General features: G+C 62.4%; 217 protein-coding genes, 1 tRNA gene and 2 pseudogenes (1 of these 220 running past the window's edge). 97 read left to right on the top strand and 123 right to left on the bottom strand.

Annotated features, from left to right (window positions below):
• The 15 genes from nuoH to rsxA form a co-directional block, all read right to left on the bottom strand.
• On the bottom strand, positions 1–207 hold the start of the coding sequence (gene nuoH / locus DSOUD_RS01295; RefSeq protein WP_423739503.1) for an NADH-quinone oxidoreductase subunit NuoH. 825 nt of this gene lie to the left of the window's left edge; the window shows 207 of its 1,032 coding nt (coding positions 1–207); its start codon is at positions 205–207; its stop codon lies off the left edge, out of view.
• Positions 208–262: 55 nt separating this feature from the next.
• Positions 263–1,225: a tetratricopeptide repeat protein gene (locus tag DSOUD_RS01290; RefSeq protein ID WP_053549299.1), complete on the bottom strand. Its 963-nt coding sequence runs from the start codon at positions 1,223–1,225 to the stop codon at positions 263–265.
• A 20-nt stretch (positions 1,226–1,245) separates the two neighbouring features.
• Positions 1,246–3,726: a molybdopterin-dependent oxidoreductase gene (locus DSOUD_RS01285; RefSeq protein ID WP_053549298.1), complete on the bottom strand. Its 2,481-nt coding sequence runs from the start codon at positions 3,724–3,726 to the stop codon at positions 1,246–1,248.
• 31 nt (positions 3,727–3,757) lie between these two features.
• Positions 3,758–5,539 (bottom strand): NADH-quinone oxidoreductase subunit NuoF, encoded by a 1,782-nt coding sequence (nuoF, locus tag DSOUD_RS01280; RefSeq protein WP_053549297.1) that lies wholly within the window; start codon positions 5,537–5,539, stop codon positions 3,758–3,760.
• 47 nt (positions 5,540–5,586) lie between these two features.
• On the bottom strand, positions 5,587–6,084 hold the full coding sequence (gene nuoE / locus DSOUD_RS01275) for an NADH-quinone oxidoreductase subunit NuoE (RefSeq protein ID WP_053549296.1): 498 nt from the start codon (positions 6,082–6,084) through the stop codon (positions 5,587–5,589).
• 30 nt (positions 6,085–6,114) lie between these two features.
• Complete coding sequence (gene nuoD, locus DSOUD_RS01270) at positions 6,115–7,293, bottom strand: NADH dehydrogenase (quinone) subunit D (protein WP_053549295.1); 1,179 nt, start codon at positions 7,291–7,293, stop codon at positions 6,115–6,117.
• A 43-nt stretch (positions 7,294–7,336) separates the two neighbouring features.
• A complete protein-coding gene (locus DSOUD_RS01265; protein ID WP_053549294.1) occupies positions 7,337–7,819 on the bottom strand; it encodes an NADH-quinone oxidoreductase subunit C in 483 nt (160 codons plus the stop codon).
• A 45-nt stretch (positions 7,820–7,864) separates the two neighbouring features.
• A complete protein-coding gene (locus DSOUD_RS01260; RefSeq protein WP_053549293.1) occupies positions 7,865–8,374 on the bottom strand; it encodes an NADH-quinone oxidoreductase subunit B in 510 nt (169 codons plus the stop codon).
• Complete coding sequence (locus DSOUD_RS01255) at positions 8,365–8,721, bottom strand: NADH-quinone oxidoreductase subunit A (protein WP_053549292.1); 357 nt, start codon at positions 8,719–8,721, stop codon at positions 8,365–8,367. Before DSOUD_RS01255 ends, DSOUD_RS01260 begins: the two co-directional genes overlap by 10 nt.
• Before the next feature lie 321 nt (positions 8,722–9,042).
• Complete coding sequence (rsxE, locus tag DSOUD_RS01250; protein WP_053549291.1) at positions 9,043–9,636, bottom strand: electron transport complex subunit RsxE; 594 nt, start codon at positions 9,634–9,636, stop codon at positions 9,043–9,045.
• Positions 9,633–10,238 (bottom strand): RnfABCDGE type electron transport complex subunit G, encoded by a 606-nt coding sequence (locus tag DSOUD_RS01245; protein WP_053549290.1) that lies wholly within the window; start codon positions 10,236–10,238, stop codon positions 9,633–9,635. Before DSOUD_RS01245 ends, rsxE begins: the two co-directional genes overlap by 4 nt.
• Positions 10,239–10,250: 12 nt before the next feature.
• Complete coding sequence (locus DSOUD_RS01240; RefSeq protein WP_053549289.1) at positions 10,251–11,240, bottom strand: RnfABCDGE type electron transport complex subunit D; 990 nt, start codon at positions 11,238–11,240, stop codon at positions 10,251–10,253.
• Between the two features lies 1 nt (position 11,241).
• Positions 11,242–12,558, bottom strand: coding sequence for an electron transport complex subunit RsxC (gene rsxC / locus DSOUD_RS01235; protein ID WP_053549288.1), 1,317 nt, complete (start codon positions 12,556–12,558; stop codon positions 11,242–11,244).
• A gap of 33 nt (positions 12,559–12,591) precedes the next feature.
• Positions 12,592–13,440 (bottom strand): RnfABCDGE type electron transport complex subunit B, encoded by an 849-nt coding sequence (locus tag DSOUD_RS01230; RefSeq protein ID WP_053549287.1) that lies wholly within the window; start codon positions 13,438–13,440, stop codon positions 12,592–12,594.
• 31 nt (positions 13,441–13,471) lie between these two features.
• Positions 13,472–14,053 carry an electron transport complex subunit RsxA gene (rsxA, locus tag DSOUD_RS01225; protein WP_053549286.1) on the bottom strand — a complete coding sequence of 194 codons (582 nt, stop codon included), beginning with the start codon at positions 14,051–14,053 and terminating at the stop codon, positions 13,472–13,474.
• A gap of 293 nt (positions 14,054–14,346) precedes the next feature.
• On the opposite strand from rsxA, the gene hemL reads away from it, so the two are divergent.
• The 3 genes from hemL (at position 14,347) to DSOUD_RS01210 (ending at position 18,640) form a co-directional block, all read left to right on the top strand.
• Complete coding sequence (gene hemL / locus DSOUD_RS01220; RefSeq protein WP_053549285.1) at positions 14,347–15,630, top strand: glutamate-1-semialdehyde 2,1-aminomutase; 1,284 nt, start codon at positions 14,347–14,349, stop codon at positions 15,628–15,630.
• 324 nt (positions 15,631–15,954) lie between these two features.
• Positions 15,955–17,337: an ATP-dependent RNA helicase DbpA gene (gene dbpA / locus DSOUD_RS01215; RefSeq protein WP_053549284.1), complete on the top strand. Its 1,383-nt coding sequence runs from the start codon at positions 15,955–15,957 to the stop codon at positions 17,335–17,337.
• A gap of 67 nt (positions 17,338–17,404) precedes the next feature.
• Positions 17,405–18,640: an MFS transporter gene (locus DSOUD_RS01210; RefSeq protein WP_053549283.1), complete on the top strand. Its 1,236-nt coding sequence runs from the start codon at positions 17,405–17,407 to the stop codon at positions 18,638–18,640.
• A gap of 79 nt (positions 18,641–18,719) precedes the next feature.
• Here the strand turns inward: DSOUD_RS01210 and DSOUD_RS01205 are convergent, their stop codons facing one another.
• Positions 18,720–19,148 (bottom strand): FKBP-type peptidyl-prolyl cis-trans isomerase, encoded by a 429-nt coding sequence (locus tag DSOUD_RS01205; protein ID WP_053549282.1) that lies wholly within the window; start codon positions 19,146–19,148, stop codon positions 18,720–18,722.
• 192 nt (positions 19,149–19,340) lie between these two features.
• Here DSOUD_RS01205 and DSOUD_RS01200 point away from each other — a divergent pair, with 192 nt between their 5' ends.
• A complete protein-coding gene (locus DSOUD_RS01200; RefSeq protein ID WP_053549281.1) occupies positions 19,341–20,252 on the top strand; it encodes a cation diffusion facilitator family transporter in 912 nt (303 codons plus the stop codon).
• Positions 20,253–20,273: 21 nt separating this feature from the next.
• Here DSOUD_RS01200 and DSOUD_RS01195 read toward each other — a convergent pair whose 3' ends face one another.
• The 5 genes from DSOUD_RS01195 to DSOUD_RS01175 form a co-directional block, all read right to left on the bottom strand.
• Positions 20,274–20,465 carry a hypothetical protein gene (locus DSOUD_RS01195; protein WP_053549280.1) on the bottom strand — a complete coding sequence of 64 codons (192 nt, stop codon included), beginning with the start codon at positions 20,463–20,465 and terminating at the stop codon, positions 20,274–20,276.
• Positions 20,466–20,641: 176 nt separating this feature from the next.
• Entirely contained in the window at positions 20,642–21,178 is a 537-nt protein-coding gene (locus DSOUD_RS01190; RefSeq protein ID WP_053549279.1) for a M48 family metallopeptidase, read from the bottom strand.
• 8 nt (positions 21,179–21,186) lie between these two features.
• Complete coding sequence (locus DSOUD_RS01185) at positions 21,187–21,900, bottom strand: 16S rRNA (uracil(1498)-N(3))-methyltransferase (protein ID WP_053549278.1); 714 nt, start codon at positions 21,898–21,900, stop codon at positions 21,187–21,189.
• Entirely contained in the window at positions 21,897–22,820 is a 924-nt protein-coding gene (locus DSOUD_RS01180; protein ID WP_053549277.1) for an MBL fold metallo-hydrolase, read from the bottom strand. The genes DSOUD_RS01185 and DSOUD_RS01180 overlap by 4 nt, the downstream gene beginning before the upstream one ends.
• A gap of 58 nt (positions 22,821–22,878) precedes the next feature.
• A complete protein-coding gene (locus DSOUD_RS01175; protein WP_198300349.1) occupies positions 22,879–24,720 on the bottom strand; it encodes an ABC transporter ATP-binding protein in 1,842 nt (613 codons plus the stop codon).
• 110 nt (positions 24,721–24,830) lie between these two features.
• Between DSOUD_RS01175 and DSOUD_RS01170 the strand changes: the two genes are divergently transcribed.
• Complete coding sequence (locus tag DSOUD_RS01170) at positions 24,831–26,030, top strand: peptidase MA family metallohydrolase (RefSeq protein WP_053549276.1); 1,200 nt, start codon at positions 24,831–24,833, stop codon at positions 26,028–26,030.
• Positions 26,031–26,050: 20 nt separating this feature from the next.
• On the opposite strand, the gene DSOUD_RS01165 is transcribed toward DSOUD_RS01170, so the two are convergent.
• The 5 genes from DSOUD_RS01165 to DSOUD_RS01145 all read right to left on the bottom strand — a co-directional run bounded on the left by DSOUD_RS01165 (position 26,051) and on the right by DSOUD_RS01145 (position 32,241).
• Entirely contained in the window at positions 26,051–26,866 is an 816-nt protein-coding gene (locus DSOUD_RS01165) for a C40 family peptidase (RefSeq protein ID WP_232426480.1), read from the bottom strand.
• 77 nt (positions 26,867–26,943) lie between these two features.
• Positions 26,944–28,122, bottom strand: coding sequence for an OmpA family protein (locus tag DSOUD_RS01160; RefSeq protein WP_082350998.1), 1,179 nt, complete (start codon positions 28,120–28,122; stop codon positions 26,944–26,946).
• Positions 28,123–28,303: 181 nt separating this feature from the next.
• Positions 28,304–29,137 (bottom strand): class I SAM-dependent methyltransferase, encoded by an 834-nt coding sequence (locus DSOUD_RS01155; protein WP_053549274.1) that lies wholly within the window; start codon positions 29,135–29,137, stop codon positions 28,304–28,306.
• Between the two features lie 256 nt (positions 29,138–29,393).
• Complete coding sequence (locus tag DSOUD_RS01150) at positions 29,394–31,097, bottom strand: sensor domain-containing protein (RefSeq protein ID WP_053549273.1); 1,704 nt, start codon at positions 31,095–31,097, stop codon at positions 29,394–29,396.
• 154 nt (positions 31,098–31,251) lie between these two features.
• Entirely contained in the window at positions 31,252–32,241 is a 990-nt protein-coding gene (locus DSOUD_RS01145) for a rhomboid family intramembrane serine protease (protein WP_232426479.1), read from the bottom strand.
• A gap of 177 nt (positions 32,242–32,418) precedes the next feature.
• On the opposite strand from DSOUD_RS01145, the gene DSOUD_RS01140 reads away from it, so the two are divergent.
• Positions 32,419–33,321, top strand: a complete 903-nt coding sequence (locus DSOUD_RS01140; RefSeq protein WP_053549272.1) for a class I SAM-dependent methyltransferase — start codon at positions 32,419–32,421, stop codon at positions 33,319–33,321.
• A 10-nt stretch (positions 33,322–33,331) separates the two neighbouring features.
• On the opposite strand, the gene DSOUD_RS01135 is transcribed toward DSOUD_RS01140, so the two are convergent.
• Genes DSOUD_RS01135 through DSOUD_RS01120 form a run of 4 tightly spaced genes read right to left on the bottom strand, consistent with a single transcriptional unit; the run spans position 33,332 to position 37,365 of the window.
• Positions 33,332–33,943, bottom strand: a complete 612-nt coding sequence (locus DSOUD_RS01135) for a nucleotidyltransferase family protein (RefSeq protein WP_082350996.1) — start codon at positions 33,941–33,943, stop codon at positions 33,332–33,334.
• A complete protein-coding gene (locus DSOUD_RS01130; RefSeq protein WP_053549270.1) occupies positions 33,858–34,706 on the bottom strand; it encodes an XdhC family protein in 849 nt (282 codons plus the stop codon). The genes DSOUD_RS01135 and DSOUD_RS01130 overlap by 86 nt, the downstream gene beginning before the upstream one ends.
• An 11-nt stretch (positions 34,707–34,717) precedes the next feature.
• A complete protein-coding gene (locus DSOUD_RS01125) occupies positions 34,718–36,898 on the bottom strand; it encodes a xanthine dehydrogenase family protein molybdopterin-binding subunit (protein ID WP_053549269.1) in 2,181 nt (726 codons plus the stop codon).
• Positions 36,895–37,365, bottom strand: a complete 471-nt coding sequence (locus DSOUD_RS01120; RefSeq protein ID WP_053549268.1) for a (2Fe-2S)-binding protein — start codon at positions 37,363–37,365, stop codon at positions 36,895–36,897. The genes DSOUD_RS01125 and DSOUD_RS01120 overlap by 4 nt, the downstream gene beginning before the upstream one ends.
• 164 nt (positions 37,366–37,529) lie before the next feature.
• Between DSOUD_RS01120 and rsgA the strand changes: the two genes are divergently transcribed.
• The 14 genes from rsgA to DSOUD_RS01050 all read left to right on the top strand — a co-directional run bounded on the left by rsgA (position 37,530) and on the right by DSOUD_RS01050 (position 48,914).
• On the top strand, positions 37,530–38,450 hold the full coding sequence (gene rsgA, locus DSOUD_RS01115; RefSeq protein WP_053549267.1) for a ribosome small subunit-dependent GTPase A: 921 nt from the start codon (positions 37,530–37,532) through the stop codon (positions 38,448–38,450).
• A 41-nt stretch (positions 38,451–38,491) separates the two neighbouring features.
• Positions 38,492–38,974, top strand: a complete 483-nt coding sequence (locus DSOUD_RS01110) for a GreA/GreB family elongation factor (RefSeq protein ID WP_053549266.1) — start codon at positions 38,492–38,494, stop codon at positions 38,972–38,974.
• Positions 38,975–39,149: 175 nt separating this feature from the next.
• Positions 39,150–40,784, top strand: coding sequence for an ABC-F family ATP-binding cassette domain-containing protein (locus DSOUD_RS01105; RefSeq protein WP_053552248.1), 1,635 nt, complete (start codon positions 39,150–39,152; stop codon positions 40,782–40,784).
• Between the two features lie 9 nt (positions 40,785–40,793).
• Positions 40,794–41,000 carry a YwbE family protein gene (locus DSOUD_RS01100; protein ID WP_053549265.1) on the top strand — a complete coding sequence of 69 codons (207 nt, stop codon included), beginning with the start codon at positions 40,794–40,796 and terminating at the stop codon, positions 40,998–41,000.
• A gap of 439 nt (positions 41,001–41,439) precedes the next feature.
• Positions 41,440–42,087, top strand: a complete 648-nt coding sequence (locus DSOUD_RS01095) for a DUF502 domain-containing protein (protein WP_082350994.1) — start codon at positions 41,440–41,442, stop codon at positions 42,085–42,087.
• A gap of 71 nt (positions 42,088–42,158) precedes the next feature.
• Positions 42,159–43,343 (top strand): 30S ribosomal protein S1, encoded by a 1,185-nt coding sequence (gene rpsA / locus DSOUD_RS01090; RefSeq protein WP_053549263.1) that lies wholly within the window; start codon positions 42,159–42,161, stop codon positions 43,341–43,343.
• An 11-nt stretch (positions 43,344–43,354) separates the two neighbouring features.
• On the top strand, positions 43,355–43,951 hold the full coding sequence (locus tag DSOUD_RS01085) for a DNA-3-methyladenine glycosylase I (RefSeq protein WP_053549262.1): 597 nt from the start codon (positions 43,355–43,357) through the stop codon (positions 43,949–43,951).
• A gap of 36 nt (positions 43,952–43,987) precedes the next feature.
• Complete coding sequence (locus DSOUD_RS01080; RefSeq protein ID WP_053549261.1) at positions 43,988–44,749, top strand: RNA methyltransferase; 762 nt, start codon at positions 43,988–43,990, stop codon at positions 44,747–44,749.
• Positions 44,750–44,860: 111 nt separating this feature from the next.
• Entirely contained in the window at positions 44,861–45,067 is a 207-nt protein-coding gene (locus DSOUD_RS01075; protein ID WP_232426478.1) for an AtpZ/AtpI family protein, read from the top strand.
• Positions 45,042–45,425: an ATP synthase subunit I gene (locus DSOUD_RS01070; RefSeq protein ID WP_082350993.1), complete on the top strand. Its 384-nt coding sequence runs from the start codon at positions 45,042–45,044 to the stop codon at positions 45,423–45,425. The genes DSOUD_RS01075 and DSOUD_RS01070 overlap by 26 nt, the downstream gene beginning before the upstream one ends.
• Positions 45,426–45,441: 16 nt before the next feature.
• Positions 45,442–46,137 (top strand): F0F1 ATP synthase subunit A, encoded by a 696-nt coding sequence (atpB, locus tag DSOUD_RS01065; protein WP_053549258.1) that lies wholly within the window; start codon positions 45,442–45,444, stop codon positions 46,135–46,137.
• Positions 46,138–46,205: 68 nt separating this feature from the next.
• Positions 46,206–46,472: an ATP synthase F0 subunit C gene (gene atpE / locus DSOUD_RS01060; protein ID WP_053549257.1), complete on the top strand. Its 267-nt coding sequence runs from the start codon at positions 46,206–46,208 to the stop codon at positions 46,470–46,472.
• Between the two features lie 287 nt (positions 46,473–46,759).
• Positions 46,760–48,613: a cytochrome c3 family protein gene (locus DSOUD_RS01055; protein ID WP_053549256.1), complete on the top strand. Its 1,854-nt coding sequence runs from the start codon at positions 46,760–46,762 to the stop codon at positions 48,611–48,613.
• Positions 48,614–48,683: 70 nt separating this feature from the next.
• Positions 48,684–48,914, top strand: coding sequence for a hypothetical protein (locus DSOUD_RS01050; RefSeq protein ID WP_053549255.1), 231 nt, complete (start codon positions 48,684–48,686; stop codon positions 48,912–48,914).
• A gap of 112 nt (positions 48,915–49,026) precedes the next feature.
• On the opposite strand, the gene DSOUD_RS01045 is transcribed toward DSOUD_RS01050, so the two are convergent.
• Positions 49,027–50,778: a DUF2339 domain-containing protein gene (locus DSOUD_RS01045; RefSeq protein WP_198300348.1), complete on the bottom strand. Its 1,752-nt coding sequence runs from the start codon at positions 50,776–50,778 to the stop codon at positions 49,027–49,029.
• A 399-nt stretch (positions 50,779–51,177) separates the two neighbouring features.
• On the opposite strand from DSOUD_RS01045, the gene DSOUD_RS01040 reads away from it, so the two are divergent.
• The 3 genes from DSOUD_RS01040 to nrfD are packed head-to-tail and all read left to right on the top strand — an operon-like array spanning position 51,178 to position 53,641.
• Positions 51,178–51,618, top strand: a complete 441-nt coding sequence (locus DSOUD_RS01040) for a cytochrome c3 family protein (protein ID WP_279330642.1) — start codon at positions 51,178–51,180, stop codon at positions 51,616–51,618.
• A gap of 2 nt (positions 51,619–51,620) precedes the next feature.
• On the top strand, positions 51,621–52,394 hold the full coding sequence (locus DSOUD_RS01035) for a 4Fe-4S dicluster domain-containing protein (protein ID WP_053549252.1): 774 nt from the start codon (positions 51,621–51,623) through the stop codon (positions 52,392–52,394).
• Between the two features lie 2 nt (positions 52,395–52,396).
• The gene (nrfD, locus tag DSOUD_RS01030) at positions 52,397–53,641 is read left to right on the top strand and encodes an NrfD/PsrC family molybdoenzyme membrane anchor subunit (RefSeq protein ID WP_053549251.1); all 1,245 of its coding nucleotides are present in this window, start codon (positions 52,397–52,399) and stop codon (positions 53,639–53,641) included.
• An 88-nt stretch (positions 53,642–53,729) separates the two neighbouring features.
• Here nrfD and DSOUD_RS18240 read toward each other — a convergent pair whose 3' ends face one another.
• Entirely contained in the window at positions 53,730–53,873 is a 144-nt protein-coding gene (locus DSOUD_RS18240; RefSeq protein WP_157671694.1) for a hypothetical protein, read from the bottom strand.
• A gap of 417 nt (positions 53,874–54,290) precedes the next feature.
• Between DSOUD_RS18240 and DSOUD_RS01025 the strand changes: the two genes are divergently transcribed.
• On the top strand, positions 54,291–55,736 hold the full coding sequence (locus tag DSOUD_RS01025) for a NapC/NirT family cytochrome c (protein ID WP_053549250.1): 1,446 nt from the start codon (positions 54,291–54,293) through the stop codon (positions 55,734–55,736).
• Positions 55,737–56,024: 288 nt separating this feature from the next.
• Here DSOUD_RS01025 and DSOUD_RS01020 read toward each other — a convergent pair whose 3' ends face one another.
• On the bottom strand, positions 56,025–57,014 hold the full coding sequence (locus DSOUD_RS01020; RefSeq protein WP_053549249.1) for a beta-ketoacyl-ACP synthase III: 990 nt from the start codon (positions 57,012–57,014) through the stop codon (positions 56,025–56,027).
• Between the two features lie 147 nt (positions 57,015–57,161).
• Here DSOUD_RS01020 and DSOUD_RS01015 point away from each other — a divergent pair, with 147 nt between their 5' ends.
• On the top strand, positions 57,162–57,509 hold the full coding sequence (locus tag DSOUD_RS01015; RefSeq protein ID WP_053549248.1) for a YtxH domain-containing protein: 348 nt from the start codon (positions 57,162–57,164) through the stop codon (positions 57,507–57,509).
• A gap of 53 nt (positions 57,510–57,562) precedes the next feature.
• Here DSOUD_RS01015 and DSOUD_RS01010 read toward each other — a convergent pair whose 3' ends face one another.
• Positions 57,563–59,977: a mechanosensitive ion channel family protein gene (locus DSOUD_RS01010; protein ID WP_082350992.1), complete on the bottom strand. Its 2,415-nt coding sequence runs from the start codon at positions 59,975–59,977 to the stop codon at positions 57,563–57,565.
• Positions 59,978–60,079: 102 nt separating this feature from the next.
• Positions 60,080–60,784, bottom strand: a complete 705-nt coding sequence (locus tag DSOUD_RS01005) for an N-formylglutamate amidohydrolase (protein ID WP_053549246.1) — start codon at positions 60,782–60,784, stop codon at positions 60,080–60,082.
• Positions 60,785–60,987: 203 nt separating this feature from the next.
• Between DSOUD_RS01005 and DSOUD_RS01000 the strand changes: the two genes are divergently transcribed.
• The 5 genes from DSOUD_RS01000 (at position 60,988) to DSOUD_RS00980 (ending at position 65,409) form a co-directional block, all read left to right on the top strand.
• Positions 60,988–61,575 (top strand): DUF2179 domain-containing protein, encoded by a 588-nt coding sequence (locus DSOUD_RS01000; protein ID WP_053549245.1) that lies wholly within the window; start codon positions 60,988–60,990, stop codon positions 61,573–61,575.
• A gap of 226 nt (positions 61,576–61,801) precedes the next feature.
• The gene (locus DSOUD_RS00995) at positions 61,802–62,551 is read left to right on the top strand and encodes a LuxR family transcriptional regulator (RefSeq protein ID WP_053549244.1); all 750 of its coding nucleotides are present in this window, start codon (positions 61,802–61,804) and stop codon (positions 62,549–62,551) included.
• 91 nt (positions 62,552–62,642) lie between these two features.
• Positions 62,643–63,257, top strand: coding sequence for an acyl-homoserine-lactone synthase (locus DSOUD_RS00990; protein WP_053549243.1), 615 nt, complete (start codon positions 62,643–62,645; stop codon positions 63,255–63,257).
• A complete protein-coding gene (locus tag DSOUD_RS00985; RefSeq protein ID WP_053549242.1) occupies positions 63,254–63,697 on the top strand; it encodes a hypothetical protein in 444 nt (147 codons plus the stop codon). Before DSOUD_RS00990 ends, DSOUD_RS00985 begins: the two co-directional genes overlap by 4 nt.
• 23 nt (positions 63,698–63,720) lie before the next feature.
• Positions 63,721–65,409, top strand: coding sequence for a putative bifunctional diguanylate cyclase/phosphodiesterase (locus DSOUD_RS00980; protein WP_053549241.1), 1,689 nt, complete (start codon positions 63,721–63,723; stop codon positions 65,407–65,409).
• 92 nt (positions 65,410–65,501) lie between these two features.
• Here DSOUD_RS00980 and DSOUD_RS00975 read toward each other — a convergent pair whose 3' ends face one another.
• The 10 genes from DSOUD_RS00975 to DSOUD_RS00930 form a co-directional block, all read right to left on the bottom strand.
• Positions 65,502–67,343, bottom strand: a complete 1,842-nt coding sequence (locus tag DSOUD_RS00975) for a UbiD family decarboxylase (protein WP_053549240.1) — start codon at positions 67,341–67,343, stop codon at positions 65,502–65,504.
• Between the two features lie 88 nt (positions 67,344–67,431).
• Positions 67,432–68,295, bottom strand: coding sequence for an NAD(P)-dependent oxidoreductase (locus DSOUD_RS00970; RefSeq protein WP_053549239.1), 864 nt, complete (start codon positions 68,293–68,295; stop codon positions 67,432–67,434).
• 12 nt (positions 68,296–68,307) lie between these two features.
• Positions 68,308–69,705, bottom strand: coding sequence for a dihydrolipoyl dehydrogenase family protein (locus DSOUD_RS00965; protein WP_053549238.1), 1,398 nt, complete (start codon positions 69,703–69,705; stop codon positions 68,308–68,310).
• Complete coding sequence (locus DSOUD_RS00960; protein WP_053549237.1) at positions 69,702–71,537, bottom strand: acyl-CoA dehydrogenase family protein; 1,836 nt, start codon at positions 71,535–71,537, stop codon at positions 69,702–69,704. The genes DSOUD_RS00965 and DSOUD_RS00960 overlap by 4 nt, the downstream gene beginning before the upstream one ends.
• Positions 71,538–71,878: 341 nt before the next feature.
• A complete protein-coding gene (uvrB, locus tag DSOUD_RS00955; protein WP_053549236.1) occupies positions 71,879–73,879 on the bottom strand; it encodes an excinuclease ABC subunit UvrB in 2,001 nt (666 codons plus the stop codon).
• 247 nt (positions 73,880–74,126) lie between these two features.
• Positions 74,127–75,608: a cysteine--tRNA ligase gene (gene cysS / locus DSOUD_RS00950; protein ID WP_053549235.1), complete on the bottom strand. Its 1,482-nt coding sequence runs from the start codon at positions 75,606–75,608 to the stop codon at positions 74,127–74,129.
• Positions 75,609–75,809: 201 nt separating this feature from the next.
• A complete protein-coding gene (locus DSOUD_RS00945) occupies positions 75,810–77,507 on the bottom strand; it encodes a glutamine--tRNA ligase/YqeY domain fusion protein (RefSeq protein WP_053549234.1) in 1,698 nt (565 codons plus the stop codon).
• Positions 77,508–77,570: 63 nt separating this feature from the next.
• Positions 77,571–78,071: a 2-C-methyl-D-erythritol 2,4-cyclodiphosphate synthase gene (gene ispF / locus DSOUD_RS00940; RefSeq protein WP_082350991.1), complete on the bottom strand. Its 501-nt coding sequence runs from the start codon at positions 78,069–78,071 to the stop codon at positions 77,571–77,573.
• A complete protein-coding gene (gene ispD / locus DSOUD_RS00935; RefSeq protein ID WP_053549233.1) occupies positions 78,068–78,769 on the bottom strand; it encodes a 2-C-methyl-D-erythritol 4-phosphate cytidylyltransferase in 702 nt (233 codons plus the stop codon). Before ispD ends, ispF begins: the two co-directional genes overlap by 4 nt.
• A 119-nt stretch (positions 78,770–78,888) precedes the next feature.
• On the bottom strand, positions 78,889–79,374 hold the full coding sequence (locus DSOUD_RS00930) for a CarD family transcriptional regulator (protein ID WP_053549232.1): 486 nt from the start codon (positions 79,372–79,374) through the stop codon (positions 78,889–78,891).
• Between the two features lie 323 nt (positions 79,375–79,697).
• Between DSOUD_RS00930 and DSOUD_RS00925 the strand changes: the two genes are divergently transcribed.
• Positions 79,698–80,621 (top strand): putative 2-dehydropantoate 2-reductase, encoded by a 924-nt coding sequence (locus tag DSOUD_RS00925; RefSeq protein ID WP_053549231.1) that lies wholly within the window; start codon positions 79,698–79,700, stop codon positions 80,619–80,621.
• 67 nt (positions 80,622–80,688) lie between these two features.
• Here DSOUD_RS00925 and DSOUD_RS00920 read toward each other — a convergent pair whose 3' ends face one another.
• From DSOUD_RS00920 to DSOUD_RS00835, 19 genes are all read right to left on the bottom strand, one after another.
• Entirely contained in the window at positions 80,689–81,486 is a 798-nt protein-coding gene (locus DSOUD_RS00920; protein WP_157671693.1) for a hypothetical protein, read from the bottom strand.
• A 48-nt stretch (positions 81,487–81,534) separates the two neighbouring features.
• Positions 81,535–83,439 carry a penicillin-binding protein activator gene (locus tag DSOUD_RS00915; protein WP_157671692.1) on the bottom strand — a complete coding sequence of 635 codons (1,905 nt, stop codon included), beginning with the start codon at positions 83,437–83,439 and terminating at the stop codon, positions 81,535–81,537.
• A 72-nt stretch (positions 83,440–83,511) separates the two neighbouring features.
• Positions 83,512–84,624 (bottom strand): molecular chaperone DnaJ, encoded by a 1,113-nt coding sequence (dnaJ, locus tag DSOUD_RS00910; protein WP_198300347.1) that lies wholly within the window; start codon positions 84,622–84,624, stop codon positions 83,512–83,514.
• Positions 84,625–84,769: 145 nt separating this feature from the next.
• On the bottom strand, positions 84,770–86,677 hold the full coding sequence (dnaK, locus tag DSOUD_RS00905) for a molecular chaperone DnaK (RefSeq protein WP_053549228.1): 1,908 nt from the start codon (positions 86,675–86,677) through the stop codon (positions 84,770–84,772).
• A gap of 55 nt (positions 86,678–86,732) precedes the next feature.
• Positions 86,733–87,320, bottom strand: coding sequence for a nucleotide exchange factor GrpE (gene grpE, locus DSOUD_RS00900; protein WP_082350989.1), 588 nt, complete (start codon positions 87,318–87,320; stop codon positions 86,733–86,735).
• A gap of 8 nt (positions 87,321–87,328) precedes the next feature.
• Positions 87,329–88,369, bottom strand: coding sequence for a heat-inducible transcriptional repressor HrcA (hrcA, locus tag DSOUD_RS00895; protein WP_053549227.1), 1,041 nt, complete (start codon positions 88,367–88,369; stop codon positions 87,329–87,331).
• A gap of 152 nt (positions 88,370–88,521) precedes the next feature.
• Positions 88,522–89,643, bottom strand: coding sequence for a radical SAM family heme chaperone HemW (hemW, locus tag DSOUD_RS00890; RefSeq protein WP_053549226.1), 1,122 nt, complete (start codon positions 89,641–89,643; stop codon positions 88,522–88,524).
• A gap of 115 nt (positions 89,644–89,758) precedes the next feature.
• Positions 89,759–91,537 carry a Na(+)/H(+) antiporter subunit D gene (locus DSOUD_RS00885; RefSeq protein WP_053549225.1) on the bottom strand — a complete coding sequence of 593 codons (1,779 nt, stop codon included), beginning with the start codon at positions 91,535–91,537 and terminating at the stop codon, positions 89,759–89,761.
• Entirely contained in the window at positions 91,530–91,826 is a 297-nt protein-coding gene (locus DSOUD_RS00880; protein WP_053549224.1) for a hypothetical protein, read from the bottom strand. Before DSOUD_RS00880 ends, DSOUD_RS00885 begins: the two co-directional genes overlap by 8 nt.
• Before the next feature lie 9 nt (positions 91,827–91,835).
• Positions 91,836–91,970, bottom strand: a complete 135-nt coding sequence (locus tag DSOUD_RS18945) for a hypothetical protein (RefSeq protein ID WP_269745859.1) — start codon at positions 91,968–91,970, stop codon at positions 91,836–91,838.
• A gap of 26 nt (positions 91,971–91,996) precedes the next feature.
• Positions 91,997–93,463 (bottom strand): monovalent cation/H+ antiporter subunit D family protein, encoded by a 1,467-nt coding sequence (locus tag DSOUD_RS00875; RefSeq protein WP_053549223.1) that lies wholly within the window; start codon positions 93,461–93,463, stop codon positions 91,997–91,999.
• A 45-nt stretch (positions 93,464–93,508) separates the two neighbouring features.
• Positions 93,509–94,993 carry a complex I subunit 5 family protein gene (locus tag DSOUD_RS00870; protein ID WP_053549222.1) on the bottom strand — a complete coding sequence of 495 codons (1,485 nt, stop codon included), beginning with the start codon at positions 94,991–94,993 and terminating at the stop codon, positions 93,509–93,511.
• Positions 94,990–95,379, bottom strand: a complete 390-nt coding sequence (locus DSOUD_RS00865; protein WP_053549221.1) for a cation:proton antiporter subunit C — start codon at positions 95,377–95,379, stop codon at positions 94,990–94,992. The genes DSOUD_RS00870 and DSOUD_RS00865 overlap by 4 nt, the downstream gene beginning before the upstream one ends.
• A 1-nt stretch (position 95,380) precedes the next feature.
• On the bottom strand, positions 95,381–95,860 hold the full coding sequence (locus DSOUD_RS18655; RefSeq protein ID WP_053549220.1) for a Na(+)/H(+) antiporter subunit B: 480 nt from the start codon (positions 95,858–95,860) through the stop codon (positions 95,381–95,383).
• On the bottom strand, positions 95,857–96,129 hold the full coding sequence (gene mbhE, locus DSOUD_RS18650) for a hydrogen gas-evolving membrane-bound hydrogenase subunit E (protein WP_053549219.1): 273 nt from the start codon (positions 96,127–96,129) through the stop codon (positions 95,857–95,859). The genes DSOUD_RS18655 and mbhE overlap by 4 nt, the downstream gene beginning before the upstream one ends.
• Positions 96,126–96,371 (bottom strand): Na(+)/H(+) antiporter subunit B, encoded by a 246-nt coding sequence (locus DSOUD_RS00850; RefSeq protein WP_053549218.1) that lies wholly within the window; start codon positions 96,369–96,371, stop codon positions 96,126–96,128. The genes mbhE and DSOUD_RS00850 overlap by 4 nt, the downstream gene beginning before the upstream one ends.
• Positions 96,368–96,691 carry a monovalent cation/H(+) antiporter subunit G gene (mnhG, locus tag DSOUD_RS00845; RefSeq protein WP_053549217.1) on the bottom strand — a complete coding sequence of 108 codons (324 nt, stop codon included), beginning with the start codon at positions 96,689–96,691 and terminating at the stop codon, positions 96,368–96,370. Before mnhG ends, DSOUD_RS00850 begins: the two co-directional genes overlap by 4 nt.
• Positions 96,688–96,996 (bottom strand): MrpF/PhaF family protein, encoded by a 309-nt coding sequence (locus DSOUD_RS00840; RefSeq protein WP_198300346.1) that lies wholly within the window; start codon positions 96,994–96,996, stop codon positions 96,688–96,690. The genes mnhG and DSOUD_RS00840 overlap by 4 nt, the downstream gene beginning before the upstream one ends.
• Positions 96,993–97,478 carry a Na+/H+ antiporter subunit E gene (locus DSOUD_RS00835; protein WP_053549216.1) on the bottom strand — a complete coding sequence of 162 codons (486 nt, stop codon included), beginning with the start codon at positions 97,476–97,478 and terminating at the stop codon, positions 96,993–96,995. Before DSOUD_RS00835 ends, DSOUD_RS00840 begins: the two co-directional genes overlap by 4 nt.
• A gap of 565 nt (positions 97,479–98,043) precedes the next feature.
• Between DSOUD_RS00835 and DSOUD_RS00830 the strand changes: the two genes are divergently transcribed.
• A complete protein-coding gene (locus DSOUD_RS00830) occupies positions 98,044–98,835 on the top strand; it encodes a carbon-nitrogen family hydrolase (protein WP_053549215.1) in 792 nt (263 codons plus the stop codon).
• A gap of 111 nt (positions 98,836–98,946) precedes the next feature.
• Here the strand turns inward: DSOUD_RS00830 and DSOUD_RS00825 are convergent, their stop codons facing one another.
• The 5 genes from DSOUD_RS00825 to DSOUD_RS00805 all read right to left on the bottom strand — a co-directional run bounded on the left by DSOUD_RS00825 (position 98,947) and on the right by DSOUD_RS00805 (position 102,171).
• Positions 98,947–99,315 carry a hypothetical protein gene (locus DSOUD_RS00825; RefSeq protein WP_053549214.1) on the bottom strand — a complete coding sequence of 123 codons (369 nt, stop codon included), beginning with the start codon at positions 99,313–99,315 and terminating at the stop codon, positions 98,947–98,949.
• Positions 99,316–99,321: 6 nt separating this feature from the next.
• Positions 99,322–100,287: a cation diffusion facilitator family transporter gene (locus tag DSOUD_RS00820; protein ID WP_053549213.1), complete on the bottom strand. Its 966-nt coding sequence runs from the start codon at positions 100,285–100,287 to the stop codon at positions 99,322–99,324.
• A 191-nt stretch (positions 100,288–100,478) separates the two neighbouring features.
• Positions 100,479–100,862, bottom strand: a complete 384-nt coding sequence (locus DSOUD_RS00815) for a hypothetical protein (protein ID WP_053549212.1) — start codon at positions 100,860–100,862, stop codon at positions 100,479–100,481.
• Between the two features lie 14 nt (positions 100,863–100,876).
• Positions 100,877–101,380, bottom strand: a complete 504-nt coding sequence (locus DSOUD_RS00810; protein ID WP_053549211.1) for a hypothetical protein — start codon at positions 101,378–101,380, stop codon at positions 100,877–100,879.
• Positions 101,377–102,171, bottom strand: coding sequence for a TIGR04255 family protein (locus tag DSOUD_RS00805; protein WP_053549210.1), 795 nt, complete (start codon positions 102,169–102,171; stop codon positions 101,377–101,379). The genes DSOUD_RS00810 and DSOUD_RS00805 overlap by 4 nt, the downstream gene beginning before the upstream one ends.
• Positions 102,172–102,522: 351 nt before the next feature.
• Here DSOUD_RS00805 and trxB point away from each other — a divergent pair, with 351 nt between their 5' ends.
• The 6 genes and pseudogenes from trxB to DSOUD_RS18230 all read left to right on the top strand — a co-directional run bounded on the left by trxB (position 102,523) and on the right by DSOUD_RS18230 (position 107,881).
• Entirely contained in the window at positions 102,523–103,452 is a 930-nt protein-coding gene (trxB, locus tag DSOUD_RS00800) for a thioredoxin-disulfide reductase (protein ID WP_053549209.1), read from the top strand.
• 123 nt (positions 103,453–103,575) lie between these two features.
• A complete protein-coding gene (locus DSOUD_RS00795; RefSeq protein WP_053549208.1) occupies positions 103,576–105,102 on the top strand; it encodes a YifB family Mg chelatase-like AAA ATPase in 1,527 nt (508 codons plus the stop codon).
• Between the two features lie 87 nt (positions 105,103–105,189).
• Positions 105,190–105,639: a hypothetical protein gene (locus DSOUD_RS18135; RefSeq protein WP_053549207.1), complete on the top strand. Its 450-nt coding sequence runs from the start codon at positions 105,190–105,192 to the stop codon at positions 105,637–105,639.
• 70 nt (positions 105,640–105,709) lie between these two features.
• Positions 105,710–106,465, top strand: a pseudogene (locus tag DSOUD_RS00785) (ATP-binding cassette domain-containing protein); the annotation flags it as partial.
• Positions 106,466–106,656: 191 nt separating this feature from the next.
• Entirely contained in the window at positions 106,657–107,442 is a 786-nt protein-coding gene (locus DSOUD_RS18235; protein ID WP_157671691.1) for a hypothetical protein, read from the top strand.
• A gap of 163 nt (positions 107,443–107,605) precedes the next feature.
• Complete coding sequence (locus DSOUD_RS18230; protein WP_157671690.1) at positions 107,606–107,881, top strand: hypothetical protein; 276 nt, start codon at positions 107,606–107,608, stop codon at positions 107,879–107,881.
• 257 nt (positions 107,882–108,138) lie between these two features.
• On the opposite strand, the gene DSOUD_RS00780 is transcribed toward DSOUD_RS18230, so the two are convergent.
• The 5 genes from DSOUD_RS00780 to DSOUD_RS00760 all read right to left on the bottom strand — a co-directional run bounded on the left by DSOUD_RS00780 (position 108,139) and on the right by DSOUD_RS00760 (position 112,959).
• Positions 108,139–108,369: a hypothetical protein gene (locus DSOUD_RS00780; RefSeq protein WP_232426477.1), complete on the bottom strand. Its 231-nt coding sequence runs from the start codon at positions 108,367–108,369 to the stop codon at positions 108,139–108,141.
• 124 nt (positions 108,370–108,493) lie between these two features.
• Positions 108,494–108,778 (bottom strand): J domain-containing protein, encoded by a 285-nt coding sequence (locus DSOUD_RS00775; protein WP_053549204.1) that lies wholly within the window; start codon positions 108,776–108,778, stop codon positions 108,494–108,496.
• A gap of 203 nt (positions 108,779–108,981) precedes the next feature.
• Positions 108,982–109,845 carry a sterol desaturase family protein gene (locus DSOUD_RS00770; protein ID WP_198300345.1) on the bottom strand — a complete coding sequence of 288 codons (864 nt, stop codon included), beginning with the start codon at positions 109,843–109,845 and terminating at the stop codon, positions 108,982–108,984.
• 214 nt (positions 109,846–110,059) lie between these two features.
• On the bottom strand, positions 110,060–111,394 hold the full coding sequence (locus DSOUD_RS00765; protein ID WP_053549203.1) for a sigma-54-dependent transcriptional regulator: 1,335 nt from the start codon (positions 111,392–111,394) through the stop codon (positions 110,060–110,062).
• The gene (locus DSOUD_RS00760) at positions 111,391–112,959 is read right to left on the bottom strand and encodes an ATP-binding protein (RefSeq protein ID WP_157671689.1); all 1,569 of its coding nucleotides are present in this window, start codon (positions 112,957–112,959) and stop codon (positions 111,391–111,393) included. Before DSOUD_RS00760 ends, DSOUD_RS00765 begins: the two co-directional genes overlap by 4 nt.
• 251 nt (positions 112,960–113,210) lie before the next feature.
• Between DSOUD_RS00760 and nrfH the strand changes: the two genes are divergently transcribed.
• The 13 genes from nrfH (at position 113,211) to DSOUD_RS00695 (ending at position 130,110) form a co-directional block, all read left to right on the top strand.
• Positions 113,211–113,735, top strand: a complete 525-nt coding sequence (gene nrfH, locus DSOUD_RS00755) for a cytochrome c nitrite reductase small subunit (RefSeq protein ID WP_053549201.1) — start codon at positions 113,211–113,213, stop codon at positions 113,733–113,735.
• 27 nt (positions 113,736–113,762) lie between these two features.
• Positions 113,763–115,265 carry an ammonia-forming cytochrome c nitrite reductase gene (gene nrfA / locus DSOUD_RS00750; protein WP_053552242.1) on the top strand — a complete coding sequence of 501 codons (1,503 nt, stop codon included), beginning with the start codon at positions 113,763–113,765 and terminating at the stop codon, positions 115,263–115,265.
• A 298-nt stretch (positions 115,266–115,563) separates the two neighbouring features.
• Positions 115,564–117,042, top strand: a complete 1,479-nt coding sequence (locus DSOUD_RS00745) for a sensor histidine kinase (RefSeq protein WP_053549200.1) — start codon at positions 115,564–115,566, stop codon at positions 117,040–117,042.
• Positions 117,039–118,406, top strand: coding sequence for a sigma-54-dependent transcriptional regulator (locus DSOUD_RS00740; RefSeq protein WP_198300344.1), 1,368 nt, complete (start codon positions 117,039–117,041; stop codon positions 118,404–118,406). Before DSOUD_RS00745 ends, DSOUD_RS00740 begins: the two co-directional genes overlap by 4 nt.
• A 165-nt stretch (positions 118,407–118,571) precedes the next feature.
• Complete coding sequence (locus DSOUD_RS00735) at positions 118,572–119,012, top strand: response regulator (protein ID WP_053549199.1); 441 nt, start codon at positions 118,572–118,574, stop codon at positions 119,010–119,012.
• Entirely contained in the window at positions 119,009–120,460 is a 1,452-nt protein-coding gene (locus tag DSOUD_RS00730; RefSeq protein ID WP_053549198.1) for a DegQ family serine endoprotease, read from the top strand. Before DSOUD_RS00735 ends, DSOUD_RS00730 begins: the two co-directional genes overlap by 4 nt.
• 156 nt (positions 120,461–120,616) lie before the next feature.
• A complete protein-coding gene (locus DSOUD_RS00725) occupies positions 120,617–121,603 on the top strand; it encodes an AAA family ATPase (RefSeq protein ID WP_053549197.1) in 987 nt (328 codons plus the stop codon).
• 14 nt (positions 121,604–121,617) lie between these two features.
• Positions 121,618–122,544 carry a DUF58 domain-containing protein gene (locus DSOUD_RS00720; RefSeq protein WP_096335415.1) on the top strand — a complete coding sequence of 309 codons (927 nt, stop codon included), beginning with the start codon at positions 121,618–121,620 and terminating at the stop codon, positions 122,542–122,544.
• Positions 122,545–123,042: a DUF4381 domain-containing protein gene (locus tag DSOUD_RS00715; RefSeq protein WP_053549195.1), complete on the top strand. Its 498-nt coding sequence runs from the start codon at positions 122,545–122,547 to the stop codon at positions 123,040–123,042.
• Positions 123,039–124,037, top strand: coding sequence for a vWA domain-containing protein (locus tag DSOUD_RS00710; protein WP_053549194.1), 999 nt, complete (start codon positions 123,039–123,041; stop codon positions 124,035–124,037). Before DSOUD_RS00715 ends, DSOUD_RS00710 begins: the two co-directional genes overlap by 4 nt.
• Positions 124,034–125,917 carry a VWA domain-containing protein gene (locus DSOUD_RS00705; protein WP_053549193.1) on the top strand — a complete coding sequence of 628 codons (1,884 nt, stop codon included), beginning with the start codon at positions 124,034–124,036 and terminating at the stop codon, positions 125,915–125,917. The genes DSOUD_RS00710 and DSOUD_RS00705 overlap by 4 nt, the downstream gene beginning before the upstream one ends.
• Positions 125,911–127,629 carry a BatD family protein gene (locus DSOUD_RS00700; RefSeq protein ID WP_053549192.1) on the top strand — a complete coding sequence of 573 codons (1,719 nt, stop codon included), beginning with the start codon at positions 125,911–125,913 and terminating at the stop codon, positions 127,627–127,629. Before DSOUD_RS00705 ends, DSOUD_RS00700 begins: the two co-directional genes overlap by 7 nt.
• A gap of 219 nt (positions 127,630–127,848) precedes the next feature.
• Positions 127,849–130,110: an inorganic phosphate transporter gene (locus tag DSOUD_RS00695; RefSeq protein WP_053549191.1), complete on the top strand. Its 2,262-nt coding sequence runs from the start codon at positions 127,849–127,851 to the stop codon at positions 130,108–130,110.
• Between the two features lie 91 nt (positions 130,111–130,201).
• Here DSOUD_RS00695 and DSOUD_RS00690 read toward each other — a convergent pair whose 3' ends face one another.
• The 4 genes from DSOUD_RS00690 to DSOUD_RS00675 form a co-directional block, all read right to left on the bottom strand.
• Positions 130,202–130,852, bottom strand: a complete 651-nt coding sequence (locus DSOUD_RS00690; RefSeq protein ID WP_053552240.1) for an RluA family pseudouridine synthase — start codon at positions 130,850–130,852, stop codon at positions 130,202–130,204.
• Between the two features lie 134 nt (positions 130,853–130,986).
• Positions 130,987–131,298, bottom strand: a complete 312-nt coding sequence (locus DSOUD_RS00685; RefSeq protein ID WP_053549190.1) for a DUF167 domain-containing protein — start codon at positions 131,296–131,298, stop codon at positions 130,987–130,989.
• 15 nt (positions 131,299–131,313) lie between these two features.
• Positions 131,314–131,925, bottom strand: a complete 612-nt coding sequence (locus tag DSOUD_RS00680) for a DUF2238 domain-containing protein (protein WP_053549189.1) — start codon at positions 131,923–131,925, stop codon at positions 131,314–131,316.
• 243 nt (positions 131,926–132,168) lie between these two features.
• Entirely contained in the window at positions 132,169–133,443 is a 1,275-nt protein-coding gene (locus DSOUD_RS00675; protein WP_053549188.1) for a nickel-dependent lactate racemase family protein, read from the bottom strand.
• A gap of 251 nt (positions 133,444–133,694) precedes the next feature.
• Here DSOUD_RS00675 and DSOUD_RS00670 point away from each other — a divergent pair, with 251 nt between their 5' ends.
• Both DSOUD_RS00670 and DSOUD_RS00665 read left to right on the top strand, forming a co-directional pair.
• Positions 133,695–134,558: a YitT family protein gene (locus DSOUD_RS00670; RefSeq protein WP_053549187.1), complete on the top strand. Its 864-nt coding sequence runs from the start codon at positions 133,695–133,697 to the stop codon at positions 134,556–134,558.
• A gap of 27 nt (positions 134,559–134,585) precedes the next feature.
• Positions 134,586–135,464: a pseudouridine synthase gene (locus DSOUD_RS00665; protein ID WP_053549186.1), complete on the top strand. Its 879-nt coding sequence runs from the start codon at positions 134,586–134,588 to the stop codon at positions 135,462–135,464.
• A 178-nt stretch (positions 135,465–135,642) separates the two neighbouring features.
• Here the strand turns inward: DSOUD_RS00665 and DSOUD_RS00660 are convergent, their stop codons facing one another.
• From DSOUD_RS00660 to DSOUD_RS00645, 4 genes are all read right to left on the bottom strand, one after another.
• The gene (locus DSOUD_RS00660) at positions 135,643–135,924 is read right to left on the bottom strand and encodes a peptidylprolyl isomerase (protein ID WP_053549185.1); all 282 of its coding nucleotides are present in this window, start codon (positions 135,922–135,924) and stop codon (positions 135,643–135,645) included.
• A gap of 224 nt (positions 135,925–136,148) precedes the next feature.
• The gene (locus DSOUD_RS00655) at positions 136,149–136,799 is read right to left on the bottom strand and encodes a response regulator (RefSeq protein WP_053549184.1); all 651 of its coding nucleotides are present in this window, start codon (positions 136,797–136,799) and stop codon (positions 136,149–136,151) included.
• A complete protein-coding gene (locus DSOUD_RS00650) occupies positions 136,796–138,202 on the bottom strand; it encodes a sensor histidine kinase (RefSeq protein WP_053549183.1) in 1,407 nt (468 codons plus the stop codon). Before DSOUD_RS00650 ends, DSOUD_RS00655 begins: the two co-directional genes overlap by 4 nt.
• 295 nt (positions 138,203–138,497) lie before the next feature.
• A complete protein-coding gene (locus tag DSOUD_RS00645) occupies positions 138,498–140,483 on the bottom strand; it encodes a cytochrome c3 family protein (RefSeq protein WP_053549182.1) in 1,986 nt (661 codons plus the stop codon).
• A gap of 260 nt (positions 140,484–140,743) precedes the next feature.
• Here DSOUD_RS00645 and DSOUD_RS00640 point away from each other — a divergent pair, with 260 nt between their 5' ends.
• The gene (locus DSOUD_RS00640) at positions 140,744–141,277 is read left to right on the top strand and encodes a gamma carbonic anhydrase family protein (protein WP_053549181.1); all 534 of its coding nucleotides are present in this window, start codon (positions 140,744–140,746) and stop codon (positions 141,275–141,277) included.
• A 112-nt stretch (positions 141,278–141,389) separates the two neighbouring features.
• On the opposite strand, the gene DSOUD_RS00635 is transcribed toward DSOUD_RS00640, so the two are convergent.
• A complete protein-coding gene (locus tag DSOUD_RS00635) occupies positions 141,390–142,304 on the bottom strand; it encodes a GGDEF domain-containing protein (RefSeq protein WP_053549180.1) in 915 nt (304 codons plus the stop codon).
• 173 nt (positions 142,305–142,477) lie between these two features.
• Between DSOUD_RS00635 and DSOUD_RS00630 the strand changes: the two genes are divergently transcribed.
• Both DSOUD_RS00630 and DSOUD_RS00625 read left to right on the top strand, forming a co-directional pair.
• A complete protein-coding gene (locus tag DSOUD_RS00630; protein WP_053549179.1) occupies positions 142,478–143,113 on the top strand; it encodes a flavodoxin family protein in 636 nt (211 codons plus the stop codon).
• A gap of 149 nt (positions 143,114–143,262) precedes the next feature.
• On the top strand, positions 143,263–144,024 hold the full coding sequence (locus tag DSOUD_RS00625) for a M48 family metallopeptidase (RefSeq protein ID WP_053549178.1): 762 nt from the start codon (positions 143,263–143,265) through the stop codon (positions 144,022–144,024).
• Positions 144,025–144,103: 79 nt separating this feature from the next.
• On the opposite strand, the gene DSOUD_RS00620 is transcribed toward DSOUD_RS00625, so the two are convergent.
• Positions 144,104–144,180: transfer RNA gene (locus DSOUD_RS00620), tRNA-Arg, on the bottom strand.
• A 44-nt stretch (positions 144,181–144,224) separates the two neighbouring features.
• Complete coding sequence (gene yjjJ, locus DSOUD_RS17650; protein WP_082350984.1) at positions 144,225–145,589, bottom strand: type II toxin-antitoxin system HipA family toxin YjjJ; 1,365 nt, start codon at positions 145,587–145,589, stop codon at positions 144,225–144,227.
• Positions 145,590–146,421: 832 nt separating this feature from the next.
• On the opposite strand from yjjJ, the gene DSOUD_RS00605 reads away from it, so the two are divergent.
• Positions 146,422–147,621 (top strand): AAA family ATPase, encoded by a 1,200-nt coding sequence (locus DSOUD_RS00605; protein WP_082350983.1) that lies wholly within the window; start codon positions 146,422–146,424, stop codon positions 147,619–147,621.
• Positions 147,622–148,070: 449 nt separating this feature from the next.
• On the opposite strand, the gene DSOUD_RS00600 is transcribed toward DSOUD_RS00605, so the two are convergent.
• The gene (locus DSOUD_RS00600; RefSeq protein WP_053549175.1) at positions 148,071–149,042 is read right to left on the bottom strand and encodes a DUF6635 family protein; all 972 of its coding nucleotides are present in this window, start codon (positions 149,040–149,042) and stop codon (positions 148,071–148,073) included.
• Between the two features lie 163 nt (positions 149,043–149,205).
• On the opposite strand from DSOUD_RS00600, the gene DSOUD_RS00595 reads away from it, so the two are divergent.
• Positions 149,206–149,409 carry a hypothetical protein gene (locus DSOUD_RS00595; protein WP_053549174.1) on the top strand — a complete coding sequence of 68 codons (204 nt, stop codon included), beginning with the start codon at positions 149,206–149,208 and terminating at the stop codon, positions 149,407–149,409.
• On the top strand, positions 149,410–149,679 hold the full coding sequence (locus tag DSOUD_RS00590) for an OsmC family protein (protein WP_082350982.1): 270 nt from the start codon (positions 149,410–149,412) through the stop codon (positions 149,677–149,679).
• A gap of 146 nt (positions 149,680–149,825) precedes the next feature.
• On the opposite strand, the gene DSOUD_RS00585 is transcribed toward DSOUD_RS00590, so the two are convergent.
• On the bottom strand, positions 149,826–151,592 hold the full coding sequence (locus tag DSOUD_RS00585) for a hypothetical protein (RefSeq protein ID WP_157671688.1): 1,767 nt from the start codon (positions 151,590–151,592) through the stop codon (positions 149,826–149,828).
• A gap of 3 nt (positions 151,593–151,595) precedes the next feature.
• A complete protein-coding gene (locus DSOUD_RS00580) occupies positions 151,596–151,820 on the bottom strand; it encodes a YgaP family membrane protein (RefSeq protein ID WP_053549171.1) in 225 nt (74 codons plus the stop codon).
• A gap of 180 nt (positions 151,821–152,000) precedes the next feature.
• Between DSOUD_RS00580 and DSOUD_RS00575 the strand changes: the two genes are divergently transcribed.
• Positions 152,001–152,639, top strand: a complete 639-nt coding sequence (locus DSOUD_RS00575) for a Crp/Fnr family transcriptional regulator (RefSeq protein ID WP_053549170.1) — start codon at positions 152,001–152,003, stop codon at positions 152,637–152,639.
• A 338-nt stretch (positions 152,640–152,977) separates the two neighbouring features.
• Here the strand turns inward: DSOUD_RS00575 and DSOUD_RS00570 are convergent, their stop codons facing one another.
• From DSOUD_RS00570 to DSOUD_RS00475, 22 genes are all read right to left on the bottom strand, one after another.
• Entirely contained in the window at positions 152,978–153,601 is a 624-nt protein-coding gene (locus DSOUD_RS00570) for a hypothetical protein (protein WP_053549169.1), read from the bottom strand.
• Between the two features lie 163 nt (positions 153,602–153,764).
• Positions 153,765–155,507 (bottom strand): flotillin family protein, encoded by a 1,743-nt coding sequence (locus DSOUD_RS00565; protein WP_053549168.1) that lies wholly within the window; start codon positions 155,505–155,507, stop codon positions 153,765–153,767.
• A 12-nt stretch (positions 155,508–155,519) separates the two neighbouring features.
• On the bottom strand, positions 155,520–156,179 hold the full coding sequence (locus DSOUD_RS00560; RefSeq protein WP_053549167.1) for an OB-fold-containig protein: 660 nt from the start codon (positions 156,177–156,179) through the stop codon (positions 155,520–155,522).
• Positions 156,180–156,181: 2 nt separating this feature from the next.
• On the bottom strand, positions 156,182–157,180 hold the full coding sequence (locus DSOUD_RS00555) for a toxic anion resistance protein (protein ID WP_053549166.1): 999 nt from the start codon (positions 157,178–157,180) through the stop codon (positions 156,182–156,184).
• A 124-nt stretch (positions 157,181–157,304) separates the two neighbouring features.
• The gene (locus tag DSOUD_RS00550; RefSeq protein ID WP_053549165.1) at positions 157,305–157,952 is read right to left on the bottom strand and encodes a hypothetical protein; all 648 of its coding nucleotides are present in this window, start codon (positions 157,950–157,952) and stop codon (positions 157,305–157,307) included.
• Between the two features lie 110 nt (positions 157,953–158,062).
• Positions 158,063–158,710, bottom strand: coding sequence for a hypothetical protein (locus DSOUD_RS00545; RefSeq protein ID WP_053549164.1), 648 nt, complete (start codon positions 158,708–158,710; stop codon positions 158,063–158,065).
• A gap of 892 nt (positions 158,711–159,602) precedes the next feature.
• Entirely contained in the window at positions 159,603–161,531 is a 1,929-nt protein-coding gene (locus tag DSOUD_RS00540; RefSeq protein ID WP_053549163.1) for a RecQ family ATP-dependent DNA helicase, read from the bottom strand.
• Between the two features lie 519 nt (positions 161,532–162,050).
• Positions 162,051–163,025 (bottom strand): alpha/beta fold hydrolase, encoded by a 975-nt coding sequence (locus DSOUD_RS00535; protein ID WP_053549162.1) that lies wholly within the window; start codon positions 163,023–163,025, stop codon positions 162,051–162,053.
• 155 nt (positions 163,026–163,180) lie between these two features.
• The gene (gene clsB / locus DSOUD_RS00530; RefSeq protein WP_082350981.1) at positions 163,181–164,452 is read right to left on the bottom strand and encodes a cardiolipin synthase ClsB; all 1,272 of its coding nucleotides are present in this window, start codon (positions 164,450–164,452) and stop codon (positions 163,181–163,183) included.
• A gap of 90 nt (positions 164,453–164,542) precedes the next feature.
• Positions 164,543–164,686 carry a hypothetical protein gene (locus DSOUD_RS18225; protein ID WP_157671685.1) on the bottom strand — a complete coding sequence of 48 codons (144 nt, stop codon included), beginning with the start codon at positions 164,684–164,686 and terminating at the stop codon, positions 164,543–164,545.
• A gap of 78 nt (positions 164,687–164,764) precedes the next feature.
• Positions 164,765–165,808 (bottom strand): zinc-dependent alcohol dehydrogenase family protein, encoded by a 1,044-nt coding sequence (locus DSOUD_RS00525; RefSeq protein ID WP_053549161.1) that lies wholly within the window; start codon positions 165,806–165,808, stop codon positions 164,765–164,767.
• An 86-nt stretch (positions 165,809–165,894) separates the two neighbouring features.
• Positions 165,895–166,521 (bottom strand): chemotaxis protein CheB, encoded by a 627-nt coding sequence (locus DSOUD_RS00520; protein WP_053549160.1) that lies wholly within the window; start codon positions 166,519–166,521, stop codon positions 165,895–165,897.
• An 84-nt stretch (positions 166,522–166,605) separates the two neighbouring features.
• On the bottom strand, positions 166,606–166,890 hold the full coding sequence (locus DSOUD_RS00515) for a sll1863 family stress response protein (protein WP_053549159.1): 285 nt from the start codon (positions 166,888–166,890) through the stop codon (positions 166,606–166,608).
• A 53-nt stretch (positions 166,891–166,943) separates the two neighbouring features.
• Entirely contained in the window at positions 166,944–167,744 is an 801-nt protein-coding gene (locus tag DSOUD_RS00510) for a M90 family metallopeptidase (protein ID WP_053549158.1), read from the bottom strand.
• Between the two features lie 70 nt (positions 167,745–167,814).
• Positions 167,815–168,702 carry a PAS domain-containing protein gene (locus tag DSOUD_RS00505; protein ID WP_053549157.1) on the bottom strand — a complete coding sequence of 296 codons (888 nt, stop codon included), beginning with the start codon at positions 168,700–168,702 and terminating at the stop codon, positions 167,815–167,817.
• A gap of 148 nt (positions 168,703–168,850) precedes the next feature.
• A complete protein-coding gene (locus DSOUD_RS00500) occupies positions 168,851–169,165 on the bottom strand; it encodes a BON domain-containing protein (protein WP_053549156.1) in 315 nt (104 codons plus the stop codon).
• A gap of 118 nt (positions 169,166–169,283) precedes the next feature.
• Complete coding sequence (locus DSOUD_RS00495) at positions 169,284–169,475, bottom strand: Thivi_2564 family membrane protein (protein ID WP_053549155.1); 192 nt, start codon at positions 169,473–169,475, stop codon at positions 169,284–169,286.
• A gap of 49 nt (positions 169,476–169,524) precedes the next feature.
• Complete coding sequence (locus DSOUD_RS17645) at positions 169,525–169,680, bottom strand: DUF3309 domain-containing protein (RefSeq protein ID WP_082350979.1); 156 nt, start codon at positions 169,678–169,680, stop codon at positions 169,525–169,527.
• A gap of 332 nt (positions 169,681–170,012) precedes the next feature.
• Complete coding sequence (locus DSOUD_RS00490; RefSeq protein WP_053549154.1) at positions 170,013–170,414, bottom strand: pyridoxamine 5'-phosphate oxidase family protein; 402 nt, start codon at positions 170,412–170,414, stop codon at positions 170,013–170,015.
• A 122-nt stretch (positions 170,415–170,536) separates the two neighbouring features.
• Positions 170,537–171,334: a biosynthetic peptidoglycan transglycosylase gene (locus DSOUD_RS00485; protein WP_053549153.1), complete on the bottom strand. Its 798-nt coding sequence runs from the start codon at positions 171,332–171,334 to the stop codon at positions 170,537–170,539.
• Positions 171,335–171,777: 443 nt separating this feature from the next.
• Positions 171,778–172,611: a PA4780 family RIO1-like protein kinase gene (locus DSOUD_RS00480; RefSeq protein ID WP_053549152.1), complete on the bottom strand. Its 834-nt coding sequence runs from the start codon at positions 172,609–172,611 to the stop codon at positions 171,778–171,780.
• Positions 172,612–172,834: 223 nt separating this feature from the next.
• Complete coding sequence (locus DSOUD_RS00475) at positions 172,835–173,491, bottom strand: methyltransferase (protein ID WP_053552237.1); 657 nt, start codon at positions 173,489–173,491, stop codon at positions 172,835–172,837.
• Between the two features lie 204 nt (positions 173,492–173,695).
• Here DSOUD_RS00475 and DSOUD_RS00470 point away from each other — a divergent pair, with 204 nt between their 5' ends.
• Both DSOUD_RS00470 and DSOUD_RS00465 read left to right on the top strand, forming a co-directional pair.
• Positions 173,696–174,439, top strand: coding sequence for an arginyltransferase (locus tag DSOUD_RS00470; RefSeq protein WP_053549151.1), 744 nt, complete (start codon positions 173,696–173,698; stop codon positions 174,437–174,439).
• Positions 174,440–174,556: 117 nt separating this feature from the next.
• The gene (locus tag DSOUD_RS00465; protein ID WP_053549150.1) at positions 174,557–175,027 is read left to right on the top strand and encodes an RT0821/Lpp0805 family surface protein; all 471 of its coding nucleotides are present in this window, start codon (positions 174,557–174,559) and stop codon (positions 175,025–175,027) included.
• A 75-nt stretch (positions 175,028–175,102) separates the two neighbouring features.
• On the opposite strand, the gene pckA is transcribed toward DSOUD_RS00465, so the two are convergent.
• Positions 175,103–176,677, bottom strand: a complete 1,575-nt coding sequence (gene pckA, locus DSOUD_RS00460) for a phosphoenolpyruvate carboxykinase (ATP) (protein WP_053549149.1) — start codon at positions 176,675–176,677, stop codon at positions 175,103–175,105.
• 438 nt (positions 176,678–177,115) lie between these two features.
• Here pckA and DSOUD_RS00455 point away from each other — a divergent pair, with 438 nt between their 5' ends.
• The 9 genes from DSOUD_RS00455 to DSOUD_RS00415 are packed head-to-tail and all read left to right on the top strand — an operon-like array spanning position 177,116 to position 184,906.
• A complete protein-coding gene (locus tag DSOUD_RS00455) occupies positions 177,116–177,466 on the top strand; it encodes a hypothetical protein (protein ID WP_198300343.1) in 351 nt (116 codons plus the stop codon).
• Positions 177,441–179,321 carry a V-type ATP synthase subunit I gene (locus tag DSOUD_RS00450; RefSeq protein ID WP_232426474.1) on the top strand — a complete coding sequence of 627 codons (1,881 nt, stop codon included), beginning with the start codon at positions 177,441–177,443 and terminating at the stop codon, positions 179,319–179,321. The genes DSOUD_RS00455 and DSOUD_RS00450 overlap by 26 nt, the downstream gene beginning before the upstream one ends.
• A gap of 21 nt (positions 179,322–179,342) precedes the next feature.
• A complete protein-coding gene (locus DSOUD_RS00445) occupies positions 179,343–179,558 on the top strand; it encodes an ATPase (RefSeq protein WP_053549147.1) in 216 nt (71 codons plus the stop codon).
• A gap of 3 nt (positions 179,559–179,561) precedes the next feature.
• The gene (locus DSOUD_RS00440; protein ID WP_053549146.1) at positions 179,562–180,152 is read left to right on the top strand and encodes a V-type ATP synthase subunit E; all 591 of its coding nucleotides are present in this window, start codon (positions 179,562–179,564) and stop codon (positions 180,150–180,152) included.
• On the top strand, positions 180,115–181,038 hold the full coding sequence (locus DSOUD_RS00435; RefSeq protein ID WP_053549145.1) for a V-type ATPase subunit: 924 nt from the start codon (positions 180,115–180,117) through the stop codon (positions 181,036–181,038). Before DSOUD_RS00440 ends, DSOUD_RS00435 begins: the two co-directional genes overlap by 38 nt.
• The gene (locus DSOUD_RS00430; RefSeq protein WP_053549144.1) at positions 181,035–181,352 is read left to right on the top strand and encodes a V-type ATP synthase subunit F; all 318 of its coding nucleotides are present in this window, start codon (positions 181,035–181,037) and stop codon (positions 181,350–181,352) included. The genes DSOUD_RS00435 and DSOUD_RS00430 overlap by 4 nt, the downstream gene beginning before the upstream one ends.
• Positions 181,349–182,959 (top strand): V-type ATP synthase subunit A, encoded by a 1,611-nt coding sequence (locus DSOUD_RS00425; RefSeq protein WP_053549143.1) that lies wholly within the window; start codon positions 181,349–181,351, stop codon positions 182,957–182,959. Before DSOUD_RS00430 ends, DSOUD_RS00425 begins: the two co-directional genes overlap by 4 nt.
• Positions 182,960–182,963: 4 nt before the next feature.
• A complete protein-coding gene (locus DSOUD_RS00420; protein ID WP_053549142.1) occupies positions 182,964–184,292 on the top strand; it encodes a V-type ATP synthase subunit B in 1,329 nt (442 codons plus the stop codon).
• The gene (locus tag DSOUD_RS00415) at positions 184,289–184,906 is read left to right on the top strand and encodes a V-type ATP synthase subunit D (RefSeq protein WP_053549141.1); all 618 of its coding nucleotides are present in this window, start codon (positions 184,289–184,291) and stop codon (positions 184,904–184,906) included. Before DSOUD_RS00420 ends, DSOUD_RS00415 begins: the two co-directional genes overlap by 4 nt.
• Here DSOUD_RS00415 and DSOUD_RS00410 read toward each other — a convergent pair.
• From DSOUD_RS00410 to DSOUD_RS00390, 5 genes are all read right to left on the bottom strand, one after another.
• On the bottom strand, positions 184,903–185,316 hold the full coding sequence (locus DSOUD_RS00410; RefSeq protein WP_053549140.1) for a c-type cytochrome: 414 nt from the start codon (positions 185,314–185,316) through the stop codon (positions 184,903–184,905). The two genes, DSOUD_RS00415 and DSOUD_RS00410, sit on opposite strands and share 4 nt — an antisense overlap.
• A gap of 3 nt (positions 185,317–185,319) precedes the next feature.
• Positions 185,320–185,814, bottom strand: coding sequence for a HyaD/HybD family hydrogenase maturation endopeptidase (locus DSOUD_RS00405; RefSeq protein WP_053549139.1), 495 nt, complete (start codon positions 185,812–185,814; stop codon positions 185,320–185,322).
• Entirely contained in the window at positions 185,814–186,464 is a 651-nt protein-coding gene (gene cybH, locus DSOUD_RS00400) for a Ni/Fe-hydrogenase, b-type cytochrome subunit (protein ID WP_053549138.1), read from the bottom strand. Before cybH ends, DSOUD_RS00405 begins: the two co-directional genes overlap by 1 nt.
• Before the next feature lie 78 nt (positions 186,465–186,542).
• Complete coding sequence (locus DSOUD_RS00395; RefSeq protein ID WP_053549137.1) at positions 186,543–188,255, bottom strand: nickel-dependent hydrogenase large subunit; 1,713 nt, start codon at positions 188,253–188,255, stop codon at positions 186,543–186,545.
• 3 nt (positions 188,256–188,258) lie between these two features.
• Positions 188,259–189,380, bottom strand: coding sequence for a hydrogenase small subunit (locus tag DSOUD_RS00390; RefSeq protein ID WP_053549136.1), 1,122 nt, complete (start codon positions 189,378–189,380; stop codon positions 188,259–188,261).
• Positions 189,381–189,685: 305 nt separating this feature from the next.
• Between DSOUD_RS00390 and DSOUD_RS00385 the strand changes: the two genes are divergently transcribed.
• The 4 genes from DSOUD_RS00385 (at position 189,686) to DSOUD_RS00370 (ending at position 193,096) form a co-directional block, all read left to right on the top strand.
• On the top strand, positions 189,686–190,204 hold the full coding sequence (locus DSOUD_RS00385) for a BCAM0308 family protein (RefSeq protein ID WP_053549135.1): 519 nt from the start codon (positions 189,686–189,688) through the stop codon (positions 190,202–190,204).
• An 87-nt stretch (positions 190,205–190,291) separates the two neighbouring features.
• Positions 190,292–190,708 carry an archease gene (locus DSOUD_RS00380; RefSeq protein WP_198300342.1) on the top strand — a complete coding sequence of 139 codons (417 nt, stop codon included), beginning with the start codon at positions 190,292–190,294 and terminating at the stop codon, positions 190,706–190,708.
• A gap of 8 nt (positions 190,709–190,716) precedes the next feature.
• Positions 190,717–192,162 carry an RtcB family protein gene (locus tag DSOUD_RS00375; protein ID WP_053549133.1) on the top strand — a complete coding sequence of 482 codons (1,446 nt, stop codon included), beginning with the start codon at positions 190,717–190,719 and terminating at the stop codon, positions 192,160–192,162.
• A 37-nt stretch (positions 192,163–192,199) separates the two neighbouring features.
• The gene (locus tag DSOUD_RS00370; RefSeq protein WP_053549132.1) at positions 192,200–193,096 is read left to right on the top strand and encodes a complex I NDUFA9 subunit family protein; all 897 of its coding nucleotides are present in this window, start codon (positions 192,200–192,202) and stop codon (positions 193,094–193,096) included.
• A gap of 63 nt (positions 193,097–193,159) precedes the next feature.
• Here DSOUD_RS00370 and DSOUD_RS00365 read toward each other — a convergent pair whose 3' ends face one another.
• Positions 193,160–193,621 carry a DoxX family protein gene (locus DSOUD_RS00365; RefSeq protein WP_053549131.1) on the bottom strand — a complete coding sequence of 154 codons (462 nt, stop codon included), beginning with the start codon at positions 193,619–193,621 and terminating at the stop codon, positions 193,160–193,162.
• 180 nt (positions 193,622–193,801) lie between these two features.
• Here DSOUD_RS00365 and DSOUD_RS00360 point away from each other — a divergent pair, with 180 nt between their 5' ends.
• The 16 genes and pseudogenes from DSOUD_RS00360 to DSOUD_RS00290 all read left to right on the top strand — a co-directional run bounded on the left by DSOUD_RS00360 (position 193,802) and on the right by DSOUD_RS00290 (position 209,271).
• On the top strand, positions 193,802–194,161 hold the full coding sequence (locus DSOUD_RS00360; RefSeq protein WP_053549130.1) for a hypothetical protein: 360 nt from the start codon (positions 193,802–193,804) through the stop codon (positions 194,159–194,161).
• A 78-nt stretch (positions 194,162–194,239) separates the two neighbouring features.
• On the top strand, positions 194,240–194,788 hold the full coding sequence (locus DSOUD_RS00355) for a YaeQ family protein (protein WP_053549129.1): 549 nt from the start codon (positions 194,240–194,242) through the stop codon (positions 194,786–194,788).
• A 215-nt stretch (positions 194,789–195,003) separates the two neighbouring features.
• Complete coding sequence (locus DSOUD_RS00350; RefSeq protein WP_082350977.1) at positions 195,004–195,993, top strand: PstS family phosphate ABC transporter substrate-binding protein; 990 nt, start codon at positions 195,004–195,006, stop codon at positions 195,991–195,993.
• Between the two features lie 110 nt (positions 195,994–196,103).
• Entirely contained in the window at positions 196,104–198,329 is a 2,226-nt protein-coding gene (locus DSOUD_RS00345; RefSeq protein ID WP_053549128.1) for an ABC transporter permease subunit, read from the top strand.
• A gap of 235 nt (positions 198,330–198,564) precedes the next feature.
• Positions 198,565–200,163 carry a phosphate ABC transporter permease PstA gene (gene pstA / locus DSOUD_RS00340; protein WP_053549127.1) on the top strand — a complete coding sequence of 533 codons (1,599 nt, stop codon included), beginning with the start codon at positions 198,565–198,567 and terminating at the stop codon, positions 200,161–200,163.
• A 57-nt stretch (positions 200,164–200,220) separates the two neighbouring features.
• Positions 200,221–201,003 (top strand): phosphate ABC transporter ATP-binding protein PstB, encoded by a 783-nt coding sequence (pstB, locus tag DSOUD_RS00335; RefSeq protein WP_053549126.1) that lies wholly within the window; start codon positions 200,221–200,223, stop codon positions 201,001–201,003.
• 28 nt (positions 201,004–201,031) lie between these two features.
• Entirely contained in the window at positions 201,032–201,685 is a 654-nt protein-coding gene (gene phoU / locus DSOUD_RS00330) for a phosphate signaling complex protein PhoU (protein ID WP_053549125.1), read from the top strand.
• Between the two features lie 132 nt (positions 201,686–201,817).
• Complete coding sequence (locus DSOUD_RS00325; RefSeq protein WP_082350976.1) at positions 201,818–202,306, top strand: CreA family protein; 489 nt, start codon at positions 201,818–201,820, stop codon at positions 202,304–202,306.
• Between the two features lie 96 nt (positions 202,307–202,402).
• Positions 202,403–203,485, top strand: a pseudogene (locus DSOUD_RS18765) (sigma-54 interaction domain-containing protein); the annotation flags it as partial.
• A 38-nt stretch (positions 203,486–203,523) separates the two neighbouring features.
• Positions 203,524–203,850 carry a helix-turn-helix domain-containing protein gene (locus DSOUD_RS18760; protein WP_232426555.1) on the top strand — a complete coding sequence of 109 codons (327 nt, stop codon included), beginning with the start codon at positions 203,524–203,526 and terminating at the stop codon, positions 203,848–203,850.
• Between the two features lie 3 nt (positions 203,851–203,853).
• Positions 203,854–204,135, top strand: coding sequence for a hypothetical protein (locus DSOUD_RS00315; protein WP_053549123.1), 282 nt, complete (start codon positions 203,854–203,856; stop codon positions 204,133–204,135).
• Positions 204,136–204,160: 25 nt separating this feature from the next.
• Positions 204,161–204,607 carry a YaiI/YqxD family protein gene (locus DSOUD_RS00310; RefSeq protein ID WP_053549122.1) on the top strand — a complete coding sequence of 149 codons (447 nt, stop codon included), beginning with the start codon at positions 204,161–204,163 and terminating at the stop codon, positions 204,605–204,607.
• Positions 204,608–204,878: 271 nt separating this feature from the next.
• A complete protein-coding gene (locus tag DSOUD_RS00305; RefSeq protein ID WP_053549121.1) occupies positions 204,879–205,313 on the top strand; it encodes an Hsp20/alpha crystallin family protein in 435 nt (144 codons plus the stop codon).
• Between the two features lie 48 nt (positions 205,314–205,361).
• Positions 205,362–205,670 carry an Hsp20/alpha crystallin family protein gene (locus DSOUD_RS00300; RefSeq protein WP_053549120.1) on the top strand — a complete coding sequence of 103 codons (309 nt, stop codon included), beginning with the start codon at positions 205,362–205,364 and terminating at the stop codon, positions 205,668–205,670.
• A 58-nt stretch (positions 205,671–205,728) separates the two neighbouring features.
• A complete protein-coding gene (clpB, locus tag DSOUD_RS00295; RefSeq protein ID WP_053549119.1) occupies positions 205,729–208,341 on the top strand; it encodes an ATP-dependent chaperone ClpB in 2,613 nt (870 codons plus the stop codon).
• A gap of 78 nt (positions 208,342–208,419) precedes the next feature.
• Positions 208,420–209,271 (top strand): response regulator, encoded by an 852-nt coding sequence (locus tag DSOUD_RS00290; protein WP_053549118.1) that lies wholly within the window; start codon positions 208,420–208,422, stop codon positions 209,269–209,271.
• 161 nt (positions 209,272–209,432) lie between these two features.
• Here DSOUD_RS00290 and DSOUD_RS00285 read toward each other — a convergent pair whose 3' ends face one another.
• Genes DSOUD_RS00285 through DSOUD_RS00275 form a run of 3 tightly spaced genes read right to left on the bottom strand, consistent with a single transcriptional unit; the run spans position 209,433 to position 212,055 of the window.
• Positions 209,433–209,975: a cupin domain-containing protein gene (locus tag DSOUD_RS00285; protein WP_053549117.1), complete on the bottom strand. Its 543-nt coding sequence runs from the start codon at positions 209,973–209,975 to the stop codon at positions 209,433–209,435.
• Positions 209,972–211,024, bottom strand: coding sequence for an alcohol dehydrogenase catalytic domain-containing protein (locus tag DSOUD_RS00280; RefSeq protein WP_198300341.1), 1,053 nt, complete (start codon positions 211,022–211,024; stop codon positions 209,972–209,974). Before DSOUD_RS00280 ends, DSOUD_RS00285 begins: the two co-directional genes overlap by 4 nt.
• Positions 211,021–212,055: a zinc-binding dehydrogenase gene (locus DSOUD_RS00275; RefSeq protein ID WP_053549116.1), complete on the bottom strand. Its 1,035-nt coding sequence runs from the start codon at positions 212,053–212,055 to the stop codon at positions 211,021–211,023. The genes DSOUD_RS00280 and DSOUD_RS00275 overlap by 4 nt, the downstream gene beginning before the upstream one ends.
• A 187-nt stretch (positions 212,056–212,242) precedes the next feature.
• Here DSOUD_RS00275 and DSOUD_RS00270 point away from each other — a divergent pair, with 187 nt between their 5' ends.
• Together DSOUD_RS00270 and DSOUD_RS00265 are read left to right on the top strand one after the other, a co-directional pair.
• Entirely contained in the window at positions 212,243–212,518 is a 276-nt protein-coding gene (locus tag DSOUD_RS00270; protein ID WP_053549115.1) for a thioredoxin family protein, read from the top strand.
• 97 nt (positions 212,519–212,615) lie between these two features.
• The gene (locus DSOUD_RS00265) at positions 212,616–213,983 is read left to right on the top strand and encodes a response regulator (protein WP_053549114.1); all 1,368 of its coding nucleotides are present in this window, start codon (positions 212,616–212,618) and stop codon (positions 213,981–213,983) included.
• Here the strand turns inward: DSOUD_RS00265 and DSOUD_RS00260 are convergent.
• From DSOUD_RS00260 to DSOUD_RS00250, 3 genes are all read right to left on the bottom strand, one after another.
• Positions 213,976–215,841 carry a B12-binding domain-containing radical SAM protein gene (locus DSOUD_RS00260; RefSeq protein WP_053549113.1) on the bottom strand — a complete coding sequence of 622 codons (1,866 nt, stop codon included), beginning with the start codon at positions 215,839–215,841 and terminating at the stop codon, positions 213,976–213,978. The genes DSOUD_RS00265 and DSOUD_RS00260 overlap by 8 nt on opposite strands.
• A gap of 22 nt (positions 215,842–215,863) precedes the next feature.
• Positions 215,864–217,000: a patatin-like phospholipase family protein gene (locus DSOUD_RS00255; protein WP_053549112.1), complete on the bottom strand. Its 1,137-nt coding sequence runs from the start codon at positions 216,998–217,000 to the stop codon at positions 215,864–215,866.
• Between the two features lie 150 nt (positions 217,001–217,150).
• On the bottom strand, positions 217,151–217,711 hold the full coding sequence (locus DSOUD_RS00250) for an MXAN_5187 C-terminal domain-containing protein (RefSeq protein ID WP_053549111.1): 561 nt from the start codon (positions 217,709–217,711) through the stop codon (positions 217,151–217,153).
• Positions 217,712–217,868: 157 nt separating this feature from the next.
• Here DSOUD_RS00250 and glmU point away from each other — a divergent pair, with 157 nt between their 5' ends.
• The 4 genes from glmU (at position 217,869) to DSOUD_RS00230 (ending at position 225,163) form a co-directional block, all read left to right on the top strand.
• Complete coding sequence (gene glmU, locus DSOUD_RS00245) at positions 217,869–219,260, top strand: bifunctional UDP-N-acetylglucosamine diphosphorylase/glucosamine-1-phosphate N-acetyltransferase GlmU (RefSeq protein WP_053549110.1); 1,392 nt, start codon at positions 217,869–217,871, stop codon at positions 219,258–219,260.
• Between the two features lie 80 nt (positions 219,261–219,340).
• The gene (glmS, locus tag DSOUD_RS00240) at positions 219,341–221,170 is read left to right on the top strand and encodes a glutamine--fructose-6-phosphate transaminase (isomerizing) (protein ID WP_053549109.1); all 1,830 of its coding nucleotides are present in this window, start codon (positions 219,341–219,343) and stop codon (positions 221,168–221,170) included.
• Positions 221,171–221,175: 5 nt separating this feature from the next.
• Entirely contained in the window at positions 221,176–222,972 is a 1,797-nt protein-coding gene (locus tag DSOUD_RS00235; protein WP_232426473.1) for a chloride channel protein, read from the top strand.
• Positions 222,965–225,163 carry an ATP-dependent helicase gene (locus DSOUD_RS00230; RefSeq protein WP_053549107.1) on the top strand — a complete coding sequence of 733 codons (2,199 nt, stop codon included), beginning with the start codon at positions 222,965–222,967 and terminating at the stop codon, positions 225,161–225,163. The genes DSOUD_RS00235 and DSOUD_RS00230 overlap by 8 nt, the downstream gene beginning before the upstream one ends.
• The last annotated feature ends 6 nt before the right edge of the window (positions 225,164–225,169 follow it).

The following is a 225,169-nucleotide window of genomic DNA, read 5'->3' as shown; positions in this document are numbered from 1 at the left end:
GAACAGCTTGAGACCATCGGCGATCGGCTGCAGCAGTCCATGCCAGCCGGTTTCCATCGGCCCGAGGCGGGTCTGCATGTGACCGATGACCTTGCGCTCCACCCAGGTGGTGTAGGCGACGATCAGCAGGACCACAACGAAGACCACAAGAATCTTCACCAACATTGCGACGAGGAACCACAGCGGCTGGTCCGACAGGCTCAACATTTCCATGACAATCCTCTTCCTTGACTCTAGTTAGGATTATGCCTCTGACGAGGAACTAAAAACCTGGTTTATGGGGAGTCTGAATCTCCCCCAGATGCTTGCTCAGGTACTGGGCCTCCCGATGCTCCGGGTTGATGACCAGGGCCCTGCCGATGGCCTCCCGCGCAGCGTCGAGGAAATCGAGCTGCAAATTGCACTCGCCGAGGCGAACCCAGGCATCCACATCCTTGGGATTGAGCCTGAGAAGCTCGTCGTAGGCGCTGATCGCTTCGCTGAACCGTCCGAGTTTCCGGAAGGTCTCGCCAAGCATGTAGTGCCCCGGAGCAAAACGTGCGCTGCACTCGACGGCTTTCTCGAACTGCTCGATCGCCTCCGTCAAAGTCCCTTCGCGGTACAAGGCCATGCCGAGTTCGAATCGCGCAGCCGTGTAGGAGGGGCTAATCTCCTCGACCTTGCGGAATTGGCTGATCGCCTGCTGGTACTCCCCCTTTTGCGAAAGGACCATGCCGATGGTGTAAAGCGCCCGGGTGTACTCGGGATTGATCCGGATGGCACCCTCGAGAGCCTGCAGTGCCAGATCGAGATCGGAGCGACGGAGAAAGGAAAGCCCGAGGCGATAGTGGGTTTCGGCGCTGCCGGGATTGATCTCGATCGCCTTTTGGAAACTCTCGATACTCCCGGCCAGGTCCCCGAGACCGTACTGCGCCAGTCCCAGCTTGAAATAGACCCGGAAGGGCTCCTTTTCCCCGGCCAGTGCCGTCTTGAAGGAATCCACCGCCGCCTGAAGCTCGCCGCGGTCGTAAAGAGCCAGACCCTTGTAGTAAAACCCCTTGCTGAAACCCGGATCGAGGGAGACCGACTGATCCCAGAGAGTCACGGCCTCGTCGATGAGCCCGCGGTGATAATGGTCGAGGGCCTTCTGATGCAGGAACTCGGCATTATTGACCAGATTGGTCCCGCACTGATCGCAAAATCGAGCACGCTGAGATACCGCAGCCTGACATTTGGGACAATCCATTTCTCCTCCGGGGCGCTGTCCTACTTCTGCACTTCGACGGCCACAGCCGCCTCCCCCTTGTAGAGCCGGTTGATTCCGGCCTCGGCAAAGTGGTAGGGCGCAAAGACCACCCCTTTGGGGAGCCGGGTGTCGACCTTGGCTTTGAGCCTGAGTTCGACGCCGTTCCCCTTGACGGTCACTAGGTCTCCCTCGCTCACCTTGAGTGCGGCGGCATCCTCGCGGCCGAGCTCGAGATAGGCTTCGGAGACGACGGCGTTGGGCCCCTGGGCACGGGTCGATACGGTGCCACTGTGGTAAAGGGCGCTGCCGGTTATGAACTGGAAGGTCCCCGCGGCGACGGCGGCACCGGAAACCGGCACGACCTTCTTGAAGGCCGGCGCCAGGATCTCGCCGCCCCAGACGACTCCCTGGGGTCCGATGGTGTTGTAATTGATTCCTGCATAGCCGGGGGTGACGGCGGCCAGCTCGGCAAAGACGGCGCCGGGGCCGGTGTAGCTGAGGGTGCTGCCGAGACGGGAGGCGAGCATGGAGAAGATCGCCAGGTCGGTCTTGGCCTCTCCGGGACTCGGGATGGCGGTGTGCAGCTTCTGAATCCGCCGTTCGGCATTGGTAAAGGTCCCGTCCTTTTCCGCAAAGGAGGCCGCCGGGAGAACGACATCGGCCTGCGCGGCGGTGGCGGAAAGGAAGAGGTCCTGAACCACCAGGAAGGGGACGGCCGTCAGAGCCTTGGCCACCCGGTCCCGGTCGGGATAGGCGCCGAGGAGGTCCTCGCCGACGACGTAGAGGGCAGAGAGCTTGCCCGCCGTGGCGGCTTCGAGCATCGCCGAAGCACCGAGCCCCTCCTTGCCAGGGAGGATGCCGAGGTCGATGGCTCCCTGGCTGTTGGCCTTTTCACCGCAGAGATAGAGCCCACACCCGTCCTTGCCGGCGTTGCCGGAGAGGATGGCGAGGTTGGCCGCAGCGATTCCCAGTTCACGGCTGTTGGCCGTATAGGGGAGGCCATAGGCGAGAAGAATCGCGCTCTTTTTGGCCCCGGCGAGCTTCCGGGCGGCCTGGCGGATCGACTCGGCGTCGACGCCGGTGGAGGCGGCGACCGCTTCGGGGGTGAACTGGGCCAGGGAGGCCTTGAGTTCGTCCAGTCCCTGGACCCCTTCCGTGACGGCCAGACCTTCGCTGAGCAGGACCTGGGCCATGCCGTTGAGGACGGACACTTCGTGCCCCGGGCGGGAAAGGAGGGTCTTGGCATGGGGGAGTTTGCCGAACTTCCCCTTCTTGTCGGCGACGACGAGAAGCTGGGCCTCGTGGCGTTTCACCGCCTGATTGACCACCATGCCGAAAACCGGATGGGTCTCGTAGAAATCGGAACGAATCGCCAGGATCACGTCGCAATTTTCGACCTGGGGGAAGGTCGCGGTGGAGGAAGTCAGACCGAGAGTGGCCTTGAGCCCTTCGGTGACCCCTTTATAGCATTCGCCGCCGGAATGATCGAGATTGGCGGTTCCGGCGACTTTCGAAAGGTTTTTGAGGAGGTAAAGTTCCTCGTTGGTGAGACGTGCGCCGGAGATGATCCCGAGTCCGCCCTGGGAACGGGCCGTCTCGAAACCCTTGGCCACGGCCTCGATGGCCTCGGGCCACTCGACCTCGACCAGCTGTCCGTCCTTGCGCAGCAGCGGCTTTTTCAACCGTTCTTCGCTGTTCACATAGGAATAGCCGAAACGGCCGCGGATGCAGAGGTTGCCGTCATTAACGCCGGTCTTGTCGTTGAAGCGGATGGTCTCGACCCTGTCGTTGAGGACACCGAGGGTCAGGGTGCAGCCGTTGCCGCAATAGCCGCAGACCGAGTCGACTTCCTTGATCTGCCAGGGGCGGGCCTTGAACTTGAAGGGGCGCGGCAGGATGGCGCCGACGGGGCACATGGAAACGCATTGGCCGCAGAACTCGCAGTTGAGTCCGCGGTCGAAGGCCGTGGCGATCTTGGTCTCGAAACCGCGATTGATGAATGAATAGGAGCCGTAACCGACAATTTCATCGCAGACCCGGGCGCACTTGCCGCAGAGGACGCAGCGGTTCATGTTGCGCTCGATCAGGGGGTTGACCTCATCCTTGGGGAGGTCGAACTTGACCCCTTCGAACCGATTGGTGCTGACTTCGTATTCATAGGTCAGATCTTGCAGGTCACACTCCCCCCCCTTGTCGCAGACCGGGCAGTCGACCACATGGTTGACGAGAAGGAACTCAAGAACGGTCTTGCGAACCTTGTTGATTTCCGGGGACTTGGTGGTCACCACCATCCCTTCGGTGGCCGGGGTGGTGCAGGAAGGGATGAGGCGCCCTTTCATCTGCTCGACCTCGACCAGACAGACGCGGCAAGCCCCGTAGGGGAGGAGCTTCTTGGCGTAGCAGAGAACGGGGATGTGGATCCCCCCTTCGCAGGCAGCCTCGTAAATGGTGGCTGACTTGCTTACCGTGACCTGTTTTCCGTCAATCGTAAGATTTACCATCTCGACCTCGTATGAATTCGGCTAAAACCGGCTATTCAATCGCCATGAAGCGGCAGGCATCGTAACAGGAAGTGCACTGGGTACACTTTTCCTTGTCAATGACCGCCAGCTGACCCTTTTCCCAGCGCACGGCGTCCACGGGGCAGACCCGGAAACACAGACCGCACTTCTTGCAGGCGCCATCGACCACTTCGAACTTGAGGAGCGGCTTGCAGGAGTTGGAGGGACAGCGCTTTTCCTTGATGTGCGCCTCGTACTCGTGGCGGAAGTAGCGCAGAGTGGAGAGTACCGGATTGGGAGCGGTCTGACCGAGGCCGCAAAGGGAACTCTTCTTGATGTCGTAGGCCATGTCCTCGAGGAGTTCGAGGTCCCCTTCCCGCCCCTCGCCGTGGGTAATCCTCTCGAGAATCTCGAGCATGATTTTCAGTCCGATGCGACAGGGGATGCACTTGCCGCAGGACTCGGCGCGGGTGAAGTTGAGGAAGAAGCGGGCGATGTCAACCATGCAGGTCGTCTCGTCCATGACCACCAGACCGCCGGAACCCATCATCGCGCCGGCCTTGATCAACGAGTCGTAGTCGACCTGGGCGTCGAGGGCTTCGGCCGGGAGGCATCCCCCGGAGGGGCCGCCGGCCTGAACCGCCTTGAACTTGCGGTTATTGAGGATACCGCCGCAGACGTCGTAGATGACCTCCTTCATGGTGGTACCGGCGGGAACCTCGACGAGACCCGTGTGCTTGACCTTGCCGGTGAGGGCGAAGATCTTGGTCCCCTTGGTCCCTTCGGTGCCGATGGAGGAATACCAGTCAGCGCCGTTGTAAAAGATGTAGGAGACGTTGGCGAAGGTTTCGACGTTGTTGATATTGGTCGGTTTTCCCCACAGGCCGCGCACCGCCGGGAAGGGGGGGCGAGGACGGCTCATTCCGCGATGTCCCTCGATGGACGCCATCAGTGCCGTCTCTTCGCCGCAGACGAAAGCGCCGGCGCCGGCCTTGATGCGCATGTCGAGCTGAAAGCCGAGACCCATGCAGTTTTCACCGAGGATCCCCTTGGCGTAACAGGTGTCGATGGCCAGCTGCAGTCGCTTGATCGCCAGAGGATACTCGGCACGCACGTAGACATAGGCGAATTTGCAGCCGATGGCATAGGCGCCGATCATCATCCCTTCGATGAGGCCGTAGGGGTCGCCTTCGAGAACGGAACGGTCCATGAACGCCCCTGGGTCCCCCTCGTCGGCGTTGCAGATCAGGTATTTCTCATCACCTGGCGAAGCGGCACAAAAAGACCATTTGACGCCGGTGGGAAACCCCCCGCCCCCACGACCGCGGAGGCCGGAGCGCTTGACTTCGTCGATGACCTCGGCAGGCTTCATGGTGACCGCCTTTTTGATCCCCGTAAAACCCTGGTGAGCCAGAAAATCGTCGAGGCTTTCGGCGTTGACCGTACCGCAGCGGGAGAAGATGATACGCTGCTGCTTGGCGAGAAACTGGGTATAGTACTCGCCGGCAACCTTCTTGGCCACCGGCTCGTTGCCGAGCACGTGTTCGGTGACGATCTGCGGCACCATCTCCGGCGTGACGAAGTCGTAGGTCACCGCCGTCTGCCCCGGAAGGACGATATCGACCAGAACGTCATTGGCGCAGAGTCCGCGGCAGCCGGTGCCGACAACCTCGCAACGCTTGCCGACGCTGGCCTCGACCCCCTGCTTGGTGAACTCCTCGGTAAAGGCCGCGGCTACCGCCGCCGCCCCTGAAGCCATACCGCCGGTCCCCTGGCAGATCAGAACTTTTATGATTTCTGCATTTGCGGCCATATCGATCTATCCCCGCTCAGTGTAAGTTAGAGAGTGTCCCAGGCTGCCTATTCCATGGCCTTGTATTTGTCGATGACCTCGACCATCTTCTGAACGGACATGCTGCCGTAGGTCGCCTCGTTGACCATGATGACCGGAGCCATGCCGCAGGCGCCGATACAGGCGACATACTCGGCGGTGAACTTCAGATCCTCCGTGGTCTCGGCATGTCCGATGCCGAGCTGTTCGGTCAGGGTGTCGCCGATGCGCGTCGCCCCCTTGACGTGGCAGGCGGTCCCCATGCAGACGCGGACGATGTACTTGCCCCGCGGCTTGAGGTGGAACTGGGCGTAAAAGGTCAGCACCCCGTAGATCTGGCTGGTATAGACATTGAGCCGTTCGGCGACGAGATGCACCGTCGGCTCGGGGATGTAACCGTAGTGTTCCTGGATCCCCTGGAGTACGGGCATCAAAGACCCGTGCATGTCCTGATATTTGTCGATGACCTGGTTGGCGCCCGTCAGGTCGATCTCTTCCTGCGCTACACTTTGCGCTGCGTTGCTCATGAGTTACCTCGTTGATCCAGAGAGCGGCATTTACCGGTCGATTTCACCGAGAACGATATCCAGCGTACCGATGACAGCAATCACGTCGGCAAGCAGGGATCCCTCAACCATCTGCGGCAGAGCCTGCAGGTTGACGAAGGAGGGGGGCCGAATCTTCATCCGGTAGGGATGGGCCGACCCGTCGGACACCAGGTAGTAGCCGAGCTCCCCCTTGGGCGCCTCGATCCCCTGGTAAACCTCGCCGACCTCGGGCTTGAAACCCTCGGTTACGATCTTGAAATGGTGGATCAACCCTTCGATGGTATTGACCACATTTTTCTTGGCCGGCAGGCAGATCTTCGGAGCGTCGGCGAGAATCGGTCCAGGCTGGAGGGCATCGAGGGCCTGGCGGATGATCTTGCACGATTCGCGCATTTCGTCGAGCCGGGCCTTGTAGCGGGCAAAGACATCTCCCTCTTCGGCGGTCACAACGCGGAAATCGTATTTCTCGTATCCGCTGTAGGGATTGTCCCGGCGCAGGTCCCAATCGACACCGGAGGCGCGCAGCGCCGGACCGGTGAGGCCGATATCGATGGCCGCTTCGGCGCTGATCCTGCCGACGCCTATGGTCCGCTTCTGCCAGATCTTGTTGCCGGTCAGAAGGCCCTCGTAGGTATCGACGTGACCGGGCATGGCGTCGATGAAGGAGCGGATCTCCTTCTCGAGTCCGGCGGGGAAATCGGCGGAGAGTCCCCCCACCCGGAAGTAATTGGAGGTCATGCGGGCGCCGGAGACCTTCTCGTAGATATCGATGATTTCCTCGCGCTCGCGGAAGCAGTAGAGAAAAACAGTCATGGCGCCGATATCGAGAGCGTGGGTCGCCAGCCACACCAGGTGGCTCTTGAGACGGGTCAATTCCGTCATGATGACGCGAATTCTCTGGGCGCGCTCGGGAATGGCGTCGGTGATGCCGAGAAGCTTCTCGACGGCGAGGACATAGCCGAGATTGTTGCTCATCGGAGCCAGATAGTCGAGACGGTCGGTCAGGGGAATGGTCTGGTGGTAGGTCCGGTGCTCGGAGAGCTTCTCCACCCCGCGGTGGAGAAAACCGATATGGGGGACCGCCTTCTTGACGATCTCGCCGTCAAGTTCGAGGACCAGCTGCAGAACCCCGTGGGTCGAGGGGTGCTGAGGGCCCATGTTTATAGTCATAGTTTCGAGATTTGCCATCGCATGCCTCATCTATCGAAAAGGTGAACGTCCTGGGAGATGCCTACGAGAGTCGCCCCTGGTAAGGCTCGCGACCGGGCCCCTGGAGAGGGTAGTCCTTGCGCAGCGGGTGTCCTTCCCAATCGGCGGGCATCAGAATGCGCCGGAGATCGGGATGGTTGTTGAAGGAGATACCCATCAGGTCCCAGCATTCGCGCTCGTGCCAGTTGGCGGTCCCCCACACCCCGATGACCGAGTCGACCCGGGGGTCCGACTCTTCGACGGGAATCTTGACCCGCAGACGATCCTTGGTGGCGATGTTGTACAGGTTGTAAACCACCATGAAACGGGGGGACTCTCCGAGGTAGTCGACTCCGCAGAGGTCGCAGAGGAAGTTGTAGCCCAACTCCTCCTTGAGGAAGGTGCAGATGGCGACGATATCCTCCTTCTTGACGGTGACCGTCGTTTCTTCACGAAACTCGGCAACCCCCAGAACGGCGGCGGAAAATTTTTCTTTGAGCTTGCCTACGGCAGCATGTTCACTCATATCGCGTAATCCCTATTCAGGTTGTCCAGAATCGACTTGACGATCCTAGGCCTCGTTAATGACCTCGCCGATCCCGATGGCGGCCCCGAAGGAGTTGCGCTCCTTCATGATCTTCTCCTGGAGCTTGCCGATCCCGTAGATCAGCCCTTCGGGCCGGGGGGGGCAGCCGGGGATATAGACATCGACGGGGAGATACTCATCGATCCCCTGAACGGTGCTGTAGGTATCGAAGATTCCGCCGGAGCAGGCGCAGGCGCCCATGGCGATGACATATTTGGGCTCGGGCATCTGCTCGTAGACCGTCAGAATGACCGGCAGCATCTTCTTGGTCACGGTGCCGGCGATGATGATGCAGTCGGATTGGCGGGGGGAGGCGCGGAAGAGGATGCCGAGACGGTCGAGGTCGAAGCGCGCCGCACCGGCGGCCATCATTTCGATGGCGCAGCAGGCCAGACCGAAGGTCATCGGCCAGAGCGACTTGGAACGCGACCAGTTGACGAGCTTGTCCAGCGAAGTGGTGACAACATTATTGCCGAGGGTTTGCTCTACTCCCATTCGAGTGCTCCTTTTTTCCAGACATAGACGTAACCGACGAGCAGGATTGCGATGAAGACCCCCATCTCGACAAAGCCGAAAAGACCGAGCTTCTTGAACATCACCGCCCAGGGATAGAGAAAGACCGCCTCAATATCGAAGACGATAAAGAGCATGGCGATGATGTAAAACTTGACGGAAACCCGATCGCGAGCGGTGCCGACGAGGGGCATCCCGCACTCATAGGGAGCCAGCTTGATCGCGCTCGGCTTCTTCGGCCCGACCAGACGGGACATGACCACGGACCCGAGAGCAAAGGCAAAAGCAATGGCAACGAGAACGAGTATCGGCAGATAATTCTCTAGCATGTAACAGCTCCTCCCAAGAGTAAATTATGAGCTTTTGCGGTATATCTCAGAATGGCGTCTACGGCATTATGCCGCCAGCAAGTTAGGTTAAACTCACCACTTTGTCAAGGAAAAAATACCGTATACTGTATGCAATATTGCGTTGTTGTAACGCCTGACAAAACAGTGCGTTAGGGGGGATTTTCGGGCTTCAAAGGAAGAGGTCAAAACGGCTTTTCCGGGGCCGCACACCCCCGTCGGGGGGTCGTTTGCTGCGCTTGTTTTCGGCCGCCCTGCTCTGCCTCGGCCATCATTGGCTTCGGCCCGGATCGTCCGAGAGGTCTAGCGCCGCGAGGCTTCGAAACGATTCATGCCGGCCAGCAGAAGCCCGAGGCTGATGAAGGCGCCGGGGGGGAGGATGAGGAGGAGGAAGGGGATATAACCGCCGCCGAACAGGGAGAAGCCGAGGATGGCCCCCGAACCGAAGAGCTCACGGACCGACCCGAGGACGAAGAGGGAGAGGGTGAACCCGAGCCCCATGCCGAATCCGTCCGCCAGTGAGGGGAGGAGGGAGTTTTTCGAGGCGAAGGCCTCGGCCCGGCCGAGGATCACGCAGTTGACGACGATCAGCGGGATGAAGATGCCGAGGGCCTTGTACAGATCGTAGACATAGGCCTCCATGCACAGCTGGACCACGGTCACGAAGGAGGCAATGATGACGATGAAGGCGGGGATCCGCACCTTGGCCGGGATCACTCCGCGCAGCAGAGCAATGGCGGCATTGGAACAGAGGAGGACAAAGGTCGTCGCCAGCCCCATGCCGAGGCCGTTTTCGGCGCTGGTGGTGACGGCCAGAGTCGGGCACATCCCGAGCACCAGCTTGAAGACGGCATTCTCCCGCCAGATTCCCTTGCTGAATTCCCTGACCAGATTCATTCTGCGCTCCCCTTGCTGTCGACGATCTGCGACCGGTGCTCGCGAAAGAATTCCAGACCGCTTTTCACCGCCTGAACAACCGCCCGCGGGGAAACGGTTGCCCCGGTGATCTGGTCGAAGGAACCGCCATCCTTCTTGACCCGCCAGTCGGCGTCGTCGAGTCCCTTGCCGCGGAACTGGTCCTTGAAGACCGGCGCGGTGATCTTGCTGCCGAGGCCGGGGGTTTCGGCGTGCGTGAGGATCTCGATGCCGACCACCCTCCCCTCGGGATCGACCCCGACCATGATCTCGATGTTGCCGCTGTAGCCGTCGGGAGCGACGACCTTGAAGGCGATCCCGGCCAGCTTTCCTTCGAGTTTCCCGCGGTAGAAGGTGCGGAGGAGATCCCTCCCCTTGCGGTCCTTGCCGATGACCAGGTCGACCTTGTCGGCATCCGGGGCGTTGTCGATGGGGGGGAGGACGGCGCGCAGGGCCTTGAGGGTTTCCTGCCGGCGCACTTCGGCGATCGGCGCCCGGGTCACCCCCTCCACAAGGGAGAGGATCAGTCCGGCGGCGGCGGCAATGATGGTGAGGACCAGGGCGAGGCGGCTGAGTTCTTTCATGGCTGTCCTTGTCTACCCCTTCTGCGGCACGGTGCCGAATTTGCTCGGACGGCTGAAACGGTCGATCAGCGGTGTGGCGGCGTTCATCAGGAGAATGGCGAAGGAGACCCCCTCGGGGTAACCGCCGAAGAGACGCACCAAAACGGTAATGATGCCGCAGCCGAGACCGAAGATCACCATCCCTTTCCCGGTGACCGGCGAGGTCACCATGTCCGTCGCCATGAAAAAGGCGCCGAGCATCAGACCGCCGGTGCAGAGATGAAAGAGAGGGCTGGGATAACGGCTCGGATCGACGAGCCAGAAGACGCCGGAAAGGAGGACCACGCTCCCCAGATAAGTGGCGGGGATGTGCCAGGTCAGGATGCGCCGCCAGAAGAGATAGGCGGCGCCGAGGAGAAGAGCGAGGGCCGAAACCTCCCCGAGGGAACCGGCCATGTTGCCGGTGAAATATCCGAGATAATCGCTTCCGGCCAGAAGGGGCAGTTTGCCGGTGAGCATCACCGCCGTCTTCAACTCGCCAAGGGGGGTGGCGGTGGTGAGGGCATCGATGGCCGAACCGAGGGGAGCCGGAGCCGTCCAGGTCGTCATCTGCACCGGAAAGGAGATGAGCAGGACGACCCGCGCCACCAGGGCGGGATTGAAAGGGTTGGATCCGAGCCCCCCGTAGACCTGTTTGCCGATACCGATGGCCACCACCGCGCCGAGGAGGGCCAGCCACCAGGGACTCGACGGCGGAAGATTAAGGGCGAGGAGAATCCCCGTCAGCGCCGCGCTGCCGTCGCCGAGACTCAGCGGCTGCCCCATCCCTTTGCGGCACAGCGCTTCGGTGGCCATGCACCCGCCGGTGCAGAGGAAAAGGACCAGCAGGGCCGGCCATCCGAAAAAATAGATGGAAACCGCGCAGGCGGGGAGGAGGGCGTAGATCACCCCGCGCATCACCTTGTCGGTCGTTTCCCCACAATGGATATGCGGAGAGGAGGAAAGATAGAGCTGTTTTTCCACGTCAGACCTTCCTTCTCTTGGCCAGAATCGCCCCCTTGGCGAGGCGGATGACCTGCACCAGGGGGATGGCTGCCGGGCAGGTGTAGGTGCAGCAGCCGCACTCGATGCAGTCCATGGCGTTGTACTCTTCGGCCTCGTTGATCAAGTCGAGGCGGGCGTAGGCGGCAATGGTCGTCGGCAGGATCCGCGCCGGGCAGACGCCCACGCAGCGTCCGCAGCGGATACAGGGCCCTTCGGGGACGAGAGCGAGGTCCCCTTCGCGAAAGAGGAGGACTCCGGAAGTGCCGCGCGTGGCCGGGACGTCGAGGGAGAGCTGGGTGGCCCCCATCATCGGTCCCCCCATGATGATCTTGGCCGGATCCCCCTGAAGGCCGCCGCAGAAGTCGACCATGGCCGAAAGCGAGGTGCCGACACGGATCCGCAGGTTTTTCGCCTCGGATATTCCGGGACCGCTGACCGTGGCGATGCGTTCGATGAGGGGGAGGCCGTGCCGAACCGCGTCGCTGACCGCCACGGCCGTCCCGACGTTCTGCACCACCACGCCGACATCCATCGGCAACCCGCCGGAAGGGACCTCGCGCCCGGTGACCGCGAGAATCAGCTGTTTTTCCGCCCCCTGGGGATACTTGACCCTGAGCCCCTGCACCTCGATGCCGCGCCCGGCGCAGGCCCGACTCACCACGTCGATGGCGTCGGGCTTGTTGGCCTCGATGCCTATGAAGGCCCGCTCGACGCCGAGAACCCGCTTGAGGATGGTGACCCCATCGAGAAGCCGTTCGGTTTCCTCGAGCATCAGGCGGTGGTCGGCGGTCAGGTACGGTTCGCACTCCACCCCGTTGAGAATCAGGGTGTCGATGATCTTCCCCTCGGGGGGGGAGAGCTTGACGTGGGCCGGAAAGGTCGCCCCCCCGAGGCCGACGATTCCGGCGGTGCGAATCTTCTCGCGAATCTGGTCCGGAGTCAGCGTCATGGGATCGCAGGCAGGGAGCCCCTCGACCCAGGCGTCCTCGCCGTCGGGGCGGATCACCACCGCCGGCAACAGGCGTCCGGAGGAGTGAAGACGGGGCTCGACGGCCACGACCTCGCCGGAGGTCGAGGCATGGACCGGCACGGAGACGAATCCCTTGGCCTGCCCTATCACCTCCCCCTTTTTCACCTTCTGACCGACGACGACGCAGGGTTCCGCCGGGGCGCCGATGTTCTGGGACATGGGGATGACCAGCTCTTCGGGGAGGGGGCAGTCCTCGATCGCCTTGTCGGCCGACCACTCTTTATTGTCGGGGGGGTGAAGCCCCCCGGGGAACGTCTTCAGTTTCATCGCGTCTGCTCTTCCTCTATCCGGCCCCGGTGTTCAGACGGCCTCTTGCCGCTTGACCGGCACCACCGGCGGGGCGAATCGGCTCCCCTCCGGATAGCCGTCAACGAAATCCCGGATGCATTTGGTGGGGCACTTCTCCACCGCCGCGCCGGATTCCTGATAATGCTCGTAGACGACCTTCGCCAGGAAGTCCTCGATCACATAGGCCTCGGGGACCGTCTTCTTGCAGATCATGCAGGCGATGCAGCCGACCTGGCAGTACTTGCGCACCGCCGCCCCCTTGTCGTGACTGTTGCACAGCACGTGCACCGTGGCGTCGAGGGGGGTCATGGCGATGACCTGACGCGGGCAGGCGCCGACGCACTTGCGGCAGCCGGTGCACTTTTCCCGGCTGATGACCGCCAGCCCCTCGGAAGTCATTTCGATGGCGCCGAAGGGGCAAACCCGGGCGCAGGTGCCGAGGCCCAGGCAGCCGCCAGGACAGATCTTGGGACCGTCGGCGATGCGCTGGGCGGCGACGCAGTCGACGACCCCGAGGTAGCGGTACTTGGCCGCAGCCCTGAGATTGTCCCCCTGGCAGAGGACCACGGCGACCTGCGGCGCCGCACCGACGGCGGCCACCCCCATGATATGGGCGATCTTCTCCAGGGTCGACTGGCCCCCGGGGGTGCAGAGACTCGGCTCGGCCTTCCCCTCGGCCACGGCCTTGGCGTAGGCGCTGCAGCCGGGGTAACCGCAGGCTCCGCAGTTGGCGCCGGAAAGGGTCTCCAGCAGCGCCAGCTCCCGGGGGTCGACCTCGACGGCGAACTTTCTGGCGGCGACGCCGAGGGTGACTGCGGCCAGGAGTCCGATACCGCCGATACTCAGAACAGCTTCGATCATGAATGACGTCCTTCTCTAAACAATCCTCCCCCTACCCCTTGACCAGTCCGGCAAAACCCATGAAGGCCAGGGAAAGGAGGCCGGCGGTGATGAGGGCGATGGCGGTGCCGCGAAAGCTTGCCGGGACGGGGGAAAGGTCGATCCGTTCCCGCAGGCCGGCAAAAAGAACCATGGCCAGGGTGAAGCCGAGGGCGGCGCCGAGGGCGAAAATCACGCTCTCGAGAAACGAGTATTCTTTCTGGATATTGAGTACGGCCAGACCGAGGACGGCGCAGTTGGTGGTGATCAGGGGGAGAAAGATGCCGAGGGCCTGGTAGAGGACGGGGCTCGTCTTCTGCACCACCATCTCCACCAGCTGCACCAGGGAGGCGATGACGAGGATAAAGGCGATGGTCTGCAGGTATTCGATGCCGAAGGGGATGAGGATGAAATACTGGATGAACCAGGTGACGACGGCGGCGATGGTCATGACAAAAGTCACAGCCATCCCCATGCCGAGAGCGGTTTCCACCTTTTTCGAGACGCCGAGGAAGGGGCAGATCCCGAGAAAGCGCGAGAGGACGAAGTTGTTAACGAAAATCGCGCCTACCAGGATCAGCAGCAGTTCGGTCATGGCGCACTCCTTCCGTGGATCAAGGACTAAATTGGTCAGACCAAGGTTTATAAAACAACTTTCGGGTCGTTGTCAAATGCTGAATTCCAGATAAACCGCGCCGGCGGCGGCCGCACAGAGGGAGGGAGGGGGCTCTCGCCCGCCGATAGGAAAAATTTTTGCCCTCCACTCCCGGGCGTCGCCGCGGAGGGCTCCTTGACAAGGCCGAAGACGCTGTGCTAATCAATTCGCATCTTTTGCCGCTTCGGGCGGCACCCAACCCTTACCGCGATCCGCATCCTCAAGGGGGAGCCATGAACCATCAGAAATCCGCCGCCTTTTTCACCGAAGCCAAGCGCACCATTCCCGGCGGGGTCAACAGCCCCGTCCGCGCCTTCAAGTCCGTCGGCTGCGACCCCATCTTCATCAGCCGCGCCGAAGGGTCGCGCATCTACGACGTCGACGGCAACGCCTATATCGACTACGTCGGCTCCTGGGGGCCGATGATCCTCGGCCACTGCCATCCCAAGATCGTCGAGGCGATCACCGAGGCGGCCAAGAGCGGCGCCTCCTTCGGCGCCCCGACGGAAAAGGAGATCGTCCTCGCCGAGATGGTCTGCGAGGCCTTTCCCAACATCGAGATGGTGCGCATGGTCTCCTCGGGGACCGAGGCGACCATGAGCGCCATCCGCCTCGCCCGCGGCTACACCGGCCGCGACAAGATCCTCAAATTCGACGGCTGCTACCACGGCCACGCCGACTCCCTCCTCGTCAAGGCCGGCTCGGGCGCCGCCACCTTCGGCGTCCCCACCTCCCCCGGGGTTCCCGCCGACTTCGCCAAGCACACCCTGACCGCCACCTACAACGACCTCGACGACGCCAGGGCCGTGGTCGAGGCCAACAGGGGAACGATCGCCTGCATCATCCTCGAGGCGGTCGCCGGCAATATGGGGTGCGTCGCTCCCCGGCCCGGCTTCCTCGAGGGACTGCGGGCGCTGTGCGACGCCGAGGGGATCCTCCTCATCGTCGACGAGGTCATGACCGGCTTCCGCGTCGCCTTCGGCGGCGCCCAGGAGCGCTTCGGGGTGCGCGGCGACCTGGTCTGCCTCGGCAAGATCATCGGCGGCGGCCTCCCCGTCGGCGCCTTCGGCGGCCGGCGCGAGATCATGGAGATGCTCTCCCCCGTCGGCGGCGTCTACCAGGCCGGCACCCTCTCGGGAAATCCCCTGGCCATGAGCGCCGGGATCGCCACCCTGAACCTCCTCAAGGCCGAAGGGTTCTACGACCTCATCGAAGAGAAGAGCGCCTACCTGGAAAAAGGTCTTCTCGAGGCGGCCAAGGAGGCGCCCTTCAAGACGAGCTGGCAGCGTGTCGGCGGCATGTTCTGCACCTTTTTCACCGAAGGGCCCGTTTATTCCTTCGCCGACGCCGCCAAAAGCGACACGAAAGCCTTCGGCAAGTTCTTCCGCGCCATGCTCGAGGAGGGGATCAATCTCGCCCCGAGCCAGTTCGAGGCCGGCTTCATGAGCGCCGCCCACTCGACGGACGACCTCGACCGCACCATCGAGGCTGCGCGCCGCTCCTTCAAAAGCCTTTAGGAGCCTCCCCGCCGGCAAAAAGGCTCCGGACCCGGACGGAAGGGATCGATTTTCCCGGACCAAACCCGACCGATAAAAACACAAGAGCCTCCAGGTCGATAAACCTGGGGGCTCTTCCTTGTTTGTCCGGATATGCTCCGAATGAGTCCGGCGTCTACCGGCCGCCCGTTACCCCCCCGGATTCGCCAAAATAGACGAAGGGCCCCGAGACCCCCCCCATGGGAGGTACGTTGAGGCCATTGACGCCGCTTTCCTGATCCGAGTTGTGATATAAACAGGGAAAACCTCCCGCACTTTAAATCTCTCCCAAAAAAAAGAGCCCCCATGATCCCCACCGCCTTTGCCACCCTCCCCCTCGACCCTTCGCTCCTCGAGAACCTTACCTCCCTCGGCTACAGCGAAATGACGCCGATCCAGGCCCGCAGCCTGCCGCCCATCCTCTCCGGAAAGGACGTCATCGCCCAGGCCAAGACCGGCAGCGGCAAGACCGCCGCCTTCGGCATCGGCCTGCTGTCGCGCCTGGTGGTGAGTCACTTCGGCGTCCAGGGTCTGGTGTTGTGCCCGACCCGCGAGCTCGCCGACCAGGTCGGCAAGGAGCTGCGACGGCTCGCCCGTTTCACCGACAACATCAAGATCCTCACCCTCTGCGGCGGGGTCCCCTTCGGCCCCCAGCTCGGCTCCCTCGAACACGGCGCCCATATCGTCGTCGGCACCCCGGGGCGCCTCCTCGACCACCTGCGGCGCGGCAGCCTCAACCTCAAATCGTTGCGCATGCTCGTCCTCGATGAAGCCGATCGCATGCTCGACATGGGCTTTTCCGAGGATCTCTCCGCCATCGTCGCCAGTGCGCCGAGCAATCGCCAGACCCTGCTCTTTTCGGCCACCTACCCCGAGTCGATTGCCGCCATGAGCGCCACCGTGCAGCACCAACCGGTCACGGTGAAGGTCGAAGCGATTCATGACGGCCGGGCGATCCGGCAGATTTTTTTCAATGTGGAGCGCGTCGAGCGCCTTGCCGCCCTGGCGCGGATTCTCGGCCATTACCGATTCGAATCGACCCTGGTCTTCTGCAACACCAAAAAGGAGACGCAGGAGGTGGCCGATGCGCTGACCGAGCGCGGATTCTCGGCGCTGGCGATCCACGGCGACCTCGAGCAGCGCGAGCGAGACCAGGTGCTGGCGCGGTTTGCCAACAAAAGCGTCTCCATTCTCGTCGCCACCGACGTGGCGGCCCGGGGAATCGACATCAAGGAGCTGACGGCGGTGATCAACTTTGAGCTCACCCGCGATCCGGAGGTGCACATCCACCGCATCGGCCGCACCGGCCGGGCCGGCGAAGAGGGGCTGGCCCTGAGCCTGGTGACCGCCGCGGAGAATCGACGGGTGGCGGCCATTGAAGAGTATCTCGGTGATCCCGTTCCCCGCGCCGAACTGAATACCCTGACCATGCCGTCGTCCGCCCCCCTCGAACCGCCCATGGTGACCCTCTGCATTGACGGCGGCCGCAAGAACAAGGTGCGCCCCGGCGATATCCTCGGGGCCCTCACCGGCGAGGCGGGAATCGCCGGAAGCGAGGTCGGCAGAATCAATGTCTTCGATTTTCACACCTACGTCGCCATATCCCGCCCCAGCGCGAGAGTCGCCCTGGCGCGCCTGAGCGCCAACAAAATCAAGGGGCGCTTTTATAAAATCCGCAAATTCGACTGAGCGGACGCGGCAAAGAACAAGCAACGGTCGACAGATTATGGTGACAGGGGACTAAAGGGGAGCGCGCATGGGGAAGGACAATCTCATCCGGAGGGGAACAGGGGACTACAGGAGAGCCAATCTTGCCCTCTTTTTTGCCGGGTTTGTCACCTTTTCCACCCTCTACGATTTTCAACCACTCTTTCCGAACCTGGTGAGCGAATTCGCCATTTCCCCGACCGTCGCCAGCCTCACCCTCTCCTTTGCCACCTTCGCCCTCGCCTGGACGCTCCCTCTCTCCGGAACCCTCTCCGACGCTCTCGGGCGACGTCCGCTGATGGGGGTGGCGGTTATTCTGACGTCCCTGCTGACCCTGGTCACCGCAACCCTCGACTCCCTGCCGGCCATCCTCGTCCTGCGCCTTATGCAGGGGATCGTTCTTGCCGGGGTTCCGGCTGTCGCCATGGCCTACCTGAGCGAGGAGATCGAGCCGCGGTCGGTCGGCAACGCCATGGGACTCTATATCGCCGGCAACGCCTTCGGCGGCATGACGGGGCGGATCCTGACGGCCTGGCTCACCGACTTCATCCCCTGGCGTTCGGCCATCGGCGTCATCGCCGCCATCAGCCTGGTCCTCGGCGTCTTTTTTCTGATTCTTCTCCCCCCCTCGCGCAATTTTCAGCGCCGGCCCTTCCATCTCGGCCAGCTCACGGCGTCCCTGGTCAATCACCTGCGAAATCCGGGGCTCCTTTGCCTGTATCTGGTCGCCTTCACCTGCATGGGCGGCTTCGTCACTCTCTACAACTATGTCACCTTCCGACTTCTCGGACCGGACTTCGGCCTGAGTCAGACCGAGGTTGCGCTGATTTTTCTCGCCTATGCCTTCGGTGCTTTCGGCTCGAGCTTCATCGGCGCCCTGGTCCACCGCTTCGGCCGCGGCCGCCTCCTCTTCTACTCCCTTGCGATCATGACCGCAGGGCTCGCACTCACCCTGCTGGCCGCCCTCCCGGCCGTAATTGCCGGCATCGTCATTTTCACCATCGGCTTCTTCGGCGTCCACTCCGTCGCCTCGACCTGGGTCGGTTTTCTCGCCACCCACTCCCGGGGGCAGGCCTCTTCCCTCTACCTCTTCTTCTATTACCTGGGGTCGAGCATCTCGGGGACGGCCGGAGGATTTTTCTACGGCGCCTGGGGATGGACCGGAGTCGTCCTCCTCATCTTCCTCCTGATCGGCCTCGCCGTGCTGGCGGGCCGGCGCCTTGCGTCCCTGAGCCGGGGAGCCGAATCGGCGTCCCCCCTTTGCACACCGGCTGACTGCCCATAGAACCCCTCCCCCCTTCAACGAAAGAGGCCCCCAAACCGTCAGGTTCCGGGGGCCTCTTTGTTTCATTTTTTTTTGGAGTTCAGGCGATGGAGACCACCTCGATCTCGAAGGTCAGCTCCTTGCCTGCCAATGGGTGATTGGCGTCCATCGTCACCCGGTCCCCCTCCACGGCGACCACCCGGATCGACAGGGGGTGCCCGTCGGCGGTCTCGGTTTCGAGCTGCTGCCCCGGCTGGGGGTTGAGCCCCTCGGGAAACTGGCTGAGCTCCACCTCGAGGACCATCTCCTCGCGGTGGGGACCGTAGGCCTCCTCGGCGGGGATCGTCACCCGGGTACTCTCTCCGACATTAAGGCCGAGAACGGCCTCGTCGAACCCCTTGATCAGCTGGCCGCCGCCGACGGTAAACTCGAGGGGGTCGCGCTGCCGCGAAGTGTCGAAAACCGTGCCGTCGGCGAGAGTGCCGGTGTAGTGAACTTTAATGGTATCATCGGTCTTGATCTGTGCCATGGTGTCTCCTTCCGGTCCTGATTTTTTTAATCGGCCCGACCACCATAGCAGAATTTCCGGCAAAAGTGGGGATGAACCTGACGGCGACCCGCGGTCGAATCCTTTGACATCACCGGATTCACTGGGTTATACAGGGATGTTTTTCCGTCAGGAACCCCGTTTTCCCCTTCCTACACCCCCGGAGGTCGCACCATGTCGTCCGCCCACAGCAACCCTCTCAGGGCGATCCTTTTCGCCTTTTTCGCCAACCTCGGCATCGCCGTCATCAAAACGGTCGCCGCCGTCTTTTCCGGTTCGAGCAGCATGCTCGCCGAGGCGATCCATTCCTTCGCCGACACGGGCAATCAGCTCCTTCTCCTTCTCGGCCTGAGCCGGGCAAAAAAACCGGCCGATGTCGAGCACCCCCTGGGGTACGGCAAGGTCAGCTACTTCTGGAGCTTCATGGTCGCCATCATCCTCTTCAGCGTCGGCGGCCTCTTCTCCGTCTACGAAGGGTGGCACAAACTTCAATCTCCCGAACCGGTGCAGCACCTGTGGCTGGCCCTGTCCGTTCTCGGAGCGAGCATTGTCCTCGAGGGAGTCAGCATGCGCGGCTGCCTGCAGGAGATCAACAAGAGCCGCCGGGGGCGCACTCTGCGGGAGTGGCTCAAACAGAGCCGCAATTCCGAACTGATCGTAGTCTTCGGCGAGGACCTGGCCGCCCTCCTCGGGCTGACCCTGGCCTTTGTCTTTCTCCTCGTCGCCGGGATCAGCGGCGACGGCCGCTACGACGCCTACGGCTCCATCTGCATCGGCGTGCTGCTGATCGTCGTCGCCATCCTCATCTCGATCCTCGTCAAGTCGCTCCTCATCGGTCGCAGCGCCGACCCCGAACTCACCGCCGCCATCGAGGAGATCATCGGCGGCGACCCGGATATCCGCGAGGTCTTCCATGTGATCACCCTGCAGATGGGCGCCCGGGTGATGCTGGCGGCAAAGATCCGTCTCGCCGCGGGCCTGGAGATCGGAGTGGCCTGCGAAAAGATCAACGCCCTGGAGACGCAGATCAAACAGAGATTCCCGGAAATCGGCTGGTGTTTTATCGAACCGGACGTACGGGACTGAAAAAAGGGGGGTCCGCCGGTATCAGTGCAACAACGTCACATTGTCCTTGGACCAGGTCTTGTGCTCGCCGTTCTCCAGTTCGACCTCGATGGTGTCGTCGGGGAGGCAGGCGATGACCTTGCCGACCTGGTGGATGACAATGTGCCTGACGCGCCGCTCGGCGCCCGAACCGACGGCCTGACAGATGTTGGCAAATTCCTCGTGCCGCATCATGATTCCGCTCCTTTCTCCTGCAAAGAGTCCGTTTTTGCGAATGTTTTCAATATAACACGGCGCCGGGACATTGCCACCGGCCCGGCCGGTGGGGGAAGCCACACCGATTCGCGCGATACGAAAGAGGGACGCCCCCGGCCGGAGGTGTCCCTCTTTTTTATCCGCGAAAGATTCTCCTATTCCCAGTCAGCCCCCTCGGCGCCCCCTCCGCGGTACAGGGCCCCGAAGAGTTCCAGATGGGTCAGATAGAGGCGCAGATCGAATTCCAGCTGGTGGTAGGCCGGCTCCATGTGGTTGCACAGCTGGTAGAAGGCGCGGTTGTGCTCTTTTTCCCGCAGGTGGGCCAGTTCATGAACGACGATCATGCGCAAACACTCCGGTGGGGCGATCTTGAACACTGCCCCGATGCGGATCTCGTTCTTCGCCTTGAGCTTCCCCCCCTGCACCCGGGAGGCGAAGGTATGCAGGCCGAGGGCCTGGTGGACGACGTGGATCTTGCCGTCGAAGACGACCTTGCTCAAGGGGGGCGATTGGCGCAGCGAGGCGTTCTTGATGGCGAGGGCGTAGGCATAGAGCGCCTTGTCGGTCCTGATGTCGTGGGGGGCGGGGTATTTGCGCAACAGCACCGTCCCCAGCCGCCCTTCGGCTATCAGCGTCCGCACCTGCGCGGTAACCTGCTCGGGATACCCCCCGAGATAGGGAAATTCCTTCATCGGCGTCCTCACAGGGGAGCGAGGCGGGAGAGGAGGACCGGCACGGCCGCCTCCACCCGCAGAATGCGCTCGCCGAGGGTCACGGCGGTAAAGCCGCACCCCTGGAGCCTTTCGGCCTCGTAGGGGATAAATCCCCCCTCGGGGCCGATGGCCAGGGTCACGGCTCCCGGCGAGACCCGGGGACAGGGGGCGTTCCCGGCCGGATGGGCCAGCAGCGCCGTCGTTCCGGCGCAGATCGCCGGCAACTCGTCCTCGACGAAGGGCCTGAAGAGGGGGCGCAGATGGACCCGGGGGAGGACCGTGTCACGGGCCTGCTCGAGGCCGAGGACCAGCGGTTCGGCGAGTTTTTCTGTCGAGAGGAGGGGGCTCTTCCAGAAGCTCTTCTCCACCCGGAAGCTGTTGATCAGGTAGATCGTCTTGACCCCCATGGAGGTCGCCGTGATCAGAATCCGCTTGAGCATCTTCGGGCGCGGCAGGGCCAGCACCAGGGTCACCGGAAGCGGCGGAGGCGGATTTGTCCCCAGTTCCACCGCCATCTCCAGACCGGCGCCGTCGAGAAGGAGCACCCGGCCGTTCCCGATCATCCCCCCTTCGAGGCCGACGACCAGCACATCCCCAACCGCCGCCCGGTGCACCTCGAGGACATGGCGCAGACGCCGCCCCTGCAGGAGGACCCGTCCCGGAGCGACGAAATCTTCGGCAAAAAGGAGAATCAGGTTCATCGTCCCCCTCCGGCGGCGAGGGTCCGGCGCTCATCTTCCGGGAGGGCATCGACGTACTCGGCCATCCCCCGCAGGGTGTTGGCGAAGAAGCTGCGCTCCCTCCCCCGGATATCGGCAGGGAGTCTGCCAAAGTTGCCGAAATGCTCATCGCGGGCCAGAAGCCAGGCAAAGAGGGATTCTTCGCGCCCCTCCGCCGCGGCGGTCGCCGCCACCCCCTGCACCCAGAGGTGGAGCTGGCTCCGGGCGATCCCCAGATGCCCGAGAGCGTCCTCGACCAGGCCGTAGTGGGCGAAGATCATGGCCTTCGGGCGCAGGGCGATCATGGCCTCGATGGAGGCGAGGGCGACGGCAGGGGCGAAGCGCGGCGGGGTGGCCGGGCGCAGGTAGATCCCCTTCTCCAGGGGGCAGCGCACGCCGGCGACCTCGCCGGCAAAGAGGAGATCCCCCAGGAGAAAACAGAGATGATGGGAGGCGTGCCCCGGGGTGGGAAAGACCCGGACGCCGAGAGCGGCGACCTCTTCGGCGCCGCCGATGCGCTCCTCGGGGACCGGGACGATCTCGCCGTAGGCCTCGGCCAGCGCGCCGAGGACCTTGCGCGACCCCTCCCAGAGCTTTCCTGGATCAACGAGGTGGCGGATCCCCTCCGAATGACAGATCACCCGCGCCTCGGGGTAGGCGGCCAGGAGGGCGCCGGCGCCGCCGGCATGGTCGATGTGGATGTGGGTGAGAAGGACATAGTCGAGGCGTCTCACCCCCAGCCGACCCAGTTCGGCAAGGAGTCGGGGGATGGTCGAAAGGGGGCCGGGATCGACGAGGAAGGTCCCCTTCTCCCCGCGGACGAGCCAGGCGCTGATGAACTGCCGGAATCCCTCGAGGGACGGCTGGTCGAGATTGATGCAGATCGGATCCGTGTGGTTCATGAAAAAATCCTTGTGACCATTGCGTTTGTTTGCCTTCTATAAAACAACGGACAGGCTCCTAGCGATACCCTTCCGCCTGCAGGGTAAAGAGCCGGGCATACTGCCCCCCCAGCGCCATCAGCGCCTGGTGGCTCCCCTGCTCCGTCACCGTCCCCCCCTGTATGACGACGATCGTGTCGGCCATGCGCACCGTCGAAAACCTGTGGGAGATGAGGATGGTCATCCGGCCGCGGCACAGCTCGCGGAAGTGCTCGAAGAGGGTCGCCTCGGCCCGGGCGTCCATGGTGGCGGTCGGCTCGTCGAGGACCAGGAGATCGGCGGAGGTGCGCATGAAGGCCCGGGACAGGGCGATCTTCTGCCACTGGCCGCCGGAGAGTTCGCGCCCCCCCTTGAACCAGCGCCCGAGCTGGGTGTCATACCCCTGGGGGAGGTTCTCGATGAAGTCGGCGGCCATCCCCTTGTCGGCGGCCTCCTCCCAGCACGCCCGGTCGTCGAAGTGTTCGACGTCGCCGGCGCCGATATTCTCGCCGACGATGAACTGGTAGCGGCCGAAATCCTGGAAGATGACGCCGATCCGCCGCCGCAGCGTCTCGGCGTCCCACTCCTGAAGGTCGAGGCCGTCGAGGAGGATGCGTCCGCCGTCGGGGGTGTAGAGGCGGGTGAGGAGTTTGATCAGGGTGGTTTTCCCCGAGCCGTTCTCGCCGACCAGGGCCAGGCTCTCCCCAGGACGCAGCTGAAGGCTGACCTGACGCAGGGCCGGCTCCTCGCCGCCGGGATAAGTGAAGCTGACCTCCTCGAAGCGGACCCCGTCCCCGGGGAGAGGCCCGACCGTCCGAGTCCCGGTCGGGGGCGGGAGGGGCTGTTCGAGATATTCGTAGAGGTTGGAAAGGTAGAGATTGTCCTCGTACATGCCGCTGATGGAGGAGAGACTGGCCGAGACGGCCGACTGCCCCTGTTTGAAGAGGAGGAGGTACATGGTCATCTGGCCGAGGGTGATGGCACCCTTGATGGCTTCGAGGGCGATCCAGGTGTAGGCGCCGTAGAGGGCGGCGGTCCCCACCAGCCCCAGGGCGAACCCCCAGGCGTCCCGGCGCAGGGTCAGGAGGCGGTCCTCGGCGAAGAGGCGTTGGAAGATCTCCCGGTAGCGCTGGAGGAGGCGCGGGCCCAGGCGGTAGAGTTTGACCTCCTTGGCGTGGTCCTCCCGGGCGAGAACCGTCTCGAGGTAGAGCTGCATCCTTGATTCGGGGGAGCGCCAGCGGAAGAGGCGAAACTTGTCCCCGGAAAACTTGGCCTCGGCAATGAATTCGGGAAAGCCGCCCAGAAGCAGAATCACCACCGCCCAAGGGGAGAACTTCACCAGGAGCGCCCCGTAGCTGACCAGGGAGATGCCGTTCTGCACCAGGCCGAAGGTGCGGGTGACCAGGCTTAACGGGCGGGTGGAGGCTTCGCGACGGGCGCGGGTGAGCTTGTCGTAGAATTCCGAATCCTCGAAATGGGCCAGACTCAGAGTCAGGGCCTTCTCGAGGATCATGACGTTGATCCGCTGGCCCAGCAGCGCCCGCAAAAGCGACTGGCAAAGGGATATGCCGCGTTGGGCGCCGGCAATGGCGGCGACGATCCCCCCCTCCCAGGCGACGAGAAGGAGGACGGCGCCGGTCTCCGGGACGCCCCCCGACCGCGCCGCCGTGCCGGCGGCGACCACGCCGTCGACGATCAGCCGCCCGACCCAGGCGGCCGCGGCGGGGAGGACGCCGGCGACGAGGGTGAGAAGAGCCAGCGCCAGGGTGAGGTCGCGCCGGGTCGACCAGACAAGGGACAGGGCCCGGCGGCTGTAGCGGAAGACGCCGACGAAACGCAGCGGCAGCTGCGGCTCCTCGGCACTCCAGTCGTGAACTTTCACTCGATTTCCTCATCCGTCAGAATTGTTTTCGCGGTATCATAGCGGTTCCCGGCGCCGCGGTCCATATCGATCCCGGCGGTGCCCCCTTCCCCCCCCATTTTCGAGGCAAAATGTTCGTCAAGGCCGCCACTTTTTTACTCTTCTTTATCGCCCTGGCTCCCGTCGCCGTGACCGCCGCCAGCCCCGGCCTCGAGGCGCTGCGACAGGGGCGGCACGCGGAGGCGGTGGACCTTCTTCGCCGCGAACTGCAGACGTCCCCCCTCGACCCCGAGTTGCGGCGGGGGCTCTCTCTCGGTTCCCTGGCCCTCGGCGGCGACCTGTTGAAAGAGGACGATCTGTCCGGTGCGCTGGAGATGTTCCGCCGCGGTGCCGAACTCTCTCCCGATGACGCACGCTTTCCCTTATATATCGGCTATGCCATGCTGCGCCAGGGGCGGACCGCAGAAGCCGAAGAGTCACTCCTCGAGGCGTTGCGGGAGGGGGGACCGTCCGGCGAAATTTATCACCTTCTGGGGCGGGTCTGTTACCGGGAGGGGCGGCTTTATGAAGCCCAGACCTATCTGGAGCAGGCCCTTCAATTGCAGCCTCAGCAGAAGGAGGTCACGGAGTTTCTAACAAAAATCCGCCGTGAGGTGAAGATTGCCGAAGGGATGGAAACGAGGCGGGGAGGGACTTTTGCCATCTCCTACGTCGACGGCGGCGAGGAACTTGGCGACCAGACATTGGAGGTGCTGCAGGAGGCCTATGGCGATCTCGGCTCGCTGTTCAATGCCTTTCCCGAGGGGTCCGTGACCGTGATTCTCTACGGCAGGAAGGATTTTGTCGCGGTGACCGGGGCTCCGGACTGGGCCGGGGGGGCCTACGACGGCAAGATCCGGGTGCCGGTGCGGGGGGTAAAGGAAATGACCCCGCAGCTGCGGCGCATCCTCTACCACGAGTACGCCCACCTCCTCCTCTGGACCCTGACCCGCGGCAAACTCCCCCTCTGGCTCAACGAGGGGCTGGCCCAGGTTGCCGAGGGGGACCTCCACCACCGCCAGGAAGGCTACGGTGCTCCCCTCCCCTTTCCCCGCCTGGAGCGCTCCTTCGACGGGCTCAACGCCGAAGAGGCGGCAATAGCCTACCGCCAGAGTCGCGATTTCGTGGAGTGGCTCCTCGAGGAATACGGCTGGCCGCGAATGCTCGATCTCCTTCTGGCCCAGGGGCGCGGCGAAGCGTTCGACAAAGCCGTCGCCTCATTCCTCCTCTATTCCGGGGAAGGGTTCGAATCCGTGCAGCAGCGGTGGTTGGCGGAGCAATGGAGCCGCTAGACATAATGGCTGACAGGGGCTTACAGATAGCTGCGGCCGCCGAGGTAGGCCCGGGCGAAGAAGGGGGTTGAAAGATCGGCGATGCGCACCGTCTTGCCCGTGCGCGGGGCGTGGATGAATTTGCCCTCGCCGATGTAGAGGCCGACGTGGGAGACCTTCCGGCCGCCGGCGGTGGCAAAAAAGATCAGGTCCCCCTGACGCAGGCGGTCTTTGGCCACCGGCGTCCCGGCCTGAAACTGACTCCCCGAAACCCGGGGGAGATTGAGGCCATTGAGGCGATAGCAGACCATGGTCAGGCCGCTGCAGTCGAAGCCGGCGTCGCGATCGGTCCCCCCCCAGCGGTAGGGGACGCCGATGAAGCGCCGGGCCGTCTCCACCAGCTCGGCGCGCAGATCCCCCCGGCGCCCCCTGCCGAGGCGCGCCGCGGCGTAATCTTCGGGGATGACGATGAAGTAGTCGTCGATCATCCCCTGGGAGCGGAGCCCCTCGGCTTCGGTGCGGGCGAGACGGTAGGTTTTGTGATTGCCGAAGCGCACCTTGTAGAGCCCCGACTCGTGACGGAAATAATAGGCGTCGATCCCCTTGCCGTTGAGGAGACGCTCGAGGCGCACGGCATTATCCACGGAGGTGAAGGCGCCGACCTGCACGGAGTACCCCATGGCCTCGAGAGGGGCCCCATCCTCACTGGTCGTGATCGCATCGTCGAGAAGATCGGCGATCGGATCGGCCGTCTGCGCCGCTCCCCCCCGGGGAGGGAGCGGCGCAGGAGCACAGGAAGAGAGGAGCAGCGCCGCCAGCAGCAGCACGAAAAAAACGGTTTTCAGGAGGGAGGGCATCGTTCAAGCATCCTCTGGCCGGAGATGGCCCAGATTAGCACAACCCCCGGCGAAAGAGAAACACCCGCCCTGCCCGGTCAGTCCTCGGGGATAAGAACGCAGCAGATCACCTCGACCCGGCGGTTCTCGTAGCGTCCCTCCTCGGTGTCGTTGCTGGCGACAGGCCGCTCCTCCCCGTAGCCGCGGGCCGCCAGGCGCCGGGGGTCGATGTCGAATTTGGCGGCCAGATACTCGACGACCGCCTGGGCCCGGCGCTCGGAGAGTTGCCGGTTGTAGGCGTCCTCGCCCACCGAATCGGTATAGCCGGCGATGAGGATATAGGGGACGTCCTTGTGCTCGAGGATAAAGCGCCCCGCATTCTCGAGATCCTTCTCGAACTCGGGCTTGATCTCCGCCTTGTCGAAATCGAAGTTGATGTGCAAGGTCAGCTTCAGGGTACAGCCGTCGGCATCGACAAATTCCCCCTTGGGCGTGGCCGGACACTTGTCCCGGTCGTCCGTCACGCCGTCGCCGTCGGAATCGACCGGACACCCCCGGACATCGACCTTGATACCACGGGGCGTGCCGGGGCATTTGTCCTCGAAGTCGGCCACGCCGTCGCCATCGGAGTCGAGGGGGCATCCCTTCCCGTCGACCTTGACGCCGCGCGGGGTGTCGGGACAGCGGTCGAGATTGTCGCTGACGCCGTCGCCGTCGCTATCCCTCGGTGCCGGGGCCGCCGCCTGCGCCCGGGTCCCGCCGATCAGGTAGCTCAATCCGGCCATCAGGGCCAGGTTGTGGTTCGAATCCTCGGTGGTAAAGATATGCCGGGCGTCGGCGCGCAAGGCCCAGTCTTCGCTGAAAAAATACTTCGCCCCCACCCCCCAGTCGAGGAGAAAGGTGTCGTCCTGGGGGGCATTGCTGTCCAGGGCCATCCCGCCGAGACCGGCCGCCAGATAGGGAACCAGCGACCTGTCGGTTCGGAAATGATACAGGGCATCCAGCCGACCCTGGTGGCTGTCGATATCCTGACCGGCGTCGTTCTCGCTGGCGATGAAGCCGTAGAAGAGTTCGGCGCTCAACGCCTTGGTGAAGGCGTAATCGACCCCCAGACCGAAGATCGGTCCGTTATCCATGTTCTGCTGCCCCTCGAAGATGTAGCCGCCGACCATCGGCGACAGGGTCAGCGCCCCTTGCCGTGTCCCGGCAAAGGCCGGTGACAGGGCAAGGGGTACGAGAATAAAAGCCGACAACAAACACAGACACTGTTTTCTCATGGCGAGCCTCCTTGGGTTTCGGGCCAATGAAAAATCTTACTTTTTCCGTAGCCTCCAGATTAGCAGAGGAAAATGTAACCGCAATCGCACCGGTCATCCCTTTGAACAAAAAAGAAGTCCCCCGAGGCACGGGCTCCCGGGGGACCTTGAAGATATGACCATGACGGGTTTGTGGCGAAGGTCAGTTTTCCGGCTTGCGGGCCACGACCACGATCCCTTTTCCGGGGCGCAGACGATGGAAAATAGAGGGGGCGGGGGGCTCGTGGCGGCTGTCGAGTTGCAGAATCTCGAAACCGAGACCCTTCAGAAGTTCGACCAGTTCTCCTGCGGTGAAGATCTGTTTGTGACCGTAGGGAAGACGGGCGTAAATCGTCTCGAGAAAGAGGGGGCATTGTCCGCCGCTGAGCCGGTAAGAAATTTCGCCGATGCGATAATCGAGGGCCTCCCGCGACGGGGTATCGAGGAACAGCATCCCGCCGGGACGCAGAAGGCGCCAGACGGCTGCGAGGGTTTCCCGAGGGAAGTCGACATGCTCGATGACGTCCCAGAGGGTCGCCAGATCGAAAAAGCCGGCAAAGCCTTCCTGCCAGAAGGGTTTATCAACCGGCTCCCGATTCAGCAAAATACCGTATTTCCCGCCAGCGAATTCCCGCCGCAGAGCGCTCGGCTCAATGCCGTGGCCCTGGGCTCCTTGCCGGCCGAGGAGATCGAGGAAGGTTCCCACCCCGGCTCCAACATCGAGACATCGGGCCTCGGCCAGGGGGCAATATCGTCTGATCAAATTCAGGCGGCTGAGGTTTTGCACCTGGTTTTCATCTAAACGGCTGTCCATATAGTTCCGTCCCCCCTCGGTCAGGGCCCCCTCACCCGGAACCGTCTCCAGGGGAGCGCCGTCGAGATAGTCGGCATAGTGAAAACCACACGCCGGACAGACGTAGATCCTGACGTCCCGCAGCGCATACACAGGGATCGCTGAGGTGGCTGCGCAGATTTTGCATCGGCTGAAATCGTACATTTTATTTATTCTCCGCATCATGTTTACAGGGATGTGCAAATGCACACCCCTCAGGCGGCGACTCGGCCCCGAATTTTTACCAATGACCACGTGGCACAAACCGGGTCGCCGCAGTATAGTCCAAACCATCAAAGGCCTGTTGTGGCAGGCGGGCCGGCGAAACCTCCTTCTTCATTGATACACACGAAACACGGCAAAGCCGGCACGGGGCGCCTCCTCCCCATGCCGGCTTTGTCGCGTCTCGCCTCCCCGACTCCTAGTGCAGCCCGCCAGAAATGATCCGACCGGGAATCTCGCCGGCGCAGGCGGGGCGTCCGAAATAATATCCCTGCATCTCGTGACAGTGGCGTTTGGTCAGGAAATCGAGCTGCTCCTTCTTCTCCACCCCTTCGGCAATCACCGCAAGCTTCAGGCTGCGCCCCATCACCAGAATCGCCTCGACGATCGCCCTGTCTTCCGGATCCCCGGGGATGTTGCGAACGAACTCCTGGGCGATCTTTATGCGGTCAAAGGGGAAGTGCTTGAGATAAATCAGGGACGAATAGCCGGTGCCGAAATCGTCGATGGCCAGATTGACCTTGCGGATCTTCAGGTCGGTGAGGGTGGTGATCGCCTCTTCAATACTTTCCATGACCGTGGTCTCGGTGAGTTCGATCTCGAGCAATTCCGGTTCAAGGCCCGTCTCCTTGAGAACCCCTTCCACCAGATCGATGAAGTCGGGACGAGCGAACTGGCGGGCGGAAATATTCACCGCCATGCGCATGCGGGGGAACCCGGCCTTACGCCATGCCATCGCCTGGCGGCAGGCCGTCTGCAGCACCCAGGCGCCGAGGGGGATAATCAGCCCCGTCTCCTCGGCCACGGGGATGAAACGGGACGGCCCTATCGTCCCCTCGGTCGGATGGGCCCAGCGAAGGAGAGCCTCGAACCCGGAGATTTTCCGGGTGCGCAGATCGAACTGGGGCTGGTAGACGAGGAAGAACTCCTGGTGGTTGAAGGCCCGGCGCAGACTCGATTCGATGCCGAGCTTGGCCTGGGCCCGGGCGGCCATCTCCGTGGAGAAGAACTGGTAACTGTTCCCTCCGACTTCCTTGGCGGCGTACATCGCCGTATCGGCATTGCGCAGCAGTGTGTCCTCGTCCTCGCCGTCGACAGGGCAGATGGCGATGCCGATACTGGCCGAAGCGATGAACTCCTTCCCTTCAAGACAGGTGGGTCGGGAAAGGGACTCGAGAATCCGCGAGGCAAAGACCGCCAGATCGTCGCTGGAGAGAATTCCGTAGAGAATCACCACGAATTCGTCCCCGCCGATGCGCGCCACGGTGTCGATCGCCCGTACGCATTCGGTCAGCCTGCGGGCCACGACCTGCAGGAGGGCGTCCCCCGCCGCGTGACCCAGGGTGTCGTTGACCCATTTGAATCGGTCGAGATCGAGGAAGAAGACCGCCACCTCCTCCCCGTCGCGGATTCCCTGAGCCAGGGCCTGATGCAGGCGGTCGCGGAGCAGAAATCGGTTCGGCTGCCCGGTCAGCTGGTCGTAATGGGCGAGGCGATAGATCTCCTCCTCCGTCTTCTTGCGTTCGGTCACGTCGAGAATTCCCGCCATGCTGCGGCGGATGTTCCCCAGACGGTCCCGCTCGGATACGGCGGAGACGAGGACATCGATCACCTCGCCGTTCTTCTTGACCATCTGGTAGGGGACGTCCTTGACGAAACCGACCCTGAAAAACTGGGGGAGAAAGGTATCTTCGGCCAGACGCCGGGAATTTTCACTGAGATAAAGGGTCAGTTTGGTCCCGAGGACCTCTTCGCGCTCATACCCGAGAACCTCGAGCCAGAAGTCGCTGACTTCCAGCAGGCGTCCGGTGCTGTCGATGGAGTGCATCATCACCGGCGTCTGCAGGTACAGTTCGCGGTAGCCGTCCCCCCCGGCGATCAGTCCGTCCTCCCGCTCCCTCATGACCCGTCCACCCCCGATGGCCCCGCGCTCTCTTCGGCAAAAATTTTCCCGCCGTACGTCCTCCCATTTCACCTTAAAAGGGACCAATGTCAATAGCGGCGGCGGAGGATACCGGAGGTTCTCCCGGGGATGGCCCTATTTTCTGATTCCCCGCTCACCCCAGCAGCAGAGCCCCCACCCAGGAAGAGAGAACCGCCAGGGCGCTGGCCAGAGCCAGCAGCCGATTCCCCCAGGGGCCGGGACGCCCGCGACGGTCAAGTGGGCGGGCACTGAGCAGGCCAAGAAAAAACCCGCTGACAAGGCCGAAGAGGTGGGCTCCGAGATCGGTCCCCTCGCCGCCGGTCCCCAGCAGGGCAAGGAGCGCCAGGGCGGCGGCGACGGGGAGGAGAGGGCGCCACGAAACCTGGTGTTTCCGGCGGCGCAAAGAGAGGGCGGCGATAAGCCCGATCGCTCCGAAGACCGCCGTCGAAGCACCGACGGCGCGGTGATCCGGGAGCTGCAGGAGGGCATTGGCCAGATTGCCGAGAGCACCGGAGGAAAGAATCAGGGTCCAGGCGAGGCCCGAGCCGAGGTCGCGGCAGAGAAGAACGATAAAGGGGGCGCCGAGAGCGATATTGCCGAGAAGGTGCACCCCGTCGGAATGGAGCGTGAGGGCGGTCAGGGGCCGCCACCACTGGCCGGCGAGGATTTGGCCGGCGTGGGCATTGCCGAGCGCCCCCCAGTCGGGGGACGAGAAGCCGAAGAGGTGCAGATCGAGGAGGGTGAGGTTATGGAAGGTCGCCAGCAGGATCAGGACGGAGAGGGGGGCAAAGGGGCTCCCCCCACGCCCCTTGGTCGGAGGCTCGGGAGGGGGCCAGTTACGGTTTTCCTCCTCGAAGAGACGCAGCTCCTCAAGGGCGGCAGCGTGCAGGGCTGGCGGCACCAGGAGCCGAAAGCCGCAGGGACTCGGCTCGGTGCGGCAGGGGATACGGCGCGCCGCCAGAACCTGCCCCCAGCGCCGAGCCGCCTCCGGCGACAGGTCGTCAGCGGCGCTGCCGCCGCCCAAGTCCCTGGGAATACCCAGCCAGGACCTCTCCCCCCCATCGTCCATGTCATCCCTGGTCTCCATGGAGTCAAGGATCGCAGATTCCCCGGCTGCCGTCATCCCCGTTTTTCATTTCTTCTGCAGGGCCGGCCGAAAAGGGTGAGATTTTCCGTCGTACCCGGCGCCCGGGGGTCCCCTTCCTCTGGAGGGATCCGGCAGGCAACCGACCCTCTCCCTTTTCCCCTCCCCTACACCTCCCGCTGGTCAAAAAGCTCCCGATCTGGCACAATCCCCGCCATGGAAACCATCCGCAACGAAATCCGCAAACATTTCCCCAGGGCGGGGGAGGCGCGCCGCCTCTTCCACGGCCGGGGGCACTCTTTCGAGGGTTACAGCGACCTGACCATCGACGCCTATCCGCCGCTGATCATGGTGATTCTTTACCGTGAGCGCCGGCAGGTCTGGCTCGATGAACTGACGGCCCTGCTGCGCGCCGAGCTCCCGCAGGAGCCGGAGACCATCCTCCTGCAGGAGCGCTTTCTGCACGGGGCTCCGAGCCGCCTCCTGCACGGGACCCTGCCGGTCGAACTCGAGGCCGTGGAAGAGGGGCTGCGCTTCCGCCTGCGCCTCGGCGACTCCCAGAACGTCGGCTTCTTCCCCGACATGGCCGCCGGACGGGCCCTCGTTCGTCAACTGGGGGTGAACAAACGGGTGCTCAACCTCTTCGCCTACAGCTGCGGTTTTTCTCTGGCGGCCCTGGCCGGAGGCGCCGCCCATGTGGTCAATCTCGACATGAACCGGGGGGCGCTGGAACTCGGCAAACTCAACCACCGCATCAACGGTTTCGACCCGCGACGTGCCCATTTTCTTCCCCTCGAGCTCTTCCGCAGCTTCGGCAAGCTGCGAAAACTCGGTCCCTTCGATCTGGTGATCTGCGACCCGCCAGCCAGCCAGGGAGAGAGCTTCACCGCCGAACGCCACTGGCCGAAACTGATCCGGCGTCTCCCCGAACTTCTGGCTCCCGGAGGTCAAGTTCTCGCCTGCCTCAACGGACCCCATCTCCCTGCGGATTTTCTCACCCTCCTTTTCTCGGAAATCCTCCCCGAAGCCCGAATCCTCGGCTCCCTGGAGCCGGGCCCCGACTTCCCGGAAGCCGAACCGGGCAAAGGGGTCATCCTCCTTCACTACGCCCTCCCCTGAACCCGGTTTTTCAGGGGGGAGCGCCGCCGTCCGCAGCCTGCCACCAGGCGAGGGCCCGGAGGTAAGCCTCCGGGGTATCGAGATCATGGAGAATAGCAGGGTCGTCGACGGGGAGAAGATCGACCCGCGCGGGGTCCTTTCGGCAGACGTCACGCAGGGTGGACAGGGTGCGGATTTCGGAGAGGACAGCGCGGGGGAAAAGAACGGGATGTCCTTTTTTACCGCCCAGGCAGGGGATGTGAATCGTTTCCGGCGAAAGGGAATGGGCCCCAAGGAGGGCTTTCACGGTGGCGACACCGACCAGTGGGTGATCGGCGAGAAAGACCATCACCCCGCCGGCGCCGGGGCTCAGGTGCTCCAGGCCGAGTCGCACCGAAGAGGCCATGTCGCTGTCGGGATTCGTATTCCAGACAATCCTCACCGCGGTCGGGGCAAGGACCCGGGCCGTTTCTCCCCCCGTCGGTCCGAGAACGACGAGAATTTCCTCGATGCCAGCGGCCTGAAGGGTGGCGACGACCCGCTCGATGGCGCATCGGTCACCGAAGGGGAGGAGCGCCTTGCAGCGCCCCATCCGGCGCGAGCGCCCCGCCGCCGGAATAAGTGCCGCGACCGGCTGCGCCATGGATCCTCCTGATCTCGATGAGTTGGGCGAGAATACTGACGGCGATCTCCCCGGGGGTCTGGGCGCCGATCGCCAGGCCAGCCGGGGTCACGACCCGCGCGATGGCCTGCTCCGAAAATCCCGACTCCTGGAGATGGAGGCGCAACGCCTCCCGTTTTCGGCGGCTGCCGAGCATGCCGATGTAGGTGGCCGAGGTTTCGAGAGCGCCGCTCACTGCGGCAAAATCGTCCCGATGGCTCGGGGCGGCGACGACGATATAGCTGCTGTCGTCGACGGGCAGTTCCCGAAAGACTTCCGCCGCCGGGCAGGTGAGATCGGCGGCGGCAAACCCCGCCACCCGGGGGGGGCTGCCGCCGACGACGGGATCGACCAGGGTTACGGCAAATCCCGCAGGTCGGGAGGCAGCAGCCAGCGCCTGGCCGACATGTCCGGCGCCGACAACGATCAACCGGGGAGGGGGGCGCAGGGCTTCGAGATAAAGGACCACCCGGCCGCCGCAGACCATGCCGTTTTCCTCGGACAGGGAAAAGGAAAAGAGGCGGGACTCCCCCGTGGCCATGACCTCTTGCGCCGCCTCCAGCGCCTGCGTTTCGAGGAGACCGCCGCCGACGCTGCCGAAGACGCGCCCATCCCCCTGCAGGAGCATCTTGGCTCCGGCCTTGCGGGGAGCCGAACCGCTGCTCTCCACCACCAGAGCCAGCACGGCGGAGACGCCCTCCCTCTTCAGTCGCAGGATTTCTTCGTAGAGTTTGGCATCGTCCATGGGTTTCCCTCTCAGGACCTGTGGCGGGCGGCCAGAACCCGCTCCGGAAGGAGGGGGAGGCGGCGCACCCGGGCGCCGACAGCGGCAAAGACGGCGTTGGCCACCGCCGCGGCCACCGGCGGCACTCCCGGTTCGCCGACCCCCGTCGGCTTTTCGCTGCTCTCCACGAGGTGCACCTCGATGACCGGAGTTTCCTCGAGGCGCAGCACCGGATAGTCATGGAAATTCGATTCCAGCACCCGCCCCTTTTCCAGGGTGAGCTCGCCGAAGAGGGTCGCCGAAAGCCCGAAGACGATGCCGCTCTCCATCTGCGCCCGCACCGTGTCAGGATGGACCACCCGGCCGCAGTCGACGGCGCAGACCACCCGCTCGACCCGAATCCTCCCCTTCTCATCGACGGCAACCTCCGCCACCTGGGCGACATAGGAGCCGAAAGAGTGATGCAGGGCGAGACCTCGTCCTTTCCCCGGGGGGAGTTTTTCTCCCCATCCCCCCTTTTCCGCCGCCAGGTCGAGGACGCGGCGATGGCGGGGGTGATCGGCGAGGAGACGGCGCCGTAAGCGGTAGGGGTCGTGCCCGGCGGCATGGGCCATTTCGTCGAGGAAGGATTCGACGACGAAGCCGGTGTGGGAGTGGCCGACGGAGCGCCACCACTGCACCGGCACCACCTGGGTCGGGGAATGGAGATCGACCCGTATGTTGGGGATGGCGTAGGGGAGTTCCATCGCCCCCTCCACCGAAGTGCCGTCGAATCCCTGGGCGGCAACCGCCTGCTCGAAGGGGGTGCCGCTGAGAATCGACTGGCCGACGATGCGGTGGCTCCAGGCGACCGGCGTCCCCCCCTCGTCGAGACCCCCCTGCAGGCGGCTGTACCACAGGGGGCGGTACCAGCCGCCGCGGGTGTCGTCCTCACGGCTCCAGATGACCTTCACCGGCGCCCTGGCCGCCCGGGCGACATGCACCGCCTCGACGACAAAATCGGAGGCCGGATTGGCCCGACGGCCGAAGCCGCCGCCGAGATAGGTGGTGTGGATCTGCACCTGTTCGGGCTTGAGCCCGGCGGCCTTCGCCGCGGCGTTGCGGTCGACGGTCTGAAACTGGGTCCCGGTCCAGATCTCGCAGGAGTCGTCCTTGAGTTCCACCACGCAGTTGAGGGGCTCCATGGCGGCGTGGGCCAGGTAGGGGAGATCGTACTCGGCGACAAGGGTGCGGGGCGCCGCGGCCAGAGCAGCACCGGCATCCCCTTCGCTGCGGGTGACCGTCCCCGGCGTCTCGGCGAGGGCACGGTACGCCTCCCGCAGTCCTTCGCTGGAAAGAGCGGCGCCTTCTCCCTCCTCCCAGTCGATCTCCAGAGCCTTGCGCCCCTTGAGCGCCTGCCAGTAGCCTTCGGCGATGACGGCGACTCCCGATGGAATTTGAGCCACCGACCGGACTCCCGACACCTTGCGGGCCGCCTCGGACTTGAAACTTTTGAGACGGGCACCGAAGACCGGCGGGCGGGAAACGACCGCTACCAGCATCCCGGGTCGTTGGACGTCGATGCCGAAGACGGCGGTGCCGGCAACTTTGGCGGGTGAATCGAGGCGGGGGAGGGAGCGGCCAATGAGGCGAAAATCCCCGGGATCCTTGAGAGCCACGACGGGGGGGACCGGCTCGCCCGCCGCCCCTTCGGCCAGGGCCCCGAAGCCGAGGGAGCGGCCGCTGCCGGGATGACTGACGAGGCCCTCACGGGCCCGGCACTCGGAGACGGGAACCTCCCATTTTTTTGCAGCTGCGGCAATGAGCATCTGCTTGGCGGCCGCACCGACAGTGCGCAGCTGCTCCCAGGAAGAAGAGACGCTGGTGCTGCCGCCGGTGACCATCACCCCGAAGACGGTATGGTTGTAGACGTCCGCCACCGGCGCCGGCTCGATGCGCACCCGGGACCAGTCGGCCTCCAGTTCCTCGGCGATGAGCATCGGCATGGAGGTATAGACCCCCTGCCCCATCTCCGACTTGGCGACGATGATCGTCACCGTGCCGTCGGCGGCGATGCGCAGCCAGGCGCTCGGCGTAACGGAGGCAGGTTCGGCGGCCGCGGCGGCGATCACCCCGCCGCGCGGCGGCAGGTAGAATCCGAGGACCAGTCCGCCGCCGACGGCGGCACTGGCGAGAAGAAACTCCCGGCGGCGGATATCGACCGATTCGCTCATACGCCCCTCCCCTCGGCCGCCGACCTGGACGCACGGCGGATCGCCTTGCGGATCCGCGGATAGGTGCCGCAGCGGCAGATGTTGCCGGACATTCCCGCATCGATTTCGGCATCGCTCGGCTCCGGATTTTTCACCAGCAGCGCCGCCGCCGCCATCAGCTGTCCGGGCTGGCAGTAGCCGCACTGGGGGACCTCCTCGGCCAGCCAGGCCTCCTTCAGCGGATCCATCCACCGGGGAACCAGTCCTTCGACGGTGACCACCTTCTTCCCTTCCACCTCGCTCACCGCCGTGACACAGGAGCGGGTCGCCTCGCCGTCGACGTGGACGGTGCAGGCGCCGCACAGCGACTGACCGCAACCGAACTTGGTTCCGGTCAGCTGCAGCTTCTCGCGCAGCACCCAGAGGAGAGGGGCATCGGGGGGGATATCGAGCTCATGAGTCTGGCCGTTGACATTGAGGGTAATCATCGGACCTCCTTGACATGCTTCCGAAAAGGGGCTTGAGGAAAAGAACAGGATCCAGTTTATCGGCAATCACCGCATTTGCAACGGAGCACCCATCAGGCGTATTGACAAGAATCGGCGGCTGCCTTACCCTCGCAGCAGTCCCCCCATCCGCCGAGGAGCCCCCTTTGAAAAATACAGGCAGCAACCCCTCCCCGGGACGGGAAGGGGTCATCGTCGCCCACCTCGGGGTAGCGGTCGAGGTCCGCTTCGACGACGGCGAACAGGCGCGGGTGCGGGTCAAACGAAACTCCGGACACGTCGTCGGCGACGGAGTAACGGTGTGCGACGAAGTACTGCATCGCCACCCGCGGCGCAGCGAGCTGCGCCGCCGGGACACCCGGGGGGGCGTCCACCTCGTCGGCGCCAATCTCGACGTCCTCGGTATCGTCGTCGCCCCAATCCCCGTCCCGCCGGCGGGGTTTCTCGACCGGGCCATCGTCGCGGCGCGCAGCGGCGGACTTCTCCCCTTTGTCGTGGTCAACAAGTGCGACCTCCCCGGCGCCGAAGAACTGCTGGAAGCACTTCGCAACTGCTACGGAACGACCCTGCCGATTTTCCCCTTAAGCGCCGCCCTCCGCCAGGGGTTCGAACCACTGCGTCTCTATTTTGCCCAGGGGCACCGCGGCGCCTTCGTCGGGACCACCGGTGTCGGCAAAAGTTCCCTTCTCAACGTCCTCTGCCCGGAGATCGACCTGCGGGTCGGTGAGATCAGCGAATACGGCCTCGGACGCCACACCACCACCGTCTCCACCCTCAACGCCCTGGAGAAGGGAGGGGAACTGATCGACACCCCCGGCTTTCGGGATTTCGGTCTCGTCGACATCAGCACCGACGATCTCTCCCTTCACTTCCCCGGGTTCGAAGCCCTCGGCGAAAACAGCTGCCGCTTTCGCAACTGCCGGCACCGCAGCGAGCCGGGGTGCGCCGTAGCCGAACTGGTCGCCCGGGGGACGGTCCCCGCCGATCGCTACGCGGCCTACCTGGAGATCCTCAACGAAGTCGAGTCCGACGAAGAGACGAGCCGCCGTCGCGACTGGAAAAAATAACTCCGCCCCCCCGGCCACAGCCCTGGAACCCTCTTTCGACCATGGATAAAGAACCCCTCCGGCAACGGATCATCGAACAGCTCGCCGCCGATCTCGAACTTTTCCTCCAGGCCGCCCGCGCTGCCCACGAAGCGGCGACCAACGCGGAAAACCTCCCCGACAACGAGTATGAAACCCTCGCCCTCGAAGCATCCTACGTCGCCCAGGGACAGGCCAATCGCGCCCAGGAGATCCGGATGGCCCTGGAAAGCTACAAGGCTCTGGAACTTCGTCCCTTCGGCGACGGGGAGCCGATCCGCCTCGGCGCCCTGGTCACTCTCGAAGGGGAGGACGGGCGATTCCGGACCGTCCTCATCGGCCCGGAAGCCGGAGGCCTGAAGGTTTTCGACGGCAACCGGGAAATCATCGTCATTACCCCCAGCTCCCCTCTCGGGCAGGAGCTCCTCGGCCGAATCGAGGGGGACCAGGTGACGACGGGGGTCGGCGATACGATGCGCGACTATGAGATCATTGCAGTGGGCTGAAGGGCGATATCGACGAAAAATGGAGGCCGGGTTCAAGGATCTGCCGCCCCGGCAGCAACCCGCCCTTAAAAAGGGATTGCCGCGGCGGGGGAAAAAGTGTTATTAATAAGGAGCATGTGACCCACAGGGATTCACCCCTGTGGTTTTTTATTTTTCAACAAAGGAAGAAACGATCATGATCAGCGCCAACAATGTCGCCCTCTCCTACGGCAAGAGGGTCATCTTCAAGGACGTCAACATAAAGTTCATTCCCGGCAACTGCTACGGACTCATCGGCGCCAACGGCGCCGGCAAGTCGACTTTTCTCAAAATTCTCGCCGGCGAAATCGAAGCCGACCGGGGCGAGATTTCCGTCGGTCCCGGCGAACGCATCGCCGTGCTGCGTCAGGACCACTTCGCCTTCGATGAGGAAACGGTCTTCAATACCGTCATCATGGGGCACAAGCGCCTCTACCAGCTGATGATGGAGCGGGAGGCGATCTACGCCAAGCCCGAATTCACCGAGGAGGATGGCCTCCGCTCCGGCGAGCTCGAAGCCGAATTCTCGGAGATGAACGGCTATGAGGCCGAATCCGAGGCCGCGGTCCTCCTCAACGGTCTCGGCATCCCCGAAGAGCTGCGCTACAAGACGATGAAGGAGCTTGAAGGGGGAGACAAGGTCCGGGTCCTCCTCGCCCAGGCCCTCTTCGGCAACCCGGAAATCCTCCTCCTGGACGAGCCGACCAACCATCTCGACCTCAAGTCGATCGCCTGGCTCGACGACTTCCTCTCCCGTTTCCAGAACACCCTGATCGTCGTCTCCCATGACCGCCACTTCCTCAACCAGGTCTGCACCCATGTCGCCGACATCGACTTCGGCAAGATCACTGTCTATGTCGGCAACTACGACTTCTGGTACCAGGCCAGCCAGCTGACTCTGAAGCAGAAGCAGGACGAAAACCGCAAGGTCACCGACAAGGCCAACGAGCTCAAGGAATTCATCCAGCGCTTCTCCTCCAACGCCAGCAAGGCCAAGCAGGCCACGTCGCGCAAGAAGCTTCTCGACAAGCTGACCCTCGAGGAAATGCCCGTCTCCTCCCGCAAGTACCCCTTTGTGGTCTTCAAGCCCGAACGTCCCTGCGGCGACATCATCCTCGAGATCACCGGCCTCTCCAAGACCGTCGACGGAGTGGAAGTTCTGAAAAATCTCGACCTGATCGTCAACAAGGGGGACAAGATCGCCTTTGTCGGCGGGGACAGCCTCGCCAAGACCACCCTTTTCCAGATCCTTGACGGAGAGCTCAAGCCCGACGCCGGCACCGTCCGCTGGGGGGTAACGATCACCCACAGCTACTTTCCCAAGGAAAACAGCGCCTACTTCGACAACGATTACAACCTCATCGAATGGCTCTGCCAGTTTCCCCCCTGCGACGGCGAGAGCTTTGCCCGCGGCTTTCTCGGGCGCATGCTCTTCTCCGGCGACGATGCCACCAAGAAAACCCGCGTCCTCTCCGGCGGCGAGCGGGTCCGCTGCATGCTGTCGCGGATGATGCTCAAGGGGGCCAACACCCTGATCCTCGACGAGCCGACCAACCACCTCGACCTTGAATCGATCACCGCCCTCAACAACGGCCTGATCGCCTTTCCCGAGGTGATTCTCTTTGCCGCCCATGACCACGAATTCGTCTCCACCGTGGCCAACCGCATCGTTGAATTCACCCCCGGGGGGATTATCGACCGGGTCATGTCCTTTGAAGATTACCTCGACGATCCCCGGGTGACCGCCGAGCGGGCCGCCCTCTCCCAGGGACGGGGCGAGCTCGACCTTTAGGAGACGACCATGGACCCGCGACAGCGCAGCGACATCCGCCCGGGACTGGCGGTCGATATTGTTCTCAAGAAGGACCAGAAGAGCGACAGGCTGACCTGCGGAATCGTCCAGGACATCCTCACCAGCGCCCCCTTCCACTCCCGGGGCATCAAGGTGCGGCTCAGCGACGGCCAGGTCGGCAGGGTCAAGGGGCCGGCGGAGAACGGCAGACCCTGAGGAGACATGCTCATGAATTTGAACCTGTCATCGGTCCCGTCGCCGCCCTTATTATTTACTTCCGGACACAAAAAAACCCCGGCCTTTTTCGCCGGGGTTTTTTGTGTCCGAGAAATGTCACCTCGGATATTGAGTTAATTTTTTGTTGGCGCGGTTCTTTCGCGGCCCGGTGGCTCGGAGAGGGTCATGATCTCTTCCTCCTTTTGTCTTCGAGTTGCTTTCAGGTTACCACGGAGAAGGGCGTTGTAAAGGGACCCCGCACGGGAAGTTTTTTTGCGACGAACGGGAGCCCCCCGGCACAAGAGAGGCCTTGCCCCGACCTTTCACCAAACCATTCAGAACCGCAGAAGAGATGACGCTTTACTTTGACGCCCCCAGGATTACAATTTATCCGTGGTCCCGCTGATTTCCCACCCCTTACCAGATCGAGACGACCGAAATGGATTCTCCGCCCCCGAAAAAAAAGACAGCAGGCCAGTGGCTCTCCGGAATAATGGTCCGGGGAATGATCGCCATCCTCCCTTCGGCGCTGACCCTCTACATCCTCTACTGGCTGGTGCGTTCGGCAGAGACGATCCTCGGCAACGCCATCAAGGTCGTTCTCCCCGAGGGGTGGTATCTCCCGGGGATGGGGCTTCTGGTCGGAATGTTCCTGATCTTCTGCCTCGGCCTCTTCGTCAACGCCTTCCTCTTTCGCCGCATCCTCAGCCTGGGTGAAGAGGCCCTCAACCGTATTCCCGTGGTCAAGACCCTGTACGGCTCGGTGAAGGACTTCATCGGGTTCTTCGCCCAGAAGAAGAGCCGGGAATTTCACCAGGTCGTGGCGCTGGAGATGAATATGGGGGGGGTGCCGATGCGCCTGATCGGGTTCGTCACCTGCAGCGACTTTCGCGACCTCCCCCAAGGTATGGGTAAGGAGGACGAAATCGCCGTCTACCTGCCGCTGAGTTATCAGATCGGCGGCTACACCCTCATCGTGCCGCGCTCGGCGGTCCGCCCCATCGACATTTCCACCAACCGGGCCATGGGGTTTGTCGTCACCGGCGGCATGTTCCAGGAAAAGGGGAAACACCGCCCCATCCCCTGAAGACGTTTACACCCGGCGTAAAATGTCTATAATGGCACCCCTGACCATTTACCCCTTCAAAGGATTGCGCCATGACTGACGACAAGGACCAGAGTGCTGACACAAGCGAAGACGAGAGCTTTGCCGAACTCTTCGAGCAGAGCCTGAGTGCCGCCGCACCTCTGGAACCGGGACAGAAAATCCAGGCGACCATACTGCAGATCGGCAAGGAGTGGGTCTTTCTCGACGTCGGCCAGAAGGGTGAAGGGGTCCTCGACGTGCGCGAGCTGCAGGACGCCCAAGGGGAGTTGACGGCGGCCGTGGGCGACAGAGTCGGCGCCTACTTTCTCTCCCGTAGCGGAGGGGAACTGCGCTTCACGACCCGCATCGGCGGCGGCGCCACAGGGACGGAACAGCTGGAGGAAGCCTGGCGCAGCGCCATCCCCGTGGACGGCCGGGTCGAGAAGGAAATCAAGGGGGGGTACGAAGTGCGCCTCCCCGGGGCCGTCCGGGCCTTCTGCCCCTTTTCCCAGCTCGGCCTGAGGCGGGTCGAAAATCCCGAAGAGGTCCTCGGCCAGACCTTCCCCTTCAAAATCACCCAGTTCTCCGAACAGGGACGCAACGTCGTCGTCTCCCATCGGGAGATTCTCGAGGAGGAGCGGCGAGCCCGGCGCGCCGAACTGCGCCAGACCCTCAAGGAGGGGGATCTGGTCAAGGGGGTGGTGACCTCCATCCGCGACTTCGGCGCCTTCGTCGACATCGGCGCCATCGAGGGACTCCTGCCGATTTCGGAAATCGGCTACGGCCGCGTCGAAAGGGTCGACGAAGTGCTTCACGTCGGCCAGGAACTGGAATTGGCGGTCAAGAGCTGCGACTGGGACAAGGAGCGGTTTTCCTTCAGCTTGCGCGACACCCTGGCCGACCCCTGGAGCAAGGTCGGCTCGACCTATCGCGAAGGCGCCACCCTGACCGGGACCGTATCGCGCCTCGCCCCCTTCGGCGCCTTCGTCACCCTCGAAGAGGGGATCGACGGGCTGGTGCACATCTCCCGCCTCGGTGAGGGGCGCCACATCAAACATCCGCAGGAGGTCCTCAAGGTCGGCCAGAAACTGACGGTGACCATCGAAAAACTCGACCTTCAAGAGCGGCGCATCTCCCTGATACCGGCCAGCGCCGGCGAGGAGGGACCGAGCTCCTTCGTTGAGCCGGGCGGGGCGGGGATGGGAACGCTGGCCGACCTTCTCAAGGGAGGAGCGAACCGAAAAAAAAGGCGCTGAGGAACTGACCCATGAAAAATTCATCCGGCAAGGAAATCGGCCGCTGTCCCTGGGTCGACCTCTCCAAACCCGACTACCTCGCCTATCACGACGAAGAGTGGGGAGTGCCGGTCCACGACGACCGCCTCCTCTTCGAATTCCTCACCCTCGAAGGCGCCCAGGCCGGCCTCTCCTGGTACACCGTGCTGCGCAAACGGGAAAACTACCACCACGCTTTCGCCGGATTCGATCCGAGCCAGGTGGCGCGCTTCGACGAACGGGAGGTGGCTGCGCTCTTGGGAAATCCCGGCATCATCCGCAATCGGGCCAAGATCGAAGCCGCCATCGGCAACGCCCGGTCCTTTCTCGCCATACAGGAGGCCTTCGGTTCCTTCGACGCCTACCTGTGGGGTTTCGTCGACGGCCGGCCGATCGTTCATGAGTTGCAATCCCTCGCCGACTATCCGACGACCAGCCCCGAAGGGGACGCCCTGAGTCGTGATCTCCGCCAGCGCGGCTTCAAGTTCGTCGGCCCCACCATCTGCTACGCCCACATGCAGGCCGTCGGCATGGTCAACGACCACACCCTCGGCTGCTTTCGGCGGCAGGAAATCCTCGCCGGTTACTGACGGGCTTCCCCAGCAAAGGACATTTCACACCCTGCCATGCCTACCCCCTCCCTCGAACAGGTCGCCGTCGTTCTCGTCGAACCTCAGAATCCCGGCAATATCGGCATGGTCTGCCGGGCCATGGCCAATTTCGGTGCCTGCGACCTGCGTCTGGTCAACCCCTGCGCCCACCTCCACCCCGAGGCGCGCAAATTTGCCGTCGGGGCCAATTACCTCCTCGGCCAGGCCCGGCTCTTTCCAGATCTTTCCACCGCCATTGCCGACCTTCACATCACGGTGGCCACGACCCGGCGCGGGGGACGACTGCGGGGGGAACTTCTCGACATCGGCCAGATTCCGCCCTTGCAGTCCCTCCTCCCTCCGGCAGGGAAGCTCGGACTGGTCTTCGGCCGGGAGGACGCCGGGCTGACGAGCGAGGAGGTCGCTCTCTGCTCCCATGCCGCCACCGTCGCCACCGCCGAAGGGGTCGGATCCCTCAACCTCTCCCAGGCCGTTCTTCTTTTCCTCTTCGAGCTGGGGCGTCACCCCTCCGGTGAAGGGGGGGAGGAGAGCAAAACCCCGACCCAGGGGGAATACCAGGGGCTTTTCGCCCAGATGGAAGAGGTCCTCACCCGAATCGCCTTTCTCAATCCGAGTCGCCCCGAAGCGTCCATGAACCGCCTGCGTCAGATCCTCCACCGGGCCCGTCCCGACCGGGAGGAGCTCGCCCTGCTCCGCGGAATGTGGAGTCAGCTGGAATGGAGCATCAACGACTGGCGCGGCCGAAAACGCGGCGGGGGAGGCCCAAAAACCGATTGACACACCGCGGGCTCCTGTGCTACTTAAGTCGGGTTTCGCTCCCCCCTGTCAAGCATTGCAATTGTAATTATGGCCGAAGACAAGCGCGAACTATTTAAAAGTCTGGGTTTCATGTCCAGCGTCGGGATCTCCATGGTCGCCTCGACCTTCATCGGTCTGGCCATGGGATATTACCTCGACCGCTGGCTGGGAAGCAGCCCCTGGTGTACCCTGATCTTTCTCGGGTTCGGCATCGTCTCGGGGTTTCGCAATATTTATATTCTGACCGAGCGCGAACTGAAGCGCCAGCAGGATGAGAACAGCAAGAACGGTGAGTGACCGGGACGACCATCTGCTGGGAGAAATCGCCCGGCGCAACTGGATCATTCTCGCCGTTCTGACCCTGGCCTCCCTCCCCTGGCGTTCAGCCGCGGTCACCCTCGGCATCCTCGGAGGGGGACTGGTGGCCATCGGCGGCTATTACTGGCTGCACCGGTCCCTGCGGCAGCTTCTGGAGATCCCGCAGGCAGGGGGAGGCCGAAAGTTTCGCTTCGGTTACATTATTCGACTCGGCAGCCTGGCCGTGGCCCTGCTGCTCCTTATCACGGTGGTCAAGGTCCATCCTGTCGGGCTGGCGGCAGGGCTCTCGGTTGTTGTCATCAACATTCTCTGGACCACCATAAAGCGATCGTATTGAACGAGGAGACCGTTTCATGACCCACCCTTTTCTCTTGCTTGAGTGGCTCGCCCACAAGCTGCATCTCGAAAGTCTGATCGAGAACCCTGACAGCCTCAAGGCGGTTATTTATACTTGGCTGGTCATGCTGGTCCTCATTGCCATCGCCTTCCTGGCCTCCCGGGCGATCAAGGTCGTTCCCACCGGCACCCAGAACTTCATGGAAGTCGTGGTCGGCGGCATCGAGAATCTCATCGACGAAACGATGGGCCCCAAGGGGAAGACGTACTTTCCTCTGATTGCCACCTTCGCCCTCTTTATCCTGGTGTCCAACCTGGTGGGACTGGTCCCCGGCTTCTACCCACCGACCGCCAACCTCAACACCAACTTCGCCCTGGCTCTGACCGTCTTCGCCATGACTCACATCATCGGGTTCAAGGAACACGGCCTCAGCTATCTGAAACACTTCATGGGACCGATCCTGGTGCTGGCCCCCCTGATGTTCATCATCGAGATCATCGGCCACCTGGCGCGCCCCCTCTCCCTGTCGCTGCGTCTCTTCGGCAACATGTACGGCCATGAAATCGTCCTGATGATCTTCTTTGCCCTGGTCCCTTTTCTGCTGCCGGTGCCGATGATGCTCATGGGGGTGCTGGTCGCCTGCATCCAGACCTTTGTCTTCAGTCTGCTGGCCATGATTTACATCGCCGGCGCCCTCGAGGAAGCTCACTGATTTCGCTGCGGCGAATTTCAAGGTCCTATACCGTATAGGAACAACAACTCTCAGGAAGGAGAAACAAAATGGAATTTTTTGCATGGTGTATGATCGCTGCCGGTTTCGGCATGGCCATCGGTTCTTTCGGTACCGGTCTCGGCCAGGGGCTCGCTATTAAAGCCGCCGTCGAGGGCGTGGCCCGTAATCCCGGTGCCAGCGGTAAAATCCTGACCACGATGATGATCGGTCTGGCGATGATCGAGTCTCTGGCCATCTACGTCTTCGTTGTGGCCATGATCATCCTGTTCGCCAACCCCTTCACCGCCCAGGTGATGGAATTGGCCGGCAAGTAAGGATTAAGCGACCGCTAGAAAAAAGGGTGGTTCCTTCGGGAACCACCCTTTTTCTTTTTCTTCTCCCCGCCGCAGCTTCAGCTTTGCCCTGCCCGGTCATTTCGCTCCGTCATTTCCCCGCATTCCTCCTCCCCTCCTCGCCAGGTCGACCTCCCAGCGCCCACGGAACCCCGGCCATTCCTGAAGCTCTCCTCGGGCGCACTCCTTGCAATAATCCAATTTGCTCTTGTTCATTGCTGGAGACAAATGATACTATCCCGAAATATTTTTTTATCAAGGAGGCACTAATGCTGAAAAACCTGTTGCGCTTGTTGACCCTGGTCTGTCTGGTGTCATTTCTGACCCCGGCGGCGCAGGCTGCCGAATCCATGGGGATTGCCCCGGAAACCTGCCTGGAATGCCACGACGATGTGGTCTCCGCCAGCGATTTCTCCAACTCCGTTCATGCGGCCAATGCCTGCACAAGCTGTCATGTGGAGATCACCGATCTCGACAAACACTCCGACGGCGAATTGATCCCCGGACCGGTCAAGTGCGTCCGTTGCCACAAGAAGGAAACAGCGGAGCACTATTCGAGCGTCCACATGCTCAACGACATCACCTGCGCCGCCTGCCACGACGACATTCACACCCTGACCCCCTGGAAGGGCGACAAGCGCAAGGTGGTGGACAAGTGCGTACAGTGCCACGACGCCGAAGAAGTCTACCGCAATTCTTCCCACGGCAAGGCGCTGGCCGAGGGGAACCAGGACTCGGCGGCCTGCAACGACTGCCATAACCTTCATGAAATCAACGCCCTTGGCGACCCCGACTCCCATGCCAACCGGGAATTCCACACCAAGGTCTGCATGACCTGCCACAGCAACGAAGAGATGATGGCACGCAACGGCGTCTTCAACGTCGCCGTCAAGACCTACATGGAAAGCTACCACGGCAAGAATTACAGCCTCGGCTTCCCCGACAAAACCGCAGGTTGTGCCGACTGTCATACGGCCCATTCGGTTCTTCCCGAAAGCGATCCTCAGTCGAGCGTCAATCCCGCCAATCTCGTCACCACCTGTGCCCAGTGCCACCCCGGATCCACCCCTGCCTTTGTTCAATACTACCCCCACGGCGAATACACCGACCGCGAGAATTATCCGCTCCTCTACTGGACTTTCATTGCTATGACTGGCCTGCTGGTCGGCACCTTTGGGGTCTTCTGGATCCACTCCCTGCTCTGGATGTTCCGCGGCTTCGTCGAAAACCGTGAAAAGCTCAAAGCGCACCATGAAGGGCGCCTCCATCCGGTCGTCACCGAGGGTCACAAGCAATACCGCCGCTTCCAGAGGCGCCACGTTCTCCTCCACATGACCGTCATCATCAGTTTCCTTGGCCTCTCTCTCACCGGACTCCCTCTGAAATTCGCCAGCCAGCAGTGGGCCCATATGCTGATGGATTTCTGGGGCGGAACCTACAACGCCGGCCTGATTCACCGGGCCTGTGCCGTTCTGACCTTCTTCTACTTCGCCGGAGCGCTCCTCCTTAGCCTTGACTTTCTCGTCCTCCGCAAGGACATCAAAGGGAACTTCCTGCAGCGGCTCTTCGGACCCGACTCGCTGTGCCCGAACTTCCGCGACATCCGCGACATCACCGCCATGGTCCGCTGGTTCTTTTTCCGCGGTCCGAAACCGACCTTCGAGCGCTGGACCTACTGGGAGAAATTCGACTTTCTCGCGGTCTTCTGGGGTATGTTCGCCATCGGCGGCTCGGGCCTGATGCTCTGGTTCCCCGAGTTCTTCGGCGCCCTCCTCCCCGGCTGGGCCTTCAACATCGCCACAATCATCCATTCGGACGAAGCGCTGCTGGCCACCGGTTTCATCTTCACCGTGCATTTTTTCAACACCCACGGCCGTCCGGAGAAATTCCCCATGGATTTCGTTATCTTCAATGGCCAGATCGCCAAGGAGGAATTCATCGAGGAGCGAGGCGACCAGTGGAAACGTTATGAAAAGGAAGGGATGCCCGAAGAAGTCATCGCCACCAAGGTCAGCGGGGTCGCCTATGACTTCTTCTTCAAGGGTTTCGGCTTCCTGGCTCTCTTCACCGGCCTCGGCTGTCTGGCCCTGATGATCTTTGCCTTCCTCACCGGATCCCACTGATCTGGTCCGACTGTAGGAGAAAAAATGGGGGAGGCAAATATGCCTCCCCCGTTTTTACAGGAGATTGATAATGAAAGTGGATTGCGGGATTTACCTTGGTGGACTGGCCCTCCTGATCTACCTGGTCGGTGGAATCGCCACCTTCGGCGGCCTGGCCCTGATTTTCTTCATGAAGGGCTCGGATCTGTTCGGCTGGGGAGACGGCAGGAGTCTCGGCTATCTCTTTGTCTGCCTCGGCCTGATCCTCTCCATCTTCGGTGTCCTGGTCATGAGGATTCTCCGCAACCGCAGCCTGGCCTGACCGCAGTCTCCTCGCCTCAAATTCCTTTCCGGGGGAAGCCATTGGGCTTCCCCTTTTTTAATCCATGTACAAAATGGATAAGAATAACCGGATCATCCCCTAAGGCCCCGAATCAGGTTTCTTTCATTTCCCTGCCCGATATCGTATTTTCGGACCGCGGCCATCGCCCGAGAAGCAACGACTCGATCGCCGCGGCCAGACCGAAGGAGAAGACGCTGATCACCAGGGGGAGCCCTCGCGTCGAGATCATGTCGCCGAAAAGGACCTTGCCGCCACCGATCACCATCAGGAGAATGGCCACGCTTCGCAGTTCCTTGCTGCCGCGCAGAAACGCAGCCAGCATCAGACCGATGGCCGAAAGATTGACGAGGACACTCTGGTAGCAGGTGAAGGCCCCGGGATCATCGATTCCGAGGACTTTCATTGCCAGAAAAATCACCACCCGCAGGGCAAAAAAGCCTCCGGACAGAGCCGCAAGAAGCAGGAGAATGGCGCTACGGTCCTCCGGATCAATTCCGGAAAAAAAGGCCGATTTCTCCGGGGGCGCATGGCGCCGCGCACAGCGATAATGCCAGACACCGCAAAAGACAACGACAGCCGCAGCGCCCAGGCCCATCCACGACAGCGCCGGGGCCTCGATCCTCCGCAATTCGAAAACCAGGGCGCCGCAGGCATAGATCTGCAACAGATAGGATGTCACCCTCACGCCGCCGCTCTGCCAACGTCCGCCCAGCCAGAAGATCCCGAGAGCCCCAGCAGACAACAGGGGTAGGGCCGCCAGGAGTTGACCAAATACCAGGGGGACGGCCAAGGCAAAAAGGATGGCGGCCGCCGTAGTAAAGGCATTGGTTCCCGGAGCCCCGACAAGAAAACGGGATCCGAGGGCGACGGCAAGGGCGCCCAGGAGCAAGGCGACAGCGACCCCTGCCCAACCGAGTGCCGTCTCGCTCCCCAGCCCGGCGCTAAAGACATTCCGGGTCATTAAAAAGATCGAACTCACCGCGATCGCCGGCAAAGCCACGTCGAATCGGGCCACCCGCCCCTGGGCGCCCTTGAGAATGCCCAAAAATGCCGAGCCGAGATAGACCATGGAAAAAACAGCGAGCAGCGGCAAATATCCGATCATATCCGCTGGGATCGCTGGCGACGTCTGCCGATTCAGGAAGAATTCCAACTTAATCCCCCAGACCTGGAGCACCAGCAGCGTCAGTACCAGAATGATCCAGCGCAGCCATGAACAGCGCTCGAGCCTTGTCGCAAAGGTCCCGAGCAAATTGGCTCCAAGCAGGATCAGGGATAGGCTGGCAAAATTCGGATGGGGGTAATCGATGGCCAGTGCCGACAGGGTCATTCCCAGGGTCCCGACAAAGACCGGAAGAGCAATGCGATGGAGAAAGCCGATCGCTGCAGCCCCACCTCCGGCCAGCCCGAGAATCAGGTAGGCAGGAGCCGTGGGCAGAGCATCGAAATGGGCGTGGGTTTCGACCACGACACTGCACAGAAGGAGGGTTCCGCAGACGGTGAATACCGGGGCCAGCGGACTCCCCCGGCGATAACTGTAGTCTCCGGCACCCATCAAGGCACAGGCGTACACCATTCCAAGCACGGCGCCGACCTGGCTATCCAAGAGTCCGCCATCGGTCACTGTGCGTAGAGCCAGAGCGACCACCAGCAGAAAACAGAGGGTGGCAATGCGCGGCAGCAGGGCCTTTTCACCGACCCAGGAGAGGATCTCCTCCGAAGTATCCTCCTCTTCTGCGGAGGGGAGGCGATGGGGGGGCGGGGGAGCGGCAGCCGGCCGGACTTCCCCCAAAAATGCCAGGCGTTCCTTCAGCTGGCGCACATCTTCCTCGAGCCGAGCCACGCGACCTTCCATTGAGTCACGATCTTTTGTCATGACGCCCCCATCGCCGTTAAGACAAACATGGTTCTATTGATCACCGAAGACTACCATAGGACGACCATTAATCCAGAGGAATTCCAGGGTATCTCCTTTCCATACCCATCCGTCAAGGGAAAAAACCAAAGGCATTATGTCGATTTAATCTAATTTTGTTTTGCTTCAGGATAACAGTGTTCTATACTTTTTCGAAAGAAATATTTTTCCGGGGCCGAGCCCGGATCCCATTCCCACTCCCGGCAACGGGTTGACTTCCCGATAAAAGGACCAATACTTGGACAACTACCCGGCGAAACATGCGGCTGCTATCAACAATGAAGAAAGGGGAGGTCGGTGAAAAATCACGTCTGGAGGCCACTTCTGGTGGTAATCGGGATCGTGATCCTCATTTTACTGGCGAGGATCATCTATGTACCGAAAGATTTCGGAACACAGGAACGGGGCTACATGTACAGCTATCATCGGGCGGGCAATGAGGAGGAATGGAAAAATTTTCCGGTCAAATACCGGGGAAGCGACAGTTGCCTGGAATGCCATGAAGAAAAGGGGACTGCTCTCAAGATGACACTGCACGGCTTGATCCCCTGCGAAAACTGCCACGGAGCGGCCCTCGATCACCCGGAGAACCCGGAAAAGCTGGCCATCGACCGCAGCCGGGAACTTTGCCTTCGCTGCCATGCCGAGCTCTTCATGCCGTCGAGTGGCCGGAACAGCATCCCCGGGATCGATGACGGTGAACACAATCCCGGCCTGGAATGTACCGAATGTCACAACCCCCACAACCCGAACCTGGAGGAGATGTGAAGATGAAGCGACGCGAGTTTCTGAAAACCTCGCTGATGTTCGTCTCCGGGGCCTCCGTGTCACTGGGTGCGCTGGAATTTTTCGACGTCCGCGAGGTCCTGGCCGCACACCCCGAGGTTCGCTGGGGATTTTTGGTCGACACCTACAAATGCGTCGGTTGCGGGTTCTGCGTGAAGGCGTGCAAGACGGAAAACGAAATCCCCTTCGAGGCCAACGTCACCCGCACCTGGGTGGAACGCTACGTCACCCTCAATGACGGCAGGGTTCTGGCCGACTCTCCCAAGGGGGCCCGCGACGGATTCACGACCAGCAAGATCGATCGTGCCTCGGAAGGATTCGAGGATGTTCCCCAGGATGAAATTTCCCAGGCCTTCTTCGTCCCCAAACTCTGCAACCAGTGCGACAATCCCCCTTGCGTTCAAGTCTGCCCGGTGGGCGCCACCTACCAGGCCGACGACGGGGTGGTCCTTGTCGACAGGAAGTGGTGTATAGGCTGCGGCTACTGCATCATGGGGTGCCCCTACGGAGCGCGCTTCTTTAATCCCGTTACCCACGTCGCCGACAAATGCAACTTCTGCTACCACCGCATCACCAAGGGTCTCAACACCGCCTGCGCCCAGGCCTGTCCCTTCGGCGCACGCCAGGTCGGCAACCTGAAGGACCCCGACGACCCCATCACCAAAATTCTCCTCACCCAGCGCGTCGGAATTCTCAAGGATGAGTTCGGTACCAAGCCGCAGGTCCTCTACATCGGCCTGAACAAGGAGGTGAGATAGTCATGGTGCACGGTGAGCTCTGGACAATCAAAGAACTCTTTGTTCTCCCCAACGAGTACATCTACTGGTCGATCCAAATCGTCATGTACCCCTACATGACCGGCCTGGTCGCCGGCGCCTTCGTCCTCTCCTCCCTCTACCACGTCTTCAACGTCGAGAGCCTGAAGAATATCGCCCGCTTTGCCCTGGTCTTCTCCTTCGCCCTGCTGCCGGTGGCCATGATGCCGCTGATGCTCCATCTCCAGCAGCCCCTTCGCGGGGTTCACGTCCTCATGACCCCCCATTTCACCTCGGCCATCTCGGCCTTCGGCATCGTTTTTCTCGGCTACGGCTTCATTGTGGCCGCCGAGATCTGGTTCGTCTACCGCACCTACATCGTCAGGAACATCGTCCGCCTAAGGGAAAAAGTCGACCGTTCCGCCGGGGAAACGCTGCTTCTGACGATTCACAAGATCATCGCCCTGGGAGCCTATGACCTGAGCGAGAAGGCCGTTGCCGCCGACCACAAGGCCGTTCGCCTCCTGGCGACCATCGGCATCCCTGTCGCCTGCTTTCTCCACGGCTATGCCGGATTCATCTTCGGCTCGGTCAAGGCCAACGCTCTGTGGATGACGCCGCTGATGCCGGTGATCTTCATCTGTTCCGCCATCGTTTCGGGGATCGCCCTGTGCATCCTGAGCTATGCGGTCTTTATGGAAATCCGCAAAATGATCGCCAAACGGAGTCAGCCAGGTCCCGGCCAGATCGCCGAGCTGCGCAGCATCGAGAAACACGAAGTCCATTCGACGGCGCGCTATCTACTTCTCTTCATGACCCTGGCCATCACCCTCGAACTTCTCGACGTCATTTTCCGCGGCTATACGGCGGTCAAGTCGTGGGACATCATTCGCGAGGTCATCTACAACAAGGACTTCGTGAAAATATTCATCTTCCAGTACGGAATCGGCAACGTCCTCCCTTTCATTCTCCTTCTTCTTCCGCGCCTCAGTACCCGCCGGGCCTGCCTCGCCTGCCTCCTCGTCCTCTTCGGGGTCTTCATGATGCGCTGGAACGTCGTCATCGGCGGGCAGGCGTTTTCCCTGACCTTTGCCGGGTTCATGGAATACCATATGCCGGTCATCCCCACCAGCATGGAGACCTTCAAGGAGGGGCTGACGGGAGCCGTCTCCGTAGCCATCACCCCGTTCATCCTTTTCTATTTTCTCAACAAGATCTTCCCCGCCTTCATCAGGGACGAAAAACACTGATCATTCCCCCTCCGCCAAAGCAAAGAGGCCGTACCCCGGAAGGGATACGGCCTCTTTGCTTTGGTCCGGGCATAAAGGGTCCCTGGTACTAGAAAATTTTGGAGCCGATATGGGCCAGGGCTGGCCAAGCGATGAAGACCGCAACGACAACGGCCAAAACACCGCCGTAGAGCAGAATGTTAACGACGGTGGTTGTACTCGGTGTCTCTCCGTAACGATTTCCTGCTTTCATAGATACCTTCCTTCCTATGGGGTGTGATCGATTCCCGATGCAATGGAGCCTGTCTTCATCGTGGTGGAGGGTGGTCGCCGGAGACGTTCCCAAGTATCACCCGCGATTAGTCTGATGTAATTTTACTTTTTCACAATAACAGTATTTATTTCGCTATGCAATATGAAATCCGGGCAAAAGTAGGCCCTTTTCTCCTCCCGGACAGGTAACATTTATGCTTTTTAAGTGTTAATCTCGCGATTTTTTTGCTAAAAGACTACTTTTGGATGGGGTTGCATGGCGTCATTATTGCTGGTGGCTGATCCCGCCCAAAAAATGCTGGCCGCGTGGCGATTTCCTGGACAGCCGCCCCCACCCTTTCGACGATCCTGATTTACATACCGAAACCCTATAAAACCAAATGCTGGAGGTAGCAAGATGACCCTGACCGATGTCATAAGAAGTTTCTTCAAGGGGATTGCCAGGAGCCGGGTCTCCCTGATCGGCGCCATGATCACCACCGTGGTATTCCCCTTCCTCCTCGGTTCGATCATCATCGATTTGCTCGGTATGATCGAAAACCCCTATTTCGGCTTTGCCATCTACATGATCATGGGGCCGACCTTCATCGCCGGCCTCGTCATGGTCTTTCTCGGCCTCTTTTTCTTCAAAGGCAAAGAGGAGGTTCGACTTTTCACCCTCGAGTACCTGCGCAACCACTTCACCGATCAGGTCGGCTTCAACCGCTTGCGCAAAATCATCTTCGTCGGTGTTTTTCTCACCTGCGTCAACCTCTTCATATTCGGCCTTCTCGGCTACAGCGGCTACCACTACATGGAGTCCGTCGGATTCTGCGGTCAGTTCTGCCACACCGTCATGAACCCTGAGCACACGGCCTATCAGAACTCCGCCCACTCCCGGGTTACCTGCGTCGAATGCCACATCGGCTCCGGCGCCCAGTGGTTCGTCAAGTCGAAAATCTCCGGCACCCGCCAGCTTGTGGCCGTCGCCCTCGATACCTACCCGCGGCCGATCAAGACACCGGTCCACGGTTTGCGCCCGGCCCGCGACACTTGTGAGGAGTGCCACCGCCCGGAGAAGTTCCACGGCGACAAACTGGTGGTCAAGGAAAAATTCCTCGAGGACGAAGAGAACACCCAGGTGAAGACGGTGCTGCTGATGAAAATCGGAACAGCCGGCGACCGGGCCGTGAGCTCTCACGGCATTCACTGGCACGTCGCGCCGGAAAACAGCATCACCTACCGTTCGGCGGACTACGAACGCATGACCATTCCCGAAGTCACCCTGAACAAGGCGGACGGCTCCCAGGTCGTCTACCGCACTTCTGACGCCGAGGAGCTTCTGGCCCAGGCTGAAGGGGAGGTGCGGGCCATGGACTGCATCGACTGCCACAACCGCCCGTCCCACGTCTATCTCCCCGCCGGCAAGGCAATCGACAACAAAATCCTCTCCGGAGAGATCCCGGTGAGCCTCCCCTATATCAAGAAAAAAGCGATGGAGGTGGTTGCTCCCTCCTACGCCAGTCAGGACGAAGCCAAAACCGCCATCGCCGAGGCGCTCAACAGCTGGTACCAGGAGAACTACCCGGACCTGGTCCGCGAACAGAGCAAGGATCTCGAGGATGCCATCCGCGGCGTGCAGGCTGCTTATGCAGAAAATGTCTTCCCGGAAATGAAGATCGAGTGGGGGACATACACCAGCCATATCGGCCATGATGAGGACCTCGGCTGCTTCCGGTGCCACGACGAGGAGCACCAGTCCGACTCGGGGGAAGCGATTTCCATGGACTGCGACACCTGTCACACCATCCTCGCCGAGGAGGAGGAAAATCCGGCCATCCTGAAGGAACTTCGGGGGGAATAACACCCGGACTGCTCACGGCACCGAAACGAAAAATCCCTTCGCACCTCACGGTGCGAAGGGATTTTTTTGTCGGCCGGTTTGCTCAGGTGCCCGGCGTCTTCGCTCTGCGGGGCAGGGCGATGAATACCCCCGAAGGGGCCGGTTTGAATCAATTATCGATTGTGACGACCCTTTGCGATTGACGCCCCTCCTTTCTCGTTGTTTCCAAGTCTATAACGAAAATGGAAAGGTGCAAGGGGGCGATTAAAATTGGCAGCCAAGGATTTTAATCCCCTGGCAGGAAAATTTTCAGAAACGGAGGATGGCGGCTGCCCAGGTGAAGCCGGCGCCGAAGGTGACCAGTCCGACGGTATCTCCGGACTTGATGCGCCCGCCTCGGAGGGCTTCGTCAAGGGCGATGGGAATCGAAGCCGCTGAGGTGTTGCCGTACCGTTCAACATTGACATAAACCTTCTCCGTCACCACACCAAAGCGCTTGGTGACGGCCTCGATGATCCGCATGTTGGCCTGGTGGGGAATCAGCAGGTCGAGGTCGCCGGCGGTGAGACCGGCCTCGTCCAGAGCCCGTTGCAGGGCGGTTGTCATGGACGTCACGGCGTGACGGAAGACTTCACGTCCCTCCATGCGGATGGTATGAAGCTTTTCGGCCACATTGGCGACCGTGGGGGGATTGAGGCTTCCGCACCCCGGATTGTAGAGGAGTTGGCTGAAAGCCCCGTTGCTGCCGAGGACACCGTGCACGAGGCCGCGCCGGCCATCGGAGGGGCCGAGAACGACGGCGCCTGCCCCGTCACCGAAGAGGACGCAGGTATCGCGGTCCTCCCAATTGACCATCGAAGTCAAGACCTCGCCGCCGATCACCAAAGCATGTCGGTAACCGGCGCTGGCCATCAGGGCCGCGGCGATCTGCAATCCGTAGAGAAAGCCGGAACAGGCGGCGGAAATATCGAAGGCTGCCGCATTAGTGGCGCCGAGCTGTTCCTGAACCAGGCAGGCGGTCGCCGGAAATTTCATGTCGCCGGTCACGGTGCCGAGAACGATCAAATCGATTTCGGTCGCCGCGATTCCGGCGTCTTCCAGGGCCGCCCGGGCCGCGCCCACGGCCAGCACCGAAAGGGGAACCCCCGGTTCGGCGACCCTTCGTTCCCGGATTCCGGTGCGTTCGAAGATCCAGCTGTCCGAGGTTGCAACGATCTTTTCAAGATCGGCATTGGTGAGTATTTTTTCCGGGAGGGCTCGGCCTGTCCCGAGGATCATGGCATGCGGTTTCTTGTTCATCCCTGGCTCCTGGCTGGCAAACGTAACACGTCCGGCAAGATAGCACGATTGGACCGGGTTCTCAAGATACAAGGGCCATCGCCTTGCAGGTAACTGGATTTATGTTAAAAGTCTTAGGGAAGGCAATTCACTGACAAGGAGGACAACATGGCGGACAATGGTAATAACGGCACGGTGGGGGCAATGATGCTCGTGGCCGGCGGAGTCATCGGGGCCGGTCTCGCACTTCTCTTCGCACCCCAGTCGGGGAGGCGCACCCGCAAACAGATAAGCCGTTACGGGAAAAAGGTTCGGAACGAAACAGAGGAAATGATCCGCGATACCGCCGATTCCATCACTGCGGCAGTCGATGACGTCGGCGACCGCACCTCCGAAATGCTCGAACGCGGCAGCGAGGTGGCCGAATCCTGGCGCCGCCATCTCATCGACTCTATCGAACGGGGACAAAAAAACCTCGAGCAGCAGCGGAAAAAATTGAACCAGCTCTGGGAATAAACCCTTGGCCGGCGGATAAAAGGAGGGGCGTTCCCGAGGGAGCGCCCCTCCTTTTATTCAGAGGTCTCTTCGACGCCCCCTTCCAGAGGCGACGGGGAGGACCGGACCAGAACCGCAGGATCGACAGAGCGCAGATGGAGATCGCGCTGGGGAAAGGGGATTTCGACTCCGGCTTCGCGGAAGCGGCGATCGATCTCCTGATTGAGTTCGCTGGTCACACGCAGCCGCGAGGAGATGTCGGCGATCCACACACGGAGCTCGAAATCGAGGGAACTCTCGCCAAAGCGGGTGAAGATCGGCGATGGAGGCGGGTCCTGGGTGGCGTCGGGGTGGGCATTACCAACTTCGGACAAAATGCCGAGGACCAGGGTGACGTCACTGCCGTAGGCCACACCGACGGGGATCACCACCCGCGCCATTTTGGTCGACAGGGTCCAGTTGGTCACCTTTTCCGAAATCAGCATGGAGTTGGGGACGATGATTTCGGACTGATCGAGGGTTTCAATCACCGTGGAGCGCAGCCCGATCTTGCGGACCGTCCCCCACTCCGTATCGAGAACAACCAGATCTCCCACCTTGATCGGCCTTTCGAAGAGGAGGATGATGCCGCTGACGAAGTTGTTGACGACGTCCTGCAAACCGAATCCGATGCCGATCCCCAGGGCGCCGGCGAGAAAAGCGAAGGTCTTCAGTTCGACCCCCGCAAGGCTCATTGCCAGAAGGAAACCGAGAAGCAGAAGGGCATAGTGGAGGAGCTTTTTGATGGCATCGCGCACTCCACGGTCATACCCCTTGGCGGGAAAGATGTTCGTATCGAGAAAGGCGCTCAGGAGCCAGGAAAATACCACCGAGAGGTAAAATACCAGCCCCGCCATCAGCACCATCTGTACCGAAACAAAGGTCCCGCCGAGAGTGAAACCGAGATCGAGAAGGTCCGTCCAGGCCTGGCCGACGGTGTCGTAGATCCCCCAGACTTCCAGGAGATAGAGGAGGGCATAGGCGATCACGAAGACCTGAAACGCCCCCTTGAGACGATCGGCGAACTCGCTGCCGTGACGACGGAAAAAGCGTCGTCCGCGCAGGAGCGCCAACGAAATCAGGTAGTCGATCCCCCCCCGGCCGAGGCGGATGGCCATGGCCGCGAACAAACCGAGAAAGACGCTGTTGATGGACGATTCGAAGATCCGGGCGGCCAGATTGCTGTATCCGCCGAACTGGGCGAGCAGGGAGCCTCCCAGGATCATCGCCCCGCAACGCAGGGCCAGGGTAAAACCGTCGGACTTCCCTTTGTGCGCGGCCAGGTTCCTTTTCGCCATAACCAGGAGCAGAGGGATGCCGGCCAGGCAGAGAAGAACAAGGTAGAGGCGATAAAGGGGCTGGGGGAGGGCGACGATCTTCAAGGCCAGGGAAAGGACGAACAAAAAGGCCAGAAGTCTGACCATCAGGATCTTCCGGGGATTTTTCAGCAGCCCTGAGATAAGGACAGCCGCCGAGAGAGCGGCGAAAATCCACAGAAGGAGACGCCACAGCGTGGGGGGATTGGTATAGAACGCGCTGAAGGCGGAGACGGCGACGAAGACACCCGTCGCCCAGGGATGAAGAGTGATAAATTCCCATTCCTTGCTCTCCGCGGCCTGGCGGCGCTTGACCAGGATAAAACCGACAAGAGCCAGAGCCACGACCCCCTGGAGAATCGCCACCCACCCCTGGCTGCTCAAGAAGTCGGGGCGCACGTGCTGAACCTCGGCGACGCCGTTCTTCACCGCCTTCCAGAGATCCTCCCCGTACTGGCGATAATATTCGGGGTTGCCGAAGGAGGGGGCCGTTTTCTTGAAAATCTCCTGACGGAGAATCTTGAGGTTGCCGTCGATGCGCTCCAGCAGATCGAGATTTTTTTCCTGGAGAGAGGTCACCTCCTTTTGCAGCGCCACCAGAGGGGCCGCCAGGATCGCCGTCTTTTTGAGGATCCCGTCGATTTCCCGGCGTGCTTCACGAAAGGACTCCTTTGGAATCTTGAGCTGCTGCCCCTGCAGCGACTCCTCCCACCCCGTCCAGAAATCCCACTTCCGGTTCCATTCCCGGCGAATGCCGTCCACCTCACTGATCCGCGCAGAAACAACATCAAGCAGCTTCTTTATCGCCAGCCTCTGCTCGGTGACGAGGCCGCGAAACTCAAGGAGACGGTCGACGTTCCAGCCTTCAAGGGGACCGAGGGCGGCGATTCGCTGAAACAATTCATCCTGACGTTGGCGGGCATCCTTGAGCTGAGCATCAAAGGAAGAGGTGTCGGCCACCTCGGCAATCTTGGCCGCGGCCCGACCGGCATCCTCGGTCACCATGGAGGCACGGGGGACGATCTCCGCCAGTCCTGGATAGACCGGTTCGGAAACGGGCGGTTTCGCCTCTTCGGCAGCCAAAGGACAGGCGAGGAAAAAGAAGAGCAGAACGAACAAACACAATCGCGGCATGGTCACTCCCACAGACGAACCCCGGCAGGATTTCCGGAGACAGGCGTTTTGCACCGCTGTGATTCTAGCAGGATATTGAGCCGTTGGGAATCCGCTCCTGATTTAGAAACCGGAAACCGCCATCGGACAGGTGGCGACAAGGAGGGCCTGGAGACGGCGCCATCCGGTCGCGTTCCCCTGAGGAAATTTCTGGTTGATCTCGATCTCGATCCCGAGATAGGACATTTCGTCATGACGACGACGGAGCGCGGTGACTACACTGTCGGAGGTCCCCCGATAGGGATTGTTGCACTGGACCCTGAGGCCGGGGTCCTCCCTTTGCAGGTGCTTTTGCCACTTCCGGCACAGGAGAAGTTCGGCACGGCGGCGCGGATCGTAGAGGAGTCCGATGTCCGCCCTCCGCACCGAGCCGGCGAAAACCGGCGTAAAGGTGTGGACGGAGAGATGGATCACCCTGGCTCCAGAGGCGATAGCCGCCGATACTTCGGCCTCGACGACCCGGCGGTAGGGATGATAATAATTCGCCAAAATCGATTCCCGGCGGGAAGCCGGCAGGTTGCGGGAGAACTCGGAGAAAAGGGTGCGGCTGGACGGCGAACGATTGGCATCCACAAGGAGGCGGGTCACCCCGTTGACATGGAGGGGGACCCCAAGAGACGTTGCCAGCCTCCGTGCAAAGGCCAGAGCTCCGATGTCGTAGCCGCGATGGCTCCGGAGGAGATCCCCGGCACCCGAAAACAGGCTCCGGTAGATCCTCGGGACCCGGTTGCCGCCATGTTCGCAGCTGACGAAGCAGAAATCAAACATCAGAAATCCCCCTCCCTTCTGCGAAAAAAACCCCACCGCAACAGGACAGATCGAGCAGAGCCTGGCGGGATAAGGGTTGCACGGGTGCAGCGGCTTCAGGGGTTGCCGCCTTCCTGCTTCCCATTATAACAGGGATCCCGGGCACCCTTTGCCCGTTGAAAAATCCCGACTCCCATGCTAGCGTCGACCCGGGAGGTGACACCATGACTGACATTTTCCCCCAGGGGGATCTTTTTCCCCTGATCGTGGTTCCGGCCCTGATTTTCTGCGCGAGAATCGCCGACGTGACCTTCGGAACCCTGCGCATCATCTACGTCTCCCGGGGCATGCGCTACTACGCTGCCCTGGTCGGTTTTTTCGAGATTCTCATCTGGCTCCTGGCCATCGGCCAGGTGATGCAAAACCTCAACAGCCCGGCGACCTACATCGCCTACGCCCTCGGCTTTTCCACCGGCAATTTCGTCGGCATCTCCCTCGAGCGCAAACTCGCCATGGGGAATTTGCTGGTGCGGGTCATCACCCGTCGCGAAGCCGACGATCTGGTGGGCTTTCTCAGAAATTCGGGGTACGGGGTGACCAGCGTCGATGCCCGGGGGGAAGCCGGGCCGGTCAAGTTGATCTTCACCGTGGTCAAACGCAAAAACCTTCCCGAGGTCGTCGCCACCATCAAGCGCTTCAACCCCCGAGCCTTTTACACCATCGAGGACGTCCGCTTTGTCCAGGAAGCGGCGGAAATTCCCGTCACCCGTCGCCACCTTTTTTCCGTCTTCTCCACCACCAAGCGCAAATAACACGGCGCCTCGCTGGCGGAAAAGGGGGAAGGTTCAAGGTTTTTGTGCCGCCAAAATCGACTATTCCGGGGAAGAGAGCGACCTTGGCATCCAACAGCAGGAAACCGGGCCTTCTGCTTTCCGGCGTTCCTCCCCTCCGAATCCCCCCGGATGAAAAAAATAGTTTGTTCTTTGCCGACTTGAGGTTAGACTACACAGGGATTCTGAACAGGCAGGGGAGGAAACCATGTCCACAGCGGAGACAATGGGACTGATCGACGCGCTCAATCGAACCGACTCGGTGGATGAAATCCATGCCCTCTGCGCAGAAGCCTGCACCGGCTTCGGTTTCGACCACTTCATCTACGGTGCTCGCACCCCCACCTCCCTGGTTCACCCCCACCTCTTCATCATCAGCGGCTTTCCCACCCCCTGGTGGGAGCACTACAAAGAGCAAAATTACTTTCAGATCGACCCGACGGTGGCCCACTGCGCCAGCCGCACCGTCCCCCTCATCTGGAACAGCCTGGCTCCCCGGGAAGGGGAAAATCCCGCCATGCGCCGATTCATGGACGAATCCCGCAGTTCCGGTCTCCGCAGCGGGGTGAGTCTCCCCGTCCACGGCTGGCAGGGGGAATCGGCGATGCTCTCCATGGTCTCCTCCCGGGAACCGGAGGCGATGCAGCAGGAAATCGTCGCCGCCCTCCCTGAACTGCAGCTTCTTACCGCCCATCTCCACGAGGCCGTCCGCCGGCTGGTCGAGGTTCGGGAAATCACCGCCGGACCCCAGCCCGGCCTCACGGACCGGGAGAGGGAATGCCTTTTGTGGAGCGCCGAGGGGAAGACCTCCTGGGAAACCTCGCAAATCCTCGGCATCGCCGAGCGCACCGTCATCTTCCACCTGCAGAACGCAGGGACCAAACTCAACGTCACCAATCGGCAGCAGGCCGTCGCCCGCGCCATTTCCCTGCGTCTGGTCACCCCCCAATTCGGCTGATTTCTCCATCCCCGGCCTGTAAGATCTGACAGTTTCTGAAAGCAGCTCCTCATGGTTAACTTCCTCCATCTTTTTTCAAGGAGGATTTACCATGAGCAGTGTCATTCTGGCCCGATCCGAAAACCCCGCCATCCACGATGTGTACCGCTTTCGTCACCAGGTTTTTCATGACCGCCTCGGCTGGGAAGTCGGCAGCGACCAGGGGCTGGAGCACGACCGCTTCGACAAGCTCAATCCCGTTCACATGTTCACCCGAAACCGCCAGCGCCAGGTCGAAGCCTGCTGGCGCCTCCTCCCCACCACCGGTCCCTACATGCTCAGGGACATCTTTCCCCAGTTGCTGCGCGAGGAGACGGCTCCCAGCGATCCCCATATCTGGGAAATCAGCCGCTTCGCCGTGGTGCCGTCCGCCGGCCGCACGCCCGGCCGCGACCAGGCCAATATCTGTGACCTCACCTTCGATCTGCTGAGGGCCGGGGTCGATTTCGCCGACCGCAACGGCATCCGCCATTATGTCTTCGTCACCAGCGTCGCCGTCGAACGACTCCTCAAGAGTACCGGCCTGGCCATCTACCGCTTCGGCGACGGCAGATCCCAGAAGGTCGGCAAGGTCCTCTCCGTCGCCTGCTGGATCGACATCAACGACGCCACTCGCCAGGCCGTCTACCGCCAGGGGACCGTCAGCCTCCCCCAGGAGGCTGCATGAAGGTCCTGGTGGTCGGACACCTCCCCCAGACCCGCCAGCTCCTTCGGGTGCTGCGAAGGGTCAATCGCGCCTTTGCCACTCATTACCGCCACGGCGCCGAGGCCATCGCCGCCACCCGTCGCGGTGGGGCTCATTACGACCTGGTTTTTCTCGAAGACAACGAGGAGAGCCCGGAGTCCCAGACGGTGGCCGAAGCGATCCAGGCCGTCGACGCCACCATCCCCATCGCCTTCCTTCGTTACCCGACAGACCGCAACCCCGAAGGACAGATCCCCCGTCTCATCGGAGCCTTCGAACATTCCACCCGGGGTTTGCGGCTCCTCGACTGCCGTCTTTCCGGGAGCCCGGCAAAGGAGCGCCCGAGCCCCCTCCCGGCTCCGGCGGAGATCCTCTTTGAATATCATCTCCCCTTGCGGGTCAAAGACAGCCTTCATGGCTGAGCACCTTGCCGCCGGAGCCCTCCATGCTCTTTGAGCCGTTTTTCCGCCAGACCTCCATCGCCATGGCCCTGCTCGACAGACGCGGGATCATCACCTCCTGCAATCCGGCGCTGGAGACCCTGCTCGGCTTTTCGGCCGGAGAACTCCACGGACGGACCCTGTTTGAACTGGTCGATGGCGAGGGTTCCCCCTCCTGCCGGCGCCTGATCCACAATGTCGCCACCGCCCCGGCACTCCCCCTGAGCCTCGGCCTTTACTGGACCTGCAAAAACGGCCGGGTCCTCCCCGGGGACCTGACCCTCCTCTCCACGGGAGAAGAGCCGGAAAAGGGCAATGGCCTCATCGCCACCATCGAGGATCGCTCGGAAAGCAAAGTGGTTGAAGCGCGCCTGGCCTACCTCACCAACTTCGATCCTCTGACGGGACTGGCCAACGACCTGCTCTTTCGCGATCGGCTCAAGCAGGCACTGAGCCGGTCGCGTCGGGAGGCGTCCATGGCCGCCGTGCTGGTCTTCAATCTAAAGCGTTTCAAGGATTTCAATGATTCCTTCGGCCTGGCCATCGGCGATCGCCTCCTCAAGGAGATCGCCTCCCGTCTCTCCTGTGGCGTCCGCCAGAGTGACACCGTCGCCCGGCTCAGCGGCACCAAATTCGCCCTCCTTATCGAGGGGCTCTCGGAGATGGCCGGAGTCACGCTTCTGCTACGCAAGGTCCGGGAGAGTCTCAGTGCCCCTTTTCTCGTGGAAGAGCAGGAAGTCTTCCCCTCGACCAGCGTCGGTATCGCCCTCTTTCCCGACGATGGCAACCAGCCGGAAGAGTTGATCCGCAACGCCGAATCGGCCATGTACCGCGCCGGTTTGAGCGGCCGCAACAGCTATCAGTTTTATACCGAAGGGATGAACAGCCAGGCCCGGCAGCGTCTGCGTCTGGAAAGTGCCCTTTACCGGGCACTGGAACGAAATGAATTCGAGGTCTACTACCAGCCGCAGATCGATCCGGCCTCCGGCGCCCCTCTGGGGGTCGAAGCCCTGATGCGCTGGAATCACCCCGACCGAGGGGTGGTGGGACCCGACGAATTCATCCCCCTGCTCGAAGAGACCGGATTGATCATCGCCGCCGGAGAATGGGTTTTGCGCATCGCCTGCGCTCAGTGCCGGACCTGGCAGGACGAAGGCTTTCCCGACCTGCGGGTCGCCGTCAACATCTCCGCTCGCCAGTTTCTCGAGAAAAATTTTGTCCCTCTTCTTCAGGAAATTCTCAAGGAAACAGGGCTTGAGGCCGGTTCTCTCGATCTTGAAATCACCGAAAGCGTCCTGATGCAGGAGAGCGAACGCCTTACCGGCACCCTCGGCGCCATCGCCCTTCTCGGAATACATATCTCCATCGACGATTTCGGAACCGGCTATTCCTCCCTCGCCTACCTCAAACGTTTTCCGGTGAACGGGCTGAAGATCGACCGCAGTTTCATCCAGGGAATTCCCGGGAACAGCGACGACATGGCCATCGCCTTCGCCATCCTCTCCCTTGCCGGCAATCTCGGACTCAGGGTAACTGCCGAAGGGGTTGAAACCGAAGCGCAGTTGGGCCTGCTCAACACCTGGCGCTGCCCGCAGCTGCAGGGGTATCTCTTTGCCCGACCGATGCCCGCCGACAGCTTCCCCCCATGGGCAATGAAGGCGCTGGCGACGCCCGGAGACTATCGTCCGGTCTGAATCGGGTTTTTCGGGGGAAGGGTGCGAACCGGCTCAGGGGAAAAGAGCCGGAAGGGGTCCTGATCGAGACCGGCGCAGAGAGAATGGACAGGCTAGATGATGCCGTGCAGCACCCCCCCCGGAGCGCCGAGAGCATCGACGCGCTTTTCGACCCCAGGGTCGTCGATCAGGGGGGGTGCGTGGTGCCCCTTGCGCCGGGCGTCGATGACCAGCGCCCCGGTGCACCCCCAGTGCTTGCAGCGATTGGCCGCACCGATGCCGTAAATGTCGGCGGCGGGATCCGAGCGCGTGAAGACGGTCCAGAGAAAATTGTTGAGGGTGCGGGCGACAAATAGGCTGTCGTCGACCACGACCACCAGGGGAAAGGCGTTGATCGGATCCTGGGGACCAAAGGAGGCGCAAAATTCCTCCATCGCCTGATCGCTTCTCCCCCGCGCAGCGGTACAGGGGGGCCCCTGGACGACCAGAACCCCCGGCAGCGCCAACTGAGGGGCTGTGAAGCCGGAAGGCAGGCGCAGATCTCCGGGAATCTCCGTCGGCAGGGGGCGGCGGACGGGACCGGCGGCCGCCACCACCACCTTGGATCCCTCGTTGAGGCCGCTCCCCGAATAGTCGAGGGTGTCGACGGTGGTGCACGTCTGAAAATGGAGGTCGCGCCGCCAGTCGGCCCGCTCGAGAAGATGGCGGAAAAAGGCCGGGATATCGTGGACATCGAGGCGCGGGTTGTCCTCCCGGGCGACAATAAAGAGGTACTTGGCCAGGGACAGCTGCCCCTGGCCGAGGATGGCATTGCCGAGAGTGAGAAGTTCCTGAGGCCGGCGCTCGGCGGCATAGGGGACGTAGCGTTCGCTGCCGATGGCCAGGAGGAGGGGATGAACGCCTGCGGCGTCGACGGCATGGACGGCGTGAACTCCGGGGAGGACCGTGGGGATCAGATCGCCGGTGATCTCGTGGATGAAGGCGCCGAAGCTGGTGTCCTCCTGGGGGGGGCGACCGACGGTGGTGAAGGGCCAGACCGCGCCGGGACGGTGAAAGACCTGCTCCACCTGCAGCACCGGAAAATCGTGGACCAGGCTGTAGTAGCCGAGATGGTCGCCGAAGGGTCCTTCGGGGAGGGTGCGGGCGGGATCGACGATGCCGCAGATGACGAAGTCGGCCTCCGCCGGCATCGGCAGCATCCCCGGTGGGGCAACAAGGGGAATGCGGTGCCCGCCGAGGAGCCCGGCAAAGGAGAGTTCGGGGAGCCCCTCGGGGAGGGGCATCACCGCGGCGACGGTTAAGGCCGGGGGGCCTCCGACGAAGATGCTCACCCGGAAGGGGAGGCCGGCCTCAAGCGCCTCGGCGTGATGAACGCCGATTCCCCGGTGAATCTGGTAGTGAATCCCGACCTCGGCGTTGGGACGGTAGGCGTTGCCGGAGATCTGCACCCGGTACATCCCGAGGTTGGAGCGGCGCACTCCCGGCCGGAGCACACTCTCCGAATAGACCTGGGGGAGGGTGATAAAGGCGCCGCCGTCGTCGGGCCAGGATTTGAGCTGCGGGAGCCGGTCGAGGGTGGTGGTGTGCTGGAGGATCGGACCGCGTTTGACCCGCTTCGGCAGGAGATGCAGCGCCCCACGGGGCGCCCCGAGATAGGCCAGAGGGTGATTCAGGCAAGCCATGGGGTTGATCTTGAGCTCGGAGAGGCGGGCGATGGTCTCCAGGGTGTCGCGGAAGAGGAAACGGGTGCGATCGAGGGTGCCGAAGAGGTTGGCGAGCATGGGAAAGGAGCACCCCTTGACGCGGGTGAAGAGGAGGGCCGGCCCCCCCGCCTGATAGACCCGGCGCTGAATCGCTCCGGCTTCAAGACAGGGGTCGACCTCCCGGTCGATGCGCAGCAGTTCCCCGTTTTTTTCCAGATCTCTGATACATGCGGCGAGATTGCGGTAACCCATGAAAAATCCCTTCTCCCCCTCTGATATGGCCGTCCAGGATATTACCCGAGGGGAAAGGGGAATTCAACCGGGGAAATCCCCATGTCCGTCACCCCCGGATAACCTCGAAGAGAGCCGAGAAGTCCGCCTCACTCCATCCCCGGGCGCGGGCCCTCTTGAAGGCCTCGTTGGCCGCCGCGGCACAGTGGAGGGGCTGGGCCAGCTCGTCACCGAGAGCCAGGGCCAGGCGCAGGTCTTTTTGCATGTGCTTGAGGGGGAAGGCCGTGGGGTATTCGCCGCGGCGGATCAGCTCCCCCTTCCCCTTGAACATCGGGTTGGCCAGGGCGCCGGCGCCGAGGACCTCAAGGATATCTTCGGGCCGCAGTCCCCCCTTCTCGCCGAGGGCAAGCCCTTCGCAGAAGGCGGTCATCATCCCCCCCATGATCATGTTGATCACCAGCTTCATGCGCGCACCGGTGCCGGCCTCGCCGAGATAGAGGATCTTGCTCCCCATCATCTCCAGGGGGCCGCAGGCATCGTCGAAAAGCGAGCGGTCACCGCCGGCGAGGATGATCAGGGTCCCGTCCTCGGCCGGCTTTCTCGTCCCGGAAACGGGCGCTTCGAGATAGCGCCCCCCCCGGGCGGCGACGGCACCGGCGATGCGCTGCGCGGTGCCGGCATCGACCGTCGACATGTCGACGTAATCCCGCCCCGAGGCAATCCCCTCGAGAGCCCCCTCCGGTCCGAAACAGACGGCGGAGGCAGCCGCCGGGTCGGCGAGCATGGCAAAGGTCAGGGCGCACTCCTCGACCACCGCCCGCGGAGTGGAGGCAGCGACGGCGCCGAGCTGCACCAGGGGGAGGCACTTGTCCGGGGTGCGGTTCCAGACGACGACCTCCAACCCCCCCTTGACCAGGTTGGCCGCCATAGCGCTTCCCATGATGCCGAGACCGAGAAAACCGTATTTGGCCATGTTATTCCTCTCCTAGGGTTGGCGACGACCCTGCTGACGCAGGTTTTCCAGCGCCACCAGACGCAGTCCGTCGCTGATGGTCGGATAGACGTGTATGGTTTCCGCCAGATCCTCGACGGTCAGGCCGAAACGGACCGCCAGGGCGGCCTCGTGGATCACATCGGCCGCCCGCGAAGCGAGCATCTGCACCCCCAAAACCCGCCCCGACCCCTTTTCTGCGCAGAGGAGAATCCCTCCCCGGCACTCGCCGATGACATGCGCCTTGGCGACCTTGTGAAGGTCGAGAAAGGTCTCAACGACTTCCTTCCCCTCGTGGGTCGCCTGCTGGGCATCGATGCCGACGGAGGCGAACTCGGGGTCGGTGAAGACCGCCATCGGGGTACAGCGATGATCGATGCGGCGGTGCGCTTGTGGATTGAGGAGGTTGTCCACAGCCACCTCCGCTTCCCGGGCGCCGGCCGGAGCGATCAGCGGCGGTCCGGTGACATCCCCTGCCGCCCAGATTCCGGCTGCGCTGGTGCGCATTTCTTCGTCGACACGGATAAACCCGGCATGATCGACTTCGACGCCAGCTTCCGCCAGACCGATATCCTCCGTGGCCGGAGCGGTTCCGACGGCGAACATGATGCGCTCGGCGTGAAATTCCCGCTCCACCCCGCCGACCAGGGCCTGGAGGCACGACTCGTTCCCCCGGCGATAGAATCGTTGCGCCTCGACGCCGAAAACCATCTCTATTCCCTCTTCGGCGGCCATGGCCTCGAAGGGATCGGTGAGACGGCGGTCGAAATCCTTCAGGGGACGCTCCCCTCGCTCGACAATCGTCACCGCGGCGCCGAAGCGGCAGAACATCTGCCCCATTTCCAGAGCGATGACCCCGCCGCCGATGATGACCAGGGAGCGGGGAATGCAGGGGAGATGCAGAGCGGAGTAGCTGGTGAGATAGTCGATGTCGGCAGCGCCGGGGAGGTGGAGCAGGCGGGGGACTCCGCCACAGGCGATAAGAAAACGCTCGGAAACCAGGACCTCGGCTCCTACCTGGAGCTCCCGGGGAGAGAGAAAGCGCCCGTGGCCGCGAAGAACCTCGATGCCGGGGTGGGCCTCGAGAACCTTCTGGTAACGGTCGTACCGCACGGTTTCCACCGCCTCGGTCTTGGCGGCCATCAGGCGCTGGCAGTCCGGCGGCCCTGCCGTCAGATTCATGCCGAACCGCTCCCCGCGCCGGGCCTCGTAATACCCCCGGGCCTTGTCGATGAGGGTCTTGCTCGGGATGCACCCCCAGTTGACGCAGGTCCCTCCCAGCCGGCTCTGCTCCACCATCAGCACCCGGGCGCCCTCTTCGGCGGCCCGGAGGGCCCCGGCAAAGGCGGTGGTTCCCGAACCGAGGATCACCAGATCATGGAGAGCGCTCATCGGGTCCCGGATTCACCCTTCCAGGTGCTGAGGATGTTGTCTTCCAGCAGAGGATAGGCACCGTCGAGTACTTCGCGGGCGACACGGTAAGTGAGCGTATCGTCGTTGCAGTACACGGCCCGGTGCTGGTCGGCGATCCGCCGCCTCGCCTGGCGGCAGAAGAGATCGGCCAGCCGCTCGGCACCGCGCTCGGCCCGGGGGGAAGCGGCCCGGGAAATCACCGCACTCATGGTGAAGAGTTCGGTCCCCGTGTCGACCAGGCGGCCGAGCACCATCTGTTTCTTCTGCAGCCCCTGACGGTGGAGCACCATCATGTGGAAGAGATCCCGAGCCAGGCGTCGGGTGGCGCGCTCGACGAAACGCAGGTGCCTGGTCAGTTTGCCGGAGACGGCAACCCCGCCGGGGGTCGACAGGCGCGGCAGCCAGAGCATCGGATACCACTTGGCGTAGAACTTGGCTGCCCCGGCAAAATCCATCTTTTCCGAGGTCGCCGACGCGCCGGCGATGCGCAGATGGGGGTCGAGGGCCTCGCGGGCGATGAAGAGGCGCATGATCTCGCTCGTCCCCTCGATGATCAGGTTGATCCGGGCGTCGCGGAGCAGGCGTTCCATCGGCATCGGCAGTTCGCCGCGTCCCGCCAGCGACTGGGCCGTTTCGTAGCCGCGCCCTCCGCGCACCTGCAGGGCCGCATCGGCGCTGCGCCACAACGCCTCGCTGCAGAAGAGTTTGGCCATCGCCGCCTCGAGACGGATGTCCTGCACGTCGCGATCGGCCATCTCCGAAGTCAGCCAGGTGAGACTCTCCACCGCGTAGATATCTGCGGCGATGGAGGCGAGTTTGGCGGCCACCGCCTCATGGTGACCCACCGGAGCCCCCCACTGGCGGCGCTCCCTGGCCCATTTGGTGGCCATGGCCAGCGCCTGCTTCATCGCCCCGCCGCCGGCGGCCGGAAGGGTCAGGCGCCCGGTGTTGAGGGTGCGCAGCGCCAGGGCGAGGCCGCGGCCGAGGCCGAGGACGATATTCTCCTTCGGCACCCGGACGTTGTTAAAGTTGAGGAGCCCGTTGTTGATCCCCTTGAGCCCCATGAAGTCGCAGCGGTGCTCGGTGGAGAGCCCCTCGGAGTTCCCTTCGACGATGAAGGCGGTGATCTCCGGCTTCGCCTCCTTGGGATCGTTGGTGCGCGTCATGACGATGAGCAGGCCGGCAATGGGGCCGTTGCTGATCCAGAGCTTTTTGCCGTTGATCAGATAGGCCTCGCCGTCCTCGGTGAGGGTGGCGGTCGTCGCGATACTCGAGGGATCGGAGCCGACGTCCGGCTCGGTGAGGGCAAAAGCGCTGATCTCCCCCTTGGCCAGGCGCGGCAGGTAGGCCTCCTTCTGCTCCCTGGTGCCGAACATCTTCAGCGGCTGGGGGACGCCGATGCTCTGATGGGCCGAAAGGAGGACGGCGGTATTGGCGCAGTGGCTGGCGATGAGCTCGATGATCCGGTTGTAGTTGACCTGGGACATGCCGAGACCGCCGTACTCCTTGGCGATCTTGATTCCGAAAAGGCCGAGCTCGGCGAGCCCCTCGATGACCGATCGGGGTATGTTCTTCGTCTCGTCGATCTTGTCGGCGTCGACCTTATCGACGAGGAACTGGCGCACCCGGGCCAGCAGTCGATCGCCCTCTGCCCGGTCCTCGGCGCGCTGCTCCGGAAAGGGAAAGACCAGTTCCGTCATCAGGTTCCCCATGTACAGCCCCTTGACGAAACTCGGTTTCTGCCACTCGGTCTCCCGCGCCGATTCGGCGACCTCCAGGGACCGCTTCTCTTCGGCCTGCTGTGCGCTCATAGATGGCACCTCCGGAAAAATTTGTTACCTACCGTTCAAGAATAACAGTTATTTGAGACGCTGCACACCGCTAACTGACCCTGTCGGATTCGGCGCAAAAATGACGCACCAACCGTCAAGGCGCGGAGCGTTCCTGACTTTCCTCCTCCTCATTTCCCGGCACCGCTCTTTTAGACTCTTTTCTCAGCCGATTCCGGGTATTGAACCACCGGAATCGTCACCGGGATATCCTACAGCATCAACGGCCATCCCCGCGGATTCACCCTGACGCCCGTCTTTCCCTGATTTTCCCGGTTAAGCCAAAATAAAAACAGGCGGGGCCGTTTCGGCCCCGCCTGTTTTTATTTTCCCGCCAGCCCCAACTCCCTCCTCTCCAACGCCAGCAAGCGGTCCCGCAACTCAGCCGCCTTCTCGAACTCCAGATCGGCGGCGGCGGCGAGCATCTCCCCCTTCAGCCGCGCCATCTCCTTCTTCATCTCCGCCGGGGAGAGATAGTCCTCTTCCCTCTCGGCCACCAGCGGCACCTCGAGATAATCCTTCTCGGCGATATCCTCGAGGATCGTGCGCAGACTCTTCTTCACCGACTCGGGGGTGATGCCGTGCTCTTCGTTGTAGGCGAGCTGGGTCTGCCGTCTACGGCCGGTCTCGTCGATGCAGGTCTGCATGGAGCGGGTCACCCGGTCGGCGTACATGATCACCCGGCCGTCGACGTTGCGCGCCGCGCGGCCGCAGATCTGGATCAGGGAGCGGGCGCTGCGCAAAAAACCTTCCTTGTCGGCGTCGAGAATCGCCACCAGGGCGACCTCGGGGAGGTCGAGGCCTTCGCGCAGCAGGTTGATCCCCACCAGCACGTCGAAGACCCCGCGGCGCAGGTCGCGAATGATCTCCATCCGCTCGACGGTGTGGATATCCGAATGAAGGTAGCGCACCCGGACCCCCAACTCCTCGAAATAACCGGTGAGATCCTCGGCCATGCGCTTGGTGAGGGTGGTGACCAGGACGCGGTACCCCTGGCGGAGCGTCTCGCGCAGTTCGTGGAGGAGGTCGTCGACCTGGTTTTTGGCGGGACGCACCTCGATCGGCGGGTCGACGAGACCCGTGGGGCGGATGATCTGCTCGACCACCACCCCCTGCGCCTTGGCCAGTTCGTAGTCGGCAGGAGTGGCCGAGACGAAAATGGTCTGCACCCCCTTGGCCTCATACTCCTCAAAGGTCAGCGGGCGGTTATCGAGGGCGCCGGGGAGACGGAAGCCGTAGTTGACCAGGGTCTCCTTGCGGGAGCGGTCGCCGCGGTACATGGCGCCGATCTGGGAGACGGAGACGTGGCTCTCGTCGATGAACATCAGGGCGTCGTCGGGGAAGTAGTCAAAGAGGGTCGCCGGCGGCTCCCCGGGTTTGCGGCCGTCGAGGAAGCGGGAGTAGTTCTCGATCCCCTGGCAGTACCCCATCTCCTCCATCATCTCGATATCGAAGAGGGTGCGCTGCTCGATGCGCTGCGCCTCGACGAGCATGTTCCTGCTGCGGAAGTACTGAATGCGCTCCAACAGCTCGTCCTGAATCGCCCGGATCCCCCGTTCGAGGGTCGGCCGGGTGGCGACGTAGTGACGGGCGGGGAAGATGATGGTGGCCTCCATGCGCCCCATGACTGCGCCGCGCAGCGGGTCGATTTCGGCGATCCCTTCGATCTCGTCGCCGAAGAACTCGATGCGCAGCGCCCGGTTGTCCTCGTAGGCGGGGAAGATCTCCACCGTATCCCCCCGCACCCGGAAGGTGCCGCGGTGAAAATCGATGTCGTTGCGCTCGTACTGGATGTCCACCAGCTGCTGCAGAAGGGCGTTGCGGTCAAGCTCCATCCCGGTCTCGAGGCGCACCAGCATGCCGAAATAGGCCTCGGGAGAGCCGAGGCCGTAGATGCAGGAGACGCTGGCGACGATGAGCACGTCGCGCCGGGAGAGGAGGGAGCGGGTGGCGCTGTGGCGCAGCTTGTCGATCTCCTCGTTGATCGCCGAATCCTTCTCGATGAAGGTGTCGGTGACGGGGACGTAGGCTTCGGGCTGATAATAATCGTAGTAGGAGACGAAATACTCGACGGCGTTGTCGGGAAAGAGCTCCTTGAACTCGCCGTAGAGCTGGGCGGCGAGGGTCTTGTTGTGCGCCAGGACCAGGGTCGGCCGCTGCACGGCGGCGATGACGTTGGCCATGGTGAAGGTCTTTCCCGAGCCGGTGACGCCGAGGAGGACCTGATGGGGGTCGCCGCGCTCAATTCCGGCGACGAGCTCGGCGATGGCCTGGGGCTGATCGCCTCGCGGCTGGTAATCGGACTTGAGTTCGAAGCGGGGCATGGGGTCAAAATTCCTTCAACGCTTAAAAAGCCTTTTTTCACCACAGAGGACACCGTGAGGGGCAAATAAAATTATTCTTGGTTTCTCTGTGTCTCTATGTCTCTGTGATCATCGTTTTTTTGTAAGGACTCAAGGAATCATTGTAAAGCAAAAAGCAAACGAGCGCAGGCCTCTGCCTGCGCTCGTGAATGATTTACTGGGGGGTGGGGGATAAAGCGGCCCCTCTCCGCGCCTCGGCATTGAAAGTCTATTTGACCTTCCAGGTCGTCCCCTCTTTCGAGTCGAGGAGCTCGATCCCCCTGGCGGCCAGGTCGTCTCGGATCTGGTCGCCGCGGGCGAAGTCGCGATTTTTGCGGGCCTGCTGGCGCTCGGCGATGAGCTCTTCGATGGCTTCGGCGCTGAGGCCTGCCTCCTGCAGCCCCGCCGCCTGCCCGCGCTCCAGCCATTGGACGGGATCGCTGGTGAAGAGGCCGAGAACCCCGCCGAGCTTGAGAAGCTTGCCGGCGGCGTCCCGCAGCACCACCAGGGAGAGGGGGCATTCGTCAAAGCGCTTCTCGGCGACGATGCGGTTCATCCCCCGCACCACCTCGAACATATGGCCGAGGGCCAGGGCGGTGTTGAAGTCGTCATCCATCGCCTCGGCGAAACGCTCGTCGACATTTTCCACCAGGTCGTAGGTGGCGCGCTCCTCATCGGTAATGACGGGGCAGGGGGCCTGTTTGGGTGGTGCATGTTTGGCCAGGGTCTCCGCCGCCAGACGCAGGGCCTCGTAAAACCGGCTCAGGCCGGCCTGGGCGTCCTCGAGGTTCTGGTCGGAAAAATCGATGGGGGAGCGATAATGAGCTGAAAGGATGAAGAAGCGCACCACCTCCGGGTCGTACTGCTGCAGGATGTCGCGGATGGTGAAGAAGTTGCCGAGGGACTTGCTCATCTTCTCCTGGTTGACGTTGACGAACCCGTTGTGCATCCAGTACTTGACGAACGGTTTCCCCGTGGCCCCCTCGCTCTGGGCGATCTCGTTCTCGTGATGGGGAAAGACCAGATCCTTGCCGCCGCCGTGAATGTCGAAGGACTCGCCGAGATATTCCATGCTCATGGCCGAACACTCGATGTGCCAGCCGGGACGCCCCGGCCCCCAGGGGGACGGCCAGGAGGGCTCGCCGGGCTTGGCAGCCTTCCACAGGGCAAAATCCATGGGGTTGCGCTTCTGCTCTCCCGGGGCGATGCGGGCCCCGGCGCGCATTTCGTCCATGTTGCGATGGGAGAGCTTGAGGTAGCCGGTAAATTTGTCCACGGCAAAATAGACGTCACCGGCCGAGGCGTAGGCCAGTCCCCGGGCGATGAGTTTTTCGACGATGGCGATGATCTGTGCCATGTGCTCCGTCGCCTTCGGCTGATGGGTCGGCAGCGCCAGGCCGAGGGCCGCCATGTCGGCGTCGAAGGCGGCGATGAACTCCTCGGCGAGTTCGCGACTGTCGATCCCCCGCTCGTTGGCGCGCCGGATGATCTTGTCGTCGACGTCGGTGTAATTGCGCACGTAGTTGACGTCATAGCCGAGGTACTGCAGATAGCGGTAGATGACGTCGAAGACGATATTGGCCCGGGCGTGGCCGATGTGGCAGTAATCATAAACCGTCACCCCGCAGACGTACATGCCGACCTTGCCGGGCTGCAGCGGCTTGAATTCTTCCTTGCGGCCGGTCATCGTATTGAAAAGACGCAGCTTCATGACGTCGGATTCTCCTTGATTCGGTGGTCTGCGGTGCGGGTTCGAAGCGAAACGGTGCCCCCTTTAATAGCACAGCGGAACCCGATTGAAAAGGGGGAAGGCCTCCCTGCCCCCTGGGGCCGTCGGGCCGGTCGAAGGAGAGGAGGCGAAAAAAAAGGGGGGAAATATCCCCCCCCCTCTTTCGACGGAAACCAATGCGGGCTATTCCGCGCCCCCCTGCGGATCGAGACGCGCCCAGGAATCCCGCAGGGTGACGGTGCGGTTGAAGACCGGGGCGCCGGGGCGGGAGTCGAGCGCATCGACGGAGAAATACCCGAGGCGCTCGAACTGGAAGGAGGCCTCCGGCAAGGCGGCGGAGAGTCCCGGCTCGACCAGGCAGGTGTCGACAATCTCCAGGGAGGCGGGATTGAGGTGGCTGCGATAGTCGCTGCCGTCCTTGTCGGCCCCGGGGTTGGCGGTAAGAAAGAGACGATCGTAGAGGCGGACCTCGGCGGTGACGGCATGGGGTGCGGAAACCCAGTGAATCGTCCCCTTGACCTTGCGACCGTCCTGGGCGTTGCCCCCTCGGGTCTGCGGATCATAGCTGCAGCGAAGCTCGACGATCTCGCCGCTCGAGGCATCCCTGACCACCGATTCGCAGCGGATGAAGTAGGCGTAGCGCAACCGCACCTCCCGCCCCGGAGCCAGACGGAAAAACTTCTTCGCCGGCTCTTCCATGAAATCGTCGCGCTCGATGTACAGCACCCGGGAGAAGGGGACCATCCGGGTTCCCATGGCGGGATCGGCGGGATGATTGGCGGCCTCGAACTCCTCGACCTCCCCTTCGGGATAGTTGTCGATCACCACCCGCAGCGGCCGCAGCACCCCCATGACCCGGGGCGCATGTTCGTTGAGATCCTCGCGAACGCAGTCCTCCAGAACCCCGACGTCGATGCAGCTGTCGCTCTTGCCGACGCCGATCCGTTCGCAGAAGGTGCGGATCGCCGCCGGCGTATAGCCGCGGCGGCGCAGCCCGACGAGGGTCGGCATCCGCGGGTCGTCCCAGCCGCTGACGATCTTCTGTGTCACCAGCTCGAGGAGCTTGCGTTTGCTCATGACCGTGTAGCTGAGATTGAGGCGGGCAAACTCGATCTGCTGGGGATGGAAGAGGTCGAGCTCCTCGAGGAACCAGTCGTAGAGGGGACGATGGTCCTGGAATTCGAGGGTGCAGATCGAATGGGTGATGCGCTCGATGCCGTCGGACTGGCCGTGGGCGAAATCGTACATCGGGTAGATGCACCAGCTCTCCCCGGTGCGGTGGTGGGGCGCCCGCAGGATCCGGTACATGATCGGGTCGCGCAGGTTAATGTTGGGGGAGGACATATCGATCTTGGCCCGCAGAACGTGGGAGCCGTCGGCGAAATCCCCGGCGCGCATGGCGGCGAAGAGTTCGAGGTTCTCGTCCACGGTACGCCCGCGGAAGGGGCTGTCGGTTCCCGGACGGGTCAGGGTGCCGCGGTATTCGCGGATCTGTTCGGGGGTCAGGCTGCAGACGTAGGCCTTCCCCTTGCGGATCAACTTCACGGCGAAATCGTGGAGCTGCTCGAAATAATCAGAGGCGTAGTAGAGGTTTTCCCCCCAGTCGAAGCCGAGCCAGCGAACGTCGGCCTTGATCGCCTCGACGTACTCGTCCTCTTCCTTGCTCGGATTGGTGTCATCGAAGCGCAGGTGGCAGACCCCGCCGAACTGGGCGGCGAGGCCGAAATTCAGGCAGATCGACTTGGCGTGACCGATGTGAAGATAGCCGTTGGGTTCCGGAGGGAAACGGGTGGCGACCCGGCCGCCGTTCTTGCCGGCCTTGAGATCCTCGGCGATGATGTTGCTGATGAAATGAGAGGGAAGAGACGTTGCAGTGGTCATGGGTGCCTTGTCATCCTTTATCGGGAGAAAATGAATCGGCTCAAAACCCGCCAGGAAACCCGGTCAGGCCTCGAATTCCTGGTTTGCTCCGTTTTTGCGCAGCAGAACCACGGCATGGGCCGAGATCCCCTCGCGGCGCCCTTCGAAGCCGAGCTCCTCGGTGGTGGTTGCCTTGACGTTGACCCGCTCCACATCGACCTGGCAGGCGGTGGCGATATTTTCCACCATGTCCCGGATGAAGGGAGCGAGTCTGGGGCTCTGGGCGACCACCGTTGCGTCGAGATTCTGCACCCCATACCCCCGCGCCGCCGTGAGGGAGATGACCTCCCGCAGGAGTTTCAGGCTCGAAACGCCGCCGTAGGCCGGATCGGAATCGGGGAAATGCCGGCCGATATCCCCGGCGGCGAGCGCCCCGAGGAGGGCGTCGCAGATGGCATGAAGAAGGACATCGGCATCGGAATGGCCGAGGAGCCCGAAGGGATGGGGGATCTCCACCCCGCCGAGGATCAGTTTGCGACCCTCCACCAGGCGGTGCACGTCGTAACCGTGGCCGATGCGCATCATGTCGTCGGGATCTCCTGGTGTTTCGAGAAGGCCCGGGCCAAAACCAGGTCCTCGGGGGTGGTGATCTTGATGTTGCGGTAACTCCCGTGAAGGATCGCCACCGGCTCCCCGAGGCGCTCCACCAGAGAAGCGTCGTCCGTGCCGAAAAAATCGTCTTCGACGGCGCGGCGATGGGCGGCGGCGAGGAGTTCGTAACGGAAGACCTGGGGTGTCTGGGCCTGCCAGAGGGTCGCGCGGTCAGGCGTCGCCGCCACCCGCCCCTCCGCCACCACCTTGACCGTATCCTTCACCGGCACCCCCAGCAGGCAGGCGCCGACCCGGGCGGCGGTCGCCAGGAGCGGTTCGAGGAGGGTTGTCGGGAAAAAAGGGCGAACCCCGTCATGGATCAGGACGATATCCCCGGCCGCACCGGCGCAGGCCGCCAGGCCGTTGCGCACCGACTCCTGGCGCTCCTTCCCCCCCCCGACCACACCGCGGACCTTGGCGAACCGGTAACGGTTCACGATCTCGGCCTGGCAGTAGGCGACCTCTGCGGCGGGGGCGATGAGATAGATATGATCGATGGCGGGATGATCGTCGAACAGGGCGAGGGTATGAGCCAGAATCGGCCGGCCGGCCAGAGTCAGGTACTGCTTATGAACGGCCGATCCCATGCGGCTCCCCATCCCTGCGGCGGGGATCAGAACGATGACGCTCATGCGACTCCGGGAGGAGGGGTGCCGCCGTCCCCCCCAGGAAGGAGGACCACGGCGGGCGCTGGAACCAATGAAAAAACCGGGCAAGGGACTGCCCGGTTGAAGGTTGGAACGGGAACCGACTAGTTGAGGAAGATGCTCTCGACCCTCTCGACGACGGATATCTCCTCGGCCCCATCGGCCAGGGCGATTTCCTTGACCAGGAGTTTGCGGGCCAGATCGAGCACTTTCTTCTCGCCGTAGGAGAGGTCTTTGCCCTCCTTGATCAAATACAGTTCCCGCAGAACCGCCGCCACCTCGAAAAGGTCGCCGGATTTGATCTTGTCATTGTACTCCCTCTGCCGGCGGCTCCAGGATGCCATGGCCTGCACCCCTTCGCGCTTTTCTTCGAGGACGTCGTAAACCGAAGCGACCCGATCCTTGGCGATCAGGGTGCGCAGACCGACCAGCCGAGCGTTGGTCACCGGGACCATGATGGTCATGTCGCTGTCAACGATCCGCAGCACGTAAAACTCGTGTTTTTCTCCGGAGAACTCCTTGGCTTCAATAGCCTCAATCACCCCCACCCCCTGGGTCGGGTATACAGCCTTATCGCCAACTTTAAACATGGTGTCTCCTTCCTTCGAATTTTACAAGGGTAACACAACCCCCCCTATCCGTCAATAGCAAGAGCCGTTTAAACAAGGACTTAGCCCGAGTGGCCCTTTTTATCTGGTCGGTGCATCGAACCCGTGCTAACGTCTTAATTCGGGCCGAAACCGGGGGAAAGCCCGCGAATCCGGGCACCTGTCTCCCCCTCATCCCTCAACGTTTTCCCGGCATGTCCTTCTCTCCGTCGCGGGTCCGGGGGCGCATATCCGGTTCTTAACATTACCCCTCCTTCCCATGGACCTTGGGGCGACGGGGAAGAGGGGACAACAAAGGAATTTATATGCGAATAGCCGTCATCGGAGCGGGCGCCCTCGGTCTCTATTACGGTGCCATGCTGCAGCGCGGAGGTCACGAGGTCCGTTTTCTCCTGCGCCGCGACTATGAGGCCATAGCCGAACGCGGACTCCATGTGACCTCGCCCCGGGGGGACTTCCACCTAGAAAAAGTCCGGTGCTTCCGCACACCGCAGGAGATGGGAGAGGTCGATCTGGTGCTGGTCGGGCTCAAAACCTTTGCCAACGACGCTCTTGTCCCCCTGATTGCTCCCCTGGCCGCCTCCGGAGCCGCTATTCTCACCCTGCAGAACGGCCTCGGCAACGAGGAGCTGCTGGCGGCAGCCTTCGGCGCCGACCGGGTTCTCGGCGGGGTGGCCTTTCTCTGTTCCAACCGCGGACCATCGGGGACCGTACACCATCTGGCTCAGGGACCGATCCGCCTCGGGGAATTCGGCGGCGGACTCACCCCCCGGGCCCTGGAAATCGCCGCGGTCTTCACCTCTTCCGGCGTCCCCTGCGAGGCGGTGGCCGATCTGGTCAAGGCGCGTTGGGAAAAGCTGGTCTGGAACATCCCCTTCAACGGCCTCTGTGCCCTGACCGGGCAGTCCACCGACGCCCTTCTCGCCCATCCTCCCAGTCGGCGACTCATCGGAGAATTGATGACGGAAGTCGTCGCCGGCGCCGCGGCCCAGAAACTCTCGGCACCGATCAGTGGTCCGGCCTTCATCGCCCGGATGATCTCCCTCACCGAGGAGATGGGGGCCTACCGTCCGAGCATGATGATCGACCACCTCGAAGGGCGCCCCCTGGAGCTCTCCTCCATCTACGGCATCCCCCTGGAGCGGGCCACGGAACGGGGGGTGGAGATGGTCCGGGTACGGATGCTCCACGCCCTTCTCGACCTGGGGGAGCCGGGGCGACGGGGATGAGGACGGGTAAGGGACAAAGGCCGGCCCCGGGAGGGGTCGGCCTTTGTTTTGATCCGGCAAAGGACACTCAGCGACGGTAGGGGAGGACCCGGATGTCTCCCAGATCGACAATCTCCCCGGCCTCTATCCGACGACAGCCATCCTCTCCCGGTCCGAGAGTCCCGTAGAGTTCGCCGGCCACAGGTTGTCCGCGGGTGCGGGTGCGCACCGCCAGGCACCAGGTCCCCGGACGAGGGAGATAGAGAAGGAAAACCCCGTCCTCTCCCACCGCCGGGGAGGTGTAGTCCGGCATGCGGCGAAAATCGCTGTCGCCGTAGGCCAGGGCGAAGGCCCCGGGAACGGGGCGCCCCTGATCGTCGATCACCCGTCCGGTGAACCCCGTCTCTCCCCGGGACAGACTCCCCTCGCGCATCAGCATCGGCTGGGTCACCCCCTGCAGGAGAAAGTCGGCACGGCTGCTGCGTCCGGAGCGCACCGTCACCGGGTTGCCGGGGAAAAGAGCCCAGGCGTCGCCAGGGCGCGGCGGACCGGCATCCCCCCCTCCCTGACGCTTCCGCGCCACCAGAAAGTAGTTCCCCTCCGCCAGGTCGAGAAAGTAACGACCATCTTCGGCCACCGGAGCCTCGAAATCGGCGGGGCCGCGCAGTCCGCCGCGAGCGCTGCGGTAAGCATAGACATAGGTCCCGGCCACCCCGCCGCCGCCCCGGGCGGTAACCGTCCCTTCAATCCCCGTCGTCGGGTCTCCGCTCGCGGTCACTCCTATCGTGGGGGGCCGAGAGACGCAGGCGACCAGGACCATCGTCGTCAGCAGGGCCGACAGCACCCAGAGGTGCACAGGGGATCGAAGCCCCTTTCGCCTTTTCATCTTTTTCCCTGTCTCAAGCGTGGCCGTCGACGACCTCGCCTCCCGGCTTTAATTGATCTGCACGATGTTGCCGTTTTTCACCTGCAACAAAAAGAGAACCTTGTCGGCGTCTCCCTGGAAATCAAAGCTCGTCGCCCCCGTGATTCCCGGATAGTCCTGCAGCATCGAGAGGGCCAGACGCAGATCGTCCCGGGTGCGGATGTCGCGACGGTCGAGAATCGAAAGGAGGATGCCGACGGCATCGTACCCCTGAGCCTCGAGAATTGACGGTTCCTCGCCGAATTTTTCAAAATAGCGGTCGACGAATTCCCGGACGAAGGGGTAGGGACTGTAGCGAAAAAATCCGTCGACAAAGACCGCCCCCTCCACCGACCGCCCGGCCAACCGGACCAGCTCCGGGGAGTTCCAGCCGTTGATCCCCAAAAGAGGTACCCCCTCGATCCCGTAATAGGCCAGCTGCGGAGCGATCATGCCGATGCGGTCGGCATAGTCGGGGATGAACAGGGCATCGAAATTAACGGGGGGGAATTCGCTGCCGGAAGCGTTTTTTCGCTTTTCCGCCTCGGCGGCGCTGGTCTCCTTCGAAGCGTCGGGATCCATCCCCATCAGGCGCTTGATCTGGCGGCCGAAATCGGTCGCGGTTTCGGCATACCCCTCGCTGATCACCACCAGTCCGCCGAGCTTTCTCACCTCTTCGGCGAAGAGGTGAGCCATCTCCTGACCGAGGAGGTTTTCGGGATAGAGAATACCGAAACCGGTAAAACCGCGCTCGCGGACGGCATAACGGGCGAGAGCCCGGGCCTGCAGGCGGCTGGTGAGGGAGTCGCGAAAGACGAATTCCCCCGTCTCCGGCAGACCCTCTCTCTGGGAGAGGCTCAGCATGGGGATGCGCTCCTCCTGGGCCTGGACGGCGGCGGCGGCGGCGGCCGTCCCGGTGAGGGGACCGAGGACCGCCATCACCCGTTCGCTGTCGGCCAACTCGGTTACCGCGGCGACGCTGCGGGCCGGGTCGGCGCCGATGTCCCGATAGACGAGACGCACCGGGGGGGCGCTGCTGTTGTGCATCTCAAGCGCCAGGTCCATGCCCCGGCGCACCAGGTCGCCATAGGTGGCGTAACGGCCGCTAAGGGGGAGGACCACTCCGAGAGCCCGCTGCAGCCAGGGACGCCCTGCGAGCTGATCGTAGAGTCGGACCGCCTCCGGCCGCGAGGGGAAGTTCGTCCCCCGGAGGAGCAGGGCCTGCACCAGTCCCAGAGCCTGATCCCGGGCACCGCGGGCGGCGGCCTTGCCGGCCAGCTGCAAGGTGGCGTCCTCGCCGAGGGGGGTGCCGCGGAGCATGAAGGCGGCCTCCGTCAGTTCGACCTCTCCCAGTCTTTCGGCCAGGAGCCGGTGGCCCCGCCGCCAGAGGGAGTCCCTCTCCTCGGCACCGGCGTTTGCCATCCCCTGGTGAAGAAGGACCAGGGCCGCCAGGGGGCGTCCGAGAACGGCCTGGGCGTCGGCCATGGCCGAGAAACGCCGGCCGCGCTCCCAGGGGGAAAGGGCGTCCTCCTCCAGGGGTTGCAACAGCGCCAGCCCCTCCCGGGCCCGGCCGACTTCGACCAGGGCTCCGCCCTTCTCGAGGCGCACCCTTTGATCCTGACGGTCGGCGGGGATGCGCTCCAGAAAGGAGAGAGCCTCCTCGGGCCGTCCCCCGTCCCGGGCGATGCGACCGAGGTAAAGGTAGGCCGTGGGGAGCTCCCTGGATTGCGGATTTCCCGCCACGAACGATTGCAGCAGAGAGAGAGCCGCCTCGGTCTGCCCTGAAGCATACAGGTCGATCCCCTCCTGGAGGGCCACCGATTCGCCGCCCCTCTGTCCAACCGTCACCGGAGCCTCTGCTCCTTGCAGGGATGGTATCCCCACGCAGAAAATCAGAGCCAGCAGCAGCCCTCCGTTTCTTACAAATCCCGCCATGATCCTCTCCCTCGCCGCGTCTGATACAGCACCGGCGCCGTGGCCGGTGTTTCCACCGCGGCGCCGATACGCTCAACCGAACAGTTCCTTGACCTTATCGAAAAAGCTCTTTCCCATGGGGTGGATGTCCTCTCCCCCCTCCCGGGCGAATTCATTGAGGAGTTCCTTCTGCCTGGGGGTGAGGTGGGTGGGGGTCTCGACCCGCAGGACCACCAGCTGATCGCCCCGTCCGTAGCCTTGCAGAACGGCGATCCCCTTGCCGGCGAGTTTCATGACCTTGCCGGACTGGGTACCCGGGGGGACCTTCATCCGCACCTTTCCTTCCAGGGTGGGGACTTCGAGTTCGCAGCCGAGGGTGGCCTGGACGAAGGAGATGGGGACCTCGCAGATCACGTCCTGCCCTTCCCGCTGAAAGATCGAGTGCTCGCGAACGGTGATCACCACATAAAGATCGCCGGGCGGTCCCCCCTGGGAACCGATCTCCCCTTCGTTGCTGAGTTTGAGACGATTGCCGGTTTCGACCCCCGCCGGTATTTTCAGCGACAGGGTCTTTTTTCCCTTGGTCTTCCCGAGTCCCCGGCATTCGGGGCAGGGGTCGTCGATGACCTTGCCGGCCCCTGAACAGGCGGGACAGGGACGGGTCATGGAGAAGAATCCCTGCTGATAGCGGACCTGCCCGGCGCCCTGACAGGTCGGGCAGCTCTTGGGACTCGTCCCCTTGCGGGCTCCCGATCCGCCGCAGGCCTCGCATTCGCTATGGCGGGGGATCTGGATCTTGGTTTCCAGGCCGAAGGCGGCCTCTTCGAAGGAAATGGTCAGGTTATAGCGCAGATCGTCGCCGCGCCGCCCCCGGCTCCGTCGCCCTCCCCCGCCGCCGCCGAAAATATCGCCGAAAATGTCGCCGAAAATATCCTCGAAACCGCCACCCCCGAAGCCGCCGGAGGAAAAGCCCCCGCCCCCCTCGAGCCCGGCATGGCCGAACTGATCGTAGGTCGCGCGCTTCTGGCCGTCGGAAAGGACGGCGTAGGCCTCGGAGAGTTCCTTGAACGTCTCCTCGGAGGCCTTGTCACCGGGGTTCTTGTCCGGGTGGTGTTTGAGGGCCAGACGCCGGTAGGCCTTCTTGATCTCGGTTTCGCTGGCGTTGCGGTGGACCTCCAGCACCTCGTAGTAGTCTCTCTTGGCCAAGCTCTTTATCTTTCTCCCGTTGCCGGGTCCCCGGCGATCAGGGCGCAGAAGGGCAAACGGGTGGGTCCTGTTCATCTGAACGGCAACAGGAGCCGGAAAACCCCGCTCCTGTTGCCCTGCCTATGTCACCCCGGAAAAGGGGAAATTACTTCTTTTTCTCGTCGACTTCTTCGAACTCGGCGTCGACGACGTCTTCCTTGGCGGATCCCCCTTCGGCGCCCCCTTCGGCCGGACCCTCGGCGGCGCCCTGCGCCTGGGCGTACATCGCCTCGGCCAGTTTGTGGGACGCCTCGGCAAGGGCCTCGGTCTTGGCCTTGATCGCCGCGCCGTCGGTCCCCTCCATGGCGGTCTTGAGTTCGGCCAGGGCCGTCTCGATCTTTCCTTTGGTCTCGGCGTCGACCTTGTCGCCGTGCTCCTTGAGAGACTTCTCGGTGGTATAGACCAGGCTGTCGGCCTGATTGCGGGCCTCGATCACCTCGCGCTTGGCCTGGTCTTCGGCGGCGTGGATCTCGGCGTCCTTGACCATCTTCTGAATCTCATCCTCGGAGAGACCCGAAGAGGCGGTAATCTTGATCGACTGTTCCTTGCCGGTGCCGAGATCCTTGGCGCTGACGTGAAGAATCCCGTTGGCGTCGATGTCGAAGGTCACCTCGACCTGCGGCACGCCGCGGGGAGCGGGGGGGATCCCCACCAGTTCGAAGCGGCCGATGGTCTTGTTGTCGGCGGCCATTTCCCGTTCGCCCTGCAGGACGTGCACCGAGACGGCCGGCTGGTTGTCGGCGGCGGTGGAAAAGATCTGGCTCTTCTTGCAGGGGATGGTGGTGTTCTTCTCGATGAGCTTGGTCATCACCGCCCCGAGGGTTTCGATGCCGAGGGAGAGGGGGGTGACGTCGAGAAGGAGGACATCCTTGACTTCCCCCTTGAGGACCCCGCCCTGGATGGCGGCGCCGATGGCGACCACCTCGTCGGGATTGACCCCCCTGTTCGGCACCTTGCCGAAGATGTCCTGCACCCGCTTCTGCACCGCCGGCATGCGGGTCATGCCGCCGACGAGGATCACCTCATCGATCTCGGAGGCGGAGAGGCCGGCGTCCTTGATGGCCATCTTGCAGGGCTCGACGAGCTTGTCGAGGAGGTCGGAACAGATGCTTTCGAGCTTGGCCCGGGTCAGTTTGATGTTGAGATGCTTGGGACCGCTGGCGTCGGCGGTGATGAAGGGGAGATTGATATCGGTCTCCATGGAGGTGGAGAGTTCGCACTTGGCCTTCTCTCCGGCTTCCCTGAGGCGCTGCAGGGCCATCTTGTCGCTGCGCAGATCGATCCCCTGCTCCTTCTTGAACTCGGAGGCGACATAGTCGATGATCCGCTGGTCGAAGTCCTCGCCGCCGAGGAAGGTGTCGCCGTTGGTCGACTTGACCTCGAAGACGCCGTCGCCGAGCTCGAGGATGGAGATATCGAAGGTCCCGCCGCCGAGGTCGAAGACGGCGATCTTCTCTTCGCCCTTGCGCTCGAGACCGTAGGCGAGGGAGGCGGCGGTCGGCTCGTTGATGATGCGCAACACGTTGAGTCCGGCGATTTTGCCGGCATCCTTGGTCGCCTGACGCTGAGAATCGTTGAAATAGGCCGGGACGGTGATGACCGCGTCGGTGACCTCTTCGCCGAGATAGTCCTCGGCGGTCTGCTTCATCTTCTGCAGGACCATGGCCGAGATCTCCGGGGCGCTGTACTGTTTGCCGCGGACCTCCACCCAGGCATCGCCATTGTCGGCCTTGATGATCTTGAAGGGGCTGATCTCGATGTCCCTCTTCACCGTCGGCGTGTCGAACTTGCGGCCGATGAGGCGCTTGATGGCGTGCAGGGTGTTTTCCGGATTGGTGACCGCCTGCCGCTTGGCCTGCTGCCCCACCAGGCGCTCGCCGCTTTCGGTGAAGGCGACCATCGACGGGGTGGTCCGCGACCCTTCGGAGTTGGCGATGACGACCGGCTCGCCCCCTTCCATGACGGCGACGCAGGAGTTGGTGGTGCCGAGGTCGATTCCTATGACTTTACCCATGAGCTATATCCTCCTCTATGCAATGACTGTGGGGTGTTTCGTTTGATTTGCAGAACTATTCCGCCGCCTCCGGCGGAGGCGAAGGGGCCTTGGCCACCATGACCATGGCCGGACGCAGCAGGCGGTCGTTGAGCAGATACCCTCTCTGCAGTTCCTGAACGACCGTATTGGGGGGGTGCTCGGCGCTCTCGATCTGTCCCACGGCCTCGTGGCGGGACGGATCGAAGGTCTCGCCGACGGTGGTGATGGGGACGACGCCGAAGCGTTCGATGAGACGGCCGAACATGTCGACGGTCATCTGCACCCCTTCGAGAAGACTCCCCCGGGCGTTGTCGTCCTTGCCGGCATGCTCCACGGCCCTCTCGAGGTTGTCGAGGACCGGCAGGATCTCCCGCAGGATATTTTCGTTGGCGAACCTGGCCAGATCCTCCTTGTCGCGCTGGGCGCGCTTGCGATAATTCTCCAGGTCGGCGCGTGCCCGCAGGTAAAGGTCGCGGTTCTGGTCGGCCTCCTGGCGAAGGGCGGCCAGGGTTTCGTCCGGAGTCGGCTCGGCCGGCAGGACCTCCACCTCGGCGGTTTCAGCGGGAAGCTCCTCGCCTTGCAGCGAAGGCTCTTCTTGCTCGTGTTTGTTCTTTTTTGCCACGGTATCTCCTATTTTGAATCTCCGTCCAGGATCTGGCTGACCAGCCTGGCGGTGTAATCGACGATGGGGATGACCATTGAATAGGGCATTCTGCTCGGACCGATCACCCCCAGGGAGCCGATGGTCCCCTGGCTGCCGGAATAGGTCGCGGTGATCAGGCTGCATCCGCGGATGTCGCTGTGCTCGCTTTCCGAGCCGATGAAAATCTGAACCCCTTCGGCCCGCTGGCTGGCATCGAGGAGTTCCACCAGGGAACTCTTCTGCTCGAAGGCGCGGAAGAGGCGCTTCATCTTCTCGAGATCGGCGAACTCGGGCTGCTCGAGGATGTTGGCGGCCCCCTCGATGTAGACCTGACTTGCCATCTCGGTGGACAGAACCTCCCGGGAGATCTGCAGGGCGCGGCGCATCATCTTGTCGTAGAGGGCCTTTTCCCGGGCCATTTCCGAGAGGATGCGCGCCTTGACCTCCTGAATGGTCAGTCCGGTCAGGGTCCGGTTGAGGTAGCCGGTCATCTGCTCCAGTTCGTACTGGGAGAGGTCTTCACCGACCTCGATGACCTTGTTCTGCACCAGTCCCGACTGGGTGACGAAAATCACCAGGACGCGGCCGCTGGAGAGACGGATGAATTCGATCTGGCGGAAGACCGTCGTGGTGAACCGGGGGGCCATGACGATCCCGGTGTAGGTGGAGATGGCCGAGAGAACCTTCCCCGCCTCGCGCAGCAGGTCCTCCGAGCGCAAGCCGCCGAAGCGGTAGCGGTCGTCGAGGCGCTGGCGCTCCTGGGAGCTGAGCTGACGCACCTGCAGCAGGGAGTCGACGTAGAAGCGGTACCCCTTTTCCGTCGGGACCCGCCCCGCCGAAGTGTGCGGAGAGGCAATGTACCCCATCTCCTCGAGATCGGCCATGACGTTGCGCACCGTGGCCGGGGACAGCGCCATGCTGTGCCGCCTGCTCACGGCCCGCGATCCGACCGGTTCGGCCGAGTCGATATAGTCCTCGATGATCGCTTCGAGGATCTTCCGGCTGCGCTCGTTGAGCTCTTCGCTCATGGGATCGTTCCACCTAAAAAAAACCAATAGCCGGAAAATCCGGCCCCTTGCAGCTGATTAGCACTCAAAGAGGAGGAGTGCTAACGGGAACAACATAACAACGCCCCTCCCCTTTGTCAAGGGCAAACAAGGCGGCCTTTTTCCCGTTTTCTCTAGAGGAAAGGGGCAATCAGGGTATCGTAAAGGAGCCAGGACTCCCGGTCCAGAACCCAGCGTTTCCCCTCCCGGCGCAGCCGACCGCCGGCGCGGGAGACCCCCTCGGCAAAGGCCGCCGCCACTCCGCAGCCGAAGCGACGGGCAAACGCCTCGTCGTCCACCCCTTCGGCGGTGCGCAGTCCCAGGTAGAGGGTTTCGGCCATCGCCCCCCTCCGATCGAAGCGCTCCACCAGCTTCGCCGGGTCCCTTCCGGCGGCGAGGTCCGCCCCATACCGAGCGAGATCCTGGGGAACGGCCCAGCGCTCTCCCCAACCCCGGTCGAAAAAGGAATGGGCCCCGGCGCCGATGGCCAGGCAGGGGCGGCGGCGCCAGTAGACGAGATTGTGGCGGCACTCCATCCCCGGCCTTGCGTAATTGGAGATCTCGTAGTGACGGTACCCCTTCTCGGTCAGGATGCGATCGGCACCGAGAAAATTTTCGGCATAGACCTCCTCGTCGGGAAGGCGCAGGTCCCCCCGCTGCTGCACCCCCTGAAAAGGGGTCCCCTCCTCCACAGTCAGGCCGTAGAGGGAGAGGTGCGAGGGTGCGAGGTCGAGGGTCTTCTCCAGATCGCGGAAAAAAGCGGCGGTGCTCTGGTCGGGGAGCGCGAACATCAAATCGACTCCGACATTGACGAAGCCGGCGCTCCGGGCGTACTCCAGGGCCGTCCTCGCCTCGCCGGCCGAATGGATCCGTCCGAGGCGGCGGAGGTTTTCGCCGTGAAGGGACTGGATGCCGAAATTGATCCGGTTGACCCCGGCCCTGCGGTAGCCGTCGAGACGGTCGGGACTCACCGTGCCGGGATTGGCCTCGAGGGAGACCTCGGCCTGGTCGGCGAAACCGAAATGCGCCGCAACCCCGTCGAGGAGAAGGGCGACCTGGGTCGGGGTGAGAAGGGAAGGTGTGCCGCCGCCGAAAAAGATCGTCTCCAGTGCCCCTCCTCCCCGGGGGAGGCGTTGCAGATGGGTGAGGAGGAGTTCGACGTAATGAGCCGGGACGTCCTCGGAGGGGACGGAGAAGAAGTCGCAGTAAGGGCACTTGCTGCGGCAAAAGGGAATGTGGATGTAGAGTGAGCTCATTGTCAAGACCGCGGGGAAAGACTGCTTGCCTGGTCGCCTCCAGGAAAAAAGGCCCGGGAGAGACTCCCGGGCCGACAAAGATCTGCGGCTTCGACAGCCGGGATTCCTCAGGGTGTTAGCGAAAAAAGAGGACCGACATCAGGGCGAGGAAGAGGACGGCCAGGAGCACCCCGCCACCGACGGGGTAGGCGGCGCTTTTGGAACGCCGGTCGATCTGCGATTTGCAGCGGAGGATGTCATCCTCGTCTGTGCCGGTCGCTTCGGCGTAAAGATCGACGCCGTACTTCTGCAGGCTGCCGCCGGGCTCCTGGAAGAAACGGCTCAAAAGAGCGGGAATCCGTTCCATGAAGAGGTCGGAGCCCCAACGGTTGAGGGTATTGAAGGTCTTATCGGTCAGGGCGTAGAAAGCCCTCCCCCCCTTGCGGTAAAACCAGTCGGCATCGATATTGATGGCCCGGATTTCCGCCGGGTAGATCCCCGACAGGAGGAGGAGGGTGAAGGCCAGGGCGGAAAAGAAGAGGAGCTGGGTCTGGGCCACCACATGGGAGGCGGTATAGGGCTGGTAGTCCGTGGCGAAGGGGAGGAGATTGTAGAGATACTGAGGGAAACAGCCGATGAGGATGCAGAGCACCGCCGTCCCCCCCATGGCCAGGAGCATGTGGCGCGGCGCCTCCTTGCAGCGCAGACCCGAGTCGTGGGAGAAGAAGGCGAAGAAGGGGATCTTGATCCCGGCATGGTGGAAGACCCCCGCCGAAGCGAAGAGGAGGACGAACCAGACGAAGCGCAGGTCGCCGCGGGCGGCGGCTTCCATGACCATCGACTTGCTGACGAAGCCGGAAAAGAGCGGGAAGGCGGAGATCGAGGCGGCGCCGACGATGCAGAAGGTACAGGTCCAGGGCATGGATCGATAGAGGCCGCCGAGGTCGGTGGCGTTGATCTTGCCGGTCCGGTACATCACCGCCCCCATGGACATGAAGAGGAGCCCCTTGAAGAGGACGTCGTTGAAGGCGTGGGCCACGGCGCCGTTGACCGCCAGCTCGGAGCCGATGCCGATGCCGACCACCATGAATCCGACCTGGTTGATGAGGCTGTAGGCCAGCACCTTGCGCAGATCGTTTTCGATGACGGCATAGAAGATGGGGAATCCGGCCATGGCCACGCCGATCCAGATCAGCGCCTCGGTTCCTGGGAAGGCCCGGGCCAGCACATAGACGGCCGTCTTGGTGGTGAAGGCGGAGAGAAAGATGGTCCCGGTGATGGTCCCTTCCGGATAGGCGTCGGTGAGCCAGGTGTGGAGGAAGGGCCAGGCACAGTTGACGCCGAAACCGAAGAATATGAGGTAGGACGCCAGCCCCTCGAGGCCGAGATACCCGAAGGCGGCACTGCCGCTCTGCTGCACGTGGATGATGATCCCGGCCAGGAGGCAGAGGCCGCCGGCGACGTGGACCATGAAATAGCGGAACCCGGCGCCGAGGGCGGTCGGGGTGCGCCGCGCCAGGATCAGGAAGGTGGCGCTGATGGTCAAAATTTCCCAGAAGGCAAAAAGGGAGAAGAAGTCACCGGCGAAGGTCACGCCCAGAGCCGCCCCGGCATAGACCAGGCCGGCGATGTTCTGCACCGCGTCCTCGACATGCAGGGCATAGAGGGTGGCAATGATGGCGATCAGGTGAAAAATGTAGCCGAAGATCAGGCTCAGGCGATCGACCTGGCCGAAGATCAGATCGTAATCCATGAAGGAAACGGTCCAGTGGGTCCCCTCGGGAATCAGCAGCAGGTTGAGGAAGCTGAGCACCGGCAAGAGGAGGAGCCACCCCTTGCGGAGCTTTCCCTGCAGGAAAATGACCGGCAGGGCCCCGAGGATGAGGATTGCGGCGGGGGGGAGGGGATTAATCATAGTAATCCTCTTTGCGCATCACCAAAGGGCGCAGGATGTATTTGGCCACCAGCACCAGGACCACGCAGGCGACGAAGCCGTACACGGCGTAGAAGCCGAAGGCCCCCTCCCAGGGGAAGAGGGTGTGCTTGTGAAAGAAAAAATCGACCATGAGGAGGAGAGCGACGCAGGTGAAAAAGCCGAAGAGGAGGCGCTTGACGTTCTTCGGGTGGTCGAAAAGTCCCAATTCCTCGTCGATGTCGACGGGGTGCTGAAAATCTTCTTCACGGACGGGGGGTTGCTTCTTCATGGTGAGTTCCTAGAGCGTCGTGAGAAAAATGTAGCCGAGGTAGAGCAGGCCGACGGCGAAGATCAGGTAAAATGCCGGCCGATAACCGGCCACGGGATCGTGAGCCAGCACCATGATTTCCTCGTGCTTGTCCTTGGGTTGCATCGCGCGACCTCCCGGGTCCTCAGTCGTCAGGGGAAGAGCGCCCTGTGGACCAGTTGCAGAAAAATGTCGGGATAAAAGAAGAGACCCACCGAGCAGAGAGCCGTCACCGACAGAGGGATCAGGCACAAGAGGGGGGCCTCGCCGGTATGGGCCAGGGTCTCCTCGCTGGCCGGCGCGAAAAAGCCCCGGTAGACGATGGGGAAGAAGTAGGCGGCGCTGAGGAGCGAGCTGACCAGGAGGACCGCCACCAGAAGGAGCTGATCGGCCTCGACGGCGCCGATGACCAGGTTCCACTTGCTGATGAACCCGCCCAGGGGCGGCATGCCGATGATGGAGAGCGAGCCGAGAAAGAAGGCGAAATAGGTGATCGGCATGCGCCGTCCGAGGCCGTCCATCTCGCTGATGTATTTTTTGTGGCTCGCCACATAGATCGCCCCGGCGCAGAAAAAGAGGGTGATCTTGCCGAAGGCGTGCATGGCGATATGGAGCATCCCGCCGGTCATTCCGGCGGCGGAGAGCATCCCGGCACCGAGAATCATGTAGGAGAGCTGACCGATGGTCGAATAGGCGAGGCGGCGCTTCAGGTTGTCCTGGGTCAGGGCGACCAGGGAGGCGGCAAGGATGGTGACGGAGGCGAAATAGGTCAGAACCACGCCGAAATCGAGGCGGTGCAGCAGGTCGGGACCGAAGATGTCGAAAATCACCCGCAGGATGGCAAAGACCCCGACCTTGACCACCGCCACGCCGTGGAGAAAGGCGCTCACCGGGGTCGGCGCCACCATCGCCGCCGGAAGCCAGCCGTGAAAGGGCATGATCCCCGCCTTGGCGAAGCCGAGGACGAAGAGGACGAGGAGGAGCCCGAGGGTCGCAGAAGAGGCCTCGCCGGAGAGAATGCCGCCGTGAGCGAAATCGAGGGTTCCGGTGAGCTGATAGGTGATCAGCATCGCCGGCAGCACGAGGCCGATGGAGGTGCCGAGGATGTAGGTCAGGTACTTGCGCCCGGAGCGGCGGGCCTCTGCATCGCCGTGGTGGGTCACCAGGGGATAGGTCGACAGGGAGAGCATCTCGTAGAAGAGATAAAGAGTCAAAAGGTTGGCCGAAAAGGCGACGCCGATGGTCGCCGAAATCGCCACGGCGAAGGAGGCGTAGTAGCGGGTCTGGTTGTGCTCCTTGAGGGCCCGCATGTACCCCATGGAATAGATCGAGGTGAAGATCCACAAAAAGGAGGCGATCAGGGCGAAGTAAATCCCCATGGCATCGACCCGCAGGGCGATGGGGACCCCGGGAATCACCTCCGCCAGGGTCAGGACGTAGGTCCCGCCGGCCAGAACCGTCGGCAGCATGGTTGCGACCAGGGCGAACTTGCCAAGGGCGATGGCAAGGGTCCACCCTTCCCGCAGATTGGGCAAACGCCCCGAGAGGAGGATCGGCACCGCCCCGAGGAGGGAGATGAGGATGGCGGCCAGCGGCAGATAGGAGGTGGTCATGTCCATGGGCGTTTCGCTGCTGTCATAAAAAACCTGCGTTGAAGGAGGAGCCTAAAGAAGAGCGGCGATCGCCGGGAGGATCACGCTGTCGACGAGCCCGCCGGCCCCGAGACCGAGAACGAGGAGTGCAACGGCCGAGAGGACCAGGGGCCCGACGAGCATCGCCGGTGCTTCGCTGACCGGCAGGGGCCGATGATCATCGTCTGGCGAGTTTCGGAAATAGGCGATCTCGATGATCCGGAAGAAGAGGACGGCGTTGACCAGGCTGCTGAAGAGGAGCGCCCCCACGTACCCCCACTGTCCGGCCTCGATGCCGCCGAGCAGGAGGTACCATTTGCTGAAGAATCCCGCCGTCGGCGGCACGCCGATCATGGAAAAAGCCGCCAGGGTAAAGGCTGCCAGGGTGACGGGCATCCGGCGGTACAACCCGCGGAGGCTGTCGAACTCCAGGGAGCCGGTGCGGTAGACGATGGCGGCGGCGGCGAGAAAGAGACAGAGCGTCATCAATGCGTCGTTGACGATGTGGAGGATGGCGCCGGTCAGCCCCGTTTCGTTGGCCAGAAAGACCCCGCCGACCATATAACCGACTTCGGCGACGATCAGATAGGTCAGCATGCGCTTGAGATCCCGCTGACTCAGGGCCAGGGCCGAGGCGCAGACGATCCCCAACGCCGCCGCCCAGACCAGGGCCGACTGGACCCCCGACTCGGCGAGGAGCGCCCAGTTGGGGTGGATGATGGAGTAGAGAACCCGGATCATCAGGTAGATGGTGACCTTGGTCATCAGCGGCGCGATCAGGAGTCCGGCTCCGGTGGGGGCCAGGGAATAGGCGTTGGGGAGCCAGCCGTGGAGGGGGAAGAACGCCATCTTGATCCACAGGCCGACGAGGAGAAAGGCAAAGGCCGTGGCGGCGGCCACCGTCCCCGGAAGGGTCGGGAGGATGGCTGAGATATCGGCCATGTTCAGGGTGCCGGTGAGAATGTAGAGGTAACCGACGCCGAGGAGATAGAAACAGGCGCCGATCGATCCCATGATGATGTAGTTGAAGCTCGCCAGGGGAGCCCGCCCCTTTCCCATGGCGATCAGGCCGTAGGTGGTGATGGAGGTGATTTCCAGAAGAACGTAGAGGTTGAAGGCGTCGCCGGTGATCACCAGTCCCATCAGCCCGACGATGAGAATCAGGTAGAGAGTGAAAAAGAGGTGCTCCCGGCCGGGAAGCTCAAGGGCCACGCTCGGCAGGGCGCCGCACGTCGCCAGCAGGGCCGCGGCGGCCACCAGCAGGAGCATCAGTGCGCCCAGGGGGTCGATGACCAGCTCGATTCCGTAAGGGGGGGACCAGTTCCCCACCGTATAATGGAGCGTCCCCTCCCGCAGCACCCGGACGAGGACGAGAGCGGCGGCGACCGTGGAAAAGGAGAGCGCCCCGAGGGTGAGGGGGGCGATCCAGGTGCGGCTGCGACGGCCGAGGAGGTTGACGGCCAGGGCGGTCAGCAGGGGGACGGCCAGGACGTACATATGCAGATTGGCAAGGGTCATCGGCCGAGTTTCTCCAGGATCTCGTCCTCCTCGAGGGTTCCGTATTCCCGGTAGATTCGCTGCAGGATGGCCAGGGCGACGCCGGTGACGCTGACGGAAACGACGATCGCCGTGAGCATCAGCACATGGGGGAGGGGGTTGACCACCGTCGCCACGTCGACGCCATGGGCAAGGACCTCATACTTGTCGAGGATCGGGATGCCGCCGCCGCGCTTGACCCCGGAGGAGACGAAAAGGAGGATGATCGCGGTCTGGAAGATGTTCATGCCGAGAAGCTTCTTCACCAGGTTGCGCTTGCCGATCATGGCATAGAATCCGATCATCATCAGCACCACGTACAGCCAGTAGTTGTATTTGGCCACCACTTCCGCCAGCAAAACGTCCATATCAGAGCCCCTCATCCAGTGCGCCGCCCGAACCGAGATCCCAGAAGAGGGAGACCATGATGTTCATGACGGCGAGGCCGACCCCCACCTCGACCATAAAAATTCCGAAGGAGCGCCACTCGATGGCCCCGAGGGGGACGATCCTGTCCAGCGCGCTGTAGTCAAGAAACAGTCCTCCCACGACCGCGCAGAGAAATCCCGTCCCGACATAGACCAGAACTCCGGCATTGCCGAGAAACATGTTGGCTCTTTCCGAGAGGTAGCGCGTCGAAGTCCGCAGATCGAAGGCCAGGGCCAGGAGGATAAAGGAGGCGCCGAGAACCACCCCTCCCTGAAAACCCCCTCCCGGGCTGTAGTGGCCGTGGACGATGATGTAGAGGCCGAAGAGCTGGATGAAGGGGACAAGAATCCGCACCGAGGTCTGGATGATCAGGCTTTCGCCGAGGCCGCGGTTTCGGGCATTTTCCTGGAGGCGCTTCATGACTCTCTCCGGCGCAACACGCTGACCACCGCCAGTCCGGCGCAGTAGATGACCACCGTCTCGAACATGGTGTCATACCCCCGATAGTCGCCGAGGATCGCGGTGACGATATTGGGAACGTGGGTTTCTGCCACCGCTTTTTCGATATAGACCGGGGAAAGGTGGGTGCTGGCCGGCGACTGCGGATCCCCCCAGGCCGGGAAATCCATGGTGCCGTAGAGAAGGATGGCGCCGGTGACGACGGTGGCCAACAGGGCAAGGGTCTTCAATCTTTGCTCCTCCGGGTGGTGCGCAGGATCGAGGCGATGAAGAGGACCGTGCTGATTCCGGCACCGACCGTCGCCTCGGTAAAGGCGACGTCCACCGCCCCCATCTCGGCCCACAGCAGACACATGAGAAAACTGTAGACCCCGAAGATCACCGTGGCCGACAGCAGATCCTTGACGTTGATGACCGCCAGGGCGCAGATGACCACCAGGGCCAGAATAAGCAGGTCGAGTTGCCAGATCATTCCCCCCCCTTGCGCTTCGTCCAGGGTTCCACACCGAGCACCAGGGCCGCCTCGGTAATGGCGTGGGTCGCCGTGGGGCTGGCGACGAAGACGAAGGCGGCAATCGCCAGGATCTTGAGGCTCACCAGAACATTTCCCGGACTGAAATCGCCGAGGTTGTAGAGAGCCACGGCAAAAATCACCAGGACCGCCGCCAGCGAATCGCATTTTCCCGCGGCGTGCAACCGGGTATAGAAATCGGGAAAGCGCAGGATGCCAAGGACGCCGATGGCAAAAAACAAGACTCCCGCAGCCAGGAGAAGAACGACTACTGTCATCATCGGATTTCCCTCCCGGGGTGGTCTTCGTGTACGAGGTGAACGGCCTTGCGGCGCAAAAAATATTTGGCCGCCCCGAGGGTGGCGATGAAATTGAGCAGCGCGTAGGCGATGGCTATATCGACGAACATGCCGACGTCGTCGAAGAGGACGCCGATGATCAGGAGGAGGACCGTCGTCTTGGTGCCGATGACGTTGCCGCCGAGTATCCGGTCGAGGACCGTCGGCCCGGCGATGACCCGGATCAGGCACAGGCCGATGAGGAGCAGCAGGGCGATGCCGCAGGCAAGGAAAATCCGCTCCATCATGGTCGACCCTCCAGAGCCGCGGCCACTCGCCGCTCCATGTCGCCGGGGAGACTCTCGGCGGCACTGCGGGTCAGAGCATAGACGGTGAATTCGTCATCCTGGATGCTGACGGTGATCGTACCGGGCGTCAGGGTAATCGACTGGGCGAGGGTGACCCTGGAGATCGGCCGCTTGAGAGTGGTGGTGAAACGGAAGAGATGGGGATCGACAAGATCGAGCATCCGGGGATGAAGGACGAGGTAGGCCACCTGCAGGTCGGCAAGAACGATCTGCCAGAAAAGCCAGGGGAGATAGAGACAGATGCCGAGGAGATCGCGGGGCCAGTTTCCCGGCCAGGTGCCGGAGAAGAGGAGATCGTGACTGAAGTGCGCCACCAGCAGGCAGGAAATAACCCCCAGCGTCAGGTGAAAGGCGTCGAACATCCCGGAAAGAAGGACCCAGAAGGTGAGCATGATAAGAAAGGTGGAAATCTTGGCCATCATCGCATATCCCCGGACAAACCTGATAACAATGGAATGGAGCGTCTCCCTTGGAAGGCGCCGACGACGGGGTCGTTGACGGGCCCGCGGTCGTCATTTCCCTGCAAAAAAAGCACCGGCGCCGATACCGGACGAATAAAACGATGCCCTCTTCTAACATGAGCAAAAGCACCGGTCAAGAGATTCCGGCCGCGTCCTGAGCCTCTCTAATACTTTAATGTCACAGAATAACAGGGTTTATTTTTTTCGACCTTCTCGGACAAAAATAAAACAAAGTTCTGAAGACTCTCGATCCGTTCCTGCGGGGGGAGAGCAAAAACGCTTTCCGAAAAAACCAATGATTTACCTGGCCCCTTCCGCCGCTTTTTCCCCATCGAAAATGGGACAATATGTCCCACTTCGGCACGACGGCGCCGCCAGAGACCTCCCCTTCCCTGGAGCCCGAGAGATAAAAAAGGGTTTTGTTCAGGGAGAAACGCCCCCTCTCCCCTTGCCGAGGCGCCGCAGCTGCTCTATAATCCCCCTGGCAAAAGGTCTTCGAATCCCATACCACCCCAGGGAGCCTGCCATGACCCGTTCCATCACAGCCGCCTCCATCCAGTTCCATATCGCCTTCGGCGACGTCGACGCCAACCTCTCCCGGGCCCTGGCCGGACTTCGCCGGGTCAGCGAGAAGGGCTCCTCCCTGGCGGTGCTGCCGGAGATGTGGAGCACCGGGTACGACTACAAAAACCTCGCCGAACAGGCAGAACAGACCCCCCGGGTCATCGAGGCCCTCAAGGGGGCCACCGCCGAGCTCGGCATGGTGACCGTCGGCAGCCTTCCGGAAAAGGAGGGCGACGTCATCTACAATACCGCCTACGTCATCGACCGCGGCGCGGTGGTCGGCACCTACCGCAAGCTGCACCTCTTCTCCACCATGGGGGAAGACCGCTTTCTCGGCGCCGGCGACCGCACCCTGGTCGTTCCCACCTCGGCGGGGCGCCTCGGCATCGCCATCTGCTACGACCTGCGCTTCCCCGAACTCTTCCGCAAACTCGCCCTCGAAGGGGCGGAAATCATCTGCATCCCCGCCGAATGGCCGAAGCCGCGCCAGGAGCACTGGCGCACCCTGCTGCGGGCCCGGGCCATAGAGAACCAGCTCTTCATCGCCGCCACCAACTGCTGCGGCCTCCAGGGGAAACTCGACTTCTTCGGCATGAGCCTGCTCATTTCGCCGCGGGGGGAGATCCTTGCCGAGGGTGAAGAAAGCCCCGTGGAGCTCACCGCCCTCTTCGATTTCAAGGAAATGGCCAGCTACCGTTTTCAGATCCCCTGCTTCCACGACCGACGCCCGGCCATTTACGGCACCCTCCCCTGAGGGCGCCGCCAGCCACAAAAAAAAACGGGCCCCCTGGCAAACAGGGGACCCCGCATTCCTTCGAGACAGGCCCTTTTTGAGGGCCTGTCTTTTTTTGCCACCCCTCACCCGTCACTGATCCAGAGGCCGGGCCTCGCTGCGGTAGCGGGAGGGGACATCCTTCAGGGTATCGGCGAACTGCAGCTGCCCCTCGCCATCGACGTAGAGATAGCGCGGGGTAGGTTCGGCCGGGACAGGTGGGGCGGGGCGAGCCTCCCGGGGGGCGGGACGGCTGTCGCTCTGCTCGATGACCGATTCGACGGTGGTCCGGCGTTCCCCACCCAGGAGAAGCCCCAGGCGCCCCCGCAGGTCGGTGTAGAACTGGCGCACCGCGACGTGGGCCGGAACCGTTGCCGGTACCCGCAGAAAGAATTGGTCCATCGCCAGGAGCAGAGCGACGAAGACCAGGGTCCAGAGGAATATTTTAGCCAGTCGGAACATCAGCGGTCAGTCATGATGGTCATGGTCGTGCCCGCCGTGACCGTGGCTGCAGAGGCTCGAGCGCCGCGGCCGGTGCCGCAACTGCTGGATCACTGGGCCGGTGACGCAGCGGGAACACTCTCCCTGCAGGGTACTCTCGGTGATGTGATAGTCGTGATCGAGCATCTCCTCGATGGCGCCGACAATCTCCCCCTGGCGCAGCCGGTAGTCGGGTTCGATGTCGATGTGGGCCGAAAGGACGGTGATGTGCGAACAGATCGACCAGACATGGAGGTGGTGGACGTCGTTCACTCCGTCGACGGCGCGCATCTTGGTCACCACCTCGTCCAGATCGACATGGCGCGGCACCCCCTCGATGAGGATATGCACGGCCTCCCGAAGAATGCGCAGGGATCCGAAGGCGATGATCACCACGATCCCCACGGAGATCAGGGCATCGACGACATACCACTCGGTGTAGAGCATGATCAGGCCGCCGATGATCACCCCCACCGAGGCGATGGCGTCGCCGAGGACGTGGAGAAAGGCGCTGCGCACGTTGAGATCCTCGCCGGCATGGCCGTGGAGGCGGGAGGCGGCGATCAGGTTCATCACCAGGCCGATGACGGCGATGAAGAACATCTCCTTGCTCTTGACCGCCTCGGGGTGCTGGAAGCGCCCCCAGGCCTCGTGGAGGATGCCGGCGGCGATGACGAAGAGGGTCAGGCCGTTGATCAGGGAGGCAAAGATCTCCGCCCGGTGCCAGCCGTAGGTCCGCCGGTCCGTGGCCGGACGATTGGCGAGCTGGATCGCCATCAGCGAAAGGACCAGGGCGAAGAGGTCCATGAAGACGTGGGCGGCGTCGGAGAGGAGGGCCAGGGAGTTGGTCCAGAAACCGCCGACGACCTCGGCGACCAGGGTGACGGCCGTCAGGGCGATGGCGAAACGAAAACCGCGGGTGATGCTGCGGTCGAGATGGTTGCCTGCGGGCATGGGTGAATCCTTCCTCTGCTGGGCTGGGTCCATGATAGCCAGAGGGGGGCAGAATGGCAAGGGACTTGTCCGCCGGCCGGGACCCGACGGCGGATATTTTCACAGCGACGTTCGACAAACGGATGGGAGGGTCAGACAGAGGAGGTTCCGGCGCGGCAGGCACATAGTGAGCCAGAAAGGAATTTGGATATTTACTCCGGACGTGGAACATATCGCGATCTTGCCGCTATTTCCAGGGCAATGATCTTTTGGGCAGGCTTGTCTGCGGGCCATCCGATGACATTTGCATGGTTGCGATTTCCGGCGACCGGTGCGGCAACAACCGAAAGACTCTGACCCTGATATGCCCCGGCCAGATTCTCGGCCCGCCCATGCAAAGCCTTGCCGGTCTGCCTGGCAACGTCCTCGCCAATGTCCCAAATGGCCTTTGCGTCAAGCTCAAGATGGCGGGTAACCGAGAGATCCGCATGGGGGTGAGGGATGAACGGGTCCGCCCGAAGGGTGTTGTCCTGGCGGACGTGGGATTTTTGCAGGATATAACGGGACAACCGCTCGCCGGTCTCCACGGGCGGCATAGAAACGTCACCTTTCACGCGACCATGACCCGGTTGATGAGGCTCATGATGGCTTCCGGCACCTCACCGAAGAAGGGCTCGGTCCCGTAGGCTTTACTGCCTCCCAGAAGAGCGGCGTAGTGAAGCTGTCCTTCTGGGCTGATGCTGACGGAAAGGGTGCGGCGCGGGGTTCGGTACCATTCCATCGTCAGATGGCCATCCGCCTCGGCACTGATGGCGGGCATCGATGCTCCCAAGGGCAACGCCTTGAGGAACTGGCCGGCCAATTGGTAGGTTTCCTCGAATACTGGCTCTGCCTGGTAGCCGTCCCAGTTGGCTGTCCGGCATTCTTCGAAGATCAGGCTCAGATCGTCAAAAGCCTTTTGACCATAGAGCCCGAAGGCCAATGAACTTTTAAGAATATCGAGGCCGGCATCGGTTTGCCTCGAGACAAATCGCGCCGTTTCACTGGACCCTCGGGAAGGTATAGCCAGTGCGCTGGAGTAAATAATCGCTGAAGCTGTCATTTCGAGGATCATTGAAATGCCTCCAATGCTTTTTCGGTGACACTGCCAAAAAATGCTTTATTTTTCAACCACCGCATCTCCTCAAGGATGCGGGCGAGCCCTGTTTCTTCGATTTCAAACCCTTGGGTTGTGAACACGTCGATATCAAGAATCAAGCCGCTGTTTGCGCGGGTCTCTGCCTGTGGTGGCTGTATCGTTCTAATCAGGTTGATAGCATAAGGATAACCCGGAACTGCGAGTGTGTCATGGTGCATGAAGCCGACAAAGGGCAATTCCAAATCTCTCGGTGTTTCTGGTGCCGGTTTAATGTAGTCTTCCAGGCGGGCGACGGAGAGCGGTAATTCTATGCGACTGATAAAGCGCAAACCAATCCGATTGATCTCTACCGGCTGTACCAGTTCCTTAAATATCTCCCAAAGACGCAATCCCTCTCCTGAAAAAGAGGTCCAATCAGAGTAGGGCTCAAGGCGACTATGGATGAAACCGTCTCGGTTGAACTGTGCAATGCTCTTCTGGTCGGCAGACCGAAAACGAAGGCCTTTTAAACCCAAATCCTTGAACATTTGCCGGGGCGGTTTTGTCACTTCAAAGGTCAGCTCATGCTGAACTGCCCTTTGCGTATCCAGATATTCGTAACCATCAAGCCTGGGTTCCAGAAATTGACGAACCGCCGCTTCTTCGAACGTGCCAGCGGCATGGGAGCGGATGTCGATTACGGCCTCGACGATGGGAGCACGCGGCAAATGCCGGAACTCCTCGGCGAGGTTAATGACAAGTCTGCCTTTCGGATTCATCTGGGTCATGGGCCTATCTTAACAGGAGTTTTGTCGTTTGCCCACCGAGTAATCGAGCAAATCAATCACCTTGCATGGCATGCAATTTCCTAGAATCCCTGAGGGGGGGGTGGAGGAAGACCTTTCTGCGAACCTTTGAGGATTTCACCGAATCGCCCGGCATTATTGCACCCTAACCGCTCACTGGCAAAAGGATTCTGTCCGCTGCGGCGGAGATCGCTAAGCCCAAAAGAAATCGTCGTTCCCTCCGGGGACTCTTTCACCTTTTCCGCACCTCTCCTCCCCGACCCACGGCAACCGTTCCCTTTTCCTCCTCCCTGTGCTATCTTGACCCCCCATTTCAACGCTCAGGAGAAGCCCATGTCCGAAACCAGCTACGACGTCATCATCATCGGCGGCGGCCCGGCCGGCCTCACCGCCGGTCTTTACACCTCCCGCGCCAAGCTCAGGACCCTCCTCGTCGAGCGGATGCTCATGGGGGGGCAGGTCATGACCACCACCAAGGTCGAGAACTACCCCGGCTTCCCCGGCGGCATCGACGGCCCGGACCTGATGGTCCGCTTTCAGGAGCACTGCCAGGAATTCGGCCTCGAGGTCAGCTACGGCGAGGCAGAAAACATCCTCGACAAGGGAGAGGTCAAGATCGTCGTCGTCGACGGCGAGGAGCTGTCCACCCGCTCCGTCATCGTCACCACCGGCGCCGAACCGCGCAAGCTCGGGATCCCCGGCGAGCAGGAATTTGTCGGCCGCGGCGTCTCCTACTGCGCCACCTGCGACGGCGCCTTCTTCCGCGACGTCCCGGTGGCCATCGCCGGCGGAGGCGACACCGCCGCCGAAGAGGCCCTCTTCCTCACCCGCTTCGCCAGCAAGGTCACGCTCATCCACCGCCGCGACAAGCTCCGCGCCACCCCGATTCTTCAGGAACGCCTGACGGCCAACGCCAAGATCGAGGTGCTGTGGAACACCGAGGTCGACCGCGTCGAGGGGGACAACAGCGGCGCCAAGGCCCTGGAGCTGCGCGATACCATCACCGGCAAGAAGCGCTCCCTCCCCGTCGAAGGACTCTTCGTCGCCATCGGCGTCACCCCCAAGGCCCACTTCCTCGCCGAGATTCTCGATCTCGACCCGGACGGCTACATCCTCACCGACCCCGAGTGCCGCACCTCGATGCCGGGGGTCTTCGCCGCCGGCGACGTGCGCAAGAAGATCCTCAAGCAGATCGCCACCGCTGTCGGCGACGGCGCCGTCGCCGCCATCATGGCGGAAAAGTATCTCGAAGGGTTCGAGTAAACATCTCCATCTTCTTCGCAACAGAAAAGCCCCGGGCCGCCAGCGAATATCGCTTGCCGCGCCGGGGCTTTTCTGTTAAGGATTGGACCTCGCTAATCATGATCCGATCCTGCGGAGGTCCCTATGCTCGCCAAAGTCCTGTCCGGCGCCCTCATCGGCATCGACGCCTACCCCGTCGAGGTGGAAGTCGACATCGCCCAGGGGCTCCCCCAGTTCTCCACCGTCGGCCTCCCCGAGGGGGCGGTGAAGGAGAGCAAGGACCGGGTCAAATCGGCGATCAAGAATTCGGGGTACGAATTTCCGCCCCGGCGCATCACCATCAATCTGGCGCCGGCCGATATCAAGAAGGACGGCGCCGCCTTCGATCTCCCCATGGCCGTCGGCCTCCTCTGCGCCACCGGCGTCGTCAAGCCCAAACACAAACGCTACCTCTTCATGGGGGAACTCTCCCTCGACGGCCGGATCAAGCCGGTGCGCGGCGCCCTCGCCGTCGCCGTGGCGGCCCGCACCTGGGAAATCGACGGCCTGATCCTCCCCGTGGACAACGCCGCCGAAGGAGCGATCGTCGACGCCCTGCCGGTCTACGGAGTGCGGGATCTCGGCGAAGTCGTCGACTTTCTCAACGGCCTGACCGAGCTCCAGCCCTTCCGGGTCGACGTCGCCGACCTCTTTTCGAAGGCGGCGGCCCATCCGGAGAACTTTTCCGAAGTCCGCGGCCAGGAGCACGTCAAGCGCGCCCTCGAGGTCGCCGCCGCCGGCGGGCACAACCTCATCATGGTCGGCCCCCCCGGCAGCGGCAAGACGATGCTCGCCCGCCGCCTGCCGACCATCCTCCCCCCCTTGGGCTTCGACGAGGCGCTGGAGACGACGAAGATCCACTCCATCGCCGGGCTCCTCGGCGGAGCGCACGCCCTGGTCGCCGTCCGCCCCTTCCGCTCCCCCCACCACACCATCTCCGACGCCGGACTCATCGGCGGCGGCACCTATCCCCGCCCCGGCGAAGTCTCCCTGGCCCACAACGGCGTCCTCTTTCTCGACGAGCTCCCCGAATTCAAGAAGAACGTCCTGGAGATGCTCCGCCAGCCGCTGGAAGACTGCCAGGTCAGCATCAGCCGTGCCGCCCAGAGCCTCACCTACCCCGCCGCCTTCATGCTGGTGGCGGCCATGAACCCCTGCCCCTGCGGTTTCGCCGGCGACTCCCTGCGGGAGTGCATCTGTGCCCCGCCGATGCTGCAGCGCTACCGCTCCCGGCTCTCCGGGCCGCTTCTCGACCGCATCGACCTCCACGTCGAGGTGCCGCGGGTCCTGCACAAGGATCTCGCCGACCCCGTGGACGGCGAAGGGAGCGAACCGATCCGCCGGCGGGTCGAGGCCGCCCGCGCCCTCCAGGAGGAGCGCCTGGCTCCCTACAACCTCCACTGCAACGCCCACATGCAGTCCCGCCATATCCGCAAATTCTGCGCCGTCGACAGCGACGGCCACAGGCTCCTCGAAATGGTCACCGACCGCCTCGGCCTCTCGGCCCGCAGCTACTCGCGCATCCTCAAGGTGGCGCGGACCATTGCCGACCTGGCCGGCCACGAGCAGATCAGGCAGGAACACCTCGCCGAGGCGATCCAGTACCGCTCGCTCGACCGCAAGCCGGGGTAAGGGGCGTTTACCGTTCAAAGAGAGGGTCCGTGTTGTTTCCTGCCAGTGCGCCGCGCTGCGGCTCTTTCACCCACAGGAGGGGATTTTATGCAAAAGATTCCACAGATCACCATCTACGCCCGGCAAGCCGGGGTCGCCATCTCCCCCTTCGAGCGTCGCAGCGAAGGGAGGCCGGCCGAAGGGCGCATCGTGCTGCGCTTCTTCCGTCTGGAGAGCGGCAGCAACGCGATCCGTTTCATCGTCGAACCCTTTGAAGCCTTCGCCCTGTACCGCAAGATGCACAGGATTGCCAGCGACGGCGGGCAGGAGAGTCTCACCCACACTTTTACCGGCCCGGAGGGGGAGGTCCAGACGCGCCTGACGGTCGAACGCTGGGCGCGCAACGACAAGAGCGGTTATGCGCTTGCCGTGCAGCGCGGCGAAGAACAGCTCAACGTGCCGGTTCAGGCGGAGCAGTTCCTGTTTGCCGCCGAATTCCTCCGTCACCTGTCGCTGCAGCAGGCCTGGGTCGAGGAGTTGGAGCGTGCGGTTGGATAAGCAGGGGCAGGGCCGCCTGATTGAAAGCGCTCTACCTCCTCCCGCTTACGTTGACACGGTTTGTGGCGACCGCTTAGCCAGTCGACTCGACATGCCGCAGGAACCGCACACCCTCACTCCCAATCGCGAGAATGTCGGTATAGGGCGAATCGACATGATCGATCTTGCTTTCCGTTACTCCGAGAATCATCCCTGGCTCTACCGTAACCTGAACCTTTCCTTTAAACCCGGTCATCTGACCGTGTTGTCCGGCGCCTCTGGCTGCGACAAGAGCACGCTGGCCAAGCTTCTGCTCGGCTTCTATCTTCCGCAGGAAGGGAAAATCGCCCTGGATGGCAAGGATATCCGCTATCTCGCGGCCAACGAACTGCGTAGCGTCTTTGGCGTGGTGCCACAGGAAACGGTGCTTTTCTCCGGTACGCTCTACGATAATCTGGTGATGGCACATCCCCATGCGACTTTCGCTGAGGTGATTCAGGCCTGCAAGGCCGCGGAGATCCATGAGGTCATCGAATCGCTCTCCGAAGGCTATCAGACCGAGATTGGCGAGCGTGGTACGGGGTTGTCCGGTGGACAGCGGCAACGCCTCGCCATTGCCCGGGCGTTACTTAAAAAGCCCAAGATTCTGATCTTTGATGAAGCGGTTTCCAATCTCGATCAACATACGGCGGAGCTGTTCGCCAAAACCATCAACAAGCTCAAGGGCAAGGTGACGATGTTGTTTATTACCCATCAGGTGCCTAAGGGGTTGCAGGTGGATGAGGTGGTGGAGCTTGGTGCGATTGTTCGGCAGATGGGTTTGGTTGAGGAGGCGCAGGCGGGGTGATGAAGAAGTTGTGGACCTGTTTTTGGGGTTAAAAATGAGCCTATAGCGTCTAAAAACGTACTTTTATGGGATGATATTTCTGTAAAAACAGTTGGTTAGGTTGGTCCGACCCCGGCACCCCGGCACCAGTTAAGTTGATCCGACCCCGGCACCCTACACCTATGGCCTAATTGAGAGGAGCACAAAGACCAATGATTGATTCAGATAACAACGAAGAGACTTCTGAGCAGGACAAGGTAAGACGCCGGGAAACAAGTCTGTTGCAAAGGGGCATAGTGACCCTTTTATGGGCTCTGATCTGCCTTGCTTTGGTGATTTACTGGTACGCATCGCCGATAATGGCACTTTTTGTCGTTTGCGCTACCTATATGCTTGCCGGTTATTGTCGCAAGCGTTACCAAGCTCACATGCTGCCCTCATCGTTCACCACCCGGTTACGCAGAAATGAATTGTATCAAATTTATGTAGTGCGGGCTGTACGCCGACCAGGAACCCATCTTCTGCTCTGGGTCGCTCTCATCGCATCTGTTTTTACCGTAGGCAATTGGGTGGATTCTTTAAATCCTGTTTTGAAGCTCGAAGAAATGGAATCAAGAACAGGTTCAGTAGTAAAAGTGGTCACACGCCAGCATGTGGGAACTCGGAAGGGATGTGGGGATAGAGTCTATCTAGAGACAGGAGATGGCACAATCATTCAATACAATGGATTATTGAATAATGATGCTTTAAGAATTCTGAGCGGCAGAGTAACCACTGATGTAACCATATGGAGCCGAAGAAAAATAAAGTTACCACCATGTGCAGTTACGAATTGGATCGCGCAAGTGCAAATTGGGACCAAAGTTGTTAATCGATATGACATACATATGAGTGAAAAGGGTAGGAAATGGTTATTAAGATTTAATATTATCTATCCGGTAATAGGATTCTTAGCATTTTTTGGCATCTGGCTGACCGATAAAAAAGTTAACAATTAACTGTCAAGATGATTAGAAGGGGAGAAAAATAAGTAAGAAACTTACTAACGAAACTATTGAAGCTATTCTCGTTGCCGATGATTTAGCAACCCATCCGGTCGAAGTTACCAATGCCATAGTAAGCGGCATTAAAGATGATCCCGTTGGTTCTGCTGCTAGTGTCTTGGATATAATCGATACTTTTTTATCTGCTGCAAAATTAGCGGGGAAAAATGTCCCTGGTCTAAATGTGCCAGCAACAATGCTTTCCTTAGAAAGTAACAGAGAGCAAGCAGCAGAAGAGTTAAGCACGGGTGACGGCAAATTATCGGATGGCACCTATATGAGCATAGCTAGCGATTTCGTGGGCATTGGTTCAATTATACTTGCAGCCGGTGCTGTTGTCGCGGGAGCTCCAGTGGTTTTGACTGTTGCAGCAGTTGCGGCCACTGTAGATTAATGCTGTTCGGGGTCGGACCTAACTAAGAGTATGAAATTAAAACGAAAAGTGTCAATTTTACCCCCAAAAAGAGGCTTATGGGTCGATTTTCAGGGGCAAAAATAGGCCTATAACCCAAAAACAGGTCTCCAGTAAGAAGCAGTGGCGTTGATTTCTCAGGATTGAAGCCCACCCTCATCCCTTGCGGCAGTCCGGACATAGATCCAACAGGGATCAAGGAGAAACTTTATATGCGACCGCACTTCGTGGCCTGATTGCTAGAAATCATCATCTACCGATGTGGTCTGTGCCCGAATTCGTTGAGGAAGCAGGGCGACCTTGTTCCTGATCTGCTCCACCTGCTTTGAAAGCGGGTACGTGTCCTGTTTAAACAGGGGGATGCCAACCAGTGTTGCGACTTCAAAGACGAGGCCGAGGGCACAGCCCATATCGCCCCTTTCAATCTTTTGCAGGAGCCCTGGAGATGTCGGCACGCTCAGCCAGTTCATTTTCTGTCCATCTTTTTTGTTTGTGCCCCAGTTTGATTTGCACACCCATGCCCCTGCGGTTTCGCCGGCGACGCCCTGCGGGAGTACCGCTCCCTGGACCACAAACCGGGGTGAGACCAACGGGCTAGCCACCCCAGATCGGATCCTGGGCAAATTGCTGGCGCAGCCGCTCCTCCGGCCTCTGCTCCAGGAACTCCTCCCGGCTGAAGGAAAACCGGTAATCGCGGCAGTAGGCCAAAAGGATCTGATAGGCGGCGTTGATCTCCCGGATACGATCATTTTCGCTGCCGCCGGCATCGGGATGATGGCGCTTGACCAGGGCCCGATGCCGGGCCTTGATCTCCTGTAGCGAGGCCTTCCCCGTGAGGGAGAAGACATCCAGTGCCTCTCTCAGATCTTCGAACTCCATTCGATTGCCTCAGCCTTCCATCCGTCTAAAAAACACCCTCCGCCCACCAACACCCTCCGAAAGAGCATCGCCGACAATCGGGTCTATCCCAGTCGCGAGCCTGAAACGGCAGCGATCAGGACATAGTCCAGACCGGTCGACATCCTCGGGAAGGTTATAGCCTGCTGCCAGGCCGATTGAGCGCCGGCCAAATCTGCCCTGACTCAGGGAGCCAGGGAGCTCTTATCCTCGGCGGGGCCTGTCCTGACGGGAACGATGCCGTCGGCCCGGCGCCAGTAGTCGCGCTGGGTCCGAAAGGGCGCCAGCAGGGCGTTGCCCAGGGAGTTGTCCCGGTCCCCGGCATAGCCCGGGATGCCGATGTCGATCTCACTTTGCGGGATATTGAGCCGCAGGGATCGGTGCAGGCGGTCCCAGAAGGAGAAGAGGGTGGCGTAATTGGAATTCGTCTCCCCCGGCACCTGGGAATGATGGATGCCGTGCATGCGCGGGGTGACCAGGAGACGCACGAGCAGACGTTCGCTTCCGATGGGCAGGCGCAGGTTGCTGTGCTGGAAGAGGGTGCCGGCCTGAAAGACCGCTTCGTAGAGCAGATAGCTGCCGAGGGAGGGGCCGATCAGGCCGATCTGCGCGACGCGGAAGGCCGAGGAAAAGGCGAGCTCGCCGAAGTGGAAGCGAAAGGCGGTGGAGACGTCCATATCGGGGTCGAGGTGGTGGACGTTGTGGAAGCGCCACAACAGGGGGATGCGGTGGTTGGCCCGATGCCACCAGTAGAAGGTGAGATCCATCAACAAAAAAGCCAGGAGCGGCCGGACGGCCGGGGGAATCGCCGCCAGCTGCGCCAGGCCGAAGCCGCTGTCCCCGGTCCAGCCGAGCATCGCCTCGGCGGCGGGGCGCACCGTGAGCGAGACCGTCACGAAGGCCACAGCGGCAAAGCTCAGGTTGACCGTGAGTCGCCCCAGCAGCGGCCGCTTCACCCGCCGCAGGGGAATGAAGCGCTCCGACAGGAAGAGTAAAAGGGCGAGGCCGCCAAAGACGGCACCGGTGATCAGCGTTTCTTGCATCGGCATCTACTCCAAATCCTGCGGGGCCTGACATCTAGCCATAATGGCTGGGAGGCCCGACCGGCAGGCCTTCGGCGGCCCATTCGTCCGCGCCGTCAGAGTTCTTGTCTACCCGAAAGCCCCGCTCACCCAACACCTTTCGGCCCGCTCCTCCATCCGCATCCTCAAGATGGCGCGGACCATTGCCGATCCGGCCGGAGAAGGGGCGATCCGGGACTGCTCACCGCTCATACTGCTTCAACTTCTCCCACAGGTTTTTGCGGCTGATGCCGAGAAGGGCGGCGGCTTCGGTCTTGTTGCCGCCGGTTTTCTCCAGCACCCGGTCGAGGCATCGCCGCTCGGCCCTGGCAACGGCCGCAGCCAGGTTGTCCTCTTCGTTCTCCCTCTCCGGGCTTCCGCCGCGGATTTCCACCGGCAGATCCCAGAGCTGGATTTTCGCCGCCGGAGCCAGCACCGAAATCCTCTCGAGGAGATTGCGCAGTTCCCGCACGTTGCCGGGATAGGGATAGTGCTCCAGGGCCCGGCGCGCATCGGCGGAAAGCTGGAAACAAAGCCCCCTCTCCCGGCCGAACTCCCGGAGGAAAAAGTCGGTGAGTTCGAGGATGTCCCCGCCGCGCAGGCGGAGGGGAGGGACTTCCACCGGAATCACCTGCAGCCGGTAGAAGAGATCCTGGCGAAACCTCCCCCCCTGCACCTCTTCGGCGAGATTTTTCGAGGTCGCGCAAAGGACCCGGACGTCGATGGGTATGGGGTTTCTCCCCCCCACCCGATCGATCTCCTTCTCCTGCAGCACACGCAGCAACTTCACCTGCAGCTCCAGGGGCATGTCGCCGATCTCGTCGAGGAGGATAGTCCCCTGATCGGCGAGTTCGAATTTTCCGGTGGCCGTCCGGTCGGCGCCGGTGAAGGCCCCTTTTTCGTGGCCGAAGAGTTCCGACTCCATCAGGCCGGCGGGGATCGCCGCGCAGTTCACCCGGACGTAGGGCTTGTTGGCGCGGCGGCTTTCGAAATGAATGGCCGCCGCCACCAGTTCCTTGCCGGTGCCGCTTTCGCCGTGGATAAGGACCGAGGAATCGGAGAGGGCCACCTGACTGATCAGACTGAGGAGTTTCTGCATGGGGGGACTCGACCCGATGATCGGCCGGCGCTTGCCGCAGCAATGCTCCAGGGAGACGCAGCGGGCCTTGATCGTCTGCATCTCCAGCAGCCGGTTGATGCGAAAGGTCAGGTCATCGAGGTCGAAGGGTTTGAGGATATAGTCCGCCGCCCCCTGGCGCAGACAGGCCACGGCATTGTCGGTGCTGCCGTGGGCGGTCATCATGATCACCTCGGTGCGCGGCGCCAGGCGCTTCACTTCGGCAAGCAATTTCTCCCCGTCCAACCCCGGCATGCGGATATCCGAGAGGATCAGCTCGTAACGGTTCTTTTTGACCAGCTCGAGAGCCGCCGATCCGGTGGCGGCCTCCTCGACCGACCACCCCTGGCTGCGCAGGTGGTCGAGGACGGTGATGCGCATGATCTCTTCGTCTTCGGCAACAAGGATGCGCGGGGTCATGATGGCCTCTCCTTTCCGGGTTCATCGTCTTTGGACAGGGGAAGGTTGACAGTGAAGACGGCTCCCCCCTCCTCGCCGTTGCGGACCCTGAGCTCCCCCCCCATCTGCGTGACCAGGGAATGGGAGACGGAGAGGCCGAGGCCGGTCCCTTCACCGACCTCCTTGGTGGTGAAAAAGGGTTCAAAGATTTTCCCCAGGTGCTCCGGCGCGATCCCCGGCCCGGTATCGGCGATTTCCACGAGGAGCCGGTCGTTCTCGATGCGACTTGCGGCCCGGAGGATCCCCGGGCCTTCCCCCATGGCCTGGACCGCATTGCCGACGAGGTTCATCACCACCTGGCGCAGGGCCTCCATGCCGACGAGGAGTGACTCCGGCAGGTCGAGGTGCAGGTCGAGGGTGAGGTTTTTCCGCCCCATGCAGGTCAATTCCAGGCATTCGCGAATCATCTCGTCGACCTTTCCCCGCCGCAGCTCGAGCGGTTCCTTGCGGCTGATATTGAGCAATTGCCTGACCGTTCCCTTGATGCGGTCGACCCCCTGCCCCAGCAGATCCAGATAGCGGAGCTGCAGCTCCGGTTGGTCCATGCTTCTTTTCATCGTCTGGATGCAGTTCTGCATCCCCCCCAGGGGGTTGTTGATTTCATGGGAAATCCCCGCGACCAGGCGCCCCAGGGCGGCCTGCTTTTCTCCCTGGAAGACCTGTTCACGGGTGGCGTCGAGCTCCAGCTGGGAGCGCTCTAGACGCTGGCAGAGTTCCCGGTAATGGCGGGCCAGGGCGCCGATTTCATCGTTTTCTTCCGGGGACAGAGACGTTTCAGGAGGGCGGCGGTCGGGGTAGCGATCCATTTCCCGGGCGAGAATTTTCAGCCGCTTGGCCACCAGAACTTCAAAGAGGAAAAAGATCGCCAGCGCGACCATGGCCATGGTCGCCAGGGCGATGTTGAGCAGCATGCGGTTATTGGTCCGGATCTCGGCAAAGGCCAGGTCCATGGGGATGGTGACATTCATCCCTCCGCGGATATCGCCGACTCCGTACCCCTGGTCGCCGTGGCACTCCAGGCAATGACTGTCGACCTTGAGCGGGGCCATGTAGCGCAGCCGGTAGCGTCCTGCGATTTTTTCGATCTCCACCTCCTCTTCGGCCCCCCTTTCAAAGGCCAGGAGGGCGCGCCGCTCAAAGGGGTCGGGAGCGTTTGCCGGGTTCACCGGCTTGAGGCTGGTGACGTTGAATTGCCCCACCCCTTCCCTGGCGGCATAGGCGGAGAGTTCCCGGGTGACCATGGCCGGGTTGCGCTTCACCAGAGAGTTCCCCTGCTCATCCCGGATCTCCCCCTGCAAAAGGAAGGGATTGTTCTCGACTCCCGGCCCCTTCATGAAGAAGAGGCCGTCGTGATCGGCGACCCATTGCCGGGTGAGGCGGATCTGGTGAAAGAGCATCTTGGCCTGGTTGGTGGCCTGCTCGACGACGAGCTCCTCCTGGAAGCCGGAGGTCCGGTAAAAGGTGACGCCATAGGAGCAGCCGATCACCAGGCCGATGAGGAGAATGAATTTGGTTCTTAACTGCACGGCAATGGACCCTCGTCTGGTGGGAGGAAGAGCCGCACCCAGGGCGGCGGCGAAAACCAACGCTACCGTACGGTAACACAGGTCCCCTCCCGATGGCTACTTCCGGGTAACGGCTGCGGCGCTTGACAATCGCAAGTATTGATATTAACTCTACTTTAAGTCTGGCACAACCATTGCTATCAATAAACTGCAAGACTTGAACCTCCCGGCATCACCGGGGCCCCATCAACCCAACACGCGAAGGGCTGTTTATGAAAACCGGAAAGGCAATGCAGTACGTGGCCACCTGTTGCGTCGTAGCGGCGATCGCACTCTTCGCCTATGTGGTGTACGAGTCGAAAATGCTCTCCTACCTGTCGAGCGACCCGAAGGTCTGCATCAACTGCCATGCCATGAACACCCACTATGCCACCTGGCAGCACAGCTCCCACCGCGACCGCGCCACCTGCGTGGACTGCCACCTGCCGCGGGATTCCTTCGTCCGCAAGATGCTGGCCAAATCGAGGGACGGCTACAATCATTCCCTCGCCATGACCCTGGGCACCTACGGCAACAACCTGAGAATCACCGCCCATGCCGCCCGAAGGATACAGGCCAATTGCATCTCCTGTCACCGGGAAACCGTCTCGCAGATGATGGCCAACAGCGAGCTTTATCACCGCCAGGACGACCTTCCCATGGGGCGGCCCTGCTGGGAATGCCACCGCAGCCTCCCCCACGGCACGACGCGGAATCTCATGGCGACGCAGAACAATCTCGGCGTCAAGGAATTATAAAAACCTCAACACGGAGAATTGAAGATCATGAAGAAATCGTGGCTTGTCACCCTCGTATCGGTCGTCATCATGGCCCCCATGCTCCTCCTGGCCGTTTCCATCAAGGACAACAAGGCGGACCAGCAGACCATCAACGCCGTCCCCGACATCAAAAAGCTCGACCCGCGAAGTTCCGAATGGGGGCGGTATTTCCCCCGTCAGTACGATTCCTACATGAAGACCCGCAAAAGCGATGAAATCAAGGACGTCCTCAAGGAAGAGCCCGCCCTGGTGGTCCTGTGGGCGGGGTACGGCTTCTCCAAGGACTACAATGCGCCCCGCGGCCACTTCTATGCCCTTGAGGACAATATCAATACCCTGCGGACCGGCGCCCCGGTGGACGCCAAGACCGGTCCCATGCCGACGGCCTGCTGGACCTGCAAATCCCCCGACGTGCCGCGATACATCGACAAGAACGGCGAACTCGACTACTACACGGGAAAATGGGCCCGGCTCGGCGGCGAGATCGTCAATCCCATCGGCTGCGCCGACTGCCACGACAACAAGACGATGAAGCTCACCGTGACCCGGGATTATCTCCCCAGGGGACTCGATGCCGAAGGGACTCTCAAATTCGCCGAGGCCTCCCACCAGGAGATGAGAACGCTCGTCTGCGCCCAGTGCCACGCCGAATACTACTTCAAGAAGACCGAATGGACCGACAAACAGGGGGACAAACAGGTGGCGGCCGTGGTCACCTTCCCCTGGGACAACGGCCTGGCGGCCGAAGACATGGAGGAGTACTACGACCAGAGGGGCTTTTCCGACTGGACCCATCAGCTGAGCAAGACCCCGATGCTCAAGGCCCAGCACCCCGGTTACGAGATGTTCGTCACCGGAGTCCACGCCAAGAACGGCCTCTCCTGCGCCGACTGCCACATGCCCTACGTCCGCGAGGGGGGGGTCAAGTATTCCAGCCACAAGGTCGGCAGCCCGCTCGAGAATATCGCCGACACCTGCCTGAACTGCCATCAGGGAACGGAAAAGGAGTTCCGTGAGACGGTGGCGCGGAAGCTCGAGCGCAAGAATGAACTCTCCCGCGCCGCCATGGGCGTGCTCGCCAAGGCCCATCTCGAAGCGGCCAAGGCCTGGGAGCTGGGGGCGACGGAAGAGGAAATGAAGGGAGCCCTGCAGGACATCCGCCACGGCCAGTGGCGCTGGGATTTCGCCATCGCCTCCCACGGCTCCTTTTTCCACGCCCCGGAAGAGACGTTGCGGGTCCTGGGGGGCGCCATCAACAAGGGGCAGGAAGCCCGCCTCAAGCTGCGCACCGTTCTGGCCAAGTACAAGGCCGCCGACTACCAGGCCCCCGATTTTTCCACCAAGGAGAAGGCCCAGGAGCTCATCGGTCTCCCCTTCGGCAAACTGGTGGAGGAGAAGAAAGTCTTTCTCGACGGCCTCAAGAGCCGGTGGTTCGAGGAAGGGAAGGCCAAGGGGATCTACGACCCCAAATCCCGGGAAGGGATGCAGCTTAAAACCTCCTACAACTAGGACTTGCCAAGGCTGACCGCCTGAAGAAAAAGAAGGCCCTCCCTGCGACAAGCGGGGAGGGCCTTCTTTTTGCCGAACGAGCCGCCCGAAACCGCAACCCCATCGGCGCGAAGAGGAATGCCGTCTTTCGGAAGGGACTCGACCAGGGTGGGCGTTCCCACCACAGGATCAATGTCCTCCTGGGATATCGCATATCGCGGAACCCTTGACAGCTCTTTCCCTGAGTAGCAGGATAAGGACTCTTCTTTTCCTGGCCGCCTTCACCACCCTTTTTGCCATCCAACCGCGGTGATCATCGATGCGCCTGACCCTGAAAATCACCATGGCCATCCTCCTCGGGGTGGTCCTCCTCTTCTCCCTGCACGCCTATCTGTCCATCCAGCGCGAGAGAACCCAGCTCAAGGAGAGACTGAGCCGCGAAGCCCTCCATCTCGGCCAGAGCCTCCGGGTCATGCTCGGCGACATCTGGAAGATTGGCGGAGAAGGGGCGGCTCTCAATTTTCTCGAGCGCTCCAATCTGGTCAGCGGTTCCTTCACCGTGCGCTGGGTCTGGATTGACGGGGGAACGGAAATGCGCTACCGCCCCCGTGTCCCGGTGGAAAAGCTCTCCGCGCTCAACAAGGGGGAGTCCGTCTCGCTGCTGGCCGAGTCGAGCGCCGGCCATGACTTTTTAATGACCTATCTCCCCCTGGTCACCGGCGGAGGACGGCTCGGCGCCATCGAACTCAGCGAGTCGATGGATGAACTGCACGGCTACGTCAGGGAAAGCCTGCGCCGCTCCGCCCTGCTGGTGGCGGCGACCATCGGCTCGGCACTCCTGCTGATGGCGCTGCTGGGAAATATTTTGGTCAACCGCCCCCTGCGCCTCCTCACCGAAGAGGCGGAACGGATAGGGGCCGGAGACTTTTCCACGGCCCTGACCCTTTCAGGACGGGATGAACTGGCCGGCCTCGCCGTGACCATCGACCGCATGCGCGGCCAGCTCGACGAAGCCCGGCAGGCGGAACAGGCGGCCAACGAGGCCAAGCTCTCGGCCCTGGAGAAACTGCGGCATACCGAACGCCTCGCCACCCTCGGGCGCCTTTCCGCCGGCATGGCCCACGAGCTCGGCACCCCCCTCAATGTCATTGCCGGCCGCGCCAAGCTCATCGCCTCCGGGGATCTCTCCCCGGAGGACACCACCCGCTCGGCACGGATCATCGGCGAGCAGTCCGAGCGGATGACGACGATCATGCGCCAGCTGCTCGATTTCGCCCGTCGCGGCGAGGGGCGCAAGCAGCCGGTGGAACTGAACCGCCTCCTCCGGGGGACGGTGGATCTCCTGGCGCCGACCGCCAAAAAGGAAGGGGTCGAAATGCAACTGAAGATCCAGGACGAACCGGCCAGGGTGAACGCCGACTCCGGACAGTTGCAGCAGGTGCTGCTCAATCTCGCCATGAACGGCATCCAGGCCATGCCCCGGGGGGGGACCCTGACCTTTTCCCTCGACGGAAATTGTGATCCGAGCCTCACCGCTCCCCCAGGGACCTGGGCCGGAAGCTGGTGCCGCATCCGGGTCGAGGACCAGGGGGAAGGGATCGCTCCGCCCGACCTCCCCAGGATCTTCGATCCCTTTTTCACCACCAAGGAGATCGGCCAGGGGACGGGTCTCGGCCTCTCCATCGCCTACGGAATCGTCGAGGAACACGGCGGATGGATCGAAGCCGCCAGCACGCCCGGCCAGGGGAGCATCATCAGCGTCTACCTGCCGCAGATCGTCGACGGAGAAAACGCATGAAACAAACGAAAGTGACCGGGCGCATCCTGCTCATCGATGACGACCGCGCCCTGGGCGAACTCCTTGAGGAAACCCTGACCCGCCGCGGCCATTTCATCCGAAGCGCCCTCAGCGCCCCGGCGGCGGCTGAGATCCTCCACCGGGAAGAGATCGACGTGGTGCTGACCGACCTCAACATGCCGGGGCCGAGCGGCATCGAATTCTGCGGGGAGCTGCAGGCCAACCGCCCCGACCTGCCGGTGGTGATCATGACCGCCTTCGGCTCGCTGGAGACCGCGATCGCCGCCCTGCGTGCCGGAGCCTACGACTTCGTCACCAAGCCCGTCGATTTCGATCTTCTCGGCTTCACCCTGGAGCGGGCCCTGGAACACCGTCACCTGCAGGAGAAGATCCGCCTTCTCAAGGAGGAGGTTCGCCACCGCAGGCCAGGGGACGAATTGAGGGGCGAAAGCCCGGCCCTGCAGACGATCCGGGAACAGATCAGCCGCATCGCCGACCTGGATACCTCAATCCTGATCAGCGGCGAAAGCGGCACCGGCAAGGAGCTGGTCGCCCGGGCCCTCCATCGCCAGAGCCGGCGCGCTCAGGGTCCCTTCGTCGCCATCAACTGCGCCGCCCTCCCGGAAAATCTCCTCGAAAGCGAACTCTTCGGCCACGTGCGCGGCGCCTTCACCGATGCCCGGGACAACCGCCTCGGCCTCTTTCTCGAGGCCTCCGGCGGCACCCTCTTTCTCGACGAAATCGGCGATCTCCCCCTCCCCCTGCAGCCGAAGCTGCTGCGCGTCCTGGAAGAACGGAAGGTCCGCCCCCTGGGGGGGAGCCGGGAAATCGATTGCGATGTGCGCATCGTCGCCGCCAGCCATCGCAACCTGACCGAGTCCGTGCGCGAGGGGACCTTCCGCAGGGATCTCTTCTACCGCCTCAACGTCATCCAGCTCGACCTCCCGCCGCTGCGGGCTCGCGGCAACGACATCCTGCTTTTGGCCCAGGACTTCATCCGGGAAATGGCTCTTCGCTTCAACAAATCGGTGACCGGCCTCTCCGAACCGGCGGCCGCCCGGCTCCTCTCCTACCCCTGGCCGGGAAACATCCGCGAGCTGCGCAACGTCATCGAGCGGGCCCTGGCCCTGACGCGCCACGACCGCCTTACCGTGGAAGACCTTTCCGACCCTATCGGCCACCCCAGGGGGGAGAGATCACCCTTCTCCGGTCCCCCTGACGGGGACGCCCTGATCCCCCTGGCGGAGATGGAGCGCCGCTATATTCGCCAGGTCCTCGACCAGGTCGACGGCAATCAGACCCTGGCGGCGCGCATTCTCGCCGTCGACCGCAAGACCCTCTACCGCAAATTAAAAGAGGACTGATTCTCCCTTCTCCCTTCTCCCTTCTCCCCGCCTCATCGAGGCATTTTGCCCCGATGAGGCAGGATGCCCCGGGACCCCGGAAAGCCAACTCCCCGATTTAACGCAACTCCTCCCTGGCACGCAGGTTGCTCCTTAACCCGAGTAACCCCTTGCCGGAGTGCCGCGATGAAAGAAATCAACAGAACCGCCCCCTACCCGAAGATTCTCCTCGCCGAAGACGATTCCGACCTGCGGGAACTCCTGGCCTTCTCCCTCTTTCGCGCCGGTTTTTCCGTGACCACCTGCTCCAACGGCCTGGAGCTCCTCGAACGGCTGGAGCCGACTCCGACCCCCGGGGAGAAGATCTATGATCTGGTTCTGACCGATCTGCGCATGCCGGCCCTGACCGGACTCGAAGTCCTCGAAACGCTCCATGACCTCCCCCGCCGCCCTCTCTTCATCTGCATGACCGCCTTCGGCGACAGCGCCACCCACGCCCGGGCGCGAAAACTCGGCGCCTCCTTCACCATCGACAAACCCTTCGATATCGATCGGCTGATCTCTCTGATCGACTCTCTCTGTCCGAAGGAAGTCAACGGAGCGCCTCACCCAAGGAGTGCATCATGATCGAAAAATCCAGACGTCTCATCCTCCCCCTGGTCCTGCTGACAGCCCTGATCCTGAGCGGGCTCCCCTTTTCCTCCGGGGCCGGAGCCCAGGAGCAGGGGATTGAAAATCTCCGCCAGAGCGGCCAGGCCTTCCGCAGCGTCGCCAAAAAGGTCTCTCCGGCGGTCGTCTTCATCAAGGTGGAAAAATCGATCCCCGTCTCCACTGGGATGAACGGCTTCTCCTCCCCGGACGAAGAGTTTTTCCGCCATTTCTTCGGCCAGCCCCCCCGGTTTAAAGGACCCGAACGTTCGCCGCGGAACCGCCAGGAGATGGGCCAGGGTTCCGGTTCCATCATCTCACCCGACGGCTATATCCTCACCAACAATCATGTCGTCGGCGAGGCCGATCGGGTCCAGGTCCAACTGCAGGATGGGCGCGAGTACGAAGCGAAAATCGTCGGCACCGATCCTCCGACCGACCTGGCGGTGATCAAGATCGACGAATCGGACCTCCCTTTTCTGCGTCTCGGCGACTCGGACCAGCTTGAGGTCGGCGACTGGGTCCTTGCGGTCGGCAACCCCTTCGGCCTCTCCCACACCCTGACCGCCGGGATCGTCAGCGCCAAGGGACGCAGCGGCATGGGGCTCAACGACTACGAGAATTTCATTCAGACCGACGCCGCCATCAACCCGGGAAATTCCGGCGGTCCCCTGGTGAACCTTGATGGCGCAATGGTCGGTATCAACACCGCCATTTTCAGCCGCAGCGGCGGGTCGATGGGGATCGGTTTCGCCATTCCCGTCAATATGGCCAAACAGATCCGCGATCAGCTCATCGAGCACGGCCAGGTCACCCGCGGTCGCCTCGGCGTCTATATCCAGGAACTGACCAAGGAACTCGCCACCTCCTTCGGCCTCGATTCCGACCAGGGGATCCTTGTCTCCCAGGTGATCAAGGACTCCCCGGCGGAAAAGGGGGGACTCAAGCGGGGCGACGTCATTGACAAACTCGACGGGGAAAAGGTCGACAAACTGGCCGATTTCCGCAACAGGATCGCCCTGACCCCTCCCGGCTCCAAGGTCGCCCTGGGGATTATGCGAAATGGCGCGGCCAGGGAAATCAGGGTCACCATCGGCAATCTGGACGCCGGCCAAACGGCGGGTACCGTCGGGGGCGGCGACCTTCCCAGGCTCGGACTCGGCCTGCAGCCCCTGACCCCGGAACTCGCCGAACGACTCGGCTACCAGGGGGAAAAGGGGGTTCTGGTCGCCGCCGTCGAAGCGGGTTCGGCGGCGGCCGAAGCCGGCATCGAGCGCGGCGACCTGATCCAGGAGATCGACCGCCAGGCCGTCTCCACCCCGGAGGAGGCCGGCAAAATCCTCAAAGAGACCGGCGGTAAGACCCACCTCCTTCTCATCCGGCACGGCGCGGCCACCCGCTACCTGGCCCTGAAAATCGGCGATTGAAATAAATCCGGGCCGTTTTCCCGGGAATCTTCCGATCCTCCCGGCCCCGGAAAAGATCCCGGGGCCGGGAACACCGGGCTTGATTCTCTCCGGCCGGAATGGCTATAGTGCCCCTTTTGCGGCAGCTTGCTTTTTTTCGACAAAGGATAGATTCCGATGGATTCCGTACAGTCTCGTTTTACCCAGCTCTCCGGCGCCCTCAGCCGGCAGATCATCGGTCAGTCCCAGCTGGTCGAGCGCCTCCTTCTCGCCCTTCTGGCCGACGGCCACCTCCTCGTCGAGGGGGCCCCGGGACTGGCCAAGACCCGGGCGATCCGCGAACTCGGCAAGCGCCTGGAGGGGAGTTTCCATCGCATCCAGTTCACCCCCGACCTCCTCCCCGCCGATCTCACCGGAACCGATATCTATCGCCCCCAGGACGGCTCCTTTGTCTTTCAGCCGGGACCTCTCTTTCACAACCTGATCCTCGCCGACGAGATCAATCGGGCGCCGGCCAAGGTCCAGTCGGCCCTCCTGGAGGCGATGGGGGAACGGCAGATCACCGTCGGCCAGAAAACCTATCATCTGACCGACCCCTTTCTGGTCATGGCGACCCAGAATCCCATCGAGCAGGAGGGGACCTACCCCCTCCCCGAAGCCCAGCTCGACCGCTTTCTCCTCCACATCCGCATCGACTACCCTCCCGTGGAAACGGAGCGGCAGATCCTCGCCCTGGCCCGGGCCGAAGCCGTCGCCGGGATCGGCACGCCCGGGAGCGCGAGCCTCGAGCCCGAGGTGCAGCGTCTCTCCGTCGCCGACCTGCACCAGGCCCGCCAGGAGGTTTTCGCCCTGCACCTGGCGGACAATCTCGAAGAATATCTGCTGCAGATCATCCTCGCCACCCGTCGTCCGCAACCCTACGGCGACGACCTGGCCGGCGCCATTCAGTACGGCGCCAGTCCCCGGGCCAGTATCGCCCTCGATCGCTGCTCCCGGGCCCGGGCCTGGCTGGCCGGCCGGGACTACGTCTCTCCGGAGGACATTCAGAATCTGGCCTTCGACGTTCTGCGCCACCGGGTCATCCTCAGCTACGAAGCGGAAGCGGGCGGCATGACCGTCGACCGCCTGGTCGGAGAGCTGATCGCCCGGATCCCCGTCCCCTGAACCGGATGACCGCCATGTTGCCGCCGAGCCCATCTCCCGTCACCATCGACCTGCCGGGCCTCATCGCCCTGCGCCACCGCCTTTCGGGGACGGGCCGGCCGTCGGCACCGTCCTCGGCCGCCGGTCAGGGGACCTACCGCACCCGGTTTCGCGGCCGGGGGATGGAGTTTGCCGAGGTGCGCGCCTATGAACCGGGGGACGATGTGCGCAGCATCGACTGGCGCGTCACCGCCCGGCGCGGCAAGGTCCACACCAAGCTCTTTCACGAAGAGCGCGAAAGGCCGGTCCTGCTGGTCGTCGACTACCGCCGCCCGATGTTTTTTGCCACCCGCGGCCGCTTCAAGGCGGTGCAGGCATCCCGACTCGCCGCCCTCCTCGCCTGGCAGGCCCTGGGAAACGGCGACCGGGTCGGCGGCGTTCTCTTCTCCGAAGAACATCACCGCGAGCTGCGCCCCAAATCGGGAAAGGGGGGGGTGCTGCAACTGTTGCGGCAGATGGTGGAGAACCCCGCCTGGCAGCGTCCCCCCCGCCGCCCCTTCGAACCCCGCCAGCGCCTGGGCGCGACCCTGCAGCGGCTGCACCGGGTCGCCCGCCCCGGCAGCCGGATTCTCCTCCTCAGCGATTTCGCCCAGTGGGATCCGGAGGTGGAGAAAGAGTTGACCCTTCTCGGCCGCCACTGCGAGCTCACCCTGGTGCACTGCTACGATCCCCTCGAAGCGCAGCTCCCCCCGGCCGGGACCTACAGGGTCAGTGACGGAGCCACCGATCTGACCATCGCCAGCGGCGATGGAGCCGCCCACCGGCGCTACCGGGAGGGTTTTGCCGCCTTTCGCCGGCAGCTCGAAGACTTCTCCCTGCAGCACCGCTGCCGCTACCTCGGCCTGCAGACGGGCGACGACCCCCTCGGTCTTCTGCAACCGGGCGCAAAAGGAGGGCTCTAGGTGCCGTCACCCGCCGCCATCTCTGCAGAAGCGCTGCCGCTGCGCGACATCCACCTCCCCGCCGCCATCGGATGGTGGCCCCCCGCCCCGGGATGGTGGCTCCTCCTCGGATTGGGGGTCCTCCTTTTGGCCGGGGTGTGGTTGCTTCGGAGGCGCCATCGCCATACCCGCAACCGCCGCCTGGCGCTGGCGGAACTCGAAGAGCTGGCCCAGGGACCGACCGAGGGGCAGGCCGCCGCCCTCTCCAGGCTGCTGCGACGGGCGGCGCTCTGTTATTTCCCCCCTGCCGACTGTGCCGGACTCTGCGGCGAGGCCTGGCTCGAATTTCTCGACCGCCCCTTTGCCGACCGTCCTTTTTCCCAGGGGGTCGGCCGCTTCCTCCTCGATTCCCCGTACCGGCAAAATGCCGAAATGGACGGTCCGGCCGTTATCGAACTCTGCCGCCGCTGGCTGCAACACCTCCCCGGCGACGGCGCCCGGGCCCGGAGGAACCGATGATCCATTTCGCCTGGCCCTGGGCCCTTGTCCTCCTCCCCCTCCCCTGGCTGATTCACCGCCTTGCCCCCCCGGCGCCGGTCGCCGAAGAAGCGGCTCTCTGGGTGCCGAGCCTCGACCCCTTTGCCCCGGTCCGTCATGAACTCGGCCGGCGCGGCAGGAGTCGTTTTCTGCTGCTGGCGGCCCTCCTCGGGTGGCTGCTGCTGCTTGTAGCCAGCGCCCGCCCCCAGTGGCTCGGCGCTCCCGTCGAACTGCCGAGAAGCGGCAGGGACCTGGTGCTGGCCGTCGATATTTCCGGGAGCATGCAGACCGAGGATTTCCGTCTCGGCGACCGGACGGTCGATCGGCTCACCGCCCTCAAGGCCGTCGCCGGAGACTTCATCGACCAGCGTGTCGGCGACCGCCTCGGGCTGATCCTCTTCGGCGAACAGGCCTATGTGCAGACGCCGCTCACCTTCGACCGTCAGACCCTGAAACAACTCCTCGACGAGGCGGTGATCGGCCTGGCCGGCAACAAGACCGCCATCGGCGATGCCATCGGCCTGGCGGTGAAGAGACTCAAACCCGAGGAGGGGCGGCAGCGGGTGCTGATCCTCCTCACCGACGGCGCCAACACCGCCGGCCGGATTCCCCCTCTCAAGGCCGCCGAACTCGCCGCCGGACAAGGGCTCAAGATCTACACCATCGGCCTCGGCGCCGATACCATGGAGGTGCCCAGTCTCTTCTTCTCCCGGACCGTCAACCCCTCGGCCGATCTCGACGAGGAGACGCTGACGGAAATCGCCGCAAAAACCGGCGGGCGCTATTTCCGCGCCCGGGACACCGAGGCGCTCGCCGAGATCTACTCCCTTCTCGACCGACTCGAACCGGTGGAACACGAGAAGGATATCTACCGGCCGGTGACCGAACTCTATGTCTGGCCGCTCGGTCTCTCCCTCGGCCTGGCGGTGCTGCTGATCGTGCTGCAGACCGTGCCGGCTCTGCGGAGGAGCGCATGAACGAATTCCATTTTTTGCGCCCCGCCTGGCTTCTGGCCCTCCCGGTGCTCCTCGCCCTCTTTTTCTGGCTGTGGCGCCGCCGGCTGGCCAGCCGCAGCTGGGAGGCGGTCTGCGACCCCGAACTCCTCCCCCATCTCCTCCTCGGCCGCTCCCAGCGCCGCGCCCACTGGCCCCTCTACCTCCTCCTCGGTGCCCTGCTGCTGGCCGACCTCTCCCTGGCCGGTCCGGCCTGGCGAAAGGAGCCCCAGCCCCTCTTCCGCCACCAGTCGGCGCTGACGATCCTCCTCGACCTCTCCCGCTCCATGAACGCGGCCGATCTGAAGCCGAGTCGGATGGAGAGGGCCCGCCTGAAGATCAAGGACCTGCTGCGCCTGCGCCGCGAAGGGCAGACCGCCCTCGTCGCCTTTGCCGGAGACGCCTTTGTGGTCACCCCCCTGACCGAGGATACCAACACCATCGCGTCCCTCCTCGACAGCCTCGACCCGGAGCTGATGCCGGTGCAGGGGAGTGCGCCGCAGAACGCCATCGAGCTGGGGAGGGAGCTGCTGTCCCAGGCCGGACTGACGAAGGGACGGCTGCTGCTGGTCACCGACGAGGATCGTCCGCAAAAGGTCATGGAGGCCGCCGAAAAGCTCCGCCGGCAGGGGTACGATCTTTCCGTCCTCGGAGTCGGCACCGCCGCCGGAGCGCCGATACCGCTCCCCGAGGGGGGCTTCCTGAAGGATGACCAGGGGAGCCTCGTCCTCCCCAGACTCGACGAAGGGGGACTGGGCCAACTCGCGCAGGCCGGAGGAGGAACCTATCGCCGTTTGACCGTCGACGACAGCGATCTGCAGGGGCTTCTGGCCGGAATGGAGACCCATCGCCTCGACCAGGCCAAAAAGCAGACCGGGGCGGAGGGAGCGCGCTGGCGTGAGGAAGGGGTCTGGCTCCTCTGGCCGCTGGCCCTCCTGGCTCCCCTGGGGTTTCGCCGCGGCTGGCTGGTGCTGCTGGCCCTCATCCTTTTGCCCGCGCTGCCGGCCCAGGCTTCTTCCTGGTCGGACCTCTGGCAGAGGCCGGACCAGAAAGCGGCGGGCGCCTTCGCCACTCAGCAGTACGACCAGGCCGGGAAGGACTTTCAGGACCGGCGCTGGAAAGCGAGCGCCCTGTATCGCGCCGGCCGTTACCAGGAGGCGGCCGAAGCCCTGTCCCAACCGGAGAGCGCCGACGACTGGTACAACCGGGGGAACGCCCTGGCCCGCAGCGGTGACCTGCCGCAGGCACTCAACGCCTATGAAGAGGCGCTCAAGCTCCATCCCGAGGATGCCGACGCCCGGACCAACAGGGATCTGGTCAAAAAGGCTTTGGACAGGGAGGAGCAAAGGTCGGGGGAAGAGGAGGATCAGGACCAGAAGGATCAGAAGGACCAGAAGGATCAGAAGGACCAGACGGACCCGAAGAGCGGGGAGGGCGATCCAGGGTCGAAGGGTGCGGCATCGCCGCAGGAGAGCGGCACGGGCACCCCGCCTCAGAACCCGGAGACGTCGCCTCAGGGGGAGGAACCGAAGGAGAACCCCGGGGGAAATTCCGACAAAGCGTCCGCTCCGCCGGGAAAACCGGACGACGGGGAGCAAAACGGCGGGGAGAAGAAGGAAGCAGCTTCGGATGGGGGGGGAGAACAAAACCCGGCCAGGGGGACCCCCGCGGCGGGGACGGAGGAGGACCCGGCTCAAACGTCAGAGGCGGCCCCAAGCGAGGAGAGCCCCTCAACGGAAGAACAACGGGCGTCTAAGCAATGGCTGCAGCGCATCCCCGATGACCCCGGCGGCCTCCTGCGGCGCAAATTTCTCTATCAGTACCGGCAACGCGGCCGGCAGATGGAAACGGATCGACCATGGTGAAAACAAGACGCATCCTCTCTCTTTTTCTGCTCCTCCTCTGTCTGGCGCCGCAGTGGGCCGTAGCCGCCGAGGTCCAGGCCGTCGCCAACCGGGATCGGGTTCCCCTGGGAGAGAGCCTGCAGCTGCAGCTGCGGGTCCAGGGGAGCCCCGATGGCGAAGCCGACCTCAGTCCGCTGAGCACCGACTGGGAGGTTCTCAGTCGCTCCCAGAGCAGCCAGATGCAGATCATCAACGGGGACTTCAGCCGCTCCCTGATCACCACCCTCTCCCTGATGCCGCGGCGGGAAGGGGACCTGAGTATCCCCGCCCTCTGTTTCGGCAGCGACTGCAGCATCCCCCTGCCGATCAAGGTCACGGCACCCGGCAAGGAGAGCGGCGGGACGGGGGTTGCCGAGCTCCTCCTCGAAACGGAGGTCGCCCCGGACAGGGTCTTCAGTCAGGGACAGTTCCTTCTCAGGGTCCGACTGCTGCACCGGGTCGACCTGCTGCAGGGCTCCCTGAGCGAGCCCCAGCCGACCGGCGTCGACACCATGATTCAGAAGCTCGGGGAAGATCAAAGCTACGAGACCCGCCGCGGCGGACAATCCTATCAGGTCATCGAACGCAGCTATGCTCTCTTCCCTCAGGGCAGCGGGACCCTGAACATTCCTCCGCTGCAGTTCGACGGCGGGATCGGCCGCACCGCCTTCGGCCGGGGGGCAAAACGGGTTCGCAAATTCTCCGAACCGGTCCAAATCGTAGTTCTCCCCCCTCCGGCAGATCTCGGCCGACGCGCCTGGATTCCCGCCCGGTCCCTCCTTTTGAGCGATGACTGGCAGGGAAAGGAGCTCAAGCTTACGGTCGGCGATCCGGTGACACGGACCCTCACCGTAAAGGCCGAAGGGCTCCAGGCCGCCCAGTTGTCTCACCTGCCGCTCCCCCTCCCGGAGGGGTTCAAAAGCTACCCCGACCAGCCGAATCGCAGGGACGAGGTCACGGCCGCCGGAGTCACCGGGACCCTGCAGCAGAAAACCGTCCTGATCCCGACCCGCCCGGGGACGTACCTCCTCCCGGCCATCGATCTCGACTGGTGGGATACCGCCGCAGGAGAGTGGAAGCAGGCCCACCTCGACCCCGTCGAAATCAAGGTGAGCCCGGCCCCGGGGAGCGCTGTCGCCGTCCCTCCGGGGGAGCCGTTCCCGGCCGAGGGTTCCGAACCCGCCGCCGCCAATCCCGCCGCCGAGCCACCCTTTTCCCCGGCGGCCGGAGAGTCCGGTTTCTGGCCCTGGCTCAGCCTCGCCCTCGGTCTCGGCTGGCTGGCAACGCTCCTCCTCTTCTTCCAGCAGCGACGGAAGTTGCCCCGGCCTGCGCCCCGGCCCGAGGACGACACCCCCGCGCTCCGGGAAAAGGCCGCCATTCAGGCGGTCCTGAAGGCCGCCGCCAAGGACGATCCCCGGGCGACGCGGCAGGCCCTCGGCGCCTGGAGCCGCACCCTCTGGCCTGAAGACGGGCGCCCGGATCTGGAGAGGCTGAGTCGGACGGAACCCGCTCCCTTAGGCACGGAGATCGAAGGACTCAACCGCGCCCTCTACGCCCGGAGCGAAGGGACCTGGACGGGGGGACCCCTCATCGAGGCCCTCCGCCAACGGCAGGTGTCCCAGCAAGGCCGAAAGGAAAGCGACAGACTCCCCGATCTCTACCCCCCCGCCCCACCCTGCCACCGGAGAGATTGATTCCTCTCCGCTCCCTTTCTCCCGATGCAGGGACAGATTCCCTTAACTTCCGGCGTCCCGTCCGGTCCGGAAGGTCAGGGAGGACAAAATTGTCCTTGCTAACACGAACCTAACAATCCTACCCTATACAGGCTGACGGTTCCTCCTCCGGGAGGAGCCTCCGCCCTTCCGGCGGGCCGGATCCATACAAAACGAAGACTGAAAGGGCTTTAGCTGCCAATGAATACAGACATTCTCCTCATCGGGGTCGTCATTCTCGGCCTGGTCGCCGTCATGGACATCATGGTCGGAGTGAGCAACGACGCGGTCAATTTCCTCAATTCGTCCATCGGCTCGCGGGTGGCGCCGCGGGCGACCATCATGGTGATCGCCAGCCTCGGCATCCTCGCCGGGGTGACCTTCTCCAGCGGCATGATGGAGGTGGCGCGCAAGGGGATCTTTCATCCCCAGTTCTTCACCATGCCGGAGCTGTTGACCATCTTCCTGGCGGTCATGATCACCGACATCATCCTCCTCGACCTCTTCAACACCTACGGCCTGCCGACCTCCACCACCGTCTCCGTGGTTTTCGAGCTCCTCGGCGCCGCCGTCGCCGTATCGCTCCTCAAGATTCTGCAGGCCGGCGACAGCCTGGTGACCATCGTCGAGTACATCAACTCGGCCAAGGCGATCACCATCATCATGGGGATCCTCCTTTCGGTGGCGATCTCCTTCGTCTGCGGCACCGTCGTGCAGTTTTTCACCCGCCTCCTCTTCACCTTCGACTACCAGCAGCGCCTCAGGCGCTACGGGGCCCTGTGGGGCGGCATGGCGCTGTCGTCGATCACCTACTTCATCCTCGTCAAGGGGGCCAAGGGAGCCGTCTTCATCCCCAGGGAAACGGTCGCCTGGATCAACGCCAACACCCTGCCGCTGCTGCTGATGATCTTTGCCGTCTCCGCCGTCGTTCTGCAGATTTTGCAGCTGATGAAATTCAACATCCTCAAGCCGATCGTGCTCATCGGCACCTTCGCCCTGGCCATGGCCTTTGCCGCCAACGACCTGGTCAACTTCATCGGCGTCCCCCTGGCCGGCCTGCACGCCTTCAAGGCGGCCATGGCGACGGCCACTCCCCTGACGGCGACCATGGGGGCGCTCGGCGAAAAGGTTCATTCGGAAACCTCCTTCCTCCTTCTGGCCGGCATCATCATGGTCCTCACCCTCTGGCTGTCGAAGAAGTCGAGAACGGTGACCGAGACCGAGATCAGCCTCAGCCAGCAGGAGGAGGGGAACGAACGCTTCGAGTCGATCTTCCTCTCCCGGGCCATTGTCCGCCTGGTCCTGAACATTGTCGATACCGCCAGGGTCATCGTCCCCCGGGGGGTCCGCACCTGGATCGGCCATCGCCTCGACCCCGGCGTCGTGCCGACGGTGACGGTGGAGGGGAGAAGGCCCTCCTTCGACCTGCTGCGCGCCTCGGTCAATCTGATGGTGGCCAGTGCCGTGGTCTCCTACGCCACGGCCAACAAGCTCCCCCTGTCCACCACCTACGTCACCTTCATGGTTGCCATGGGGAGCTCCTTTGCCGACCGGGCCTGGGGGCGTGAAAGCGCCGTTTACCGGGTCACGGGCGTGCTGACCGTCATCGGCGGCTGGTTCATGACGGCCGTCATCGCCTTCACGTTTGCCGGCCTCTTCGCCGCCGTCATCTTCTACGCCCAGGGCTTCGGTGTCCTCCTCCTTCTGGCTCTGGCCGGGGGGCTGATCTGGAACGCCCACCGCAAACACCGGGCCATGGCCGAAGAAACCCTGAAAGGGAAGGTCTTCAATCTCAAGTCGGTGGAAGACCCCCGGAACACCGTCGAAACGACCTTCGAGCACATGAGCCTTCTCCTCAAGGAGATCCGCGCCTCCCTCGACACGACCCTCGACGCCCTCTTTCGCCAGGATTTCGACCGCCTCGGGGTGGAGCGCAAGAAGCTGACCAGGATCCAGCAGTGGACGAACATCATCAGCGCCAACGTCTTCAAGGCGATGCGCCTCCTCGACCAGGAAGGGCTGGCGGTCTCGCACAAATACGCCCAGACGATCCGTCGTCTGCAGAAGGTCAACGACGGGTACCGGGACATCGTCCTGCGCGCCTACACCCACATCGGCAATCACCACAAGGGGCTCCTGCCGGTGCAGATCGAGGAGTTGGAGGAGGTCCGCCGGCTGCTGCATGCCATTCTCCTCGAGGTGGAGGAGACCTTCAATCGCAAGCAGACCGCCGACCTCGCAGGGCTCGGCGAAAAAGACCGCCAGTTGCGGGCCCTGGCGGCCGAGCTCGATGCCAGACAGGTCTCCCGGATTCACGACAACACCTCCAAGACCCGTTTGAGCATCCTCTATTACGGCATCGTCGGCAATGCCATGATGCTCTCCAAACAGAATCTCGAGCTCCTGGAAATTTTCGATCTCTCCTTCGGCAAATTCGAAAAGGCAAAGGAGAGCGATTCCTGATCGCGCTCTTCTCACCCTATCGCCAGAGACAAAAAAGCCCGCATGCGCGGGCTTTTTTGTCTCTGCTATGGGAAGAAGGGGGCGCCGCTATTTACTTGCCGATCAGGCGGAGAAACTCCTCCGGCATTCCGGTGTCGAAGGTCAGGGTCCGGCCGTTGAAGGGGTGGACGAAGGTCAGCGCGCGGGCGTGGAGGGCGAGGCGCTTCGAGACCGTATCGCCGGTGCCGTATTTCTTGTCCCCGACGACGGGGTGCCCCTTTTCGGCAAAATGGACGCGGATCTGGTGCTTGCGCCCGGTGAGGAGATGGATCTCCACCAGACTAAGTCCCCGGGCCTCCTGCAGCACCCTGTATTCCGTGGTCGAGAGCTTCCCCCTGGCGGCGTCGGGGGTCGAGTAGACCCGCTGGGCGGCATTCTCGACCAGAGAGGTGGAAATGGTCCCTTCCTTTGCCGTCAGATGGCCGTGGACGATGGCCAGGTAGACCTTGTCCGTCGACGCCCAATGCTCCTGGAGAAACTTCTTGGCCTCTTCGCTTTTGGCAAAGAGCAGGACCCCCGAGGTGTCCTGGTCGAGGCGATGGACCACATAGACCCGGTTGCGCGATTTGGGATCGCCCTTGCGCACATAATCGTTGAGGAGATAGTGGGCCGTCCGCGTCTTGTCCCGATCGGTGCCGACGGTCAGGAGACCCGCCGGCTTGACCACCACGAGGATTTCCCTGTCCTCGTGGAGGATCACCATCCCTCCCGGCTGCCGCTTTTTCCCCGGTTTTTTCTCTTTGCCCTGCTGTTCCAATGGACCCCCGCCTTTTTATCGCTCCGACCTTGCTCTGTATTTCGAGGAACCGGAGGGGAAACGATTTGTTCCCGACCGCCTCAGCGCGACCCGATCCCCAGTTCCTGCTGGCCGATGACCGCGGGGAGGCGTTTGGGCGCCTTGATCCGCAGCTGCTTATGGATGTTCATCCGCCCGAAGACCACCTCGATATCGCCGACGGAGACGCCGAACTCCCCGGCGAGAAATCGCACCATATGGTCGGTGGCCCGCCCCTTATGGGGGACGGCGGTTACGCTGACGCAGAGCTCGGCCCCCTTCACCCTGCCGACGGCGTCCCGTTTGGCGTTGGGCGTGCCGAGAATATTGAGGACCAGGGTCTCTCCCTCCCAGGCATGAAACGGTTTTTTCATCCTCTCTCCAGTCGACTAGGCCGGCTCTCCCGCAAGGAAGCGGCGATCGGGACGCACCAGCCAGAAGAGGACCGTCACGCTCAGGGCGCCGAGGGTATCGCTGAGCATATCCTTTTGCGCATCCCAGATATCCCCCTGCGAGCCGAGGAACTCGAGTCCGGCTTCGCCCCCTTCGGCCACGGCGTACCACCACTCGATGATCTCGTAGCCGGCGGCGACGCTCATGATGAAAAAGACGCCGAAAAAGGACGCCAGCACCGCGCCGCACCACCCCCTGCGCGTCACCAGTTCCATGAGCGGATAGGCGTAGAATCCGATGGAGAAATGGCCGATGCGGTCAAAGTGGTTGCGCTCGAAACCGAAGAGATCGGAGACGAACCCGAAGGGGACGTTGGCGAAGGTGTAATGACCGCCGACGGTGTGCCAGAACATCCAGACGGCCAGCATCAGGTAGGAGAGGTTGCTGAAGCGGAAGCGGCCGAAGGTCACCACCAGGAGGACGAAGACCGCCACCACGGGGATGACTTCGGCGATCCACACCTCCCGCGAGACCGGGTCGATCCCCAGGGCGATAAAAAAAATCGTGAAGACCGCAGCCAACCCCTGGGGAAAATATTTTTTGAACATGGACGCCCTCCTCTGAAAAAATCGGTGGGCTCCTTGATAGCCTCAGATCGGCCAAAAGTCAAATCATCTTCGTCGACCGGCCAGGCGACGGAAATCTCGTCCGACAGGCTCCCAAGCAACAGCATTTTTAGCCACCAAGACACGGAGCCACCAAGAAAATCAATTAAAACGCTTAGTTTCCTTGGTGTCTTGGTGCCTTGGTGGCTAACTTGCCTTTTTCGATGCCTTAAAGACCGGCCCCCCTCAATCGACCTTGAGAATCAGCAGCGGCCCGTCCGGAACGATCGCCCAGCGCGCATCCTGGCCGAATCTCTCCAGCAGCTGGGCGATGGCCTCGTTGATCCGGGGTACGGGATGAAAGTGAAAACGCTTCAGGGTTGCCGCGTCGATCCCCCCGGTGTGCACCCAGATTTCCTTCTTCAGCATGACCTGGTACGTCTCCTGGGCGCACCACTGGTCGGGGAGGAAGAACTCCTTCTTCATCAGCTTTTCGATAAAGGCCTGCGGCGTGGTGGCATGCTCGAAAACCGCCCGGTACTCGTCGCTGCCGAAACCCTCCAGGCACTCGGTGGCGATGAGGATCACCCCCCCGTCCCGGGTCGCCCCGGCCACCCCGGAAATCCCCTTGGCGGTCTGGTAGAGGTTGCAGTCGAGGGGGGCCCCGGCATTGGTGGTTACCACGAAGTCGAGGGGGGCATCGAGGGTGCGGATGCAGTGCCGGGAGAGAAACTCCACCCCGGCCAGATGGGCCTCGACCGGGTGTCCGGCGAACACGCCGGTGACCCTTTTACCGGTGTCGAGGGTGACGTTGAGGATGAAATCGGCGCCGGCCTGTTCCATGACCAGGAGCCCCGCCTCGTGGAAGGGGTTCCCCTCGAGGATCCCGTAGCGGGTCCGCGGATGGGCCACCATCTCCGGACCGTGCATGAATTCCAGCGTTCTGACGGAGGAGATCCCCGGCAGAATCGACTTGCGCCCGCCGGAAAAGCCCGCCCACATATGCGGTTCGATAAAGCCGGTGAGAATTTTCAGGTCGGCCGCCAGGTAATGCCTGTTCACCAGAGCCGGCACCCCGTCGCCGATCGTTCCGACCAGAGTCATCTCCTCCTCGTTTTTCGAGAAGTGGTTGATGATACGGTAGCTGCCGGCAATCTCCCGGCCGACCAGGCGTTCGAGTTCCGCGCCCTCGTTGGGGCGATGAATCCCCGTGGCAATGAGGATGGTAATCTTCTCCCCGGGGATCCCCGCCGCTTCCAGGTGGCGGATGATGATCGGCAGGAGGAGGGCATTGGGCACCGGGCGGGTGATGTCGCTGATGACGATCACCGCATCCCTTTTCCCCAGGGCCAGTTTTTCCAGGGGCTCACAATCGATCGGCCGGTACAGAGCCCGGTCGACGGCCTCCTCCGGAGCCGTCAGGACCGGGGCCTCGCCGGGATAGAGGACACCGACGAAATTGGCCGTCTCGGGAAATTCGAGATCCAGCCCCTCTTCGCCGTACTTGAGATGAACGCGCATAGTTTTCTCCCCGTAATTGCTGGCACTTTGACCGAAAAAACCGAATCGCCTCATCGGCCCCTCGCCTTGAGCCTCCCCAAGAACTATACCCGACACAGGAGAAAAATATGCTAGACTCTCCGACTCCCGGGCAGGATCGGCCAAACATCTGGGCCGGGGGGAGAATCGGGGTTGACATGTCGCCGCCGCGGGCGCAGGCTTGCGGGTCCAGCGTCCCTGCCGCGACGCTGCCGTTTTCGAAAGGAGAGAGTGTGACCAAAGAGAAAAGCGCCTTCGTTTATTCGGTCTTCTGGAACTGCGGCCTGATCACCGTCGGCACCCTGATTCAGGCCATCGCCCTGAAGTCGATCGCCATCCCGCACAATTTCGTCCCCGGGGGGCTCTTCGGTGTCGGGTCGCTCCTCTATTACCGGACCGGCTGGCTCGATCCGGGGCTTTTTTACATCCTCCTCAACCTGCCGATGTTTATCCTCGGCTACATCTATATCTCGCGCCGCTTCCTCTGGTACAGCGCCCTCGCCATGGGGCTGATTTCCCTTTTTTACCAGCTCATCGGTTTTCAGATTCAGATCGGCAATCAGCTCTACGCGGCGCTCGTCTTCGGCGCCTTCCTCGGGGCCGGAGCGGGGATGGTGCTGCGCTCCCTCGGCTCCAACGGCGGGCTCGACGTCGCGGCGGTGATCCTCAATCAGAAATTCAACATCGGAGTCGGCAAGGTTTACTTCATCTTCAATATCGTCCTTTTTTCCTTAAGCCTGGCCGCCCTCGAAACCGATCTGGTCATCGCTTCGATGATCGCCGTCTTTGTCTGCTCGCAGGCGGTGGACTATGTCCTTTCCCTCTTCAACCAGCGCAAGCTCACCTTTATCGTCTCGGAAAAACCCCAGGAAATTGCCGACAAGGTGATGACCCACCTGAAGATCGGCACCACCATGCTGCCGGCCGTCGGCTCCTATCGCAAACAGGAGAAAACCGTCCTGATGGTGGTCATCAACAATATCCAGCTCAAGCGCCTGGAAGAGATCGTTTTCACCGTCGACAACTACGCGCTCTTTATCGTCGAGAACACCTTCAGCGTCCTCGGCTCGACCTTTTCGCGGCGCAAGATCTATTGATCGCGCCGACCAAGGACCCGTTCCTCCATGGGGATTTCCCGCTACCCGTCCTGCGTCAGTCTGCCCTGCATAAAGCGCCCCTACCCCTCGCTCCTCGATTTTCTCGTGCAGAGATTTCCCGGCGTCGGGCGGGGCCCCTGGCAGGAGCGGATTCTTGCGGGGAAGGTTCTGGATGAGGCGGGCGCGGCGATCTCCGCAGAGACGCCCTACGTCCCGCAGATGCGACTCTTCTACTTCCGCGAGGTCGCCGAAGAGCCGCTGATCCCCCTGGGAGAAACGATCCTCTTCGAAAACGGCGAGATCCTCGTCGCCTGCAAGCCGCCGTTTCTTCCGGTCACCCCCTCGGGCCCCTATGTCAACGAATGCCTCCTCCATCGCCTGAAAACGAAGACGGCAAATCCCGACCTGGTCCCCCTGCACCGCATCGACCGCGAGACCTCGGGCCTCGTCCTCTTTTCCAAAAACAGGGAGACGCGGGGCCTCTACAGCAACCTCTTTTTAACCGGCCGGATCGAGAAAACCTACGAAGCCCTGGCGGCAGTCCATCATGGCCCGGAAGTACGGGAGTGGACGGTGGAAAACCGCCTGGTGGAGGCCGAGGATTTTTTCCGGATGAAGGTCGCTGCCGGCCTCGAAAACGCCCGGTCGAAGATCGAACTCCTCGATTTCCGCGACGGCCGGGGTCATTTCCTCCTCTCTCCGATCACCGGCAAGAAGCATCAGCTGCGCCTGCACATGAGCGGACTCGGTTTCCCCATCCTCAACGACCGGTATTACCCGAACCTCCTCCCCAGGCAGGAGGACGATCTCGATCACCCCCTGCAGCTGATCGCCCGGAGGGTCAGATTCCTCGATCCCCTTTCCGGCCGAGAGATGGAATTCGCCTCAGAGCGCAAACTCCTCTAGGGACTGGCTCCTGCGGAGCCAGTCCCTGTTCGTGTGGCTCCGCAGGTGCCTGTCCCCTGATGCGAAGGAAATGAAGGATAAAGAAGAGCCGCTGACGGTCGTCCTCAGCGGCTCTTCTTTGTTTTCACTATGTGTCACTGGAGGACGGGCTCCGAAGGAGTCACTTTCCCCTTTTCGCTCAGGCGGTGCGCTTGGTGATTTCGATCAGATGATAGCCGAACTGGGTCTTGACCGGGCCGAGGACCTTGCCGACTTCGCCGGAGAAAACGACCTCGTCGAATTCCCTGACCATCTGTCCCGGGGAAAATTCCCCCAGACCGCCCCCCTGTTTGCCGGACGGACATTTGGAGTGAATTTTTGCGATCTCGGCGAAGTCTTCCCCCCCTTCGATCATGGTTTTGAGGGTGTTGCAGTCTGCCTCGGTCGGCACCAGGATGTGCCGGGCGCTTGCTTTTGCCATGGTGAATCTCCTTCTCCGTTTTTAAATTAATGAAGGACTCATTCTAAACCGAAGGGGGATCGTTTGTCCAATTTGAAGGGAGAAGGGAGATCAGGCTACATCAGCAGCCGGGTCTGGGTATAGGCCAGGAATCCGGCGATGAGGACGGCGATGGCCAGCAGGATAACGACTAATTTTTTCGACATTTTTTCTCCTTTTCCGGGCACCTATCGCCCTTGCCTCAATCAGTGGGCCATGTTGTCGATGACAATATTCATGCACTGGGTCACCTTGACCCCCTTGGGGCTGAGACTGTAATATTTTTGATCGTCCTGGCTGATCAACCCTTCTTCCTTCAGGACCTTGAGGTGGAAGTTGACCTTGGTGTGGTCATCGATGCCGAGATCGCGGGTCACTTCCATGAATCGCCTTCGCCCTTTGCCCTTCAGCACCAGGAGAATCTGTCGGCGAATGGCATTGGCGAGGGAATTGAAGGTTCCGTCCATGTTGAGAATCGCATTGCACTCCTTGAATCGGGCTTCCTCCAAAACTCTTCTCACCGTGATCAGCAGGTCCGAGATCTTGAACGGCTTGGTCAGATAGTCGTCGGCGCCCCGCCGCATCGCTTCCACGGCGTTTTCAATGGTGGAAAACGCCGTGACCATCACCACCTTGAGTTGCGGTTGCTGCCGCCGCAGGAGCAGAAGGGTCTCCAGGCCGCTCAGGCCGGGCATCACCAGATCGAGCAATATCAGGTCGAAGGCCCTGGTTTTGACCATCTCCAGAGCTTCGTCGCCGTTTCCGGCCACCACGACATCGAAGCCCTCTGCCGAAAGAACCTCGCGCAGGTTGTCCCGCAGTTCCCGATCATCATCCACCACCAGAATTTCACTCATGATCTTGAACCCTCAGGCACGGGAAAGAGTAATTTGACGGTCGTTCCTTCGCCCGGCGCACTGGTTATGCGGATTTCCCCGCCATGCAGCTCCATTATACCAAAGCAGATGGAGAGGCCCAGCCCCGTCCCGGTCCCCGGGCCCTTGGTGGTGAAAAACGGGTCATAAATGAACTTGAGATCATTCTCGGAAATCCCTGACCCCTCGTCCACCACTGTGCAGCACACCATCCTCTCTTCGACCCCGGTCCCGACCCGGATCCGTTTCCCCTGGGCGGTCGCCTCCATGGCGTTCATCAGCAGGTTGAGCAGGACCTCCTCGATTTTCCAGGGGATCCCCTCGATATCGGGCAAATCCTTGAGCTCCAGCTGAAAATCATAGTGATTGCGGCGGTTTCCGATCAGCTCGAAGGTGTGTTGAATCACCTCGTTGAGATTGACCGGCATCAACTCGGTTTCCCGGTTGTGGGAGAAAAACAACAGCTCTCCGGCTATTTTCGAGGCCCTGTCGATATTGCGTTTGATGGCATCGATCCGCGGCTGCAGCTTGCTTTCGAACTGAGCCAGAGGTTTCAGATCCTTTTCCAGTAATTCGACACTGATGGAGACATTGGTCAGAGGGTTGTTGATTTCATGGGCAATTCCGGCGGAGAGCTTTCCGAGAGAGAACATCTTTTCGCTTTTGGCAAATCGTTTGAGACTCTCCTCGATCTTGGCTTTCCGTTCGACATCGAAGATCTGCAGAGCCTGCATGATAGAGTGCAGCACGACAAAGGCGGCCAGGGCCCGACAGATTTCCACCGGCATTCCGAAGATTTTCATTCCGGAGGGGAAGGCGCCGGCAAAAATCCCGTACAACAGGATGGCAAAGCCGGCATTCTTGAGATTGCGCGCCCCGCGGCGGCTGAGAGCTGTCACCGTGGCCGAATAGCGGACAAATCCGAAACCCGCCATGGCGGAGGCGGGCAAGGCGATAAAATTTCGCAGATAGAGCTCATAGCGGAAGGGGCTTTCATGAAGATGACTGAAAACGAAGGAGGCCACGGCCAGAAAGATCCCGGCCGAGATGAGCCGCCGCCATGCCGGCCGGGCAAGCCGGTCCAACAGCAGCAGTTTGAATCCGAACCAGAGGAGGAACCCGAAGGAAAGCCCAAGAAGCAGGAGTTTCCCCAGGATCCAATAACGGTAATATTCTCCCTGCAAATGCTCGTCATTCATCTGCATAAAGAGTTCGAGCCATTCGTTGAGGCCGTGCGAATAGGCAAAGAGGGCCAGGATCCAGAGGATCCGGGCCACTTTCAAGTCGCTGAACCGCAGATCCCTGGAGGTGATGGCCGAGCCGATGGTGAAAAAGACCAGCCCGTAGAAGAGATAGAGAGCGAAAAAGCCGGATTCCTCGATCATGGAGTTACCCCTGTCCAGTTCTGTTTTGGAACATTTCACGGGCGAAAATGGCCGTCGTCGATCGGCGGAACCATCCCCTTCTGTTCAAATTCGTTTGAATCGACCCGATCCCCCTTTGTACCATTGTAGCCGCAGACGTCCGCCTTTTTTTCTCGCGGCGCCGCCTCGGTTCACGGGAGGCAAAGCCGGGTGGGAAAACCTCGCCCCGCAATGACAACAGCGCCCCCGAACTTCCGAGGGCGCTGTTGTTTTTACCGGTGACTAACATCCCGAAGGGACGTCGCTTTAGGCGTTGTTAATGGCAGACGCCGCAGCTGTTGTTGAAGGGAATCGGCATCGCGTCGGTCGTTGTTGCGACCCGGGGTACGTCGAAGCGATGGGAGCTGATGTCCCCGCCGTTCCAGGTCTGCTCGCCGGCACCCGATTTCGCGGTTTTGACCGAATGGCAGTCGATGCACAGGGCGGGAGCGCCCGAATGCAGGGCGGAGCCGATTTTGGCCACCTGATGGTCGCCGCTGACGACGTCGGTATGACAGCTCAGGCAGAGGGTGTTGTCGGTGGTGCCGCTGAGCTGGTGACGGTCGGTTCCCGGAGCATGCACGTCATGACAGGCGGTGCAGGTCTTGAGGGCGCTGCCGTTGCGGTACTTGGCCGAGGCGATGAAGTCGGTGTACTGCTGATGGTGCGACTTCGAATGCTGGTCGGCCCACAGGTCGGAGGTGGTAGCGTCGTTGCGGCTCGTCTGGCCGGCCAGGTAGTCGGCGCGGCTGGTGCCGGGGAAGAGCATCTTGCCGTCGGCGTTCAGGGGGGAGTCGTTGCCGGTGACGCCGTCATAGGTCCCCTTGGGACGGCTGTGGCACTGGCCGCAGATGACGCTTTCGCGCTCGGCGGTAAGGTTGCCCGGGGTGACGATGAACTCGCCGAGGCCGCCTGCGGCCTGGTGCTCGGAGCCCGGACCGTGGCAGGTTTCGCAGCCGACGTTGAGTTCCTGCTGCACACCGGTCAGGGGGTGGATTTCCCCATTGGCGTCAGCCACGGCCGATGCGGTGTAATCGAGAGTCGTGGCGTTTTTGGCGATGCTGAAGCCGGTGAAGTGACAGGAAGCGCAGTTGAGGTCGAAGCTCTTGCTCGCACCGGGAAGAAGATTGAGGGTGCTGTTCGCCGGTGTGACGGTGTTGACGGCCAACCACCAGTCGAGGTGGTAATCGCGCCACACCTTGCGGGTGCGGTCGGCATTGGTTTCGTCGCCGGAGGCATTGAACTGCAGCGGCAGCATGTGGAGGCTCTCGCTGGGAGAAAAGGAGGTCAGGTAGCGCTGCTTGTAGACGCCGCCGCCGTAGTTGAGGAGCACCTCGCGGATCAGGGGGCTGTTCGGGTCGGCCGGGTTGATGACGTTGGTGAATTCCATCTTGTACTTGCCGTCGACATCTTTAAAGGCACGGACGGTTGCATAGATTGCGTCGGTCATCACGGCTGTCGGATCGCTCTCGGAAGTCTTGAACTTGTCGAAACCGCGGCTGGCGTCGTAGTCGTAGAACCAGACGGTGGTGCCGCCGACCACTTCGAACTTTTCGATGCCGGCCATGTAGTTGTAAACGCCTGCGGTCGGACCGAACTCGGAGAGATCCTGCAGGGCGCTCGGCGCACCCGGCACCATGATGCCGTGCTTGTGGGCGGTCTTCTTCTGATCGGCGTAGTCGACGTGACAGACCAGACAGTCACTGGAGCCGATATAGGTCGCCGTCGCCGACGGGGTGGTGGAAACCTCGATTGCGGTCACGGTATTGTCCAGCGAGGCGCCCGTGACGGCGTTGCGGCAGAGGCTGCCGCCGGGAAGGTGGTCGGCCGTGGCCGGTGCAACATAAATAAAGTACTCGGTGGTATCGACCGCCAGCCCGGTCAGGACTGCAGTTCCCTCCGCATCGGTGACGGCGGAGATGTAGGTCGCCACTCCGCCGCCGGCGGGGGTATACTTGCCGTTGACCAGGTCCTCGAGGGGCTCGTCGACGTTCAGGGCCTCGGCGGTGTAATTACCGGCGACCAGCGTCAGCGGCTGGGCCGCAAGGTCGGCGACATCGGACGCCGGAATGGCGAAGACGGTGGCGCCCTCGACCGCCGCGCCGGAAGTGTCTTTCACGGAGACGGTGGGCTCCGTCACAACGGGCTGCTGGACGGGCGGGGTCGAATTGCTGTCGCTCCCGCAAGCGGAAAGGATGACCGACGTCAGGACAACCAGAACCGCACAAGCCAGAAAACTGTTCATCTTTTTTTGTACTGCCATGAAACCTCCTTGTTCGTTGCGTGTTTTCCTTCTTTTAAACCTTGTCTTTCGCCTCCTTGCTCATTGATTGTGCAAGTGTGGATAATATCGGCCACTATCCCCATCTCCTTCCAGATAAAAGAAACTTTTTTTTCCCGGCCGCCTGTGAAGTAAAATTCACAGAAGGAACGAATTCACACCGACCGGGATAAGGTCGACGCCGTCCCCGATCCCGCCCCATCAAAGGCGTGTCCCCAATAACGCAAGGAGACCGAACCCTCATGATCTACCACCTCGAGGACCGCCGGGTGACCCTGATCGGGACCCCCTTCATCGCCCCCAACGCAACCCTCATCGGCTCGGTCACCATCGAAAAGGAGGCCAGCGTCTGGTTCAACGTCGTCATCCGCGCCGACAACGACCTGATCCGCATCGGTGAGGGGAGCAACATCCAGGACGGCTCGGTCCTCCACGTCGATCCCGGCTTCCCCCTCTCCGTCGGCCGCCTGGTCACCGTCGGCCACAGGGTGATCCTGCACGGCTGCACCATCGGCGACGGCAGCCTGATCGGCATGAACGCCGTCGTGCTCAACGGCGCATGGATCGGCCGGGGGTGCCTGATCGGTGCCAATGCCCTGATTACCGAGAAGATGGTCGTACCGGACAACTCCGTGGTCCTCGGCTCACCGGGGAGGATCGTCCGCAGCCTGGACGAGGCGGGGCGCAAAAAAGTGCTGGAGAGCGCTGAACATTACCGGGAGCAGGGGCGAAGGTATCGGGAGGGATTGAAGGAGACTGCGGAGGGGGGAGCGTAAGGGGGAGGCTGGAGAGGAAATCAGCTCATTCGAACCGAAAATCACGGGGACAGGCGAAAATCACGGGGACAGGCACCTGCGGAGCCAGTCCCCGCGGAGCCAGTCCCCGGGTTTAAACGCTGACCCGGTTTTTTCCGGCCCGTTTGGCCCGGTAGAGGGCCCGGTCGGCGGCATCGATGAGCGTCAGGACCGTTTCGCCGTCCTCGGGACAAGAGGCGACGCCGATGGAGATCGTCGGCTGCAGGCGGATGCCGTCTTTTTCGAGACGGGCCTCCTCGAGGAGCCGGCGGATCTCTTCGCCGACCTGAACGGCCGCCTCCTTGTCGAGGCCGGGGAGCATGGCGGTGAATTCGTCGCCGCCGAAACGACAGGCCCGCCCGGAATCGTGCAGGACGCGGGCGATCAGTCGGCCGGTCTCGCCGATGGCGTGCGCTCCGAAGAGATGGCCGTAGGTGTCATTGATCGGCTTGATGCCGTCCATATCCATCATCAGAACCGATAAGGGGGACTTTTTCCGGCAAGCCTGCGTCAGGGCGATGCTCAGGGCATCGTCGAAACAGCGCTTCGAATCGAGTCCGGTCAGGGCATCGATGCGCACCAGCTGCGAGAGTTCATGGTGGTAACCGAGGTCCATGGCATCGGCCATGGCGAAGCGCAGGACCGACTCCCCGAGGAAAATCTTGTCCCCTTCGAGGAGTTCCCACGACCCCTGCAGCGCCTTGCCGTTAATCCGGGTGCCGTTGGTGGAGCCGAGATCCTCCAGCACATAAGAGCCGTCCGGCCGCAGGGTGATCCGGGCGTGGCGCGAGGAGACCTGCATGTCCATCAGGCAGAGGCCGCACCCCTTGCCGCGGCCGACGACAAGCGCTTCGGCAATCGGCTGGTTCTGCCCGAGGTCGGCGCCGCAGCCGCGAACCACGGTGAGAAAGGCCTCCTTCTGTGTCGGAGGAATCGAGGGATCCCCCGGCATGAAAATCATCGTTTCCGAGTGCCGGTCTCTGTCTTTATCGTCGTTGGCCACCTTCATCCCCTCCGTCATGAGCTGCCCGAGTCTAGCAGATGAGCCCCCGGGACGTCTATCCCCTCTTGCTGAAGGGGTATCCGTCGCCTTGACAATCCCCGCCAAAGAGGTGATTCTTCACAGGGACGGGCTCCGATGGTGCCTGTCCCCTTGCATCCATTCAACAGGAGAAAAAAGCAATGAAAGTGCTGGCGTTTAACGGCAGTCCCAACAGTGAAGGCAATACCTTTCATGCCATCAAAATGGTGAGCGCCGAGCTGGAAAAGGAAGGGATCGAAACGGAAATCATCCAGGTCGGGAACAAGGCGATCCGCGCCTGCATCGCCTGCGGCCAGTGCTTCAAAAACAAAAACGAACAATGCGTCCTGCCGGGTGATGAGGTCAATGAGTGGCTGCAGAAAATGAAGGGGGCCGATGGCATTATCTTAGGCTCCCCCGTTCATTTTGCGGCCATGGGAGGGACGATGAAGTCGTTTCTCGACCGCGCCTTTTATGTGTCGAGCGTCAATGGCAATTTGCTGCGGCACAAAGTCGGTGCGGCCGTGGTGGCCGTACGACGCTCCGGCGGCCTGCCGACCTTTGACCAGCTGAACAATTTTTTGGCCTATTCGGAGATGCTTCTGCCGACCTCCAACTACTGGAACGTGATTCACGGAGCCCGCCCGGGGGAAGTGACGCAGGACACCGAGGGGGTTCAGATCATGCGGGTGCTGGGGAAGAACATGGCCTATCTGATGAAGCTGGTGGAAAACGGCAAGGGAACGGTCGAGCCGCCGGCCAGGGAGGCCAAAACCTACCTGAACTTTATTCGCTGAGGGTCCGCGGGTCCCAGGAGACGGATGAGCCACTCTTCTGACCAACCGAAGAAAACAGGGTAGAATATTGAATCCGAACCCGGTGCGGTTCACCGGTTTGACCCGTCCTAGGCGGAATCGCTTTTTGGGCTTTTTAAGGAGAGATTAAAATGAAAAATTCCCACCGATTTTTGACCGGACTGGCGCTGATCCTCCTGCTCGGCGGCTGTACGGCCGGCGGCGCTTTCGATGTGGAAAAAGCGATGGGGGTCAGTGGCGGGGCGCTGCTGGCTGCGACCCTCACCGAAGAGAGCGTTGCGCAGACGGCGACCTTGGCCGCAACGGAGCTGGACGGTAAAATCAAGGTCGCCGAGGCGAATAACCCCTATGCGGTGCGGTTGAATCGTCTGACGCAGGGGCTGGCGCACTACGATGGCTTGAATCTCAATTTCAAGGTCTATCTGGCTCCGGAGGTGAATGCCTTTGCCATGGCCGACGGGACCGTGCGCGTTTATTCCGGCCTCTTCGATGCCATGCCGGACGATCAGGTTCTGGCTGTCATTATGCATGAAGTCGGTCATGTCAAACTCAAGCACAGCTATCAGCAGATGCGGGAAAAAATCATCGGCGATACGGCCTTTCAAGCCGCCTCTTCCGTGGGCGGCTATATCGGCGCGCTGACGTCGTCCCAGCTGGGGCAACTCGGCTATGCGGCCATTCAGGCCCGTTATTCCCAGACCGACGAGCTTGAGGCCGACACCTACGCCGTCCGCGCCCTGCACAACCTGGGGAAAAATCCCCAGGCCATGAAGGCGTCCATTCTGACCCTGGAGGGTCTCTACGGCGCCGGTGGCGGCTTTTTGAGTTCGCACCCCTCGAACCCCCGGCGCCTGGAGAAGATCGACTCGGCCATTGCCAATCTCCCCAGGTAATTTCCGTTTTTTACGGCTCCATTTGTTTCAGTAAAATAAAAAGGAGGTTGCGACGCGCGTCGCAACCTCCTGTTCTTTTTGGTGCGCCCGGACAGATTCGAACTGCCGACACCCAGGGTCGAAGCCTGGTGCTCTATCCAGCTGAGCTACGGGCGCAGATGGTTTTTCAAATGGGGGGGAGCCCCTGCCGCAGCCTTCGGTCAGACTTTTTTGGTTATTATACGCGGAGCCGTCTCAAGTTTCTGCAGCACCGAAAAATTGTTCCGGCAAATGGCCTTGAATTCATCGGAGAGTCGCGGTTCGGCAGCTGCTCTATCCCAAAACCGAAGTGCACTTTGCAGCGCCTCCGGCCTGACATCGGCCGTTTCCAGGGTCATCGCTCCGGGGGCAAACTCCCGATGGGGAGTTTCGCCGGAAACCGGGCGATAGAGCATCGGGAGCATGTCGTACACCGGGGCCAGGGCGTAGAACCTCGAGCGCACACGGATAAAAGAGAGATTGCCCAGATGCATATCCGTGTTGCCGATAAGATCGCCAAAAACCTTCAGCCAGCGCATTTTCCGCGCATCCTCGGGAGAAATGACTCCGGCCCGAAGGAGTCCCCCGGCACATTTAGCCCAATCGCTTCCCATCCCCAGATATTCGCCATCGATTGCTCGCAGGGAAAAGAGGGAAGATCTTCCCGCACTGCCGATTCGATCGAAGCGGTCAACCTCAAGAAATACGCGGCTGTCAGCTTCGAGGATCCGACTCGAGGCAGAAGGGATTCCGGCATCCCGCACAACATCAAGAGCCAGATGCTCGCAGAGAAGGAGATCTGCCCAGCGTTGACCTTCTGCTTGAAGGATCGGCGGGGAAAATTTAACCAGCACATGACGGCGTTCGTCACCCGCCCGCAGCATCGCGGCAAACTTCGGCTGTTCCCCTCCCGCAGAAGAACCGGCCGGGTCTCCTTCCATGGCAGCTCTGGCGAGATCGGCGTAGACCTGTTGCCGGGCAGGCTCAGGCACCTCGGGAGACGGCTTTTGTGCGAATTTCAGATAACGTTCGATGGACTCCTCGCCGATGATCAGATTGCCGATATGATCCTCTCCGCGCCGGGACAGCGCAATCAGCACATCATCGTCAGTCCAATCAGTCAACTTTGCCGGAAGCCCCAAATCGGCCCCTTGCCCTTGCGCAAAGGCCCGTCCGACAAAACCTTCCGGGCGCATATCCTGAACAAACCAGGGGAGATAATCGAAAAGGCGACTCTCCTTTGCCGAATCTTCAGGTTCCCACCAGTAATGCCCGCCGGCAAGAGTCTGCAAAAGGCCGAGAAGGTGAGCATCTCCCGCTTCGTCAATGCGGTAAACGGGAAACTGGCTTGTGATGCCCCGCACAAGCCGAGGACGGGCATATCTTGTTGCCCGTCCCCGCCCCAGGGTTACGACCTGAGTGCCGAGTTCTCTAATGGCCCGGGAAAGCGTGGGCTGGCTGGCGCCGACGAGGGAAACAAGTTCCCTGGCTATCTTTGGCCCGGTCGCAAGCCTCTCCAATATTTTTACTTTAAGCTCTTCTCGCATTAAACATCCAGATGTGAATAGATTCTGAATAGATTATTACTGCAAAACAGCTCGTAACTACAACTAAAAAATGAATTTCGTAAGGAAAAATGAATAGAAAGGAGAGAAGCTTTGCGAAGGTCATGGGCTTAATTCAAGGTCAAGACCCGGGGGTCGCGGCCCCCGACGCCGCCCTACTCTTTTGTAAAGCGACTAAAGAGTAGGCAGAAAAACGCTTGACCTGCGGTCGGCATGGGTCGTAACGGTTCGGGAAGCAATGTCCATTTGATGCAGAGACGTCCGACGTGGCGGTTTAACCACCGGGTGCTCCTGCCGACGGCAGTGCGATCACATTCGTTGCCGCGGGCATTTTGTTGAGGGGCTGCTGGTTGAAAAGCAGAACCGGGAAAACTAGAACGAGTCCTCGGTGGCCGTTGCCGTGGATTCTGTCTTTGCTCCTGGCCTTTCAAACCAGAAGCCCTTTACTGAAATGGTTGATGCAACCCCCGCAAACGGAAAACCGGCGACCTGGAATCGAAGCTGAGGGACAAGACAACAACGACCGACTCTCAGCACCGCAGCAATTAACACGACCACCCCTCCAAGCCATGCCCACCGCAGGTGCAAGGCACTTTTTGCTTACTTTTTTGTTGCCGTCTGGACAAAAAGTAAGGCGCCTGTCGGGGCGCGTCCCGACGGTTTTATCCCTAAAACCCCTCCCTCAGTGGCGGCGCGGGACCACTTCCTAGCCTACCCGGGTTTTTATCTGGCGCTTACAGTTTATACAAAATTATTCGACATTATTCGGATAACACCGTATAAATTACTATAAATCCCTGCAGGAGGTACGCTGATGGATAAAATCAAGAACCCCTTCTCACCAGGCGCAGGCTCGCCACCTCCAGAGCTGTCAGGTCGCGACAGCATTCTGGAACAGGCTCATGTATTGCTCGGTCGCGTTTTGCAGCGGCGACCCGAAAAAAGCATCCTGATGACCGGTCTGCGCGGAGTCGGTAAAACCGTGCTCCTCAATGAGATGGAGCGCATGGCCCAGGGAGATGGTTATCGCACCATCCTCATCGAAGCCCATGAGGACAAACCGCTCGCCGTCCTTCTGATCCCGCAACTGCGCCGCCTTCTCTTCGACCTTGACCGGATCGCCGGGGCCGGAGACAAGGCCAAGCGGGGCATTGCCGTTTTGAAGAGTTTCATCAGTGCCGTCAAGGTGACCGTGGGCGACGTTGAATTCGGGGTTGATATCGATCCCGAGACCGGCGCTGCCGATAGTGGGGACCTGGAAATCGACCTTCCCAACCTGTTCATGGCCGTTGCCGAAGCGGCAGAAGAACGTCATACGGCCGTGGCGGTTTTGATCGACGAAATCCAGTATCTTGGTTCGTCCGAATTGAGTGCTCTGATCATGGCGATGCACAAGATGCAACAACGCCAACTCCCCTTGGTTTTGATTGGCGCCGGTTTGCCGATTCTTCCCGGGCTGGCCGGCGAGTCCAAGTCCTATGCCGAGCGTCTCTTCAGTTTTCCCGACATCGGCCCGCTGTCCGATAGGGAAGCCACCAGGGCCATCAAGGATCCGATTGTCGCCGCCGGTGAAAAGATTGAACAAACGGCTCTTCAAGAAATTTATCGTCTGACTCAGGGCTATCCCTATTTTCTGCAGGAATGGGGCTACCAGGCGTGGAATCATGCCGAGGCATCTCCTATCACCCTGGACGTTGTGCAGGAAACGACAACCCTGGTGGCCCGGCGCCTTGACGAAAACTTTTTCCGCGTCCGTTTCAATCGACTCACTCCGCGCGAAAAAATCTATATGCGCGCCATGGCAGAGTTAGGGGCCGGACCTTATCGCACTGCGGATATCGCCGAAACTCTCGGGGTAAAAATTACGACCCTGGGTCCGATTCGGGCCAGCCTCATAAAAAAGGGGATGATCTTCAGCCCTGCACATGGAGATATGGCCTTCACTGTGCCCTTATTCGACGAATTTATGCGCCGGGTCATCACTGACTTTGAAACGAAGCCGCCGCGCACATAAAGAACCGGCAAACATGAATATTCGAGGCATTTTGTCCTGCGAGCCGATCAGGATTTACACCGGCTGATTTCTGTCCCGACGTTGCGGGCGGGGGAGATTTCGAATGAGTTATTGCCTTAATATCAGGGACAAGACCCGGGGGTCGCGGCCCCCGACGCCGCCCTACTCTTTTGTAAAGCGACTAAAGAGTAGGCAGAAAAACGCTTGACCTGCGGTCGGCATGGGTCGTAACGGATCGGGAAGCAATTTCCCTTTGATGCAGAGACGTCCGGCTCGGCGGCTCAACCACCGGGTGCCCTGGCCCACGGCAGTGCAATCACCGTCGTTGCCGCGGGCACTTTGTTGAGGGGCTGCTGGTTTAAAAGCAGAACCTTTAAAGGCAACGACACAATCTCGGGGGCGCGACCCGACGGTTTTATCCCCGGAAAAATGAGTAGAAAGAAACAACCCTAGGTAGCGGCCCGAGCAACGCTCATAAGAATATCGAGAAAATCGAGCAGCCTGGCGACATATCCCTCCCGCAGGGCATAGGCCTCTTTCCCCTCTCCGGACAACTGGTTTTCGATGGCATTGACCAGTCGAGTGAGCTTCCGCTGGTGAAGCCCGAGGGCCTTTTGCACCGGGTCTGCAAGAATCCCGGAGAAGGCCGACACGACTCCCAGGGCCGCGGCAATGCCGCCCGTCAGGCCGACAATAAGCCCCGTGGAGGCGGCAGCCGCTCCGGGGAAAATCGCGTAGTATAGGCCGCCGATGGACTCGCCGAGAAGGAAGTTGGATACAGCCACGTTGTGGGCAATGGCCCCTGCCGTCGCCTGCCCCAGCCCCACGGCGCCGAGATTCACCCCTTTGTGCGCCGCCAGCCCGGCCGACATCCCCATGAGCGCCGCCGTCAGTTCGGAGACATCCTTGCGGTTGTCGACATAGGTGCCCAGTTTTTTCTCCAGGCTCATGCGTAAACTCGAATCCTTCGACATCTCGGCAAATGGCCGCAGGGTCTCCTCGAAGAGGTCGATCAGTGCTCCTTCTGCCAGGATATGAGTCAGCAGGGCGTTTTTTTCGGATTTGCGACCGCTGCACTCGTAGGGCAACTCGAGAAAGTCCGAATATAAAAGCCATTCAACCTCCCGCTCGACATCGGTGCGAAATCCCGGCGGTGCCGAACAGAGCCGGTCGGCCAGCGATTTCAGGCCGACCTTCCTTGAGGCCGCCCCGCCCATCTTCGCCAGAAAATAAACGGGCGCCCAGGCGATATTGGCCGGCGCTCTCAGAAGGTCTTTACCCAGGGCGCACCTGTTGATTTTCCAGGCGCCCTTGAAGGAGAAGTTTTTCTCGATAAACGGGGTGATGAGAAGACGGCGAGATTCGGCGTAGGATTTTATACCGGCCTTCACCGCTTGCTCGACGAGATGACGATTGTCCATTTGTGACCTCGATTTTAAGAGGGGAGGTGGTGCGATCGGGCCGGGAGATTGAAAAAGGTATGATGTCCCCTGATCTATTCCTTGTCAAGGTTCCGGGTTTGACAGGGCGGGGGCAGCGGGTAATGTCTGAGAAGAAACGAAGAGAGTCGACAAAGGAGGAGGGATGAAAGACGTGACCTATCTTTCAAAAATACGCATCGAACGCCTCCAGGGGCCCGATCGCCTGGCGTATCTGCCGGCGGAAAAGGAACCGGTCCGCTTCGGCGTGCACGGACCCGTCGCCGAGCACTACGGCCTCACCGCGGACAGGCTCCCCGAACCGCACGCGACCACACTTGACTACGTAGTCGCTGCCGCCGGTGGCTGACTGACCGGCACCCTGGGAGGCGCGCTGGAGGCGCGTCAAATAGATGCATCCAACGGCAGGTTGACCGCCGACGTGGAAGGTGAGATCGAAACCGAGAACAAGGTGCTGATCATCCGCCGGATCCGCGTCACCTATCATCTCAAGACGCCCGAGACGTCCCGCGAAACGGCGGAGCGGGTGCACCGCATCCACCACCAGTCCTGCCCGGTGTACATGTCGCTGCACAAGGCGATCGACATCAGCACTGAGCTGCAGATCGAGGCGGAATAGGGGGATTGTTTTTGGCCGGCCATCCCTGCGGACATTCACCATCTTTTCAACCTTGCAAGCCTGACCCTGAGCCCAGTTTCATCACCAAAGGAAAAGGGCCTGCGCGAATCGCAGGCCCTTTTTCGTCTTTGGGCGGGACGGGCGTCTTACAGGCTCTTCAGAAACTCCACCAGCGCAGTCTGTTCAGTGGCGGTCAAGGCAGGGATAGGATCGCCGAGGGTGGCCAGCAGGGCGACGACCTCCTCCAGGGAGGCAAGGCTGTGGTCATGCAGATAGGGGGCGGACTGGGAAACCCCCCGCAGCCCCGGCACCTTGATGCCGCCGGCCAGATCCCCCGAAGTCGCTCCCAGGGTAAAGGTGAAGAGGCTTCCCGCGGCATCGGTCAGATCGGCCGTGTCATGGCAGACATGGCAGTTGGCCCTGCCGAAGAAGAGCCTGAAGCCTTCCTCGGCCAGAGCCTCGTCGAAGGCTCCCGGCGGCGGACTGGCGAGGCTGCGCATCCAGGTCTGCAGGTCGAGGAGGTCCTGGGTGACGATGTCGTTGCCGGGAGCGGCGACCTCGGCGGCGGCCAGCGCGTCGAGCAGGGCCTGCGGCGGGGTGATCCGCAGTGCCGGGGAGAGGTTGCCCGAGACGGTGCCGAAGGCGCCGTTGGCGTGCATCACCAGGTCGTAGACCGCCTCCGCCTGGCTGGCCAGGGCATTCTCGCCGACGAACAGCCCGTCGTAGCCGAAGAAATACCCCTGCGCTTCGAGGTCGACGAAGTTCCAGAGCGGCGGATTGCCGGTGGGGTTGTCGGCATTGTCTTCAAGAGGGTTGTCGGGCAGGGCACGGATGTCGAAACGCCCTGGGCCCCAACTGTTCAACAGGTCGATGGTTGGCTGACCGGCGGTCTGGGCAAAGGGGGTGGCGGCGAGAATGGCGCCGGCGTCCATGGCGACGTTGGCCTTGCCGTCGACCTCCAGCGGTCCGATGGGCAGGGTCGTCGGACCCGCGCTCAACTGGAAGGTGGTTGGGGTCACGTTCTGGTGACAGAGGGCACAGGTGATGCCGGCGCTGGTCAACAGGTCGGGGTTGAGCGGATCTCCGAAAACCCCTTTCACTCCGACAACCGCCCCGGCCTGGAGCAGAGCCCGGGTGGTGGCGGGATCGGCCAGGGCGACGTCCTTGGCGTTGAGGTCGGTACCGGTCATGACGTCGACAATAGTCTGGGGAACCTTGGCCAGGTCGATCTGGACGCCAAGGGCCACCGCGTCGGTCGGCGGGAGACCGTTCAGCACCGTGTGCAGGTCAAGGACGCCGCCGAAGAAGTCCTCGTTGCCGAAGGTCCCGTTCATGAAGACGTCGAAGCCGGCCGTGACGCCGGGACCTCCGGCGGTCTGCAAGCTGCGGTGCATCACCCGGAAGATACCGTTGGGATCGGCAACCAGGGTGACGACGGTACTGTCGGAGGGGCGGAAGAAACTGGCCACCTGGCGCAACCAGACGGTCCCTGAAACCCTAGCGATCTCTCCTAGCTGCGGATGGACAGGCGCCGGGGCGGCCGCCATCTCCAGGATCAGGTCCTCGCCGATGGTCAGCGGCGCCCCGCTGACGCTGTTGAGGGCGATCGCGTAGGCGGTACTGGCCGGGGTCTGGTTGGCACCGGGGGCCGGCGAACCGGCGACCGGGGTGACCGTCAGGCGGGCATCCTCGCTGAGCGCCCCGGCAGGAACGGTCAGCGAAACGAGGGGGTTGGCAGGGTTGTCGGCAAAGGTTCCCCCCTGGGCCGCCGAGACCTGGGCTTGAATCACGGGTGGAACCACAGAGTCGTTGCCATCGCTGCCATTGCAGGCGGCCAGCAACAAGGCAAAAAGGAGGACTAGGGACATTCTCTGGAAATCGGAAAAGTTGCTCAAAAAACTTCTAGCGGACATGGTTCACCTTTCCTCTTCCGTTTGGTTGAGCCCCTTGCTCGGACATGTCCGGCATGCCGTGGAGATCCCCAGCAAACTGTAAAGGGGGCACCAGCCGATCGCTCCGGTCAGAAGCGGGATGATGCCGAGATACCCCCAGCCATGGCCGCCGACGACCCCCTGGAAGAGAAGAAAAAACCCTACCGAAATCCTGACCAGCCGGTCCAATGTTCCAACGTCGCGTTTCATGGTCAACCTCCCTGTTCACGTTTTTGTTTTGAGGTCAGTATAGGGACCATGCTTCAGCATGTCTGTGACTTTGTCACACACGGCCGTTGAGACGACAGGTGCTGTATTTGTCCGGGGTTTTTTCCTTTTCTAATGCTGCCTGGGATGAAATAGTATGTTTAAAAAAATGGAGCGAGGAAAATGGATACGAGAGTGACGGAAGAATTTATCTCCCTCTTCCCCCGGTTTCGCCGGGAAGGGGAACTCGTGGCGGAGATTTTGGCACATGCCCGTCGCCAGGCCTTCCAGGCAGATTTCCATCTCTACTGGGAGGGGGATTCGTGTTCAGCCATCGCTTTTGTTTTGGCCGGGGAGGTCAGGGTCTACCGGTGTGGGGAAAGCGGCCGGGAGATCACCCTGTACGAAATTGGTCCGGGCGAAACTTGCATCCTGAACGCCTCGTGCATCCTGGGAAACAATGCCTATCCGGCCAATGCCGTAACTGTCAGTGCCGGGGAAATGCTCCTCATCCCGGCCCGCGAGTTCCGTCGCTTGCTCGGGAACTACGAAGCCATGAGTGCCTTCGTCTATTCCCTCTTGAGCCAACGGCTGACCGAAGTCATGGAACTGGTCCAGGAGGTGGCTTTCGGCCGGATGGACGAGCGCCTAATCGAATACCTGGTCGAGAAGTCGGCCAACGGCATCCTTCATGCCACCCATCAGAAAATCGCCAATGACCTGGGCACCTCCCGGGAGGTTGTTAGCAGGCTGCTGAAGGACCTGGAGCGGCGGGAAAGGATTGTGTTGGCGCGAAATGTCATAACTCTTCTGACGCTGTAGGCATTTGCGGAAGTGCCCGTAACCTCCTGTTCTTTTTTGGTGCGCCCGGACAGATTCGAACTGCCGACACCCTGGGTCGAAACCAGGTGCTGGGTGCGGATTGTTTGTGATATTTGGCACCGGGATAATGATGTCGAGAGTTAAGGGGCATGGGGAAGAATGCGGAAGAATCATCGGTTGATAAGCATGACCCCTTTACTAGATTGAGACGACAAAGGCGACCGATTGGTCGCCTTTTGAATTAAGTATGGTGTCCCCGGAATTCCACACAGAACCTCCGAACTCCCCTATGAAATCAGTTAGTTGGTTCGATCCGACCCCGGAACCCTGTCTTCTTTTTAAGAATCAAGAAGCTTCTTCAGCAATTCAGCAGCGGAGCGCTGCAGGCTGACGAGTTCTGCGACAAAGTCCGTGTGCGCTTTTCCTGCCTGAGCTCGTGATAGAATACTGCGCACATCCTTGATCAATTCTCTGGCAGACAGCTCAAGCGCGGTGCGCCAACTGCTCAGGGATTCCAAAGACTCGAGGACAGCGTTTCGCTGCTGCTCGGCATCTTCAAGAGTCTGTGAATATGACTGAAAGGTAGCCTCGTCAGACCTCGTTGCTGCGAGCTGACGTCGTGCTGAGCTGATAAGATCCTCGTAAAGCTGAAGCAACTCCAGGAGCCGCTTTGCCTGCAGGCGCCGGTCCTTCTCCTCCTCGACTACTTTCATCAATTCATCGACAATTTTTGCGATGAGCAGCTTCATCGGCGCGTCGACGGACTTTGAACGCAGGGACCGGTCCGCTTGATGACGAAGCCTGTTGACTTCACGCTCCAGGAAAGAGTCCCCGTCAGGTGATTCAAAAAAATCAAGGACCTGACCTCTAGGTTTTGCAATGGCCAGCACCCGGATGAGTTGGACAACTCCAATCGCCGCAAGAATACTAAGGCATATTAAAATGAAGAGGGCGCTGATCATTGAAATTTGTGACCTCATTAATGTGGCACTCAATTTTGCAAGCGCCCCGTTTGCCCAGTATTCTGCCGTTCTTTCTCAAGCGAGAAAGGACTCCATCATTAACGACTCCGGGCAGTCTCTCTGATGAGGCTGCCCGGAGATGGTGCAAAGTCCAACTCTCGGCTTATGCCCCGGCGCCAGCCGAAGCGCCGCTGTCATCATCCTGTTTCTCAAGAGCCGCAAGCCCCTGACCTTTAAGGAGTCCGTTAAGGCCGGCCTCAGTCATGAGCTGGTCTACGAGGGGTGCCATTGCCCGATAGCGGAGCGCGCTGTTGACGACGCTGTCTGCGAGACCGGCGCCGCTGCCGTCTCCATTGCCGCCGTGGATCGCGGGTCCCATCCCGTCCATCTGCACAATTCGGATGCTATCGATGTTCTCCATGGGCTTAACGCTCTCGCTAATGATCGCCGGCAGCGTCTCAAGGAGTTTGATGCGAATCTGCATCTCGATTTGTGCCGGCGATAAGGTATTGGCCGCTTGGTTGATTTTCTGCTTGCCTTCGGCTTCGACCTGGTACATGCGCTCGTCGGCGTTGGCTTTGGCGAGCACGGCTTCAGCTTCGCCGGCGGCTAGAATTTTAATCGCGTCTGCCTGGCCTTGCGAGGACTTCCGTGCGGCTTCTGCATTGGCGGTTGCTGCCTCTTCTTCCGCCTTGGCGGCGACGGTAATGCCAATGGCTTCGCGTTCGGCCGTCCTGGCCGCTTCGATCAGCTCAATAGCTTTTTGGCGAGTAGCGATTTCGGTATCTCGAGCAGTGATAACCTTTTCTTCCGCCGAGATGGCCAGAGCACGAGCTTCATCGGCTTGTTTTTTCGCCAGGGATTGTTCTTTGGACTTTTCGGCGATGGCGATCTCCTGATCTTGGCGCGCAAGCTCGACTGCCTTTACCCGTCCAATTTCAGCTTGCTCGATCAACTTTTTTTTCTCAATCTCCGCGGCTTCGAGGTCACGAGTTTTATTGATGCGAGCCTCCTCAATCTGCCGATCTTTCTCGATCCGAGACTGCTCGATCAATCTTTCAGATTCGATGCGCGCCTCTTCTGCCTGGCGATTTTTCTCAGCCTGTTCTTTGGCCGTGAGCATTTCTTGTTCGGCCAGACGAACTGCAATCTCACGATCTTGCTCCATAGTCGCGTAAGCTTCTTCGCGGTCAATGGTCAGGCGAAACTGGGTCGTCTCCAGATCCTTTTGACGGATCTGAATCTCCGTATCTCGCTCGATATCGTTGCGCTTCTTCCTTCGAGCCTCAATTGCTTCGGTCATTTTTGTGAGACCCTCAGCGTCGAAGACGTTGGCCGGATTGAAATATTCTTTCTTGGTCTGGTCAAGACCGGTGAGGGAGACCGACTCGAGTTCCAGTCCGTTTTTGAGAATGTCTTCAGCGACCACGTTTTGGACCTTTTGCACAAAGCTGGCGCGTTGCTCGTGCAGTTCTTCCATGGCCATCTGTGCTGCGACCGAGCGCAGAGCGTCGACGAACTTGCCTTCGACCAACTCTTTGAGCTCTGTCGGCTTCATGGTCTTGGCCCCTAGCGTCTGAGCGGCGTTGGCGATAGCGTCCACAGAGGGCTGGACACGCACGAAAAATTCGGCTTTGACATCCACCCGCATGCGGTCCTTGGTGATCAGCGCTTCTTGATTAATCCTTGAAACTTCCAATCGAAGCGTGTTCATGTTGACATGGATAAGGTTGTGGAGGCCGGGCAGCACCATGGCTCCACCGTCTTTGATGACTTTCTGGCCGCCGAGGCCAGTTCGCACAAAGGCCAGTTCTTTCGTGGCCTTTTGGTACAGTCGAACAAGGATCGTGCCGACGATAACGATGGAGATAAGAACAATTGCGGCAAAAATTAATCCATCAAGCATTGCTGGCGCCTCCTAAGGCAAAGGGAAGATAGGATCTGTCGACGCATCGACGCGTCGGCAACTGAAGATATGCCCATTAAGCTGAGCGAGAACAACCTGGTCGCCTTGCGAGAAACTTTCGTCCTTCTCTGGCTCGACCAGAATGTAATGCGTCTGGCCGTAGAGATCGCGGACCTTTGCCTGCGACGGCAATCCTTTCTTCGCGGTTCCGATAACGATGGTCGCTGTCTGCCCGGAAAGTGAGTCGATGTTAATGGCCGACGAGGTCTCTTTTGGGACAATGCGTGCAACCGCTTTCACCAGGAGCCCACCCACCGGCACCGTTGCGGCGGCGGCTCCCAGCCCAGCAAGCATCGCTGGCAACGGCGAGCCGAATAAGTTCATGATCGAAATTTGAAGACTCACTCCGACGATCGCGAAGACAGCCAAAGCGATGACCAAGATCACTAGGGCAGGAACTCGGCCAAAACCGAGCCAACTAAACGCTTTCTGAAGGCCTTGAGCTCCGTCGACTTCAACATCAAACTCCGGCAAGGCTTCATCAAGGACGCCGGAGAGACTCACTCCGAGAAGAAGTCCCACCAGCTCAAACGCGCCGATTCCCAGCAGAAGAAAGATGGCAACGACAAAAGGAAAACTCTCTGGAAGATTCAGCAACGCTAGAAAGTCCATGCTCACGCCTTCTCCTGACCATACTCCAGCGACCGGACCGCAGCGGAAATCCGTTTCGACTGCTCCTCCGCAGCTTGTCCGGCACGCTGCCCGTTTTCAATCGCCGCTTTGACCGCAGCCTTGACATCAGAGGCCATCCCGATGAGCTCATCTGAAAGCTTCTGAATGGTCGCTTCGTCAATGATCGGCTCGTTAGCGACCTTGGCAACAGCAACCGCATTTTCCCGTGTTTGCCGCGCATTTTCGACAGCAACAGCTCGAACCCCGTCACGAAGAGCCTGCATCTGCCTAGTCGCCGCTCGAACCTCCGCCTGGCTCACTAACTGCGCTAACTGCTGTTTCAGCAGGATGTCCAATTGAGGACCGAGCGAAGACATTGTGCTATAGAGCGTCTCGCGCTCCTGAATCTGGACGCTCAGTTGGGCGGAAGTGGTCTGGTGGAGAAAAAGAAGCCCTTTTGCATCGGCGATGGATTTTTCATAGCGCCGCAGGACCGAACTGACATTTTGCCTTTCCTCTGATCCGGCTTCCAGGGTCGGGTAAAAAATTTCAAGCTCGGTTTTCTCCTTTTCCAATTCGCCGATAGTCCCCTGAAGCCCCTGTGCTGTAGCGCGAGACGCCGAAGCCAACTCCTCGACCAGCACAATATTAGAGCGAAGCTTGTCACGGGAACGCTCGAAATCAGCTTTCATCTCTTCGAGCACCGTGCGCACAGCTTTCCTCGCAAGGACCTTTTGACGAATACCCCATTTCGTTTCAGAAATAAAGCGGCCGATGAAGCCAGTCGGCTGTGATTTCATCTTCTCGAGCTCTTTCACCATCCCTGTCAGGAGGATGCCAGCATTCTCGACTTCGCCGACCTTTGCCGCTGCGAGGAGACTGTCACTCGCCTTTCGCACAGCGTCGCTATGGGGAGCTAGTCGATCAATGAGTTTGAGTGAACTCTCATCAACCAAGGCTAAAACCGTGGGGGATGAGCCATGCTGAATCTCCATCGTCATTTCCTCCTTTAAGAAAAAACTAGGGACATCTCCACATTAACTTCTGAAGGCTGGGTGACTGTAGATTCAATTTGCAAGTGCACCACTCACGACCAGATGTGCCAGGCCGGGTTCCTGTCAGATTTTAAAGATCCTCGCTCTTTAACTTTTTACAGGAGATGGCAAGTTCTTCTTCGCTGAAACATATTTTCTTTTCCGTGTGACGATTTTCCCAGTAAATCCAGGTGTTAGCGAGCAAGCTTGGAGTGCGATGTTCCGCTGGATAACCGTAGGAGATCAGAACCTCCTCCTTGGTCATTCCCTCGATAACTGCCGAACGACGAATCGCATCAATGACATCTGCTGATTTGCCCTCCGTTATCTCTCCAAATGTTTTTACGCCAAACATTAGATTAGCGTAATCGTAAACGGTTTTGCCCGGGTGGTAGCGCTCCGTGAATTTAAGCGTGTAATTGATATTATCAGAAAGCGTGGTAAATCGAATTTCCGGCATGGCGAATAGACTTCTATCATCTAAAGAAGGTTCAACAATCTCGACTGTTACCGGAGTGCCCGCTGGAATTATGCCACCAACTCGAAAGTTAATTGCTTGAACTTTTCTGTTTTCAGTAAACATGTTGTAGGCCGTGTGTATTTGAACCCTAGAAATGACTTTAGGAGTTGAAAGTAGATTTTTAAACTCTTTTTCACCTGCGGCAGCGAAACTATGGGTGGGTAGGCACCACGCTATCATCAGGATGATGGTTATCCCCTTAGAAAATATTCTTTGCATTTTATTTTCCTTCATTTTTTAGGAAAGGTGACATTCCTGGAATTTAAGGTTTTGATCGATCGCGCCTGCAGATGCCGAATCACGTTTTTACAGGCGCGACCATTTTATGTTCAGAACAACACGGCAAAATTGGCAAAAGCCGATGTGGTCCCACCGGAGATATCTTCTTCCCAGTAATAATGCACCCCCCCGACATACTCATTAATTTCACCGGTGCCGGCAAAGCCACAAATTCTAAAACCGAGGGAAGGGGCGAGAATCAGCCTGTCATTGATGTTGATGTTCACACCGGTCACTGCGCCGATGCCGAACTCGGCATAGGTGAAGTCGATTTGCTGGGTGCCACCACCGATATTAACGGGATCTGTCTCACCGGAGTAAATCCCCACTCGGACCAGGGGACCGAGCCACCAGCGGACGTTCTCATCCCTGATCAGGGCGAAACCGAAGATGTTCTCGGCATAGATGCCCCCCGCCTCCATCTCAACACCCAAATCATCTTCAAAATTCTGGGCGGCCAATCCTGCATTGAGTCGATAGTTGAACGTTCTTTCATTCATCGGCGCGGTATCAAGAACGAAGCCGAAGGCTGCAGCACTCGCGTCGATATCCCAAGACTGAAAATCCGAGTCCCATTCGGCCTCACCGGAGCCGCCGGAGACATCGACATATCCGCCGATTCCGACCGCCAGGGCGCTGGAAGACCACAGGGAAGAAATAAAGACCAATGCAACCAACCCCAATAACGATTTTTTCATAAAACCCCCTGTGAAAAGGAAGACCCCGGAGCTGGTCTTGCCATGACTGAGATGGACCCCGCGCGCTGTTCTGAAGACTTGCAGAGATCCTTGCAAAATTCATCAATGGCCGACAATCTAACATTTCAGAACTCGAATTGAAATTAATTCATGCACTGCTGGATACGCAGAGGGAGTCAAAACAAACCGGCCGCTCTTTCAGGGGAAAAAGAGCGGCCGGAGAGAGCGGTTCAAAATACTTCCCTGGAGGGGGGTGTGCATGGGCTTAATTCAAGGACAAGACCCGGGGGTCGCGGCCCCCGACGCCGCCCTACTCTTTTGTAAAGCGACCAAAGAGTAGGCAGAAAAACGCTTGACCTGCGGTCGGCATGGGTCGTGACGGATTGGGAAGTAATGTCCGTTTGACGTAGAGACTTCCGGCGCGGCGGCTCGACCACCGGGTGCCCCTGCCAACGGCAGTGCGATCACCGCCGCAGCCGCGGGCATTTTGTTGAGGGGCTGCTGGTTTAAAAACAGAACCTGAAAACACAACGACACAATCTCGGCGGTTGTCGCTGTTGGTTTTGCCGTTACTTTTGTCTTTGCTCCTGGCTTTTCAAACCAGAAGGCCTTTAACAAAATGTTCGCTGGATCCCCCGCAAACGGAGAACCGGCAAACTGGAATCGAAGCTGAGGGACAAGACAACACCGACCGACTCTCAGCACCTCGGCGATTAACCCCGCCAACCCTCCAAGCCATGCCCACCGCAGGTGCCAGGCATTTTTTGCTTACTTTTTTGTTGCCGTCTGGACAAAAAGTAAGGCGCCTGTCGGGGCGCGTCCCGACGGTTTGATCCAACCCAACGGTTTGACCCGACCCGATGGTTTTATCCCGGCAACGAACAACCTTTCCTCAGTCCGCTCCCGAAGCAACAAGCTCCATCACCTTGCGAAAAGGAAACTCCCCCAACGCCCCGAAATCAGCGTGGCGACCGAGGCGGACGCGGTTGGCGGCGGGGCTGCTGATGCCGCAGAGAAAGCGGGCGAGCTGGCGGGGGTGGGCCAGGGCCGCGTGGTTCTCGTCCCGAACCCGGCGCGCGATGGCGGCTTCAGTCGGGCCGGGTTCGAGGGGGGCGGTGCGGGAGAGGCGCTCCCCCTGACCGGTGCGGCAGCGGCTGCAGTCGCCGCAGTCGGCTTCGACGGCTTCGCCGAAATAGGTGAGCAGGTGCCGGGTCAGGCAGCTGCGCTGTTCGGCGTAGGAGAGGACCTCGCGCAGGCGGGCGATGTCCTGGGTTTCCCGCCGGGCGAAGGTCTCCTGCAGGCCGGCGATGAGGGCTTCCGGGTCGAGTTCCGGACTGAGGCGGCGATAGCCGTGCCGCAGGCCGGTGACCTGAACCTGGATGTCCCCCTTTTCTTCGAGGTAGTTGACGGCGGCGGTGATCCGCTGCCGCGGCTCGTTCAGGGTCGCGGCGCTTTCGCCGGGGGTGAGCTGGTACCAGAGGCGTCCCTTTTTGGCGGTGGCAAAGAGGGCCTGCAAAAAGGCGACGCGCTGCGGGTCGAAGCCCTGGAAAATCTCCTCCTGGGGGCGGTTGAACTGGATCTTGTAGCTGTCGTAGAAGGGCCCCGTCGAGCGCAGCACCCCCTGCAGTTCGAGGTAGGTGAGGACGGTGGCGATCACCAGGGGGCGGATGTCGAAGGCCCCGGAGAGATCGTAGTGGGAGACGTCGAAGACCTCCTCCTGGCCGAGGAGGTGCTCCACCAACTGCCGCAGCGCCTCGGCGGTGGGGGTGTCGCCGAAGCTGAAGTTGGCCAGCACCGTCAGATCGTCGGCGCAGGCGAGGATCTCGCAGCGTGAGTCGAGCCCGTCGCGGCCGGCGCGGCCGATCTCCTGCATGTAGTTCTCAAGCGTCTTGGGGAGGTTGTAGTGGTAGACGGCGCGGATGTCGGCCTTGTCGATCCCCATGCCGAAGGCGATGGTGGCGACCACCACCCGGAGGCTTCCGGCCATGAAGGCATCCTGCACCTGGCCGCGCACCTCGTTTTGCATCCCGGCATGGTAGGCCCTGGCGGAAATCCCAGCCGAGGCAAGAAAGCTTGCCACCTCTTCGGCGGTTCGCTGCAGGGTGACGTAGACGATGGTGTCCCCCCCGGAGTCGCCGCGCAGCCGTTGCAGCAGCAACTCCCGACGCTGCGGGGCCGGGCAGGGGGTGACGGAGAGGTGGAGGTTGGGGCGGTGAAAGGAGGTGCGGATCTCATCGGCTTCGGTGATGGCAAAGGCCTTCCGAATGTCGGCGGCCACCGCCGGCGTGGCGGTGGCGGTCAGCGCCAGCACCCGGCCGACCCCAATCTCCCGGGCGAGGCCGGCGATCTTCATGTACTCGGGACGGAAGTTGTGCCCCCATTCGGAGATGCAGTGGGCCTCGTCGATGGCCATCAGGGCGAGGGTGCGTCCGCGCAGGCGGTTCAAAAAGCGCTCGTTGGCCAGGCGCTCGGGGGCGATGTAGAGGAGCTTCAGGGAGCCGGCCTCGAGCTGCCGGTAGATCGATTGCACCTCCGCCGCCCCGATACTCGAGTCGAGGCGGGCGGCGGCGATGCCGCGAGCCTGCAGGGCGTCGACCTGATCCTTCATCAGGGCGATGAGGGGGGAGACGACCAGGGTCAGTCCGTCGAGGAGGAGGGCCGGCAACTGGTAGCAGAGGCTCTTGCCGCCGCCGGTGGGGAGGACCGCCAGGGCCGAGCGCCCGGCGAGCAGGGAGTCGGTGATGGCCTCCTGCCCGGGACGAAAGGAGGAAAAGCCGAAGTTCTCCTGCAGGCAGGAATGGATCGATGTTTGGCGGGGCACGGGAACCTCCTCGAATGCGGCAGGGTTATAACACCGGATTGACCACAGAGCATCCTCATTCGCCTTCGATGTCCCTTTTTCGGAAAGAGACTTTTAAACAGGATTTTTTGCCACAAAGACGCGGAGGCACCAAGAAAATCAAAAACAAAATCAGTTATTTGGTGTCTTGGTGCCTTGGTGGCAAATCTTGCTCTTTGTACCGGAAGAAAAAGGCACTGAGCACACAGAGGTAACCTGTTTGATCTCTAAGGAATTTCTCCGTGCCTCTGTGCCTCTGTGGTGACTTTTCGGTTTTTTCGATCGCCGCAACGGCCGGCACTGTAACACTTCAGGGCCTAAATTGGAATATTTTCATTTCACTTCAAAAAGGAGGCGGCTCCAAACAAACCGGCCGCTCTTTCAGGGAAGAAAGAGCGGCCGGAGCCGGAGTGGGGTCGGGAATTCCTTCCATCGGGAGGACCCGGCTCCGGACGGACGGGGGGTTGTGAGACGCCCGGCCGGAGCGGTCGGCCTCTTCCCCTAGGGCTCCGGTTCGGAAGCGGTCACCAGGGGACCGGAGTCGCTCGGGCCGATAAAATCGAGGATCAGGGCCGCGGTTTCCTTCGGTTTTTGCAGTTCCAGGTCATGAACCCCGTCGGCAAAGGAGACCATCTCGACGTTGGGAAGATGTTCCTTGAAAAAGGCGATGTTCATGTCGGTCATCTCACGAAACTCGGAGAGATCTCCGGAGAGGTAAAGAACGGGCGCCGTGATCGACTTTGCCTCCTCGGTGAAATCTTCCACATCGTTGAGGGCCCGGGCCAGACTGAGCCAGGTGCGCCGCGAGGCGACATCGGCATTTTTTGCCACGATGCCGGTTATTTCGTCCTGCTCCTGGCTGCTCAAATCGTCCCAGGAGGGGCCCATGATGTCCTCAGCCATGGTTTCGTCAAAGAGCCCCGAGCGGACAAAGCCGATAATCGCATCGCCGAAGATCGGGTATTTGAGCCCCTGGATCAGCCGGCGATAGGGGGTGTTTTTCGGCATGATGACGGCGCCCTCAATGGCGACGATGGAGACGACCCGCTCGGGGTAGCGTGCGGCGATGTTGAGGGCGATCATCCCGCCGTAGGAGACGCCGACGATGTCGCAGCTGGCGATTTCAAGCTCGTCCATCATGGCCACGACCCTGTCCGCCTGTTCGGCCACCAGATAGTCGAAGCCCCCCTCGGGGCGCCCCGATTGACCCGTGCCGAAATTGTCGATGGCCAGAAGGCGGTAGTGATCCTTCAATAAGGGGATTACGCGGTCGAATATGCTGTGAGTCCCGAAGAGACCGGGGATCAAAAGGACCGGCGGGCCCTGACCGACCTCGACATAGTGGATGGCATTGTCGGCGGCGACGGTGACCTTGTCCGTGCCGTACTTGGTTGGCGCGTCCAGGTTATGGGCGCAGGAGACGCAGAGGAAAAAGACGAAGGTCAACAGAAGGGAGCGGGAGATACGTTTAATCATCACAATTTTCTTTTTCAGTGGTTGAAGCGTTTATTTTCAGGGGAACAAAATTTCGGGAGCCCGGTTTCCAGGGGGTAAAAGTTCGCGTCTGGTGCCGGCCCCACACGCCAGTTCCCACCTCCGGGACTCCTCGAATCAAGGCGTTGCCAAACGGGTCATTTCTCCGACGAAAGGGGGCGCTCCCTTCTGAGCCGGTCGTGTTCAGGGGCATAACCGCTGATCACCATCATCAAGCGGAGCATACCATAGCTGAGCCAACTGATGAACCGCAACCCGAGGGGTTCCTTTTTCCAGGTGTCCCTCAAGATTCGCTCCCCATCGGTTTCAACGGTCTTCATCAAACTTCGGGCCAGGGTGACGGCAAAGACTTCGTCGTCAACGACCACGTTGGCTTCCCGGGACAGGAGGAGGCTGAAGGGATCGATATTCGAAGAGCCGACCGTGGCCCAGTGCCCGTCGATCACCGCCACCTTGGCGTGGAGGAACCCCTTGCGGTATTCGTAAATTTCGATGCCTGCGTCGAGAAAATGGCCGTAGAGGGCCCGGGAGGCATAATGCTGCAGAAAAAATTCCATCCGCCCCTGGAGGAGTAAAACCACCCGGACCCCGCGCTCCGCGGCACGGGTCAGGGCATGACGAAAATCGACCCCCGGCAAAAAATAGGCGTGGCAAAGGATGATCTCGGAGGTTGCACGGTCGATCCCCTGCAGATACGCCGCCTCGATGTCCCGACGATGGCGGTAGTTGTCCCGGGTCACAAATGCCGCGCTCATGGATCCACCGGTGGTCGAACCAGGCAGCGCCACGGACCGGCCCGCCCCCTTGCGAAAACGAGCCCAGGCCACCATGGACCACTGCCGCCGCGCCGAAAGGCGGATCTCCTCCACCAGCGGACCTCCCACGACGACGGCAAAATCGTAGCGCGGGGGGAGATCCTCGGTCGGTTCTCGATCATCGACGATGTTGATCCCCCCGACAAAGGCGACCTCCCGGTCCACCACGGCGACCTTCCGGTGCATCCGGCGGAGGCGCTTGCGGCGAAAGGTCCAGGGGGAGATTTGCGGCCGGTAGACAAGAACCCTCACGCCATCGGTCCGCATCCGCTCCAGCATCGGTTTTGGCAGGTCCTTGGAGCCGTAGCCGTCGATGAGCAAAAAGACCTCGACTCCCCTCAGAACCGCCCGTTTCAGAGCGTCGGCAATCCGTTGTCCGGTGGCGTCATCCTGGTAGATATAGGTGACAAGGTAAATTTCAAACCTGGCCCGGTCGAAGGCCGCTTCGAGGGCGGGAAAATAGGCCGCTCCGCTCTGAAGGAGGGAGATCTGGTTCCCCGGCAGAAAATCGGAACCCCTCCTGGAGGGGGAGAGCCATCGCTTTCGAGACCTTTCGCCGGTTAAAGAGTCAGGCAAATCAGGGGTCTTCACCATCTCCTTATCCGTTCGGCCTCGCTCGCCCTCACCCATTTCCGTCCACTTTTTCCACCCTTGCCCTCTTTCCCTGCCGGCCGTGAAGGTCCGTTATTTTTTTGACTGCTTGTTGATCAACACGACCAGCAGAACCACCACCAGGACGCCGATCACCGTCCAGAGGACCATTCCGCCCCCCATCCATCCGTGATCCATCCAGCCACCGTTATGGTTCATCATGTCTGAAGAGTTCATTCTCAACCTCCCTGGATCGCGCGGCCTTGCGCCCGGAACCGAGTCATCCGGAGCTGAGCCGAGGAACCGGCAACGTCTCTAGTCGTTGGTAATAATCACCTTCAGTGCACGTTCTTTCATGGCATTGCCGAAGGTTTCGTAGGCTTTCATGACATCCTTCAGGGCAAAGTGGTGGGTCACCAGTTTCTTCGGCTGAACCTTGCCCGACATGACGGTTTTCAGCAGCATCGGCGTCGTCACCGTATCGACCAGACCGGTGGTGAGGGTGATATTGTGCGACCAGAGTTTGTCGATATTGAGCTGCACCGGTTTGCCATGCACGCCAATATTGGCGATATGACCGCCGGCGGTGACGATGGCCTGACAGACGTCGAAACTTTCCGGAATGCCGATGGCTTCGATGGCCACGTCGACCCCCCTGTTCTCCGTCATCGCCATCACCTGCGCGACCGCCGTGCCCTCTGAGTTGTTGACGATCTGGGTCGCACCGAATTTTTTGGCCACCTTCAGGCGGTTGGCGTCAATATCGACCATGATGATTTCCGCCGGCGAGTAGAATTGCGCCGTTAAAAGCGCCGCCAACCCGATGGGCCCGCCGCCGACGATGGCCACCGTGTCGCCGGGCTTGACCTGGCCGTTGAGAACCCCGCATTCGAAACCCGTCGGCAGGATGTCGCTCAGCATGACCAGCGCCTCTTCGTCGGCTCCGGCGGGGATCGGATAGAGGCTGTTGTCGGCAAAGGGAATCCGCACATATTCGGCCTGAGTCCCGTCGATGAGGTTTCCCAGGATCCAGCCGCCGCCGCTTTGGCAATGGGAGTACATCCCTTTTTTGCAGTTGGCGCATCGTCCGCAGGACGAGATGCAGGAAATCAGGACGCGGTCGCCGACTTTGAAGTTGGACACGCTGGCGCCCACCTCTTCGATGATGCCGACACCTTCGTGCCCGAGGATGCGCCCGGCGGTCACCGTCGGCACATCCCCCTTTTTGATATGCAGATCCGTTCCACAGATGGTCGTCCTGGTAATCCGGACGAGGGCATCGGTCGGGTCCTTGAGGACCGGCTTCGGTTTCTCTTCCAGTGCCAGCTTTCCCGGACCGTGATACACGAGTGCTTTCATGGGCGGTTCTCCTTTATCCTCGGTTGTTGTGTCCTCACCACTCCGGGGCAAATTCCCGGTTTTGTGGTCTGCCGAAGGGGTCTTTTTCAACTCTTTGGCCGAACCGACCCCGACTCTGACTCCTCCTGCTCCGCCCTGGCCTCTCCGCGGGCAATGCGAATAATTTCCTTGGCAATATTTTCCGGGGACAGAATGAAATCGATGCAGCCGCTGGCGATGGCGCTCTCGGGCATGTCGGGTTGTGCGGCCGTGTCGAGCTTCTGGGCGATGGTGATTCCCCCCACGTCTTTTATGCCGCACAAGGCGTCGGCTCCATCGCCATCAAAACCGGAGACAATGACAGCGATCAGTCTGCCGTCCCAGTTCTCGGTCAGGGAACGAAGAAAGATGGTGATCACGTCGGGCCAGCCATGGGGCTTGGATATCGGTTTGAGCCGGAATTCTCCCTCGAGAACGTGCAAATCCCGCTGTTCGGGGATGATGAAGACGTGGTTGGGCTCGATGTCCAGTTTTTCCGTGATCAGTTCCACCGGCATCCCGGTGTGCTGCGGAAGGATTTCATGGAGCAGGGTGGCGACGGTCCGCAGGTGATTGACAATGACGATGGCCACACCCATATCGTCCGGAAGGTGTTTAAGTAAGCGGATATAGGCGTCCAGGCCGCCGGCCGAACCGCCCACGCAAACGACGGGAAAATCGCTCTTGGCTCTCATAGGCAATCGCTCCACGGAGAATCTTTCATTCCTGGATCGGAGTCGGGATATCGGTTTTCGAAACCGTTCGACCCCGGTGACCACTCAGGTCTTCATAATAACATCGATCAGGAGATTGCTGATCTCGCTGCGGATCTGTTCCGTTCCCGACTTGAGTTCTTCCCACTCATGATCGCTGGCCGTCGAGATCCCCTGCAGTTTTTGCGCAGCCTCATCCCGCTTGAGCTGCAAGGCCGCAATGGTTCGGGCATATTCGAACTTCCTCTCCGGTGTGGCGCTTTCGGCCTTCTCCTTGAGCCGTTCGATCTGAATATCCCATGCGACCATCTCGGCGGAGAGTTTTTCCACGTACGCTGTTTTCCTGTCCATGTTTGTGTCTCCTTTTTGTCTTCACTGTTCGGTCACGATGACTTATCTACAGTTTACTCTTCCCCGGTTAAAAGGCGACTGGCTCGCCCGGCCGGATCCTGGCGGTAGTAGGCGCCCAGGACACGGTAGAGATCGGCTGCGTGCTTCTGGAGAGCCAGAGGGCGGTCGAAGAACTCCTCGGTGGCCACGGCGAAGAACTCGGCCTCGTTCCTGGCGCCGTAGGCGTCGAGGAAGGTTTTGTGCCCCTTTTCAGCGAGCTCTCTCAGGCGCAGGAATTCACGGGAGCAGACGGCGACCCATTCGGCAAGCTGATCCCCGTCGGCAAGGGGCGGGGTGCCGTCGGCGGCGCCGTCGAGCATGTCGAGCTTGTGGGCGAATTCATGATAGACGACGTTATGACCCTGCTCGGGATGGCGGGCGCCGCGCTTGACGGCGTCCCAGACAAGGATCACCGCCCCCCGGGCGATGGCCTGTCCGAGGATCGGGATGGCCGTCTCCACCGGAGCGTTGACGCGCTCGAAGACGCCGGGCCTGCGTTCGGGGATGACGACGGTGGAAGGGTAGACAAGAATCGACTCCACATTGCGGTAGTAGTCGTGGGGGAGTCCCAGAAGGAGGAGGCAGGCCTGGGCGGCGATGGTGACGCGAATCTCGTCGGTGAGCTCAAGCCCGCCGCACCCCTCCCAGTTTTTCTCCTCGAGGAGGACCAGCGTCAGGGCACGCAATTCGGCGCGCTCAGGGTCGTCAAGGACAGAGTAGTGTGCCACGCTGGTGCGCAAAAAACTCTCCCACTCGGAAGGAAAAGAGCGCCTCCGCACTTCTTCGCGGTGGTTGTCTCGAAGCCAGTGGAACATCTTCACCAATCTCCTTCGAGGAATGGGGTTTGATTGTCTCGAATGGCCCTCCGTTCCTTCTCCGGCCGGCTCATTGGCCGCCGCCATCCCCCGTGTGGTCAGGTCGACTCCCCCCGTTCTCCCGCGAATCCCGGCGGGAAAAATCGAGGAGAGACGACAGGAGCCGATTCATGCGCAGGGCGACTTTGTTCAATCCCCGCAGGCATTCATGGGCCTGCACATCAAGATTCAATGCGGACCATTTGCGGACCGCCCGGCAGGTGGCCCGGAAAACCGTCATGGGGCGGCACAGTTCCATTGCCGAGGTCTGGCCGACCGCCTGCAGTTCAGACTTGGCAACGGCCAGTTCGGCATGTTGCCTTTCCATTTGTTCTTCCATGGATCGGCGACGGGAAATATCGATGAGTGCCACCCGGCAATCGAGCCCTGAGGCGGAGGGCAAGGCCTCGACCTGCACAAAGATCGACTGGGCGGAACAGTTCAGGAGCGCCACCTCACAGATTTGCTTGCTCTGACCGGCAAAAACCGAGGAAAGAAACGTAGAAAACTCTTCGCGGGACCCCGGGGCAACGATGGACTCAAAGCGCTTACCCACCAATCGGTTGCGTCCAATCCCGAGGTGGGAGGCGGCGGTGAAGTTCGCGTCACCAATGATCCCGTCCTTATTGAGGGTCAGATAGCCGACCGGTGCGAAATCGTAGAGGTCGGTGTATTTGTCCAGGGCGATTTCAATCTCGTCCCGTGCCTGCCGGAGCACGGCGTTCTGCATCTCCAGCTCGATCTGGTGCACTTCGAGTTCATGGACGATCTGACGGCGCTCCTGGCCGTTGCGGGGAACCCTGGATACGGCCGCCCTGGCAAGCAATTGCTCTTCGGCACGGCGGCGCAATTCAGTGGCGGCACAGCGATCCGCTGCCGGGTCTCTGTCCACCGTGTCTTTTATTTTCTTTTTTCCCATAGCGGTCATTTTCCCTTTGAGGAGCGATACCAACCCGCAGGCCGTTTTCGCTGCCTCTCCCGTCACTCTAAAACACCGGGCCGGGAAAACCGTCCCGGAGGGAACGGCCTCCTCGGCCCGTTATCGGCGCAGCGGAATGCAGGTGCCTCTATTTGACGACCAGATCGTTTTTCACTCCGACAACGCCCTCAACGGCACGGGCAACGTCGCCGGCCTTCTCGACGCTTGCGGCCGAATCGACAAAACCGCTCAGCTGAACCTCACCCTTGAAGGATTCCACGTTGATCTGCAGGGTTTTCAAGGTCGGTTCCTCAAAGATGGCGGCCTTGACCTTGGAGGTGATGACGGAGTTGTCGATATACTGACCGGTGCTTTCATTCGTGGAGGTTGCGGCACAGCCCATGAATGAAGCAACCAGGACGATACCGGCAAGAAACATGAGGATACGATGGGTTTTGAACATGGTGTTCTCCTTCTGGTCTGTGACCATGGTTGAATTATCTGATTGTTTTGAAGTCAATCGAGCCGGGTTTGTTTTTGCGCCCCCACCCGCTCGACGAGGGGAAAAGGCCCTTCACAACCTACATTCCCACGGTGATGTTGGGAAAGTGGCTGATGATACCGAAAATTTTCAAGAGCCACACAATAACGACAATGACCACGACGACATTCAGAATCGTCTTTATCGACCCCGCCATGGGGATAAAGCGGTTGATAAGCCAGAGAACCAGACCAACCACGACCAGTACGACAACAACGTCAATCAACGGCATGAGTTTGTTCTCCTCCTGTTATTAATTGGGACTTGGCAAATCCTGGTGCCTAAATCCTGCCGACCAGCACGAGGATAAGAAAAATGACCAGGATCAGGCCGAGTCCGCTGCTGGGGTAGTAACCCCACTTGCGGCTGTGGGGCCAGGCGGGGAGAGCACCGAGCAGCATCAGGATGAGGATGACGACCAAAATTGTTCCAAGCATTGTTTTTCTCCTTGAATGAATTTCTCTGCAAGACTAATTTGCAACCAGCGTGCCAGCCCTGACATCCTCGCAGCATGGTTTTAAGTCCCTTGAATGATAAGGAAAAAAGAAGATTGCCCTCTTTTTATGGCAAAGGGGGGTCGACGACGTTCTCCGTCATATCTAACGGAATTTTCATATTTGACGGGCTGCAGGAGGAGAGGCGGGGGTTTGTTATTCTGTATTATTTTCCGGAAGGAAAAGAAGTCGGCCCCGGCGATCACCCGAAGATAAAAAAAGGCCCCCTGAATGACAGGGAGCCGGGATTTCGCCTTGAAGGGAGGGGTCCGGGGTCAGCCCAGGGTGATTTCGGTCTTGTCGCTGCCGATGAGGGGAAGAACATTTTCCACGGCAAAATATACCAAAAACTTGGGCCCCCTGGCCTCGTCCTCCTCCGGGCTCAGACAGCGCCGGGTCAGCTCCCGGATCAGTTCCGGGTCTGTGTCTTCTTTGACCTTATTGAGAAACAGACGAACACCCTTGTAGCCGTGCCCTTCTTCGATGAAAAGATAGGCGGCCGAGGGGTTTCCTGTGAGGTTGTGATGGGTGAGGCGATCCCGCATGATAAAAGCGATCGTCCCGTCTTCCAGAACATGCGGTCTGGCGTAGATGGCTGCGTCGACTTTGCCGGCGCTGTCGGCGGTGGACAGCACGCCGATTCCTTTGGCCTGAACAAAATAATCTTTCAATTTCATGGTCCATCTCCTTGGGGATGTATTTTACGCCCGGGCTAAGCTTACCCCAAAACCGCGGGCGCACAATCGCCACGGCGCAGGGGAAAGCAGGGGACGCATTAAATGTCGAGTGCCGAGTCCCATCATCCGCCGAGTTGACCGAGTTCAATAAGAGCGTCGGCGATTTCGCTTTCGGAGAGTATACCGCGGAGGCCGAGAAGGTTGAGGAGTCGCGCCGCCCGCTGGCGAACCCTGACCGGCCTCGTCTCCGGATTGAAGGCGACACGCGGGCCGGGGAGCATGGCGGCGAGAAAGGCCGATTCCGCCGGAGTCAGGAGATGAACCGGTTTATCGAAATGGTAGCGGGCTCCGTGCTCAAAGCCGTAGACGAGGGGCCCGAGTTCAACCACATTGAGGTAGAGCTCGAGAATCCGCCCCTTGGTCAGCTCACGCTCCATACGCAGGGCGATGACCAGTTCCCGCAGTTTGCGCAGCACCGATTTGTCCCGGGACAGATAGAGGTTCTTGGCCAGCTGCTGGGTGATCGTCGAGGCCCCGCGGACCAGGCGCTTGCGCTTCAGGTCGTATTTGAGGGCCTCTTTCAGCGCCGGCACATCGATGCCGCTGTGTTCGTAAAAGTTGCCATCCTCCGCGACGATGACGGCCCATTTCAGCTCATCGGGGAAGGACGCCAGCGGGGCCCAGCGGGGATTTTTCGGCCCGAGCCTGAAGGAGTGCATCACACCCTTCCAGTCGGGAACCTCGATGGTGAGCGTGGTGGCGCGATTATCGAGGGAGGCGACATCGGGGAGGTCCCAGAAAAGCCAGGCCGTAAAAATCCCCAGGGACAACACCAGGGCGACCAGTGCCAGGAGAGCGTATTTCAGCCATTTCCTCGGCCCTGTAAACAACGACCTGAACAAGGGGAAGATCCGTTTCATTTCCGTGTCTTCTGGGGTAAAGGGGGAGTAAAAACCGGTCGAATTGCCGTTGCCGTCAAAGGTGTCGGGAAGTCCCGCTTCTTCAACCTCCGGGCAATTTGCCGGGGGACAAAAATATTAATTCGCCAGGTACCCGGGCGTGGTAATATGGTGTCTAACTTGTGTCGGACCAGTCCCCTAACTGCGGAAGCGAAGGAGAAAAATCATGGGCAAGGGCATGGACAGCAAGAAGACGGAAAAAAAGGAACCGGCCAAAACCATGAAAGAGAAAAAGGCCGACAAGAAGATCAAAAAAGCCGAGAAGAAGTCCTAAGCGGGGCGGGGCCTGCGCCCCTCCGGCTGGAGTCCAGTCCCCCGTCCGGCGGTCTGAATCCGGCCTGTTTTCAAGGATATCGAGGGAGCATGCGAAACGGGGAATTCCCGTTTCTCATGCTCCCCTTTTTTTATCTTAACAGGCTCAGCTCGTGCCAGCGCCGCGCCGATTCGATCTCCCGCATGACGCCCCCCACGTCGGCATGCAGGGTGCTCTCCTCAAAGCAGCCGGTCAGGCGGGTCGTCGGGAGGAGCTCGCCGGTGGCGTAAAGCTTCCAGATCTCCCGTCCGTAGTCGGTTTCAAGAAGGCCGGGGGCAAAACGGCCGAAGTAGGCGGTCATGTTCGCCACGTCCCGCAGAAGCATCCCGGCGGCGTTGTTGTTCCCGGCGGCATCGACGGCCTGGGGGAGGTCGATGATGACCAGCCCGTCGCCTGCGACCAGAACGTTGTAGGGAGAGAGATCGCCGTGAACGAGACCGGCGCAGAGCATGAGCACGATCTCCCTGATCATCGCCCGGTGATAGTCCCGGGCTTTTGCCTCGGAGAGTCTGACTTCGTTGAGCCGCGGCGCGATGTTCCCCTCTGCGTCGACCACCAGCTCCATGAGCAGGATGCCGTCGACGTAATGAAAGACCTGCGGCACCCGCACTCCGGCGGCGGCCAGACGGTGCAGGGCTTCGACCTCGGCGTTCTGCCAGGCTCCCTCCTGCTCCTTGCGACCGAACTTGGAGTGCTTGCCTATGGCCCGGGCCTGACGGCTGTTTCTGACCTTGCGCCCTTCCTGATACTGGGCGGCGGTGCTGAAGCTGCGGTTGTCGGCGTCCTTGTAGACCTTGGCACAGCGCAGCTCGCCCCTGGATTGAACGACATAGACCTCCGCTTCCTTGCCGCTCATGAGCTGGGCGACGACCTCATCGACGAGGCCGTTTTGTGCGAGCATCTCGAATTTCTCGGGCATTTTCATATAGGTCTCATTTTCCGTACTGAACAGGGAGACGCGGATCTCCGGGCGTCTCTGTTCGCTTTTGATTTGGGGGGACGTGTCACTCGTCAGAAATGGTGCGATCTGTTCCCGGAGGGGGGAGAGGTGGCCCCTATGGTAGCATTTCTGCCCCCGAAATTGAATTCAATTTCGGAAGTGGGGGCCCGGCGACAAACGCCGAGGTCGATCCCGGCTGAGAATCGGCCTATTCCGGCTCGGCCAGGAGGAGGCGGTTCTTGGGGGTAATCTCCGCCGGGATCGTCTGGGTGACGACCCGGTACCCCCGGGCGCGCAACCGGGCCGCACGGGTCGCGTCGACGGCCAGAGGTCCGTCCATCCATCCCAGCAGACCGCCGGTGTCTGCGCTCTCGAGATCATGGCAGCAGGGGAGAACGGCGACGCGGGCGCCGGTGGCCACCGCCCGGGCGAGGATCAGGTCGGTCAATCCGCCGCAGGCATGGGCCGAGACCACCAGGTCGTGCGGCGTCAGGGGAATCTCCCCGATGTCCTGCTCAAGAAAGGTGACACGTCCTGAAAGCCGGGGCCAGTCGGCCTGCAACGCCGCCGCCAGGGTGGCGGCACTTTTCGGGATGCGCCGGTCGACGGCCAGGGCCGCGGAGGACGTGTCGTCGAGGAGCAAAAGGATCTGGGCGAGGAGCCCGTGGCCGCAGGCCATGTCGACCACGCGCCCGCCGCGGAACCTCCGGCGCACCCGGCGGGCGGTTTCCCAGGCTTCGAACAGTTCCTTGCGCGGCAGGCAACCGGCACGGCAGACAGCGCGGGCGATGCGGTCGAAGAGGGTCTCGGAGGCAAAGAGGGGGAGGTGGCGTTCATTGAGGCGGTTGCGGGAGGATCGATCCATCATGGCGACGTTTGTTCTCGGCGAGGAGTAGGGCTTGACCGGGCAATTCTGCTGCTTTTCTCCTTGGATTGCAAGGAGGGAGAGTTTTTCCTCGCAAAGAGCCCCGGGGCCTCCCGCCCGGCCAAGGGTTCTGACGACCCTGTTTCCTTCGAAACGCAAATGGTTTACCCTGCGAAGTGCCCCTCCTCCTTTCCGAGAGACCCCATGCAGCTGATCCAGCTCACCGAACTCGAAGCCGTCGAACCCTGCCCCTATCTCCCGGGACGGGAGAAGCAGTACGAATATTTCCTGGCCATGGGGGTTTCCGCCGCCGAACTCTCCCGACTGCTGGCCCAGGGGTGGCGCAAGTTCGGCCCCTATTACTTCCGCGTTGCCTGTCCGGGGTGCCGGCTCTGCCTGCCGCTGCGGGTCGATGTGAACAACTTCACCCCCTCCCGCAGCCAGCGGCGCCTGCTGCGCAAGAGCGCTGCGGTCTCCTTTCGTTTCGGCCCCTTGCGCCCCGACGAGGCGGTCTACGACCTCTATCGCCGCCACAGCCTGATCCGCTTCGGCATCGAAACCGACCGGGAGGCCTTTCACAATCTCTTCTATCTCTCCTCCTGCCCGGCCCTGCAGAGCGAGCTCTACCTGAACGACCGCCTCGTCGGCGTCGGTTTTCTCGACCGAGGGGCCGACGCCCTGAGCAGCGTCTATTTCTCCTACGACCCCGACGACGCCCTCCTGCAGCCGGGGACCCTGAGCATCCTCGCCGAGATCGAGCATGCCCGCCGTCTCGGTCTCCCCTGGTATTACCTCGGCTACCATGTCCCCGGCTCGCCGAAGATGGCCTACAAGAACCATTTCCGACCGCGCCAGCAGTTCGACTGGTCCCGGCAATGCTGGCAGACCCTCACCTCCGCGCCGGGAGATCACCCCGCTGTCGGTGTCCCCGGGAACTGTGCTCCCTGATTTTCCGCCGTCTTTCGGCGCCCCTTTGCCCACCGTCCCCGATCTTGACTCCCCCCTCCCCTTGGCTATACTCCCGGTAAAGGAGGCCATCCGCACGGCCCCGAAAAAGGAGGAGCCATGAAAGCGATACTGATCACTCTGACGATTGTTGCCCTGATCCTTTCCGGCTGCGCACCGACCAGCGGCCCGAAGGAAGGGGTCGGAACCCTGATCGGCGCCGGATCCGGCGCTGTCCTTGGCGCCCAGGTCGGCCAGGGGAAGGGGCGTCTGGTCGCCGTCGCCATCGGCACCCTCGCCGGGGCGATCATGGGCCAGGAGATCGGCCGGTCTCTCGACACCGCCGACCGGCTGGCCATGGAACGCAACGCCCAGTACGCCCTGGAAAATACCCGCACCAATTACAGCACCACCTGGCGCAACCCCGATACCGGCAACTACGGAAGCATCACCCCGGTGGAAACCTACCGGACCAACGACGGAAGATACTGCCGCGAATACCTGCAGAATGTCGTCATCGCCGGTCAGCAGCAGCAGGCCTACGGCACCGCCTGCCGCCAGCCCGACGGCAGCTGGCTGATCGTCAAGTAGCCAATCTTCTCTACGAAAAAAAGAGGGGCGGTCCCTGCGGACCGCCCCTCTTGCGTATTGCTGAATGGAACTCCCCTACATGAGGGGGCCGGCCTTCGTGAAGTCGAAGTCGTCGCCGGACTTGATGTATTTCTGGAAGTTGTCGATGAACATCCCGGCGAGCTTGTTGGCGGTGGCGTCGAAGGACTCCTTGTCGGCCCAGGCGTTGCGCGGGTTGAGGAGGGCGCTGTCGACCCCGGGGAGGGCCTTGGGGATATTGAGGCGGAACCAGCGGGTCTGCTCGAATTGCGCCTTCTCGATGGAGCCGTCGAGGATGGCGTCGACGCAGGCGCGGGTCGCCTTGATACTCATGCGCTTGCCGACCCCGTAGCCGCCGCCGGCCCAGCCGGTGTTGACGAGGTAGGCGTTGACGCCGTGCCTGGTCATCTTCTCGCCGAGGAGCTTGGCGTAGACGGTGGGGTGCAGGGGCAAAAAGGCCTCGCCGAAGCAGGCGGAGAAGGTCGCCTGGGGCTCGGTGACGCCGCGCTCGGTCCCGGCGACCTTGGCGGTGTAGCCGGAGAGGAAGTAGTACATCGCCTGCTCGCGGGTCAGCTTCGACACCGGGGGGAGGACGCCGAAGGCGTCGCAGGTGAGGAAGATGATGTTCTTGGGATGAGCGCCCTTGAGGGTCGGCTCGTGGTTGTCGATGTGCTCGATGGGGTAGGAGACGCGGGTGTTCTCGGTCTTGGAGCGGTCGTCGAAGTCGACAAGACCCGACTCGTCGGCCACCACGTTCTCGAGGAGGGCGTTGCGGCGGATGGCGCCGTAGATTTCCGGCTCGCTCTCTTCGGCGAGGTTGATGCACTTGGCGTAGCACCCCCCCTCGAAGTTGAAAATGCCGTCGTCGTCCCAGCCGTGCTCGTCGTCGCCGATGAGCTTGCGGTGGGCGTCGGTGGAGAGGGTGGTCTTGCCGGTGCCGGAGAGGCCGAAGAAGAGGCAGACGTCGCCGGCCTTGCCGACGTTGGCGCTGCAGTGCATGGAGAGGATCCCCTGCAGCGGCAGCCAGTAGTTCATCATCGTGAAAATGCCCTTCTTCATCTCGCCGCCGTACCAGGTGCCGCCGATGATGGCAATATTCTTTTCGATGTTGAAAACGATGAAGACTTCCGAGTTGAGGCCGTGGCGCTCCCAGTCCTTGTTGGGGAGGTTGGAGGCGTTGTAGACGGTGAAGTTGGGGGCAAAGCCCTTGATGTCGTCGCCGGCCGGGCGGATGAACATGTTCTTGACGAAGTGCGACTGCCAGGCGAATTCGGTGACAAAGCGCACCGATTTGCGCGTCTTGACGTTGGCGCCGCAGAAGCCGTCGGTGACGTAGAGGTCCTTGCCGGCGAGATAGTCGAGAACCTCCTCATAGAGCTCGTCGAAAATCTCGGGCGCGACCGGCTGGTTGAGCTTGCCCCAGGCGATGTTCTCGAAGGAGGGGAGCTGGTGGACGAAGTATTTGTCCTTGGGGGAGCGCCCGGTGAACTTGCCGGTGTCGACCATCATGGTGCCGTTGGTGGAGATCCGCCCTTCGGCATTCTTGCTCTCGTGGGCAAAGAGGTCATCGTAACCGAGGTTGTGGTAAATCCTGCCAACGCTCTTGAGCCCCAAATCCTTCGCTTCGATCATGATTCGCCCTTCCTTTTCCTCAGAGTCCGGCCGCCCGGTTTTTATTCGGCCTGGGGTTGATGAAAATTGCCCCGGCCCACCCCGGGAGACGGGGCCGACCGGATCGAAGGCCGCAGTCGGTGGCCTGGGAACCGGCGCGCCGCGGACTCGTCACATATCGGGTATTTTCCACCGAAAACCGGCGGAAGTTACCGTTTTTTTACGGGAAGAAACTCTATCAAATTTATTGTAAATAAAAAAGGGAAAATTAAGCTAAAAAAGGCCAGACCGCCTCCGCTCACCCTTCACCCCGCCCCGCCCCCTCTTTGCTCCCTCGAAAAAGGGGGATGAACCCTCCCCGGGGCCGCCGGTCGCGCCCTCCCGTTCCCCTGTTATACTGCTCGAAAGGGACGATGTCCTCTTGTCCTTCGCTCCGGGGCGCCGATTCGATGAGGGGGAATGGCGATGGAAAACGAGCTCATCAGGAAGGTGGTCCGCTACGAGGAGGAGCTCAACCGCCGCGTCGCCGCCGAGGAGGCGCGGAGCCGCGCCTGGCTGGAAGAGGGCCGGGCGCGCCTCGGAATGGAATTCGATCGGCGGAAAGAGGCCCTCGATGAGGAATGCGCCCGCTCCCTGGCGGCAGCAGGAGACGAGGCGCAGCGGGAGGCGACAGCGACGGTCGCACGGGCCGAATCCCGGGCCGCAGCGCTGGAGGGGATCGACGAAGGGTTGCTGAAGAGGCTCATCCGCCAGCATATTTCTTCCATCCTGCCGAGGGGAAGCGATGATCATCCGGATGTCGAAGGTTGAAATCGTCGGCCCGAAGGGGCACCTTCTCGAGGTTTTGCAGCGCCTCGGCGAGAAGGGGATCCTGCAGCTCAACGACGAGCTCCTCCCCCGGGCGGGGGAGGAGCCGCCGGTGAAGGCCCTGCTCCCCGACAGGACGACCCTGGCCGAGCGCACCTTTTTTCTCGGCCTGCAGGAGGAGATCCGGGCGCTGCTCGACCTCCTCCCCGACCTCTCCGTTCGCGACGGCTACCTTTCGCCCCTGCCGGTCATCGACGTCATCGCCCCCCTGGCAAAGAAACATCTTTCCTTCTGCCGGGAATGGAGCCGCAGCCGGGAGGTGCTGGACCGGGAAATGCGCGAGCTCGCCGCCTACGAAACCTTGCTGCAGACTTTCGAACCCCTGCTGCAGAAGGCCGGAGGGGACACGTCAATCGAATTCATCGGCGTGACCATCAAGGACCCGGCTCTCATCGAACGCTTCCGGCGACTGGCCGCCGAGGAGACGGCGGGACGCTTCGAGCTGGAGACGGCCCGGTCCGACGACGGCGACCTGGTCGGACTGATCGCCACGGAAAAGAAGATGGCGCAGCGCCTGCGTCGCGCCCTGAGCGACGGCCAGATCCCTGAACTCACCCTGCCGAAACCCTACAGCGAGCTCCCCCCGGCCGCGCGGGGAGAGGCGCTGCACGCCCGGCAGCAGGAGGTGAAGGAAGAACTCGTCCGCCTTTCCGAGGAGGAGGAGCGCTTCGCCCGGCGCTGGCTGCCGATCTACCGGCGTGTGCTGCAGTGGCTCACCGAGCGACTGGCCCTTCTCGAGGCCTCGGCGGCGGTCTTCGAAACCGGCATGTGCTTCTACATCCAGGGGTGGACCCCCGCCGCCGAAGTCGCCCCCCTGCGCGACGACCTCGAGGCGCGTTTCCGCGGCGAAGTCCTCCTTTCCGAGCTCGCCATCCGCGAAGAGGACCTCGACCGGGTCCCGGTCGCCCTGCAGAATCCCCCCTATTTCAAGCCCTTCGAGCTCCTCTCGCGCCTCCTCCCCCTGCCGCGCTACACCTCCTTCGACCCCACCCCCTTTCTCGGCCTCTTCTTTCCCCTCTTTTTCGGAATGATCCTCGGCGACATCGGTTACGGACTGGTCCTGGCCCTTCTGGTCGCCCTTCTCCTGCGCCTCTGGCCGAAACGGAAGAACCTCACCGACGCCGCCAGGATTCTCGGCGTCTGCGCCGCCTATTCCCTGATCTTTGGCGTCCTCTTCGGCGAGTTTTTCGGCGACTTCGGCGCCCGACGCCTCGGTCTCCAGCCGATCCTCTTCGAGCGCAGTCAGGCGCTCCTCCCCCTCCTCTACTTCTCCCTCTCCGTCGGTTTCGCCCATATCCTCCTCGGGGAGATTCTCGGCGTGCTGGCCGCCCTCAACCGGCACCTACGCCGCCAGGCGCTCCTCAAAGTCCTCGGCATCCTCTTCCTCCTCCTCCTCGTCGCCCTGCTGGCCGCCCGCCTCTTCCCCCATCCCTGGCTGAGGGACACCCATCTCATCCTGGCGCTTTTGGGGATCAGCCTCCTGGCTCTTTTCGCCGGCGGCCTGCTGGCTCCCCTCGAACTCCTCAAGAGCGTCGGCAACATCATCTCCTACACCCGGATCATGGCCATCGGGTTGACCTCGGTCCTCCTGGCGCAGATCGCCAATCGCCTCGGCGGCATGACCGGGGACGTCTTTGCCGGGATCCTCGTCGCCGGCCTCCTGCATTTTTTCAACCTCGTTCTCGGCGTATTCGCCCCGACGGTGCACGCCCTGCGTCTGCATTACGTGGAATTTTTCAGCAAATTTCTCGAACCGGGGGGGCGCAGATTCGAGCCTCTGGACAGGTTGCACCCCTGAAAAAGACGAAAGGAGACGACGATGGAACAAGCCCTCCTCGCCCTGGCCGCCGCCCTGGCCATAGGCCTCCCCGCCCTGGCCACCGGCTGGGCCCAGTCGCGCATCGGCGCCGCCGGGGCCGGAACCCTGGCGGAGAAACCGGAACTCTCGGCCACCATCATCATCCTGGTGGCCATCCCCGAAACCATGGTCATCCTCGGCTTCGTGGTGGCGACCATGATCCTGGTCCTGGAGTAGCCGATGAGCCAACGGGAACTGCTGGCGGCCCTGCAACAGGAGGGGGAGGCAAGGATCGCCGCCCTGTGGCAGGAGGCCGAGATGGAAGCCGAGGCCCTGCGCGCCGAAAACGCCGGCAGGCTCGAAGCGCTGGAGACCGGGATGCGGGCGGCGCTGGAGGAGGAAAAGGAGGAGGCGAGGAGGCCGATTCTGGCCCAGGCCGCGGCGACGGTGCAGCGCCTGACGTTGGCGGCCGAAGAAAGGGTGGCCCAGCGCCTCCGGACCCTGGCCGAAGAGCACCTGCCACAGCTGCGAACCGGCCCCTACGCCGAAACCTTTGCCGCCCTGGTCGCCGAACTCCCCGCCGCCGCCTGGGCCAGGGTCGCCCTTCATCCCGACGATCGGGAGAAGGGCGCCTCCTCCTTCCCCGGAGCGCTCCTGCGCTCCGACCCCGCCATCGCCGGCGGCGTGGAGGTGGAGACGGCCGGGGGGGAGATCAGGGTCGTCAATACCCTCGACAAGCGCCTGGAAAGAGCCTGGCCGGAGCTCCTTCCGGTCCTGATGAAGGAGGTCCGCCGTGCCCTCGATCGTCCCGGGACTGCTGAAAAGCGCTGAGGATCGCTGCCATCCGCCGGATTACCTCCTGGCCAGGGTCCGCGGGCGGAGGGCCCGGATCGCCGGCGACTGGTCGGAGCTCCTCCGGACGTCTCCGGCCGGTATCGGCGGCGCCCAGGAGGCCTTCCGCGGCGAACTGGCCTGGCTCTACGGCCAGATGAACCGTTCGCTGCGGTCTCTCTTCGGTTCAGTCTTCGAGTTTTTTGAACTGCGCACCTGGCTTCTGGCGCTGCGCTACCTTAGCGCCGGGGAGGAAAAGGCCCTCCCCGGAATCCTGGCGCCAAGCCTTCTGGCTCCCCCCATCAAGGCCCTCCTCCTGCAATCCCGGGATTTTGCCGCCGTCCTTGCAGGCAGCCAAAAGATCCTGGCCGAAGCCGACCCCGATTTTTCCGGCCTCGGCGCCCTCTACCGCCGGCAGGGACCGGGGGGGCTGGAAGCGGGGGTGATCGACCTCGCCCTGCGCCGCGCCTTGCGCCTCCCCCTCCATCCGGCCGTCCGCACTTTTTTCCGGGAGCTCATCGACACGCGAAACCTCCTCGGCCTCTACAAGCACCTGCAGTGGCAGCTCTCCTTCCCTCCGCCTCACCTCGACGGCGGCCGGGTGACGAAAAAGCGCCTGTCGGCGCTCTGGCGGGGGAGGTCCATCCCCCCCCTGATGGCCTGCGCCCGGACCCTGGCCGGAGACCCGGCGGCGGCGGGGTCTCTGGAGAAAATCCTTCTCGACGGCGTGAGCCGCTCCCTGCGCCGGGGCGCCCGCGACCCCCTGGGGCCGGGGGTGATCCTCGACCATCTCTGGTTCTGCCATACCCGGGCGAGAAATCTCGAACTCATGGCCCGCCTCGGTGCCGGGGACGAGGGGCGCCTGGAGGAGGAGCTGCTCTCATGAAGGGAGTCGTCTTCGTCACCCCGAAGGAGGCCCGTTACGGTTTCAGCCTGGCGGGGGTGACCCAGCTCGTGGTGGAGGCGCAGGAGGCCGAAGCGACCCTCGAAAAGGTTTTGAACGACCTGGCGAGCGGGGTGGTGGTCATCGACGAGCGCCTCCTCGAAGGGATGGGAGAGGAGCGTCTGCGCGAGCTGGAGCGGCGCTGGTACGGCGTCCTCCTCGTCCTCCCCGCCCCTTCTGGGGAAGAGGAGCGGGAAGGGGACTATTTCGAGCGCCTGATCCGCCGGGCCCTCGGCTACCATGTGAGGTTGAAATGAAAAAAGGCCGCATCATCGGCCTCTCGGGGCCGACCGTCAGTGTCGACCTTCCGGGACTGCAGCTCTACGAGCGGGTCTACGTCGGCCATCAGCGTCTGGCCGGGGAGGTGGTGCGCCTCGAGCAGGGGAAGGCGGTGGTCCAGGTCTACGAGGAGACCCGGGGTCTAGCCCTCGGCGAACCGGCCGAGGGGAGCGGGCGGCCGCTGACGGTCCGCCTCGGACCCGGCCTTCTCGGGGGGATGTTCGACGGTCTGCAGCGCCCGCTGCAGGCGCTGCGCAGGGAAACGGGCCCCTTTATCCGCAGCGGCACCGACCCCTTCCCCCTCGACCTCGAGCGCTCCTGGAATTTTTCCCCTCTCAAGAGCCCGGGCGACTCCCTTTCGGCCGGGGAGATTTTCGGCACCGTCGAGGAAGGAGCCTTTCTCCACCCGATCCGCGCCGCGGTCGGCGGCACCCTGGCCACCGTCCACCGCGGCGCATTCACCCTCGATTCCCCCCTGGCCACATATAAGGAGGGGGGGGAGCTCTTTGCCTGGCAGGAACGGCCCGTGCGGGAACCGCGCCGCGACATCACTCGGCTCCCCACCGCGGACCCCCTGGTGACCGGCCAGCGCTGCCTCGACTTCCTCTTCCCCCTGAGCAAGGGGGGGACGGCGATTTTCCCCGGGGGGTTCGGCACCGGCAAGACGATTCTCGAGCAGTCCATCGCCAAATTCGCCGATGTCGACATCGTGATCTACGTCGGCTGCGGGGAGAGGGGGAACGAGATGGCCGAGATCCTCGAGGAGTTCGCCACCCTCTCCGACCCCTGGCGGGACACGCCGCTGATGGAGCGCACCATCGTCGTCGTCAACACCTCCAACATGCCGGTGGCCGCCCGGGAGGCCTCGATCTACACCGCCGTCGCCATGGCCGAATACTACCGCGACCTGGGGTACGACATTCTGCTTTTGGCCGACAGCATCTCCCGCTGGGCGGAAGCGCTTCGGGAAATTTCCTCCTCCCTCGAAGAGATGCCCGGCGAAGAGGGGTATCCGACCTACCTCGGCTCGCGCCTCTCCGCCTACTTCGAACGGGCGGGGGTCGTCGCCTGCGGCGAAGGGACCGGCTCCCTGAGCATGATCCTCTCCGTCTCCCCTCCGGGCGGGGACTTCACCGAACCGGTCACCCAGGCCTGCCTGCGCTCCGCCGGGGCCCTCTACCTCCTCGACACCGCCCTCGCCCACCGCCGCCACTTTCCCGCCATCCACTGGGGGCAGAGCTATTCCCTCTACGAGCAGGACCTGGGGCGCCACTTCTGCTCCGAGGTCTCCGGCGACTGGGACCCCCTGCGTAGCCGCTGCCGGGAGCTTCTGCAGCAGGAGACGGCGCTGGCCGAGGTGGCGGAGATCGTCGGCCTCGAAGGGCTGCAGGACCGCGACCGGCTGGTGATGCACGCCGCCGAACGGGTGCGCCGGGAGTTCCTCTGCCAGAACGCCTACAGCGAGGACGCCTTCTCCACGCCGCAGCAGACCCTGGAGAGAATCAGCACCATCGTCGCCTTTTTCGATGAAGCCCTGGCCCGCCTCGAAGAGGGGGAAGCTCTCGATGAAATCCTGAAAGGTTGAACAGATGCGCCTCGCCGAACACAGCTACCGTACCGTCGCCGCCATCCGCGGCCCCCTCCTCTTTCTCGAGGAGGTCTTCTCCCCCCGCCTCGGCGAGGAGGTGCTCATCGTCTATCCCGACGGCCGCACCCTCGAAGGGGAGGTGCTGCGCATCGAGGAGTCGACAGTGCTGGTCGAGGTCTTCGGCGAGCCGCGGGGGCTCGACCGCGAGCGTTCGCGGGTCATCTTCAGCGACGCGGTGAAGCAGGCCCCCCTCTCGGCGGCCTGCATCGGCCGGATCTTCGACGGATCCTTTCGCCCCCGCGACGGGCTGCCGATGTACATCCCCGAGCGCTGGGAGCCGGTCACCGGGGCCCCGATCAACCCGGCGGCCCGGGCGCGCCCCGAGCAGTTCATCGAAACGGGATTTGCCGTCATCGACGGCCTCAATACCCTGGTCAAGGGGCAGAAACTGCCGATCTTCTCCTGTTCCGGTCTCCCTTCCCGGGAGATCGCCGCCGGGATCCTCCGTCAGGCCCGCCTGGTGGACGGAGGAGATTTCGTCGTCGTCTTCGTCGCCCTCGGGCTGACCTACCACAACTACGCCTACTACCTCGAAGTCCTCAACGGGATGGGGGGGGGCTTCGTCGCCTTTGCCAACCTCGCCGACGACCCGGTGGTGGAGCGTCTCCTCGCCCCGCGCCTGGCCCTGGCGGTGGCCGAATACCTGGCCTTCGAGCGGGGGATGGACGTGCTGGTGGTGATCACCGACATGGTCAACTACTGCGACGCCCTGCGGGAGGTCTCGGCAGCCCGGGAGGAACTCCCCGGCCGGCGCGGCTATCCGGGATACCTCTACTCGGACCTGGCGTCGATCTACGAGCGGGCCGGGCGCATCAAGGGGCAAGAGGGGTCGGTGACCATGCTCCCGGTGGTGACCATGCCCGAGGATGACATCACCCACCCGATCCCCGACCTCACCGGCTACATCACCGAGGGGCAGATCGTTCTGTCGCGGGAGCTGCACCGCCGCGGGATCTTTCCCCCCGTCGATGTGCTGCCGAGCCTCTCAAGGCTCATGCAGCAGGGGATCGGCGCCGGGCGCACCCGGGAGGACCACCGGGCGATCGCCAACCGCCTCTACCGGGCCTACGCCCGGGGACGGGACCTGCGCAAGCTCGAGGCGATCGTCGGCCGCGAAGGGCTCCCCCCCCGGGAGAAGCAGATGCTCTCCTTTGCCGAGGCCTTCGAGGAGCGCTTCGTCCACCAGAAGGAGCGGCGCACCATCGGCGAGAGCCTCGACGCCGGCCTCTCCCTCCTGCAGGAAGCCGAAGGGGGAGGGGAGGGGGGATGATCCACCAGACCCGCACCAATCTCCTCCTCCTCAGGGAAAAGGCCAAATCGGTGGTCGGCAGCGTCGGCATCCTCAAGGGGCGCCGCCAGGCTTTGATCCGCGAACTCCTCGAAACGAGCCGCCCCCTGCTGCGCTCCCGGGAGGAAATCCGCCGCGCTTACGGCCGGGGGATCGAGGAGCTGCAGCTGACCCTGGGGCACGAGGGGGAAACCTTCGTCGCCTCCCTGGCCGCGGCGGAGCGCCGCGATCTGGGGGTGGAGATCCTGTCCCGCCACGCTCTCGGACTCTTCTACCGCGAGGTGCAGGTCGCTCAAAGACCGGTGCGCACCCCCGATAAACGCGGCTACGACTACCGGTCCACCACCCCCCATCTCGAGGAAGCGTTCAGCCGCTTCGAAACGATCGTCGAACAGATGCTGGAGATGGCGGCCTTCGAAGGGAAACTGAAACGACTGGGGGAGGAACTGCTGAAGACGACCCGCCGCATCCGGGTTCTCGAGGAACGGATCCTTCCGCGGTTGCGGGGGGAGATCCGCGCCATCGCCCAGCACCTCGGCGAGCGTGAGCGGGAGGCCTTCTACCGCCTGAAACGCTTCAAGGGGAAGAGGAACTAGGAACCGGAGCGCCGGAGAATGTAGGCGACCAGCGACCAGAGCTCCTCGTCGGAGAGGTGGGGCCCCCAGGCCGGCATCACCGAGCCGCCCGAGAGGTAGGGTTCGACGGCTTTACCCTTCTGGATGCGCCAGAAGAGGTAGGCGGGATCGGCGCTGCGGTAGGTGGCAGAGGTGAAATCGGGGGCGGGGGGGACGAAAAAGTCGGCCCGCGGCGTGCGCCCCTCTTCGGGGGTACCGTGGCAGACCGCACAGTGGAGGGAAAAGAGGGCGGCACCGGCCTCCTGCCGGGCGGCGTCGCCGAGAAGGCCGGCCGGGGGCTCCCGGCGGGGGTAATCGGGGACCAAGTCGCTGCAGCCGGCGACGAAGGTGATCAGAAGAAGGAGCCCCAGGGCGGTCGAGGAAAGAGACATGATCTATCCTCCGTTCACGGTAATCCGCGGCCGGGGGGGTGCCCCCCAGGCCGCAAGGTCCGATGCGACCTCCGAGACCACCCGGTCGAGGGCCGCGACGACCGGCGGCGACATCCGCATCCCCATTTCGATGGACCCCGGCTGCACCCCCCGGAAAACCAGGGTCGGCGGGAGGTTTCCCTGCAGCTCGGCCACCGCCAGAAGGTCCTGCAGCCCCATCTGATGAACCGAGAGCTTGCCGGCAAAGGCCCGCGGCACCTCGTCCCCCTCGAGACGAAAGACCGTCCCCGGCGGGGCCCCCATGGCGACGGCATCGACGATGAGCAATCGCTCCACCCCCTCGAGAAACGGCAGGAGGTCGAGGCCGAGGGTGCCGCCATCGACGACGCTCACCCCCTCGGGAAAAGAGAAGCGCTGCCGCAGAAGGGCCACCACCTCCCCGCCGAAGGCGTCGTCGTTCATCAGGCTGTTGCCCAGACCCAGGACGAGAATCGCCATCAGAGATCCCGGGGTTCGATGTAGCGGTAACCGCTGAAAATCCCGCTGATGGTGCCGTTTCTTTCCTTGATGTCCATCAGCCAGGCGCTGTAGATGTGGTTGATGATGAAGCCGATGAGGAGCCACATCACCCCGTGATGCCCGAGCCGCAGCCACTGATTCCCCAGGAGACCGAAAACGGGGGAGAAGAGAGCCGCGGCGGTCCCCCCGGGATTGTACTGGCTGTAAAGAGCGAAACCCGAAACGATCTGGAGGAAAAAGAGAAAGAAGATTCCGGCATAGGCGAGGGCGGCGACCGGATTGTGGCCGACCTCGTAGGAGATCTTTTTGCCGGTAAAGGTGTAGTAGCGCAGCATCTTGACGAAGTTGCGCCGCCCCTGAGCCGTCGTCCAAGGGATGAAGGCCCGCCAGGAGGCGTGATGGTTGCCGGCGAACATCCAGTAAACGCGCGCCAGCAGGGAAACGGTCAGGGCATAGGCGGCCACGAAGTGGATGAAGCGCACCCAGCCCATGACAAAGGCGCCGTCGCTCCCGGCGATAAAGGGGGAGCCGATGTAATAACCGGTGAGGGAGAGGATGACCACACAGAGGACGTTGACCCAGTGGGTGATGCGCACCGGCCATTCCCAGACATAGCGGATTTCAAGCATGGCGACCTCCTGATAGCGTGACAGGTGACGCGTGACGGGTGACAAAATCTGCCGGCGACTCCGTGACTCGTTACCGCCCTACAGAACCTTGACCTGCACCATCTCCGTCCCGCGGCCGTCGAGGACGTGAACGGCGCAGGCCAGACAGGGGTCGAAGGAGTGAATGGTGCGGAGAATTTCCAGGGGTTTTCCCGGGTCGGCGACGGGCGTGCCGATCAGCGCCGCCTCGTAGGGACCCATCTGCCCCATGGGGTCGCGGGGGCCGGCGTTCCAGGTCGAGGGGACGACGGCCTGGAAATTGGCGATGGCGCCGTTTTCGATGCGGATCCAGTGGCCGAGGGCGCCGCGGGGCGCCTCGTGGTAGCCGAAACCGCGGGACTCCTTCGGCCAGGTCGCCGGATCCCAGCGCTCGCCGTTGTGCACCGCCAGAATCCCCCGCCCCATGTTGTCCGTGAGCTGCTGCAGCCACAACTCGCTCTTCTGCGCCAGAAGCAGGGTTTCGATCCCCCGGGCGGCGGTGCGTCCCAGGGTTGAGAAGAGGGCTTCCGGGCCGACGCCGAGCTTGCCGAGAACGAAGTTGACCGTCTCCTGCACCTCCTTGTGACCCCGGGCGTAGGCCACGACCATGCGGGCCAGGGGACCGACCTCCATCGGCTGATCCATGTAGCGCGGGGCCTTGACCCAGGAATACTTGTCGTCGGTGTCGAGAAAGTCGTAGGGGGGCCTGGGACCGGTGTAGTTGTGGCTGGTTTCGCCGTCGTAGGGATGCAGCCCCTTGCCGTCGCCGCCGGAATAGCTGTACCAGGAATGGGTGACGTATTCGGTGATCTTTTCCTCGTCCATCGGCATCACGTTGGCCAGGTCCCTGCCGAGGATCACCCCCCGCGGAAAGTAATTGCTCTCCAGGCTGCCGCTGTTGTCCATGGGGAAGTCGCCGTAGGTCAGGAAGTTGCCGACCCCGCCGCCGATCCCCGCCCACTCCTTGTAGAAGGAAGCCACCGCCAGAAGATCGGGGATGTAGACCTGTTCGACGAAGACCCGCGCCTTTTTGAGGAGCTTGCCGATCAGCGCCAGCTTGTCGGCATTGATGGCGTTCTGGCTGTCCGGATCGACGGGGATCGCCATGCCGCCGACGAGAAAGGTCTGGGGATGGGGATTCTTCGAGCCGAGAATGGCATGGATGCGGATGATGTCCTTCTGCCACTCGAGCGCCTCGAGATAGTGGGCGACCGCCATCAGGTTGGCTTCCGCCGGCAGGCGATAGGCGCTGTGCCCCCAGTAGCCGTTGGCGAAGGGGCCGAGCCGTCCGGTGCCGACAAAGGCGGCGATGCGCTCCTGGTTCGTCTTGAAGTAGGTGGCACTCGCCTGCGGCCATTCGGAGATGGACTGGGCCAGACGGGCCGTCGCCGCCGGATCGGCCTTCAGGGCCGAGGTGATGTCGACCCAGTCGAGGGCATGCAGATGATAGAAGTGGATGACGTGATCCTGCACGCTCTGGATGGCCATGATCAGGTTGCGGATCAGGCGGGCGTTGTCGGGGATCTGGATCTTGAGCGCGTCCTCGACGCAGCGGATGCTGGCGATGGAATGGACCGTGGTGCAGACCCCGCAGAAGCGCTGGGTGAAGTGATGGGCGTCCCTCGGGTCGCGCCCTTTAAGGATCGTTTCGATGCCGCGAAAGGCGGTGGAGGAGCTCCAGGCGTTGACGATCTTTCCCCCTTCGACCTGGGCCTCGATGCGCAGGTGTCCTTCGATGCGGGTCACCGGGTCGACAACAATTTTTTTCGACATCGTTTACTCCTCCTTCTTCACTTTATCCGATTCCATGGCATCCCCCTTGCGGAAGGCGCTCGCCACTCCGTGGGCACCGAAGGCCAGAGCGGTGGCGGCGGCCAGGCCGAGACCGATCTTGTCGGCCGTCGCCTCGACGCCGAATCCGGGGACGGCCGGGAGGCGCCGGTAAAAGGGGGTCATCGTGTCCCAGAAGTGCGGCTCGGCGCAGCCGATGCAGCCGTGGCCGGCCATGACCGGCCAGCTCTGTCCCTCGTTGTAGCGCACCGTCGGGCAGTTGTGAAAGGTTTCCGGCCCCTTGCACCCCAGCTTGTACAGGCAGTGCCCCCGGCGGTGGCCGTCATCCCCGAAGGCCTCGGCGTACTGGCCGGCGTCGAAGTGGGAGCGGCGCTCGCAGTTGTCGTGGATCCGCTTGCCGTAGGCGAAAAAGGGGCGGTTCAGACCGTCGACGGCCGGAAGCCTGCCGAAGGTCAGGTAATGGACGATGGTGGCGGTGAGGTTGTCGGCGTTGAGGGGGCATCCCGGAAGATTGATCACCGTCGCCCCGGGGACCGCCTGCTGCACGGAGATGGCTCCCGTCGGATTGGGAGCGGCGGCGGGGATGCCGCCGAAGGAGGCGCAGTTGCCGACGGCGATGGTCGCAGCGGCATTCCCGCAGACCTTCCGGACGATGTTCAGGGCGCTGTCTCCGCCGACGCAGCAGTAGACGCCGCCGTCGCCGGCAGGAATCGACCCTTCGACCACGGCGATGTATTGCCCCTTGTACTTCTCCACGGCCGCCCATTTGGCCTCTTCAGCCTGGGCGCCGGCGGCGGCCATGATCGTCTCGTGGTATTCGACGGAGAGGCGGTCGAGAATCAGTTCGGCCACCGTCGGCTGGTTGGCCCGCAGCAGCGCCTCCGTATCGCCGGTACACCCCTGAAATTCCAGCCAGATCACCGGCGGCCGGTTATCGGCCTCCATGGCCGCGGCAAGGCGCGGGATCAGGGCGGGAGGGAGGGCCAGGGTGGCGGCCAGGGCGGTACAGTACTTGATAAAGTCGCGGCGGCCGACGCCGCGCGCCTCCCAGGCCTGCAGAATCGCTTCCGGCAGGGTACCGTCGGGAGAGGTCTCGTCCACTTTCATCTGTCGCTCCTCCTGTGCGGGGTTGCTTCACCGTGAAAGACCGGGGTAAGAGTAACCGTATTCCAGTGCATTGCCGAAGGATAACACTGTTTTACATGCTGTCAACTGCGAATTAAAAGTCGCACAGAACCGATCCGTCCCCGGGGCCTTTCCGGCAGAAGTCCCTCCCACTTTTCCGCATCGGGTCCCCGGGTCCGGCGACCGGCAGCCAGAGTCGTTCCCTTTCTATGCAGGGCGGCGATTGGTGCTATACTGTTTTTACGGAAGGGCTGTAAAGCCCCGCCGCACAAAGGAAAGGGGGCCCTATGCAACGGGATGTGAGCAAATTCGGAATCAGCGACAAGCGCGGCCGGGTGAAAACCAGCGCCGATCCCTATCTCCCCGCAGGCGGAATGAAGGAGGTCGCCCTCTGCCAGGGGTGCCACGCCCTGTACCGCAACAAGCGCTGGTATCTCGACCCCGAAGCCTTCGCCGCCGAAAGTGCCGCAGGTGATCCCCACTGGGTCACCTGCCCGGCCTGCCAGAAAATCGCCGAGCGCTATCCGGAAGGGATCGTCACCCTCAAGGGGGAATACTTCTGGGAGCACGAGGAGGAGATCCGCAACATCCTCAAAAACGAGGAAGACAAGGCCATGGCCAAGAACCCCCTGCAGCGGATCATGCGCATCGACCGCGAGGGGGACGACCTGGTCATCGAGACGACCGAGCAGAAACTGGCCGAGCATCTCGGACGGGCCCTGCACAAGGCCCATCAGGGAGACCTGAAGGTCACCTGGTCGCAGGAGCACGCCGTCTGCCGGGTCGACTGGGAGCGGGCGGAATGAACGCTGGAGACTGACCGGCCTTCGAACCAGACGAAGTTGCCTTCTCTGGTTCTTTTTCTTTGCGCCCGGGAAAAGAACGGGGACGAGATGGAGAGCTACCGCCTGCTGGAGCACACCGCCGACATGGGGATCGAGGTGCACGCCGACACCCTCGAGGAGCTCTTCGCCGGTGCGGCCTGCGCCCTCAAGGAGATGATCTGGGGAGAGGCCGGGGGTCGAGCCATCGAAGAGCGGACGGTCTCCCTGCGCGGCGGAGATTACGGAGAGCTTCTGGTTTCCTGGCTCAGCGAAATCCTCTACCGCTTCGAAGTCGAAGGTCTCTTCCCCGTCGATTTCGAGCTCGAGGAAATCAAAGGCACGTCCCTCAGGGGACGGATCCGCGGCGAACCCTTCGACCCGCTGCGCCATCCCGTGGAGCGGGAAGTCAAGGCGGTGACCTATCACCGGCTTCGGGTTGAACCCAGCGATGGCCGGTGGCTGGCCCGTCTCTACGTCGATTTGTAGGGGATATTATGACGCTGCGCATTGAACAGATCGACGCCTGCCGCTGGCGCATCCCGAAAGAGGGCGCGATGCGCACCGAGGGGCTGGTCTTTGCCAGCCGGCAGATGATGGCCGCGCTGCAGAAGGAGGAGGCCCTGGCGCAGGTGCGCAACGTCGCCACCCTGCCGGGGATCGTCGGTCCGTCCATCGCCATGCCCGATATTCACTGGGGATACGGCTTCCCCATCGGCGGCGTCGCCGCCTTCGACCCGGAGGAGGGGGGAATCGTCTCCCCCGGCGGAGTCGGCTACGACATCAACTGCGGAGTGCGTCTGTTGCGCTCGGCCCTCGTGGAAGATCAGGTCCGGCCGCGCCTCAAGGCCCTCGCCGACACCCTCTTTACCAACGTCCCTTCGGGGGTCGGTTCGCAGCGCCGCGACTTAAAGCTCTCCATCGAAGAGGAGACCAGGGTTCTGCGCCAGGGGGCACGCTGGGCGGTGGAGCACGGCTTCGGCAGCGCCGAGGATTTGCTCCACATCGAGGAAGGAGGGACCATCGCCGGCGCCGATCCCGAGCTCGTTTCCGAGCGGGCCCTGGAGCGTGGGCGGGCCCAGCTCGGCACCCTCGGCAGCGGCAATCACTTCCTCGAAGTCCAGGTCGTTGACGAGATCGTCGATCTCCGGGTCGCCGAGGTGCTCGGCCTCTTCCCCGGCCAGATCACCGTCAGCATCCACACGGGAAGCCGCGGCCTCGGTTACCAGGTCTGCGATGACTCCCTGCGGACCATGCTCTCGGCCAGCCGCAAATACGGCATCGAACTCCCCGACCGGCAGCTCTGCTGCGCCCCCCTCACCAGTTCCGAGGGGCGCCACTACCTGGCGGCCATGGCCTGCGCCGCCAACTTCGCCTTCGCCAACCGTCAGCTGATCACCGCCTGGGTGCGCGAATCCTTCGCCGAGGTTTTCGCCCTCGGCGAAGGCGACCTGCGCCTCTCGGTGATCTACGACGTCTGCCACAACATCGCCAAGATGGAGACCCACAAGATCGGCGGAGAAAATCGGCGCCTCTGCGTGCATCGCAAGGGGGCGACCCGCGCCTTCCCTCCGGGACACCCCCAGACCCCCGAACTCTACCGCAGCGTCGGCCAGCCGGTCCTCATCCCCGGCGACATGGGGCGCTATTCCTACGTCCTCGTCGGCACCGCCGGGGCCTTTTCCGAAACCTTCGGCTCGACCTGCCACGGCGCCGGTCGGGTCATGTCCCGCCATGCCGCCAAGAAGGCCGCCCACGGCCGCAACATCGTGGGGGAACTCGCCGCCCGGGGGATTCTCATCCGCGCCGCCGGACAGGCCACGGTCGCCGAGGAGATTTCCGAGGCCTACAAGGACGTCACCGAGGTGGTCGACGTGGTGCAACGGGCGGGGATCGGCAAGATCGTCGCCCGGCTGCGGCCGCTGGCGGTGATCAAGGGATAGAAACGACGGTGAGGCCTTGCCTGAAAAAGGAGATTTTATGAGGGTATTTTTGACCGGTGCCACCGGATTTGTCGGAGGGGAGGTTCTCAAACAACTCCGGGCCGCAGGACACCTTGCCCGCTGCCTGGTGCGGCGGGGATCGGAGGGGAAGCTGCCGGCTGAAGAAGGGATCGAGGTCCGCTACGGCGACGCCACCGACCCCTCGTCCCTGGACGGCACCCTCGAGGGGTGCCAGGCGGTGATTCATCTGGTGGGGATCATCCGCGAGGTCCCCCTCCAGGGGGTGACCTTCGACAAACTCCACCCCGGGGCGACGGGAAACCTGGTTGCGGCGGCCGAGGCCCAGGGGGTGCGGCGCTATCTGCAGATGAGCGCCAACGGCGCCCGCCCCGACGCCGAAACCGACTATCACCGCAGCAAGTGGCGGGCCGAGGAGAAGGTTCGCTCCTCGTCGTTGCAGTGGACCATCTTCCGCCCCTCGCTGATCTTCGGACCCGACGACCAGTTCGTCAACAAGCTCGCCGATCTGATCCGCACCCTCCCGGTGGTGCCGGTCATCGGCGACGGGCGCTACCGCATGTCGCCGGTGGCGGTTCAGGACGTGGCGGCCGGCTTCGTCGGCGCCCTGGAGCGGGACGAAACCGTCGGCCGGACCTTCCACTGCTGCGGACCGCAGAGCCTCAGCTACGACGAGATTCTCGACCTCATCGGCAAGGCCCTCGGAAGGACGACGGTCCCCAAACTCCATCACCCCCTCTGGATGATGAGGCCCCTCGTTTCCCTCCTCGATTCTCTCCCCTTTTTCCCCATCACCGCCAATCAGCTCACCATGCTCCTCGAGGGGAACGTCTGCGACCCCGCCCCCTGGGCCGAATCCCTTGGCATCAACCCACAGGAGTTGGCCACCGGGATCAGAAGCTACCTGAAGAAATGATCGCCTTTCCCACCCCTGAAAGCGAAGCCACCCGGAGGAGACTCTTCCCCGGGTGGCTTCAAGTCATGAGCGCTGCGACCCGCTCCTGGACTTGAGGAGACCATCCAGGGAGAAGCGTCCGCCGCCGGTGATCATCAGTGCCAGGGAGATGGCGAGGGCCAAAAGGTGATACTCGAACCCTTCACCTCCCTGCTTTCCTCCCCAGTTCATGAAAAATCCGTTCTGCCAGTGGACCAGGGCGATGGCGCCGAGCATCACGCAGCCGATCCCGAAGGCGGCGACCCGCGTGAGGAGACCGACGATCAGCCCCAGGGCCCCGAGAAACTCGGCGGCGATGACCAGCAGGGCCAGGATCAGCGGGACGCCCATCGTCTGGGTGAAAAAGTCGAGGGTTCCGGAGAGTCCGTGCCCTCCGAACCACCCGAGAACCTTTTGGGCGCCGTGGGGGAAAAAGACCAGCCCGAGCATTACCCGCAAAACCAGGGGTGCCGTCCCTTCTCCGGTATTCATCAGTTTGCCCAACATATTTTATCTCCTTTCCATCAGGGGAACACACCGATCGGCAATAGCCGGCAACCTACTTCTTGGAAAACGGTATCACCGTCCGGGGGGGTGTCAAATCCCTCCCTTGCCCCCCCGCGGTTCTCTGCTAATCTTCAGTTGAGAGCTGGAAAAACCAAAGGACCCCGAGGACAGGAGAGCGCCATGGGAACCGAGAAGAAGCCGCATTTTTCCCTGAACGTCAACGCCGAGCTCTACGAAGACCAGTTTGCCGACCTGGCCATCCGCCTCCCGGACGAACGGGTCTACCGCAACGTCGGAACCGCCGGCAGCCCTTTTCAGCTGGAGGTCGTCAACTTTCTCGAGAAGGGTGAGCGCCCCGCACACTGGCAGGAGATGCCGCCCCATGAACTCCTCTACGGCAAGGGATGGCGCTGCATCGCCACCCTCGGCTATCGTGACGGCGACCCGGCGCGCCCGGCGGTGACCTTCGAGGTCGACGTCGAGAGCCTCGGGGAAAAAGCCCGTGCCTACCTCGCCGACGCCCTCCCCGGCGCAGGTTAGGAGCCTCAGCTTTTCCTGTGGTCTTTCCGGGGCACAGAGGCTATGCTCCTTCGATCCCCAAGCAAAGGAACATCGCCCATGGCCCAGCCGGCAACCGTTTACCGCGCCTCCGTCCAGCTCTCCGACCTCGACCGCAACCATTACGTCGACCTCTCCGCCACTCTCGCCCGTCACCCCTCGGAAACCGCCGAGCGCCTGGTGGCGCGCCTCCTGGCCTTTGCCCTCTTCCACAGCGACGAACTCACCTTCACCAAGGGGGTCTCCGCCGGCGCCGAACCCGACCTCTGGGCCAAGGAGCCCGACGGCCGCATCGCCCTGTGGATCGAGGTCGGTCTCCCCGACCCCGAGCGGCTGATCAAGGCGAGCCGCCATGCCGGCCGGGTCATCCTCCTGGCCTGCGGCCCCAATCGCTGGCGCTGGGAAAGCGCCCACCTCCCGGCCCTGGGGCGGATGAAGAACCTCTCCGTCTACGCCCTCGAGCAGGAATTCCTTCAGGAGCTGGTGACCGGCCTCGGGCGCTCCTTCCAGTGGACCCTGACCATCACCGAGGGGACCCTCTACCTCAACAGCGGCACGACATCCATCGAGACTCCGCTGCTCAAGCTCTGCGGCGAAGACGCGCGCTAGGGCCTTTTCCCTTCTCCCGAACGTCTTCCTTCGTCCCGAGGGATGCTCCACCCTCCTTTTCGTCTATAATCCTGCAACGCCTTCTTCGCACCGAAAAAAATGAGCCGGCCCCGTCTTTTTGCAGACTTCTCACCCTTCCCTAACGTCCTCCTAACATGAGAGGGGATAATACACGTCATCAACTGACGACAACGACGAGACAAGGGAGAAGGCTCATGACGAACAAGGGTACAAAAAGTTTCTGGGGCGCGCTGATGGTCACCGCCGCCCTGCTGCTGACCACCGCCTCGCTGTCGCGGGCCGAGCAAATCGCCGTCGACCCGGCCCTGGCCACCTATGCCCGGGTACAGGGGGTCAACGGCAATCTCAACAGCATCGGCTCCGACACCCTCAACAACCTGATGACCTACTGGGCCGAAGGGTTCCGCAAAAAATACCCGAGCGTCAACATCCAGATCGAAGGAAAGGGTTCGGGGACGGCCCCTCCGGCCCTGATCTCCGGAACCGCCCAGCTCGCCCCGATGTCGCGGCCGATGAAAAAAGAAGAACTCGAGGCTTTCGAGACCAGGTTCGGCTACAAGCCGACGGCCATCGGCGTCGCCCTCGACTCCCTGGGGGTCTTCGTCAACAAGGACAACCCCCTCGCCTCCCTCTCCCTTCCCCAGCTGGACGCCATCTTCTCCAAGACCCGCAAGGGGGGGAGCGCCGAAATTTCCACCTGGGACGAGGTCGGCCTTAAAGGGGCCTATGCGGGAAAACCGATCAGCCTCTACGGGCGCAATTCGGCCTCCGGCACCTACGGTTACTTCAAGGACCACGCCCTGTTCAAGGGGGACTTCAAGGACACCGTCAAGGAGCAGCCCGGCTCCTCGGCCGTCGTCCAGGCCATCACCGAAGACAAGACGGGGATCGGCTACTCGGGGATCGGCTACCGCACCTCCGGCGTCAAGGCCATCGCCCTGGCCAAGAAGGACGGCGAAAAGGCCTATGAGCCGAGCTACGAAAACGTTCTCGACGGCAAATACCCCCTGGGCCGGATGCTCTTCATCTACGTCGCCAAGGCGCCCAGCGAAAAGCTACCGACCCTCACCGAAGAGTTCCTCAAATACGTCCTCTCCCGGGAGGGACAGGAGATCGTCGTCAAGGACGGTTATTTGCCGCTGCCGGCCAAAGTCGCCGCCAAGTCGCTTGCGACAATAAAATAATCCCCCGCCATCGGAGCAATCCGACGGCAGGTTGACAGACATGTCCCGGTCCGGGGTTCGTCCCCCGGGTCCGGGACCCTGCCGTTTTCACCTCCCAGGGAAAGTCCGCCATGGAACGCCACGTCCTGAAGAAAATCAAGCGCCATGATCGCATCGCCCGCTGGGTGATCACCGCCGGCGGACTGACGATCATCGCCAGCGTTCTGCTGATTCTCTTTCTGATCACCCGAGTGACCCTCCCCCTCTTTGCCTCCCCCCAGTCCGGAGTTCTCGGCCACAGCACCCTTTCCGCCGATCTCCGAAACGAGGTGCTAGCCCTGGGAATCGACGAATACCTCGAAGCCGCCTTCCTCCTCACCCGCCCGGGGACCCTGAAACTCTGGGATCCGCGCCGGGGGGTTCTCATCGAGGAACTGCAGATCCAGCCCCCTTCCCCGGGGGCGACGGTCATCTCGGCGGAGGCCAGCGACGCCCAGACCTTCGATCTTTTGTGGAGCGACGGCTCGGTGACCCGGGACCAGCTGCAGATTCACCCCCGCTTCGACGCCGGCGGCCAGCGCTCCTTCGACCGCACCCTGGAACGTCTCGCCACCTTCGCCATCTCCGCTCCCCCGCGCCGGGCCCTGGTGCGGATCGACGGCGAGGGGCGGCAGACCCTGGTTACCCTTCTGGCCGACGGCCGCCTCGAAGTGCGCCAGAACCTGACCGTCACCGACTTCCTCGGCAACGAAGAAACCGAAGAACACGCCTTTCCCCTCGACACCGCCGACCTCGGAGAGATCGGGACCATCGGCCCCCTGGCTCTCGACCGCGCCGGCCATACGCTCTACGCCGGTACCGACCGGGGACACCTTCTGCGCTGGGACCTCTCCAGTGCCGGCGAGCCGGCCCTCCTCGACAACCTGCAGCCCTTTTCCGACGGCCGGGCCCCCACCGCCCTCGCCCTGGTCTACGGAGACATCTCCCTGGCCGTCGGCGACAGCGCCGGGGGCATGAGCACCTGGTTTGCCGTCCCGGCAGAGGAGGGGACCGGGAAGGTCCTGCGGAAAATTCATACCCTCGATCCCCACGACTCGTCCATTGTCGCCATCTACCCCTCCGCCCGGGACAAATCCCTCCTCTCCCTGGATGCCGGCGGCGTGCTGCATCTCGACCACATGACCAGCGAACGCCACCTCCTCACCCTGGATGAGCTGAGTCCGGTCGTATCTGCGGTTTTCGCCCCGCGGGGAAACGCCGTCGCCGCCCTCACCGCCGACGGCCGGGCCCTTCTCTGGTCCGTCGACGCCCCCCACCCGGAGATCAGCTGGAAAACCCTCTTCGGCAAGGTCTGGTACGAGAGCTATCCCGAGCCCGCCTACGCCTGGCAGTCCTCCGCCGGCAGCGACGACTTCGAACCGAAAATGAGCCTGACGCCCCTGATCTTCGGCACCCTAAAAGGGACGTTCTACGCCATGCTCTTCGCCATCCCCCTGGCCCTTGCCGGTGCCGTCTACACCAGCCAGTTCGGCCAGCAGCGCTTGCGCCAATGGATCAAGCCGACGGTGGAGATCATGGCGGCCATCCCCTCGGTGGTCATCGGCTTTCTCGCCGCCCTCTGGTTTGCCCCCCTGCTCGGGAAACATCTCCCCGCTCTCTTCCTTTCCCTGGCCTTTATTCCCACCACTTTCGTTCTTGCTCTTCTCGCCTGGCAGTTGCTGCGCCGCAGCAACCGCTTCAAGGGGATCGATCGCGGCTACGAATTTCTCGCCCTCGTCCCGGTCCTGGTTTTGGCCGTGGCCGCAGCCCTGGTTCTCGGCCCGATCGTCGAGGGGTGGCTCTTTGCCGGCGACTTCAAGCTCTGGCTCTTCACCGAGACGGGGACGCGGTACGACCCGCGCAACAGCATCGTCATTGCCTTCGCCCTGGGGTTTGCGGTCATCCCCATCATCTTCACCATTGCCGAAGATGCCCTCTCCAACGTTCCTGCGAGCCTCAAGGCGGCCTCCCTGGCTCTCGGGGCCAGCCGCTGGCAGACGGTGTGGCGGGTGATCCTCCCCTCGGCCAGCCCGGGGATTTTCGCAGGGATCATGATCGGCCTCGGCCGCGCCATCGGCGAGACGATGATTGTTCTGATGGCCACCGGCAACACGCCGATCATCGACTGGAGCCTCTTTAACGGCATGCGACCCCTGTCGGCCAACATCGCCGTGGAAATCCCCGAGGCGCCGGTGGGAGGGTCCCTCTTCCGGGTCCTCTTCCTCTCGGCGGTGATCCTCTTTGCCCTGACCTTTTTTCTCAACACCGTGGCCGAGATCGTCCGCCAGCGGCTGCGCGCCAAGTACGGACGCTTCTGACAATCACCCCACAAGGGGAGCAAAATGGAACAGGGCGTTTTCATCAAAAGCCGTTTTCAACGGAGAGTCGCAAAGACTGGAGAGGCGGAGAGAACAAAAAACCCTAATTCCTGTGTTTTTCTGATTTCCTCAGCGCCTCTGCGTTGAAGCCTTTGCTTCGGTGCAAACATTCAACATCCAGTCGGCCCCGGAACTCGCGGCTGACTATTCACCAACCCAAAAGGTCTGACCGACGATGAGCAGAAAATTCTGGCGTGAAGGAGAACCCCTGGTCTGGGGGACGGCGGCGGCCCTGACCCTGACTCTGCTGATCGCCGCCACCCTGGTGATCGTGGTTCTGGTCAACGGCCTCGGCGTCTTCTGGCCGTCGCCGGTCGCCAGTGCGACCCTTGCCGACGGCTCCAGGGTCATGGGGGAGATTGTCGGTCGCGAGCCGATCCCCGAAGACAGCGGTGAGCGTCTGCAGTTCAAGATCGGCAACCGCGATCTCTACGGCCTCGATTTCCGCTGGATCGACGCTTCGGCCATCGTCTCCCTCGACCATCCCCGGGACGCCCTGGTCCTCGAGCGCCAGGAAAACGGTAATTTCTACGGAACCCTGCTGGATGCGAGCGGGCCGACGGCGGCGGTTTCTGACGGTGACCCGGCCACGCGCCTGGCCACCCTGAGAAAGATCACCGAACGGCGGCAGGCCGAAATCGAAGAGGTCGGCGACGAACTCTCCGACCTCAACAGCCGCATAGTCGATCTCACAACGCAGCGACGCGACCGGATCCATCGCGGCGAACGTCCCGATGCCCCGGCCCTGCAGGAACTGGAAGCACAGGCGGCGGCACTGCGCGCCGTCTATGAAGAGGACCTGGCGCGGCAGGAGGAGATGTACGCCGATTTGCAGGGATACACGGCGACGGTCGCCGATGCCTCCGGCGTCGAGAAAGTCATCCCCCTGTCCACCATCGTGCGAGCCTACCGCCCCAATGCCATGACGGGACTCGAGAAGGTCCTCTTTTATCTCTCCAAGCTCAAGGAGCTCCTCCTCGGGGAGCCCCGGGAATCGAACACCGAAGGGGGACTCTTCCCGGCGATCTTCGGCACCGTCATGCTGATCTTCCTCATGAGCCTGGTGACCTTTCCCCTCGGGGTGATGGCCGCCGTCTACCTCCGCGAGTATGCCCGGGAGGGAATGGTGGTGCGCCTGGTGCGTATCGCCGTCAACAATCTCGCCGGAATCCCCTCTATCGTTTACGGGATCTTCGGACTCGCCTTCTTCATCTACGGCATCGGCGCCTCCATCGATCAGATGTTTTTCCCCGAGCGCCTCCCGGCGCCGACCTTCGGCACCGGCGGGATCCTCTGGGCCAGCCTGACCCTGGCCCTCCTCACCGTCCCGGTGGTGATCGTCGCCACCGAGGAGGCCCTGGGGGCGATTCCCGCCGGGGTTCGCGAGGGATCCCTGGCCCTGGGAGCGACCAAGTTCCAGACCCTGACCCGCACCCTACTCCCCATGGCCTCGCCGGGGATCATGACGGGACTGATTCTGGCCATGGCCCGGGCCGCCGGCGAGGTGGCGCCCCTGATGATCACCGGCGTCGTCAAGCTGGCCCCGGCCCTCCCCCTCGACGGCCAGTTCCCCTTCCTGCACCTCGACCGCAAGTTCATGCACCTCGGCTTTCACATCTACGACATCGCCTTCCAGTCCCCCAACGCCGAGGCGGCGCGGCCGATGGTCTTCGTCACCACCTTGCTCCTGGTGCTGATCGTTCTCGGGATGAGCAGCGTCGCCATCGTCCTGCGCAACAGGATGAAAAAACGCTACACCTACGGAACGTTTTAGCCATAAGGGCAAGCCTTTGGTTTTGCTGAACCATTTGAATCAATAAAGGATGCACGCATGAACAACGCCACCACCCTCTCCATCAAGGATCCCATCGTCGAGGTCAAAAATCTCCGTTTCTACTACGGAGCCTCCGAGGCCCTGCACAATCTCAACATCGATTTTCCCCGGCGCCAGGTCACCGCCCTCATCGGCCCTTCGGGGTGCGGCAAGTCGACCTTTTTGCGCTGCCTGAACCGGATGAACGACCTCGTCGACGGTTCCCGGGTCGTCGGCTCCATTCGCCTCAACGGCACGGACATCCATTCCTCGGCGATGGACGTCATCGAACTGCGCCGCCGGGTCGGCATGGTTTTTCAGAAATCCAACCCCTTTCCCAAGTCGATCTACGAAAACGTCATCTACGGTCTTCGCATCGCCGGAGTCAAGGACCGGGCGCTCCTCGACGAGACGGTGGAAAAAAGTCTGAAGGGGGCGGCCCTCTGGGACGAAGTCAAGGACCGGCTCCACGATTCGGCCCTCGGCTTCTCCGGCGGCCAGATGCAGCGCCTCTGCATCGCCCGGGCCATCGCCGTCAATCCCGAAGTCATCCTCATGGACGAGCCGTGCAGCGCCCTCGATCCCAAGTCGACGGCCCGGGTCGAGGAGCTCATCGGCGAGCTGCGCAAGGATTTCACCATCATCATCGTCACTCACAACATGCAGCAGGCGGCCCGGGTCTCGGACTACACCGCCTTTCTCTACGAGGGGCTCCTCATCGAATACGGCCTCACCGACAAGATTTTCATGAAGCCGAAAAACAAGCAGACCGAGGACTACATAACCGGCCGCTTCGGCTGAACCCGCAATCCGACCACCAGGAGTGGATATGACCCAGCACATGCAGCGTGAACTCGACAACCTCAAAAAGATGATCCTCGCCCTCTCCGCCGTCGCCGAGGAGAGCGTTCAGAAAGCGGCCCGCTCCATTGAGACCCTCGACGTCCCCCTCGCCGAGGAGGTCATCGGCAGCGACGACCTGGTCGACCAGATGGAGGTCGACCTCGAGGAAGAGTGCCTGAAGATCCTCGCCCTGCACCAGCCGGTCGCTATCGACCTGCGCTTCATCATCGCCGTTCTCAAGATCAACAACGACCTGGAACGCATCGCCGATCTGGCGGTGAACATCGCCGAGCGCGCCGTCGGCCTTTCGGGGATGAGCCGCGTCGAGATCCCCTTCGACTTCGCCGGGATGGCCCGGCGGGCCGAAACGATGCTCAACATGAGCCTCGACGCCCTGGTGCAGCTCGACACGGGGATCGCCCACCAGGTCATCGCCCTCGACGACGAGGTCGACGCCATGCACAGCGCCAACTACGGCCTGATCAAAGCGCAGATCCTCGCCCGCCCCGAAACCCTCGACGCCCTGATCCAGCACCTCTCCCTCTCCCGCCACCTCGAGCGGATCGCCGATCTGGCCACCAACATCGCCGAAGACGTGATCTACATGATCGACGGCGTCATCGTCCGTCACTCTCTTTAGCCAGCCCGTCGGGCAGGCCGAAGAGAAAAATTGTATAGTTGAAGGCAGATTCGAGTTCGTTTGACAGCCGATTGTCGTCTCTATTGGTCGAAAAGGAGCTCGGATATAGACCCCTTTTGGAAGGAAAAAATCATGAAACGTGCAGGACTGATCCTTGGCGCCCTCGTGTTGCTGCTGATTTTCCTCGGAGGGTGGTGGCTGATCAGCCGCCCGGATCGAGGGACGACGGGAGAAGTGAGTACCCGCTTTCGCTTAATGGGGGCAAACGACAAGATCGTCGTCGATGGATTCGACGATCCGAAAGTCAAGGGGGTGGCCTGCCATATCAGCAGGGCGCAGACCGGCGGGATCAAGGGAACCATCGGTTTGGCCGAGGACACCAGCGACGCCAGCATCGCCTGCCGGCAGATCGGGCCCATCAGTTTTGTCGACGAGATCGAGGACGGCGAGCCGGTTTTCGACGAACGCCGCAGCCTGCTCTTCAAACACCTTCAGGTCGTTCGTTTTTTCGATCGCACCCGCAACGTGCTGGTTTACGTTTCCTACAGCGACCGGGTGATCGAGGGGAGTCCGAAAAACAGTATCAGCACCGTGCCGATCATGCCCTGGCCGAATCCTTGACCAGACAGGACAGGGTCAGTCCCCGAGGGGTTGCACTCGCGCTGGGAAGGGTTTACATTGGGGACGTTTCGAACCCTCCCCCGCGGAAGCTGCTCCATGCCCTTTGATGTCGAAAAACTGCCTCCTTCCCAGCTCCCCGTTTCGGCCCCCGACCTGGTCGTCGCCGTCGAGCCCGGCGGCAGTCTGCGGATTCTGCGCCTCTCGCCGCGCCTTTCCCGCCTGACGGGGAGAGCCCCCGGAGAAAGCTCAGGCCAGCTTTCTCGCCTCTTTCCCGAAGCCGTCCCCCCCCTGGTCGACCTGGCCCGGGAGGTCGCCGAAAGGGGCGCTCCCTTGGGCGCTATTGCCGTCCGCCTCGGCGGCAGCGAAAAGACCCTCCTCCTCGCCGACGTCGACCCCGGCGGCCTGACGCCCGACTATCGCGGACAGATCGTCTCCTTCACCTTTTATGCACCCTCCGCCGCCGCATCGGCGGCAGGCGCCCACGGCCTCATCGGCTCCGGGCCGGCCCTTCGCGAGGTGCTGCGCAAGATCGCTCTCTACGCCCCCACCGCCGCCCCGGTGGTCATCACCGGCGAAACCGGCACCGGCAAGGAATTGGTCGCCCGCGCCCTCCACGACGCCGGTCCCCGCAGCGGCGCCCCCTACGTGGCGGTGAACTGTTCGGCGATCTCCGACGAACTCCTCGAATCAGAACTCTTCGGCCATGAAAAGGGGGCCTTTACCGGCGCCGTCTCCAGCCATCGGGGCCGCTTCGAACGGGCCGACGGCGGCACCCTCTTTCTCGACGAGATCGGCGACATGCCGCTGCACACCCAGAGCAAACTCCTGCGGGTGCTGGAATCCGGGGTCCTCGAGCGGGTCGGGGCTGAAAAGGAAATCCGGATCGACGTGCGCATCGTCGCCGCCACCAACGTCCCCCTCGAGGAGGCCGTCGCCAGCCGGCGTTTTCGCGTCGATCTCTATCACCGCCTCAGCGTGCTGCGCATCCACCTGCCGCCGCTGCGCCAGCGCCTCGAGGACATTCCTCTTCTGGTGACCCATTTTCTCGCCCGATTCAACGATCGCTACGGCCGCAACGTCGAGCGGCTCACCCCCGAGGCGTTGAACCTACTCTCCTCCTACCTGTGGCCCGGCAACATCCGCGAGCTGCGCAACGTTCTCGAGCGGGTCTGCGTCGAAAGCGCCGGTTCGGTCATCGGCGCCCGGGCCTTTTCCGAATGGATCCGCGAGCGGCAGGATTTCACCCCCGGCGACTGGAGCCTGCAGAGCCCCCGACCGGGGCGCCCCCTGGCCCCCCCTATCCCCTCGCCTCCGACCAGCGCCTCCTCACCGCCGGCCCCAGCGACACCCTGGAGGCCGAGATCCTCCCCCGGCAGCGGCGCCTCTCCCGCCCTGCCGAGCTCGACATCGATGCAATCCGGGATGCCTATCGGGACGCCGAGGGGAACCTCAGCGCCGCCGCCCGCCGTCTCGGCGTGCACCGGGCGACCCTCTACCGCGCCCTGGCGCGCCTCGGTCTCGACCGTGAGCAACTGGAGGATTAATCCATGACCGTCAGTCTTCCCCTCCTCCTCTTTCTCACCTTTGTCGCCTTGGGCCTGATCAATTTCGCCATCTCGGTAACGATCCTGCGCCAACTGATCCGCTCTGGAGTCAAAGTCGGCTTTTTCGAAATCCGCTGGCAGGTCCACCGCCACCTGAAGACCTACAAAGAGCTCGGCATCGCCAGGACCGGCACGGTCCCCCCGCTCTATTACGGCTACTGGATCACCCTGGTCGGGCTCCTCTGCGCCGCCGTCCTCACCCTGGCCTCCCTCCCGAGCTCCTAAAAACTGCTACCGACAGGAAAAACCGATGCAGATCTGGATCGACGCCGACGCCTGCCCCAGGGTCATCAAGGATATCCTCTACCGCGCCGCCGAACGCCGCGGCATCCCCCTGATCCTGGTCGCCAACAAACCGCTGCGCACCCCCCCTTCGCCCCTGATCCGCTCCATCCATGTCGAGGCCGGCTTCGACGTCGCCGACCAGGAAATCGCCCGGCGGGTCGAACCCGGCGACCTGGTGATCACTGCCGACATCCCCCTGGCCGCCGACGTCATCGGCCGCGGCGCCCACGCCCTCAACCCCCGGGGGGATTTCTACACCACCGACAATATCCACGAGCGCCTCACCCTGCGCAACATGATGGACGAGTTGCGCGGCGCCGGGGTCGAAACGGGGGGCCCCGCCCCCCTGACCCCCGGCGACCGCCAGGCCTTCGCCAACCAGCTCGACCGCTTTCTCACCCAGAACCGCTGAGGGGCACCCTCTCCCCGCCTCCTTGCGGCGGCCGATTTCGGCCCCCCTTTTTTTTCCTGCGACGTCGCAGGTGTCGCAGGCGACAATCCCTGCGACGTCGCAATCCTCCCCCCGCGAACCACAAAGCCTCCCAACCTCCCGAAAATTGGCATGTTTTTTCTGTCATCCTTTTCTGGCACGCCTGTTGTAATCCTCTGGGGACAGAGACGGAGCCCAAGGCGGCTCCTGCAAACTCCCACCAACCCATAGATAAGTAAAGGAGGCAAAAATCATGACCCGTTTCGCCCTGCTGCAGGAGATGGAGAGCGTCGGCCGTGACATGGAGCAGATTTTCCGCGGACTCGCCCTCGGCCGCCGCTGCCGACCGGAGCCCTCTGCCGGCGTGGCGCCCCCCGTCCGCCTGAGGAAAACCGCCGAGGGATACGCCGTGGAAGCGGCTCTTCCCGGCGTCGATCCGGCCACCCTGGAGATGACCCTTCTCCGGGACACCCTGACCCTGGCCGGAGAGCGCTCGATCTCGAACCCCGAAAACGTCGTCTGGCATCGCCGGGAGCGGGCGGCGGGACCCTTCGAGCGCACCCTGCGCCTTCCCGAGGAAATTGACACCGAAAAGGCCCGGGCCTCCTTCAAGAACGGCATCCTGACCCTCCTCCTCCCGCGGGCGCAGAGCGCCCTGCCGAAAAAGATCGCCATCGAGGCGGCCTGAGTGCACGAACCAAAACCGTCAACCGCTTATCCGCAAAGGAGACAGATCATGACCGATATCAAAACCCCGAAGACCTGGCGCTCCCCCGCCGTCGACATCTACGAGACCGAGGCGGGACTGACCCTGATCGCCGAACTCCCCGGCGTCGAGCGCGACGCCCTCGACCTGGCCTTCGACCGTGGAACACTCACCCTCGAAGGGCGAAGCGACGACATCGGCTACCAGCGACGCTTCCGGATTCCCGAGCACCTCGACGCCGAAGAGATCGCCGCCGAACTCAAGGACGGCCTCCTCACCGTCACCCTGCCGCGAGCCGCCGGCGCCAGGGCGCGCAAGATCGAGGTCACCGTCCACTAATAACCCTTTTCTCCTGTTATACTGCTGACTCAAAACCACCCAAGCCAAAGGATCGATCATGGACCTCAACAAGCTCACCGTCAAAAGCCAGGAAGCGATCCAGAACGCCCAGGATCTGGCCGGCCGGCGCGGCCACGTCGAAGTCGACGGCGAGCATCTGCTGCTGGCCCTCCTCGAACAGCCCGAGGGGCTGATCCCGCGCCTGTTGCAGAAGATCGAAGTCCCGGTGGAGAATTTTTCCGCCGCCCTGCGTCGGGAGCTCGACAAGCGCCCCTCCGTCTCCGGTCCGGGAGCGGAGGCCGGGAAGATCTACGTCACCCAGCGTTTCAACAAGCTTCTCCTCAAGGCCGAAGAGGAGGCGAGGCAGCTCAAGGACGAATACATCAGTGTCGAGCACATCCTCCTCGCCCTCGTCGAGGAGGGGCCGGCGACCGCCGCCGGAAGGCTGTTCAAGGAATTCAAGATCAGCCGCGACCGAGTGCTACAGGCGCTGACGCAGGTGCGCGGCCACCAGCGGGTCACCTCCCCGGAACCGGAGGGGACCTACGAGGCGCTGGCCAAGTACGGCCGCGACCTGGTGGAGGAGGTGCGCAAGGGAAAACTCGACCCGGTGATCGGCCGCGACGGCGAAATCCGCCGGGTCATCCGCATCCTCTCCCGCAAGACCAAGAACAACCCGGTCCTCATCGGCGAGCCGGGGGTGGGCAAGACCGCCATCGTCGAGGGGCTGGCGCACCGCATCGTCCGCGGCGACGTCCCCGAGGGGCTCAAGAAGAAGACGATCTTCTCCCTCGACATGGGATCGCTCATCGCCGGCGCCAAGTTCCGCGGCGAATTCGAGGAACGGCTCAAGGCGGTCCTCGCCGAAATCCGCCAGAGCGAGGGGCGCATCCTCCTCTTCATCGACGAACTGCACACCATCGTCGGCGCCGGCAAGGCCGAAGGATCGATGGACGCCGGCAACATGCTCAAACCGATGCTCGCCCGGGGGGAACTCCACTGCATCGGCGCCACCACCCTCGACGAATACCGCAAGCACATCGAAAAGGATGCGGCCCTCGAGCGGCGCTTTCAGCCGGTGCTGGTGGAACAGCCGACGGTGGAGGACACCATCAGCATTTTGCGCGGCCTCAAGGAGCGCTACGAGGTCCACCACGGGGTGCGGATCCAGGACGGCGCCCTCGTCGCCGCCGCGACCCTGTCCCACCGCTATATCTCCGACCGTTTCCTGCCGGACAAGGCTATCGACCTGATGGACGAGGCCTGCGCCATGATCCGCACCGAGATCGACTCCATGCCGACGGAACTCGACGAGGTGACCCGGAGGGTCATGCAGCTCGAGATCGAGGAGGCGGCGCTGAAGAAGGAGAAGGACCCCGCCAGCAAGGCGCGCCTCGAGACGCTGCGCCGGGAACTGGCCGACCACAAGCATCGGGTCGACACCCTGCACGCCCAGTGGGAGACGGAAAAGGAGGGGATCAAGAAGCTGCAGGCGCTGCGGGAAGAGATCGAAAAGGTGCGGCAGCAGATTCTCGTCGCCGAGCGGGACTACGACCTCAACAAGGCGGCCGAGCTCAAACACGGCCGGCTGCCGCAGCTCGAGTCCGAGCTGCACGAGGAAGAGAGCAGGACCGCGGCGTCCTCCCTCGGCGCCCGCATGCTCCGCGAGGAGGTTACCGAGGAGGAGATCGCCGACATCGTCAGCCGCTGGACGGGGATTCCCGTCACCCGCCTGGTGGAGGGGGAGCGGGAGAAGCTTTTACGCCTCGATACCCTCCTGCACAAACGGGTCATCGGCCAGGACGAAGCGGTGCAACTGGTGGCCGACGCGGTGATCCGGGCCCGGGCGGGGATCAAGGATCCCCGGCGTCCCATCGGCTCCTTCATCTTCCTCGGCCCCACCGGCGTCGGCAAGACCGAGCTGGCCCGGGCCCTCGCCGAAGCGCTCTTCGACAGCGAGGAGAACATGGTGCGCATCGACATGTCCGAGTACATGGAGCGCCACACGGTGAGCCGCCTCATCGGCGCCCCCCCCGGCTACGTCGGCTACGAGGAGGGGGGGCAGCTCACCGAGGCGGTGCGCCGCAAGCCCTACAGCGTCATCCTCTTCGACGAGATCGAGAAGGCCCACCACGACGTCTTCAACGTCCTGCTGCAGATCCTCGACGACGGCCGGGCCACGGACAGCCAGGGGCGCACCGTCGACTTCAAGAACACGGTCATCATCATGACCAGCAACATCGGCTCCCCCCATCTCCTCGAAGGGATCAGCGCCGACGGCGAGATACGCGAGGAGGCGCGCAGCGCCGTCATGAAGGAGCTGCGGCAGAGCTTTCGCCCCGAGTTTCTCAACCGCGTCGACGACATCGTCCTCTTCAAGCCGCTGACCCTCTCCGAGATCAAGGAGATCGTCGTTCTTCTCACCGCCGACCTGAGCCGGCGCCTCGCCGACCGGCGCATCGATCTGGAACTGAGCGAGGCCGCCCGGACCCATATCGCCGAACAGGGGTACGATCCGGTCTACGGGGCACGCCCCCTGAAACGCTATCTGCAGCACGCCCTCGAAACGCGCATCGGCCGGGCGCTCATCGGCGGCGACATCGGCGAGGGGGCAACGATCCTGGTGGGGATGGAAAACGGCGAACTGACGGTGACCCGCCGCGACGGCTAGGAGGAAAGGGTTTGCCTTTTGATACCCGCTGTGGTTATATTTGATGACCCACTCCCCCGGAAAGGGCCGTACTGACAGATGAATCGACGCAAACGCTTCGGCGAGATCCTGGTTGATGCCGGGGTGATCAGCGAATCCCAGCTCACCGACGCCCTCACCCTGCAGAAGGGGAGCGGCAAACGGCTCGGTCAGGTCCTCGACGAGATGAAGATCGTCTCGGAACGGGACATCTCCATCGTCCTGGCCCGGCAGTTCGGCTACAAGACCGCCAACAACCTCGCCAAATTCAACTTTCCCCCCGAGCTCCTCAAGCTCGTCGACAGCGAAAGGGCCTTGAAGTCCTTGATTTTCCCTCTCAAGCTCGAAGGGAAGACCCTCTTTCTGGCCATGGTCAATCCCCTCGACATGGAGGTGATCGACAATCTCTCCTTCCGCACCGGCCTCAACATCACCCCCTGCGTCACCACTCCCAGCGAAATCCAGGAAGCGGTGAGCAAACACTACCTGCAGGCCGAGACCGCCCGCAACAGCGACTGGTGGACGATCCTGGTGGTGGAAGACGGCGAGTTGGTGCGGGCGGCCATCCTCGCCGCCCTGAAAAAAATCGGCTACATCACTCTCGAGGCGACCAACGGCGCCGACGGGTTGAAGAGCGCCTCCCAGAACCTGCCGCACCTGATCATCACCGACAGCCTGATGCCGCGGATGGATGGCAACGAGATGTTCGACGCCCTGCAGAAAAACCCCGCCACCGCCCGTATCCCCGTGATCGCCCTGTCGGCGAGGACCTCGGCCGAAGACGAGGCCGCCCTCCTCGACAAAGGCTTTTTCGACTTTATCGCCAAGCCGATCAACCCGGTGCGACTCACCGCCCGGGTGCGCCGCGCCCTGAAAATGACCTACGGCGAGACCTGTCCCTCCAAGGACTGATCCGGTGCCTTCACCACCTCTCTCCCCACAGCAAAGGCCACCCGATTCGGGTGGCCTTTGCCGTTTCTTGAATTCTTTTTTTTACCCTGGTCGTAAGAGTTTTCGTTGAATGTCAATGTACCGCCGCGGCTTGGCGGACAAAGGCCCATCTCTATCCGCGCTCAGGGGCGGATCCCCCTGGCGGCGGCGCCGGAAAGAAGGGCGCGCAGCTCCTTTTCGTCGGGGGGGCGGGGACGGTCGCGGTGGTGATTGACGATGCAGAAAAAACCGAAGGGCTCGTCGAAGGGGTTGCACAGCTGATGCGGATCGTTCGGGGCGAGGTAGGCGGTGTCGAGGAAGTTGAGCTCGGCCAGCGTCCCGTCGATGAGGAGGGTGCCGCGGCCGCGGATGCAGATCACCACGTGTTCGTGTTCGTGCTTTTCCAGGGAGGAGTGACCGCCGGGGGCGATCTCGAAATAGCGCAGGTCGAAGAGGGCGCTCTCGCCCCGGGCGCCGATCAGCACCGTCCGGGCAATGGCGGCCCAGGTGCCGTCCTCGGCCTTGTAGCGCTCCTGCGGCACACCTGCCCAGGTAAAGTCGCCGGCAAAGGGATAGATCACGCTGCGATTGCCGGGAGCGTCGCCCGAGATTGCCGTAGCGGTCCCTTCCGGTTCTCCGCCGGGAATCCAGTCGCAACTCATCCCCTTGTCGGTCTCGTCGTTCATGACGTCTCCACAAGCACCAGGGCCTTGAGGGAATCGCCTCCACGGGCGGTGAGGGCGAAGGCCTCGGCGGCCTCAATCAGGGGGAAGCGGTGGGTCACCAGATCCCGGGCGGCAATCACCCCCCGTCCGATGAGGTCGAGAGCCTGCCGGGTGTCGAGGGGTCCGCAGGAGTAGGAGGAGGCGAGGGTGATCTCGTTGAAATAGAGGAAATGGGGCTCGATCTCGAGGAGGATACCCGGCGGGGTGGGGGTGAAGAAAAGGACCGTGCCGCCGGGAGCGCAGGCGCGGATGCCGTCGGCCATCGCCGCCGTGGTGCCGGGGCCGACAATGACGCGCCGGGCCATGGCGCCGCCGGTGAGGCGGGAGACTCCTTCGGCCAGGCTCTGCCGCGAGACGTCGATGACGGCGTCGGCGCCGAGATCCAGGGCTTTCTGCAGCCGCCAGGGAATCCGGTCGGCGGCGATGATCCGCGCCGCACCAAAGGCCCGGGCGACCTGGATGTTGAGCATCCCCATCACACCGAGGCCGGTGATGAGCACCGTGTCCCCGGGAAGGACGCCGACTTTGGCCATCCCCTTCACCGCGCAGGCGGCCGGTTCCACCAGGGAGGCGTCCTCGAAGGAAACCTGGTCGGGAAGTTTCAGGGTGTCGCTGAGGTTGATCTCGGGAACCCGCACGTATTCGGCCATGCCGCCGGGATCGAGACGGCTCCGCTTCCAGGTGGGACAGAGGGTGTACAGACCCTGACGACAGCGCTCGCAGACGAAGCAGGGGGCGTGGTGGTGCATGAAGACCCGGTCGCCGACGGCAAAGGAGGTGACTTCGGCGCCGATGGCCGCCACCGTCCCGGCCGGTTCGTGGCCGAGAACCAGAGGAGCCTTGGCCTCGATGTACCAGTCCATGACATCGCCGGAGCAGACGCCGCAGACGGCGACCCGGACGAGAATATCCCGGGGACCGGGGAGGGGGAGAGGGACCTGCTCGACGCGAATATCGGTAAATGAATGAACCACCACCGCCGCCATGGTCGAAGGGAGATCGGTCTTCATCGCCCCTCCGGAAGGATGGCGTACTTGAGTCCTTCGCCGCGGTCGAGGAGGGAAAGGGCCGATTCGAGTCCGTCGAGGCCGAAGCGCCCGGAGACCAGGGGGGCGACCTCGATAGCCCGGGTGACCAGGAGCTGCCGGGCCTCGGCGACCGCCGCCGGGGTGAAATGGAAGACCCCCTGAAGGACGATTTCGTCATAATGGAGCCGCCCGGCATCGAAGCGAACCTCGGTCCCGGAGGGGCAGCCGCCAAAGAGCAGGATCCTTCCCCCCTTGCGCACCAGGGCCATCGTCCCCTCCCAGACCGTCGGGCGCCCGGTGCACTCGATGACCTGATCGGCGCCCCGCCCCTCGGTCTCGGCGGCAACGACCGCCAGCAGATCCTCCGTCTCGACATCGATCACGCGGTCGGCCCCGAGGCGACGGGCCAGGTCGAGACGACTCCCCCGCTTGCCGGCGACGAGGATCCTTCCGACCCCGCGGGCCCGGGCGAGAAGGAGATAAAGGATGCCGATGGCGCCGGCACCGACGATAAGCAGAATCTCGCCGCGCCGCAGGGGCTGGACCAGGCTGCCGTGGACCACGCAGGCCAGAGGCTCGAGGAAGGCCGCCTCCTCGAAGGAGAGATGGTCGGGTTTGAGATAAACGTTGCGGGCGACGATGTGGGCCGGAAGGAGAATCTCCTCGGCGTAGGCCCCCAGAACCTTGGTCTCCATGAGGGTGTCACAGAGATTTTCCTGGCCGGCCCGGCAATAGAAACAGACGCCGCAGGGGGCCGAGTGTACGGCCATCACGGCGTCTCCGGGAGCAAAGGTTCGGACTCCCTCGCCGACGGCGGCAACGGTCCCGGAAAATTCATGACCGAAGGGGGAAGGGAGGGAGATTTTCGGGTGACCGCGCCGCCAGGTCTTGAGGTCGGTGCCGCAGGTCAGGGCGACCCGGATCCGCACCACGATCTCCCCCGGTCCCGGACGGGGGGACGGAAGGTCCCGTTTCTCGATCTGGCCCGGAGCGTTGAGCATCTGGCATTTCAAATGGTTACCTCGAAAAATAGAAATTCAGGGGCTCATTGTAGCCGCAAGAGCAAACCCAGGCAAGCGCTGGATCGGGTCCGCCCGGAACCGGAGATAAAGGTTGCCTTTTACCCCTGCTCCTTTATAATATTACCAGATAGGTCATCTTTGGCCGTCGCGAGTGCAACCAAAAGGATCGGAGGGAAGAATGAGGATCGACATCATTTGCAAACCCGAAAGCAGCAAGCGCTGCGAACTCACCCTGGCCAACGTTCGTGAAGCGCTCGATACCCTCGGCATCAAGGCTGAGGTGCATCTCTTCCGCGATCGCCGCAAAATGATCGACAACCGGGTCTACGTCTCCCCGGCCCTCCTCATCGACGACATTCTGCGGGTCGCCGGGCGCGTCCCCGAGGTGAAGGAAATCGCCGGCCTCCTCAGCGAGCGGCCGCGGTATCACAAGCGCATGCAGGATGTGGCCTGAGGCCGCCCGCTCCGCGCCCCCTGCGGGGGCAAGTCTTTACTTTCGGGTCCGATTGCTGTAGGTTCAGGGGAATTTCTGACCTGAAATGCGAGACCCTATGTCCACGATTCTTCTGGTCGACGACGTCGACCTCTTTTTGCAACTGGAAAAATCCTTTCTCGAAGACAGCGGCCACCAGATCGCTACGGCCAGCTCCGGGGAGGAAGCGCTCAGTCGTCTCGACGAGGTGCGGCCCGAGCTGATGCTCCTCGACCTGTACATGCCCGGAATCAACGGCGACGAGGTGTGCAGGCGCTTGCGCGCCCCGGGGCCCTGGCAGGAACTTCCGGTGATCATGGTCACCGCCGCCGGCAAGGATGAAGAGATCCTCAAATGCCTGGAAGCCGGATGTGACGACTACCTGACCAAGCCGGTCAACAAAAAGGATCTCGTCGACAAGGTCCAGCGCCTCCTCGGCCGCTCCAAGGTGCGCAAAACCCTTCGCGCCGCGGTCTCTCTGCCGGTTCAGATCACCCACGGCCGAAAGACCCTTGAGACCCGGGCCTGCGATCTCTCGGAAAACGGTATTTTTCTTAAAAGCGCGGATTTGTTCCCCCAGGGAAGCCCGGTGGAACTCGGTATCACCTTCCCCGACGGCCGCCACCTCTCCCTGCGGGGGAAAGTGGTGCGGGTCGTCGAAGGGGCGGAAGGGGGGATGGGAATCTACTTTGTTCATCCCGACCCCGAATGGCTCCTCGCCCTGCGCCACCTGGTGGCAACGGACCCCCGCGCCGAACCGGTCCCCCCGCCGCTCTCCGGGCGCCCCGTCGAGGTCCGGCTCGAACACCTCGAGCACCAGAACTCCCGGGCCCGGGAAGAAAACCGTCTCCTGCAGTTGCGCATTGCCGAACTGGAGGAGGAAAATCAAGACTTCGCCGGCCAGCTGATTCACACCGAAGAGGTCAACAACAACCTCACCAACCTCTATATCGCCTCCACCCGGCTGCACTCCCAGCTCAACCGCACCCAGGTCATCGCCATCATCAAGGAAGTGGTCATCAACTTCGTCGGTGCCGAAAAGTTCGCCCTCCTCCTTTTCGACAGGGAGGCGCGGCAGCTCTGTTACGAAACCGGAGAGGGGTTCGAGGAGAGCCCCTTCCCCCGGGTGACGGCGGGCGAGGGACTCCTCGGCGAGGTGGCGGCGGGCGGCGAAAGTTATTTTCAGGAAGGGTCGGTGAGCGAGGGTTCGGACGATCCTCTGGTCCCCCTGGCCGCCATCCCCCTGATGATTCATGGCGAATCCATGGGCGTTCTCGCCATCTACCGGCTCTTCATCCAAAAGGAGAGCTTTCAGCAGGTCGATTTCCAGCTCTTCTCGATGATGGCCGAACACGCCGCCACCGCCCTTTTTTCCTCGACCCTCTACGAGGAATCGGAACGCAAGCGCCAGACCTACCGCGGCTTCATGGACCTCATCCTCAAGTAAGCCCCGCCGGCACCAGCAGACCCTCCCCCACCGCAAAGACCGCAATCTCCTCTCCCTCGGCCCGGGAAATGCTCCCGGCAAAGATCTCTTCCGGCGTCCGCCGCCCGTCGCATCCCTTCAGCAGTTTGAGAAAATCCTCTTCGAGGGATTCGCAGATCACCTCCTCCCCCCGCCGCAGGAAGAGAGCGACCGAGCCGACGGGGCGAAAGAGGTCGGTAAGCTGCAGCAGATCGACCTCTCCCATTTCCAGCAGATTGAGGATTTCGTAGGAGAAGGGGACGAGCCGCACCGTGGAGGCGACCCGCCAGGGCGACCGCCAGGGATCGAGTCCGCAGAGGGTGTCGGGAAGGGTTTCGGCGCCGAGAAGGGTTTCGGCATAGTAATAGTGGTAACGAAGAAGATCGATCGCTGCGGAAATCAGCTGCGGACGGCCGCAGGCGCGCAACTCATCGGCGACAAAGCGCTCCTGGCACTTCAGAACCTCCTGCGGAGCCCACCCCTCGGACTCGAGGAGGCGCTCTTCCCCGCCGGGCTGCGCCGCCAGAAAATCGGCAAAACGTTCGAGGAAGGGGACCGCCTTGAGGCCGGTCCCGCGCAGCAGGGCGGGGAAATAGGCGACGGCCCGGCCGATATTGTAGAAAATGGCCGTGGCACCTGCCAGGCGGCGGCTCGCCGCCAGCTGATCCGGGGGACAGCTGGCGCTCTCCAGGACCAGGTAGGGAGGGCTTTTCTCGGCGCGCAGGCCGAAGCGCTCGCGATGAGCGTGCAGGGGTGTCCCGGGGAGAACCGCCAGGGGGAAGATGTCGAGATGATTGGGGCGCAGCTCCAGCGCGTACTCGAGACTCTGGCAGAAGCCCCCGTGATCGTCCCCGGGGAGGCCGTAAATCAGATCGAGGCCGTAGGTTACCCCTTCGGCGGCGAGGTACTGGATCCTCTCGGAAAAGGACTGCGGATCGAAGACGCGGTGGATATTGCGCAGCACCTCGGGATGGGCCGACTGGAGGCCGACCTGCACCGAACAGGGGATGCGCCCGAGGAGGCCTGCGGTTTTGCGATCGATGTAGTCGGCCTTGGCCTCGAGGTGAAAATGAATCCCGGGGGCCCGCGCGGCGAGGAGCTGCAGCAGGGTCTTTCCTCGCTGCGCCGGGAAGTTGAAGGTCGAGTCGAGGACCCAGACCTGGGAGACTCCGGCCCTGACGAAGAGGTCGAGTTCAGCCTTCAGGCGCCCGACGGAGAGGTGGCGGACGCCGCGGCTCCCTCGGGCGTCGTAGCAGAAATCGCAGGCAAAGGGGCATCCCCGGGCGATCTCCCAGAGGACGCCTCCCCCGGCGGCGGGGACCAGCGCGCCGCTCAGCCAGGGTGAGGGGAGGGTGTCGAGGTCTTCGACGGGAGGCCGGTCGGGACCGGTCAGAATCCCGGCGGCGCTCCGCAGGGTCAGGCCGGAGAGCGGCGGCAGCGTCTCATTTTTTTCCACGGCGGCCATGAGTTCGGCGAAGGTCTCCTCCCCCTCGCCGCGGATGACGGCATCGAGCTCTCCTTCGTCGAGGACCCCCTCGGCGTCGACGGTCGCTTCCGGACCGCCGGCAACCAGCAGGAGGGACGGGCGGCGGCGACGCAGCTCCCGGGCAAGAGAAAGAAGGCGCTTTCGGCTCCAGACGTAGAGAGAAAAGGCGACGACATCCGGCTCGCCGGCGAGAATGTCCGAGAGGAGCTCCTCGTCGGCCGAGGTCGGGAAGAGGTCGACCAGGACGGTTTCTTCCTGCAGTTCCGGAGGGAGGGCGGCCTTCAGGGAGGCGGCGGCCAGGGGGACGGCCTGGGCCGAAGGACGAACATGGAGTGTTACGAGATGGATCTTCATTCAGGCCTCCCGGACGATCTTTTCAAGTGACGACTTCGGCGGGGGGGGCGCTGGAAAGGTGCTCGGCCGTCACCTCGACGCCGTGGCGGCCGAGCACCGACTCAAACTCGTCAAAGCGATCCTTGAGCTGCCCCAGGGTGAGGTTGTAGCCGTAATTCATGATGTGATGGCGGGCGTCGTTGCTCATCGGGCTCTGAAAAAAGAGCATCGACTCCTCGCGCCCCGGCTCGATGAGAAGGATATCGACCTCGGGGTGCTGGTGCCGGTACCCCTCGAGAGCCATCTCGAGCTTCTCCTTGGTTTCGATGCGCATCGCCTGCTCCCAGGCGAAGGAAATCCCCAGGTCGGCGATGCTCGAGCATTTGCCTTCCGATAAAGAAGGGAGGCAGAAACGTTCGAGGTCGTTGTCCATCGGTACCCGGGGGTTGACCACGACGATCAGCTTGGCGCCCCGCTCGATGGCGATATCGATATGGCTGACCCGGCCGATGGAACCGTCGATAAAGTTCTGGTTTCCTATTTTGTGGGGGCGGAAGAAGTAGGGTATGGCGCAGGAGGCGGTGATCGCCTGGCAGATGTGCATGTCCCGGTATCCTTCGCAGCCGAAGACCACCCGCTGCCCCCGGTCGAGATCGTAGGCGGGGATGTAGAGCTCGGGAGTCAACTGGCTGAAATCGTCACGGACCCCTTCCTTGGCAAAGGACCGGCAGAGATAATTCTGCATCGGCGCCAGGGAGAAGAGCCCGGAGGGGAACTGTTCCTGAAGGATATAGAGAATTTCGTGGAGGGAAAAGGACCAGCCGTTGCGCCGGTAGTTGCGGAAAATCCGGAACAGGTTGCGCAACAGGGCCCAGAAGGACGTGAGGATTTCGCGGTAATCGATGCGGTAGATGTCGGAGCGGCGCCAGTTGAAGACCCTGCTCTCATTGTTGGCGATGGAGCGGAAGAGGACCGCCGGCGGGATTCCGTTGGCCACCAGGGTGGCGATGACCGATCCGGCGCTGACGCCGACGTACATCTCGAAGCGGTTGGAGGAAAAACCCCCGGACAGGAGCCTGTCGAGTGCCGTCAGGGCGCCGATCTCGTAGGCGGCCCCCATGATTCCGCCTCCCGCCAGGACCAGGGCCGTCTTCCCCTTTTCCGTATTCTGCGGGCTCATGGAAGCGTCTCCTTGGGGACTTCGGACAGTTCGGGGCGAGGCTGAAAGGGCATGAAGAAAAGAATGTAGAATACAGAATACAGAAGGAAAACGCCCAGCGCGAAGGGGGTATTCTGTGTTCTGTTTTCTGCATTCTAGCCCAACGGGCTCCTAAGGCTTGGGCCGGACCTTGATCTTCGGCTTGCCGCCTTCGCAGACCACGGTGAACTCCACTTCGCGGTCGCCGAATCGCTCGCGAATCTTCTCCCGCTGCGTGTCGAGAAAGGCCGCCACCTGGGCCCGGTCCGGGGCCTTCCCCTCCATGTGGCAGGCGCTGCGGGCCGCCATCAATTCCCGGTAAATATCTTCCTGCCGTCCCTCCGTCGCCGGGGGTGGGGATTCCGTCGCTGCCGGGGCCGGGACCGGGGCCGGGGCCGAAGCCTTGCGGACCTGGCGAACGTAGCGCCCTTCGTCGATCAGGCGCAGTATGCGATCCCAGTGCGCCGAATAGCTGTGATAGCGGGCCGCCAGGCCCTGGTAGCGGAAGCGCAAATCGGTCTGGGTGATCCGGCGGTTGGCGAAGCGCCGCAGGCGGGCCGCGAGATCCTCGCGGACCTTCATCGGCTCCCGCTTCTCCACCCCGGCAAAATACTGCTCGTAGGTGATGTGCAGCTCCTTTAACAGCTGTTCTATGGTGTTAAGCTCGCCCGCGAGCCCCTTACGACTATCCATAAGCACCCTCCAATAGGGCAAACTATACTGAACCAGGGCGATATTTGCAAAGAAAATCGCGGCTCTGGCCCCCCTTGCGGGGGGCATATTCCTTGACTCCCCCCCGCCGTTTCGTATAATGAAGCACTTCGGCAAGACCTCCCAGGAAAGAGGACCCATGAACGATCAGAAACTGGCGGCCGTCATCCTCGCAGCCGGGCGCGGAACCCGGATGAAATCCGACCTTCCCAAGGTCCTCCATCGGGTGGCCGGACTCCCCATGGCCAGCTATCCGGTCCGTCTGGCGACGGCCCTCGGCTCTTTTCCGACGGTCATGGTGATCGGCCACGGCGCTGCGGCGGTAGAAAAGGCCCTGGCCGACGAAGGGGTGCTCTTTGCCGTCCAGAGCGAGCAACTCGGCACCGGCCACGCCCTCCTCTGTGCCCGGGAAGCCCTGGCCGATTTCACCGGGACGATTCTCCTCCTCTGCGGCGACGTCCCCCTGTTGCGCCAGGAGACGGTCGCCCGGCTTCTTTCCTACCACGGCACCCAAAAGGCTGCCGTCACCGTCCTCACCTCCCGGCTGGAGAACCCCCACGGCTACGGGCGGATCGTCCGCGACGGCGAGGAGGTGCTGCGCATCGTCGAGGAAAAGGACGCCACCTCCGCTGAAAAGGCCATCCTGGAGATCAACACCGGGATCTACGCCTTCGAGGCCCCCTACGTTTTCGAAGCGCTGCGCGGCGTCACCACCGACAACGCCCAGGGGGAATACTACCTGACCGACGTTCTGGCCATGGCCCGCGCCGACGGTCGCAGGGTCTGCGCCCTGGCTGCCGCCGAAGCCGGCGAGACCCTGGGGATCAACGACCGCCTCCAGCTCGCCGAGGCCGGAGCGCTCATGCGGTGCCGCATCAACGAGGAGCTGATGCGCGAGGGCGTCACCCTCATCGATCCAAAGACCACCTACATCGATCCCGGTGTGCGCATCGGCGCCGACACGGTGATCCACCCCGGCGTCCACCTGCGCGGCGCAACAATTATCGGCAGAGGCGCCCTGATCGAGCCGGGAGTCGTCGTCACGGACTGCACCCTCGCCGACGACGTCCACCTCAAGGCGGGGAGTGTTCTCGAAGAGTCCCGCCTCGGCGACGGCTGCACCATCGGACCGATGGCTCACCTGCGCCCCGGCACCGTTCTGGCCGGAAACAACAAGCTCGGCAACTTCGTCGAGACCAAGAAAGCCACCTTCGGCCTCGGCTCCCAGGCCAGCCACCTGACCTACATCGGCGACGCCGAGGTCGGCAGCGGGGTCAACATCGGCTGCGGCACCATCACCTGCAACTACGACGGCGTCAACAAGCACCGGACGGTGATCGAAGACGACGTCTTCGTCGGCAGCGACACCCAGTTCGTCGCCCCGGTGCGCATCGGCCGCGGCAGCCTCATCGGCGCCGGATCGACCATCACCAAGGATGTTCCTCCCGATTCCCTCGCCCTCTCCCGGACCGAGCAGAAGGTCGTCCTCGGCTGGCGACTGCGTCACAAGCCCAAGGAAAAAAAATCGTAATCGCCCGTTCAAGCAAGGGGTGAGGCGACAGCGTCTCGCCCCTTTCCCCTTTTTATCCATCGTCGGAAAGGAAACCTCCCATGTGCGGCATCGTCGGCTATATCGGCCAGCAGCAGGCCACCCCCATCATCCTCGACGGTCTGCGCCGCCTCGAGTACCGGGGGTATGATTCGGCGGGGATCGCCACCCTCGACGGCGGGAAAATCGAAATCCGCCGCGCCCAGGGGAAGCTCGCCAACCTCGAAGCCGTCCTTCTGCAGCGCCCCCTCGAGGGGAGCCGCGGCATCGGCCATACCCGCTGGGCCACCCACGGCCGCCCTTCCGAGACCAACGCCCACCCCCATTTTGCCGGCGGCATCGTCGTCGTGCACAACGGCATCATCGAAAACTACCAGCAGCTCCGGGAGAAGCTCCGCGCCCTCGGCCACAACTTCCGCTCGGAAACCGACACGGAGGTCATCGCCCACCTGGTCGAGAGACACTACAAGGAAGGCGGCGATTTCGAAGGGGCGGTGCGCCTCGCTCTCGGGGAGGTGCGGGGCGCCTACGCCGTCGCCATCCTCTGCGAGAAGGAACCGGACAAGCTCATCGCCGCCAAGCTCGGCTCGCCGCTGGTGGTCGGCCAGGGGGTGGGCGAGTATTTCGTCGCCTCCGACATCCCGGCGATGCTCTCCCACACCCGGGAGATGATCTTCCTCGAGGACGGCGAGATGGTCGTCTTCACCCCCGAGGCGATGCGCGTCACCGACCTCTCCGGGGCGCCGCGGGAGAAAACCGCCAAGACCATCACCTGGAGCCCGCTGATGGCGGAGAAGGGGGGCTACCGCCATTTCATGCTCAAGGAGACCCACGAACAGCCCCGGGCCATCGCCGACACCATCGCCGGACGGATCGTCGAGGGGGAGGGGAGGATCCACCTCGAAGATCTGCGCCTGGGCGACGAGGAGCTCGGCTCCCTGGATAAAATTTTCATCGTCGCCTGCGGCACCTCCTGGCATGCCGCCCTGGTCGGCAAGTTCCTCATCGAAAGACTGGCGCGGATCCCGGTGGAGGTCGACATCGCCAGCGAATTCCGCTATCGCGACCCGATCGTCACCCCGCGGACGCTCACGGTCCTCATCAGCCAGAGCGGCGAGACCGCCGACACCCTCGCCGCCCTGCGGGAAGCCCGGGGGAAGGGGTCGAAGGCCGTCGCCATCTGCAACGTGGTGGAGTCGTCCATCGCCCGGGAGAGCGACGGCGTGATCTACACCCACGCCGGGCCGGAGATCGGCGTCGCTTCCACCAAGGCCTTCACCACCCAGTTGGTCGCCCTCTTCCTCTTCGCCCTGCACCTCGGCAAGACCCGGGGGATCCTCGACGCCGAGCGCAGCCGCGCCCTCACCGCCGAGCTCCTCACCCTGCCGCGCAAGGTCGAAGAGGCCCTTCTCCTCGACGGCGCTATCGAACAGATCGCCAGGGACTTCGTCGGGGCGACCGACTTTCTCTATCTCGGGCGGGGCAACCAGTACCCCATCGCCCTCGAAGGGGCCCTCAAGCTCAAGGAGATCTCCTACATCCACGCCGAGGGTTACCCGGCCGGCGAGATGAAGCACGGCCCCATCGCCCTCATCGACGAGCAGCTGCCGGTGGTGATCATCGCCCCCGGCAACGACACCTACGAGAAGGTCATTTCCAACATGGAGGAGGTCCGCGCCCGCGGCGGCAAGGTGATTGCCATTACCGATCGGGAAGACAGCGACCTTTCCGACAAGGCCGACGTCATCCTCGTCCTGCCGCAGATCGCCGATGAGCTGATGCCGATCCTCACTGTAATCCCCCTGCAGCTCCTCGCCTATCACATCGCCGTCCTCAAGGGGACCGACGTCGACCAACCCCGCAATCTTGCCAAAAGCGTCACCGTGGAGTAAATCTGTTGCGTCCGAGAAACAAACTCATCATCTGGCTGCGCCGCCGCAGCACCGCCCTCCTCAGCCGCTTTCGCATCAGCGAAAACACCTTCATGGCCATCCTGGCGGTGGCCATCGGCCTCCTCTCGGGACTGGGCAACTACGCCTTTCGCAAAACCATCGACTTCGTTCACTGGGCCGTCATCGAACAGGGGATGGAGCTCTTCGCCATCTCCTTCGACGAATGGACCCTGAGCCGGGTGCTGGTCATTCTCTTCCCCGTCGCCGGCGGTCTGCTGCTGATCCCCTTCGGACTCTTCTTCGCCAAGGACCTCAGGTTCGGATTTCCGGCCTTTCTCGAAAGGGTCAACCTGCGGGGAGCCAAGATCGAGGTCCGCACCATCTTCACCCGGGGACTGGCCAGCGCCATCACCCTCGGCACCGGCGGCAGCGCCGGCCAGGAAGGGCCCATCGCCCAGATCGGCGGGGCCATCGGCAGCCAGTTCGGTCAGACCTTCAAGGTCAGCGGCGACCGGCTCAAGGTCCTCGTCGCCTGCGGCGTCTCCGGCGGGGTGGCGGCGACCTTCAACGCCCCGATCGCCGGCGTCTTCTTCGCCCAGGAGATCGTCCTCCTCTCCTCCTTCGAAATCTCCAGCTTCACCTCCATCGTCATCGCCAGCGGCATGAGCACCGTCGTCTCCCGGGCGCTCCTCGGCAACATCCCCGCTCTCGCCGCTCCTCCCTACGTTCTCTCCGGCCCCTGGGAACTCCTCCTCTACCTCCTCCTCGGCCTGATCATCGGCATGTTTGCCGCCGGCTTCATCGATATCCATTTCCGCATCAAGGACCGCTTCGACAGCCTGAAGATTCCGAGGCTGGCCAAGCCGATCTTCGGCGGCTTGCTGGTGGGGGCCGTGGGGATCTTCTTTCCCCAGGTCTTCGGCAACGGCTACGAGTTCATGGAGACGGTAATGCGCGGCGAAGGCGCCTGGTACCTCCTCGCCGCCCTGATCGTCATGAAGGTGGTCGCCACCTCGGTCACTCTCGGCTCCGGCCTGCCGGGGGGGCTCTTCGCTCCGTCCCTGTACATCGGCGCCGTCACCGGCGGAGCCTTCGGCAAGCTGGCGCAGATGGCCTTCCCCTCCGTCGCCACCACCCCCGGCGCCTACGCCCTGGTCGGCATGGGAGCTTTTCTTTCGGCGGCGACCCACGCCCCGATGACGGCCATCTTCCTCCTCTTCGAAATTACCGCTTCCTACCAGGTCATCATCCCCATCATGCTCACCTGCGTCATCGGGACCGGGATCAGTCGCCACTTCAAGAAGGAAAGTCTCGACACCGTCGAGCTCTCCCGGGCCGGGATCAACCTCGAAGCGGGTAAAGAGCGCAATATCATGAAGTCCCTTCTCGTCCGCGAGGTGATGGCCACCGACCCGGAATCGGTGCCGGAGAACATGACCCTCGGCCAGTTTGCCCACTTCATTGCCAGCACCCGCCACACCAACTTCCCCCTCATCAACAGCAACGGCGAGCTCACCGGGATCATCTCGGTCCAGGATTTCATGGGGGTGGTCTTCGAGCGCGACCTCATGGACCTGGTGGTGATCAAGGAGCTGGCCACTCTCGACGTGATCACCGTCACCGGGGACGACGATCTCGACCAGGCGATGAAAAAGATCGGCTACCGCAACATCGAGCAGCTCCCGGTGGTCGACCGCGAAGGCGGCAACCGGCTGGTCGGGATCATCTCCCGGCGCGACATGGTCTCGGCCTACAACCGCGCCCTGATGACCCGCACCCTCGAGGACGAAACCGATGAGTGAGTTTCTCCGCGACCTCAACCCCCGGCAGCAGGAGGCGGTGCGGCAGACCGAAGGGCCGCTCCTCATCCTCGCCGGGGCCGGCTCGGGCAAGACCCGCACCGTCACCCACCGGGTCGCTCACCTGATCCACGACCGGGGGGTCGAGCCGTGGCGGATTCTGGCGGTCACCTTCACCAACAAGGCCGCCGCCGAGATGAAGGAGCGCCTGCAGCGCCTCCTCGGCGGCGGCGAACTCCCCTGGGTCGCCACCTTTCACGCCACCTGCGTGCGCATCCTCCGCCGGGAAATCACCGCTCTCGGCTATTCCAGCGATTTCAGCATCTACGACGATCAGGACCAGGAACGTCTCCTCAAGGGGATCCTCAGGGATCTCGACATCCCGGAAAAGATCCTCAAACCCCGGGCGGCGGCCGCAGCCATCGACGGCGCCAAGAATCGCGGCCTCTTTCCCGAGGCGATGGAACGGGGGGACTTCTACAGCGATCTGGTCGCCCGGGTCTACGCGCGCTACCAGAGCCGCCTCAAACAGGCCAGCGCCCTCGATTTCGGCGACCTGCTGATGCTTACGGTGAGACTCTTTGAGAACCATCCGGAGATCCTCGAAAAATACCGGCGGCGTTTCGCCTACATCCACGTCGACGAAGTCCAGGACACCAACCAGGTGCAGTACCGCCTCATCCACCTCCTGGCCGGCGGACACCGTAACCTCTGCGTGGTCGGCGACGACGACCAGTCGATCTACCGCTGGCGCGGCGCCGAGATCGGGAACATCCTCGGCTTCGAGAAGGATTATCCCGGCTGCGTCGTCATCCGCCTCGAACAGAACTACCGCTCGACCCGCACCATCCTCGACGCCGCCGGGGGCGTGGTGGAAAAAAACCTCGGCCGCAAGGGGAAGACGTTGTGGACGGACAACCCCGAAGGAGAAAAGGTCGTCGTCGAGACCCTCTCCGACGATCTCGAGGAGGCCCGCTTCGTCGCCGATGAAATCGCCCGGCTGCACCGGGGCGGCCGCCATCTGCGCGATATCGCCGTCTTTTACCGCACCAACGCCCAGTCCCGCCCCCTTGAGGAGGCGCTGCGCGGTCACAACCTCCCCTACGTGATGTTCGGCGGCGTCAAATTCTACTCGCGGATGGAGATCAAGGACATCCTCGCCTACCTGCGGATCCTCCTCAACCCGGCCGACACCGTCTCGGCGCGGCGGATCGTCAACGTCCCGCCGCGGGGGATCGGCGCCGCGACCATCGATCGCATCGCCCCCCTCGAGGAGGAGGCCGGGGGCTTTCTCCCCGCCTGCGCCCTCGCCCTGGAGCGCGGCCTCGTCGCCGGGGCCGCCGCCCGCAAGGTCGGCGAGTTCGTCGAGCTCATCGCCTCCTTCGGCCGCCGGCTGGAGCATCTCCCCTATCCCCGGCTCACCGCCGAGATCATCGAAGAGAGCGGCTACGGCCCGATGCTCCGTCAGGAACGAACCGAGGAAGCCCAGGGACGAATGGAGAACCTCGAACAGCTCCTCGCCGGGATGGAGGAGCACAGCGGAAGCGAGGGGACGTTGCGGGAGTATCTCGAGCAGGTGGCGCTGATCACCGATCTCGACTCCTACGACGCCAGCCTCGACCGGGTCACCCTGATGACCCTGCACGCCGCCAAGGGGCTCGAATTCCCGGTGGTCTTCATGACCGGGATGGAAGAGGGGCTCTTTCCTCACTCGCGCTCCCAGGGCGGAGGGGACGAGCTCGAGGAGGAGCGGCGCCTCTGCTATGTGGGGATGACCCGGGCCATGGAGAAACTCGTTCTCAGCCACGCCCGCAGGCGAAGGGTCTACGGCGACTTCCAGTTCAACCCGCCGAGCCGCTTTCTCGCAGAGATCCCCCCCCATTTGGTGGCCGGAACCGCGACCCCGACCCTCCACAAGGTTTCGGCCCACAACCTCGCCTCCGTCTTCGAGTCCCTGACCCCCTCCCCCTTCGAAGACAGCGGCGGCGAGCCCTCCTTCGAAGAGGAGGTCCGGGTCGTCCCCGACGCCGAGGAAGGGTTGCGCATCGGCCTCCGGGTCCGCCATCCCCGTTTCGGCGTCGGCAGCGTCCGCCGCGTCGAAGGAAACGGCGACAACCAGAAAGTCACCGTCTACTTCAACACCGTCGGCGCCAAGAAACTCCTCCTCAAATTCGCCGGGCTCGAGCCCGCCTGATCCCTG

The sequence above is a fragment of the Desulfuromonas soudanensis genome, assembly GCF_001278055.1.
In the GTDB taxonomy this organism is placed as follows: domain Bacteria; phylum Desulfobacterota; class Desulfuromonadia; order Desulfuromonadales; family WTL; genus Deferrimonas; species Deferrimonas soudanensis.
The sequence above is the reverse complement of the archived record's forward strand: the minus strand, read 5'-3'. Positions and strand labels throughout refer to the sequence as shown.

Bases quoted from the DNA above. Each gene is read 5' to 3' on its own strand.
- DSOUD_RS01290 (WP_053549299.1), bottom strand. From the start codon at position 1,225: ATGGATTGTCCCAAATGTCAGGCTGCGGTATCTCAGCGTGCTCGATTT.
- DSOUD_RS01285 (WP_053549298.1), bottom strand. From the start codon at position 3,726: ATGGTAAATCTTACGATTGACGGAAAACAGGTCACGGTAAGCAAGTCA.
- nuoF (WP_053549297.1), bottom strand. From the start codon at position 5,539: ATGGCCGCAAATGCAGAAATCATAAAAGTTCTGATCTGCCAGGGGACC.
- nuoE (WP_053549296.1), bottom strand. From the start codon at position 6,084: ATGAGCAACGCAGCGCAAAGTGTAGCGCAGGAAGAGATCGACCTGACG.
- nuoD (WP_053549295.1), bottom strand. From the start codon at position 7,293: ATGGCAAATCTCGAAACTATGACTATAAACATGGGCCCTCAGCACCCC.
- DSOUD_RS01265 (WP_053549294.1), bottom strand. From the start codon at position 7,819: ATGAGTGAACATGCTGCCGTAGGCAAGCTCAAAGAAAAATTTTCCGCC.
- DSOUD_RS01260 (WP_053549293.1), bottom strand. From the start codon at position 8,374: ATGGGAGTAGAGCAAACCCTCGGCAATAATGTTGTCACCACTTCGCTG.
- DSOUD_RS01255 (WP_053549292.1), bottom strand. From the start codon at position 8,721: ATGCTAGAGAATTATCTGCCGATACTCGTTCTCGTTGCCATTGCTTTT.
- rsxE (WP_053549291.1), bottom strand. From the start codon at position 9,636: ATGAATCTGGTCAGGGAATTCAGCAAGGGAATCTGGCGGGAGAATGCC.
- DSOUD_RS01245 (WP_053549290.1), bottom strand. From the start codon at position 10,238: ATGAAAGAACTCAGCCGCCTCGCCCTGGTCCTCACCATCATTGCCGCC.
- rsxC (WP_053549288.1), bottom strand. From the start codon at position 12,558: ATGAAACTGAAGACGTTCCCCGGGGGGCTTCACCCCCCCGACAATAAA.
- DSOUD_RS01230 (WP_053549287.1), bottom strand. From the start codon at position 13,440: ATGATCGAAGCTGTTCTGAGTATCGGCGGTATCGGACTCCTGGCCGCA.
- rsxA (WP_053549286.1), bottom strand. From the start codon at position 14,053: ATGACCGAACTGCTGCTGATCCTGGTAGGCGCGATTTTCGTTAACAAC.
- hemL (WP_053549285.1), top strand. From the start codon at position 14,347: ATGAACCATCAGAAATCCGCCGCCTTTTTCACCGAAGCCAAGCGCACC.
- dbpA (WP_053549284.1), top strand. From the start codon at position 15,955: ATGATCCCCACCGCCTTTGCCACCCTCCCCCTCGACCCTTCGCTCCTC.
- DSOUD_RS01210 (WP_053549283.1), top strand. From the start codon at position 17,405: ATGGGGAAGGACAATCTCATCCGGAGGGGAACAGGGGACTACAGGAGA.
- DSOUD_RS01205 (WP_053549282.1), bottom strand. From the start codon at position 19,148: ATGGCACAGATCAAGACCGATGATACCATTAAAGTTCACTACACCGGC.
- DSOUD_RS01200 (WP_053549281.1), top strand. From the start codon at position 19,341: ATGTCGTCCGCCCACAGCAACCCTCTCAGGGCGATCCTTTTCGCCTTT.
- DSOUD_RS01195 (WP_053549280.1), bottom strand. From the start codon at position 20,465: ATGATGCGGCACGAGGAATTTGCCAACATCTGTCAGGCCGTCGGTTCG.
- DSOUD_RS01190 (WP_053549279.1), bottom strand. From the start codon at position 21,178: ATGAAGGAATTTCCCTATCTCGGGGGGTATCCCGAGCAGGTTACCGCG.
- DSOUD_RS01185 (WP_053549278.1), bottom strand. From the start codon at position 21,900: ATGAACCTGATTCTCCTTTTTGCCGAAGATTTCGTCGCTCCGGGACGG.
- DSOUD_RS01180 (WP_053549277.1), bottom strand. From the start codon at position 22,820: ATGAACCACACGGATCCGATCTGCATCAATCTCGACCAGCCGTCCCTC.
- DSOUD_RS01170 (WP_053549276.1), top strand. From the start codon at position 24,831: ATGTTCGTCAAGGCCGCCACTTTTTTACTCTTCTTTATCGCCCTGGCT.
- DSOUD_RS01165 (WP_232426480.1), bottom strand. From the start codon at position 26,866: ATGCCCTCCCTCCTGAAAACCGTTTTTTTCGTGCTGCTGCTGGCGGCG.
- DSOUD_RS01160 (WP_082350998.1), bottom strand. From the start codon at position 28,122: ATGAGAAAACAGTGTCTGTGTTTGTTGTCGGCTTTTATTCTCGTACCC.
- DSOUD_RS01155 (WP_053549274.1), bottom strand. From the start codon at position 29,137: ATGTACGATTTCAGCCGATGCAAAATCTGCGCAGCCACCTCAGCGATC.
- DSOUD_RS01150 (WP_053549273.1), bottom strand. From the start codon at position 31,097: ATGAGGGAGCGGGAGGACGGACTGATCGCCGGGGGGGACGGCTACCGC.
- DSOUD_RS01145 (WP_232426479.1), bottom strand. From the start codon at position 32,241: ATGACGGCAGCCGGGGAATCTGCGATCCTTGACTCCATGGAGACCAGG.
- DSOUD_RS01140 (WP_053549272.1), top strand. From the start codon at position 32,419: ATGGAAACCATCCGCAACGAAATCCGCAAACATTTCCCCAGGGCGGGG.
- DSOUD_RS01135 (WP_082350996.1), bottom strand. From the start codon at position 33,943: ATGGCGCAGCCGGTCGCGGCACTTATTCCGGCGGCGGGGCGCTCGCGC.
- DSOUD_RS01130 (WP_053549270.1), bottom strand. From the start codon at position 34,706: ATGGACGATGCCAAACTCTACGAAGAAATCCTGCGACTGAAGAGGGAG.
- DSOUD_RS01125 (WP_053549269.1), bottom strand. From the start codon at position 36,898: ATGAGCGAATCGGTCGATATCCGCCGCCGGGAGTTTCTTCTCGCCAGT.
- DSOUD_RS01120 (WP_053549268.1), bottom strand. From the start codon at position 37,365: ATGATTACCCTCAATGTCAACGGCCAGACTCATGAGCTCGATATCCCC.
- DSOUD_RS01110 (WP_053549266.1), top strand. From the start codon at position 38,492: ATGGATAAAGAACCCCTCCGGCAACGGATCATCGAACAGCTCGCCGCC.
- DSOUD_RS01105 (WP_053552248.1), top strand. From the start codon at position 39,150: ATGATCAGCGCCAACAATGTCGCCCTCTCCTACGGCAAGAGGGTCATC.
- DSOUD_RS01100 (WP_053549265.1), top strand. From the start codon at position 40,794: ATGGACCCGCGACAGCGCAGCGACATCCGCCCGGGACTGGCGGTCGAT.
- DSOUD_RS01095 (WP_082350994.1), top strand. From the start codon at position 41,440: ATGGATTCTCCGCCCCCGAAAAAAAAGACAGCAGGCCAGTGGCTCTCC.
- rpsA (WP_053549263.1), top strand. From the start codon at position 42,159: ATGACTGACGACAAGGACCAGAGTGCTGACACAAGCGAAGACGAGAGC.
- DSOUD_RS01085 (WP_053549262.1), top strand. From the start codon at position 43,355: ATGAAAAATTCATCCGGCAAGGAAATCGGCCGCTGTCCCTGGGTCGAC.
- DSOUD_RS01080 (WP_053549261.1), top strand. From the start codon at position 43,988: ATGCCTACCCCCTCCCTCGAACAGGTCGCCGTCGTTCTCGTCGAACCT.
- DSOUD_RS01075 (WP_232426478.1), top strand. From the start codon at position 44,861: ATGTCCAGCGTCGGGATCTCCATGGTCGCCTCGACCTTCATCGGTCTG.
- DSOUD_RS01070 (WP_082350993.1), top strand. From the start codon at position 45,042: ATGAGAACAGCAAGAACGGTGAGTGACCGGGACGACCATCTGCTGGGA.
- atpB (WP_053549258.1), top strand. From the start codon at position 45,442: ATGACCCACCCTTTTCTCTTGCTTGAGTGGCTCGCCCACAAGCTGCAT.
- atpE (WP_053549257.1), top strand. From the start codon at position 46,206: ATGGAATTTTTTGCATGGTGTATGATCGCTGCCGGTTTCGGCATGGCC.
- DSOUD_RS01055 (WP_053549256.1), top strand. From the start codon at position 46,760: ATGCTGAAAAACCTGTTGCGCTTGTTGACCCTGGTCTGTCTGGTGTCA.
- DSOUD_RS01050 (WP_053549255.1), top strand. From the start codon at position 48,684: ATGAAAGTGGATTGCGGGATTTACCTTGGTGGACTGGCCCTCCTGATC.
- DSOUD_RS01035 (WP_053549252.1), top strand. From the start codon at position 51,621: ATGAAGCGACGCGAGTTTCTGAAAACCTCGCTGATGTTCGTCTCCGGG.
- nrfD (WP_053549251.1), top strand. From the start codon at position 52,397: ATGGTGCACGGTGAGCTCTGGACAATCAAAGAACTCTTTGTTCTCCCC.
- DSOUD_RS18240 (WP_157671694.1), bottom strand. From the start codon at position 53,873: ATGAAAGCAGGAAATCGTTACGGAGAGACACCGAGTACAACCACCGTC.
- DSOUD_RS01025 (WP_053549250.1), top strand. From the start codon at position 54,291: ATGACCCTGACCGATGTCATAAGAAGTTTCTTCAAGGGGATTGCCAGG.
- DSOUD_RS01020 (WP_053549249.1), bottom strand. From the start codon at position 57,014: ATGAACAAGAAACCGCATGCCATGATCCTCGGGACAGGCCGAGCCCTC.
- DSOUD_RS01015 (WP_053549248.1), top strand. From the start codon at position 57,162: ATGGCGGACAATGGTAATAACGGCACGGTGGGGGCAATGATGCTCGTG.
- DSOUD_RS01010 (WP_082350992.1), bottom strand. From the start codon at position 59,977: ATGCCGCGATTGTGTTTGTTCGTTCTGCTCTTCTTTTTCCTCGCCTGT.
- DSOUD_RS01005 (WP_053549246.1), bottom strand. From the start codon at position 60,784: ATGTTTGATTTCTGCTTCGTCAGCTGCGAACATGGCGGCAACCGGGTC.
- DSOUD_RS01000 (WP_053549245.1), top strand. From the start codon at position 60,988: ATGACTGACATTTTCCCCCAGGGGGATCTTTTTCCCCTGATCGTGGTT.
- DSOUD_RS00995 (WP_053549244.1), top strand. From the start codon at position 61,802: ATGTCCACAGCGGAGACAATGGGACTGATCGACGCGCTCAATCGAACC.
- DSOUD_RS00990 (WP_053549243.1), top strand. From the start codon at position 62,643: ATGAGCAGTGTCATTCTGGCCCGATCCGAAAACCCCGCCATCCACGAT.
- DSOUD_RS00985 (WP_053549242.1), top strand. From the start codon at position 63,254: ATGAAGGTCCTGGTGGTCGGACACCTCCCCCAGACCCGCCAGCTCCTT.
- DSOUD_RS00980 (WP_053549241.1), top strand. From the start codon at position 63,721: ATGCTCTTTGAGCCGTTTTTCCGCCAGACCTCCATCGCCATGGCCCTG.
- DSOUD_RS00975 (WP_053549240.1), bottom strand. From the start codon at position 67,343: ATGGGTTACCGCAATCTCGCCGCATGTATCAGAGATCTGGAAAAAAAC.
- DSOUD_RS00970 (WP_053549239.1), bottom strand. From the start codon at position 68,295: ATGGCCAAATACGGTTTTCTCGGTCTCGGCATCATGGGAAGCGCTATG.
- DSOUD_RS00965 (WP_053549238.1), bottom strand. From the start codon at position 69,705: ATGAGCGCTCTCCATGATCTGGTGATCCTCGGTTCGGGAACCACCGCC.
- DSOUD_RS00960 (WP_053549237.1), bottom strand. From the start codon at position 71,537: ATGAGCGCACAGCAGGCCGAAGAGAAGCGGTCCCTGGAGGTCGCCGAA.
- uvrB (WP_053549236.1), bottom strand. From the start codon at position 73,879: ATGCCCCGCTTCGAACTCAAGTCCGATTACCAGCCGCGAGGCGATCAG.
- cysS (WP_053549235.1), bottom strand. From the start codon at position 75,608: ATGAAGCTGCGTCTTTTCAATACGATGACCGGCCGCAAGGAAGAATTC.
- DSOUD_RS00945 (WP_053549234.1), bottom strand. From the start codon at position 77,507: ATGACCACTGCAACGTCTCTTCCCTCTCATTTCATCAGCAACATCATC.
- ispF (WP_082350991.1), bottom strand. From the start codon at position 78,071: ATGATGCGCATCGGCCACGGTTACGACGTGCACCGCCTGGTGGAGGGT.
- ispD (WP_053549233.1), bottom strand. From the start codon at position 78,769: ATGAGCGTCATCGTTCTGATCCCCGCCGCAGGGATGGGGAGCCGCATG.
- DSOUD_RS00930 (WP_053549232.1), bottom strand. From the start codon at position 79,374: ATGTTTAAAGTTGGCGATAAGGCTGTATACCCGACCCAGGGGGTGGGG.
- DSOUD_RS00925 (WP_053549231.1), top strand. From the start codon at position 79,698: ATGCGAATAGCCGTCATCGGAGCGGGCGCCCTCGGTCTCTATTACGGT.
- DSOUD_RS00920 (WP_157671693.1), bottom strand. From the start codon at position 81,486: ATGAAAAGGCGAAAGGGGCTTCGATCCCCTGTGCACCTCTGGGTGCTG.
- DSOUD_RS00915 (WP_157671692.1), bottom strand. From the start codon at position 83,439: ATGGCGGGATTTGTAAGAAACGGAGGGCTGCTGCTGGCTCTGATTTTC.
- dnaK (WP_053549228.1), bottom strand. From the start codon at position 86,677: ATGGGTAAAGTCATAGGAATCGACCTCGGCACCACCAACTCCTGCGTC.
- hrcA (WP_053549227.1), bottom strand. From the start codon at position 88,369: ATGAGCGAAGAGCTCAACGAGCGCAGCCGGAAGATCCTCGAAGCGATC.
- hemW (WP_053549226.1), bottom strand. From the start codon at position 89,643: ATGAGCTCACTCTACATCCACATTCCCTTTTGCCGCAGCAAGTGCCCT.
- DSOUD_RS00885 (WP_053549225.1), bottom strand. From the start codon at position 91,537: ATGATTAATCCCCTCCCCCCCGCCGCAATCCTCATCCTCGGGGCCCTG.
- DSOUD_RS00880 (WP_053549224.1), bottom strand. From the start codon at position 91,826: ATGAAGAAGCAACCCCCCGTCCGTGAAGAAGATTTTCAGCACCCCGTC.
- DSOUD_RS18945 (WP_269745859.1), bottom strand. From the start codon at position 91,970: ATGCAACCCAAGGACAAGCACGAGGAAATCATGGTGCTGGCTCACGAT.
- DSOUD_RS00875 (WP_053549223.1), bottom strand. From the start codon at position 93,463: ATGGACATGACCACCTCCTATCTGCCGCTGGCCGCCATCCTCATCTCC.
- DSOUD_RS00870 (WP_053549222.1), bottom strand. From the start codon at position 94,993: ATGACCCTTGCCAATCTGCATATGTACGTCCTGGCCGTCCCCCTGCTG.
- DSOUD_RS00865 (WP_053549221.1), bottom strand. From the start codon at position 95,379: ATGGACGTTTTGCTGGCGGAAGTGGTGGCCAAATACAACTACTGGCTG.
- DSOUD_RS18655 (WP_053549220.1), bottom strand. From the start codon at position 95,860: ATGAAGCGCCTCCAGGAAAATGCCCGAAACCGCGGCCTCGGCGAAAGC.
- DSOUD_RS00850 (WP_053549218.1), bottom strand. From the start codon at position 96,371: ATGATCTGGCAACTCGACCTGCTTATTCTGGCCCTGGTGGTCATCTGC.
- mnhG (WP_053549217.1), bottom strand. From the start codon at position 96,691: ATGATGACAGTAGTCGTTCTTCTCCTGGCTGCGGGAGTCTTGTTTTTT.
- DSOUD_RS00840 (WP_198300346.1), bottom strand. From the start codon at position 96,996: ATGATGGAGCGGATTTTCCTTGCCTGCGGCATCGCCCTGCTGCTCCTC.
- DSOUD_RS00835 (WP_053549216.1), bottom strand. From the start codon at position 97,478: ATGATGGCCAAGATTTCCACCTTTCTTATCATGCTCACCTTCTGGGTC.
- DSOUD_RS00830 (WP_053549215.1), top strand. From the start codon at position 98,044: ATGACCCGTTCCATCACAGCCGCCTCCATCCAGTTCCATATCGCCTTC.
- DSOUD_RS00825 (WP_053549214.1), bottom strand. From the start codon at position 99,315: ATGTTCCGACTGGCTAAAATATTCCTCTGGACCCTGGTCTTCGTCGCT.
- DSOUD_RS00820 (WP_053549213.1), bottom strand. From the start codon at position 100,287: ATGCCCGCAGGCAACCATCTCGACCGCAGCATCACCCGCGGTTTTCGT.
- DSOUD_RS00815 (WP_053549212.1), bottom strand. From the start codon at position 100,862: ATGCCGCCCGTGGAGACCGGCGAGCGGTTGTCCCGTTATATCCTGCAA.
- DSOUD_RS00810 (WP_053549211.1), bottom strand. From the start codon at position 101,380: ATGATCCTCGAAATGACAGCTTCAGCGATTATTTACTCCAGCGCACTG.
- DSOUD_RS00805 (WP_053549210.1), bottom strand. From the start codon at position 102,171: ATGACCCAGATGAATCCGAAAGGCAGACTTGTCATTAACCTCGCCGAG.
- trxB (WP_053549209.1), top strand. From the start codon at position 102,523: ATGTCCGAAACCAGCTACGACGTCATCATCATCGGCGGCGGCCCGGCC.
- DSOUD_RS00795 (WP_053549208.1), top strand. From the start codon at position 103,576: ATGCTCGCCAAAGTCCTGTCCGGCGCCCTCATCGGCATCGACGCCTAC.
- DSOUD_RS18135 (WP_053549207.1), top strand. From the start codon at position 105,190: ATGCAAAAGATTCCACAGATCACCATCTACGCCCGGCAAGCCGGGGTC.
- DSOUD_RS18235 (WP_157671691.1), top strand. From the start codon at position 106,657: ATGATTGATTCAGATAACAACGAAGAGACTTCTGAGCAGGACAAGGTA.
- DSOUD_RS00780 (WP_232426477.1), bottom strand. From the start codon at position 108,369: ATGAACTGGCTGAGCGTGCCGACATCTCCAGGGCTCCTGCAAAAGATT.
- DSOUD_RS00775 (WP_053549204.1), bottom strand. From the start codon at position 108,778: ATGGAGTTCGAAGATCTGAGAGAGGCACTGGATGTCTTCTCCCTCACG.
- DSOUD_RS00770 (WP_198300345.1), bottom strand. From the start codon at position 109,845: ATGCCGATGCAAGAAACGCTGATCACCGGTGCCGTCTTTGGCGGCCTC.
- DSOUD_RS00765 (WP_053549203.1), bottom strand. From the start codon at position 111,394: ATGACCCCGCGCATCCTTGTTGCCGAAGACGAAGAGATCATGCGCATC.
- nrfH (WP_053549201.1), top strand. From the start codon at position 113,211: ATGAAAACCGGAAAGGCAATGCAGTACGTGGCCACCTGTTGCGTCGTA.
- nrfA (WP_053552242.1), top strand. From the start codon at position 113,763: ATGAAGAAATCGTGGCTTGTCACCCTCGTATCGGTCGTCATCATGGCC.
- DSOUD_RS00745 (WP_053549200.1), top strand. From the start codon at position 115,564: ATGCGCCTGACCCTGAAAATCACCATGGCCATCCTCCTCGGGGTGGTC.
- DSOUD_RS00740 (WP_198300344.1), top strand. From the start codon at position 117,039: ATGAAACAAACGAAAGTGACCGGGCGCATCCTGCTCATCGATGACGAC.
- DSOUD_RS00735 (WP_053549199.1), top strand. From the start codon at position 118,572: ATGAAAGAAATCAACAGAACCGCCCCCTACCCGAAGATTCTCCTCGCC.
- DSOUD_RS00730 (WP_053549198.1), top strand. From the start codon at position 119,009: ATGATCGAAAAATCCAGACGTCTCATCCTCCCCCTGGTCCTGCTGACA.
- DSOUD_RS00725 (WP_053549197.1), top strand. From the start codon at position 120,617: ATGGATTCCGTACAGTCTCGTTTTACCCAGCTCTCCGGCGCCCTCAGC.
- DSOUD_RS00720 (WP_096335415.1), top strand. From the start codon at position 121,618: ATGTTGCCGCCGAGCCCATCTCCCGTCACCATCGACCTGCCGGGCCTC.
- DSOUD_RS00710 (WP_053549194.1), top strand. From the start codon at position 123,039: ATGATCCATTTCGCCTGGCCCTGGGCCCTTGTCCTCCTCCCCCTCCCC.
- DSOUD_RS00705 (WP_053549193.1), top strand. From the start codon at position 124,034: ATGAACGAATTCCATTTTTTGCGCCCCGCCTGGCTTCTGGCCCTCCCG.
- DSOUD_RS00700 (WP_053549192.1), top strand. From the start codon at position 125,911: ATGGTGAAAACAAGACGCATCCTCTCTCTTTTTCTGCTCCTCCTCTGT.
- DSOUD_RS00695 (WP_053549191.1), top strand. From the start codon at position 127,849: ATGAATACAGACATTCTCCTCATCGGGGTCGTCATTCTCGGCCTGGTC.
- DSOUD_RS00690 (WP_053552240.1), bottom strand. From the start codon at position 130,852: ATGGTGATCCTCCACGAGGACAGGGAAATCCTCGTGGTGGTCAAGCCG.
- DSOUD_RS00685 (WP_053549190.1), bottom strand. From the start codon at position 131,298: ATGAAAAAACCGTTTCATGCCTGGGAGGGAGAGACCCTGGTCCTCAAT.
- DSOUD_RS00680 (WP_053549189.1), bottom strand. From the start codon at position 131,925: ATGTTCAAAAAATATTTTCCCCAGGGGTTGGCTGCGGTCTTCACGATT.
- DSOUD_RS00675 (WP_053549188.1), bottom strand. From the start codon at position 133,443: ATGCGCGTTCATCTCAAGTACGGCGAAGAGGGGCTGGATCTCGAATTT.
- DSOUD_RS00665 (WP_053549186.1), top strand. From the start codon at position 134,586: ATGGGGATTTCCCGCTACCCGTCCTGCGTCAGTCTGCCCTGCATAAAG.
- DSOUD_RS00660 (WP_053549185.1), bottom strand. From the start codon at position 135,924: ATGGCAAAAGCAAGCGCCCGGCACATCCTGGTGCCGACCGAGGCAGAC.
- DSOUD_RS00655 (WP_053549184.1), bottom strand. From the start codon at position 136,799: ATGAGTGAAATTCTGGTGGTGGATGATGATCGGGAACTGCGGGACAAC.
- DSOUD_RS00650 (WP_053549183.1), bottom strand. From the start codon at position 138,202: ATGATCGAGGAATCCGGCTTTTTCGCTCTCTATCTCTTCTACGGGCTG.
- DSOUD_RS00645 (WP_053549182.1), bottom strand. From the start codon at position 140,483: ATGGCAGTACAAAAAAAGATGAACAGTTTTCTGGCTTGTGCGGTTCTG.
- DSOUD_RS00640 (WP_053549181.1), top strand. From the start codon at position 140,744: ATGATCTACCACCTCGAGGACCGCCGGGTGACCCTGATCGGGACCCCC.
- DSOUD_RS00635 (WP_053549180.1), bottom strand. From the start codon at position 142,304: ATGAAGGTGGCCAACGACGATAAAGACAGAGACCGGCACTCGGAAACG.
- DSOUD_RS00630 (WP_053549179.1), top strand. From the start codon at position 142,478: ATGAAAGTGCTGGCGTTTAACGGCAGTCCCAACAGTGAAGGCAATACC.
- DSOUD_RS00625 (WP_053549178.1), top strand. From the start codon at position 143,263: ATGAAAAATTCCCACCGATTTTTGACCGGACTGGCGCTGATCCTCCTG.
- yjjJ (WP_082350984.1), bottom strand. From the start codon at position 145,589: ATGCGAGAAGAGCTTAAAGTAAAAATATTGGAGAGGCTTGCGACCGGG.
- DSOUD_RS00605 (WP_082350983.1), top strand. From the start codon at position 146,422: ATGGATAAAATCAAGAACCCCTTCTCACCAGGCGCAGGCTCGCCACCT.
- DSOUD_RS00600 (WP_053549175.1), bottom strand. From the start codon at position 149,042: ATGGACAATCGTCATCTCGTCGAGCAAGCGGTGAAGGCCGGTATAAAA.
- DSOUD_RS00595 (WP_053549174.1), top strand. From the start codon at position 149,206: ATGAAAGACGTGACCTATCTTTCAAAAATACGCATCGAACGCCTCCAG.
- DSOUD_RS00585 (WP_157671688.1), bottom strand. From the start codon at position 151,592: ATGTCCGCTAGAAGTTTTTTGAGCAACTTTTCCGATTTCCAGAGAATG.
- DSOUD_RS00580 (WP_053549171.1), bottom strand. From the start codon at position 151,820: ATGAAACGCGACGTTGGAACATTGGACCGGCTGGTCAGGATTTCGGTA.
- DSOUD_RS00575 (WP_053549170.1), top strand. From the start codon at position 152,001: ATGGATACGAGAGTGACGGAAGAATTTATCTCCCTCTTCCCCCGGTTT.
- DSOUD_RS00570 (WP_053549169.1), bottom strand. From the start codon at position 153,601: ATGATCAGCGCCCTCTTCATTTTAATATGCCTTAGTATTCTTGCGGCG.
- DSOUD_RS00565 (WP_053549168.1), bottom strand. From the start codon at position 155,507: ATGCTTGATGGATTAATTTTTGCCGCAATTGTTCTTATCTCCATCGTT.
- DSOUD_RS00560 (WP_053549167.1), bottom strand. From the start codon at position 156,179: ATGGACTTTCTAGCGTTGCTGAATCTTCCAGAGAGTTTTCCTTTTGTC.
- DSOUD_RS00555 (WP_053549166.1), bottom strand. From the start codon at position 157,180: ATGACGATGGAGATTCAGCATGGCTCATCCCCCACGGTTTTAGCCTTG.
- DSOUD_RS00550 (WP_053549165.1), bottom strand. From the start codon at position 157,952: ATGCAAAGAATATTTTCTAAGGGGATAACCATCATCCTGATGATAGCG.
- DSOUD_RS00545 (WP_053549164.1), bottom strand. From the start codon at position 158,710: ATGAAAAAATCGTTATTGGGGTTGGTTGCATTGGTCTTTATTTCTTCC.
- DSOUD_RS00535 (WP_053549162.1), bottom strand. From the start codon at position 163,025: ATGATTAAACGTATCTCCCGCTCCCTTCTGTTGACCTTCGTCTTTTTC.
- clsB (WP_082350981.1), bottom strand. From the start codon at position 164,452: ATGGTGAAGACCCCTGATTTGCCTGACTCTTTAACCGGCGAAAGGTCT.
- DSOUD_RS18225 (WP_157671685.1), bottom strand. From the start codon at position 164,686: ATGAACTCTTCAGACATGATGAACCATAACGGTGGCTGGATGGATCAC.
- DSOUD_RS00525 (WP_053549161.1), bottom strand. From the start codon at position 165,808: ATGAAAGCACTCGTGTATCACGGTCCGGGAAAGCTGGCACTGGAAGAG.
- DSOUD_RS00520 (WP_053549160.1), bottom strand. From the start codon at position 166,521: ATGAGAGCCAAGAGCGATTTTCCCGTCGTTTGCGTGGGCGGTTCGGCC.
- DSOUD_RS00515 (WP_053549159.1), bottom strand. From the start codon at position 166,890: ATGGACAGGAAAACAGCGTACGTGGAAAAACTCTCCGCCGAGATGGTC.
- DSOUD_RS00510 (WP_053549158.1), bottom strand. From the start codon at position 167,744: ATGTTCCACTGGCTTCGAGACAACCACCGCGAAGAAGTGCGGAGGCGC.
- DSOUD_RS00505 (WP_053549157.1), bottom strand. From the start codon at position 168,702: ATGGGAAAAAAGAAAATAAAAGACACGGTGGACAGAGACCCGGCAGCG.
- DSOUD_RS00500 (WP_053549156.1), bottom strand. From the start codon at position 169,165: ATGTTCAAAACCCATCGTATCCTCATGTTTCTTGCCGGTATCGTCCTG.
- DSOUD_RS00495 (WP_053549155.1), bottom strand. From the start codon at position 169,475: ATGCCGTTGATTGACGTTGTTGTCGTACTGGTCGTGGTTGGTCTGGTT.
- DSOUD_RS17645 (WP_082350979.1), bottom strand. From the start codon at position 169,680: ATGCTTGGAACAATTTTGGTCGTCATCCTCATCCTGATGCTGCTCGGT.
- DSOUD_RS00490 (WP_053549154.1), bottom strand. From the start codon at position 170,414: ATGAAATTGAAAGATTATTTTGTTCAGGCCAAAGGAATCGGCGTGCTG.
- DSOUD_RS00485 (WP_053549153.1), bottom strand. From the start codon at position 171,334: ATGAAACGGATCTTCCCCTTGTTCAGGTCGTTGTTTACAGGGCCGAGG.
- DSOUD_RS00480 (WP_053549152.1), bottom strand. From the start codon at position 172,611: ATGAAAATGCCCGAGAAATTCGAGATGCTCGCACAAAACGGCCTCGTC.
- DSOUD_RS00475 (WP_053552237.1), bottom strand. From the start codon at position 173,491: ATGGATCGATCCTCCCGCAACCGCCTCAATGAACGCCACCTCCCCCTC.
- DSOUD_RS00470 (WP_053549151.1), top strand. From the start codon at position 173,696: ATGCAGCTGATCCAGCTCACCGAACTCGAAGCCGTCGAACCCTGCCCC.
- DSOUD_RS00465 (WP_053549150.1), top strand. From the start codon at position 174,557: ATGAAAGCGATACTGATCACTCTGACGATTGTTGCCCTGATCCTTTCC.
- pckA (WP_053549149.1), bottom strand. From the start codon at position 176,677: ATGATCGAAGCGAAGGATTTGGGGCTCAAGAGCGTTGGCAGGATTTAC.
- DSOUD_RS00455 (WP_198300343.1), top strand. From the start codon at position 177,116: ATGGCGATGGAAAACGAGCTCATCAGGAAGGTGGTCCGCTACGAGGAG.
- DSOUD_RS00450 (WP_232426474.1), top strand. From the start codon at position 177,441: ATGATCATCCGGATGTCGAAGGTTGAAATCGTCGGCCCGAAGGGGCAC.
- DSOUD_RS00445 (WP_053549147.1), top strand. From the start codon at position 179,343: ATGGAACAAGCCCTCCTCGCCCTGGCCGCCGCCCTGGCCATAGGCCTC.
- DSOUD_RS00440 (WP_053549146.1), top strand. From the start codon at position 179,562: ATGAGCCAACGGGAACTGCTGGCGGCCCTGCAACAGGAGGGGGAGGCA.
- DSOUD_RS00430 (WP_053549144.1), top strand. From the start codon at position 181,035: ATGAAGGGAGTCGTCTTCGTCACCCCGAAGGAGGCCCGTTACGGTTTC.
- DSOUD_RS00425 (WP_053549143.1), top strand. From the start codon at position 181,349: ATGAAAAAAGGCCGCATCATCGGCCTCTCGGGGCCGACCGTCAGTGTC.
- DSOUD_RS00420 (WP_053549142.1), top strand. From the start codon at position 182,964: ATGCGCCTCGCCGAACACAGCTACCGTACCGTCGCCGCCATCCGCGGC.
- DSOUD_RS00415 (WP_053549141.1), top strand. From the start codon at position 184,289: ATGATCCACCAGACCCGCACCAATCTCCTCCTCCTCAGGGAAAAGGCC.
- DSOUD_RS00410 (WP_053549140.1), bottom strand. From the start codon at position 185,316: ATGTCTCTTTCCTCGACCGCCCTGGGGCTCCTTCTTCTGATCACCTTC.
- DSOUD_RS00405 (WP_053549139.1), bottom strand. From the start codon at position 185,814: ATGGCGATTCTCGTCCTGGGTCTGGGCAACAGCCTGATGAACGACGAC.
- cybH (WP_053549138.1), bottom strand. From the start codon at position 186,464: ATGCTTGAAATCCGCTATGTCTGGGAATGGCCGGTGCGCATCACCCAC.
- DSOUD_RS00395 (WP_053549137.1), bottom strand. From the start codon at position 188,255: ATGTCGAAAAAAATTGTTGTCGACCCGGTGACCCGCATCGAAGGACAC.
- DSOUD_RS00390 (WP_053549136.1), bottom strand. From the start codon at position 189,380: ATGAAAGTGGACGAGACCTCTCCCGACGGTACCCTGCCGGAAGCGATT.
- DSOUD_RS00385 (WP_053549135.1), top strand. From the start codon at position 189,686: ATGCAACGGGATGTGAGCAAATTCGGAATCAGCGACAAGCGCGGCCGG.
- DSOUD_RS00380 (WP_198300342.1), top strand. From the start codon at position 190,292: ATGGAGAGCTACCGCCTGCTGGAGCACACCGCCGACATGGGGATCGAG.
- DSOUD_RS00375 (WP_053549133.1), top strand. From the start codon at position 190,717: ATGACGCTGCGCATTGAACAGATCGACGCCTGCCGCTGGCGCATCCCG.
- DSOUD_RS00370 (WP_053549132.1), top strand. From the start codon at position 192,200: ATGAGGGTATTTTTGACCGGTGCCACCGGATTTGTCGGAGGGGAGGTT.
- DSOUD_RS00365 (WP_053549131.1), bottom strand. From the start codon at position 193,621: ATGTTGGGCAAACTGATGAATACCGGAGAAGGGACGGCACCCCTGGTT.
- DSOUD_RS00360 (WP_053549130.1), top strand. From the start codon at position 193,802: ATGGGAACCGAGAAGAAGCCGCATTTTTCCCTGAACGTCAACGCCGAG.
- DSOUD_RS00355 (WP_053549129.1), top strand. From the start codon at position 194,240: ATGGCCCAGCCGGCAACCGTTTACCGCGCCTCCGTCCAGCTCTCCGAC.
- DSOUD_RS00350 (WP_082350977.1), top strand. From the start codon at position 195,004: ATGACGAACAAGGGTACAAAAAGTTTCTGGGGCGCGCTGATGGTCACC.
- DSOUD_RS00345 (WP_053549128.1), top strand. From the start codon at position 196,104: ATGGAACGCCACGTCCTGAAGAAAATCAAGCGCCATGATCGCATCGCC.
- pstA (WP_053549127.1), top strand. From the start codon at position 198,565: ATGAGCAGAAAATTCTGGCGTGAAGGAGAACCCCTGGTCTGGGGGACG.
- pstB (WP_053549126.1), top strand. From the start codon at position 200,221: ATGAACAACGCCACCACCCTCTCCATCAAGGATCCCATCGTCGAGGTC.
- phoU (WP_053549125.1), top strand. From the start codon at position 201,032: ATGACCCAGCACATGCAGCGTGAACTCGACAACCTCAAAAAGATGATC.
- DSOUD_RS00325 (WP_082350976.1), top strand. From the start codon at position 201,818: ATGAAACGTGCAGGACTGATCCTTGGCGCCCTCGTGTTGCTGCTGATT.
- DSOUD_RS18760 (WP_232426555.1), top strand. From the start codon at position 203,524: ATGGATCCGCGAGCGGCAGGATTTCACCCCCGGCGACTGGAGCCTGCA.
- DSOUD_RS00315 (WP_053549123.1), top strand. From the start codon at position 203,854: ATGACCGTCAGTCTTCCCCTCCTCCTCTTTCTCACCTTTGTCGCCTTG.
- DSOUD_RS00310 (WP_053549122.1), top strand. From the start codon at position 204,161: ATGCAGATCTGGATCGACGCCGACGCCTGCCCCAGGGTCATCAAGGAT.
- DSOUD_RS00305 (WP_053549121.1), top strand. From the start codon at position 204,879: ATGACCCGTTTCGCCCTGCTGCAGGAGATGGAGAGCGTCGGCCGTGAC.
- DSOUD_RS00300 (WP_053549120.1), top strand. From the start codon at position 205,362: ATGACCGATATCAAAACCCCGAAGACCTGGCGCTCCCCCGCCGTCGAC.
- clpB (WP_053549119.1), top strand. From the start codon at position 205,729: ATGGACCTCAACAAGCTCACCGTCAAAAGCCAGGAAGCGATCCAGAAC.
- DSOUD_RS00290 (WP_053549118.1), top strand. From the start codon at position 208,420: ATGAATCGACGCAAACGCTTCGGCGAGATCCTGGTTGATGCCGGGGTG.
- DSOUD_RS00285 (WP_053549117.1), bottom strand. From the start codon at position 209,975: ATGAACGACGAGACCGACAAGGGGATGAGTTGCGACTGGATTCCCGGC.
- DSOUD_RS00280 (WP_198300341.1), bottom strand. From the start codon at position 211,024: ATGAAGACCGATCTCCCTTCGACCATGGCGGCGGTGGTGGTTCATTCA.
- DSOUD_RS00270 (WP_053549115.1), top strand. From the start codon at position 212,243: ATGAGGATCGACATCATTTGCAAACCCGAAAGCAGCAAGCGCTGCGAA.
- DSOUD_RS00265 (WP_053549114.1), top strand. From the start codon at position 212,616: ATGTCCACGATTCTTCTGGTCGACGACGTCGACCTCTTTTTGCAACTG.
- DSOUD_RS00260 (WP_053549113.1), bottom strand. From the start codon at position 215,841: ATGAAGATCCATCTCGTAACACTCCATGTTCGTCCTTCGGCCCAGGCC.
- DSOUD_RS00255 (WP_053549112.1), bottom strand. From the start codon at position 217,000: ATGAGCCCGCAGAATACGGAAAAGGGGAAGACGGCCCTGGTCCTGGCG.
- DSOUD_RS00250 (WP_053549111.1), bottom strand. From the start codon at position 217,711: ATGGATAGTCGTAAGGGGCTCGCGGGCGAGCTTAACACCATAGAACAG.
- glmU (WP_053549110.1), top strand. From the start codon at position 217,869: ATGAACGATCAGAAACTGGCGGCCGTCATCCTCGCAGCCGGGCGCGGA.
- glmS (WP_053549109.1), top strand. From the start codon at position 219,341: ATGTGCGGCATCGTCGGCTATATCGGCCAGCAGCAGGCCACCCCCATC.
- DSOUD_RS00230 (WP_053549107.1), top strand. From the start codon at position 222,965: ATGAGTGAGTTTCTCCGCGACCTCAACCCCCGGCAGCAGGAGGCGGTG.